Source organism: Pseudonocardia kunmingensis, assembly GCF_006716445.1.
In the GTDB taxonomy this organism is placed as follows: Bacteria; Actinomycetota; Actinomycetes; order Mycobacteriales; family Pseudonocardiaceae; genus Pseudonocardia; species Pseudonocardia kunmingensis.
In genome coordinates, this window is sequence record NZ_VFPA01000008.1 from 57,672 (window position 1) to 273,814 (window position 216,143).

Annotated in this window: 199 protein-coding genes and 1 pseudogene (1 of these 200 only partly in view); 112 read left to right on the plus strand and 88 right to left on the minus strand. The window is 72.6% G+C overall.

Annotated elements, in window-relative coordinates:
• A protein-coding gene (locus FB558_RS40870; RefSeq protein WP_142064578.1) for an NAD(P)/FAD-dependent oxidoreductase crosses the window boundary here: on the plus strand, positions 1-279 show its final stretch. The gene continues 1,020 nt to the left of window position 1, outside the view; only the last 279 of its 1,299 coding nucleotides appear in the window; its start codon lies beyond the left edge, outside the window; its stop codon occupies positions 277-279.
• A 7-nt stretch (positions 280-286) separates the two neighbouring features.
• Here FB558_RS40870 and FB558_RS40875 read toward each other — a convergent pair whose 3' ends face one another.
• The gene (locus tag FB558_RS40875) at positions 287-1,486 is read right to left on the minus strand and encodes a PucR family transcriptional regulator (RefSeq protein WP_142064581.1); all 1,200 of its coding nucleotides are present in this window, start codon (positions 1,484-1,486) and stop codon (positions 287-289) included.
• Positions 1,487-1,641: 155 nt separating this feature from the next.
• Here FB558_RS40875 and FB558_RS40880 point away from each other — a divergent pair, with 155 nt between their 5' ends.
• Positions 1,642-2,955, plus strand: a complete 1,314-nt coding sequence (locus FB558_RS40880) for an MFS transporter (protein ID WP_211367209.1) — start codon at positions 1,642-1,644, stop codon at positions 2,953-2,955.
• A gap of 14 nt (positions 2,956-2,969) precedes the next feature.
• On the opposite strand, the gene FB558_RS40885 is transcribed toward FB558_RS40880, so the two are convergent.
• Together FB558_RS40885 and FB558_RS40890 are read right to left on the minus strand one after the other, a co-directional pair.
• The gene (locus tag FB558_RS40885) at positions 2,970-5,009 is read right to left on the minus strand and encodes a prolyl oligopeptidase family serine peptidase (RefSeq protein ID WP_142064587.1); all 2,040 of its coding nucleotides are present in this window, start codon (positions 5,007-5,009) and stop codon (positions 2,970-2,972) included.
• Entirely contained in the window at positions 5,006-6,229 is a 1,224-nt protein-coding gene (locus FB558_RS40890) for a metal-dependent hydrolase family protein (RefSeq protein ID WP_142064590.1), read from the minus strand. The genes FB558_RS40885 and FB558_RS40890 overlap by 4 nt, the downstream gene beginning before the upstream one ends.
• 499 nt (positions 6,230-6,728) lie before the next feature.
• Between FB558_RS40890 and FB558_RS40895 the strand changes: the two genes are divergently transcribed.
• On the plus strand, positions 6,729-8,540 hold the full coding sequence (locus tag FB558_RS40895) for a flavin-containing monooxygenase (RefSeq protein ID WP_142064594.1): 1,812 nt from the start codon (positions 6,729-6,731) through the stop codon (positions 8,538-8,540).
• Positions 8,541-8,606: 66 nt separating this feature from the next.
• On the opposite strand, the gene FB558_RS40900 is transcribed toward FB558_RS40895, so the two are convergent.
• The 11 genes and pseudogenes from FB558_RS40900 to FB558_RS40950 form a co-directional block, all read right to left on the minus strand.
• Positions 8,607-9,638 (minus strand): SDR family NAD(P)-dependent oxidoreductase, encoded by a 1,032-nt coding sequence (locus FB558_RS40900; protein WP_142064597.1) that lies wholly within the window; start codon positions 9,636-9,638, stop codon positions 8,607-8,609.
• A 239-nt stretch (positions 9,639-9,877) separates the two neighbouring features.
• On the minus strand, positions 9,878-10,801 hold the full coding sequence (locus FB558_RS40905) for an alpha/beta hydrolase (RefSeq protein WP_142064601.1): 924 nt from the start codon (positions 10,799-10,801) through the stop codon (positions 9,878-9,880).
• On the minus strand, positions 10,798-11,973 hold the full coding sequence (gene fahA / locus FB558_RS40910) for a fumarylacetoacetase (RefSeq protein WP_142064604.1): 1,176 nt from the start codon (positions 11,971-11,973) through the stop codon (positions 10,798-10,800). Before fahA ends, FB558_RS40905 begins: the two co-directional genes overlap by 4 nt.
• The gene (locus FB558_RS40915) at positions 11,970-13,169 is read right to left on the minus strand and encodes a homogentisate 1,2-dioxygenase (protein ID WP_142064606.1); all 1,200 of its coding nucleotides are present in this window, start codon (positions 13,167-13,169) and stop codon (positions 11,970-11,972) included. The genes fahA and FB558_RS40915 overlap by 4 nt, the downstream gene beginning before the upstream one ends.
• A gap of 101 nt (positions 13,170-13,270) precedes the next feature.
• Positions 13,271-14,206: an MBL fold metallo-hydrolase gene (locus tag FB558_RS40920; protein WP_211367210.1), complete on the minus strand. Its 936-nt coding sequence runs from the start codon at positions 14,204-14,206 to the stop codon at positions 13,271-13,273.
• Between the two features lie 244 nt (positions 14,207-14,450).
• Positions 14,451-15,657, minus strand: a pseudogene (gene hppD / locus FB558_RS40925) (4-hydroxyphenylpyruvate dioxygenase).
• Positions 15,658-15,749: 92 nt separating this feature from the next.
• A complete protein-coding gene (locus FB558_RS40930) occupies positions 15,750-16,421 on the minus strand; it encodes an IclR family transcriptional regulator (protein ID WP_142064609.1) in 672 nt (223 codons plus the stop codon).
• A gap of 69 nt (positions 16,422-16,490) precedes the next feature.
• On the minus strand, positions 16,491-17,036 hold the full coding sequence (locus FB558_RS40935) for a gamma carbonic anhydrase family protein (RefSeq protein WP_142064612.1): 546 nt from the start codon (positions 17,034-17,036) through the stop codon (positions 16,491-16,493).
• 25 nt (positions 17,037-17,061) lie between these two features.
• Positions 17,062-18,465 (minus strand): 2-hydroxycarboxylate transporter family protein, encoded by a 1,404-nt coding sequence (locus FB558_RS40940; protein ID WP_142064615.1) that lies wholly within the window; start codon positions 18,463-18,465, stop codon positions 17,062-17,064.
• A 91-nt stretch (positions 18,466-18,556) separates the two neighbouring features.
• Positions 18,557-19,417, minus strand: coding sequence for a hydroxymethylglutaryl-CoA lyase (locus tag FB558_RS40945; protein WP_142064618.1), 861 nt, complete (start codon positions 19,415-19,417; stop codon positions 18,557-18,559).
• Complete coding sequence (locus tag FB558_RS40950; protein ID WP_142064621.1) at positions 19,417-20,652, minus strand: CaiB/BaiF CoA transferase family protein; 1,236 nt, start codon at positions 20,650-20,652, stop codon at positions 19,417-19,419. The genes FB558_RS40945 and FB558_RS40950 overlap by 1 nt, the downstream gene beginning before the upstream one ends.
• 291 nt (positions 20,653-20,943) lie before the next feature.
• Between FB558_RS40950 and FB558_RS40955 the strand changes: the two genes are divergently transcribed.
• Positions 20,944-21,138 carry a hypothetical protein gene (locus FB558_RS40955; protein ID WP_142064624.1) on the plus strand — a complete coding sequence of 65 codons (195 nt, stop codon included), beginning with the start codon at positions 20,944-20,946 and terminating at the stop codon, positions 21,136-21,138.
• Positions 21,139-21,201: 63 nt separating this feature from the next.
• Here FB558_RS40955 and FB558_RS40960 read toward each other — a convergent pair whose 3' ends face one another.
• Positions 21,202-21,759 carry a flavin reductase family protein gene (locus FB558_RS40960; RefSeq protein WP_342787751.1) on the minus strand — a complete coding sequence of 186 codons (558 nt, stop codon included), beginning with the start codon at positions 21,757-21,759 and terminating at the stop codon, positions 21,202-21,204.
• 99 nt (positions 21,760-21,858) lie between these two features.
• Between FB558_RS40960 and FB558_RS40965 the strand changes: the two genes are divergently transcribed.
• The 8 genes from FB558_RS40965 to FB558_RS41000 are packed head-to-tail and all read left to right on the plus strand — an operon-like array spanning position 21,859 to position 29,053.
• Positions 21,859-22,557, plus strand: a complete 699-nt coding sequence (locus tag FB558_RS40965) for a GntR family transcriptional regulator (RefSeq protein ID WP_142064627.1) — start codon at positions 21,859-21,861, stop codon at positions 22,555-22,557.
• Positions 22,558-22,608: 51 nt separating this feature from the next.
• Entirely contained in the window at positions 22,609-23,190 is a 582-nt protein-coding gene (locus FB558_RS40970; RefSeq protein WP_142064630.1) for an isochorismatase family protein, read from the plus strand.
• A 5-nt stretch (positions 23,191-23,195) separates the two neighbouring features.
• A complete protein-coding gene (locus FB558_RS40975) occupies positions 23,196-24,434 on the plus strand; it encodes a 3-isopropylmalate dehydratase large subunit (protein ID WP_142065095.1) in 1,239 nt (412 codons plus the stop codon).
• 33 nt (positions 24,435-24,467) lie between these two features.
• Complete coding sequence (locus tag FB558_RS40980) at positions 24,468-24,977, plus strand: 3-isopropylmalate dehydratase small subunit (protein WP_142064633.1); 510 nt, start codon at positions 24,468-24,470, stop codon at positions 24,975-24,977.
• Complete coding sequence (locus tag FB558_RS40985; RefSeq protein WP_142064635.1) at positions 24,970-25,842, plus strand: isocitrate lyase/PEP mutase family protein; 873 nt, start codon at positions 24,970-24,972, stop codon at positions 25,840-25,842. The genes FB558_RS40980 and FB558_RS40985 overlap by 8 nt, the downstream gene beginning before the upstream one ends.
• A 30-nt stretch (positions 25,843-25,872) precedes the next feature.
• Positions 25,873-27,015 (plus strand): LLM class flavin-dependent oxidoreductase, encoded by a 1,143-nt coding sequence (locus FB558_RS40990; RefSeq protein WP_142064638.1) that lies wholly within the window; start codon positions 25,873-25,875, stop codon positions 27,013-27,015.
• Positions 27,012-27,758 (plus strand): SDR family NAD(P)-dependent oxidoreductase, encoded by a 747-nt coding sequence (locus FB558_RS40995; protein ID WP_142064641.1) that lies wholly within the window; start codon positions 27,012-27,014, stop codon positions 27,756-27,758. Before FB558_RS40990 ends, FB558_RS40995 begins: the two co-directional genes overlap by 4 nt.
• Before the next feature lie 2 nt (positions 27,759-27,760).
• On the plus strand, positions 27,761-29,053 hold the full coding sequence (locus FB558_RS41000; protein ID WP_142064644.1) for an SLC13 family permease: 1,293 nt from the start codon (positions 27,761-27,763) through the stop codon (positions 29,051-29,053).
• 193 nt (positions 29,054-29,246) lie between these two features.
• Here FB558_RS41000 and FB558_RS41005 read toward each other — a convergent pair whose 3' ends face one another.
• The 7 genes from FB558_RS41005 to FB558_RS41035 form a co-directional block, all read right to left on the minus strand.
• A complete protein-coding gene (locus FB558_RS41005) occupies positions 29,247-29,669 on the minus strand; it encodes an STAS domain-containing protein (RefSeq protein ID WP_142064647.1) in 423 nt (140 codons plus the stop codon).
• An 88-nt stretch (positions 29,670-29,757) separates the two neighbouring features.
• A complete protein-coding gene (locus FB558_RS41010; protein WP_142064649.1) occupies positions 29,758-30,423 on the minus strand; it encodes a DUF6292 family protein in 666 nt (221 codons plus the stop codon).
• Positions 30,413-30,844, minus strand: coding sequence for a hypothetical protein (locus FB558_RS41015; RefSeq protein ID WP_142064651.1), 432 nt, complete (start codon positions 30,842-30,844; stop codon positions 30,413-30,415). The genes FB558_RS41010 and FB558_RS41015 overlap by 11 nt, the downstream gene beginning before the upstream one ends.
• An 836-nt stretch (positions 30,845-31,680) precedes the next feature.
• Positions 31,681-32,337, minus strand: coding sequence for a response regulator (locus FB558_RS41020; protein WP_142064654.1), 657 nt, complete (start codon positions 32,335-32,337; stop codon positions 31,681-31,683).
• Positions 32,334-33,455, minus strand: coding sequence for a sensor histidine kinase (locus FB558_RS41025; protein ID WP_142064657.1), 1,122 nt, complete (start codon positions 33,453-33,455; stop codon positions 32,334-32,336). The genes FB558_RS41020 and FB558_RS41025 overlap by 4 nt, the downstream gene beginning before the upstream one ends.
• 50 nt (positions 33,456-33,505) lie before the next feature.
• Positions 33,506-33,910 carry a hypothetical protein gene (locus FB558_RS41030; protein ID WP_142064660.1) on the minus strand — a complete coding sequence of 135 codons (405 nt, stop codon included), beginning with the start codon at positions 33,908-33,910 and terminating at the stop codon, positions 33,506-33,508.
• A gap of 43 nt (positions 33,911-33,953) precedes the next feature.
• A complete protein-coding gene (locus tag FB558_RS41035) occupies positions 33,954-34,337 on the minus strand; it encodes a hypothetical protein (protein WP_142064663.1) in 384 nt (127 codons plus the stop codon).
• Positions 34,338-34,666: 329 nt separating this feature from the next.
• On the opposite strand from FB558_RS41035, the gene FB558_RS41040 reads away from it, so the two are divergent.
• The 3 genes from FB558_RS41040 to FB558_RS41050 all read left to right on the plus strand — a co-directional run bounded on the left by FB558_RS41040 (position 34,667) and on the right by FB558_RS41050 (position 37,020).
• A complete protein-coding gene (locus FB558_RS41040) occupies positions 34,667-34,870 on the plus strand; it encodes a cold-shock protein (RefSeq protein WP_142064666.1) in 204 nt (67 codons plus the stop codon).
• 223 nt (positions 34,871-35,093) lie between these two features.
• The gene (locus tag FB558_RS41045; RefSeq protein ID WP_142064669.1) at positions 35,094-35,927 is read left to right on the plus strand and encodes an SAM-dependent methyltransferase; all 834 of its coding nucleotides are present in this window, start codon (positions 35,094-35,096) and stop codon (positions 35,925-35,927) included.
• Between the two features lie 262 nt (positions 35,928-36,189).
• Positions 36,190-37,020: a polysaccharide deacetylase family protein gene (locus tag FB558_RS41050; RefSeq protein WP_246107134.1), complete on the plus strand. Its 831-nt coding sequence runs from the start codon at positions 36,190-36,192 to the stop codon at positions 37,018-37,020.
• Positions 37,021-37,033: 13 nt separating this feature from the next.
• Here the strand turns inward: FB558_RS41050 and eno are convergent, their stop codons facing one another.
• The 5 genes from eno to FB558_RS41075 form a co-directional block, all read right to left on the minus strand.
• Complete coding sequence (eno, locus tag FB558_RS41055; RefSeq protein WP_142064675.1) at positions 37,034-38,320, minus strand: phosphopyruvate hydratase; 1,287 nt, start codon at positions 38,318-38,320, stop codon at positions 37,034-37,036.
• On the minus strand, positions 38,317-39,252 hold the full coding sequence (locus FB558_RS41060) for a phosphotransferase family protein (protein WP_170231800.1): 936 nt from the start codon (positions 39,250-39,252) through the stop codon (positions 38,317-38,319). Before FB558_RS41060 ends, eno begins: the two co-directional genes overlap by 4 nt.
• Positions 39,253-39,263: 11 nt before the next feature.
• On the minus strand, positions 39,264-40,223 hold the full coding sequence (locus FB558_RS41065; protein ID WP_211367212.1) for a C-terminal binding protein: 960 nt from the start codon (positions 40,221-40,223) through the stop codon (positions 39,264-39,266).
• Between the two features lie 5 nt (positions 40,224-40,228).
• Entirely contained in the window at positions 40,229-40,705 is a 477-nt protein-coding gene (locus tag FB558_RS41070; protein WP_142064685.1) for a fumarylacetoacetate hydrolase family protein, read from the minus strand.
• A 124-nt stretch (positions 40,706-40,829) separates the two neighbouring features.
• The gene (locus FB558_RS41075; RefSeq protein ID WP_246107135.1) at positions 40,830-41,822 is read right to left on the minus strand and encodes a GlxA family transcriptional regulator; all 993 of its coding nucleotides are present in this window, start codon (positions 41,820-41,822) and stop codon (positions 40,830-40,832) included.
• A 69-nt stretch (positions 41,823-41,891) separates the two neighbouring features.
• Here FB558_RS41075 and FB558_RS41080 point away from each other — a divergent pair, with 69 nt between their 5' ends.
• Positions 41,892-42,527: an isochorismatase family protein gene (locus FB558_RS41080; protein ID WP_142064688.1), complete on the plus strand. Its 636-nt coding sequence runs from the start codon at positions 41,892-41,894 to the stop codon at positions 42,525-42,527.
• A 41-nt stretch (positions 42,528-42,568) separates the two neighbouring features.
• Here FB558_RS41080 and FB558_RS41085 read toward each other — a convergent pair whose 3' ends face one another.
• The 18 genes from FB558_RS41085 to FB558_RS41170 form a co-directional block, all read right to left on the minus strand.
• The gene (locus tag FB558_RS41085) at positions 42,569-43,786 is read right to left on the minus strand and encodes a MalY/PatB family protein (RefSeq protein WP_142064691.1); all 1,218 of its coding nucleotides are present in this window, start codon (positions 43,784-43,786) and stop codon (positions 42,569-42,571) included.
• A 273-nt stretch (positions 43,787-44,059) separates the two neighbouring features.
• Entirely contained in the window at positions 44,060-45,499 is a 1,440-nt protein-coding gene (gene ltrA, locus FB558_RS41090; protein WP_211366131.1) for a group II intron reverse transcriptase/maturase, read from the minus strand.
• 772 nt (positions 45,500-46,271) lie between these two features.
• On the minus strand, positions 46,272-46,502 hold the full coding sequence (locus FB558_RS41095) for an SH3-like domain-containing protein (RefSeq protein ID WP_246107136.1): 231 nt from the start codon (positions 46,500-46,502) through the stop codon (positions 46,272-46,274).
• The gene (locus FB558_RS41100) at positions 46,499-48,043 is read right to left on the minus strand and encodes an amidase (protein WP_142064694.1); all 1,545 of its coding nucleotides are present in this window, start codon (positions 48,041-48,043) and stop codon (positions 46,499-46,501) included. Before FB558_RS41100 ends, FB558_RS41095 begins: the two co-directional genes overlap by 4 nt.
• An 84-nt stretch (positions 48,044-48,127) precedes the next feature.
• Positions 48,128-48,493: a hypothetical protein gene (locus tag FB558_RS41105; protein ID WP_211367213.1), complete on the minus strand. Its 366-nt coding sequence runs from the start codon at positions 48,491-48,493 to the stop codon at positions 48,128-48,130.
• Positions 48,494-48,505: 12 nt separating this feature from the next.
• Complete coding sequence (locus tag FB558_RS45060; RefSeq protein WP_142064696.1) at positions 48,506-48,862, minus strand: ArsR/SmtB family transcription factor; 357 nt, start codon at positions 48,860-48,862, stop codon at positions 48,506-48,508.
• Positions 48,863-49,473: 611 nt separating this feature from the next.
• Positions 49,474-50,196 carry an aspartate/glutamate racemase family protein gene (locus tag FB558_RS41115; protein WP_142064699.1) on the minus strand — a complete coding sequence of 241 codons (723 nt, stop codon included), beginning with the start codon at positions 50,194-50,196 and terminating at the stop codon, positions 49,474-49,476.
• Between the two features lie 16 nt (positions 50,197-50,212).
• On the minus strand, positions 50,213-51,688 hold the full coding sequence (locus FB558_RS41120; RefSeq protein ID WP_142064702.1) for an NCS1 family nucleobase:cation symporter-1: 1,476 nt from the start codon (positions 51,686-51,688) through the stop codon (positions 50,213-50,215).
• A gap of 38 nt (positions 51,689-51,726) precedes the next feature.
• Positions 51,727-53,202: a nucleobase:cation symporter-2 family protein gene (locus tag FB558_RS41125; RefSeq protein ID WP_142064705.1), complete on the minus strand. Its 1,476-nt coding sequence runs from the start codon at positions 53,200-53,202 to the stop codon at positions 51,727-51,729.
• Positions 53,203-53,215: 13 nt separating this feature from the next.
• Positions 53,216-54,133, minus strand: a complete 918-nt coding sequence (gene pucL, locus FB558_RS41130) for a factor-independent urate hydroxylase (RefSeq protein WP_142064708.1) — start codon at positions 54,131-54,133, stop codon at positions 53,216-53,218.
• Between the two features lie 3 nt (positions 54,134-54,136).
• Positions 54,137-54,469, minus strand: a complete 333-nt coding sequence (gene uraH, locus FB558_RS41135) for a hydroxyisourate hydrolase (protein WP_142064711.1) — start codon at positions 54,467-54,469, stop codon at positions 54,137-54,139.
• On the minus strand, positions 54,466-54,981 hold the full coding sequence (uraD, locus tag FB558_RS41140) for a 2-oxo-4-hydroxy-4-carboxy-5-ureidoimidazoline decarboxylase (RefSeq protein WP_142064714.1): 516 nt from the start codon (positions 54,979-54,981) through the stop codon (positions 54,466-54,468). Before uraD ends, uraH begins: the two co-directional genes overlap by 4 nt.
• Complete coding sequence (alc, locus tag FB558_RS41145) at positions 54,978-56,126, minus strand: allantoicase (RefSeq protein WP_142064717.1); 1,149 nt, start codon at positions 56,124-56,126, stop codon at positions 54,978-54,980. The genes uraD and alc overlap by 4 nt, the downstream gene beginning before the upstream one ends.
• Positions 56,123-57,478 (minus strand): allantoinase AllB, encoded by a 1,356-nt coding sequence (gene allB / locus FB558_RS41150; protein WP_142065101.1) that lies wholly within the window; start codon positions 57,476-57,478, stop codon positions 56,123-56,125. The genes alc and allB overlap by 4 nt, the downstream gene beginning before the upstream one ends.
• A 23-nt stretch (positions 57,479-57,501) precedes the next feature.
• Complete coding sequence (gene gcl, locus FB558_RS41155) at positions 57,502-59,277, minus strand: glyoxylate carboligase (protein WP_142064720.1); 1,776 nt, start codon at positions 59,275-59,277, stop codon at positions 57,502-57,504.
• A 34-nt stretch (positions 59,278-59,311) separates the two neighbouring features.
• Positions 59,312-60,190, minus strand: coding sequence for a 2-hydroxy-3-oxopropionate reductase (locus FB558_RS41160; RefSeq protein ID WP_142064723.1), 879 nt, complete (start codon positions 60,188-60,190; stop codon positions 59,312-59,314).
• A complete protein-coding gene (locus FB558_RS41165) occupies positions 60,187-61,044 on the minus strand; it encodes a hydroxypyruvate isomerase family protein (RefSeq protein WP_142065104.1) in 858 nt (285 codons plus the stop codon). The genes FB558_RS41160 and FB558_RS41165 overlap by 4 nt, the downstream gene beginning before the upstream one ends.
• A gap of 137 nt (positions 61,045-61,181) precedes the next feature.
• Positions 61,182-62,447, minus strand: a complete 1,266-nt coding sequence (locus FB558_RS41170; RefSeq protein ID WP_142064726.1) for a DUF6986 family protein — start codon at positions 62,445-62,447, stop codon at positions 61,182-61,184.
• Between the two features lie 147 nt (positions 62,448-62,594).
• Between FB558_RS41170 and FB558_RS41175 the strand changes: the two genes are divergently transcribed.
• From FB558_RS41175 to FB558_RS41205, 7 genes are all read left to right on the plus strand, one after another.
• Entirely contained in the window at positions 62,595-63,383 is a 789-nt protein-coding gene (locus FB558_RS41175) for an IclR family transcriptional regulator (protein WP_142064729.1), read from the plus strand.
• Between the two features lie 7 nt (positions 63,384-63,390).
• On the plus strand, positions 63,391-64,107 hold the full coding sequence (locus tag FB558_RS41180) for a GntR family transcriptional regulator (protein WP_342787756.1): 717 nt from the start codon (positions 63,391-63,393) through the stop codon (positions 64,105-64,107).
• A gap of 76 nt (positions 64,108-64,183) precedes the next feature.
• Positions 64,184-64,840 (plus strand): GntR family transcriptional regulator, encoded by a 657-nt coding sequence (locus FB558_RS41185; protein WP_211367215.1) that lies wholly within the window; start codon positions 64,184-64,186, stop codon positions 64,838-64,840.
• Positions 64,841-65,043: 203 nt separating this feature from the next.
• Positions 65,044-66,384 carry an MFS transporter gene (locus FB558_RS41190; protein WP_142064732.1) on the plus strand — a complete coding sequence of 447 codons (1,341 nt, stop codon included), beginning with the start codon at positions 65,044-65,046 and terminating at the stop codon, positions 66,382-66,384.
• Between the two features lie 8 nt (positions 66,385-66,392).
• Entirely contained in the window at positions 66,393-67,151 is a 759-nt protein-coding gene (locus FB558_RS41195) for an aspartate/glutamate racemase family protein (protein ID WP_142064735.1), read from the plus strand.
• 5 nt (positions 67,152-67,156) lie between these two features.
• Entirely contained in the window at positions 67,157-68,569 is a 1,413-nt protein-coding gene (locus FB558_RS41200; RefSeq protein ID WP_142064738.1) for a dihydroorotase, read from the plus strand.
• Entirely contained in the window at positions 68,569-69,294 is a 726-nt protein-coding gene (locus FB558_RS41205) for a maleate cis-trans isomerase family protein (protein ID WP_142064741.1), read from the plus strand. The genes FB558_RS41200 and FB558_RS41205 overlap by 1 nt, the downstream gene beginning before the upstream one ends.
• A gap of 69 nt (positions 69,295-69,363) precedes the next feature.
• Here FB558_RS41205 and FB558_RS41210 read toward each other — a convergent pair whose 3' ends face one another.
• The 4 genes from FB558_RS41210 to FB558_RS41225 are packed head-to-tail and all read right to left on the minus strand — an operon-like array spanning position 69,364 to position 76,417.
• Positions 69,364-72,636, minus strand: a complete 3,273-nt coding sequence (locus tag FB558_RS41210) for an acetyl-CoA carboxylase family protein (RefSeq protein ID WP_246107138.1) — start codon at positions 72,634-72,636, stop codon at positions 69,364-69,366.
• Positions 72,623-74,326: an AMP-binding protein gene (locus tag FB558_RS41215; protein WP_142064744.1), complete on the minus strand. Its 1,704-nt coding sequence runs from the start codon at positions 74,324-74,326 to the stop codon at positions 72,623-72,625. Before FB558_RS41215 ends, FB558_RS41210 begins: the two co-directional genes overlap by 14 nt.
• Entirely contained in the window at positions 74,310-75,026 is a 717-nt protein-coding gene (locus FB558_RS41220) for a TetR/AcrR family transcriptional regulator (protein ID WP_246107139.1), read from the minus strand. Before FB558_RS41220 ends, FB558_RS41215 begins: the two co-directional genes overlap by 17 nt.
• On the minus strand, positions 75,023-76,417 hold the full coding sequence (locus FB558_RS41225) for an MFS transporter (RefSeq protein WP_142064748.1): 1,395 nt from the start codon (positions 76,415-76,417) through the stop codon (positions 75,023-75,025). The genes FB558_RS41220 and FB558_RS41225 overlap by 4 nt, the downstream gene beginning before the upstream one ends.
• Before the next feature lie 243 nt (positions 76,418-76,660).
• Here FB558_RS41225 and FB558_RS41230 point away from each other — a divergent pair, with 243 nt between their 5' ends.
• Complete coding sequence (locus tag FB558_RS41230) at positions 76,661-77,248, plus strand: GNAT family N-acetyltransferase (RefSeq protein ID WP_142064751.1); 588 nt, start codon at positions 76,661-76,663, stop codon at positions 77,246-77,248.
• Positions 77,249-77,348: 100 nt separating this feature from the next.
• Here the strand turns inward: FB558_RS41230 and FB558_RS41235 are convergent, their stop codons facing one another.
• Positions 77,349-78,101, minus strand: a complete 753-nt coding sequence (locus FB558_RS41235) for a hypothetical protein (protein ID WP_142064755.1) — start codon at positions 78,099-78,101, stop codon at positions 77,349-77,351.
• 201 nt (positions 78,102-78,302) lie between these two features.
• Positions 78,303-79,871 carry an alanine/glycine:cation symporter family protein gene (locus FB558_RS41240; protein WP_142064757.1) on the minus strand — a complete coding sequence of 523 codons (1,569 nt, stop codon included), beginning with the start codon at positions 79,869-79,871 and terminating at the stop codon, positions 78,303-78,305.
• Positions 79,872-80,081: 210 nt separating this feature from the next.
• Between FB558_RS41240 and FB558_RS41245 the strand changes: the two genes are divergently transcribed.
• Entirely contained in the window at positions 80,082-80,885 is an 804-nt protein-coding gene (locus tag FB558_RS41245) for an HARBI1 family protein (RefSeq protein WP_170231439.1), read from the plus strand.
• Between the two features lie 186 nt (positions 80,886-81,071).
• Here FB558_RS41245 and FB558_RS41250 read toward each other — a convergent pair whose 3' ends face one another.
• A complete protein-coding gene (locus tag FB558_RS41250; RefSeq protein ID WP_142064760.1) occupies positions 81,072-82,328 on the minus strand; it encodes a cation:proton antiporter domain-containing protein in 1,257 nt (418 codons plus the stop codon).
• A 145-nt stretch (positions 82,329-82,473) separates the two neighbouring features.
• On the opposite strand from FB558_RS41250, the gene FB558_RS41255 reads away from it, so the two are divergent.
• Together FB558_RS41255 and FB558_RS41260 are read left to right on the plus strand one after the other, a co-directional pair.
• Entirely contained in the window at positions 82,474-83,367 is an 894-nt protein-coding gene (locus FB558_RS41255; protein WP_211367216.1) for a potassium channel family protein, read from the plus strand.
• Between the two features lie 150 nt (positions 83,368-83,517).
• Positions 83,518-84,723: a MarP family serine protease gene (locus FB558_RS41260; protein WP_142064763.1), complete on the plus strand. Its 1,206-nt coding sequence runs from the start codon at positions 83,518-83,520 to the stop codon at positions 84,721-84,723.
• Between the two features lie 106 nt (positions 84,724-84,829).
• Here FB558_RS41260 and FB558_RS41265 read toward each other — a convergent pair whose 3' ends face one another.
• The gene (locus FB558_RS41265) at positions 84,830-85,477 is read right to left on the minus strand and encodes a hypothetical protein (RefSeq protein ID WP_142064766.1); all 648 of its coding nucleotides are present in this window, start codon (positions 85,475-85,477) and stop codon (positions 84,830-84,832) included.
• Between the two features lie 325 nt (positions 85,478-85,802).
• Between FB558_RS41265 and FB558_RS41270 the strand changes: the two genes are divergently transcribed.
• The 4 genes from FB558_RS41270 to FB558_RS41285 all read left to right on the plus strand — a co-directional run bounded on the left by FB558_RS41270 (position 85,803) and on the right by FB558_RS41285 (position 92,528).
• On the plus strand, positions 85,803-87,158 hold the full coding sequence (locus FB558_RS41270) for an Nramp family divalent metal transporter (protein ID WP_246107140.1): 1,356 nt from the start codon (positions 85,803-85,805) through the stop codon (positions 87,156-87,158).
• A 251-nt stretch (positions 87,159-87,409) separates the two neighbouring features.
• The gene (locus FB558_RS44195) at positions 87,410-90,535 is read left to right on the plus strand and encodes an ATP-binding protein (RefSeq protein ID WP_211367217.1); all 3,126 of its coding nucleotides are present in this window, start codon (positions 87,410-87,412) and stop codon (positions 90,533-90,535) included.
• An 80-nt stretch (positions 90,536-90,615) separates the two neighbouring features.
• A complete protein-coding gene (locus tag FB558_RS41280) occupies positions 90,616-91,455 on the plus strand; it encodes a class I SAM-dependent methyltransferase (RefSeq protein ID WP_142064772.1) in 840 nt (279 codons plus the stop codon).
• A 74-nt stretch (positions 91,456-91,529) separates the two neighbouring features.
• Positions 91,530-92,528: an iron-siderophore ABC transporter substrate-binding protein gene (locus FB558_RS41285; protein WP_142064775.1), complete on the plus strand. Its 999-nt coding sequence runs from the start codon at positions 91,530-91,532 to the stop codon at positions 92,526-92,528.
• A 348-nt stretch (positions 92,529-92,876) separates the two neighbouring features.
• Here FB558_RS41285 and FB558_RS41295 read toward each other — a convergent pair whose 3' ends face one another.
• Positions 92,877-93,245 (minus strand): DUF4267 domain-containing protein, encoded by a 369-nt coding sequence (locus tag FB558_RS41295; protein WP_142064778.1) that lies wholly within the window; start codon positions 93,243-93,245, stop codon positions 92,877-92,879.
• Between the two features lie 217 nt (positions 93,246-93,462).
• Between FB558_RS41295 and FB558_RS41300 the strand changes: the two genes are divergently transcribed.
• The 13 genes from FB558_RS41300 (at position 93,463) to FB558_RS41360 (ending at position 105,293) form a co-directional block, all read left to right on the plus strand.
• Positions 93,463-94,293 (plus strand): mycofactocin-coupled SDR family oxidoreductase, encoded by an 831-nt coding sequence (locus FB558_RS41300; protein ID WP_142064781.1) that lies wholly within the window; start codon positions 93,463-93,465, stop codon positions 94,291-94,293.
• Positions 94,294-94,357: 64 nt separating this feature from the next.
• Positions 94,358-95,521 (plus strand): acyl-CoA dehydrogenase family protein, encoded by a 1,164-nt coding sequence (locus FB558_RS41305; protein WP_142064784.1) that lies wholly within the window; start codon positions 94,358-94,360, stop codon positions 95,519-95,521.
• Positions 95,521-95,970, plus strand: a complete 450-nt coding sequence (locus FB558_RS41310; protein ID WP_142064787.1) for a hypothetical protein — start codon at positions 95,521-95,523, stop codon at positions 95,968-95,970. Before FB558_RS41305 ends, FB558_RS41310 begins: the two co-directional genes overlap by 1 nt.
• The gene (locus FB558_RS41315) at positions 95,967-96,380 is read left to right on the plus strand and encodes a MaoC/PaaZ C-terminal domain-containing protein (RefSeq protein ID WP_142064790.1); all 414 of its coding nucleotides are present in this window, start codon (positions 95,967-95,969) and stop codon (positions 96,378-96,380) included. The genes FB558_RS41310 and FB558_RS41315 overlap by 4 nt, the downstream gene beginning before the upstream one ends.
• 84 nt (positions 96,381-96,464) lie before the next feature.
• On the plus strand, positions 96,465-98,123 hold the full coding sequence (locus FB558_RS41320; protein ID WP_142064793.1) for a class I adenylate-forming enzyme family protein: 1,659 nt from the start codon (positions 96,465-96,467) through the stop codon (positions 98,121-98,123).
• Positions 98,124-98,242: 119 nt separating this feature from the next.
• Positions 98,243-99,394 carry an ABC transporter substrate-binding protein gene (locus FB558_RS41325; RefSeq protein WP_170231802.1) on the plus strand — a complete coding sequence of 384 codons (1,152 nt, stop codon included), beginning with the start codon at positions 98,243-98,245 and terminating at the stop codon, positions 99,392-99,394.
• A gap of 34 nt (positions 99,395-99,428) precedes the next feature.
• Positions 99,429-100,325 carry a branched-chain amino acid ABC transporter permease gene (locus tag FB558_RS41330; protein ID WP_142064799.1) on the plus strand — a complete coding sequence of 299 codons (897 nt, stop codon included), beginning with the start codon at positions 99,429-99,431 and terminating at the stop codon, positions 100,323-100,325.
• Complete coding sequence (locus FB558_RS44200) at positions 100,322-101,197, plus strand: branched-chain amino acid ABC transporter permease (protein WP_142064802.1); 876 nt, start codon at positions 100,322-100,324, stop codon at positions 101,195-101,197. The genes FB558_RS41330 and FB558_RS44200 overlap by 4 nt, the downstream gene beginning before the upstream one ends.
• On the plus strand, positions 101,194-102,003 hold the full coding sequence (locus FB558_RS41340; RefSeq protein ID WP_211367218.1) for an ABC transporter ATP-binding protein: 810 nt from the start codon (positions 101,194-101,196) through the stop codon (positions 102,001-102,003). Before FB558_RS44200 ends, FB558_RS41340 begins: the two co-directional genes overlap by 4 nt.
• On the plus strand, positions 101,948-102,658 hold the full coding sequence (locus FB558_RS41345; RefSeq protein WP_211367219.1) for an ABC transporter ATP-binding protein: 711 nt from the start codon (positions 101,948-101,950) through the stop codon (positions 102,656-102,658). The genes FB558_RS41340 and FB558_RS41345 overlap by 56 nt, the downstream gene beginning before the upstream one ends.
• Before the next feature lie 38 nt (positions 102,659-102,696).
• On the plus strand, positions 102,697-103,665 hold the full coding sequence (locus tag FB558_RS41350) for a zinc-binding dehydrogenase (RefSeq protein ID WP_142064808.1): 969 nt from the start codon (positions 102,697-102,699) through the stop codon (positions 103,663-103,665).
• The gene (locus FB558_RS41355; RefSeq protein ID WP_170231803.1) at positions 103,662-104,633 is read left to right on the plus strand and encodes an LLM class flavin-dependent oxidoreductase; all 972 of its coding nucleotides are present in this window, start codon (positions 103,662-103,664) and stop codon (positions 104,631-104,633) included. Before FB558_RS41350 ends, FB558_RS41355 begins: the two co-directional genes overlap by 4 nt.
• Positions 104,634-104,642: 9 nt before the next feature.
• Positions 104,643-105,293, plus strand: coding sequence for a TetR/AcrR family transcriptional regulator (locus FB558_RS41360; RefSeq protein WP_142064816.1), 651 nt, complete (start codon positions 104,643-104,645; stop codon positions 105,291-105,293).
• Here FB558_RS41360 and FB558_RS41365 read toward each other — a convergent pair.
• From FB558_RS41365 to FB558_RS41400, 8 genes are all read right to left on the minus strand, one after another.
• Positions 105,268-106,911 (minus strand): AMP-binding protein, encoded by a 1,644-nt coding sequence (locus tag FB558_RS41365; RefSeq protein WP_142064819.1) that lies wholly within the window; start codon positions 106,909-106,911, stop codon positions 105,268-105,270. The two genes, FB558_RS41360 and FB558_RS41365, sit on opposite strands and share 26 nt — an antisense overlap.
• Before the next feature lie 30 nt (positions 106,912-106,941).
• The gene (locus FB558_RS41370) at positions 106,942-108,060 is read right to left on the minus strand and encodes an NDMA-dependent alcohol dehydrogenase (protein WP_142064822.1); all 1,119 of its coding nucleotides are present in this window, start codon (positions 108,058-108,060) and stop codon (positions 106,942-106,944) included.
• On the minus strand, positions 108,057-109,694 hold the full coding sequence (locus FB558_RS41375) for a flavin-containing monooxygenase (RefSeq protein ID WP_142064825.1): 1,638 nt from the start codon (positions 109,692-109,694) through the stop codon (positions 108,057-108,059). Before FB558_RS41375 ends, FB558_RS41370 begins: the two co-directional genes overlap by 4 nt.
• A gap of 4 nt (positions 109,695-109,698) precedes the next feature.
• Positions 109,699-110,649, minus strand: a complete 951-nt coding sequence (locus FB558_RS41380; RefSeq protein WP_142064828.1) for an alpha/beta hydrolase — start codon at positions 110,647-110,649, stop codon at positions 109,699-109,701.
• 135 nt (positions 110,650-110,784) lie between these two features.
• Complete coding sequence (locus FB558_RS41385; protein WP_142064831.1) at positions 110,785-113,166, minus strand: acetyl-CoA acetyltransferase; 2,382 nt, start codon at positions 113,164-113,166, stop codon at positions 110,785-110,787.
• Positions 113,167-113,190: 24 nt separating this feature from the next.
• Positions 113,191-114,318, minus strand: a complete 1,128-nt coding sequence (locus FB558_RS41390; RefSeq protein WP_246107141.1) for a nitronate monooxygenase — start codon at positions 114,316-114,318, stop codon at positions 113,191-113,193.
• Complete coding sequence (locus tag FB558_RS41395; RefSeq protein ID WP_142064833.1) at positions 114,315-116,447, minus strand: acetate--CoA ligase family protein; 2,133 nt, start codon at positions 116,445-116,447, stop codon at positions 114,315-114,317. Before FB558_RS41395 ends, FB558_RS41390 begins: the two co-directional genes overlap by 4 nt.
• A 55-nt stretch (positions 116,448-116,502) precedes the next feature.
• On the minus strand, positions 116,503-116,814 hold the full coding sequence (locus FB558_RS41400) for an EthD family reductase (RefSeq protein WP_142064836.1): 312 nt from the start codon (positions 116,812-116,814) through the stop codon (positions 116,503-116,505).
• A 168-nt stretch (positions 116,815-116,982) separates the two neighbouring features.
• On the opposite strand from FB558_RS41400, the gene FB558_RS41405 reads away from it, so the two are divergent.
• From FB558_RS41405 to FB558_RS41415, 3 genes are read left to right on the plus strand one after another with little or no spacing between them, the layout of a single operon-like run.
• On the plus strand, positions 116,983-117,633 hold the full coding sequence (locus FB558_RS41405; protein ID WP_170231804.1) for a TetR/AcrR family transcriptional regulator: 651 nt from the start codon (positions 116,983-116,985) through the stop codon (positions 117,631-117,633).
• Between the two features lie 16 nt (positions 117,634-117,649).
• Entirely contained in the window at positions 117,650-118,432 is a 783-nt protein-coding gene (locus FB558_RS41410) for an SDR family NAD(P)-dependent oxidoreductase (RefSeq protein ID WP_142064842.1), read from the plus strand.
• A 47-nt stretch (positions 118,433-118,479) separates the two neighbouring features.
• Positions 118,480-119,466, plus strand: a complete 987-nt coding sequence (locus tag FB558_RS41415; protein WP_425468171.1) for an MBL fold metallo-hydrolase — start codon at positions 118,480-118,482, stop codon at positions 119,464-119,466.
• Here the strand turns inward: FB558_RS41415 and FB558_RS41420 are convergent.
• The gene (locus FB558_RS41420) at positions 119,451-121,247 is read right to left on the minus strand and encodes an acetyl/propionyl/methylcrotonyl-CoA carboxylase subunit alpha (protein WP_142064847.1); all 1,797 of its coding nucleotides are present in this window, start codon (positions 121,245-121,247) and stop codon (positions 119,451-119,453) included. The two genes, FB558_RS41415 and FB558_RS41420, sit on opposite strands and share 16 nt — an antisense overlap.
• 134 nt (positions 121,248-121,381) lie before the next feature.
• Between FB558_RS41420 and FB558_RS41425 the strand changes: the two genes are divergently transcribed.
• From FB558_RS41425 to FB558_RS41450, 6 genes are read left to right on the plus strand one after another with little or no spacing between them, the layout of a single operon-like run.
• Entirely contained in the window at positions 121,382-122,941 is a 1,560-nt protein-coding gene (locus FB558_RS41425; protein ID WP_142064850.1) for an acyl-CoA carboxylase subunit beta, read from the plus strand.
• Positions 122,941-123,747, plus strand: coding sequence for an enoyl-CoA hydratase/isomerase family protein (locus tag FB558_RS41430; protein ID WP_170231805.1), 807 nt, complete (start codon positions 122,941-122,943; stop codon positions 123,745-123,747). Before FB558_RS41425 ends, FB558_RS41430 begins: the two co-directional genes overlap by 1 nt.
• An 11-nt stretch (positions 123,748-123,758) precedes the next feature.
• The gene (locus tag FB558_RS41435) at positions 123,759-124,544 is read left to right on the plus strand and encodes an ester cyclase (RefSeq protein WP_142064856.1); all 786 of its coding nucleotides are present in this window, start codon (positions 123,759-123,761) and stop codon (positions 124,542-124,544) included.
• Positions 124,541-125,776, plus strand: coding sequence for a cytochrome P450 (locus FB558_RS41440; protein ID WP_142064859.1), 1,236 nt, complete (start codon positions 124,541-124,543; stop codon positions 125,774-125,776). Before FB558_RS41435 ends, FB558_RS41440 begins: the two co-directional genes overlap by 4 nt.
• On the plus strand, positions 125,776-125,973 hold the full coding sequence (locus FB558_RS41445; protein WP_142064862.1) for a ferredoxin: 198 nt from the start codon (positions 125,776-125,778) through the stop codon (positions 125,971-125,973). The genes FB558_RS41440 and FB558_RS41445 overlap by 1 nt, the downstream gene beginning before the upstream one ends.
• Positions 125,970-127,868: an oxidoreductase gene (locus tag FB558_RS41450; protein ID WP_142064865.1), complete on the plus strand. Its 1,899-nt coding sequence runs from the start codon at positions 125,970-125,972 to the stop codon at positions 127,866-127,868. The genes FB558_RS41445 and FB558_RS41450 overlap by 4 nt, the downstream gene beginning before the upstream one ends.
• Before the next feature lie 344 nt (positions 127,869-128,212).
• On the opposite strand, the gene FB558_RS41455 is transcribed toward FB558_RS41450, so the two are convergent.
• Entirely contained in the window at positions 128,213-129,358 is a 1,146-nt protein-coding gene (locus FB558_RS41455; protein WP_142064868.1) for an acyl-CoA dehydrogenase family protein, read from the minus strand.
• Positions 129,359-129,368: 10 nt separating this feature from the next.
• Complete coding sequence (locus FB558_RS41460) at positions 129,369-130,130, minus strand: SDR family NAD(P)-dependent oxidoreductase (RefSeq protein ID WP_142064871.1); 762 nt, start codon at positions 130,128-130,130, stop codon at positions 129,369-129,371.
• A 113-nt stretch (positions 130,131-130,243) separates the two neighbouring features.
• Between FB558_RS41460 and FB558_RS41465 the strand changes: the two genes are divergently transcribed.
• Genes FB558_RS41465 through FB558_RS41475 form a run of 3 tightly spaced genes read left to right on the plus strand, consistent with a single transcriptional unit; the run spans position 130,244 to position 133,106 of the window.
• Entirely contained in the window at positions 130,244-131,392 is a 1,149-nt protein-coding gene (locus FB558_RS41465; RefSeq protein ID WP_142064874.1) for a thiolase family protein, read from the plus strand.
• Between the two features lie 33 nt (positions 131,393-131,425).
• A complete protein-coding gene (locus FB558_RS41470) occupies positions 131,426-132,259 on the plus strand; it encodes a mycofactocin-coupled SDR family oxidoreductase (RefSeq protein ID WP_142064876.1) in 834 nt (277 codons plus the stop codon).
• A gap of 16 nt (positions 132,260-132,275) precedes the next feature.
• Complete coding sequence (locus tag FB558_RS41475; protein WP_142064879.1) at positions 132,276-133,106, plus strand: SDR family NAD(P)-dependent oxidoreductase; 831 nt, start codon at positions 132,276-132,278, stop codon at positions 133,104-133,106.
• Between the two features lie 32 nt (positions 133,107-133,138).
• On the opposite strand, the gene FB558_RS41480 is transcribed toward FB558_RS41475, so the two are convergent.
• Positions 133,139-134,788: a class I adenylate-forming enzyme family protein gene (locus tag FB558_RS41480; protein ID WP_142064883.1), complete on the minus strand. Its 1,650-nt coding sequence runs from the start codon at positions 134,786-134,788 to the stop codon at positions 133,139-133,141.
• Positions 134,789-134,889: 101 nt separating this feature from the next.
• On the opposite strand from FB558_RS41480, the gene FB558_RS41485 reads away from it, so the two are divergent.
• From FB558_RS41485 to FB558_RS41520, 8 genes are read left to right on the plus strand one after another with little or no spacing between them, the layout of a single operon-like run.
• A complete protein-coding gene (locus FB558_RS41485; RefSeq protein ID WP_142064886.1) occupies positions 134,890-135,336 on the plus strand; it encodes a hypothetical protein in 447 nt (148 codons plus the stop codon).
• Positions 135,333-135,767 (plus strand): MaoC/PaaZ C-terminal domain-containing protein, encoded by a 435-nt coding sequence (locus FB558_RS41490; RefSeq protein ID WP_211367220.1) that lies wholly within the window; start codon positions 135,333-135,335, stop codon positions 135,765-135,767. The genes FB558_RS41485 and FB558_RS41490 overlap by 4 nt, the downstream gene beginning before the upstream one ends.
• Positions 135,768-135,802: 35 nt before the next feature.
• Complete coding sequence (locus tag FB558_RS41495; RefSeq protein ID WP_142064889.1) at positions 135,803-137,188, plus strand: phytoene desaturase family protein; 1,386 nt, start codon at positions 135,803-135,805, stop codon at positions 137,186-137,188.
• On the plus strand, positions 137,188-138,309 hold the full coding sequence (locus tag FB558_RS41500; protein WP_142064892.1) for an LLM class flavin-dependent oxidoreductase: 1,122 nt from the start codon (positions 137,188-137,190) through the stop codon (positions 138,307-138,309). The genes FB558_RS41495 and FB558_RS41500 overlap by 1 nt, the downstream gene beginning before the upstream one ends.
• Positions 138,302-138,688, plus strand: a complete 387-nt coding sequence (locus FB558_RS41505) for a nuclear transport factor 2 family protein (protein ID WP_142064895.1) — start codon at positions 138,302-138,304, stop codon at positions 138,686-138,688. Before FB558_RS41500 ends, FB558_RS41505 begins: the two co-directional genes overlap by 8 nt.
• A 55-nt stretch (positions 138,689-138,743) precedes the next feature.
• On the plus strand, positions 138,744-140,009 hold the full coding sequence (locus tag FB558_RS41510; protein WP_246107142.1) for a cytochrome P450: 1,266 nt from the start codon (positions 138,744-138,746) through the stop codon (positions 140,007-140,009).
• Positions 140,006-140,416, plus strand: coding sequence for a nuclear transport factor 2 family protein (locus tag FB558_RS41515; RefSeq protein ID WP_142064901.1), 411 nt, complete (start codon positions 140,006-140,008; stop codon positions 140,414-140,416). Before FB558_RS41510 ends, FB558_RS41515 begins: the two co-directional genes overlap by 4 nt.
• Before the next feature lie 14 nt (positions 140,417-140,430).
• Positions 140,431-142,002 carry an AMP-binding protein gene (locus tag FB558_RS41520; RefSeq protein WP_142064904.1) on the plus strand — a complete coding sequence of 524 codons (1,572 nt, stop codon included), beginning with the start codon at positions 140,431-140,433 and terminating at the stop codon, positions 142,000-142,002.
• 37 nt (positions 142,003-142,039) lie between these two features.
• Here the strand turns inward: FB558_RS41520 and FB558_RS45390 are convergent, their stop codons facing one another.
• Together FB558_RS45390 and FB558_RS45395 are read right to left on the minus strand one after the other, a co-directional pair.
• On the minus strand, positions 142,040-143,044 hold the full coding sequence (locus FB558_RS45390; protein ID WP_142064907.1) for a class I adenylate-forming enzyme family protein: 1,005 nt from the start codon (positions 143,042-143,044) through the stop codon (positions 142,040-142,042).
• Complete coding sequence (locus FB558_RS45395; protein WP_170231806.1) at positions 142,969-143,721, minus strand: AMP-binding protein; 753 nt, start codon at positions 143,719-143,721, stop codon at positions 142,969-142,971. The genes FB558_RS45390 and FB558_RS45395 overlap by 76 nt, the downstream gene beginning before the upstream one ends.
• Positions 143,722-143,880: 159 nt before the next feature.
• On the opposite strand from FB558_RS45395, the gene FB558_RS41535 reads away from it, so the two are divergent.
• Together FB558_RS41535 and FB558_RS41540 are read left to right on the plus strand one after the other, a co-directional pair.
• On the plus strand, positions 143,881-145,257 hold the full coding sequence (locus FB558_RS41535; protein ID WP_142064913.1) for a phytoene desaturase family protein: 1,377 nt from the start codon (positions 143,881-143,883) through the stop codon (positions 145,255-145,257).
• On the plus strand, positions 145,257-146,375 hold the full coding sequence (locus FB558_RS41540) for an LLM class flavin-dependent oxidoreductase (protein WP_142064916.1): 1,119 nt from the start codon (positions 145,257-145,259) through the stop codon (positions 146,373-146,375). Before FB558_RS41535 ends, FB558_RS41540 begins: the two co-directional genes overlap by 1 nt.
• Before the next feature lie 26 nt (positions 146,376-146,401).
• On the opposite strand, the gene FB558_RS41545 is transcribed toward FB558_RS41540, so the two are convergent.
• The 3 genes from FB558_RS41545 to FB558_RS41555 all read right to left on the minus strand — a co-directional run bounded on the left by FB558_RS41545 (position 146,402) and on the right by FB558_RS41555 (position 148,928).
• Positions 146,402-146,869 carry a VOC family protein gene (locus FB558_RS41545; RefSeq protein WP_142064919.1) on the minus strand — a complete coding sequence of 156 codons (468 nt, stop codon included), beginning with the start codon at positions 146,867-146,869 and terminating at the stop codon, positions 146,402-146,404.
• A gap of 1 nt (position 146,870) precedes the next feature.
• On the minus strand, positions 146,871-148,184 hold the full coding sequence (locus tag FB558_RS41550) for an MFS transporter (protein WP_142064922.1): 1,314 nt from the start codon (positions 148,182-148,184) through the stop codon (positions 146,871-146,873).
• Between the two features lie 117 nt (positions 148,185-148,301).
• A complete protein-coding gene (locus FB558_RS41555; RefSeq protein WP_170231807.1) occupies positions 148,302-148,928 on the minus strand; it encodes a TetR/AcrR family transcriptional regulator in 627 nt (208 codons plus the stop codon).
• Between the two features lie 102 nt (positions 148,929-149,030).
• Here FB558_RS41555 and FB558_RS41560 point away from each other — a divergent pair, with 102 nt between their 5' ends.
• From FB558_RS41560 to FB558_RS41565, 3 genes are read left to right on the plus strand one after another with little or no spacing between them, the layout of a single operon-like run.
• The gene (locus FB558_RS41560) at positions 149,031-150,155 is read left to right on the plus strand and encodes an NAD-dependent epimerase/dehydratase family protein (RefSeq protein WP_142064925.1); all 1,125 of its coding nucleotides are present in this window, start codon (positions 149,031-149,033) and stop codon (positions 150,153-150,155) included.
• Positions 150,152-150,283 (plus strand): hypothetical protein, encoded by a 132-nt coding sequence (locus FB558_RS45400; RefSeq protein WP_281288726.1) that lies wholly within the window; start codon positions 150,152-150,154, stop codon positions 150,281-150,283. The genes FB558_RS41560 and FB558_RS45400 overlap by 4 nt, the downstream gene beginning before the upstream one ends.
• 5 nt (positions 150,284-150,288) lie before the next feature.
• A complete protein-coding gene (locus FB558_RS41565; RefSeq protein WP_142064929.1) occupies positions 150,289-151,179 on the plus strand; it encodes an MBL fold metallo-hydrolase in 891 nt (296 codons plus the stop codon).
• A 24-nt stretch (positions 151,180-151,203) separates the two neighbouring features.
• Here the strand turns inward: FB558_RS41565 and FB558_RS41570 are convergent, their stop codons facing one another.
• Positions 151,204-152,199: an Lrp/AsnC family transcriptional regulator gene (locus FB558_RS41570; protein ID WP_170231808.1), complete on the minus strand. Its 996-nt coding sequence runs from the start codon at positions 152,197-152,199 to the stop codon at positions 151,204-151,206.
• 134 nt (positions 152,200-152,333) lie between these two features.
• Between FB558_RS41570 and FB558_RS41575 the strand changes: the two genes are divergently transcribed.
• From FB558_RS41575 to FB558_RS41600, 6 genes are read left to right on the plus strand one after another with little or no spacing between them, the layout of a single operon-like run.
• Positions 152,334-153,638 carry an MFS transporter gene (locus tag FB558_RS41575; protein ID WP_142064935.1) on the plus strand — a complete coding sequence of 435 codons (1,305 nt, stop codon included), beginning with the start codon at positions 152,334-152,336 and terminating at the stop codon, positions 153,636-153,638.
• Positions 153,635-154,681, plus strand: a complete 1,047-nt coding sequence (locus tag FB558_RS41580) for a dipeptidase (RefSeq protein ID WP_142064938.1) — start codon at positions 153,635-153,637, stop codon at positions 154,679-154,681. Before FB558_RS41575 ends, FB558_RS41580 begins: the two co-directional genes overlap by 4 nt.
• Before the next feature lie 37 nt (positions 154,682-154,718).
• Positions 154,719-155,906, plus strand: a complete 1,188-nt coding sequence (locus FB558_RS41585) for an amidohydrolase (RefSeq protein ID WP_211367221.1) — start codon at positions 154,719-154,721, stop codon at positions 155,904-155,906.
• The gene (locus FB558_RS41590; protein WP_246107143.1) at positions 155,903-157,186 is read left to right on the plus strand and encodes an amidohydrolase; all 1,284 of its coding nucleotides are present in this window, start codon (positions 155,903-155,905) and stop codon (positions 157,184-157,186) included. The genes FB558_RS41585 and FB558_RS41590 overlap by 4 nt, the downstream gene beginning before the upstream one ends.
• Positions 157,183-158,211, plus strand: coding sequence for a ketopantoate reductase family protein (locus tag FB558_RS41595; RefSeq protein ID WP_211367222.1), 1,029 nt, complete (start codon positions 157,183-157,185; stop codon positions 158,209-158,211). Before FB558_RS41590 ends, FB558_RS41595 begins: the two co-directional genes overlap by 4 nt.
• Positions 158,208-159,002 carry an SDR family NAD(P)-dependent oxidoreductase gene (locus tag FB558_RS41600; protein WP_246107144.1) on the plus strand — a complete coding sequence of 265 codons (795 nt, stop codon included), beginning with the start codon at positions 158,208-158,210 and terminating at the stop codon, positions 159,000-159,002. The genes FB558_RS41595 and FB558_RS41600 overlap by 4 nt, the downstream gene beginning before the upstream one ends.
• Before the next feature lie 80 nt (positions 159,003-159,082).
• Here the strand turns inward: FB558_RS41600 and FB558_RS41605 are convergent, their stop codons facing one another.
• Positions 159,083-159,376 (minus strand): hypothetical protein, encoded by a 294-nt coding sequence (locus FB558_RS41605; protein WP_142064944.1) that lies wholly within the window; start codon positions 159,374-159,376, stop codon positions 159,083-159,085.
• A 185-nt stretch (positions 159,377-159,561) separates the two neighbouring features.
• On the opposite strand from FB558_RS41605, the gene FB558_RS44205 reads away from it, so the two are divergent.
• Genes FB558_RS44205 through FB558_RS41620 form a run of 3 tightly spaced genes read left to right on the plus strand, consistent with a single transcriptional unit; the run spans position 159,562 to position 162,460 of the window.
• Complete coding sequence (locus FB558_RS44205; protein WP_142064947.1) at positions 159,562-160,611, plus strand: ABC transporter substrate-binding protein; 1,050 nt, start codon at positions 159,562-159,564, stop codon at positions 160,609-160,611.
• The gene (locus FB558_RS41615) at positions 160,608-161,645 is read left to right on the plus strand and encodes a FecCD family ABC transporter permease (RefSeq protein WP_281288727.1); all 1,038 of its coding nucleotides are present in this window, start codon (positions 160,608-160,610) and stop codon (positions 161,643-161,645) included. Before FB558_RS44205 ends, FB558_RS41615 begins: the two co-directional genes overlap by 4 nt.
• A complete protein-coding gene (locus FB558_RS41620; protein ID WP_142064953.1) occupies positions 161,642-162,460 on the plus strand; it encodes an ABC transporter ATP-binding protein in 819 nt (272 codons plus the stop codon). The genes FB558_RS41615 and FB558_RS41620 overlap by 4 nt, the downstream gene beginning before the upstream one ends.
• Here the strand turns inward: FB558_RS41620 and FB558_RS41625 are convergent.
• From FB558_RS41625 to FB558_RS41645, 5 genes are read right to left on the minus strand one after another with little or no spacing between them, the layout of a single operon-like run.
• Positions 162,445-163,227 (minus strand): enoyl-CoA hydratase/isomerase family protein, encoded by a 783-nt coding sequence (locus tag FB558_RS41625; RefSeq protein WP_142064956.1) that lies wholly within the window; start codon positions 163,225-163,227, stop codon positions 162,445-162,447. The genes FB558_RS41620 and FB558_RS41625 overlap by 16 nt on opposite strands.
• A 16-nt stretch (positions 163,228-163,243) precedes the next feature.
• The gene (locus FB558_RS41630; RefSeq protein ID WP_142064959.1) at positions 163,244-164,956 is read right to left on the minus strand and encodes an ABC transporter permease; all 1,713 of its coding nucleotides are present in this window, start codon (positions 164,954-164,956) and stop codon (positions 163,244-163,246) included.
• A 2-nt stretch (positions 164,957-164,958) separates the two neighbouring features.
• Positions 164,959-166,038: an ABC transporter substrate-binding protein gene (locus tag FB558_RS41635; RefSeq protein ID WP_170231809.1), complete on the minus strand. Its 1,080-nt coding sequence runs from the start codon at positions 166,036-166,038 to the stop codon at positions 164,959-164,961.
• 23 nt (positions 166,039-166,061) lie between these two features.
• Positions 166,062-167,177, minus strand: a complete 1,116-nt coding sequence (locus FB558_RS41640) for an ABC transporter ATP-binding protein (protein WP_142064964.1) — start codon at positions 167,175-167,177, stop codon at positions 166,062-166,064.
• Positions 167,174-168,409, minus strand: a complete 1,236-nt coding sequence (locus FB558_RS41645; RefSeq protein WP_211367223.1) for a CaiB/BaiF CoA transferase family protein — start codon at positions 168,407-168,409, stop codon at positions 167,174-167,176. The genes FB558_RS41640 and FB558_RS41645 overlap by 4 nt, the downstream gene beginning before the upstream one ends.
• A gap of 102 nt (positions 168,410-168,511) precedes the next feature.
• On the opposite strand from FB558_RS41645, the gene FB558_RS43695 reads away from it, so the two are divergent.
• Positions 168,512-169,264, plus strand: coding sequence for an IclR family transcriptional regulator (locus tag FB558_RS43695; RefSeq protein WP_170231810.1), 753 nt, complete (start codon positions 168,512-168,514; stop codon positions 169,262-169,264).
• Between the two features lie 27 nt (positions 169,265-169,291).
• Here the strand turns inward: FB558_RS43695 and FB558_RS41655 are convergent, their stop codons facing one another.
• Positions 169,292-171,022, minus strand: coding sequence for a hydantoinase B/oxoprolinase family protein (locus FB558_RS41655; protein WP_142064973.1), 1,731 nt, complete (start codon positions 171,020-171,022; stop codon positions 169,292-169,294).
• Complete coding sequence (locus tag FB558_RS41660) at positions 171,019-173,118, minus strand: hydantoinase/oxoprolinase family protein (protein ID WP_246107145.1); 2,100 nt, start codon at positions 173,116-173,118, stop codon at positions 171,019-171,021. Before FB558_RS41660 ends, FB558_RS41655 begins: the two co-directional genes overlap by 4 nt.
• A 135-nt stretch (positions 173,119-173,253) precedes the next feature.
• Between FB558_RS41660 and FB558_RS41665 the strand changes: the two genes are divergently transcribed.
• The 6 genes from FB558_RS41665 to FB558_RS41685 all read left to right on the plus strand — a co-directional run bounded on the left by FB558_RS41665 (position 173,254) and on the right by FB558_RS41685 (position 178,368).
• Entirely contained in the window at positions 173,254-173,937 is a 684-nt protein-coding gene (locus tag FB558_RS41665; RefSeq protein ID WP_142064976.1) for a GntR family transcriptional regulator, read from the plus strand.
• A gap of 61 nt (positions 173,938-173,998) precedes the next feature.
• Positions 173,999-175,318, plus strand: coding sequence for an MFS transporter (locus FB558_RS41670; RefSeq protein ID WP_142064979.1), 1,320 nt, complete (start codon positions 173,999-174,001; stop codon positions 175,316-175,318).
• Positions 175,315-176,010, plus strand: coding sequence for a DUF2848 domain-containing protein (locus FB558_RS41675; RefSeq protein WP_142064982.1), 696 nt, complete (start codon positions 175,315-175,317; stop codon positions 176,008-176,010). Before FB558_RS41670 ends, FB558_RS41675 begins: the two co-directional genes overlap by 4 nt.
• An 8-nt stretch (positions 176,011-176,018) precedes the next feature.
• A complete protein-coding gene (locus tag FB558_RS45405) occupies positions 176,019-176,144 on the plus strand; it encodes a hypothetical protein (RefSeq protein WP_281288728.1) in 126 nt (41 codons plus the stop codon).
• Positions 176,141-177,595, plus strand: a complete 1,455-nt coding sequence (locus tag FB558_RS41680) for a sodium:solute symporter family protein (RefSeq protein ID WP_142064985.1) — start codon at positions 176,141-176,143, stop codon at positions 177,593-177,595. The genes FB558_RS45405 and FB558_RS41680 overlap by 4 nt, the downstream gene beginning before the upstream one ends.
• Positions 177,592-178,368 (plus strand): putative hydro-lyase, encoded by a 777-nt coding sequence (locus FB558_RS41685; protein ID WP_142064988.1) that lies wholly within the window; start codon positions 177,592-177,594, stop codon positions 178,366-178,368. Before FB558_RS41680 ends, FB558_RS41685 begins: the two co-directional genes overlap by 4 nt.
• 105 nt (positions 178,369-178,473) lie before the next feature.
• On the opposite strand, the gene FB558_RS41690 is transcribed toward FB558_RS41685, so the two are convergent.
• The gene (locus FB558_RS41690; RefSeq protein ID WP_142064991.1) at positions 178,474-179,235 is read right to left on the minus strand and encodes an IclR family transcriptional regulator; all 762 of its coding nucleotides are present in this window, start codon (positions 179,233-179,235) and stop codon (positions 178,474-178,476) included.
• 113 nt (positions 179,236-179,348) lie between these two features.
• Between FB558_RS41690 and FB558_RS41695 the strand changes: the two genes are divergently transcribed.
• Both FB558_RS41695 and FB558_RS41700 read left to right on the plus strand, forming a co-directional pair.
• A complete protein-coding gene (locus tag FB558_RS41695; protein WP_484291791.1) occupies positions 179,349-180,356 on the plus strand; it encodes a PDR/VanB family oxidoreductase in 1,008 nt (335 codons plus the stop codon).
• Between the two features lie 12 nt (positions 180,357-180,368).
• Positions 180,369-181,586, plus strand: coding sequence for a cytochrome P450 (locus FB558_RS41700; protein ID WP_142064994.1), 1,218 nt, complete (start codon positions 180,369-180,371; stop codon positions 181,584-181,586).
• 98 nt (positions 181,587-181,684) lie between these two features.
• Here the strand turns inward: FB558_RS41700 and FB558_RS41705 are convergent, their stop codons facing one another.
• The 3 genes from FB558_RS41705 to FB558_RS41715 all read right to left on the minus strand — a co-directional run bounded on the left by FB558_RS41705 (position 181,685) and on the right by FB558_RS41715 (position 185,936).
• Positions 181,685-183,256: an MFS transporter gene (locus FB558_RS41705; protein WP_142064997.1), complete on the minus strand. Its 1,572-nt coding sequence runs from the start codon at positions 183,254-183,256 to the stop codon at positions 181,685-181,687.
• A 174-nt stretch (positions 183,257-183,430) separates the two neighbouring features.
• Complete coding sequence (locus FB558_RS41710; protein WP_142065000.1) at positions 183,431-184,639, minus strand: amidohydrolase; 1,209 nt, start codon at positions 184,637-184,639, stop codon at positions 183,431-183,433.
• A gap of 298 nt (positions 184,640-184,937) precedes the next feature.
• On the minus strand, positions 184,938-185,936 hold the full coding sequence (locus tag FB558_RS41715; RefSeq protein ID WP_142065003.1) for an AraC family transcriptional regulator: 999 nt from the start codon (positions 185,934-185,936) through the stop codon (positions 184,938-184,940).
• A 135-nt stretch (positions 185,937-186,071) separates the two neighbouring features.
• Here FB558_RS41715 and FB558_RS41720 point away from each other — a divergent pair, with 135 nt between their 5' ends.
• From FB558_RS41720 to FB558_RS41760, 9 genes are all read left to right on the plus strand, one after another.
• A complete protein-coding gene (locus FB558_RS41720; protein WP_142065006.1) occupies positions 186,072-186,785 on the plus strand; it encodes a hypothetical protein in 714 nt (237 codons plus the stop codon).
• Between the two features lie 209 nt (positions 186,786-186,994).
• Positions 186,995-188,602, plus strand: a complete 1,608-nt coding sequence (locus tag FB558_RS41725) for an ABC transporter substrate-binding protein (protein WP_142065009.1) — start codon at positions 186,995-186,997, stop codon at positions 188,600-188,602.
• Between the two features lie 14 nt (positions 188,603-188,616).
• Positions 188,617-189,564: an ABC transporter permease gene (locus tag FB558_RS41730; RefSeq protein WP_142065012.1), complete on the plus strand. Its 948-nt coding sequence runs from the start codon at positions 188,617-188,619 to the stop codon at positions 189,562-189,564.
• Positions 189,561-190,454, plus strand: a complete 894-nt coding sequence (locus tag FB558_RS41735) for an ABC transporter permease (RefSeq protein ID WP_142065015.1) — start codon at positions 189,561-189,563, stop codon at positions 190,452-190,454. The genes FB558_RS41730 and FB558_RS41735 overlap by 4 nt, the downstream gene beginning before the upstream one ends.
• Complete coding sequence (locus tag FB558_RS41740; RefSeq protein ID WP_142065018.1) at positions 190,451-191,455, plus strand: ABC transporter ATP-binding protein; 1,005 nt, start codon at positions 190,451-190,453, stop codon at positions 191,453-191,455. Before FB558_RS41735 ends, FB558_RS41740 begins: the two co-directional genes overlap by 4 nt.
• Positions 191,452-192,522 carry an oligopeptide/dipeptide ABC transporter ATP-binding protein gene (locus FB558_RS41745; protein ID WP_211367224.1) on the plus strand — a complete coding sequence of 357 codons (1,071 nt, stop codon included), beginning with the start codon at positions 191,452-191,454 and terminating at the stop codon, positions 192,520-192,522. Before FB558_RS41740 ends, FB558_RS41745 begins: the two co-directional genes overlap by 4 nt.
• Positions 192,523-192,536: 14 nt before the next feature.
• A complete protein-coding gene (locus FB558_RS41750; RefSeq protein ID WP_142065021.1) occupies positions 192,537-192,896 on the plus strand; it encodes a Zn-ribbon domain-containing OB-fold protein in 360 nt (119 codons plus the stop codon).
• Entirely contained in the window at positions 192,893-194,041 is a 1,149-nt protein-coding gene (locus FB558_RS41755) for a thiolase family protein (protein WP_142065024.1), read from the plus strand. The genes FB558_RS41750 and FB558_RS41755 overlap by 4 nt, the downstream gene beginning before the upstream one ends.
• Positions 194,038-195,069, plus strand: coding sequence for a TIGR03617 family F420-dependent LLM class oxidoreductase (locus FB558_RS41760; RefSeq protein WP_142065027.1), 1,032 nt, complete (start codon positions 194,038-194,040; stop codon positions 195,067-195,069). The genes FB558_RS41755 and FB558_RS41760 overlap by 4 nt, the downstream gene beginning before the upstream one ends.
• On the opposite strand, the gene FB558_RS41765 is transcribed toward FB558_RS41760, so the two are convergent.
• From FB558_RS41765 to FB558_RS41775, 3 genes are all read right to left on the minus strand, one after another.
• The gene (locus tag FB558_RS41765; RefSeq protein ID WP_142065030.1) at positions 195,023-195,712 is read right to left on the minus strand and encodes a TetR/AcrR family transcriptional regulator; all 690 of its coding nucleotides are present in this window, start codon (positions 195,710-195,712) and stop codon (positions 195,023-195,025) included. The two genes, FB558_RS41760 and FB558_RS41765, sit on opposite strands and share 47 nt — an antisense overlap.
• Before the next feature lie 119 nt (positions 195,713-195,831).
• Positions 195,832-196,614 carry a crotonase/enoyl-CoA hydratase family protein gene (locus FB558_RS41770; protein ID WP_142065033.1) on the minus strand — a complete coding sequence of 261 codons (783 nt, stop codon included), beginning with the start codon at positions 196,612-196,614 and terminating at the stop codon, positions 195,832-195,834.
• Between the two features lie 13 nt (positions 196,615-196,627).
• A complete protein-coding gene (locus FB558_RS41775) occupies positions 196,628-197,416 on the minus strand; it encodes an SDR family NAD(P)-dependent oxidoreductase (RefSeq protein ID WP_142065036.1) in 789 nt (262 codons plus the stop codon).
• A 101-nt stretch (positions 197,417-197,517) separates the two neighbouring features.
• On the opposite strand from FB558_RS41775, the gene FB558_RS41780 reads away from it, so the two are divergent.
• The 8 genes from FB558_RS41780 to FB558_RS41815 all read left to right on the plus strand — a co-directional run bounded on the left by FB558_RS41780 (position 197,518) and on the right by FB558_RS41815 (position 207,781).
• A complete protein-coding gene (locus FB558_RS41780) occupies positions 197,518-198,678 on the plus strand; it encodes an acyl-CoA dehydrogenase family protein (RefSeq protein ID WP_142065039.1) in 1,161 nt (386 codons plus the stop codon).
• Positions 198,675-200,822 carry an acetate--CoA ligase family protein gene (locus FB558_RS41785; RefSeq protein ID WP_142065042.1) on the plus strand — a complete coding sequence of 716 codons (2,148 nt, stop codon included), beginning with the start codon at positions 198,675-198,677 and terminating at the stop codon, positions 200,820-200,822. Before FB558_RS41780 ends, FB558_RS41785 begins: the two co-directional genes overlap by 4 nt.
• Positions 200,812-201,858 (plus strand): CaiB/BaiF CoA transferase family protein, encoded by a 1,047-nt coding sequence (locus tag FB558_RS41790; RefSeq protein ID WP_142065045.1) that lies wholly within the window; start codon positions 200,812-200,814, stop codon positions 201,856-201,858. The genes FB558_RS41785 and FB558_RS41790 overlap by 11 nt, the downstream gene beginning before the upstream one ends.
• Before the next feature lie 141 nt (positions 201,859-201,999).
• The gene (locus tag FB558_RS41795; protein ID WP_142065048.1) at positions 202,000-203,349 is read left to right on the plus strand and encodes an MFS transporter; all 1,350 of its coding nucleotides are present in this window, start codon (positions 202,000-202,002) and stop codon (positions 203,347-203,349) included.
• Positions 203,346-204,590, plus strand: a complete 1,245-nt coding sequence (locus tag FB558_RS41800) for an alpha/beta fold hydrolase (RefSeq protein ID WP_142065051.1) — start codon at positions 203,346-203,348, stop codon at positions 204,588-204,590. Before FB558_RS41795 ends, FB558_RS41800 begins: the two co-directional genes overlap by 4 nt.
• Positions 204,583-206,055: an aldehyde dehydrogenase gene (locus FB558_RS41805; RefSeq protein WP_211367225.1), complete on the plus strand. Its 1,473-nt coding sequence runs from the start codon at positions 204,583-204,585 to the stop codon at positions 206,053-206,055. The genes FB558_RS41800 and FB558_RS41805 overlap by 8 nt, the downstream gene beginning before the upstream one ends.
• 11 nt (positions 206,056-206,066) lie before the next feature.
• The gene (locus tag FB558_RS41810) at positions 206,067-206,975 is read left to right on the plus strand and encodes an NAD(P)-dependent oxidoreductase (protein ID WP_211367226.1); all 909 of its coding nucleotides are present in this window, start codon (positions 206,067-206,069) and stop codon (positions 206,973-206,975) included.
• On the plus strand, positions 206,972-207,781 hold the full coding sequence (locus tag FB558_RS41815) for an N-acyl homoserine lactonase family protein (RefSeq protein ID WP_246107146.1): 810 nt from the start codon (positions 206,972-206,974) through the stop codon (positions 207,779-207,781). Before FB558_RS41810 ends, FB558_RS41815 begins: the two co-directional genes overlap by 4 nt.
• 27 nt (positions 207,782-207,808) lie before the next feature.
• Here FB558_RS41815 and FB558_RS41820 read toward each other — a convergent pair whose 3' ends face one another.
• Positions 207,809-208,399 carry a TetR/AcrR family transcriptional regulator gene (locus tag FB558_RS41820; protein WP_170231811.1) on the minus strand — a complete coding sequence of 197 codons (591 nt, stop codon included), beginning with the start codon at positions 208,397-208,399 and terminating at the stop codon, positions 207,809-207,811.
• Between the two features lie 99 nt (positions 208,400-208,498).
• On the opposite strand from FB558_RS41820, the gene FB558_RS41825 reads away from it, so the two are divergent.
• The 8 genes from FB558_RS41825 to FB558_RS41860 all read left to right on the plus strand — a co-directional run.
• Positions 208,499-209,788: a flavin-containing monooxygenase gene (locus FB558_RS41825; RefSeq protein ID WP_142065054.1), complete on the plus strand. Its 1,290-nt coding sequence runs from the start codon at positions 208,499-208,501 to the stop codon at positions 209,786-209,788.
• 17 nt (positions 209,789-209,805) lie between these two features.
• Entirely contained in the window at positions 209,806-210,750 is a 945-nt protein-coding gene (locus FB558_RS41830) for an NAD-dependent epimerase/dehydratase family protein (RefSeq protein WP_142065057.1), read from the plus strand.
• A gap of 47 nt (positions 210,751-210,797) precedes the next feature.
• Positions 210,798-212,147, plus strand: a complete 1,350-nt coding sequence (locus FB558_RS41835) for an MFS transporter (RefSeq protein ID WP_142065060.1) — start codon at positions 210,798-210,800, stop codon at positions 212,145-212,147.
• On the plus strand, positions 212,144-212,884 hold the full coding sequence (locus tag FB558_RS41840) for an SDR family NAD(P)-dependent oxidoreductase (RefSeq protein ID WP_142065063.1): 741 nt from the start codon (positions 212,144-212,146) through the stop codon (positions 212,882-212,884). The genes FB558_RS41835 and FB558_RS41840 overlap by 4 nt, the downstream gene beginning before the upstream one ends.
• Before the next feature lie 20 nt (positions 212,885-212,904).
• Entirely contained in the window at positions 212,905-214,518 is a 1,614-nt protein-coding gene (locus FB558_RS41845; protein WP_142065066.1) for an AMP-binding protein, read from the plus strand.
• A 215-nt stretch (positions 214,519-214,733) separates the two neighbouring features.
• Complete coding sequence (locus FB558_RS41850; protein WP_142065070.1) at positions 214,734-214,961, plus strand: hypothetical protein; 228 nt, start codon at positions 214,734-214,736, stop codon at positions 214,959-214,961.
• Entirely contained in the window at positions 214,958-215,374 is a 417-nt protein-coding gene (pcaC, locus tag FB558_RS41855; protein WP_142065073.1) for a 4-carboxymuconolactone decarboxylase, read from the plus strand. Before FB558_RS41850 ends, pcaC begins: the two co-directional genes overlap by 4 nt.
• A partial coding sequence (locus FB558_RS41860; RefSeq protein WP_142065076.1) for an NAD(P)-dependent oxidoreductase occupies positions 215,367-216,143 on the plus strand: 777 nt, incomplete at its 3' end. The genes pcaC and FB558_RS41860, both read left to right, overlap by 8 nt.

Here is a 216,143-nt window from a genome sequence, read left to right on the forward strand (position 1 = left end):
GGCGTCTACGACGTCGCCGACGACTGGACGCCGATCTACGACCGCACCGGCCTCGACGGCTTCTACGTCGCCGTCGGCACGAGCGGCAACCAGTTCAAGAACGCGCCGCTCGTGGGGAAGTTCCTGACCGCGATCGTCGAGCAGGTCGAGAACGGGCGGGACCACGACTCCGATCCCGTGCAGTTCACGGCCGAGCACACCGGGCAGACGATCGACCTGTCGGCCTTCTCCCGCCGCCGCCCGGTCAACGCGGGGAGTTCCGGGACGGTTCTGGGTTAGGCCCGGGTCATGCCTGCGTGCGGTACGCCGCGGCGAGCGCCCGCAGCTTGAGCCCCAGGTGCAGGGTGAGCCGGTCGTCGCCGCGGTCGAGGTGGCAGCCCGTGTGCTCCTCGATGCGTTTGAGGCGGTGGTAGAGCGTGGCGCGGTGGACGCAGAGCTGGTCGGCGGTGCGGCGGACGTCGCCTGCGTTGTCCAGGAAGGCCTCGAGGCTGACCATGAGGACGCCGTGGGTGTCGTGGCGCTCGAGCTCGACCAGCGCGGGCACCTCGGCCGCCGGGACGAGGTGCTCGACGGGCAGCATGAGCAGGACCTCGTAGGGTCCCAGTGCGCCCCAGCGGGCGACGTCGCCCAGTGCCGGCACCAGCAGCGCGGCGCGGGCGGCGAGCACCGCCTGGCGGTAGGAGTCCACGACGAGGTCGAGGCCGTCGACGGCGGCGCCGACGCCGATGACGATCCGGGCGTCGCTGCGGGTGAGCGAGCGGAACCGGGTGACGATCCGGCCGGTCACCGCCTCGAGCGGCCGTGCCGTGCGCTCGGCGAGCAGGACCCACGCCCGGGTGCGGTTGGCCGCTATGAGGTGCACGTCGTCGGTGGCGCGCAGTCCTTCCTCGACGGCGGACTCGAGCGCGGCGGCCGCGGCCGGGTCGTCGCCGTGCAGCTGCACCGCCAGCACCCGGAAGCGGCGGTGCTGATCGGGGAACAGCTGCTCCGCCCGCAGGTCGTCGATGGCCTGCACCCGGGCGGACCGGTCGGAGGACACCAGCTCCCGCAGGATCGCCTCGTGCCGCGCCTTGGAGCGCTCGTGCAGGACCAGCCGCCGGTAGAGCACGACGCCGGCCCGCGCGGCCGCGTCCTCCGCGAGGTCGATCTCGGCGGGAGCGAGCGACCGCTCGGTGTCGATCAGCCACAGGTAGCCCAGCAGGAGCCCGTTGCAGCGGACCGGCGCACACAGCCGCGGTAGGGCGTTGTCCACCGCGACCACCACGCCACCCGGGCGGGTCCACTGCGCGATCCCCTGCGCGAGGATGTCGTCGACGAGCCCGGAGTCGACGGACCGGTTCAGCACCGACGTCACCCGTACCGGGTCCTCGTCGCCGAAGTGCCGGCTCGCGGCCAGCAACCGGATCCCAGGGTCGTCGATCGCCACCGATCGCTGCAACCGCTCGGCGAGCTCGTCGACGATGCTCTGCAGGTCGTCATCGGGCATCCGGCGCCTCCGTCCGTGCTGGTCGTCGCGATCGTCCCAGCCGGCCCGCCGTTTGACACCTGTCGCGCCGTCCCGGCCGGATCGGTGACATCCGCCGCTCCTCCCGCGCCCCCCGCGCCGCGATGCTTCCTCCATCCCCGACGAGGAGGTCTGCGATGACGGAGACGGTGTCGAAGGACCGGGAGGCGCGCCGGAGGTCACCGGCGCGGATCGTGCTCGCCGGAGCGGCGGGCAACTTCGTGGAGTGGTTCGACTTCACGCTGTACGGGTTCTCGGCGGCCGTGATCGCGGCGACGTTCTTCCCGGCGGACCAGGCGTCCGCGGCGCTGCTGGGGACGTTCGCGATCTACGGTGTCGCGTTCGTCGCCCGCCCGCTCGGCGCCGTGGTGTTCGGCCGGATCGGCGACCGGCTGGGCCGGCGCACCGCGCTCACCGCATCGGTGCTGCTCATGGGCGCGGCCACCGCGGCCATCGGGCTGCTACCGGGCTGGGCGAGCATCGGCGTCGCCGCGCCCGCCCTGCTGCTGGTGTGCCGGCTGCTGCAGGGCTTCTCCGCGGGCGGTGAGTACACCGGGGCGATGACGTTCAGCGCCGAGCACGCGCCACCCGGCCGCCGGGCGCTGTGGATGGGGCTGGTCGTCGGCTCGACGATGCTCGGCGTGACGGGCGCGACCCTCACGGTCGTGCTCTTCCAGGCCGTGGCCGGCGACGCGTTCGCCGCGGGCGGGTGGCGCTGGACGTTCGTCATCGGTGGCCTGCTGTCGCTGGTCGCGCTGGTGTTGCGGCTCGGCGTGGACGAGACGCCGGTGTTCACCGAGCTGCGCGAGGACGAGCCGAAGCCCGGGCGGTCGTTCGGGTACCTGCTGCGCACCTACTGGCGGTCGCTGCTGGTGCTGCTGTGCTACTTCGGGGTCACCGGCGTGGTGACCCACATGTTCCTCGGCTACATGCCCACCTATCTGGGCCAGGCGGCCGGTGTCTCCTCGTCCGCCGCGCTGACGATCATCACCGTGCTGACGCTGTTCGCCGCGGTCGGCGGGCCGGTGTTCGGGGCAGTGGGGGACCGGATCGGCCGGCGTCCGCTGGTGCGGGCGGGCGCCATCGGGGCCGTGGTGCTGACCGTGCCGGCCTACCTGCTCATCGGCACCCGCAGCATGCCGGCGATCGTCCTCGCGATGTTCGCGCTGCTGCTGGTCGTGAGCCTGCTCGGCGCGGGAGCCATGGCGGTGCTGGAGATGCTGCCGGCCGACGTGCGGTTCAGCGGGGTGGCACTGCCCTACAACGTGGCCTACGCGGTGTTCGCGGGCACGGCCCCGCTGGTGAGCCAGCTGCTGGTGGACACGAGCGGGAGCCTGCTCGCCCCCGCCTTCTACGCCACCGCGCTGGCGCTGCTGGGGCTGCCGGTGATCCTGCGCGCCATCCCGGAGACCCGCGGGATCGACCTGCGCACCGGGGTCGCGACGTCGTGAGGGCCTCCCGGCGGTCAGGGTCGCATCCCGAGCACCTTCATGGCGAACGCCAGCCACTCGGTGTTCTCAGTCAACGCGATCTCCTTGTCGGTGGCCCAGCCGTGGCCGACGTTGCGCCAGATCCGCAGCAGGACCGGCGCCGGGCCGGCCGTCGCGGCCTGCAGCCGGGCCGCGAACTTGCGGGCGTGCCACGGCGGGCAGCGCGGGTCGGTGTCGCCGGAGTCGAGGAACACCGGCGGGTAGGCGACGCCGTCCTCGACGAGGTGGTACGGCGAGAAGCCCGCCATCCGCCGCACCTCGGCGGGGTCGTCCGGGTCGCCGAACTCCAGCCGCACCACCCAGTTGCCGTACCCGTCGCGGCAGGCCCCGATGACGTCGAGCAGCGGTACCCGCGGGATCGCCGCGGCCCACAGGTCCGGGCGCTGGGTGGCGGCGACCCCGGCCATCAGCCCGCCGTTGGACCCGCCGGTGACGGCGAGCCGGTCCGGCGCGGTGACGCCGTCGGCGATCACGGCCTCCGCGATCGCGTACAGGTCGGCGTAGCCGTTCTGCTTGTTCGCCAGCCTGCCGCCCTCCCACCACTCGCGGCCGAATTCCGCGCCCCCGCGCAGGTGGCCGTGCACGAACACGCCGCCCGCGGCGACGAACGCGGCCATCACGCCGGGGAACGACGGCACCCACGGGGCGTTGAAGCCGCCGTACGCGTAGATCATCGCCGGCTGCGGGCGGTCGAGCGGCACGTCGGTGCGGCGCACGAGGTGGTACGGGACCCGAGTGCCGTCGGCGGAGGTGGCCCAGCCGTCCTCGACGACGGCGTCCTCGATCGCCACGGCGGGCTCGGTCAGCACCTCCAGGTCCGGGGCGCTCTGCCGGTGCCGGTACGTCCCGGCCGACGAGGTGAGGGTGGAGAAGGCGAACAGGAACTCGTCGGACGGCCGCGCCGCCCCGAGGTTCATCATCGGGAACGGCAGCTCGACGAGCGCGCCCCGGCCGGGCAGCGGCACCTCGCCGAGCTCGCGGCCCGCCGGGTCGACGATCCGGACCCGCGCGTAGGTGTCGACGAACTCCGCGAGGTAGAGCGCGTCGCCGACCGGGGTGACCGACCTGAGCACGGCGTCCGACTCGGCGACGACCTCCTCCCAGTCCGACGGGGCGTCGAGGGGGATCCGCACCAGCCTTCCGCGGGGCGCACCGACGTCGGTGACGGCCACCCAGGCGTCGCCGAGCAGGTGCCCGGCGACGGAGCCCCCGACGTCGGTGAGGAACGGGCGCCACACCAGCGCGGCCGGGTCGTCGTCCAGCCGCGCGACCGCAACGGGAACCGGGTCCATCATCCGCTGCACGGCCACCGCGTACCGCCCGTCGCGGGACACGACGACCATGCGGTAGTCCGACCCCGGCAGCCACGGCACGTCGACCTGCGTCGTCGTCCCGTTCCGGTGCAGCCACACCCGCTGGGACAGGTCGACCGCCCGGCCGTCGATGCCGGCGAAGAAGAACCCGCTGGAGTCGGGGAGCCAGTGCGCGCCGCTGGTCCAGTTGTCCATCAGCGTCTGCGTCGGCGCCCCGGGCAACGCCGCCCCGGTGGTGACGTCGACGAGCCGCACCGTGTTCTGCTCGCTGCCGTCGGTGCAGACCCCGACCGCGAGTACCCGCCCGTCCGGGGACGGCGAGATCCACGAGACGAACGGTGGCCGCGCCGGGTCCTCCTGCACGGGGTCGAAGAGCACCCGGCCCTCGCCGGCCGGCTCGTCGGCCACCACGACGGACGCCTGCGTGCGCCCCTCCGGCACGGTGGTGCGGAACCAGCGTCCGCCGGCGGCGCGGGGGAGCGGCTCGAACCTGGCCGTCTGGAAGCGGGACACCGACTCGCGCAGCCGGTCGAAGTGCGGCCAGTCCCGCACCCAGGCCGCGGCGGCCTCGCCCTGCTCGTCCTGCCAGCGCTGCACCTCCGGGCCGTCTCCCTCCAACCAGTGGTACGGGTCGGGAAACGCGACGCCGGCCCGCTCGTCGACGTCGGCGCCGATGCGGGTGGTCGGAGCAGTGCGCGTCACCGGGCGTCCTTCACGACGGCGCCGTTCTGCACGACCAGCGCGACGGCCGACCGGTCGGCGAACAGCTTCGGGTCGTCGAGCGGGTTGCCGCGGAAGGCGACGAGGTCGGCGCGCTTGCCGGCCTCGACCGTGCCGACGTCGGCGCCGATGCCGAGGATGTCGGCGTTGACCCGCGTGGCCGAGACCAGCGCGTCCATCGGCGTCTCGATCTCCGAGCGCAGCAGGAGCTCGCGGCCGCGGCCGTCCTGCTTCGGGCCGATGAGGTCGGAGCCGGACCCGATCCGCACGCCGGCTGCGCGGGAGGCGTGGATGGCGTCGATCTGGCCCTGCAGCGCGACGCCCACGCGGTCGGCGATGTTCGCCGGCAACCCGGCCTCGGCCGCGTCGTCGAGCAGGGCGTGCACGACGGCCAGCGTGGGCACGTGCGCGACGTCGTGCTCGGCCATCAGGGCCGCGGTCTCCTCGTCGATCTGCGAGCCGTGCTCGACGCAGCGGACCCCGGCGGCGACGGCGTTGCGGATGCCGGCGTTGTTGTGGGCGTGCACGGTGACGTAGGTGCCGCGCGCGGTGGCCTCGGCCACCGCGGCCGAGATCTCGGCGACGTCGAACTGGGTGTCGGTGAGCTTGTCGTGCCGGGACACGACGCCGCCGGTGACGCACAGCTTGAGGAACTCGGCACCGCGGCGGAACGCCTCCCGGGCGTTGCGGCGCATCTCGTCGGGGCCGTCGCAGAGCATGGACATCGAGCGCAGCCCGGGGATGTGGTGGTCGGTCCAGTCGGCGGTCGGCTCCCACTCCGAGGCCATGTGGCCGTGCCCGCCGGTCTGGCAGAGCACCGGGCCGCACTGCAGGATCCGCGGCCCGGGGACTTTGCCCTTCGCGACGACGCCGGCGAGCCCGCCGTCGATGCCGCCGGTGTCGCGCACGGTGGTGAACCCGGCGTCGAGGGTCTGGCGGCAGTTCTCGAACATGTCCGCCGCGAGCTCGGCCACGGACAGCCCGCGCGTGAGGCTGGCCTCGATCGGGCTGGAGAGCCCGAAGTGGACGTGGGCGTCGATGAGGCCCGGGGTGATCGTCAGGCCGGAGCAGTCGAGGACCTCCGCGCCGGCCGGCGGCGTTCCGTCCAGCTCCACGATCCGGCCGTCCTCGACGAGCACCGTCCGGTCGGGCTGCGGATCGCTCCCCGTGCCGTCGACGACGGTGCCACCGCTCAACCACATGCTGGTCCCCTCTCGCTCGGACTGGAATGCCAGAACCCGCCCGCGATGCCCTCGCGGCTCGGTCCGGAGCTGCCGTGCAGGACGACGTCGGACCTGGACTCGGGCCCCACACGCCCCCCGCTGCTGCCGGTCATACCCGTCACGATGCTGGGCGCCGGCACCGGACGACCAGTGCCAGCGGTCGCGACAAACCCGGGGGCCGCGCAACGGATGTCGAAGGGCAGTCCTTCCGCGTCGGGTCGTCACCGCTCGACCGCAGTCCCGCGCTCGGTCGAGGCCGTCTGTCTGTGTACAGGCGGAGGGATCTCGCTGCAGCCGTGCTGTTGCGGAGAGCTTCGGCCTCGACCGGATCGGCCTCGAGGATCACGACCGGTTGCCCGGGAACCTCGGTCCAGTGGTGTCGAGCGTGTCAGCGTCCCGTCACGATGATCGCCGCCGCGGGTCGGCCCGGTGGTACCGTCTTAAATCAAGCGACTGATTGAATGGCGGGAAGGGTGTCATGTCGGCTTTGCACCGTCCGGAGGTCCCTGACGACCTGGGATCCGATCCCGATGCTCTGCGCGAGCGCTACCGCGCGGAGCGGGAGCGTCGCGTACGCCCCGACGGCAGCACGCAGTACCGGCGGGCCGAGGGGGAGTTCGGCTACTACGCCGAGGACCCGTACGTCGAGCCGGGCTTCACCCGGGAGCCGGTGTGCGACCGGGTGGACGCGGTGGTGGTCGGTGGCGGGTTCGGCGGCCTGGTCGCGGGTGCCCGCCTGCGGGAGGCGGGTCTGGAGCGGATCCGGATCATCGAGAAGGCCGGCGACTTCGGTGGCACCTGGTACTGGAACCGCTACCCGGGCATCCACTGCGACATCGAGTCCTACGTCTACCTGCCGCTGCTGGAGGAGGTCGGCTACGTCCCGAGGTCGAAGTACGCGCCGGGGGAGGAGATCCGGCAGCACGCGATGGCGATCGGCCACCACTTCGACCTGTACCGGGACGCCTTCTTCCGGACCGGCGTGCGCGAGCTGCGGTGGGAGGGCGGCGAGTGGGTCGTGCGCACCGATCGTGACGACGAGGTGCGGGCCACCTACGTGGTGGTGTCGAACGGAACGCTGGACCACCCGAAGCTGCCGCGGATCCCGGGCATCGAGGACTTCGCCGGGCACACGTTCCACACGAGCCGCTGGGACTACGCCTACACCGGCGGTGACGCGGACGGGAACCTCACCGGGCTCGCCGGCAAGCGGGTCGCGGTGATCGGCACCGGCGCCACGGCGGTGCAGGTGGTGCCCCACGTGGCGCGCGACGCCGAGCACCTCTACGTCTTCCAGCGCACGCCGTCGTCGGTGGACGTGCGGGACAACCGGCGCACCGACCCGGAGTGGGCCGCGTCGCTGCAGCCGGGCTGGCACCGCAGGCGGCGGGAGAACTTCCAGGCGGTCGTGACGGGCCACGCGGTCGAGGAGGACCTCGTCGACGACGCGTGGACCGCGAGCGGCCAGGTGCTGGGCAAGATCATCGCGACCGACGCCCACACGGACGTGGAGCCCGCGGAGTGGGAGCGGATCGAGGAGGTCCTCGATTTCCGGAAGATGAACCAACTGCGTGCCCGCGTGGACGGGATCGTCGAGGACCCGGCGACGGCGGAGCTGCTCAAGCCCTGGTACCGCTACGGCTGCAAGCGACCGACGTTCAGCGACGAGTACCTGCAGGCGTTCAACCGGGCGAACGTGACCCTGGTCGACACGGCCGACTCCGGGGGTGTCGAGCGGGTCACGGAGAAGGGCCTGGTGGTCGGTGGCCGCGAGTACGAAGTGGACTGCATCGTCTTCGCCACCGGGTTCGAGGTCGGGATGTCGGACGTGCTGACCGGGCGGCTGCCGGTGTACGGCAGGGACGGTGCGGGCCTGCTGCAGTCGTGGATAACCACCGGACCGCGCACGCTGCACGGCTTCACCAGCAACGGCTTTCCGAACCTGTTCCACCTCGGCCCGTTGCAGAACGCGCCGTCGGTGAACTTCGTGCACGTGCTGGACGAGCAGGCGATCCACATCGGCGCCGTCGTCGCGGAGGCCCGCAAACGGGGCGTGACGTGCATCGAGCCGACCGTCGAGGCCGAGAACGCCTGGGTGGAGACGATCCGGGCGTCGTCCCCGGACCGGGAGTGGTTCGACGCCGAGTGCACCCCGGGCTACTACAACAACGAAGGCGCCCTGCGCGGCCCCCGCCAGACCTACGGACCCGGTCCGGCAGCGTTCCAGCAGCTGCTGCGCGACTGGCGCGACGGGGACGGCATCGACGAGGTGCTCGGCGAGGGCCGCTGAGGCTGGATCCACCGAGCCCGTGGTGCCGGATGCTCGGTCGACCAGGTCGTCCGGCCGACCGGCCGCTCACTGCACGGACCACCCGCCGTCCGACGGCAGGACCGCGCCGGAGATGTTGACGCCGTCGTCGCTGAGCAGGAACGTCACGGACGCGGCCAGGTGCTGGGCCGAGGCCACCGGCGGGATCAACCGCAGGAAGTCGGCGGTCCGCTCCCGGCCGAACTCCGAGCTGCGGCCGTGGCCGCCCATGCCGGTGGCGACGCCACCCGGAGCGATCGCGTTGACGCGGATGCCGTGCGGGCCGTACATGAACGCCGAGTTCTTCGTGATGCCGATGACGGCGTGCTTGGAGGCCGTGTAGGCGGCACCGGCCGCGTTGCCCCGGAGCGCGGCTTCGGAGGCGATGTTGACGATGGAGCCGCGGCCCGCCCCGAGCATCGCGGGCAGGACGGCGCGGGTGAGCGCGAAGACGGCGTCGACGTTGACCGCGAACACCCTCCGCCACATCTCGTCGGAGGTCTCGTGGACGGGGGAGAAGTCGTCGACGACGCCCGCGACGTTGGCCAGCCCGTCGATCACCGGACCCGCGGCCGCGACGATGCGCTCGACGCCGTCGATGCGGGTGATGTCCGCGGTGACGGGCACGAGCGCGTCGGCGTCGACGCCCGCGGTGTCGAGGTCGGCGGCGAGCTGCTCGAGCCCCGCTCCGGTGATGTCGGCGGCGATCACCCGTCCACCCTCGCGGGCGATGCGCGAGGCCGTGGCGCGGCCGATGCCGGAGGCGGCACCGGTGACCACGATCGTCGTGCCGTCGAAGCGGCCCGGCACGATCCGCTCGCGCCAGCCCGCCGCGTCGTCGTCGGCCGGCATCGTGCCACCGTTGACCTGCAGCACGAGGGCGTCGACGGCGCTCATCGGGAGCGTGCCCCGGCTCAGCTCCACCAGCTGCCGCAGCGGCAGGTCGCGGACGGGGGCCATGGCCGCGGCGTCGACGCCTCCCTGCTCGAGCAGGTGCCGCAGCGCGGCGCCGCCCTCCGGATGCGCCAGCCAGTCTCCGACCGTGCTGCCGGCCGTCAGCGGTCTGCGTGTGTTCGTCATGGGTCCAGCCTCCCTCGCGAGCGGGGTTCCGTCGTCCGTTCCCGGTGGAGCGCACCCGGGTGGGGAATGGGCGCGGCCAGCGCGAGGGACAGCAGTGAGGCGGCGCCGTTCACGCTCCCGGGTCGCGGTGCGTGGCCGGGGCGAGCCAGATCGCGGTGATCGCGTCGACCAGCCCGGTCGCGGCGTCGTCCTCCCCGCCACTCGTCGTCCTGCAAGTGAACGCCGAGCCGCTCGCTGAGTCAATCGAGTGACTTAAGCGAGCTGCCGAGATGGTCGCTGAGGAACGCGGCGATGCTGTCGAAGCCGAATCGGGTGGGTCGGGGCCCGCGTCCGGTGTCGCGTTGGGCGGGCACCGGTTGTTCGGCGGCCAGTCGGCCCGGCTCCAGCAGACCGCCGGTCGCGTCGACGTCGCCGTCGGCGCGGGCGTTGAGGAACGAGTGACCGAAGCCGGGCAGCACGATCAGCTCGCTGGCGGCTCCGGCCGCCAGTAGCCGGTGGTGCAGGCGGACGCTGTGGGTCGGATCGACCAGCCGGTCGGCGTCGCCGTGACAGATCTGGAACGGCGGGGCGCCGCGGTGCACCTGGTGGAGCGGGCTGGCGGCGCGGGCGAGTTCCGGGAGGTCGGTGGGGCAGCCTCCGAGGAGCCGCTCCACCGGCCCGGGTGTTCCCGCGAGGTCGGGGATCTCGGCGTCGGCGACGGGCGCCGTGCTGGTCAGGTCGGTCAGCGGATAGGCCGCGGCCACGGCGGCGATGTCGACCCGGGGTCCGTCCGGTTCGCCGTCGAGTACCGGGACACGGGCCAGGAGACCGGCCAGGGCCGCGAGGTGACCGCCGGCAGAGGCCCCCCACAGCGCGATCCGGTCGCGGTCGAGGCCGTGACGCTCGGCGTGGTGGTACAGGTGCCGCAGTCCGGCCCGGACGTCGAGGATCTGCGCGGGGTACCGGGCCTCGCTGCTGAACCTGTACTCGAGTGCGGCGACCGCGACACCGCGTGCGAGCAGGTCGTCGATCCTGGCCGGCAGCCGTTTGCGGTCTCCTCGCAGGAACGCACCACCCGGAAGCCAGGCGACCACCGGGTGCGGACCGGGCGTCGCCGGTGTCACCAGGTCCAGCATCAGGTCGCGGCCGGGGCGGCGCACCACGGCGACGTCGTGGATGATCACGGCACGGCCGGGGTGATCACGCCGGCGACCTCGCCGAAGCCGATCCGGGTGCCGTCGGGCGCGGGGGCACCGGCCGAGATGACGACCGCGTCGCCGTCCCGCAGGAAGGTGCGCTCCTCGCCCCCCACCACCACCGGCTCGCGGCCACCCCAGGTCAGCTCGATGAACGCACCACGCTGCCGTCTGTCGGGCCCGGAGACGGTGCCGGAGGCGAAGAAGTCGCCCGTCCGGGTGGAGGCGCCGTTGACGGTCAGGTGCGCGAGCATCTGCGCGGGCGACCAGTACATGTCGCGGTACGGCGGGCGGGAGACCTCCACGCCGTTCCACTCCACGACCAGGTCGACGTCGAGGCCCCAGTCCTCGCCGCCCCGCAGGTAGGGCAGCGGCTCCGGGGTCTGCCGGGGCAGCGGCACCCGGGCCGACCGCAGGGCCGCGAGCGGGACCACCCAGGGCGAGATCGAGGTGGCGAAACTCTTGCCCAGGTGCGGGCCGAGCGGCACGTACTCCCAGGCCTGCAGGTCGCGAGCGGACCAGTCGTTCACGATCACGGCGCCGAACACGTGCCGCTCGAACTCGTCGACGCCGATCCGTTCACCGAGCGCCGACCCGGTCCCGATCACGAATCCGAGCTCGGCCTCGATGTCGAGCCGCTGCGACGGGCCGTAGGTGGGAGCCGGCTCGTCAGCTGCTTTGCGCTGCCCACAGGGCCGCACGATGTCGGTGCCGGACACCACGACGGTCCCGCCGCGGCCGTGGTAGCCGACCGGCATGTGCTTCCAGTTGGGCATCAACGGCTCGGAGCCGGGGCGGAACAGCCGGCCCAGGTTCGAGGCGTGGTGCTCGGAGGCGTAGAAGTCGACGTAGTCGCCCACGGTGAACGGCAGGTGCAACGCCACCTCGCCCACCGGGTGCACGGCGGAGTCCGGGACGTCGCGGGTGACCAGGTCGGTCAGCCGGGCGCGGACGGCGTCCCACCGCTCCCGGCCCTGGGAGAGGAACCCGTCCAGGGTGGGCGCGGCGAAGGTGTCGTCGCCGAGCAGGGGTGCCAGGTCGAGGACGGAGTCGCCCAGCCGGACGCCGATCCGGCGGTGACCACCGCGGACGGAGAACGCTCCGTAGGGCAGGTTGTGGATCCCGAACGGCGAGCCGACGGGGATCTCGATGGCGCTCATCGGTCCGGCCCGCGTCCGGACCAGGTCCAGGCGTAGCCCGGGTCCTCGCAGGCCTGCGCGCCTTCGCCGAGGGCGAGCGGGCGGAAGGTGTCGACCATGACGGCGAGCTCGTCGAAGTACTCCGCGCCCAGTGCCCGCTCGACCGCTCCGGGCTGGGGGCCGTGGCTGTGCCCGCCCGGGTGCAGGCTGATCGAGCCCTGCCCGATGCCCGAGCCCTTGCGGGCCTCGTAGTCGCCGCCGCAGTAGAACATGACCTCGTCGGAGTCGACGTTGGAGTGGTAGTAGGGCACCGGGATCGCCAGCGGGTGGTAGTCGACCTTGCGCGGCACGAAGTTGCAGATCACGAAGTTGCCGCCCTCGAACACCTGGTGCGCGGGCGGCGGCTGGTGCACCCGCCCGGTGATCGGCTCGAAGTCGGAGACGTTGAACGTGTACGGGTAGAGGCAGCCGTCCCAGCCGACGACGTCGAACGGGTGCGTGGGGACCACGTGGCGGGTGCCGACCACCCCCCGCGACCCGCGGTGCTTGACCAGGACCTCCACGTCCGTCCCCTCGGCGAGCAGGGGTTCGGCGGGGCCGTGCAGGTCGCGCTCGCAGTAGGGCGCGTGCTCCAGCAGCTGCCCGAACCGCGACAGGTAGCGCTTGGGCGGCGCGATGTGCGAGTTCGCCTCGATCACGTACGCGCGCAGCGGCTCGGGGCCCTGCGGCACCCAGCGGTGGGTCGTGGCGCGCGGCAGGAGCACGTAGTCGCCCTGCCGCGCCTGCAGCACGCCGAAGACCGTCTCGACCGTGGCCGCGCCCGACTCGACGTACACGCACTCGTCGCCGATCGCGTTGCGGTAGAGCGGGGACGCCTCGCCCGCGACGACGTAGGAGATCCGCACGTCGGCGTTGCCCAGGACGAGCCGACGGCCGGTGACGACGTCGAGTGCCTTGGGCTCCTCGCCGGGGAACAGCTCGTGCAGCTTCAGGTGCCGGGGCAGCAGCGGCCGGTTCTCGGTGAGCGTCTGGTCGGGCAGCTCCCACGGCGACGCGTCGACGATCGCCGACGGGATCCCCCGGTGGTAGAGCAGCGACGAGTCGGCCGAGAACCCCTCCTCACCCATCAGCTCCTCGCGGTAGAGCCCGCCCTCGGGCGTGCGGTGCTGGGTGTGCCGTTTCGGGGGCACCGCGCCGAGACTGCGGTAGTGCGGCATGCCTTCTCCTCATCTCATCCTGGGCCGGCGACCGTCGCTCAGAACGTCGTCGATCACGTGTGAAGCCCTGACGTGGCGCGACAGGCCCGTCCTCGGCCCGCTCACAACCCGACGTCCATGCCGTCGGACCCGATCACGAGCTCGCCCGAGAACCCTTGCTGTGCGATCTCGAGCTTCTCGGCTGGAGTGGTGCCCGGCACGATGTGGGTGAGGACGAGTCGGCCGACTCCGGCTCGCTCCGCGATCTCGCCCACCCGATCGGCCGCGGTGTGGGCCGTGCGGTGGTGCTGTGCCTCGGCGGGTGGGCGGCCGGCGATCCAGTCCGGGTCGATCACCTCGTGGACGAGCACGTCGGCGCCGGTCGCCAGCCGGACGAGGTTCTCGCTCGGCCCGGTGTCGCCCGAGAACACGACGGCGCCGGAGGGGGTGTCGAACCGGAACCCGAAGGACGGGTTGACCGGGAAGTGCGAGACGAGCGTGGCGGTCACCGTCACCAGCTCGTCGCGATAGACCTCGAACGGCTCGACGGACAGCTCCTTCGGGTCGTTCGGGACGTAGTGCACTCCAGGGGGTAGTGCGATGTCGCGCGGGGCCACGAGTGTGTCCAGCGGCGCGTCACCGAGGTCCCGGATTCGGTCGTTGAGGTCGAGCGCGAACGCGGCCATGAGTGATCGGGTCATGTCGACGGTCCCGGGCGTCGGGTTCTCGGGGTGGATGACGGGCGGCTCGGGTTCCCCCGCCAGCTGCTGGGCGACGGCCGGTTGCAGTGCCCCGCGACGGCCGGGACCGAGTACCGGGATCGTCCCGCCGCCACCCAGCCCGCGGCCGCCGCCGTAAGCCAGGAGAGTGAAGTAGTCGGCTACGTGGTCGGAGTGCAGGTGCGTCAGGAAGATGGCCCGCACACCTTCGAACGCGTGCCCGTCGGTGAGCTCGGGGTCGAGGGCGAGCGCGAGCTGGCGGGCGGCACCGTCCCCGACGTCGATGACGTAGACGGCGTCGCCGATGCGCAACGCGGACCCGATCCCCAGTCGGCCCACGCTCCATCCCGGACCGCCACGCGTCCCGAGCAGAACCAGGCGATCGCCCTGCGGGGACGACCTTCCCGGGGTGGCCGCCCCGGCGGCGCAGCCGCCGAGCGCGAACGCCGCACCGGCGAGGGTCGAGCTGAGAACTGATCGACGGGACAGTCGCAACGTGCACTCCAGTGTGCGGGGACGAGGATCGTGAGGTGGCCACGGCGATCGCGGGGGGCCACGAGCCCGAGACGGGCTCTGTCGCAGGTCAGAAGTTGCCGCGCTTGGCCTGTTCGCGCTCGATCGCCTCGAACAGGGCCTTGAAGTTGCCCTTGCCGAAGCCGAGCGAGCCGTGGCGCTCGATGAACTCGAAGAACACGGTGGGGCGGTCCCCGACGGGTTTGGTGAAGATCTGCAGCAGGTAGCCGTCCTCGTCGCGGTCGACCAGGATCCCGCGGGCCTGCAGCTCCTCGATCGGCACCCGGACCTCGCCGATCCGGGCGCGCAGCTCGGGGTCGGAGTAGTAGGCGTCGGGGGTGTCGAGGAACTCCACGCCGCGGGCGCGCAGGACGTCGACGGTGCGCAGGATGTCGTTCGTGGCGAGCGCCAGGTGCTGGGCGCCCGGGCCGCGGTAGAACTCGAGGTACTCGTCGATCTGCGACTTCCGCCTGCCGGGCGAGGGCTCGTTGAGCGGGAACTTCACCCGGTGGTTGCCGCTCGCCACGACCTTGCTCATCAGCGCCGAGTACTCGGTGGCGATGTCGTCCCCGATGAACTCGGCCATGTTCGTGAAGCCCATGATCCGGTGGTAGAAGTCCACCCACTCGTCCATGCGGCCGAGCTCGACGTTGCCGACGACGTGGTCGAGGGCCTGGAAGAGGCGCTTGGGCTCGTCGGCTCCGCGGGTACGGGTGCCGGTGCGGGCGACGTAGCCGGGCCGGTAGGGCCCCGAGTAGCGGGACCGTTCGACCAGCGTGTGGCGGGTCTCGCCGTAGGTGGCGATGGCGGCCGTGCGGATCGTGCCGTGCTCGTCGGAGACGTCGTGCGGCTCCTCCAGCACGATGGCGCCCCGGGCGCGGGCGTGCCGGATGCAGCGGTCGACGTCGGGCACCTCGAGGGCGATGTCGGCGATACCGTCACCGTGGCGGCGGTGGTGGTCGGCGATCGGGCTGGCCGGGTCGACCGCTCCCCCGCACCTCGAAGCGGATCGCGCCGGAGCGCAGCACGTAGGCGTGGTGGTCGCGGTTGCCGGTCTCGGGGCCCGAGTAGGCCACCAGCTCCATGCCGTAGACGACCTGGAACAGCAGGGCGGCCTGGCCGGCGTTGCCGACGGCCCAGACGACGGCGTCCCAGCCGGTGACCGGGAACGGGTCCCGGCTGTCGTCGTGCTCGACCAGGCCGACCAGCCGCTGCAGCTGCTGGGGGTCCAGCTCGGCCAGGCGCTCCTGGTCGGTGAGGACGTCGTGGAGGCTCATCTCGTCAGCTCCGTTGCTCTCAGTATTTGATACCTACTGCTCACAGTGCGAGAAGACGGTAGGCATGGGGCGGCGGTTCCCGCAAGGGGTGGTCAGGCCTGGCGGAGCGTGTCCGACAGCTGCGCGGCCGCGTCGACGACGTCGTCGCCGTAGCGGGCGCCGGGTCCGTCCTCACCCACCCGCAGGATCGGCGCGGACACGCAGACCGCGGCGACGGTCTCGCCCGACGGGCGCCGGACGGGGGCGCTCACCGAGCAGAGCCCGGGGGTGCGGTGCGAGATGCTCTCCACCCAGCCGGGCGCCGTGGTCGGCTCGGTGAGGATCCGGGCGGCCGAGCCGCCGGCGGTCAGTGGCAGCAGGGTGCCGACCGGGACCGACGCGCGCAGCTCGGCGGGGGAGTCGACGCTGGCTGCGCAGAGCCGGTGCTCGCCCCGGAGGACCCAGATCTGCGCGGTCTCGCCGGTCCGCTGCTGCAGGGCCGACAGGACCGGTGTGGCGACCTGTTCCAAATAGGGCAGCGAGAACCGGGCCCCGAGGCGCAGGCGCCCGTCCTCGTCCCGGCTGAGCAGCCCGTGCGCCATCATCGACCCGACCAGCCGGTGCGCGGTCGGGGTGGACAGACCCAGGTGCCGGGCGAGCTCCGAGGCCGTCATCCGCCGGATCTCGACGGCGTCGAGCACGGCGACGACGCGGTCCAGCACTCCGACGCCGGTCGACCGGATGACCGGGCCGGTCTCGGCTCCGGCGAGCGGATCGATGGTCATCGGCTCAGCGTAGGACCCGTCCACGGTGCTCCTCCTCCGCTCCCGATCAAGCTCGTTCCGTGAGACCCGTTACCCGCCCGCGCCCAGCGGGGAGGGCGCGCCGACCGCGCTGTGCTGCCGCGTGAGGTCGCGGTACAGGTCGGCGTTGTCCCGCAGGTGTGCCAGCTCATCGTCGCGCAGCTCGCGGCGGATCTTCGCCGGTACACCGGCGACGAGGGAGCGGGGTGGGATCTGCATGCCCTCGGGCACGAGCGCGTTCGCGGCCACGAGGGACTCGGCACCGACGACCGCGCCGTTGAGGACGGTGGCGTTCATGCCGATCAGGCACCCGTCGTCCACGGTGCAGCCGTGCAGCACCGCCCCGTGGCCGACGGACACGCCGTCGCCGATCCGCGCCGGCGATCCCGGATCGGCGTGCACGACGGCGGCGTCCTGGATGTTGGTGCCCGCGCCGACCGAGACGGTCTCGGTGTCGCCGCGCAGAACGGCGCTGTAGTACACGCCGGTCCCGGGGCCGATCCGCACGTCGCCGACGGCGGTGGCCGTGTCGGCGACCCAGGCGTCCTCGTCGACATCGGGCACGCGGGTCCCGATGGGCAGGACGTTCGGTCTCATGGTGGCGCTCCTCGGCGGTGCGGGGTCAGAGGGTGGTGGCGAGCAGGGGTGCGATGAGCGAGGTGAGGAACAGGACGACCGCGCCGCCGAGCCGGTTTGTCAGCGCCGCGAACGGCATGAGGTGCATCCGGTTCGCCGCGCTGAGCACGGACACGTCGCCGCTGCCGCCGGTGTCGGCCATCACCAGGCCCGGGGTGATCGCCGCCTCGACGAAGTAGAACTTCACCAACCAGCCCAGCAGGCCGGACGTGAGCGTGGCGATGACGACGGTGGCCGCGGTCAGGACGAGGAACAGCGGGCTGCTGACCGCGGCCAGGACCTCGCCGATGTCGATGTAGGTCAGGCTGACCGCGACCAGCAGGGCGGGCACGAACAGCGTGGTGGCCATCTCGCCCCAGTTGGTGCTGGACTCCTCGAGCTGCGCGGGCAGCAGGCCGGCGATCTTGACGACGGCCGCGGCGATGATCGTCCAGGCATAGGGGTGCAGCAGCGGCAGCAGGCCGCCGAGCAGCTGCCCGAACACGAAGAGCAGTCCGGCGATGAGCAGGCCCTGGCCGAGCGCGACGAAGGTGGCGCCGTCGCGGCGGCTCGCGGTGTCCAGCCGGATGTCGCGGCGCTGCACGCGCATGAGCTGGCCGTGGCCGTTGAAGCCGACGAACAGCTGCTTCTCGCGCTTGCCGAGGCCGTTGTAGACGCCGGCGATCAGGATGCAGAGGATGTTGGCGAGGACGACGGCCGACATCAGCTGCCCCATGAACGCGTCGGCGGTGCCGCCGGTGGCGGCCGCGTACATCTGCGACATGGGGACGGCGCCGAGACCGAGACCGCCGGCCATGATCGGAGCGGCGACGAACAGGATGCCCTGCACGAAGCCGAAGCCCAGTGCGGCCCCGAGCGCGCCGACCAGCAGGAAGGTCAGCGCGAGGCAGCCCAGCAGCGGCACCGCGAAGCGAGGGCCGGCCTTGAGCAGCAGCGCACGGGGCATGCCCAGGATGCTGCCCGCGATGATCGTGATGACCAGGAAGTCGAGGAAGCCGCTGTCCTCCACGAAGCTGTTCACCACGGTGGCGGCGGTCTGCGGGAAGACGCCGACGAACAGCAGTATCGCGGGGACGAACGTGCACAGGATGGTCGGCAGGCCGTAGTCCCTCAGGACCGGCACCTGCTGGCCGACCGCCATCAGCAGGCCACCGCACAGCATCGTGACGGCGAACCCGGACAGCAGCGAGTCGGGCAGGTTCCCGGTCAGCGCGGCGGCCAGCACGACGGCGGCGCCGACGAGGTAGACGGCCACCGGCAGGCCGGCGAGGCGTGGTCCGCGCAGCAGGAACGGCACCGCGTCCGGCGTCTCGTCACCGGGTGCCGGGCCGGCGGCGGGGGCGCCCGGTGCGGGCGGGGCGGTGGAGGTGCTTTCGTCGGTCGTGGACATCGTTGTCTCCCCTGACTGGCGCTGTGGTGGGGCGGCCGCGGCATCGCGGTACGGGGTGGAGCGCCGGGCCGTGCGGCGGCCCGGCGCGGGGTCAGCCGACGGGGTCGCCGCGGCGGAGGGCGTCCTCGACGACGGCGAGGGCCTCGGCGAGGAGGCCGACGTCGATGCCGGTGTCGACGCCCCGGTCGTGGAGGTGCTCGACGAGGGCCTCGGTGGCGAGGTTGCCGTGGGCGCCGGGCGCGAACGGGCAGCCGCCGTAGCCGCCGGTGGCGGCGTCGAAGCGGGTGATGCCGAGGTCCAGCGCCAGGTCCACGGTGCGCAGGGCCTGGCCCAGCGCGTCGTGCAGGTGCAGGCCGAGCACGGCCTGCGGCACGGCGTCCCGGACCGCGCCGACCGACCGCATCACGTGCTGCGGGTCGGCGGTTCCGAGGGTGTCGGCGAGTCCGAGCTCGGTGATGCCGATGCCGGCGTAGGCGCGCGCCACCTCGGCCAGCCGGGCCGGGGCGATCTCGCCGTCGAACGGGCACACGAACGCGGTCGAGACGCCGCCGGTGAACCGGACCTGCGGGTGCTCGTCGACGAGGCCGTCGAGGTCGGCCAGCGCGTCGGCGACGGTGCGACCGGCGTTGGCCCTGCTGTGGCCCTCTCCCGCCGACACGACGACGCAGACGTCGGTGATCCCGGCGGCGACCGCGCGGTGGACACCGCGGCGGTTGAGCGCGAGCGCGCTCCAGCGGACCCCTGCCGGGCGGGGCAGCGCGGCCACCAGCTCCTCCGCGCCGGCCATCTGCGGGACGCGCGCCGGGTTCACGAACGACGCCGCCTCGATCCGGGTGACCCCGGCCGCGACCAGCGCGTCGGCGATCCGCACCCGGTCGGGGACGGCGACGACGACCGGCTCGTCCTGCAGCCCGTCGCGCAGGACGACATCGGTGATCTCGACCGCGCTCATCAGATGACGCCCTTCTCGCGCAGGGCGGCGATCCGGTCGGCATCCAGGCCGAGCAGGCCGCCGAGCACGTCCTCGGTGTGCTCGCCCAGCTCGGGGCCGACCCACCGGACGTCCCCGGGTGCACCGGGCAGCCGCGGGACGACGCCGGGGAACCGGATCTCCTCCGGCTCGTGCTCGACGAAGACCTTGAGCGGACGCACCATGTCCCGGGCCCGGAAGTGCGGGTCCTCGGCGATGGCGGCGGCGTCGTAGACCGGGCCCACCGGCACCCCGGCCGCCCCGAGGATCTCGACGGCCGCCGGCGCGGTGTGCCGGCGGGTCCAGGCGCTGATCGCTCCGTCGAGCTCGTCCTCGCGCAGGTACCGGGCGTCGCCGTCGGCCAGGGTCGGATCGTCGCCGAGGTCCGGTCGTCCGACTGCGGTCATCAACCGGCCGAACACCCCGCTGGAGTTCCCCGCGATCATCACCGACTGGCCGTCCGAGGTCGGGTAGATGCCACTCGGCACCACTCCGGGGAGGTTCCCCGCGGTGCGCCGGCGGACCATGCCGTACGCGTCCATGTCCGGGACCAGCGACTCCATCGCCATGAACACCGACTCGTACAGCGCCACGTCGGCCACCCGCGGCCCGGTGTGCGGCCGCCCCTGCGCCCGCGCCAGCAGCAGCATCAGCGCACTGATCGCCCCGTAGAGCCCGGCCAGGGCGTCACCGATCGGGGCCGCGGGACGCACCGGCGGCCCGTCCGCGTGCCCGGTGACCTGCCGCAAGCCGGCGAACGCCTCGGCCACCCCGCCGAACCCGGCCCGGTCCTTGTACGGACCGGTCTGGCCGTAGCCGGAGATGCGCACCAGCACGACGTCGGGGTTGACGGCGTTCAGCTCGTCGGGCCCGAGGCCCCACCGCTCGAGGGTGCCCGGCCGGAAGTTCTCGATCACCACGTCGCACGAGCGGACGAGGTCCAGGGCGAGCCGGCGCCCCTCGTCCGCGCGCAGGTCGAGGGTGACCGACTTCTTGTTCCGCGCGATCGTCCGGAACATCATCGACGTGCTGCCCCGGGTCCGTCGCCAGCCCCGCAGCTCGTCGCCCACACCCGGCCGCTCGATCTTCACGACCTCGGCCCCGAAGTCGGCGAAGATCCGACTCGCGAACGGGGCGGCGATGAAGTTCCCGAGCTCCAGCACGCGGAAGCCGGTCAACGGGGGCTCGACCGGCGACGCGATCTCCGGGTGGGTCATCACTGACTCCTGGTCTTCTCAAAATATGAGCACTGCTGCTCAGCTTACGAGAGGACCGTACGGTCTGACCGGAGGTCGAATCAAGGCTCCTGTCGCAATCGGTGGAACTCCTTCGGGGCGCGCGGCCGGCGCACGCCGCGCGCCGCGCCCACGACCGGTCATGGGGTGCTGTCCCGCGCCAGGCCGCTTCGAGCCGGTAGAGCTCCTCGGATCCGGCTCGTTCGGCCACGGCAGCGAGCAGTAGCCGACGCGGGTCGACGTCCGCCGCCAGAGCGAGTTCCACGACCGCGCATGGCGAACGGCGCCATGTCGACGATGACGCTCGGCTCGATCGTGTTCCTGTTCGCCCGCGCGTTCGGCGTCGGGACGACCCTCGTGGCGGTCATGGGCGGCCTCGGCCCGTTCGTCACAGGCGTGATCAGCGATGTGACCGGCAGCTCCAGGATTCCGATCTACCTGTGGCCGGGCTGCTGGTGCTGTCGGTGACCCTGGCCGCGCTGAGCAGAGCTCCGGAGGCTCCCAGCTGTATGGCGTTGCAGCGCTCTCCGCTCAGGGGATGGCCCGGAACTCGACCGGCGCTCCCACGCCGCGGAAGCGGCTGCCGTGAAAGACGAGTGGTGACACGGCGGGATCCGACCGCAACCGGAGGATCCGCAGGAGAACGATCAGGTGGTCCCCGGCCTCGAGTTCCCGGTCGACCACGCTGTCCAGCCACGCCGCCGCTCCCGGCACGAAGACCGCACCGGCCGGATCCGCCACCCACTCGACACCAGCGAAACGATCGCCCGTCTTGCGGGAGAGGGACAGGCACGCCGACCCCTGATCGGCCCCGAGCACGGTCACCCCGAGCCGCCCGCTCCTACGGAGCCGCGGCCAGGTCGTGGAGCTCTTCTGTACGCATACCGACACGAGCGGAGGGTCGAGGGAGACCGATGTGAACGCACTCGCCGCCATGCCGTCCGGCCCTCTCTCACCGAGTGCGCAGACGGCGGTCACGCCGGTCGGGAAGCAACCAAAGGCGGTGCGGAGGCCACGGGAGTCGATCTGCTCCACCGCCTGCAGTTCCGAGGTGCGCTGGTCCTCGCCGTCGGCGATTCCGCCCATCATATTGTAGGACAATAACGTCGGGCGATTCGCGGGTCAAGATGTGACCGTTGTAGGGCAGGACGGTTGGGGGATCCCGCCCGACGCTGGGATGATCGCGCGATGAGCAAGTCACCCGGAACAGGTTCGGTGGTCGACCGCATCGCCGACGAGCTGCGGCGGCGGATCCGTCGGGGCGAGCTCGTCGGTGGGCAGCGGCTGATCGAGGCCGAGTGGACCCAGGAGCTCGGGGTCAGCCGTGGCCCGGTGCGCGAAGCGCTCGGCCGGTTGGCGAGCGAGGGTCTCGTCGTCATCGAGGCGAAGCGCGGCGCGGTGGTGCGGCGGCTTCTGGCCAAGGACATCGACGACCTGTACGAGGCGCGGGCGGCCATCGAGGGGCAGGCCGCGGCGGCGGCGGCGCGGCGCATCGACGAAGGGGGCCATCGGGCCGCACTCGAAGAGCTCATGGCCGAGCACGACGATTTCGTGGGCGGTGGCGAGTTCGGGCCCTACCTGGGTGTGAGCGTCCGCTTCCACGAGCTGGTACTGGAGATCGCGGACAACGAGATCCTCTCGCGGCTCGGCGGTCAGCTCCACGTGCTGGCCTACCACCTCCAAGCGACCCGGGTGTCCCGGGCGACGGGGCCGGTGCCGCACCTGTCGGTGTCGGGTTCCGCGGAGTGTCACCGCGAGATCGGCTCGGCGATCCTGCGTGGCGACGCCTATGCGGCGGAGCGCCTCATGCGTGAGCATCAGATGGCGACGCGGGACGGCATTCTCGCGGTCGACCGCGACAGCGCCGCGGAGCTCGGCAGGCGCTGACGAGCCGTCCGTCGTTGACGGGATCAGTGCCGGGCATTATTGTCCTACAACATGGTAAGGCAATCAACGGCGCTCGCCCTGGACCCATCGCGTACGGCCATCGTGTTGGTCGATCTTCAGAACGGGGTCGTCGGGATGCCCGTCGCCCCGCTGTCCGGCGACCAGGTCGTCGCCGCAGCAGCCACGCTGGCACGGCACTTCCGTGGCCTCGGGGCGCCGGTCGTCACGGTCACCGTCGCGTACCCCGCCGGCGAGGCGCCGCCGGTCGATGCGCCGCTCCCGCCGATGCCGGCGACCATGCCGCCGGGTTGGGACGAGGTCGTCCGCGGGCTCGCCGAGCCCCAGACCGACATCCGGGTCACCAAGTCCGGATGGGGGGCATTCGCAGGCACCGGGCTCGCCGAGACCCTGCGTGAGCGCGGTGTCGACACCGTGGTCGTTGCCGGGATCGCGACGAACTTCGGGGTCGAGCAGACCGTGCGCGAGGCCGTCGCCCACGGTTTCGCCGTCCTGGTGGCGTCCGACGCGACGTCGAGCGTGTCTGCCGAACACCACGAGTTCGCCCTCACCCGGGTCCTACCGATGATCAGCCGTATCCGCACCGTCGACGAACTCGTCAAGGCGTCCGCGTGACGGCGATGACCATGACCGAGAAGATCCTGGCCGGCCACGCCGGACGGGACTCGGTCCGTCCGGGCGACATCGTGGTGACGTCAGTCGACACCGTCGTGCCGCTCGACATGAACTTCTACGACTCGATGTGGGCCGAGCCGACGAAGGTCTTCGACCCGGACCGGATCGTCGTGATCTTCGATCACGTGGTGCCGGCTCCGAGCCGGCAGGTGGGTGAGGCGCTGGAGCGGGGCCGGGCCTTCGCCGCGAAGCACGGGATCACCCGCGTGCACGACGTCGGGCCGACGCAGGGGATCTGTCACCAGCTCATCGCCGACGTGCCGTACGCGATGCCGGGCGAGCTCCTGGTGTGCGTGGACAGTCACACCTGCAGCGGAGGGGCGCTCAACTGCGCGGCACGGGGGATCGGCGCCCCGGAGCTGATCTACACGATGGCGAAGGGCTACACCTGGTTCCAGGTCGGGGAGACGGTCCGTTACGAGCTGACCGGTGCGCTCGCTCCGCACGTGACGGCGAAGGACCTGTTCCTGCACCTCGCCGACCGCTACGGCGCACACGTCGGGCAGAACATGGAGTTCGGCGGCCCGTCGCTGGCGGACCTGACCCTGGATCAGCGTCGCACGCTGACCACGATGTGCGCCGAGGTGAGCGCGGAGTTCGCGATCGCCGAGCCGGACGAGGTGCTGCGAGAGCACCTCGAGGCACGCGGCCGCACCATGGACGGCGCCGTCCGACCGGATGCGGACGCGACGTACGCCGCCGTCCGCACCCTCGACCTGGCAGGCGTGGAACCCACGGTCGGGCTTCCCGGATCGGTCGTGCACAACACCGCAGGCGTCAGCAGCGTCCGCGGTACGCGGGTCAACCGCGCCTTCATCGGTTCGTGTGCCAACGGCACGATCGCCGACCTGCGCGAGGCGGCCGCGGTGCTCTCGGGCCGGAAGGTCTCGCCCGACGTGACGTTGTTCGTCACGCCCGGGTCGCAGGCCATCTACCGGCAGGCCGTGCACGAGGGCCTCGTCGCCACGCTCACCGACGCCGGGGCCGTCGTCACGGTGTCGTCGTGCGGCATGTGCGCGGGGTTCCAGAACTCGCTGGGGCCGACGGACGTGTGCATCGCCTCGAGCACCCGCAACTTCGCGGGGCGCATGGGCCATCCGGACGCGCAGATCTACCTGGCGTCCTCCGGCACGGTCGCCGCCTCCGCGGTGGTCGGTGCGATCGCCGACATCCGTGACTTCTAGAGCGACTTCCAGAGCGAGTTCCAGGAGGGACACATGGACGTCTCGGGACGGGTCTGGTGCTTCGGTGACGACATCAACACCGACCTCATCCAGCCGATGCACACCGTGTTCAAGCCGCTGACCGAGCAGCACCGCTACGTCTTCGAGGCGAACCGCCCCGGGTGGGTCGACCTCGTCGAGCCGGGCGACGTGATCGTCGCGGGCCGCAACTTCGGCACCGGCTCGAGCCGACCCGCAGCCAAGCTCCTGGTCGACCTGGGGATCGGCGCGCTCGTCGCCGACTCGATCAATTGGCTGTTCTTCCGCAACTGCGTGAACTTCGCGCTGCCGGCGCTGGGCTGCCCCGGAGTGCGGGCGATGTTCGCCGAGGGACAGCACGCCCGACTGGACCTGGCTGCCGGGCTGGTCGAGAACACCGACACCGGGCAGACGCGGCACGGGACGCCGTGGACCCCGGAGCTGCTGGACATCGTGGCGGCGGGAGGGCTGCTGAAGCAGCTCGAACGGGACGGGCTGCTCGTCGCCGGGAGCTCCGATGGGTGAGCCGGTCACTGACCTCCGCGCGCTCGTCGAGCGGGGCCCGGTCCTCGTGCCGGCCTGCTACGACGGCATCTCGGCCGCGGTGCTGGAGCAGGCGGGCTTCGCGGCGCTGGGTGTCTCCGGTGCCGGGCTGGCCATGAGCCGGCTCGGCGTCCCCGATCTCGGGCTGCTGACGCTGACCGAACTGGTCGACGCCGTCCGCCCGATCGTCCGGCGGGCCGCCGTGCCGGTCCTGGTCGACGCGGACACCGGGTTCGGCGGGCCGCTCAACGTGCTGCGCACCGTCGAGGAGCTCGTCGGGGCCGGAGTCGCGGCCATCCAGCTCGAGGATCAGGTCGCATCCAAGCGGTGCGGCCACCTCACCGGCAAGGCCGTCGTGGGGGCCGACGAGTTCGTCGAGCGCATCGCCGCCGCGGTCCTCGGCCGCGGTGATGCCGACACGATGATCGTCGCTCGGACCGACGCGCTGGCCGTGCACGGGATCGACGAGGCCCTCGCCCGGGGACGGCAGGCCGTTGCGGCGGGCGCGGACCTCGTGTTCGTCGAGGCACCGACGTCACTCGAGGAGGTCGAGCGGATCGGGGCGGAGTTCCGTGGCCGCGCCCTCTACAACCTCGCCACGGGCGGCCGCAGCCCCGCCCTTCCGGTGGATCGCCTCGGCGAGCTGGGCTACGGGCTCGTGGTCTGTCCGACCGTCGCCCTCTATCCCACGGTGCACGCGCTGCGCAGCGCCGCGGCCGCACTACACCGGACGGGCACCGACGCCCACCTGCACGAGCTCGACCTGTCCCCGGCCGAGCTGTTCGACGTGGTCGGGCAGACCGGCTGGCTGGACCTCGACGAGCGGATCGCCCGCGCATCCCACTGACACAGCCCACCGACACCCACAGGAGATCCGATGACGTACCTCCCGACCGTGCCGCGAACGACCGCGGGTCCGTTGTTCGCCGACACCGGTCTCAAACTCGGGGTCTTCGGCCTGAACGTCACCTCGGCCGGAGCCGTCACCGCGTCGCCCGAACGGCACGAGATCGACTGGGACCAGAACGTCCGGCTGGTCCAGCTGGCCGAGGAAGCCGGTTTCGAGGCTGCTATCCCCTTTTCCCGTTGGCGCGGGTTCGAGGGACGCACCGATCCGTGGGGGCGCAGCTTCGACCCCTACACCTGGGCCGCCGCCCTGGCCGCGCTGACCAGCCGCATCACCCTGTTCGCCACCTCGCACTGCCTGACCGTGTCCCCGGTGATGGCCGCGAAGCAGATCGCCACGATCGACGCCATCTCCGGCGGCCGGGTCGGCCTCAACGTCGTCGCCGGCTGGTTCGCCAAGGAGCTGCGGATGTTCGGGGTCGAGGCGCTCGACCACGAGGCCCGGTACGGATACTCCGAGGAGTGGCTCCAGGTCGTCCTGCGCCTGTGGGAGGGCGGCGAGGACTTCGATTTCCACGGGCAGTGGCTGACCGTCGAGAACGGCGTCAGCCGGCCCGGGCCCGTTCAGCGGCCGCATCCACCGATCATGAACGCCGCCTTCTCCGCACGCGGGCACCAGCTCGCCGCCCGGTACGCCGACCTGTCGTTCGTCTCGGCGCTCGACGCGGCCTCCGCCGGGAGAAAGGTCCGGGAGATCCGCGAGGTGGCCGCCGGGTTCGGCCGCGAACAGTCGGTCTGGATCGCCGCGAGCGTCGTGTGTGCCGAGACCGACCGCGAGGCCCGGGCTCTCGTCGAACGCTGGTCGGAGACCGACCTCGACGACGTCGCGGTGCGCAACGCGATCGAGTGGACCATGGGCGGGGCGCGGATGCCGCAGGAGCAGCACCGGCAGCTCACCAAGGCCGTCGCGTCGACCATGGCCGGCTACCCGCTGGTCGGCACCCCGGCGAGAATCGCCGAACAGCTGGCCGAGCTGCACGCGGCCGGGATCGACGGGGTGGCACTGACCTGGATGAACTACGAGGCCGGGATCCCCCGGTTCATCGACGAGGTCCTGCCGATCCTGGAACGCGAGGGTGTCCGCCGGCCGGTAGCGGCGGCGAGCGCGCGATGACCGGACGCTTCCTGGGCAAGGCCGCGGTGGTCACCGGGGCGTCCGGCGATCTCGGGCGGCTGCTCTGCGAGGCCCTTCTCGACGAGGGCTCCTCGGTCGTCGGGATCGACGTCGACGCCGCGCGGGGCGAGCAGATGCAGGCACAGGCCCGCGAAGCGGGTCGCGATCTCACCTTCCGGCAGGTCGACATCGCGGATGCCGATGCCGTTGCGGCCTTCGGGCGGGGCAGCAGCCCGGTCGACATCCTGGTGAACGCGGCGGGCGTGATCTCCTACGCCCGTATCGGGGAGACCAGCGCCGAGGAGTGGGACCGGGTCCTGGGAATCAACGTGCGCGGGGCGTTCCTCGTCACGAAAGCCCTCGAGCCGGTCCTCCGCGAGGGCGGCTCGGTGATCAACATCGCGTCCGCGGCAGCGCTGAGGGCCGGGGCCGGCTGGTCGGCCTACAGCGTGTCCAAGGCAGGCCTGGTCGCGTTCACCAAGGTCGCCGCCGCCGAGCTCGCTCCCCGGGCGCGTGTCAACGTGGTGTGCCCGGGCGCCCTGGACACCCGGATGCCGCACCGGCTGCTCGACGGGCACCCGGCCAAGGACGCGGTCCTGGAGCAGATGGCCCAGGCCTCGATGCTGGGCCGGCTCGGTGAGGCGCAGGAGGTCGTGCCGCTCTGCCTGTTCCTGGCCAGTGCCGAGGCCGGTCTCGTCACCGGTGCGACGATCGCCGTCGACGGCGGCATGACGGCCTGGTGACCATGGCCGTCACCGCCCTCACCTCGATCACGGTTCTCGCGCTCGTCATCGTCCTCGCGACGGTCAGCCCGGTGAACCTGGGAGCCCTCGCCTTCGTCGCCGCCTTCGTCGTCGGCGGGATCATGGGTGGGGAACCCACGCGGGACGTGCTCGGTGACTTTCCCGCGGACATGTTCGTCATGCTGGTCGGGATCACCTACCTGTTCGGGATCGCCCGCAGCAACGGGACCGTGGACCGGGTGATCGAGCGGACCTTCCGCGCGGTGCGCGGACGGGCTGCTGCTCTCCCGTGGGTCTTCTTCGGGCTGTCCACCGTGCTCTGCGGCATCGGGGGGAACCCCGGCGCCGTCGCCGTGATCCTCCTGCCTGTCGGAATGGCGATCGCGTCGGCGCACGGTGTGCGGCCGCTGGTCGTGGCGATCACCATCGGTATGGGGGCGACGGCGGGCACGTTCTCCCCGTTGGGTGTTCTCGGTATCACCATCCGAGGTATCCAGACCGGTAACGGGCTGGCCTTCGACCCGATCCTCCTGTTCGTCGCGACCCTGGTCGCGGGGGTCGTGGCGGCCGGTGCGGCGACGGTGCTCATCGGGTCGGCCCGACCGGTGGCCGTTTCTCCCGATCCGGTCCCGGTCCAAGTCCGGCCCGGCGGGGGAGCGGGAACCGGACCGGCCTCGGACCCGAGACCGTGCGCCGGTCTCGGCATCGAGCGCAGCGTCACCCTCGCCGCCTTCGTCGTGCTGGTGGTCGGCGCGCTGCTGTTCGCCGTCGACATCGGCTTCCTCGCGCTGAGCCTCGCGGTCCTGCTCACGCTCGCCTACCCGGCCGCGGGGCGAGCGGCCGTCCGGGACGTGAGCTGGGGAGTCGTGCTGTTGCTGACCGGCATCGTCACCTATGTCGGCGTCCTCGAGCGCAACGGCACGATCGCCTGGGCGGGCGAAGCCGTGGCGTCGATCGAACCCGCACTGCTCGCGGCCCTGCTCGTCTGCCTGATCGGAGCGATCGTCTCGGCCTTCGCGTCGACGATGGGGATGCTGGTGGCGCTGGTGCCGATGACGGCTCCGCTGGTGCTGACCGGAGAGGTCAGCGCGGTCGGGCTGGTGATCGCACTCGGGATCTCCTCATCCCTGGTGGATGTCTCCCCGTTCTCCACATGCGGCGCACTCGCGATGGCGAACGCCGCGGAACCCGAACGCCGCAGTGTCTACCGGGGCCTTCTCGCGTTCGCCGCGTCGGTCGCCGTCATCGGCCCGCTCGGGAGCTGGGCGGTACTCGTGGCGACCGGATGGTTCTGAATCGAGGACCTGACCGACCGGCAGTGGCGGATCTCGGCGCCGCCGCTGCCGATCGGGAACGCCCTGGCCGACCTGCTCGCGTCGGCGGGCACGCCGCCTCGATCGCGCGGTTGGTGGAACCGGCGGACGGAGGGAGCGTGTTCGGGGGTCTGCCGCCCGCCGCCCCAGGCCGACGCGTGCCGTCGGGCGGGGGCTACCGGGCCGGGAGCGTCGTGGAGCACGGCCAGTGCGGGGTCGCCAGTCGGGCGAGGATCATCTCGGCGGAGGAGTCCGTCGGGAGCAGCTGATCCAGGCCGCTGAGGCGCAGTGGGCGGCGGACCGCGTGGTGGGGCGCGGCCAGGTGCACCTGTGTTCCGGTTGCGGTGGCCTGCTCGTGCAGTGCTCGCAGCGTGTCGAGCCCGCGGATGCCGAGGAAGCGCACGTCGGTGAGGTCGATCACGAGGTGGGGTGCCCGGAGTAGTTGCTGACCGGCCCGCGCGGCCAGCGCTCGGGCCGTCGTGACGTCCAGGTCTCCGTTGACCCGCATCAGCACCACCTCGGGTGTGGGGGAGTGCAGCCGCACCTCCAATTGATCGGGTTCCGGGGCGGCGACCGGCTGCGGCGCTGTTGTCAGCATGGTGTTCACCGGCGCCGGCGGTGATGCGTGGCTGCGACGTCGACGAGGTTCGACGGGGTGCTGCTGTGGTCATCCGTGGTCGTGCTGCTCACTGCAGTTGTCCCTTCCACCGCTTCTTGCTCTGCTCGGTCGTCCGGTCGGAGGTTCGCGCACGAGGTCGGCCGGGTCGGGCCGGCCGGTGGGGGTCGCTCGCAGGCGACGGCTGGGGAGGGGAGTCGGCGATGAGCCAGCGGCGCACCTCGGGGAGGGCGAAGCGGGTCAGGGTCGCGATGACCCGTGCTCGGCTGCGGGCGTGGCCGTAGTCGTTCGCGTCGGTCGGGTAGATCATCCCGGTGTCCCGGCCGGTGGCGAGCTCGGCGACGAACTCGGCGACCGCTTCCGGGTGGGGCACCGGGTCCGGGTGCAGGTAGCGCCGGTCGGCGATCCAGCCGCGCGGAGGGCCGCAGCGGCGTCCGGCAGCGGGTGCGTCGGCGGTGGCGGTGCAGTGGTGCAGCAGCGCCGACCAGCCCGAGGTTTCGTGCCAGTGCAGCGTGACGAGCGACGACCAGCGCGGACAGCTGGTCGGCTCCAGGTGCAACGAACCGGCCAGCTGGTGGTCGTCGGGTGGGTCGATCCGGAGCCGGGACTCGGCGACGCCGCGGTCTTCCAGTTCACGGGCGACGGCCGACAGGTAGCCGATGACCAGCAGGTCATGGGTGAGCCATGGTTCGTCGCCGGGGGCGGTGATGCGGGCCCGGCCGTGGTCAGTGTCCACGCCGGCCTCCGGTGTCGCCGGCCATCGCGCGGTAGATCCTGAACAGGTCCGGCAGGGTCGCATCGTCGACGCCCTGGTCCGGGGGCGGCGGCATGTCGGGGTCGGGGTGGATGCGCAGCCACCCGAGCCGTGCCCGCAACCGGGTGGCTGCGTCGGCGAGCACTGCGCGCACGGCGCCGTCGCAGGGCTGCGCCTCGCTCAGGTCCACCAGCAGGAATCGGAGCCCGCCGATCAGCAGGGCGTCCACCCGCTCGCGCAACTCGGCGACGCTGCCGGGGCTCATCACGGTGCCGACCATCTCGATCACGGCGTGTTCGCGGTCGGGCCAGACCACGCGGATCGCCACCGGGCGCGGGCTTCCCCCGCCGGGCCGGAGCGCGGGCGCCGGGCGGGCTCGACCGAGTGGAGATGTCGTGGTCATGCGCTCCACCCCCGGGTCCTTGTGCGTGCATCGCGAGCCGCCGGCGGCCGTCGGTGAATCGGACACGATCCCCGAACTGCCGGGGGAGACATTTAGCCTCCTGATACTTCGTGGGCGCAACCCCTTCCCTTTATCAGGTTTGCTGCGACTTACCGGGTTCGCGTCGACAAGATCGGAAGTGGGGATCTTGCCGGCTGGGCGTTTGTCCCACGCGCTGAGATCTGAACCGGTCCGCAGCAGATCGCTATTGCGATCTCGGCGGAGCGCGGGGTACTCCTCTCAGTGAGTGAGAGGGGGCGGCAGTCGTCGTCGGCGGGCGGATGAGCCGACGGGGCGCCGAACGGTCGTACGTCGGGTGGGGCAGTGGCCGGGGTCGGCGGGAACGTCAGGACCAGCTCGTGGCCCTGAGCACTGCGGGCGGACCGTGATGAAGCCACCACGGACACGAGGGGGACATGTCGCCGCGAGGGCGACCCGATCGGAGGTCTGGGAGGCTGCAGGATGCTGCCGCCGGAATCGTGCGCAACTCCTCGGCGGGCTCGTGCGGGAGCCCGATCCCGTGCCCGTGCACCATTCCGATAATCTGTATGGTGTATGCCGGTGGTTCGTTTCGCGTTGGGGGAGCGCAGGACCCTGCGCACCAATCTGCACCTGGGCGAACAGGAAGTCGGGGCGTGTGTGCGTCGCCGCTGCACGGGCGGCGGGTCCGACGGCCGCCCGCCGATCAGGTCGGGCACGAGCAGCGCGACGGACCAGCCGTTGGACAGGCCGATCAGGACGCGGGACGAGCGCGGGGCCGGACCGGCCGGCGGGACGCGCGGTGCCCCCGCACGGCGTCAACGATCGATGGTCAGTCCTGCGCGCACCCCGAAGACGGCCAGTTGCGCGCGGGAGCGTGCGTGCAGCTTGGCCATCGCCCTGCTGACGTGCGTCCGCACGGTCGCAGGGCTCAGGAAGAGCTCCCTGGCGATGTCCTCGTTGGAGTAGCCGGTCGCCACCCAGGCGACGATCTCCCGCTCCCGATCGGTCAGCGAGTCGAGCCCACTGATGGATCCGGATTCCGTGCCGGGCTGGCTGAACAGCGACATGACCCGACGGGTGACCGACGGTGACAGCAGCGCCTGCCCCTCGGTGACCACGCGGATCGCCCGGACGAGCTCGGCGGGGGCGCTGTCCTTGAGCACGAAGCCGGCGGCCCCCGCCTGCAGCGCCTCGAACACGTACCGGTCGACTTCGAATGTCGTCACGATGATGACCCGGGTACTGGCGAGGGCGGGGTCGGCGGCGATCTGCCGCAGCGTCGTCAGGCCGTCCATGCCGGGCATCCGGACGTCCAGCAGCAGTACGTCCGGCCGCTCCCGGCGCAGCACCTGCAACGCTCCCTGCCCGCTGCCTGCCTCGGCGACCACCGCCATGTCGTCTTCGCGGTCGATCAGCACCCGCAGCCCCATGCGGACGAGGTCATGGTCGTCGGCCAGGGCGACGCGGATCACCGGTCGCCGCCGGGCAGCGGCATCCGCGCGGCAACGGCGAACCCGCCGCCTTCGTCGGGCCCGGCTCCGAATCGCCCGCCGACGGCCTCCACCCGGCTCCGCATCCCCGCCAACCCCCGACCTTCGGCGACCACGCCGTCCGCACCGCACCCCCGGTCGGTGACCCGCACCAGCACGTCGTCGCCGACCCGCGCTATCCGGACCTCGGCCGCCGTCGGCCCGGCATGCCGCAGCACGTTCGTCAACGATTCCTGCACGACGCGATACACCACCCCGTCGACCTCCTCGCCCAGCGTGAGTTCGTCCATCGTCAGATCCACGGCGAGTCCGCCCGCACGGACCTCCCTGATCAGTGCCTCGACATCCGCCAGTCCCGGTCCGCACTCCCGCGGATGGAACGTGTCGAGCGTGCCACGCAGCGCAGCCAAGGACCGGTCACTGGTCGCCTTGATCGCTTGCAGCGACGCGCGCGCCTGATCGGGCTGCTCGTCGAACACCAGCAGCGCGACACCGGCGTGCATGGCGACCAGCGCGAAGCCGTGTCCCGCGACGTCGTGCACCTCCCCTGCCAGCCGCACCCGTTCCTCCGCCGCGGCACGGGCGATGAGGTCGCGCCTGACCTGCGCCCGCGCGGCCGCACTGACGTGCACCAGCGCCCCGAGCGACCAGGGCAGCACGATCCACGCCGCCCACCCCGCCGCCAGCACCGCGGGCGCGTCCACCTCGTGGATCAGCCGGGGGAGCACCGACCCCGAGGCCACGATCGCTGCCACCGCGCACGCCCCGAGCGAGGTCCGCAGCTGGCGTTGCCGGGACACCTCGAACACGGCGATCACCATGCACAGCTGTACCGGTCCGTACGGGTACCCGGCCAGCAGGTACGCGCTGACGGCGGCCATCGCCCCGGCCAGCGCCCACACCGGCGCCGTCCGCCGCAGTCCCAGGGTGGCCAGCGCGGCCAGCACGACCAGCGCGAACGCGCCCGCGTCCGGGGTGCGCACCCGGTCGCCCTGCAACGCCGCGGCTGCGAGGGTGCCGAGGACCAGCACGACGGCGAACGCACCGGCCCACACGAGATCCACGCGTGGACCGAGCCGCCCGGTTCCGCGCTCGTCCATGCCCGACCTCCCATCGGCCGACCGGATCGGTGCGCCGTCGCAGGGGAGGTTCATCTGCCGGCGGCACCCCGCCGGAGGCGACGTCGCCCCTCGATCATCGCAAGGATGCCCGCGACGGCGGCGACGATCAGCCCGAGGGACATGACGACGTTGCCCGCGACGGTTCCGGCGTCGCCGGATGCCAGGTTGGCGGTCAGCTGCGCGCTCAGGAAACCGCCGCCGACGATCCACGTCCCGGCCAGGACGGAGAAGACCGGCGTCCACCACCAGCGCACTCCGAACGCGACGATCGCGGCGGCCGCCACGATCATGATGATCCCGGGTGGGAACCCGGGGAACTTCGCGGGATCCGCGATCCACTGGATGACCAGACCCAGAACACCGACCGCCAGGCCGGCGAGTGCCAGCTTGGTGCTCCGTGGTGCCGTGGACAGGTCTGCCGGCTCGACGTTCATCGTCGTCTCCTGCTCGTCGGTCGAACGGTCTTCGGGAGGCCGATCAGGAACGGCGCCGCACGGCGGCGAGGCCGAACGCGAGCGCCGCGGAGAAGCTGAGCACCTGCAGCCATGCGGCGAGGAACGTGACCGTTTCGGCCGGCGCGGCGAGCCTGCTGGTGAATTCGGTGTCGGCCAGCCCGCCGACGAGGAAGAACCCGGACATGACCACGGCGAGCAGCGGTGCGTACCGCCAGCGCAGCGTGGCCACGGCTGCCGCGACCGCCAGGTAGATGAGAGGTCCTGGTCCGTCGTAGCCGGTGACGACACTGCCGGCTGCGATGATCTCCGGACCTGCATCGCCGATCGCCGCGAGGACGAGGGCGACGCAGGTCGCGACGATCCATCGGCGATGCCGGTTCGCTGTACCGCTCACAGATCGGCTCACGCGTCGATCCTGCGATCCGCAGGCCGTCGTGGCGTCCGACCACGAGCGCAGCGGCTCTACGCGGATCTGCGTACACGGGTGGGGCTCGCGATCGTGGTGCTGCAGCTGCAGTCCGAGCTCGAGCGGCTCGTGGCTCGTGTCGAGACACTCCACCGAGGGAAACGAGGGTGTGCGATGCCTGCGCATGGTGTCCATGCGACTCCTCGTGGTCGATGGCGCGGGGCGGCAGCCGATCGGGTGCTCGCGCCGGGTCCGACACCCGCGGACCCCGTGGAGTGGCACGATCGGGGCCGCTGGTGCGCACAGCGGCCGCACTACGAGGAGGAAACATGCCTGAAGGCACCGTCAAGTGGTTCAACGGCGAGAAGGGGTTCGGCTTCATCGCCCCTGATGACGGAGGCAAGGACGTGTTCGTGCACTACTCGGCCATCGCGGGCAGTGGGTTCAAGTCTCTGGAGGAGGGTCAGCGGGTGGCCTTCGAGACCAGCCAGGGTCAGAAGGGGCCACAGGCCGACAACGTGCGGGTCCTTTGACGGCGTGATCGCCGTCAGTACCGGTTCCGTCCAGCCCGGGCGACTGTGGACGTGACTCAGGCGTAGGGCTGCTGTCGGAGTGGGGGCAGGCGGGCGAGGGTCCTGCCGGGGTAGCGCCACCGGGTGGTTCGGGCTCCGCCGCGGGCTCCCGGAGCCGCACGTGTTCACCTGATCGGCTCGGTATAGTGCGTGCGAACTCACTCGGTGTCACCAAGGAGGCTTCGTGCCCGACGGTTCCGCGCCCGACTGGCCCCGAGTCGAGCAGCAACTTGCCGACGACTACTTCCGCCGGCCGTCGCCCGCGCGGGTCTGGAACTACTGGTTGGGTGGGAAGGACAACTACGAGCCGGACCAGACGGTCGGCGACGCCGTTGCGGAGATCTACCCCGGGATCCGCACGATGGCCACGCAGTCCCGGCAGTTCCTCATCCGCAGCGTCCGCTACCTCACCGAGGAGGTCGGCATCCGCCAGTTCCTCGACCTCGGTGGTGGCCTGCCCGACCCGCTCGGCAACAACACCCACACCGTCGCCCAGTCCGTGGCGCCGGACGCGAAGGTCGTCTACGTCGACAACGACCCGGTGGTGCTGGCCCACCAGAGGGCGCTGATGATCAGCAGCCCGCAGGGAGCGTCCGCATTCGTCGACATGGACTACCGGGACACCGACGCGGTCATCGCCCACGCGAGCCGGACGTTGGACTTCAGCCGGCCGATCTCGGTCATGTTCATGGGCGTTTTCGGCTACCTGCCCCCCTACACCGAACTGAGGTCCATCGTCGACCGGACGGTGGCCGCCGTGCCCTCGGGTAGCTACCTGACCTTCTGGGACGGCACCGACACCAGCGACGCGATTCGCGAATCACACCGCCTGCAAGCGGAGATGGGTCACCCGTACACGCTGCGAGCCGTCGAGGAGATCGAGCAGGTCTTCACCGGCCTCGAGCTCGTCGAACCGGGCGTGGTGCAGCTGTCGGAGTGGCGGCGGCCCGCGAACGACATCGCCACCGAGGTTTCGCAGCAGGTCGACGCCTACGGAGGCGTGGCCCGGAAGCCCTGAGGCCCCGAGCGGTCCAGCCTCCCGGCGCAGCCACTCGCCTGATCAGCAGCACGGTCGACCACCCGTCCGGAGACGAATCACCCCGGGCGACGGAGAGACAGGATCCGAGCCCGGCAATCATTGCGCAGAACGGATCCGCAACGGCGGTTGCGGCCTGGTCCGCGCCCTATGGAGAGGAGTCCTCCGGCGGATGGACAACCAACTCTTTGCCTACAGCCCGATCGTCGATCGTTCTCCGATCAGATGGCCTGGAGGGGCCCGGGTGGCCTTCTACCTCGGCCTGAACATCGAGCACTACCAGGTCGACAAGCCGTCCACGAGCATCTTCGGGGGGACGGCCGCCCTGGCGCCGGACCCGCTGAACTACGGCTGGCGCGACTACGGCCCTCGCGTCGGCATCTGGCGGATGCTCCAGAGCCTGGACCGTCACGGCGTGCGGGCGACCGCTCTCCTCAACTCCGATGTGTGCAGCCGTTACCCGCAGATCATGCAGGCCGGCCTGGAGCGCGACTGGGCGTGGGTCGCCCACGGACGGGACAACTCCACCTTCCAGGCCGGCATGACGCGGGAGGAGGAGCGGGCGTACCTCGTGGAGGTCGTCGACACGATCGAGGCGGCGACGGGCCGGCGCCCGCGGGGATGGCTCGGCCCCGCCCTCACCGAGACGTTCGAGACGCCGTCCCTGCTGGCCGAGCTGGGCCTGCAGTACACATTGGACTGGTGCAACGACGAGCAGCCCTATGAGCTCGCCGTGCCCGGCATGTACAGCGTGCCGTACTCGATCGAGCTGAACGACGTCTCGATGTTCGTGAGCAGGAGCTTCACCGGGCCGGAGTTCCTGCAGGCGGTCCGCGACCAGCTCGACCAGCTCTACGAGGACTCCGCCGAGTCGGGGCGGGTGATGGCCCTGTGCGTGCACCCGTTCAGCGTGAGCCAGCCGTTCCGTCACCGGTACTTCGACCAGGCGCTCGAGTACATCGCCGGACACGAGGGCGTCTGGTTGGCCACGAGCGATGAGATCCTCGACGCCTACCGCGCGGGGCGGGGCGTGGAGGCGGAGGCAGAGCCCGAGCGAGAGGGGGCGCCGCACTGAGCGGCGTGGGGTGTCACGTCGGAGTCATCGCGGCCCGGCCCGCGTACTCGGCGCGGTCGCCGAGCTCGGCTTCGATGCGCAGCAGCCGGTTCCATTTGGCGGTGCGCTCGGAACGGGTGGTGGAGCCGACCTTGATCTGTGCGGTGCGCCAGCCGACGGCGAGGTCGGCGAGCCAGTTGTCCTCGGTCTCGCCGGAGCGGGCGGACAGCACGGTGGCGTAGCCGGCTTCGTGGGCGCGGGTCACGACGGATCGGGCGTCGTGCAGGGTGCCGGTCTGGTTGGGCTTGACGAGGACGGCGTTGCCGATCTGCTCGGTGATGCCGCGTTCGAGCCGGGCGAGGTCGGTGACGAACAGGTCGTCGCCGAGGAGCTGGCGGCCGGACAGGCGATCGGTGGCGTGCCGCCAGCCCGTCCAGTCGTCCTCGGCGAGTGCGTCTTCGATGGACACGATCGGGTAGGCGCCGCACCACTGCGCGAGCTCGCCGACGAGCTCTTCTGCGGTGAGGTCGCGCCGCTCGGCGGCGAGCCGGTAGCGGCCGTCGTGGTGGAACTGGGTGGCGGCGATGTCGATGGCGATGCCGACGTCGTCGCCGGGGCGCAGGCCCGCGCGGCCGATTCCGTCGACGAGGAGGTCGAGCGCGGCCCGGTTGGTCGGCAACGTGGCGGCCAGCCCGCCCTCGTCGGCGACGAGCGCCGTCGGTACGCCGCGGTCGGTGAGGACGTCGGCGGTGCCGGCCCGCACGCGTGAGCACCATTCGACGGCCTCGGCGAAGGAGCGGGCACCGAGGGGGACGGCGAGGAAGTCCTGGACGTCGATGGCGCGGCCGGCGTGCGCCCCGCCGGAGATGATGTTGACCATCGGCAGGGGCAGCAGGGGAGGGGCGTCGCTGGTGGCGACCGCGCGGTGGAGCGGCAGACCACGGGCGGCAGCAGCGGCGATCGCGGTGGCGACGGAGACGGCGAGGACGGCGTTCGCGCCGAGACGGCCCAGGTCCGCGGTGCCGTCGGCGTCGCGCAGCGCCCGGTCGACCGTCTGCTGGTCGGTGGCGTCGAGGCCGCGCACCGCGTCGGCGAGGGGGCCGGTCACGTTGCCGACGGCGGTGCGGACACCGTTGCCGCCGTAGCGGGTGCCGCCGTCGCGCAGCTCGCGTGCTTCGTGGGCTCCGGTGGACGCGCCGGAGGGGACCGTGGCCTCGCCGTGGGCTCCGCCGTCGAGGCGAACCGCGCAGCCGACGGTGGGCTTGCCGCGGGAGTCGAGCGCTTCCCAGGCCGTGATCTCCGAGATGGTCGTATCGGTCACCGAAGGTCCTTCCAGGCGTCGGTCACGACCGCGGGCGGGTCGAGGAGCAGGCGCCGTCCGAGGGCACGGGCGCGGGCGCGGGCGTGGTCGTCGAGGTAGTCGGCCGGGCTCTTGCCGTCGACGCGGGCGAGGACGAGGCAGCCGGTCTGGCGGATCAGCTGCGCCTGGTCGAGCGGTGTCGTCAGCGCGTCGAGGAACTCCCGTGCCGCGGCGGCGTAGTGCCGTGCGGAAGCCGGTCGATGCAGGGACTTGAGTAGGAGGTGCCCGACCGTCCACGCCGGGTCGAAGGTGGGGTCGCCTGCGTGTGCCACCTCCCAGTCGATCATCCACAGGCCGTCGCCGGAGGGGTCGACGAGGACGTTCTTGGGGGTGTAGTCGCCGTGCACCAGGCGGGGCGGCGTCTCGGCCATGACGGCGAGCGTGGTGTCGATCGGGCCGGCGAGGTCGGGGTGGCGGTCCCGGATGACGCGGTGGAACGGGTCGACGCGCAGCTGGGTGAACGCGGTGCGGTCGGTGAACTCGCGCAGCGCCTCCGCGCCTGCCCGCTGCCACTGGTCGAGCGCGCGACCGAGCGCCCGCGCGACGTCGATCCGGACGGTGCCGGCGAGCAGTTCGTCCTTCCAGGTGTGCCAGCGCTCCGGGGCGCGAGCGATGACCAGGTACCCATCGGCGAGGTCGATCACCTCGGGTACGGCGCCGGGTGCGATGTGGCCGGCGAGCCGGAGCGCGCGGCCTTCGGTGTCGATGCGGCCGGGATCGGCGAGCCAGGTCTCGGCGACCCGGAGCCGCCCGAGCGCCCGCTTGACCACCACGTCCAGGCCGGGGCCGGTCACCGCGAACACGTCGTTGGACACGCCACCGGCCAGCGGCCGGATGTCGAGCTCGGCGGTGGAGCCGGCGAGCCCGCGGGCGACGAGGTGTTCGGCGATCATCCCGGGGATCATCACAGCCTCAGCCGGCTGCTGGTCAGGACTTCCGGGTTGACCACGGTCGCCGGTGTCCGTCCGGCGAGGACGTCGGCGACGTTGGTGGCGGCCTTGCGGGCCAGTTCGGCGAGCGACCCGTCGGAGGCGAAGGCGACGTGCGGGGTGAGCACCACGTCGTCACGCGTCCGGAGTGGATGGTCCGACGGCAGGGGCTCGGGATCGGTGACGTCGAGACCGGCGCCGGCGATCTGCCCGTCCCGCAGCGCGGCGAGCAGTGCATCGGTGTCCACCAGGGAGCCACGTGCGGTGTTGACCAGCCACGCGGTCGGCTTCATGGACGCCAGCTGGGCGGCGCCGATGAGTCCGCGGGTTTCCGGGGTCGCGGGCACGTGCAGGGACACGATGTCCGCGCGGGCCAGCAGGTCGTCGAGCGAGTCGGCTGCCCGCACGCCGGTTGGCAGGGGAGTGGACCGGCGCAGGGCGACCACGTCGAGCCCGAGCGCCTGGGCCCGTGGGACGAGCGCGCGGCCGATGGCGCCCAGTCCCACCAGGCCGAGCACCTTGCCGCGCAACCGGACGGCGGTGCCGGTGCCCGTGGCGTCCCAGCCGCCGCCGGACACCAGCCGCGTCAGCGGCGCGAGGCGCCGGGCCAGCGCGAGGATGAGCAGGAGGGTGTGGTCGGCGACCTCTTCGGCGCAGTAGTCGGGGACGTTGCTGACCACCATGCCCAGACCGGTGGCGTGGGCGACGTCGATGTTGTCCACACCGACGCCGTAGCGGGCGACGGTGCGGCAGCGCGGCGCGGCGTCCAGCACCTCCGCCGGGACCTTGGCGAAACAGGTCAGGATCGCGTCGACGTCGGGCGCCAGCGCCACGAGCTCCGCCGGGTCGCCGGTCGGGGCCACGACGAGCTCGGCGTCGTGCAGGACCGCGCGCTCGACGTCGAGGGACGGCCACGCGTGGTCGGTCACCAGCACCCGCTTCACGGCAACCGGCCGGGACGGATCTCGTGGGGTGCCACGCCGGGCACGATCCGGTTGCGGGTGCCGCCGAGCAGTTCCACGGTGGTCGTGACGACGTCGCCCGGCCGCAGGGGCGGGAGGAACAGGTCGTAGGAGGTGCCCGAGCGCCGGTGCGACAGCTCGTCCGCGGTGACGAACACGGTGCCGAGCGCCGTGGCGGTGTCCTTGCCCTTGGCCGGTCCCAGTCGCAGGCGCATCTCGTGGAACTGCACGTCCCGCGCGGAGAAGTCGTTGAGCACCACGAACCCGGCGATGTGATCGGCTGCCTGGTCGACGGTGAGGTCCTGCCCGGCCCGACCGACGACGGCGGCGACCTCCAGCTCGAAGTCGAGCAGGGCGGGCAGGTCGGGCCCCGGGGGAAGGTCGATCAGGACGTCCTCGTCGTCGAGCACGGCGAGCCTGGGGCCCTGATCCGTCCGGTGCCGGACGAATCTCATGCATGCCTCCTCGGTGATCTGTGGCGAGACTAGGGACGCGGCCGCGCTGACGGAAATGCAGGGAGCTGCTGCCTGGTATCCGTTCGGTGCCGGAGAACCAGCGGCGGGGTGGGCTGACCGGCCTTCATGCGCTCGGCAGGTTGAAGCGCTGGCGGTATGACGTGGGCGTCGTCGCGTAGGCCGCGACGAAGTTCTGCCGGAAGGTCACCGCGCTGCCGAATCCGCACGTGGTGGCGATGCGCGCGATCGGCCAGGTGGTCATCTCGAGCAGGCGGCGTGCCTCGTCGAGCCGGCGGGCGAGGATCCACCGCGCCGGGGTGGTGCCGGTGGCCTCGGTGAAGCGGCGGGTGAAGTTGCGGCGGCTCATCCCGGCGTGGCCGGCGAGCTCGTCGACCGTCAGCTCGCGGTCGAGGTGACCGAGGGCCCAGTCCAGGGTGGGCCCGAGGTGACCGACGCCGGCAGGTTCGGGGATCGGCCGGTCCACGTACTGCGCCTGGTGACCATCGCGGTGGGGAGCAACGACGAGGTGCCGCGCCACCGTGGCCGCAGCGGCGGAGCCGAGGTGGGACCGGACGACGTGCAGGCACGCGTCGATCGCGGAGGCTGTTCCGGCGGAGGTGAGTACGTCGCCGTGGTCGAGGTAGAGCGCCGACGCGTTGACCATGATGCCCGGCCGCCGTCGCGCGAGCGCGGATGCGGCGCCCCAGTGCGTGACGAGCGCGCGGCCGTCGAGGAGCGCGCTGTCGACGACCGGGAACGCGCCCAGGCACAGACCGGCGATGCGAGTTCCCCGGGCGTGGGCCGCACGGATCCGACCGATCAGCGCGTCGTCCGTCGGAGGGAGGTCGCTGGGCCAGGACGGAAATATGAGCAGGTCGGCGTCGTCGACGACCTCGGGACCTCGGACGTCGTCGACCCGAGGGCCCTCCGCGGTCCGGATGCCGCGACCGTTCTCGGTCCACACCGCGGTCTCCCACCCGGTGGCCAGCTGTTGACGGCCCACCTCGCCGAAGACGAGCAACGGTGCGGCCAGGTGGAACAGGGTGATCCCGTCGAAGGCGTGGACAGCAATGCGCATTTTTGGCCTGATCTCATCGAACGTCGTCTGCTGTGCCACTCACGGTAGCCCACGCTCGAAGGCCAGGCTGGTGGCACAGGTACTGACGCCTTCACGAGGAGAGCAGAGATGACCGCCCCGCGCCGAGCGCTGATCGTCGTCGACGTCCAGCAGGAGTACTTCGACGGACTCCTGCAGATCCAGCACCCGCCCCGTGACGAGTCGCTGGCCAACGTGCTCCGCGCGCTCGACGTCGCGCAGGAGCACGGCTTGCCGGTCGTGCTGGTCCAGCACCAGCTCCCCGAGGGCGCCCCCGTCTTCGTGATCGGCTCGGACAGCTGGTCGCTGCACCCCGAGATCGAGAAGCGTGGGACGGCCTCCTGGAAGCGGGTGACCAAGGAGAAGTCCAGCGTGTTCACCGACACCGACGTCGCGCAGTGGCTCGACGAGCAGGACGTGGACACGATCACGATCGTCGGCTACATGACGAACAACTGCGATATCGCCACAGCCGTCGCCGCCGAGGGGCTCGGCCTCGCCGCCGAGATCCTGGCCGACGCCACCGGCGCGATCCACCTCGTCAACGAGGCCGGCAAGGTGTCCGCCCAGCAGTTGCACGAGGCGCTGCTCGTGCTGCTGCATTCCAACTTCGCCGCCGTGGCGGACACCGACGCGTGGGCGGCTGCGGTCGAGGCGGGCCAGGCACTCCCGAAGAGCGACCTCGGCACGTCCGCGCTGCAGGGACGCGCGGCGTTCTCGGGTTGACCACCACATTCAGGCTGCGACGTGGCCGACGTCGGGCGCCGTCAGACGCGCCGTACCGTGCCCATCCGGGTGATGGCCTCGGTGAGGACGACGTTCGAGGCGGCGAAGTTCAACCGGACGTGACCGGCTCCGCCGGAGCCGAAGACGTGCCCGGAGCTGAGTGCCACGCGCGCCTCGTCGAGGAAGGCCCGCGCCGGGCCGGCGAGTTCGGAGACGACGCCGGGGCCGTCCGTGCCGCCGGGCTCGTCCAGACCGAGTGCGCGGCAGTCGAGCCAGGCCAGGTACGTGCCTTCGGGCGGCGTATAACGGGCGAGGGGCAGGTGTTCGGCGATGAGCCGTCCCAGCAGGTCGCGGTTCGCGGCGAGGCCGGCCAGTAGCGCATCGAGCCACGCCTCGCCCTCGTTCAGCGCGACCGTGTGCGCGAGCACGCCGAGATGGCTGGGGCCGTGGCTGACTTCCTCCGGCATCCGCGCGAGGTCGTCTGCCGCTTCGGGCCCGGCGATCACGAGCGCCGCTTTGAGCCCCGCGAGGTTCCACGCCTTGGACGCCGAGGTGACGGCGAAGGCGTCTTGTGCGCCCTCAATGCTCAGGTACGGGGTGAAGCTCGCTCCGGCCAGCACCAGCGGGGCGTGGATCTCGTCCGAGACGACCCGTACCCCGTGCTCGCGCGCGAGCGCGGCGATGCCTGTCAGCTCGTCGCGGGAGTGCACCGCGCCGGTCGGGTTGTGCGGATTGCTCAACAGGTAGGCCACGCGGTCGCTCGTCCTGCGGGCGGACGCGAACGCGGCGCCGAGGGCCTCCAGGTCGACTCGTCCGGTCGCGCCCAGCCGCGCCTCGACGATCCGGCGGTCGGCGTGCGTGACGAATGCGTAGAACGGCGGGTAGATCGGCGCGTTGACAACCACCGCGTCGCCGGGCTCGGTGACCAGCTTCACGACTTCGACGATGCCGAGCATGACGTCCGGCACGATCGCCGTGCGCTCCACGTCCAGCCCGTCCCAGCCCCACCGGCGCGCCGCGAACCCGGCCAGCGCCTCGCCATAGGCGCCCCCACCGGACGGGTAGCCGGTGTCGCCCCGGGCGACAGCCACGTTCAGGGCGTCGGCGATCGGCTCGGCGAGGGGCACGTCCATCTCCGCCACCCACAGCGGCAACACATCGTCGGGATGCGTCCGCCACTTCATGCTCGTGCGCAGGCGCAGTTGCTCCACCGTCAACTGCTCCAACGGGTTGGGGATGTCGGCACCCGACAGAGCCATCCTCGTCCTTCCGTCATCGCCTCGTCCGGCCGTCTCGGAGGATTCATCTTGTCACCAGGACTGAAGGCTAGCGGCCCCTCGACAACCCTCCGCGCAGGAGTTCCGCGCATGATCCGCGATATCGGTTGTCCATGGTCGTGGCGGCAGCGATGGACGTTGGGTCGGACACGGGCGCGGTGCCCGGGTTGCCCCGGGTCCGTTTCCCGTGCCCGCCCGCCGAACCGGACGTGCGGCTCTCACCGCATCCGGCTCTCCGCATGTCGTGGCCGTTGCTCAGCCTGTGAGGGCTGGGGTCCACGGGGTTGGTATGTTCGCTCCGCGGTAGCGGTAGCGGGTCACGGCGACGCTGGAAGCGCCGGTGAACACCACCCCGTTGTGGGCGATCCGCCAGCCATGATCGCAGAAGCGGCGGCGGATCTCCTTCCAGCTGATCTTGGGGTGTTTGCGGCGGATCCACCCGACCAGTCGCCACCAGGTGTGGTGGTCGACCGCGCTGAAGGTCGCTTTGGACACCCCGTGCCGGAAGTAGTTCGCCCACCCTCGCACCGTCTGGTTGAGCCCGGAGAGCAGCTCGTCCAGGTCGGTGTTCAGGTTTGACTTGTTCGTTTTCTCTCGCACCCGGTCCCGCACCTTCTGTGTTGATTTGCGGGAGGGTGTGGTGTAGACGTAGCGCTTCTGCGTTCCACGTTTCCGCATCCGCCGGATGTGGAAACCGAGGAAGTCGAAGCCCTCGTCGATGTGCACCGCCCGGGTTTTCTCCTCGGCAAGCCGTAGCCCCAGTGGGGCGAGCACGGCCGCCACCTCGACCCGGAGCGCTTCGGCGTGGTGACGGTCCCCGGAGACCAGCAACACGAAGTCGTCGGCATACCGGATCAAACGCCAGTTCCCCTTGCCGTTACGTTTCCGCGCGGCCCGCCGTGCCGGGGTGCCCATCGCCCCGGTGGCCGGGTCCCAGTGTTGGGTGAAGTGTTCATCCAACACTGAGAGTGCGATGTTCGCCAGCAGCGGCGAGAGGATCCCACCCTGCGGGGTGCCGGTCGGTGATTCCTCCCGATCCCCGAGATCGGTGAAGATCCCGGATTTCAGGAACGCCTTCACCAGATTCGCCAGCCGCTTGTCCTTGATCCGCCGCCGCAGCCGGTCCATCACCGCGACGTGGTCGATCTCATCGAAACACGCGGCGATGTCGGCCTCCAGCACCCACTCGTAGTTGATGGGTGCGGAGGTGAAGTGGTGGATCTCGGCGATCGCGTCCTGAGCGCGCCGGTTCGGGCGGAACCCATACGAGCACGGCAGGAAGTCCGCCTCGAAGATGGGTTCGAGCACCGCCTTGACGACGGCCTGGACCACCCGGTCGGCCACCGTGGGGATCCCCAGCCGGCGCAGCTTGCCGCCGCCCTTGGGGATCATCACCTGCCGGACCGGACACGGCCGGTACTCACGCGTCTTGAGTGAGTCCCGGATCTGACCCAGGAACACGTCCACTCCGATGCGGGTATCGACCGCGGCCACCGTCAGCCCGTCGACCCCCGCGGTCTTCGCCCCCTTGTTTCCGGCAACACGCGTGAACGCATCGACCAGGAACGCCGGATCATAGACCAGGTTGAACAGATCATCAAACCGGCGAGCCGGGTCCTCGCTCGCCCAACGGTGCAACTTGCGCTGCATCCTCCGTACCGCCAACCCGGCCGAATCCACATCCGGCCAAGCCACGACACCAGTATTCACCGGTGTATCTCCGTCCCTTGCAGTCAGCATCCTCGCCCGACACGCTGCCGCCCTTCCCCGTGTGCCGGGCTTTCCCCGGCCCGGAGTACTACGGCGGCTCCGCCCCACCCGGCCCTTCGGTCGGCATCGCACCTATCCAGCGGTCGTCACGCCTGGCCGGCGCACCCTGCTGGAACGTCGCACGGATGGTTCCCACGTTCACTGTTGCTCGGTCGACGAGTGAGGCACCCAGCTGTACCCCTGCGGCATCGCCACGGCTACGCCGTAGACATTCACCATGGCCTCCCGGACCCGGCACGGCCATACCAGCCGGGAGTTCCTCACCCGCCGGGACACGACCGGCAGCCGAGTACGCGCCGCACCCCAGCCCATATCCACCGGATTTCGAGCTGGCCGCGAGTCAAGAGGCGTAATAGCGCTGGTTTCTCTCGTATACCTTCTCGTCTCGCTCACCGGGCCCGGCCCATCCGGCAGTCCTGAGCCGTCCCGACTTTGTCGCGGCTGCTCCCACCCTCCCCGGCGATCCCCGGATCAGGCTGCCGCCAGCTTCACCCCACCGCTACGACGACAGGGCCACGAAGGTCTCCCACCTCCATCCGAACCAACAGCGCCTCGTGGCGCACAACCGATACTCGCGATCTTCCCGCCCGTGATCGGCAGTATCGGGTGCACATGGTTGCGATCACGACCAGGGCGCTGGTCCGACCCTTGCCCCGGTGGCCGCGCGACGTTCCCAGTACCCCTGGGACCGGCAAGATCACCGACTCGGTCGCGGCCGGGCGTAGTAGTTCGACAGCAGGTACTCGGCCGGGTCCATCTTCTCGATGCCGTGTCGGAACTGGTCCACGCCGAACAGCCCGGCGCGGAAGGACGGCGCGAACATCGCGAACGCGGCCTTCTCCCACTCCGCGCGGAACACCGGCTCGTTCTCCTCTGTGACGACCGGGCCGAGGCCGTCGGTGCCGCCGAGGTCGAACACCCCGTTCATGCGTTGCTCTCCGTCCGGGCCAGGGCGGGCGGGGCCGGGAAGCCGCCGACCGCCTGCTCGTAGGTGTGCGCGACCCGCAGCACGGTCGCGTCGTCGAACCGCTTGCCGACCACCATCAGGCCCGCGGGGAGCCCGTCCACCAGGGCGGTGGGCACGCTGATGGCGGGATGTCCGGTCACGTCGAACGGGGCGGTGTTGCCGATCATCGTCAGGGCGGTGGTGAGGTAGTCGCCCAGCGGGGCGTCCAGCGGCAACAGTTCCCGCGCCGGGTACGGCAGCGTCGGCATGACCAGCACGTCGTAGGCGGACAGGACGTCGTCGTAGGCCTTGCGCAGCTCGAGGGCCAGGTTGCGGGCCATCGCGTAGTACTTCCCGCCGGCGAGCTCGAAGGTGTAGCGGCCGGACAGGCCGACCAGCTTCACCGTCTTCGACAGGTGCGCACCGTTGACGATGCGCTGTGCGGCGTAGTGGGCGATGAGCTCGGGGTCGTAGAGGCCCGGGGAGTTCATGCCGTAGCCGTTGCCGTCGAGCATCTGGAACGTCGCGCCCTCGGTGGCGATCACGTTCCAGACCGCCATCGCGTCGACGTGCCACGGGATGGAGACGTCCTCGGCCGTGAGGCCGGCCTCGCGCAGCGTGGCGACGGCCGCGCGGACCGCCTCGTCGACGCCGGGGTCGCTCATCGCGGTGCCGAAGCCCTCGGCCACGACGCCGACGCGCAGGCCCTCGGCCCCCTGCGCGAGTGCGGCGAGGTAGTCGACGGGATCGATGGTGGTGGGCTGGCGCGGATCGAGCCCGTCGACCCCTGCCATGACACCGAGCATCGCCGCGGCGTCGGCGACCGTGCGGGTCATCGGCCCCAGGTGGTCGATGGTCTGCTCGATCGGGAACGCGCCGGTGTACGGCACCAGGCCGTGCGTCGGCTTGTGCCCCACGATCCCGCAGAACGAGGAGGGGATGCGGACCGAGCCGCCCTGGTCACCGCCGACGGCCAGGTCGACCTCGCCGGTCGCCACCAGGACGGCGCTGCCCGACGACGACCCCCCGGCGTTGCGGGAGGGGTCCCAGGGGTTGCGCACCGGCCCGGGGTGCGAGGTGAAGCTCGCACCGGAGAAGCACAGGTCCTCGCAGACCGCCTTGCCGGCCACGGTCGTGCCCGCTGCGAGCAGCCGCGTCACCACGGTGGCGTCCCGCCGCGGCACGAAACCCTCGACCGTGCGCGACCCGTTCATCATCGGGACGCCGGCCACGCAGACGTTGTCCTTGATCGCCACCGTCCGGCCTGCGAGCGGCCCCTCGGCCGCGCCCGGGATCGACGTCGTGACGTACCAGGCGCCGAGGGCGTTGCCGGCGGGTTCCGACCAGGCCCGCTCGGGTGCCTCCGGTGCGGAGGCGGCGTAAAGCTCCTCGACGCGCTCCGAGGCGGCGAACGTCGCTGCGACGGCCGGGCCGAACTCCGCGAGCTCGGCCTCGGACAGGCCGAACGCGAAGTGCTGGTTCAGCGCCGCGAGGCGCGCGGGGTCGGGCGCAGGAATCGCCATGAGGCCTCCAGACGAGAGGGGATGGCGGAGAACCTAGGGAGACGCACACCACATGTCAATATTTCGTGACGTGTTGACGCAGTATCAGGACGAGGTGACGACTCGGAGCTCGGTGCCCTTCGCGGTACGACCCCGCCACGGCTGGTCGTGCACGATCTCGATCAGCTTCGGCGGCTGCACCCGGCCGATCCGGCCGAGGATCTCCACCGGCGGACCGGACGGGTCGAGGGGCGCCTGCAAGGCGATCGCCGTACCCGGGACGACCCGGTCGCAGAGGGCGTCGAACACCCAACCGGCTCCGGCGCCTGCCCCGAAGAGGCCGAAGACGACCTGCGGAGGGACCGACACCTCCTTCTGCGCTGTCAGCGTGAGCACGCCCATCGGGAGCTCCCCGTGCAGATCAACGACCGGCAGGAAGACCGCGGCGCGGCTGCCCGGACAGTGTTCCACCTCCGGCAGGAGTCAGGCGGTGTACTGCGGCCGTTCCCCGGCGACGTCGCCGTCCACCGGGCCGGCCTCGGGCACGGCGCTCTGGACGCCGTCGAGTCCGCTCCGGAAGACCTGGTGCAGGAGGGCGAGGACGTCGCGCGCCGAACCCGAGGGATCCACGGAGTAGTAGCGGAACCGCCCGTCCCGGCGCTCGTTGACCAGGCCGGCGATCTTCAGCACGCGCAGGTGGCTCGACACGGCCGTCCGGCCCACCGACGTGATCCGCGCGGCCAGCGCCCCGGCACTGCACTCCTCATCCTCGGCCAACACCGCGAGGATCTCACGACGAACGGGATCCGCGAGGGCGTCGAAAGCCAGGTCAGGTGCCACGCCTACCGCCGGTTCACCACGTCGCCGGACACTGCGCGGTGACGCATCTCGACCGGAGCGGGCTCGCACCCCGCAGTTCTGACGGAGCCACCGCGGACGGGGTGTGCATCCTTCGGTGCCAGCAATGTCGCTCCTCACGCGTCGTGTCGCGGCGCCATCATCCCGCAGCGGGGGTCCGGTCCTGCGTCCCGCATCGGCGCGCAGCTCCCCGCTGCCGGTCGACTGTAGCGCATTGTTCATCAGGTCATGACGCGTTGACGCGTTGCCGCCGAGCGCTGGCCGAGCGGTGTGGGCAGCGGCGTTCTCGTTCGCCCGGGGGTTCAGCCACGCGCGTCGTAGGCGTCCCGCGCCTCGAGCACGCGCGACGGTGCTGCGATGGCGCAGGACGGCCTCGACCTGTTGCGGATCGAGGGCGATCGGATCGCGGAGGCGTGGCTGTTCTCCTCCGATCCGCGGTCGGAGGACACCTTCTGGGGCGCCGGCTGAGCGGGGCGCCCACCGTCCTGGTCGACGGCCGGGCGGTCGAGCGGAGCGTCGAGGCGCTGCGCGCGGCGGTCGGGGCCGCCTCCTGAACAGTCCGGTCGAACGGGATAGGCGCCTCGATCACCGGTTCACGGGGACGGCGGCCATGCCCGGAACGCCTTCGGCCGCGGGGGCGCGTAGGTGCGGATCTTCGACGTCGAGAGGCCCATCCGCACCAGGGACTCCGCGATCGTGACCGCCGACGCCACACCGTCCACCACCGGTACGCCGGTGCGCTCGACGACCATCTCGGTCAGCCCGGCCATACCTCCGCAGCCGAGGCAGATGACCTCCGCGCGGTCGTCCGCCACGGCCCGGCCGGCTTCCCGGGCGATCGCCTCGACGGCCGCCTGCGGGTCCTGCTCCAGCTCCAGTACCGACATGCCGCTGGCGCGCACGGATGCGCACCGGTCCAGCAACCCGGCCAGCTTGAGCCGGTCCTCGATCAGGGGAACCGTCCGGTCGAGCGTGGTGACCACCGAGTACCGGTGTCCCAGGAACATCGCCGTGGTCGCTGCGGCCTCGGTGATGTCGACCACCGGCACGTCGAGCAGCTCCTGGAGGCCCTCCCTGCCGTGCTCGCCGTAGCCGGCCTGGATGACGGCGTCGAACGACCCGGGGTAGGTGCGCACCGCCTCCATCACGGCGACAGCGGCGAGGTAGCTCTCGTAGTTGCCCTCCACCGACTCCGCCCCGAACGCCGGGGTCAGCGGCACGATCTCGGTGCCGGGGGCCGCGACGGCAGCGGCCTGGGCACCGATGGAGGCGGTCATGCTCTCGGTCGTGTTGACGTTGACGACGAGAAGGCGCATCGGGGGAACCCTTCGATCAGTGGACGCTGGGCACGGCGATCGACTCACCGTCCCGGTCCAGGCCGGCCTGCACCCGCTTCGACGCGACCAGCCAGTAGGCAGCCGCGCCGAGGACGGCCCCGATGAACCACGAGACCCCGGAGATCGAGGACGTGGCGGGCAGGACGGCGATGACGACGGTGATCGCCGCCGACGGCACGAACGCGGCGATGGCCCGTCTGTTGACCCCGCGGCGGTAGTAGTACTCGCCGTTCGGGTCCTCGGTGAACAGGTCGGGAACGTTGACCCGGCCCCTTCGGATGAGCCAGTAGTCGGTCATGATCACGCCGAAGAGCGGCCCCAGGATGGCGCCCAGCCCGCCGAGGAAGTAGACGATGACCGTCGGCGAGTCGTAGAGGTTCCAGGGCAGGATGACGAGGCCGAGGATCGCGCTGACCAGCGCCGCGCGGCGGAAGTCGAGTACGCGGGGGAACAGGTTCGTGAACATGTAGATCGGGGCGACGAAGTTCGCCATGAGGTTCACGGCGACCGTCAGGATGATCAGCGCCAGGCAGGCGAGTGCCAGCAGCAGCGTGTTGGGGATCGTCGAGACGATGTCGGCCGGGCTGTCGATGATCTCCCCGTCGATCTTGTACTGGGCTCCGGCGAGTATGACCACGATGATGCCGAAGAAGATCATGTTCAGCGGGATCCCGTAGAAGTTGCCCTTGGTGATGGCGGCCCGTGACGTCGCGCCGCGGGTGAAGTCGCAGAAGTTGAGCACGAAGGTGCCGTAGATGGCGATCCACAGTGCGGCGCCCACGATGATCTGCCACCACATCTCGGTACCGGTGAGGCTCTCCGCCGTGGAGAACGCGATGGAGCCGCCCGCCTCGACGACGAGCCACACGGCGATGACGAGCATCGTCAGCAGGATGACCGGGCCGGCGAAGGCCTCGTACCTGCGGATCATCTCCATGCCGTAGCTGACGATGACGACCTGCAGCACCCACAGGCCGCAGAAGGTGATCCACCCGAGGGTGGAGAGGCCGAGGACGGAGTTCTCGTCCCAGGACGCCAGGCCCGGCGCCACGGCGATGAGCAGGACGCGGAGCACGATGCTGGCGAGGTAGGTCTGGATGCCGAACCAGACGATGGCCACGCCGCCGCGCAGCACCCCGGCGATCTGCGCGCCGTGGATGCCGAAGGCGATGCGGCTCATCACGGGGAACGGGACACCGAGCTTCTCACCCATGAAGCCGGACAGGCTCAACAGCAGGAACAGCAGCACGGCCCCCAGCAGGAACGACAGGAGGATCTGCCATGCCCCCAGGCCCAGCGCGAACAGGCCGATCGCGAAGGCGTAGTTGCCCAGGCTGTGCACGTCGTTGGCCCACAGGGTGAAGATGTTGTAGGCGCTCCACCGGCGGCCGGCCCGCTTCGTCGGCGCGAGATCCGCGTTGTAGAGCCGGGCACTGATCGGGGCGGTGTCGGTTTCCGGGTCGATGTTCATCGCAGCGCGACGACCTCTCGTGGAGGGGGATCGTTCGGTCAGTGCGAGTTCTTCCGCGGCGTCGGATGCCGTTCCTCGGCGTCGACACCGCCCGGCACGTCGTGGCTCGGCGTCACGCCGGGTGGCGGCGCCTCGGCGAAGACCGGCCCCTCGGTGGCCGTCCGGCCGACCACGTTGAACAGGATGTTCAGCAGGACCGCGGTGACGGCGGCGGCGCTGATGCCCGAGTCGAAGATGGTTTGGAACCAGGCCGGGAACTCGTGGTAGAAGCCGGGCACGGCGATCGGGACCACCCCCATGCCGATCGACACCGCGACGATGACGAGGTTGGCGTTGCCCTCGTAGTCCACCCTGCTCAGCGCCCGGATGCCGCTCGCGGCCACGGTGGCGAAGAGGGCGAGCCCGGCGCCCCCCAGCACCCCGAGCGGGACCGAGGCGATCACCGCGCCGAACTTCGGCACCAGCCCGAGCGCCACCAGGATGGCGCCGCTGCAGGCCACCACGAACCGGCTCTTGACACCGGTGATGGCGACCAGCCCCACGTTCTGGGCGAACGCGCTGCACGGGAAGGCGTTGAGCAGGCCGCCGGACACGGCGGTGGCCAGGCAGTCCGCGCGCAGGCCGCCGACGACCGTGCGGCCGTCGGCCGGCCTGCCGACCACCTCCCCGATGGCGAGGATGTCCGCCGTCGTCTCGGTCATGATCACCAGCATCACGAGGGTCATCGAGATGATGGCGGCGACGCCGAAGGTCGGTACCCCGAAGTGGAACGGCGTGGAGACGGCGAACCACGCCGCCTGCCCGACCTCGCTGAAGTCGGTCATCCCCATCGGCCAGGCGGCCAGGGTGCCGAGCGCGAGGCCGGCCAGGATCGCGATCCGGCCGAAGAACCCCGGCAGGAAGCGGTAGATCAGCAGGATGATCAGGAGCGTCAGCCCGGCGAGGCCGATGTGCGCCGGGGCGCCGAAGTCGGGGGCGCCGGCCCCGCCGCCCGCCCACTTGACGGCGACCGGCAGCAGCGAGACCCCGATGACGGTGATGACCGAGCCGGTCACGACCGGTGGGAAGAAGTGCAGGAGCCGGTTGAACAACGGCGCGAGCAGGAACCCGATGACGCCGGCGACCAGCACCGCGCCGAAGATGGCGGTCAGGCCGGCGTTGCCGCCGCCTGCGCCCGTCCCGATGGCGAGCATGGAGGCGACGGCGGCGAAGGACGTGCCCTGCACGATCGGCAGGCGGGATCCGATGCGCCACACGCCGAGGGTCTGCAGGAGCGTCGCGAGCCCCGACACCAGCAGCGCCGCCGTGAGCAGGTAGGCCAGCTCCGCGAACGGCAGCCCCAGCGCCCCTCCGACGATCAGCGGAACGGCGATGACGCCGGCGTACATGCTCATGACGTGCTGGAGGCCGTAGACGAACAGCGGTCCGGCCGGCAGCACCTCGTCGACGGGGTGGCGGTCGACGGGGTGGCGGTCGCCGGTGGCGGCCTTCCTCGACCTGGAGATCCTGATCATCGCCAACCCTCCGTCACCAGCCCAGGCCCGGGTCGAACGCCGGACCCGGGTCGGGGGTGCCGTCGCGCCGGACGGTGGCCTCGATGAGGCCGTAGGGGCGGTCGGCGGCGTGGAAGACCTCGCCGGGGTTCTTCAGCCCGAAGGGGGCAAGGTCGACCAGGAAGTGGTGCTTGTTCGGCAGCGAGAACCGGATCTCGCCGATCCCGGGCTGCGCGTCGAGGACGGCCTCGCCGATCGCATAGAGGGTCTGCTGCAGCGCGAGGCTGTGGTGCCCGGCGAACGTGTCGGTCAGGACCCGGTGGACCTCCTCGAAGGAGGCTCCCCAGCCCGCGCCCGGGCCGGCGTCGGTGTGGTGCCACTGCGCGGTCACCTGGGTGGCCATGATCCGGTCGGTGGTGGGCGCCAAGGTGGTGTAGGCGTCCTCGTAGAAGGAGTGGAACTCCGAGTCGGTCGTCTTGAGCACCACGAGGTCGGCGATGCCGGAGACCACCCACACCCGGTCGGTCTCGGCGGTGACGGTGGCGGTGCGGGTGTAGGCGCCGCGCCGGGAGAACGCGTGCGGGTGCGGCGTGCCCGCGTGGTGGAGCCGGTCCCACGGGTAGGCCTCCAGCAGCACGCTGGCCCGGTCGACCTGGGGGATGTCGTCGACGAAGTGCCGAGCCAGCGCGATGCCGAACGACTCGGGGTCGCGCACGGCCTCGCCTGCCTCCTTGGCGTAGGCGTTGACCGTGTTCTTCACGGCGTCGGTGGTGAGCACCAGGCTGTTGTCGCCGGTCAGGTGGGTGTCGGCGAAGTCGCCGGACAGCGCGACGCTGACGTTGTAGTCGACGAGCTCGTGCACGTCGGAATCCCGGAACACCCGCACCACGCGGGTCTCCGCCTTGCCGTACTGGTTGTGGCCGAGCTTGTGATGACCGAGCGTCGTTGCCATGGGTCAGCTCCCGAGATAAGTGGAGTAGGCGAACGGGGAGAGCAGCAGCGGGACGTGGTGGTGGCGATCCGGATCGGTGATGTGGAAGACCACCGACACCTCGGGGTGGAAGCCGGTCTGCCCCGAGGCGGAGAAGTAGGTGGCGGTGTCGAAGACGAGCCGGTAGACGGCCTCGTGGAGCCCGTCGGGGGCGAGGGTGGTGCACCGGCCGTCGTCGTCGGTGGCGTCCCGGCCGATCTGTTCCCATGACCCGCCCGCCCTGCGGTGCAGGGTCAGGGGCACGTTCGCGGCCGGGCGACCGGCGCTCGCGTCGAGCACGTGCGTGGACAGGGTCATGACGCGAGCAGCCTCTCGAGGCGGAGCCGGGTGATCTGGGCGAGCTGCTCGGTCACCTCGGCGCGTTCCCGGGCGGGTTGGTTGCCCAGCCGGCGGCGCAGCTCGGCGAGGATCTCGTCGGCGCCGCGACCCGCCGCGCGGATGAGGAACACGTGCCCGAACCGCTGCTCGTAGTCGTGGTTGCCGGCGCGCAGGGCGTCGCGGGTGGCCGCGGCGGAGTCGCCGACGCCCGCCTGCTCGCGCCGCGACCACGCCGCCTCGGCGCTGCCGCCCGTGACCTGGTCCCCGATCCGCGGGTGCGCGTCGAGCGCCTGGCGGACGTCGGCCCACCCCAGGTTGCGGGCCGCCCGGTCCGCCGCCGCCAGCAGCGCCGCGGCGTCCGGGTACGGGCGCCCGGCGAGCACCTCGCCCACCCAGCGCGTCGCCGCGTTGCAGGCGGCGAGCTGTGCGGCGGCGTGGTCGGCGGGGGAGTGGTTCAGCTCCTCCAGGCGCTCGGCGGTCGTCTCCGTCATGTCCCGAACGCCCCACGCAACGACTCCGGCAGGTCCGCGGGGTCGGTGGTCGGCCGGGACGCGACGAGCTCGTCGGCGCGCGCACCGTCCGAGGTCGCCGCGACGACCTCACGGGCGTGGGTCTCGGGCAGCGCGTTGAACCAGCGCAGTCCCAGCTCATCGCGCTGACCGGGGGCGGGTGAGCCGTGCAGCCGGACCCGGGCGAGCCCGCCGTCGGGGAACACGTCCATGCGGACGTGCGTCACCGCGCGGTCACCGGTCAGCCGGAACCGGTGCGGTGTGTCGGGCTGCAGCCTGGTCCGCGGGAGCAGCTCGAACCACGCGTCCTGGTCGTCGAGCGAGGAGTTGGCGGCGTCGATCCCGCGCAGCGCCGCCCACCCCGGCGCGTTGCCGACGAAGTGGCTGGTGTCGAGCTCGGCCACGGCGATGACCCCGGGCGCGGCCAGGGCGAACGTCACGAAGTCGTTGCCGTCGTCGCGGCGGCGGGCGTTCTCCCAGCCCTCGCCCATCGTGGCGGCCCGGCCGGGCGTGATCAGGTTGACCGGCGAGGAGTAGAACATGTCCGAGCAGTCGACCACCCGCCCGCCGTTCTCCGCCGCGGCCAGGTCGATCGTCGCCGGCAGGAGCCGCGGGTCCGGGACGACCTCGCCGTGCACCCGGAACCGGGCCACGCCGCCGTCGGGGTAGATCGAGAGCCGGACGTGGGTGAAGCGCTGCCCCGCCGTCACGGCGAACGGGTTCGCGGTGTCACCCTGCAGCGGGGACCGCTCCACGATGGTCTGCCACGGCGCGGCCTGCAGCTCGGCGGGCGACGGGTAGCCCTCGACGCTGGTGGCCTCCACCGAGGCGTAGGGCGGGTAGTTGCCCCGGAACCAGGCGGTGTCGATCACGACGCCGCGCACGACGCCGGGCGCGCCGAGCCGGACGACGGCGTGGTCGTGGCCGGGCTCGCGACGCCTGCGGGTCTCCCACCCGTCGTAGATCTTGCCCTTGTGCCCGAAGTCCTCCGTGCTGAACACGGCAGGCCCGGTCTTGATCAGGTTCTCGCGCTCGGCGAACAGCTCGTCGTTGGCGTAGGGCACACCGCCGCCCAGCGTCCGGGACGCCAGGTCGGGCAGGGCCAGGAAGTCCGGGTCCTCGCTCATGCTGCACCTCTCCGCAGCAGCCGCCCGCGCGGCGCCGCACCCTCGATGTCCTGGTCGACGTCCGGTCCGTGGATCTCCACCCCGCCCAGCCAGGTGCGGCGCACCACACCGGCCAGCGCCCGGCCCGCGTACGGCGTGACGGGGTTGCGGTGGTGCAGGGCGGCGGCGTCCACGACGAAGGCGTCGTCCGGGGCGAACACACTCACGTCGGCGTCGTGGCCCAGCGCGATCTGGCCCTTGCGCATCAGCCCGGCCTGCTCGGCGGGGCGCCGCGCCATCCACTCCACCACGTCGGTCAGGGCGAACCCGCGCTTGCGGGCCTCCGTCCACACCGCGGGCAGGCCCAGCTGCAGCGACGCCACGCCGCCCCACGCCGTGCCGAAGTCCCCGGTGTCGAGGCGCTTGAGCTCCGGCGTGCACGGGGAGTGGTCGGACACGACGCAGTCGATGGTGCCCTCGCGCAGCCCGTCCCAGATCAGCTCGCGGTTGGCGGCCTCCCGGATCGGCGGGCAGCACTTGAACTCGGTGGCCCCGTCGCGGATCTCCTCCGCGCTGAACGACAGGTAGTGCGGGCACGTCTCCACGGTCAGCGCCACCCCGTCCCGGCGGGCCGAGGCGATCATCGGCAGGGCGTCGGAGCTGGACAGGTGCAGGATGTGCACCCGGCACCCGGTCCACCGGGCGAGCTCGATCACCTGGGCGATCGCCAGGTTCTCCGCGCCGCGCGGCCGCGACGACAGGAAGTCGGTGTAGCGCTCGCCGTGCGCGTGCGGCGCCCGGTCGATCGCGTGCGAGTCCTCGGCGTGCACGATCATCAGCGCGCCGAACGAGCGCACCTCGCGCAGCGCGTCGGCCAGCTCGTCCGGCTCCAGGTGCGGGAACTCGTCGACGCCGGAGTGCAGCAGGAAGCACTTGAACCCGAAGACGCCGGCGTCGTGCAGCTCCCGCAGGTCGGAGAGGTTCCCCGGCACCGCGCCGCCCCAGAACCCGACGTCGACGTGGCACTGGCCCTGCGCAGTCTTGCGCTTCACCTCCAGCGCCGCGACGTCGACCGTCGGCGGGATGCTGTTCAGCGGCATGTCGATGATCGTGGTGACGCCGCCTGCCGCGGCCGCTCTGGTCGCGGTGGCGAAGCCCTCCCACTCGGTGCGGCCGGGGTCGTTGACGTGCACGTGCGAGTCCACGAGGCCGGGCAGCAGCACCTCGTCGGGGCCCAGGCGCACGACGTGCGTTGCCTCGAGTGCGGCGTCCAGCGGTTCGATCGCGACGACGCGCCCGTCCCGGACACCGACGCAGCGGGCGACCTCCCCGGCCGCGGTGATCACTCGTGGGGCGTGGAAGGCGAGATCCAGGGATTCGGACATGGCAGGCACCCCTAGTCCAGGAGGGCGATCGCGGTGGGGGCGTGCTCGCCGCGGACGGCCAGCTCCTCGAACTCGACGACGTTGTCCAGCTCGGTGCCCATCGAGATGTTCGTGACGCGCTCCAGGATCACCTCGACGACCACCGGCACCCGGAACTCGGCCATGAGGGTGCGGGCCTTCTCGAACGCGGGGGCCAGGTCGTCGGGCTGGTGCACCCGGATCGCCTTGCAGCCGAGGCCCTCGGCGACCTTGACGTGGTCGACCCCGTAGCCCCCGAGCTCCGGCGCGTTGATGTTGTCGAACGACAGCTGCACGCAGTAGTCCATGTCGAAGCCGCGCTGGGCCTGGCGGATCAGGCCGAGGTAGGCGTTGTTCACCACGATGTGGATGTAGGGGAGGTTGAACTGCGCGCCGACCGCGAGCTCCTCGATCATGAACTGGAAGTCGTAGTCGCCCGAGAGCGCGACCACGGGGGCGTCGGGCTCCGCGGCGCACACGCCCAGCGCGGCCGGCAGGGTCCAGCCCAGCGCCCCGGCCTGCCCGGCGTTGATCCAGTGCCTCGGCCGGTAGACGTGCAGGAACTGGGCCGCGGCGATCTGGGACAACCCGATGGTCGTGACGTAGCGGGTGTCCGGCCCGAACGCGCGGTTGATCTCCTCGTACACGCGGTGCGGCTTGATCGGCACGTCGTCGAAGTGGGTGCGGCGCTGCAACGTCCGCTTGCGTTCGACGCAGCCGGCCACCCAGGCCCCGCGGTCGGGCAGCGTTCCCGCGGTCCGCTGCTCGCGGGCGACGAGCACGAACAGCTCCAGCGCGGCGCGGGCGTCGGAGACGATGCCGAAGTCCGGGGCGAAGACGCGTCCGATCTGCGTGGGCTCGATGTCGACGTGCACGAAGGTGCGGCCGCGGGTGTAGGTGTCCAGGCCGCCGGTGTGCCGGTTGGCCCAGCGGTTGCCGATGCCGAGCACGAAGTCGGCCTCGAGCAGGGTGGCGTTGCCGTAGCGGTGGGCGGTCTGCAGCCCGGCCATGCCCGCCATCAGCCGGTGGTCGTCCGGGATCGCACCCCATCCCATCAGCGTGGGGATCACGGGCACGTCGAGCAGTTCGGCGAGCTCGACGAGCAGGTCGGAGGCGTCCGCGTTGATCACACCGCCGCCCGCGACGATCAACGGGCGCTCGGCGCGGGCGAGCATGGCCAGCGCCTTCTCGATCTGCGCCCGGCTGGCGGCGGGCTTGTAGACCGGCAACGGGGTGTAGGTCTCGGGGTCGAACTCGATCTCGGCGAGCTGCACGTCGATGGGTAGGTCGATCAGCACCGGGCCGGGCCGCCCCGAGCGCATCAGGTGGAAGGCCTGCTGGAACACGCCCGGGACCTGGGCGGGCTCCAGCACGGTGGTGGCCATCTTCGTCAGGGGACCGGCGATGGCGGCGATGTCGACGGCCTGGAAGTCCTCCTTGTGCAGCCGGGCGACCGGAGCCTGCCCGGTGATGGCGAGGATCGGGATCGAGTCGGCCGCGGCCGAGTACAGCCCGGTGACCATGTCGGTTCCGGCCGGGCCGGACGTGCCGACGCAGACGCCGATGTTGCCTGCGCGGGCCCGGGTGTAGCCCTCGGCCATGTGCGAGGCGCCCTCGACGTGGCGGGCGAGCACGTGCTCGACGCCGCCGCTCGCCCGCATCGCGGCGTAGAAGGGGTTGATCGCGGCACCCGGGAGCCCGAAGGTGTGCGTGGCGCCTTCGAGCTTCAGGATCTCCACGGCGGCGCGTGCTGCGGTCATTCTGGGCATGGCGGAATCGCCTCTCGAGAGTGGGAGGGAGGGGTCAGGCCCGGCCGGAGAGCTGTTCGACGAGCGCGAGCAGGCCGGAGTGGTCCAGGCCGCCGTCGCCCCGGGCGACCATGGCGGCGACGAGCTGGGACACCGCGGCGCCCAGCGGGATCACGACCCCGGCCTCGCGGGCGGCTGCCGTCGCGATGCCGAGGTCCTTGTGGTGCAGTGCGAGGCGGAAGCCGGGGGTGAAGTCCCTGGCGAGCATGCCGGCGGCCTTGCGTTCCAGGATCGCGTTGCCTGCCAGTCCGCCGGCCAGCACCCGGACGGCGGCGTCGGTGTCCACGCCGTGCGCCTCGAGGAACACGATCGCCTCGGCGACCAGCTCGATGGTGCCGGCGACGATGAGCTGGTTGGCCGCCTTCACGGTCTGGCCCGAGCCTGCCGGGCCGACGTGCACCACCGTCTTGCCGACCGCGTCGAGCACCGGACGGGCCGCCTCGACGTCCTCCGGCGAACCACCCACCATGATCGACAAGGTGCCGTCGACGGCTCCCTTCTCGCCGCCGCTCACCGGGGCGTCGAGAACCCGGAGACCGCGCTCGGCGCCCGCGGCGGCCAGCTCGCGGCTGACGTCCGGCCGGATGGTGCTGGCGTCGATCACGAGGGTGCCGGCCCCGGCGTGCGCGAACACCCCGTCCGTGCCGGCGAGGACCTGCTCGACGTCGGGGGAGTCCGGCAGCATCGTGACGACGACGTCGGCGTCGCGCACCGCCTCCGCGACGCTGCCCGCGGCGCGCCCACCGCGCTCGGCGAGCGCGTCGGCCTTGCCCTTGCTGCGGTTGTGGCCGACGACGTCGAAGCCGGCCGAGACCAGGTTGGTGGCCATGGGCAGGCCCATGATGCCGAGGCCGAGAAACGCGACGGTGGTCATGCGGTCCTCCTCGTGCGTCGGGCGCGGGGTAGCCAGTCGAAGCTCTCCGCCGAGGTGGCGGTGGGCTTGTACTCGCAGGCGACCCAGCCGTCGTACCCGGCGTCCTGCAGTGCGGCGAGGTGGCGGTCCAGGTCGATCCCGCCGGTGCCCGGCTCGCCCCGGCCCGGGTGGTCGGCGATCTGGACGTGGCCGATCCGGTCGGCGTGGCGCGCGATGACGGCGTCCACGTCGTCGCCGTTGACGGTCAGGTGGTAGAGGTCGGCGAGCAGCGCGACGTTGCCCGCGCCGGTCGCCTCGTGGACCCGGTCGGCGACGGCGATCGCGTCGGCGGCCCGCAGCAGCGGGTAGCGGGGCGCGCCGCTCACCGGCTCGAGCAGGACGACGGCATCGATCTCCGCGGCCGCCGCGGCCGCTGCGGCGAGGTTGTGCACGGCCAGCTCGTCCTGCTCGGCGGGGTCGGCGCCGTCGACCCGGTTGCCGTAGAGCGCGTTGAACGCCCGGGTCCCCAGCTGCGCGCCGATCCCGACCGTCACGGCGACGTTGTCCCGGAACTCCGTGGACCGGGCGGGCCAGGAGACCAGCCCGCGGTCCCCACTCGGCATGTCCCCGGCGGCGAAGTTGAGGCCCACCAGCGCGACCCCGGCGTCGCGGACGGCGGTGACGAACCCGTCGACGTCGCGGTCGCCGGGTACCGCGTCGGCGAACGGCCACCAGAACTCGACGGCGTCGAAGCCGGCGGCCCGGGCCGCGGAGGGCCGTTCGAGCAGTGGCAGCTCGGTGAACAGGATCGAGCAGTTCACGGCGTAGGACAGGGTGTGCGTGAGCGTCTGCTCGGGTGGGGCCTGCTGGTCGATCCGAGCCACGGAGCGTCTCCTGATTCCGTATGGCGAAAGTATACTTTCGCAGCGGTAGGGAGAGTGTGCGGGCTCACTTTCGTGCGGTCAAGGGGCCCGGCACTTTCCGCCGTCGCGCGTACCCGCGACGGACCGACCTACCGGCGGGTCAACGCCTTCAGCGCGGGCTGGTCGGCTCCGGACGCGGCGACGACCTCCGCCGCCTCCAACGCGCCGCAGTCCAGGCCGCGCAGCAGCAGGCCGGCCAGGGCGGCGGCGGTGGCCGGCTCGTCCAGGAACGCCGAGGCGGTGCGCTCGCGATAGGCCCGCAACCTCGCCGCGGCCTGCGGGAAGGACCGGCGGAAGAAGCCGTAGGTGGCGGCGTAGCGGGTCGGCAGCTGGCCCGGGTGCATGTCCCAGCCCTGGTAGAAGCCGCGCTCCAGCGACCGGCGCACCAGGTGCAGGTGCAGTCGCCATGCCGCTTCGACGGCGTCGCGGTCGCCGATCGGCAGGACGTTGCTGGAACCGTCGGACAGCCGCACGCCGGTCCCGGCGGCAGCCACCTGCATCACGGCCTTCGCGTGGTCGGCCGCCGGGTGGGCCATACTCTGGTGCTCCGCGGCGATGCCGAGCGACGCGGAGTAGTCGTAGGTGCCGTAGTGCAGGCCGGTGCACCGCGTCCCGGCCGCGTGGATCATCCGGGCGACGAGTGCCGTGCCGTCACTGCCGAGCACGGCCTGCGGGGTCTCGATCTGGATCTCGAACCGCAGGCGCCCCGGCTCGAGCCCGTGTGCGCGCTCGAGCGTCTCGGCGACCCGCACCATGGCCTCGACCTGCTCGACGGCGCTGACCTTCGGCAGCGTCACGACGAAGCCCGGCGGCAGCCCGCCCGTCTCGACCAGCGTCCCGAGCACCGTGTCCAGCGTGCGCAGGCCGCGGCGCCGGGTCGCCGCCTCCAGGCTCTTGAACCGGATCCCGCTGAACGGCGGTGCCGTGCCTGCCGCCGTGGACGCGGCGAGCGCGCGTGCGGCGGCGACCGCGGCCGCGTCCTCCTCGCGGTCGGGGCGGGTGCCGTAGCCGTCCTCGAAGTCGATGCGCAGGTCCTCGACGGGCTCGCGGTGGAGCTTGGCCAGGACGCGGTCGAGCAGGAGGGGTGGATGCGGATCGAGCTCGAGCTCCTCGGCCGCCGTCCGCAGGACCGGGCGGTGCGCATCGAGCGCGGCCCGGGCCTCGGCGCCCCATTCGGCCGTGGTGTGCTCGGTGTACCGGTCGGCCGGCACGTAGACCGTGTGCACCGGCTGGCGGGTGCCCGCGTCGCCCGGGTAGCGCTGCGCCGACGCGGCGTCGAGCGGCGCGAGGGTGCGGTCGAGCTCATCGGCGAGCGCGGCGAGCGCGGGGTGCTGGTCGGTGGTGCTCGCGGGCATGGGTGTGCTCCTGAAGGTCGCGGCGGTTTTTGCATCGCAGAAGTTACGCTCCACCATGCGGAAGTCAAGGCCGCCGGCCCCAGAGACGGCGCGGTCGTATACTTTCGCCATGTGGAAGTTGCGGTACGCGTGCAGCCGGGTCGCGGAATGACGGGTCGCCCGCCGGTCGCGCAGGGAGCCGGCGGCGTGCAGTCGGTCGAGCGGGCGTTCGACCTGCTGGAGGCGATGGCCGACGCCGGTGGCGTCGCGGGCCTGTCCGAGCTGGCGGCCTCGTCGGGCCTGCCGCTGCCGACGATCCACCGGCTCCTGCGCACCCTGGCCGACCGTGGCTACGTGCGACAGCAGCCCTCGCGCCGGTACGCGCTCGGCCCGCGGCTGGTCCGGCTCGGTGACAGGTCCGGCCGCCTCGTCGGGGCGTCGGCCGAGCCGCACCTCGCGCACCTCGTGGACGTCCTGGGGGAGACCGCCAACCTGGCGATGTTCGACGGCGGGCAGGTCATCTACGTGGTCCAGGCGCCGGGACGGCACGCGATGCGGATGTTCACCGAGGTGGGCAGGAGGGTGTCGCCGCACTGCACGGCCGTCGGCAAGGCGATCCTCGCCCAGCTGCCTCCGGCGACGGTGCACGCCGTGCTGCGGCGCACCGAGTTCGTGGCGCACACCGACAACACGATCACCGATGTGGCGGCCTACCTCCGCGAGCTCGAGCAGGTCCGCGAGCGCGGCTACGCCCTCGACGAGGGCGAACAGGAGGTCGGCGTGCGCTGCGTCGCCGTCGCCCTCGCGGGCGGCCCGGCGCCCGCGGGTATCTCGATCTCCGGGCCGACCACGCGGATGACCGACGAGCTGGTCCGGCGGGCCGTGCCGCACCTGCGGTCGACCACCGAGACCCTGAGCGCCGAGCTCACCGTGCAGCTCGCCGCGGTGGGGGCATGATCCACCGGTGACCGAGCAGCACCAGGTGGCCCGGGAGCCATCCATCGGAGATGGCGGGATGCGGGCCCGGCGCGGCGCGCCACCGCTGCGCGACCAGGTCCGCGACGAGCTTCGCGCGCGCATCGGCGACGGCAGGGTGGCGCCGGGGGACCGGCTGTACGAGTCTGCCATCGCGGAGGAGCTCGGGGTGTCTCGCATCCCCGTCCGCGAGGCCATCCGGATGCTGGAGAGCGAGGGGATGGTGTCGGTCCTGCCCCGCCGGGGCGGTGTGCTGGTCCGCAGGCTCGACCGCCAGGACGTCGAGGATCTGTTCGACGTCCGCGAGGCGCTCGAGGTGGTGGCCGCCCGGCGGGCGGCCGAACGCGCCGATCAGCCAGGGCTGGACACGCTGGCACGGCTGCTCGACACGGGCCGGCAGGCACTGGCCGCTGGAGCGTCGGACACCGTGGACGAGGCCAACACGGCCTTCCACGAGGAGATCCACCGCCTCGCCGGGAACCAGCTGATCCCCGAGATGCTGGCCCCGCTCACCGGCCGGCTGCACTGGTTGTTCCGCCAGAACGTCGAGCACGAGCGGGTGCTCCGCGACCACGACGACCTCTACCGGGCGATCGCGGACCACGACCCGGACCGGGCTGCTGCTGCCGCGCTCGACCACATCGGCGCCTCGCGGCGGATGGTCCTGCAGATGATGGCCGATTCGGACCGGGAGCCCGTAGGCTGATCGAAGGCGACACCCATCGCGGCTGGGCCACGAGCTCGCTTGCGAGTGCAGTGACAACCGAGGAAGTGTGAGGCCGGTGGCCACGCCGTCGAGCAAGTTGTATCGGAACCAGAAACCGCTGCGCGACATCGTTGGTGACCAGATACGATCGCACATCTTCTCCGGCGCCTTCCCCCCGGGCTCACGGCTGGTCGAGCGCGAGCTCGCCGAGCGGTTCGACGTCTCCCGGCTGCCGGTGCGCGAGGCCTTGCGAGTGCTGCAGAACGAAGGTCTGGTCGAGAACCTCTCCTCCCGCGGCATCGTGGTGAAGACCCTCACCGAGCGCGACGTCATCGAGCTTTTCGACATCCGGGAGGCGCTCGAGGTGCTGGCGGTCCGGCTGGCCGCTGCACGGGTTGCCGACAATGCTCCCCACAAGCTGCGCCACTACGTCAACGAAGCGCAGCAAGCAATTGCTCGCGGCGCGCCCGATGCCGCCCATGCGGCCAACTCGCAGTTCCACGACGAGATCATTGCGCTTTCCGGAAATGAGTTGCTCCAAAGCATGCTGGAGCCGCTGCTGGGTCGCCTGCACTGGCTGTTCCGGCAGATCCCCGACTTCGAGCGCCTCAGCGCCGAGCACGACGAGCTCTGCTCCGCCATCGAGGCGGCGGAGCCGGAGCGGGCGGCCGAGGTCGCCCGCGCGCACGTGCTGTCCTACCGCCGGCTGACCCTCGCCCACCTCTTCGGCTGACGCCGGGACGAGGTGCCGGTCCGGCACCGGACGAAGATCGGTGCTCGACCTCCTCGCGTCTCCCGCCTCCGCGCGCCCATTGACACTCCGGCCGAACCGTCCCTACGGTCCTGCTTGGGATCCCAAATGTTGGCGCCGACACCGGTCGAGGCACCCGTAGGCCGCGCCGACGCGTCCTCCCAGCCTGCGCGAAGGAGCCAGACATGGCCGTCGACCATCCCGTCGTTCCCACCGACTCGAGTCCGGGCGGCGGGCCGCTCACCGAGGACGCCAGGCCCACCCGCGTGCGCTGGACGCTGTTCGTCCTGCTGCTCGGCCTCGTCACCCTGAACTACGTCGACCGCGGCTCGATCTCGGTCGCGATGCCGCTGATCAAGGAGGAGTTCGGCCTCTCGTCCGAGGCGACCGGCCTGCTCCTGTCCGCCTTCTTCTTCGCCTACGCGTCCATGCAGATCCCCGGCGGCTGGCTCGTGGACAAGCTCGGTCCCCGCAAGATGGCGACGGCCTCCACCGTGGGCTGGGGCGTGGCCACCGCCGCCTCCGGACTGGCGTGGAACTTCGCCAGCCTCTTCACCGCCCGCGCCGCGATCGGCGTCACCGAGGCGGCGATCATGCCGGCCGGCGGCAAGCTCAACGCCACCTGGATGGCCTCCCACGAGCGGGGACGCGGCGCGACGATCCTCGACGCCGGCGCCCCGCTGGGAGCGGGCATCGGCGGCATCGTGATCACCGCCCTGATCGCCTGGACCGGGAGCTGGCGGGGCGCCTTCGTCGCCGCAGGCATCGCCACCGCCCTGTTCGGCATCCTGGCCTGGCGCTACATCCGGGACACCCCGCGCGAGCACAAGGCGGTGAACGAGGCCGAGGCCGCGTTCATCGAGGCCTCCCACGCGGAGGAGGACCGCGTCGCGGCCGAGGTGGTCTCCCCCGGTCGGACCGGGCTGCTCCCGTACCTGCGGTTCCGCTCGTTCTGGGCGATGTGCCTGGGCTGGCTCGGGTTCAACGGCGTGTTCTACGGCCTGCTCACCTGGGGCCCGCTCTACCTGTCCGAGGCCAAGGGCTTCGACCTCGCCGAGGTCGGCTGGGGCACGTTCGTCATCTTCGGGTCCGGGTTCGTCGGTGAGCTGCTGGGCGGCTACGTCGCGGACGCCTGGCGCGCCCGTGGCGGCTCGGCCAACCTCGTGATGCGCACCCTGCTGGGCACGTCGAGCGCCATCGTCGTCGCCGGCCTGATCGGCGTGATCTTCGTGGACAACTCCGTGGCCGCCGTCGCGCTCCTGTCCGTGGTGCTGTTCTTCCTGCGCTGGGTCGGGCTGTTCTGGAGCATCCCGGCGACACTCGGCGGCCGGAAGAACGCCGGCATCCTCGGCGGGGCGATGAACCTCAGCGGCAACGTCAACGGGTTCGTCACCCCGATCGTCATCGGCCTGATCGTCGGCGCCACCGGCGGCTACGCCTGGGCGCTGGCCTACTTCGTCGGCGCGGGCGTCGTCATGGCCGTCTCCGTGGTCGTGCTCGACTACAGCCGCCGGCTGCCGGTCTGAGGAGCGAGATGAAGCTGCTCGTGATCAACCCCAACATCAGCGACGACGTCTCGGCGCTGATCCGCACCGAGGCACTCCGGGCCGCCGCCCCGGGCACCGAGATCACGGTCCGGACCGCGCGTTCCGGCGTCGAGTACATCGAGACCCGCCTCGAGTCGCTCCTCGCGGCGCCGGCGGTCTCCCAGATCATCGCGGAGGACGCGGGCGACGCGGACGCCGTCATGGTCGCTGCCTTCGGCGATCCCGGGATGCCGGCCCTCAAGGAGCTCGTCGACGTGCCGGTCGTCGGGATCACCGAGGCGGCGCTGGCGACGGCCTCCCTGCTCGGGGCGCGGTTCTCGATCGTCGCGATCTCCGGGCGGATCACCGCCTGGTACCGCGAGTGCGTCGGGCGCAACGGGCTGGAGTCCCGGCTCGCCTCGATCCGCTCGCTGCGCACCCCGCTGCGCGGGATCGGGTCGGTGCAGCAGGACTTCCGCGCCGATCTCGTCCGGCTCGCGAACGAGGTGGTGGACTCCGACGGCGCCGACGTCGTCATCCTCGCCGGGGCGCCGCTCGCCGGGCTGGCGCGGGAGGTGGCGGCGGAGATCCCGGTGCCGGTCGTGGACGGCATCTCCGCCGGTGTCGCGCAGGCGGAGGTCCTCGTCCGCCTGGCTCCCGGCACGCACCGCGGGGGCAGCTTCGCCGCGCCTCCGGCCAAGGCCAACGCCGGGCTCTCCCCCGAGCTGGCCGGCCTGCTCGCCCGGCAGCTCCCGATCAGGAAGTGATCCCCATGCCACTGGACCTGCTCCTCACGAACGCCACGGTCGTCAACGCCGACGGGAGGCTGCACTGCCACGTCGGCGTCGCCGGCGGCGTGATCGCCGGGCTGTACCGGACCGGCACTCCCGACCTGCCCGCCGCCCGCCGGACGATCGACGCCACCGGGAAGCTGCTCATCCCCGGCGGGGTCGACGCGCACTGCCACGTCGAGCAGGTCACCGGCGCCTACAAGTCGCTCGACACCTTCCAGGTGGCCACCACCGCGGCCCTGCACGGCGGCACGACGACGATCATCGACTTCGGCATCCCGGCCGGTCCGCAGGAGTCCCCGCGGGCCGCGGCCGAGAACAAGCTGGCCCTGATGGCGGGCGCCCGGTGCGACGTCGCGCTGCACGGCGCGGTCGTGGCGTGGGACGAGACCGTGCCGGCGCAGCTGGAATGGATGGCGGAACGCGGCATCCGGTCGGTGAAGCTCTACACGACCAACCGCGGCACGACGATGGCCGACGACGACACGATCGTCCACGTCATGAAGGAGATGGTCCGCCTCGACGGGCTGACCTACATCCACTCCGAGCACGACGCGATCATCGAGGACCGGGTCGCGACCTGCGCCCACGACCACCAGCTCGCCGTCTCGCACCTGCACGAGACGCGGCCGGCGATCTCCGAGGACGCCTCGGTGCGCGAGGTGCTGGCGATGGCGCAGTACACCGGAGCGCCCGTGTACTTCGTGCACCAGACCACCCCGGAGGCGGTGGACGCGGTCCGGCAGGCCCGTGCCGAGGGCCGCGCCGCGTTCTCCGAGACGTGCCCGCACTACCTCGCGTTCGACGAGGGCGTCTACGCCTCGTCCGATCCGGAGAAGTTCGCCTGCTGCCCGCCGATGCGCCCCCGCGCGGCGGTGGACGGCCTGCTCGACCGGGTGGCCTGGGGCCACGTCGACACCATCGCCTCGGACCACTCGTGCTACGACCTCGCGCAGAAGCGGCGGCGCAGCGACGATGTCCGGGAGATGCCGCACGGGCTCCCGGGCGTGGAGACCCGGATGCCGGCGGCGTTCACCAGCCTGGTGCGCGGGCGCGGACTCGGCGTCGAGCGGTTCGTCGAGCTGTTCGCCACCGCCCCGGCCCGCATCAACGGGCTCGACGCGAAGGGAGTGATCGCGGTGGGCTACGACGCCGACCTCGTGCTGTTCGACCCCGACGAGGCGCGCCCCGTCGAGAGCGCCCACCTGCACATGGGCACGGACTTCTCCCCCTTCGACGGCGTGGAGCTCGCCGGCTGGCCCGCCACCGTCGTCTCGGGAGGCCGCGTCGTCCTGGACGACGGGGTGTTCGTCGACCCCGGCGCGGTGGGCCGGTTCGTGCCGCGGCGCGGCGTGCGCGAGCAGGGCCTCGCGCGGGCGGAGGTGCGGGTCTGATGGGGCGCCCCGCACGGGTGGGGATGATCGTCCCCTCCTCGAACACCTGCCTGGAGCCGCAGACCTACCGGATCCTGGGCGACCGGGAGGACGTCACCGTCCACTTCACCCGGGTCGAGGTCACGCGCATCGCGCTGGACGGCGAGGCCGGCCGGCAGTTCGACCACTCGGCGATGGTGGCGGCCGCCAGGTTGCTGCGCACCGCGGACGTCGACGTCATCGCGTGGAACGGCACCGCCGGATCGTGGCTCGGACCGGAGCACGACCGCGAGCTGGTGGAGCGCATCACGCAGGCCACCGGGGTGCCCGCGACGACTTCCACCCTGGCCTACCTGGACGCGTTCGCCCGGTTCGGCCTCACCCGGCTCGGCCTGGTCACCCCGTACACCGGCGACGTCAACACCGCCATCATCGAGCGGTACGCGGCGGAGGGCGTCCGGGTGGTGGCCGAGCACCACCTCGGGCTCGACGTCAACGAGTCGTTCGCCCGCGTGCGTCCGGAGGAACTCCTGGTCCCGTCGCTCGAGCTGGCGGGGGACCGGCGCGGTACCCCGGAGGCCCTGATCTACCTGTGCACCAACCTCTACGGGGCACCGATCGCCGAGCGGGTCGAGGCCGAGACCGGACTCGCAGCGTTGGACTCGGTTGCCGTCACGTTGTGGCGGTGCCTGACGATGGCCGGGCTCCCCGGACTCGCGAGCCGGTGGGGCCGGCTGCTGACCTGACCCGTCCCCGAGGCTGATCTCCGAAGAACCTGCCGGGGTGCGTCATTCCCGGCCGGAGCCCCGGGCAGCTCACTCCTGCGCTCGTGCGGCCGGCGGGGAGCGGAGCGTGCTGATCCAGCGGCGGGTGTCAGCGGGATCGATGACGTCGTCGAGCTCGAAGGTCGTGGCCGCGCGCAGGGCGCGCCCGCGGGCATAGGCCTGGGCGACGAGCTGGTCGTAGAGCTCCCGGCGCGCGACCTCGTCGGGGGCCGCCGCGAGCTCCTTGCGGTAGCCCAGCCGGACCGAGCCCTCGAGCCCCATGCCGCCGATCTCGCCGGTCGGCCACGCCACGGTGAACTGCGGTGCCCGGAACGAGCCGCCGGTCATCGCCATGGCGCCCAGGCCGTAGCCCTTACGGAGCACGACGGCGCCGAACGGCACCGTCAGGCGGGCACCGAGCACGAAGAGCCTGCCGAAGCGCTTGACCGTGGCCTCCTTCTCCGCCTCCGGGCCGACCATGAACCCGGGGGTGTCGCAGAGGGAGACGATCGGCAGCCGGTGCGACTCGCAGAGCGTCAGGAACTCCGCCAGCTTGTCGGCCGCCTCGGCGTCGATGGCTCCGCCCAGGTGGTGGCTGCTGTTGGCGATCAGGCCGTACGCGACGCCCTCCACACGGACGAGCGCCGTGACGATGCCGGCGCCGTGGTCCGGGCGCAGTTCCAGGACCGAGCCCACGTCGACGACGGCGTCGATCGCGGCGCGGATGTCGTAGGCGCGCAGCCGGTTCTCGGGCACCGCGTGCCGGGCGAGGCGCGGATCCGGCGCCTCCCACTCCACCCCCTCGCCCGGGGACAGCGGGCTCCGGAAGTACGCGAGGTAGCGGCGTGCCAGGTCGACGGCGTGCGCCTCGTCGCGGGCGACGAGGTCGACGACGCCGTTGCGGCATTGCACGTCGATCGGGCCGATCTCCTCGGGGCGGTACTCGCCCAGCCCGCCACCGGAGATCATCGCCGGCCCGCCCATGCCGATGTTCGCCTCGGGGGTCGCGATGATCACGTCGCAGGCGCCGGCCAGTGCGGCGTTGCCGGCGAAGCAGCGCCCGGAGACGATCGCGACGGTCGGTGCGGCGCCGGACAGCGCGCCCATCAGCCGGAAGGTCGGGACGTCCAGCCCGGCGACGATGTCCAGGTCGGTGTCACCGGGCCGGCCACCGCCGCCCTCCGCGAACAGCACGACGGGCAGCCGGCGCTGTCGTGCCACCCCGAGGATCCGGTCGGTCTTGGCGTGGTTGCGCATCCCCTGGGTACCGGCGAGCACGGTGTAGTCGTAGGACAGCACCACGGCCTCGGCCGCCGGCCGGCCGAAGCGCTCCGCGCCGATGGTGGCGACGCCGGTGACGAGGCCGTCGCCCGGCGTGTGGGCGATCAGGTCCTCCTCCGAGCGCCGGCTGCGCTGGGCCGCGAGCACCAGCGACCCGTACTCGACGAAGCTGTCCGGATCGACCAGGTCGAGGATGTTCTCCCGTGCGGTACGACGGCCGAGCCGGTGCCGCGTGGCCACCGCGTCCGGGCGGCGCGCGTCCCGGGTGACGGCCTGCCGCTCGCGGACCTCCTGGAGGTCGGGGCGGATGGCATCCAGGTCGAGCTCGGAACCGGCCCCGGGCCCGGCCGCGCCGGCCGGTTCGTACACGACGAGCGGGTCGCCCGGCGACACCGTGGTGCCGGGCCGGACGAGCACGCGTACCACCCGCACCACCTGCTCGGCGGCCAGGACGTGCTCCATCTTCATGGCCTCCAGCACCGCCAGCGGACCGCCCGCGGGCACCTCGTCGCCCTCCGCGGCCGTGGTGACCACGGTGCCCGCCATCCCGGCGCGCACGACCTCCTCGTGGGCGCGCAGCTCCACGGCGGCGGCCCGCGACGCGGCGACCCGAGGGTGTGCATCGGCCGCCGCGACCAGCCGCTCCATGCGTCCGGCGAGGAACGTGGTGTCGACCGGGCCGGCCCGGAGATCGGCGTCCGCGAGGAGCGCGCGGAGGAAACCGATGTTGGTCGGGGCGCCGTCGACGGTGAACTCGCCCAGCGCCGCGTCCACCTTGGACAGGGCGGCGGCGCGGGTGCGCGCCCGCGCGACGACCTTCGCCAGCAGGGAGTCGTAGCGCGGGCTGACCACCAGGCCCGGAACTCCGAAGGTGTCCACGCGGATGCCCGGGCCGGTGGGCGGGGTGAAGGCCGTGAGCGTGCCCGCGCCCGGTACCGCACCACCGTCGGCCGTCATCGTCTCGATGTTGACCCGGGCCTGGACCGCGACGCCCGCGGCGGCCGCCGGCCGGCCCCGCACACCGTGGCCGTCGGCCAGCACGCCGTCCGGGAGGTCGAGGTCGCCCAGGCCGGCACCGCCGGCGACGGCGAGCTGCGCGGCCACCAGATCCACCCCGGTGACCTCCTCGGTGATGGTGTGCTCGACCTGGATGCGAGGGTTGACCTCCAGGAACACGAAGGTCTCGCCGCGCACCATGAACTCGACCGTGGCGAGGCCGCGGTAGCGCAGACCCGCGCAGAGCCGGGCCGCGGACTCGTGCAGGCGGCGGCGCACCTCCGGCGGCAGCTCCGTGGCAGGCGCGATCTCGAGCAGCTTCTGGTGCCGCCGCTGCACGCTGCAGTCGCGGTCGCCGAGCGCGAGCGCGGCCGATCCGTCCGCCACCACCTGGACCTCGATGTGGCGGGCCGCGTCGAGGAGCTCCTCGGCGAACACCTCCCGACTCCCGAAACCGAGCTCGGCCTCGGCGACGCAGGCCCGGTACGCCTCGTCCACGGCGGTTGTCGCACGCACGACGCGCATCCCGCGCCCGCCGCCGCCCGCAAGCGCTTTGATCATGATCCCTCGCGGGTGCTCGGCGAGGAACGCCCGCACCTCGTCGAGGTCGGCGGCGCCGGAGGTGGCGGCCGACACCGGGACGCCCGAGGCCACCGCCGCGGCGCGGGCGGCCGCCTTGTCGCCCAAGGTGTCGAGGACCGCGGGCGCCGGGCCCACGAAGCCGACGCCCGCTGCCGAGCAGGCGCGGGCGAACTCCCCGTTCTCCGCGAGGAAGCCGTAGCCGGGATGCACGGCGTCGGCTCGGGAGTGCGCGGCGGCGGCCAGCACCGCCGCGTGATCGAGGTAGGCGGCCGGACCTGACCCGGTCAGCGGCAGCGCCTCGTCGGCGGCGTGCACGTGCGGGGTGTCCGCGTCGTCCTCGGCGTAGAGGGCGACGGTGTGCACATCCATCTCGCGTGCGGTGCGCACGATGCGCAGCGCGATCTCGCCGCGGTTGGCGATCAGGAGCTTCTTCAACGGCACGAGCGCTTCCCTACGCCCGGTCACGGGCGGCAGCCAGCTCCGCGGCCCGGTCGAACAGATCACCCTTGCGGATCTTGCCGGTGGCCGTCATGGGCAACTGCGCGACGATCTCGAACTCGGGCACCTTGTACGCGGCCATGTTGTCGCGGGCCCAGCTGTGCAGCTCGTCGCCGGTGGTGGCGTCGTCGGCGACCTCCACGAAGGCGACCGCCACCTGGCCCTTCGCGCGATCCGGGCGGGGGACCACCGACACCGTTCGGATGGCGGGATGCAGGCGCAGCAGGGACTCGATCTCCGACGGGAAGACGCTCATCCCGTTCGTCTTGATCATTTCCTTCGTGCGCGCCAGGTAGTGCAGCGCTCCCCACTCGTCGAGCCGGCCGACGTCGCCGGTGTGCAGCCAGCCGTCGCGGATGGTCTCCGCGGTGGCGTCGGGCCTGCCGTGGTAGCCGGTGAGGATCGACGGGCTGCGCACGATGATCTCCCCGGGCACACCGACCGGCACGGGTTCGCCCGCCTCGTCGACGATCAGGATGTCGGTGCCCGGAACCGGCAGTCCGCAGAACACCGGATCGGTGTGCAGGTCCCGGTCGTCGTCCTGGAACCCGAGTGTGAAGGTGTCAGCCGTGTGGGTCTCGGTCATGCCGTACGAGGCCTCGCGCAGCACGGTGCCGGTGGCCGCGCGCCACCGGGCGCGGATCTCCGGGGTGAGCGTGAGGACGAAGGACACCGCGAGCGCGTTGCGCAGCGACGACAGCCGCGTGCCGTCGAAGCCCGGCAGCTCCAGCAGCTCGACGTAGTTGTCGACGGTGGCGACCATGTCGGTCACGCCGTGCCGCCCGACGAGGTCGGCCGCCACGGCGGGGTCCCAGCGGGTCATCAGCACGACCTGCTGGCCGTTGACCAGTGGATTGAGGATCCCGAAATCCTCGCCGGCGATCCAGAACACGGGCAGGAAGTTCAGCGACACGACGTCGGGGGCACCGACCTCGGTTCCGCCGCCCAGGGTGGCGGTCGCCGCCGTGTACACCATGTGCCGCTGGGTGTGCTCACAACCCTTCGGCATGCCGGTGGTGCCACCGGTGTAGTTGAGCGCCGCCGGCGCGTCGGGATCGCAGGGCCGCGGCTGCGCGCGTGCGGAGCTGCTGATCTCGGCCCAGTCCGACCGTTCCGCGGTCCGGGCGAAGGGCACCGGCAGGTCGGGCTCGTCGGTGAGCAGGTCGGCGAGGCCGGTGTAGGCCACGTGCCGCACCGGGGACCCGTCGCGCACCGCCTCGACGACGTCGGCGAGCGCGTCCTGCGCGAGCAGCACCGTGACGCCCGCGTCATCGAGCTCGTAGCGGAGCTCGTGGCCGCGGAACATCGGGTTGATCGGCACGTGCACCGCGCCCGCCTTGAGGATCCCGGCCATGGCGATCAGGAACTGCGGGCAGTTGCCCAGGAAGACACCCACCCGGTGGCCGGGCGCCACGCCCCGGCCGGCGAGCCAGCCGGCGAAGCGGTCGCTGAGCTCGTCGTACTCGGCGTAGGTGATGTCCCGTCCGTAGAAGGAGATCGCGATGGTGTCCGGCCGGGTCGTCGCCCAGTGCCGGAGGTAGTCGGGCAGTGCGGGTACCTCGACGGGATACGCGACGTCCCGCGGCACCTGCTCGGGCCAGTTGGCCGCCTGCAGGGCGCGGATCTCGGCCAGGGCGGCGTCACGTGCCTTGGGCATCGGGGTCTGCTCCGTGACGTCGGGGACGCGCGTCGGCGGCGACGCCGAGGCAGCGTTCGGTCATGCGGATCTGGTCATCGACGAACTGCTCCCGGACCTCCTCGGGCGCGCGACCGAGGCGGGCCGCGCCGCGGATGATGGCGTCGCCCAGCATCACCACGAGCCGTTCCGGCGGCGCGCAGGGATCGATCGACCCCGCGGCCGGACCGGACAGGTAATGGGCGTAGCGCCGGTTCATCCGGTGCCGCAGCGCGCTCCACACCTCGCCGACGGCAGGGTCGATCCCCGCCCGGCTGTCGATCAGCGCCACCAACGAGCCCGTCGCGAAGACGGCCTCGGCGAAGGCCCGCGTGGTGGCCCGCAGGACCGTCGGCGGGGGAAGGGATTCGATCCGGTCCAGCTGTTGCGTGGCCTCCAGCCGGTCGCAGACCTGTTCGGTGACCGCGAGGAACGCCTCGTCCTTCGACCGCAGGTAGGCGTAGAAGGTGGGCCGCGACGTCTGCGCCCGGGCCGCGATCAGCTCGACGGTGGTCGCGGCGTATCCCAGCTCCTCGAAGCACGCGGCCGCGGCCGTCAGCAGGTCGGCGCGCCGGGGGCCGGCCGTCTCCCGGCGGCCGGCCCGGGCCCGCTCCTGCGCCGCACTCGTCACCGCGCCCGTGGAGACGAACGCGGAGCGCCGCTGCGTCTGCGGGGCCGTCACGGCACCGTCGTGGCGCGGCCGGGTACGGCAGCCGGATCGTTGCGCACCGCTGCCGGGTTCGTCTCCTCGAGGAAGAACGCACTCGCCAGCGTGATCGCAGCCATGGCGATCAGGAACAGCGCGACCCCGACGGTCGACCGCGTCTGCGCGATGATGGCCGTCATGATCAGCGGGGTGAAGCCGCTGACCCCCACCGCCGCGAGCTGGTACGCCAGCGATGCCCCCGAGTACCGGACCCGGGCCTCGAACAGTTCGCCCATGAACGCGGCCAGCGGACCGTAGGTGAGCGCCTGGCCGGTGCTGCTGATCAGCATCGCCACGAACAACAGCGGACCGCTCGTCGTCTCGGCCAACCAGAAGAACGGGAACGCCCACGCCATCAGCAGACCCGCCCCGACGAGGATCAACGGCCGCCTGCCCAGCCGGTCGGACATCCGCCCCGCCCACAGGATGACCAGCGGCATGAGGACCGAGGTCGCCATGATGCTGGCGAGGATCACGTCCTGGCTCATCCCCAGCCCGCCGGCCGTCCGATCCAGGGTGCCGTAGCTGACGAAGCCGGCGATCCCGACGTAGAACGCGGAGTTCGTGGCCGCCAGCAGGCCTGCGCCCAACAGGATCCGGCCCCAGTGCTTGCGAACGGCCTCGCTCAGCGGGGCCTGCGCGACCGTCGCCGCGCCGGCGCGCTTCTCCTTCACCTCGGTCTGCAGGTTCCTGAACTCGGGCGAGTCCTCGACCTTGTTGTGGATGTAGACGACGAGCGGGAACAGGACGATCGAGAACCAGAACGGCACGCGCCAGCCCCAGCTCTCGAACGCCTGGTCGGACAGCGTCAGGCTCGCGGCGATCATCATCAGGTTGCCCAGCAACAGGCCGAGGGGCACCCCCATCTGCCCGAACGTGCCGGCGAACCCACGTCGCTTCGGGCCCGCCGACTCGGTGAGCAGCAGGACGATGCCGCCCCACTGGCCACCGCACGCGAGACCCTGCAGGAAACGCAGCGACACCAGCAGGATCGGCGCGGCGACGCCGATGGTCCCGGCCGAGGGCAGGCAGCCGATCGCGAAGGTGGCGACGCCCATCAGGAGCAGGCAGAGGACGACCATCGGCTTGCGCCCGATCTTGTCGCCGTAATGACCGGCGAGGATGCCGCCCAAGGGGCGGGCGATGAAGCCGACGGCGAAGGTGCTGAACGCGAGCAGGGTCGCCGTGAACGGCGTCGCCTCCGGGAAGAACACGACGGGGAACACGAGCGCCGCCGCAGTGCCGTAGACGAAGAAGTCGTACCACTCGATCGAACTGCCGAACAGTCCCGCTGCCAGCAGTTTCCGGTGGGCCCGGCGTCGTTCGGGAGTGTCGACGGCGACCGGTCCGGAGGCGGAAGCGTGCATGCGACGTCCTTCCGGTGACATTGGCGTCGTTGCCGGAGGCGATGGTTGTTGACGGGAACGTCAATGTCAATCGACGTCGGGGCCGGCCCTCACCTCGGCGCCGTCCTGGGGGTGGCGCCACGCCGATGATCGCCAACCGGATCGTCGCCACCGCCGCCAGCTGCCCCGGTCGCGCCATGAGGCGGATCGGGCGGGAGCTGGCGACATGAGCGCCGAGCCGTCTGCATACAGTATGCTGTGCGGATGACCGACGCCTGGAAGCATCGTCCGACGTTGTCCGGTGACCGGGTCCGGCTCGAACCACTGGCCGCGGAGCACGCCGCAGGGCTCTTCGAGGCGGGCTCCGACCCGGAGATCTGGACGTGGCTCGCCGTGCGCCCACCGATCGACGTCGAGGGTATGCGCGCGATCATCGACAAGTCCCTCGCCGAGGAATCCCGGCTCGCGTGGGCGCAGGTGGACGCGAAGACGGGGGAAGTGGCGGGGACGACGTCCTTCTACCAGATCGATCCGGCCCATCGGGTTCTGTCGATCGGTCACACCTGGATCGGTAAGCGCTGGCAGCGCACACCGCTCAACAGCGAGGCGAAGCTGCTGATGCTGCGCCACGCCTTCGAGGAGCTCGGAGCCAACCGGGTGTCGCTCGAGACCGACATCCGCAACGAGGCGTCGCAGCGCGCGAACGAACGGCTCGGCGCTCGGCGAGAGGGTGTGCTGCGGGCCCACCGGGTCCGCCCCGACGGCACGCTGCGCGACACGGTGGTCTACTCCGTGATCACGCAGGAGTGGCCTGCCGTCGAGGAGAAGCTGGTGGAGCGCCTCTCCTCCTGACCCCGATGTGATCGTTCCGAGTCGCATCTCAGGGTCCTCGCGACCGCTGTCCTGTGCTTCTCGCACACCGACCCGGCCGGGTGCGAGCCCCGGACTCGCATCACCGCCCCTCACGAGTCGTCCGGTCCTCATCGGGGTCCACCGGACGCGCCGATCGCCGGACGTAGCGGGACGGGTCACCCGCGGCCCGGGCGCCGTCCTCGAGCCAGCGGCGGAACCCCGCCGGATGGCGCCGGGCCATCTCGTCGAGGTAGCGGCGCCGGAGTTCGGCGGCGTCGGCGAGCGCTTCCGGGGCGCGTGCCTTCTGCAGCAGGAGGTAGCTCAGCCGCCAGGCGCGGCACAGCTCGGTGGTGGACAGGGCGGCCGGGTCGGCCGGCAGCAACCGGCCGGCGCCGGCCTCGGTCCCGGCGGCGTCCGCGGGCGAGCGGCCGAGGCCGTCCCCGGACGGGCCGCAGGTCATCGGGTCGCCGGTTTCCGCTGCGTCCGCACCCGGGTGGGGGTCGTGCCCGGTGTCCCGGGCTGTTCCCCTGCGGACGCGGCGGTAGCCGAGGGCGGCCAGCGCCGTGGCCACGGCCAGCATCGTGACCGCGCCCCCCAGCAGCGTGGTCATCCCGACCACGACGTAGACGGCGACCACGGCCCCGCCTGCGGCCGCTGCCGCCTGCCGGAGCGGGCGGCCTCCGAACCGGGAGGTGGCCGACCGCGGATCCTCCTCCCGGAGGCACAGCGCGGCCAGGCCGACCAGTACGGCGAGTCCGATGAGCAGCGGGAGGATCGCTGAGGCGACGGCGAGGCCCGCGGCGGCGAAGACCGCGACGACGACCAGGCCCAGGATGCGCAGGGTCAGGAACATCCGGAACACTCCGTGTCGAGGACGGGGCCGCCGGAGGGGTCTGCCGGCGGCGGCACCTGGTGTGTGAGTCCCCGGTGCACCCGGCATTCCCACATCCGGACCCGCTGCCCGGGCAGGGTGTCAGGTGTTCGTCAGGTGCCGGGGCCCGTGCCCGCGCCTGCTTGCTCCCGACCGACTGCCCTCGACGTGACCGACCCGTCCCTACCGCCGGGAGCTGTGCGGGATCCTGCTGACCTCGCCGCTGTCGAGCTTCTGCCGGTAGGCCGCGACCTCGCGCTTGACGACGGGCGCCAGCAGGTAGAGGCCGATGATGTTGAACAGGGCGAGCAGGAACAGCACCGCGTCGGCGAAGCTGAGCACCGCGTCGAGGGTGAGCACGGAGCCGACCACGACGAAGAAGCAGTACCCGAGCTGGTAGATGCGCTCCGTCGTGCGGCTCTTCCCCACCAGGTACGTCCAGGCCTTCTGCCCGTAGTACGCCCACGTGATCACCGTGGAGAGCGCGAACAGGGCGATCGCCACCGTGAGCACGTAGGGGAATCCGGGAAGGACGGTTCCGAAGGCGTCCGACGTCACCAGCACGCCGTCGGGGGTCTCGCCGCCCGCGAAAGCGCTCGCCTGCGCGTCGCGGTAGAAGGGCGTCCCGGCGATCACGATCGTGAGGGCCGTCATCGTGCAGATCACCACGGTGTCGATGAACGGCTCGAGCATCGCCACGTAGCCCTCGGTGACCGGGTGCTTCGTCTTCACCGCGGAATGCGCGATCGGCGCCGAACCCAGACCGGCCTCGTTCGAGAACGCCGCCCGCTGGAAACCGACGATCAGCGCGCCGATCGCGCCGCCCGCCACGCCTTCGGGGTTGAAGGCGCCGCCGATGATCGCGGCGAACGCCGCCGGCACCGACGTGATGTTGACGACGATCACCACGAGGCAGGCGGTGACGTAGAGGATCGCCATGGAGGGCACGAGCCGGCTCGTGACGCGCCCGATCGACGTGATGCCGCCGAAGATCACCGCCCCGACGACGATCGCCAGGAGGATCCCGAAGATCAAGGAGGCTCCGCCCCCGCCGAGCAGCCCGTCGCTGCCGCCGGTGACGTCCCGGAGCTGCGCGAACGTCTGGTTCGCCTGGAACATGTTGCCGCCGGCGATCCCGAAGAACAGGATGAAGACCGCGGCGCCGGCCGCCAGCACCCGGCCGATGACCTTGCCGGTGGCCCCGGGGATGCGTTCGGCGACCCCCTTGCGCAGGTAGTGCATCGGCCCGCCGGACACGGTGCCGTCGGCGTGGTACTCGCGGTACTTCACCCCGAGCGTGCACTCCACGAACTTCGTGCACATGCCCAGCAGTCCGGCGACGATCATCCAGAAGGTGGCCCCGGCCCCGCCGATCGTCACCGCGACGCCGACACCTGCGATGTTGCCGAGACCGACCGTGCCGGACACCGCGGAGCTCAGCGCCTGGAAGTGGTTGATCTCGCCGGGTTCGTCCTTGCGGGTGTACCTGCCGCGCACGATCTGGAGAGCCAGGCCGAACTTGCGGAACTGCACGGCGCCGAAGTAGACGGTGAACAGGGTGGCCGCGACGACCAGCCATCCGACGATCCACGGGAACGTGATCCCGAAAATCGTGATCTCGGCGAACACGAACGCCGAGAGCGCCGCCGAGATCGGATCGAAGACCGCGTTGATCGCGTCCTCGATGCCTGCGAGGGGGGCCGCAGCGAGTACCTGCTCGCTGCCGCTCGGTATCGCTGCTGCGAGATTCATGGACGTCAGCAGAGGCCGTGGTAACGCCTCCGGCAACCGGAGGCGGGATATTGAGCGTTTCCCAGTAGCGGGGCTGGGTGCGTGCGGCGACACGCCGACGACGCGGAGATGATCAAGAGGGGTGCGGGACCCCGGTAGAAGAGTCGGTCCGCCTAAAGATCGACTTGAACACCGAGGTCCCGCGTGCCCGATCCTGTCACCTACACCGCTGTGCTCCCGATCGGGGAGTCCACCGTCGCGTTCGTGTCCGGCCTGCTGTCCGGCGAGCGCACTCGCCGTGGCACCCGTCGGGGCCGGCGCGCGCTGGGCTGCTACCGGCAGGCGATCCTGGTGCTGCGCTGGTTCCTCGACGGCACCCGGGTCGCCCAGCTCGCCGCGGATAACCAGGTCAGCGGCTCGACCGCCTACCGCTACCTGCACGAAGCGATCGACGTGCTCGCCGCAGCAGCACCGAGCCTGCACGGTGCACTGCTGGCCGCGCACGCCGCCGGATACCACCATGTGCACCTGGACGGCACGCTGATCCGCACCGACCGGTCCAAGGCGCTCGGCCCGACCCCCGGGGTGGATCTGTGGTGGTCGGGCAAACACCAGCACCATGGCGGGAACGTGCAGGTGGTGACCGCGCCGGACGGGTGGCCGGTGTGGACCTCCCCGGTGCGCCCGGGTCGCGAACACGACACCACCTGCGCCCGCGCCCACCCCGACCTGCTGCCCACGCTCGATGCCTGGACCGACACCGGTCACGCTGCCCTGGCCGATCTGGGCTACGAAGGCGAGAACCAGCGGCTGACCTGTCCGTTCAAGGCGGTGCGCGGGCAGAAACTCTCGGTCGAGCAGCGGACTGTGAACACCTTGCATTCCGCGACCCGCGCCCTGGCCGAACGCGGAAACTCCCTGCTTAAGACAACGTTCAAGGCGCTGCGCCGGGTCAGCCTGTGCCCGTGGCGGATCGGGGCCATCACCGCCGCAGCGCTCGTGCTTCTCCACCACGAGCACGGCCGCACAACCTGATCAACCCGCGACGTTGATCACTACTGGGAAAGGTTCATTGTCAGGAGAACGTCATGAGCAGTGGCCCGCGGAAATCTCGATCTTTTGTGGAGGGTGGGTCGTATCGGTTCCCCGTTCCCCCACACGCGGTGGTACTGCCCGACCCTGCCGGTGACGCGGCCATGGCCTCCGCCGGCGGACGGACCCTCAGGGCAGCGGCCCCGGTACCTCGACGGTCTCCCCCTCGGGACGTTCGGTTCCGGAGCGGCGGGCGTAGAGCTCCACCGCAGGCGTGGAGGTGAGCGTGTGCACCAGTACGGACGCGCAGACCGCGAGGGTCCCGGCGGCGAACACCTGCTCGTACTCGGGGAGCCGGTAGCGCTCGGCGTAGGCGAGGTAGTAGATCCCGGCAACGCCGAGCGGACCGAACCAGGCCAGGAAGGTGCGCGAGCGTGCGCCGGTGTCGGTGACAGCCAGTGCGGCCCACGCGACGGGTGGCCTGCGCAGCAGCAGCACCCAGGCCGCGAACAGCACCCCGGGGACGCCGAGTGCGACCCACCCGGAGAACGGCAGCACGGTGCCGAACACCCCGAACACGGCGACCACCCCGACGCGGCTCGCCGCCGACAACGTCTCGCCGACCGGTGTGCGCAGGGTGTCGGGGAGGGCCAGCGAGACCGCCAGCGCGGCCAGGAACGCCCCGAGCACGCCGCTGCCGCCCAGCAGGTGCACCAGGGCGAGGGCGAGCAGCGCGGTGGCCACCCCCAACAGCGGGACGTAGCTGCCGGCGATCAACTCGTCCTCCTCTGCCAGCCGGGCCAGGCGGGCTGCGGCCCACCCGAGCAGCGGACCGATGGCGATCGCGATCCCCAGCTCCCGGCCGGCCTCGGCGAGCCAGTGCGTGAGGGCGGTTCCCGCCGGTTCGGTGGCCAGCAGCCCGGCGAGCAGCACGAACGGCAGCGCGAGCCCGTCGTTCGCCGCGGACTCGACCTGCAGGCTGCGGCGCAGGCGGCGCGGCAGCATCCGGCTCGGGAGGGCCCCGCTCGTCAGCGCCGACGCCACCACGGGATCGGTGGGCGTCAACGCAGCGCCGAGGAGCAGCGCGACGGCGAGCGGCAATCCCAGCAGCAGCCCGGCACCCGCAGCGGTGACGAGCCACATGCCGACCATCACGACGGTGAGCAGCAGGGCGATGCGGCGCCCGTTGCGCCGCAGGTCGTCGCGGGTGACCTGGAGCGCGATGTCGGCGACGCCGAGGGCCAGTGCCACGCGGGCGACCTCCTCGAGCAGCCGAGTTCGTCCGATCGTCGCTGCCGGGTCCAGCCAGCCGAGGACGTCCGGGCCGACGAGGACACCGACGGCGACGGCCAGCAGGACGGGGGAGAGCGCGTGGCGCTTCAGCAGCCGGGACGCCAGGCCGAGTACCAGCACGGTCGCTGCGAACAGCACGAGCACGGTGTCCATCGGCCGAGCACCTTCCGGACGGGATTGCGGTCGGCCCCGCCATTCCCGGTGGCGGCCACGATGAACCGGATCGGTGCCGGGATCCGCTGCGGTGGTGAGCCGCGGCGTCCGCACGGGTACGGAGGCGGAGGGCGGATCGGGCGAGGTGAGGAACACGACCGTGGACTGGGTGATCTCGCTGGTCGGGCTCGGGGTCGTCGTCGCCGCCGTGCGGGACGTGTTCCGCACCCTCTGGTTCCCGAGCGGCCGCGGGACCCTCAGCCGTGCGACCACGAGGCTCGTGTGGAACCTGTGCAACCGTCGTCGCCGACGAGCGCGCCCGCTCGCCGGGCCGCTGGCGATGGCGGCGGTGGTCGGGGCGTGGACCGCGCTCGTGGTGCTCGGATGGGCGCTGGTGTACGGGCCGCACCTCCCGGAGGGCTTCGCCTACTCGACGGGCCTCGAACCGGGCCGCAGGGGAGGGCCGCTGGATGCCGTGTACCTGTCCCTCGTCACCACCGCGACGCTCGGCTTCGGAGACATCGTGCCGCGCGCGGACTGGCTCCGCCTGGCCACGCCGTTGCAGGCCGTCGTCGGGTTCGGGCTGCTGACCGCGGCGGTCTCGTGGGTGCTGCAGATCTACCCCGCGCTCAACCGGCGACGGGCGTTCGCGCTGCGACTCGCGATGCTGGACCGGGCGGATGCCGCGCACTCGATCCCCCGTCTGGAAGCGGCCACCGCCGGCGCGCTGCTGGCGGACCTGGCATCCGAGATCACCCGCATCCGCGTCGACCTGACCGAGTACGCGATCACCTACTACTTCCCCGAGGTCGACCGGTCGTCCGCTCTCGCGGTCACGCTGGTGCACGCGCTGCGCCTCGCACGGGCGGGCGCGTCCTCCGATCGGGCGGACGTGCGGCTCGCCGCAACCGTCCTGACGTGCGCGCTCGACGACATCGCTCGTGTCCTCGACCGGGCGTTCCTCCACGTCGGCGGGACGGTCGACGACGTGCTCGCGGCATTCGCCGCGGACCACGGACACGCGAACGACGGCCGGTGAGGCGCCATGCAGCCCGACGACTGCAGACGGTCCCGGCCCGTCGCCCCGCCGGACGACCGCAGGCGATCGCGGTTTCCCTCGGCCTGCTCGGGGGCACCCGGGCCAGCGGCTGGGCAGCGGCGCGGATGAGGCGGACGGCGAGGTGACGGGATGGCGACGGAGGGTTTCGCGCCGAACGTCCTCGACGCGCTGCTCGTGCTGGTGCTCGGCTACGTGCTGCTCAAGGGGTGGCGGCACGGAGCGGTGTCCCAGGTCGCCGCGCTGGGCGGGTTCGCGCTCGGGCTCCTGTTGGGGGTCTGGCTGGCCCCGCAGGTCGCCTCGGCCGTCGTGTCCGGGGCGGGCCCGACCACGACGGCGGTGACGCTCGTCCTGCTCCTCGTCGCGGTGCTGGTGGGGCAGGGGATCGGCATCGCGGTCGGGCTGCGGCTGCGCCGGGCGGCCCAGCAGGTCGGGGCGGGGACCGCCGACCGCGTGGTCGGCGTCGGTGTCGGCGCGGCCTGGCTCGTCCTCGTCGTGTGGCTGCTCTCGGGCGTGCTCGCCCAGGGCCCGGTTCCCGCGGTGGCGCAGCAGGTCCGCGGCTCGGAAGTGGTGCAGGCCCTCGACCGGGTGCTGCCCCGCCACCCCGCGGTCGTCGGCCGCATCGCGGCGTTCCTCGACGAGCAGGGCTTCCCGCAGGTGTTCACCGGCCCCGGACGCGGCGCCATCGCCGCTCCGCCGGTGCCGGCGACCGCCGACGCGGCCGTGCGTGCCGCGGCGGCGGCGGGGCAGCCGAGCACCGTGCAGATCCGCACCTCCGGATGCGGGGGAGCGATCGGATCCGGGTCCGGCTTCGTCGTGGCGCCCGGGTTCGTCGTGACGAACGCGCACGTCGTCGCCGGGTTCGGGGAGATCAGCGTGCGGGATGCGGACGGAGCGCACGAGGCCGTCCCGATCCACGTCGACCCCGCACTCGACGTCGCCGTGCTCGCTGCTCCCGACGTCACCGCCGCCCCGATCCCGTGGGCGGAGGGGCCGGTCACCCGCGGGACCGAGGGCGCGAGCCTGGGTTTCCCGGGCGGGCAGCGGGACATGGTGGTCCGGCCGGCGACGGTGCGCGCGCGCATCGACGCCGTCGGTCGCGACATCTACGGGCAGGACACCGTGCGGCGGGACGTCCTGGTGCTCACGTCCGACGTCGAGCGCGGCGACTCCGGGGGGCCGTTCGTGACGGCGGGCGGCCGCGTCGGGGGAGTCGTGTTCGCCGGCGACCCCGAGGGCGGTTCCGCGTACGCGCTCACCGCGGCCGAGCTCCGCCCGATCGTGGAGGACGCGGTCGCGCGCAACCAGGAGGTCGCGGTCGGCGCCTGCCGCTTCTGACGACGCCGGTCTGCTCCTGGTGGCGATCCCGGGCACCGTCGGCATCCTGACGGCGGAACCGCGCCGGCTCCGGACGCGCGGTGCAGCGGCGGCCGCCGGGGAGACGTCAGTACGGTTCCCCGATCGCGGTCAGCTGCCGGCACTCCGGGGCCTGTTCGAAGGCGGCGTCCAGGCGCGGGTCCGTGCGGATCTCGCCGATGGCCTGGACGCTGTTGCCCAGCGAGCCCATCAGGTTGCCCACGGTCGCGACCGCGTGCCCGATCGCGCCGACGTCGTCCGGGTCGGCCCGCTCGAGCTGGACCCGGGCCTCGGTGAGGTCCTCGGTGAGGTCCTCGACCTGGGTGCGGACCTCCTGCGTGAGCTCGTCACCGCCCTCGACGGGGGGTGCTCCGGCGTCCCGGACCTGCCGCACGGCCTGCTCGGCGTCCTGCAGGGTGGCGTCGTTGTAGGCCAGGTAGGCCTCGCGGGTGGCCGCCGCGTTCGTGAAGTCGACCGGGGGTGGCGTCCGGAGCGTCTCGACGACCGGTGCGACCGCGCTGCACACGGTGCCGGTCCAGGCGATCGTCGCCTCGTCCGGCGGCGGATCGGCGGCATCCGGCTGCGGCGGCGCAGGGTCGGGTGCGGCCGGCGGTGCCGGCGCCGGTGCCGGGACCTCGTCGGCCGCGCAGCCTGCGAGCGCCAGGGCGGCGGTCGCGGCCAGAGCGGCGACGACGGCTCGTCGCCGGCCGGGACGAGCGGGCTGCGGTGCGGGCATGTCTACCTCCTCGAACGGTGTGTCGTGGGCGGTATCCGCGCCACTCCGCCCGGCTACCCGCTCACGGTCCGGTCGAGGACCGTGGACCTGACGATGTCCTGTCGTTCCTCCGCCGGGGATGCGGCCCACCCCCGGCCTGACGGCCGCCTGACGATCGCCGGGCGGCGGTTTCCGCGTGCGGTGGCCGGGGAACCGTCGTCTGCTTCCGCCGGTTCCCGGCGACGGCGTCTGCGAGGAGGCGAGCATGGCGGCAACGAGCGACGGCGGCCGAGCGGTCGTGAGCCGATTCCCCACCAGGCACCTGGCGCCGCCCGAGGTGCGGCCGATGCCCGAACCGCCACGCTCGACGTGGCGGATCATCGGCCCGGGGGTGATCGCTGCCGGGGTCGGCCTGGCGTCCGGCGAGTTCATCCTGTTCCCCTACATCGCGTCCCAGGTGGGGTTGGTCTTCGTCTGGGCGGCGCTCGTCGGGCTCGCCACGCAGTACTTCCTGAACATGGAGATCGAGCGCTACACCCTCGCCACCGGCGAGACCGCGCTGACCGGGTTCAGCCGGTTCTGGCGGCACTGGGGACTCGTGTTCGCGATCCTGACCTACTTCGCCAACCTCTGGCCGGGCTGGGCGACCAGCTCGGCGACACTGGTCACCTACCTGTGGGGCGGTGAGGTCCGGTGGATCGCGATCGGGATGCTGCTCGCGATCGCGCTGATCCTCACGCTGGCGCCGGTCGTGTACGTCGCACTGGAGCGCGCCCAGATGCTGAAGGTCGCGGCGGTGCTGGTGCTGCTGGTCGTCGGCGCGATCTTCGCGATCTCCGCGCAGGCGTGGGCCGACCTCCCGCAGGTCGTCACGAACGCGGGCGTTCCCGTGGGCCAGCTCGGGTTCGCGCTGCTGCTCGGGGCGCTCGCGTTCGCCGGCGCCGGTGGCGGGCAGAACCTCGTGCAGAGCAACTGGATCCGGGACAAGGGCTTCGGCATGGGCCACTACGTGCCGCGCATCGTGAGCCCGTTGACCGGCGAGCCCGAGGCGGCCCCGAGCACCGGGTTCGTCTTCGAGCCCACCGAGGAGAACATGGCCCGCTGGCGCTCGTGGTGGCGCTTCGCCAACAAGGAGCAGCTGTACACGTTCGTGGCCATCACGTTCGTCTCGATCCTGTTCACGTCGCTGCTGGCCTACTCCACCGTCTTCGGCCGGCCCGACCTGCCCGACGACATCGGCTTCCTGCGCGTGGAGGGGGAGGTGCTCAGCGCGACCGTCGGCGCGTGGTTCGGCGCGTTCTTCTGGTTCATCGGTGCCTTCGCCCTGTTCGCCGCGGCGCTGGGGATCGTCGACTACACCAGCCGGCTCGCCGCCGACGTCCTCAAGACCGCCTACCTGCCACGCGCCAGGGAGAGCGTGCTCTACTTCGCCCTGGTCTGGGGCCTGGTGCTGATCGGTTGTGCCGTGCTGCTGCTCGGGCTGTCGCAGCCGATCGTGCTGCTGGTGATCTCGGCCTGCGTGGGCGGCACGATGATGGCGATCTACGCGGCGCTGCTCATCGTGCTCAACCGGCGGGTGCTGCCGAAGGGCGTGGGGATCACGGCGGGGCGCGCCGTCGCGCTCGGGTGGGCGGTCCTGCTCTTCGGCGTCCTCGCGGGCCTCACGATCGTCACCCAGATCGGCGGGCTCCTGGGCGGGTGAGGGGACGGGTGGACCCACGCCCCCTGCTCGAGCCGGCGGACGCGGGGTGCCGGCCCGGATGCAGGACGGGGTCGTCGTCCTGAGCCGCCGGCCGGCCCGGGACCGCTGACGCACCCGCCGGCGCTCGCCGTCCCGGCACTCCGACCGCGCGTTTCGGTCGGTCGATGGTGCGCGGCCGGTGCATGCCCCAGACTGGGACGCCGCACCGCGCGCTCGGCGACCGGGGCCGCGCGGTCGGATCGGGAGCGACGATGGGGACCGAGTTCCGGCTGCTCGGCCAGGTGGAGGCGCTGGTCGATGGCCACCCTCTCGACATCGGCCATGCCCGGCAGCGCGCGGTCCTCGCGGTGTTGCTGGTCGAGGTGAACCGGCCGGTGCCGACCGGTGTGCTGATCGACCGGGTGTGGGCCGAGCAGCCGCCGCTGCGCGCCCGCAACGCGCTGTCGGCCTACCTGTCGCGGCTGCGTCACCTGCTCGCCGCGGCGGGCGACGTGCGCATCGCCCGCCGCCACGACGCCTACGAGCTGTCCGTCGACGCGCTGTCGGTCGACCTGCACCTGTTCCGCGGCCTGGCCGCCCGCGCGCGCACCGAGCGCCGCCCGGCCGAGGCCGTCGCGCTCTACGCCCGCGCGCTCGCCCTGTGGCGTGGCGAGCCGTTCGCCGGCGCCGACGCGCCGTGGTTCGCGGGCCTGCGCGTGGCCCTCGACGCCGAACGCCTCGCCGTCGAGCTGGATCGCAACGACGCCGCGCTGCGCGCCGGCCGGCACGGTGAGCTGCTCGCGGAGCTCGCGACCGCGGCCCGTGCCCATCCCCTCGACGAGCGGCTGGCCGGCCAGCTCATGCTCGCGCAGTTCCGCAGTGGCCGGCAGGCCGCCGCGCTCGAGACCTACCGGCAGGTGCGCGGCCGGCTGCGCGACGAGCTGGGTGCAGATCCCGGCGCCGCACTGCGCGCCGTCCACCGGCAGATCCTCACCGGCGACGCCGAGCGCCCACCCGAGCCCCCGCAGCGCGTCGCCGGGCCGCCACCCGAGCTGACGCCCGCCGCGCCGCTGGAGCGGGCCGAGCCCCTCCGGCGCCTCGACGGGCTGCTGGCGGCGGGCGCGGGACGGGTCGTTCTGGTCAGCGGCGAGGCGGGCGTCGGCAAGACGACCCTGGTCACCGCGTTCGCAGCGCGGGCGGCGGGCGACGTGCTGCTGCTGTGGGGGTCCTGCGACCCGCTGCTGACGCCGCGCGAGCTGGGGCCGCTGCACGACGTCGGCCGGCAGACCGGCGGAGCGCTGGCCGCGGCGCTGGCCGGCGACGCCCGCCGCGAGACGGTGTTCGCCGCCGTGCTCGACGAGCTGGACGCCGCCTCGGACCGGCCCCGGCCGGTGCTGGTGATCGAGGACGTGCACTGGGCCGACGGGGCGACGCTCGACCTGCTGACGTTCCTGGGCAGGCGGATCGCCCGGACGCGGTCGCTGCTGGTGGTGACCTTCCGCGACGACGAGATCGGCGCCGAGCACCCCCTGCACGCGGCGCTCGCGACGCTCCCGCGCGAAGTCGTGGTGCGGCTGCCGCTCGCGCCGCTGTCCCCGGACGGCGTCGCCGAGCTGGCCCGCCGCGCCGGGCGGCCCGCCACCGACGTCCACGCGGTGACCGGCGGCAACCCGCTGCTGGTCAGCGAGCTGCTCGCGGCGGGCCCGTCCGACGTGCCGCCGACCGTCCGCGACCTGATGCTGGCCCGGCTGGGCCCGCTGCCCGAGCCGGCTCGTGCCGTCGCCCGGCTCGTGTCGGTGCTGCCCGGGTACGCCGACCCCGCCGTCCTCGCCGGCGCGGCCGCCGCGGTCGAGACGTGCCTGGCCCGCGGGGTGCTCGTGGCCCGGGAGGACCGCGTCGCCTACCGGCACGAGCTGCTGCGCCGCGCGGTCGAGGAGTCGCTGTCCCCGGTGCGGCGGGCCGAGCTGCACGCCACGGCGCTGGCCGCGCTGGAGCGGGCCGAGGAGTCGGCCGACCCGGCCCGGCTCGCCCACCACGCCCGGCTCGCCGGCGACGTCGGCGCGTTGCTGAGGCACGCGCCGGCCGCGGCTCGACGGGCGGCGGCCGTCGACGCCCGGCGCGAGGCGGTCGGCCACCTGCGAGCCGTGCTGCCGCACGTCGACCGGCTCGCCGGGACGGAGCGGGCCGAGCTGCGGCAGGAGTTCGCCGCCCAGGCGTTCGCGGCCGGGTTCGCCGAGGAGGGGCTTGCGGAGCTGCGCCGCGCGCTCGCGCACTGGGAGGCGGTGGGCGACGCGGAGCGGACCGGCGAGGCGCTGCTGCTGCTCAACCGGATCCACTGGTGGAGCGGGCGGGTCGACGAGGCGTGGGCGGCGTGCCACCGGGCGGTGGAGGTGCTGGAGACCGTCCCACCGGGCCGGCCCCTCGCGCGGGCCTACGGGCAGCTCTCCACCCGGTACATGCTCACCAACCGGCCGTCGGAGGCGCTGGACTGGGGCCGGCGGGCGAGCGCGCTGGCGACGCGGCTGGGGGACGTCGCGACCACCGTCGACGGCCTCATCACCGTCGGCGGCGCGCGGTTCGACCTGGAACCCGAGTGGGACGGCAGCGAGCTGGAGCAGGCGCACGCCGCGGCCGCCGCTGCGGGCCTGCCCGACCAGGCCACCCGGGCCCTGGTCAACCTGGCCTCCACGACGCTGCAGCGCGGCCGGCACGGCCGGGCCGAACCGCTGCTCGACAGGGCGCTGCGGGTGGCGGTGGACCGCGATCTGCACGGGTATGCGCGGTTCACGACGGGCCTGCGGGCCCGGCTGCGGGTGGAGCGCGGCGACTGGGACGGCGCGCGCAGCGATGCCGCCACCGTGCTGGACGGGGTGGGCATCGCGGGCAACGCGCGGCTCCCGGGGCTGGTGGCGCTGGCGTTGCTGCGCCTGCGCCGCGGCGAGGACGGCGCGCTCGCACTGCTGGACGAGGCCGCCGACTACGCGTACCCGATGCGGGAGATGCAGTGGGTCGGGCCGGTCGCGGCGGCCCGCTCGGAGCTGTTCTGGTTGAACGGCGACACCGCGCGGGCCGCCGCCGAGGCCCGGCGGTGGCTGCCGCTGGCGGTGCGACGCCACCGGTGGCTCGCAGGCGAGCTGGCGCTGCGGCTGTGGCGGGCCGAGCCCGGCGTGGCCGCCCCGGCCGGGATCGACCGGCCCTACGCGCTGCTGGTCGACGGGGACTGGGCGGGCGCCGCGGCGATCTGGGCGGACCGCGGGTGCGTGTGGACGCGGGCCGAGGCCCTCGCCTGCGGTGATGCGGAGGCGGTTGCCGAAGCGGTGGCGCTCGCCGAGTCCCTCGGGGCGGCGCCGGTGGCGCGCCGTTGGCGCCTCGGCGGCATCGTCGAGCACCGCTCCTGACCAGCGCATTTCACGATCGCCGAACCCGCGCGGAACCCGCGGGCGCCACGCTCGTGCAACCCGAGAGAGAGGGAAGGGACATGACCAGCACCGTGGAACCCACCGCCGACCGCGCGCTGAAGGCCAAGCACCGGGCGATGTGGGCCTCCGGCGACTACCCGGCCGTGGCGGCCGAGCTGATCCCGGCACTCGGACCGGAGCTCGTGCGCGCCAGCGGGATCCGGGCCGGCCAGCGCGTCCTCGACGTCGCCGCCGGCTCCGGCAATGCCGCCATCCCGGCGGCCGTGCTCGGCGCGCACGTCACCGCATCCGACCTGACCCCGGAGCTGTTCGAGGCGGGGCGCCGGATCGCCGCCGAGCGGGGCGTCGAGGTGGAGTGGGTGGAGGCCGACGCCGAGGCGCTCCCCTTCCCGGACGGGAGCTTCGACGTCGTGACGTCGTGCGTGGGGGCGATGTTCGCGCCCCGGCACCAGACCGTGGCCGACGAGCTGATCCGGGTCACGAAGCGCGGCGGCACCATCGGGCTGATCAACTGGACGCCGGGGGGATTCATCGGCACGTTGTTCGCGACGATGAAGCCGTACGCGCCGCCGCCCCCGCCCGGCGCGAGCCCGCCGCCGCTGTGGGGCGACGAGCAGCACGTCCGCGAGCTGTTCGGCGACCGCGTCACCGCGCTGGAGATGCGGCGCCGGACGGTCGTCATGGACCGCTGCGCCGACCCGACCGAGTTCCGGGAGTACTGGAAGCGGACCTACGGGCCGACCATCGCCACCTACCGGTTCGCCTCGAGCCGGCCCGAGCGGGTCGACGAGCTGGACCGCGACTTCCTGCGGTTCCTCACCGAGTGGCAGCAGGTCGACGCCGCGGGTCGGGCGGCGTACGAGGCCGAGTACCTGCTGGTCACCGCCCGCAAGCGGTGAGCAGGGGTTCCTGACGCAGAGATACCCGGAGCGCGGTGGCCATCCTCGCTCGACGGTATGGTTAGCCTCGCCTCATGACATCGAGAGGGCTCCGTCTCGTCGCATCCCTGGGTGCGCTCCTCCTGCTCGCCGCCTGCGGTGGCGGGAGTGCGACTGCGCCGGACGAGCCGAGGGCGCAGCACACGGACCCGGATGCCGCCTTCCCGGTCTCCGTCGTCACGAAGTTCGGCGAGGTCACCGTCGACGCGCCGCCGACGCGGGTCGTCGCGATGGGGTGGGGCGACGCCGAGACCGCTCTCGCGCTGGGCGTGCAGCCCGTCGGTGCGGCCGACTGGCTCGACTTCGGCGGCGAGGGCGTCGGTCCGTGGGCAGCCGGGCGCTACTCGGCACCGCCGGAGATCATCGGCACCCTCGAACCGTCGTACGAGCAGGTGGCCGCCTTGCGCCCGGATCTCATCCTGGACACGAAGAGCTCCGGTGACCAGCAGCGGTACGACTTGCTGTCCCGGATCGCCCCGACGATCGCGCTTCCGCCGGGCGCCGAGAACTACAAGACCACCCTCACCGACCAGGTCACGATGGTCGCCGCCGCGCTCGGTGTCCCGGAGCGGGGGAGGGAGCTGATCGCCGATGTCGAAGGGCGGTTCGCGGCGGCCGCCGCGGCGCATCCGGAGTTCGCCGGCAGGACGGTCACCGTCGCGGCGCGGTCCGGAACCGGGTGGGGCGCGTACGCGTCCAGTACCGAGCGGGTGGAGTTCATGACGCGGCTCGGCTTCGTCCCGAACCCGCGGATCGAGTCATTGCCGGAAGTGCGGTTCTCGCACCCGGTGTCCGAGGAGCAGCTCTCCGTGCTCGACGCCGACCTGGTGGTCGTCTTCCCGATCCAGCGGACGGCGGCCGAGGTCGAGGCCACGCCGCTGTTCGCCGAGATCCCGGCCGTCCAGGCCGGTCGGGCGATCGTGTTCGAGGACCCGGCCGTGCAGAAGGCCTATTCCACGAACTCGGTGCTGTCGATCCGGTTCGCGCTCGACGCCGTCGTGCCACTGGTCGCCGAGCGCCTGTCGGGCGAGTAGCCGGCGGACCGTCTCCCCCCTGGAAGGGGGTGGAGTTCGTCCGACCGGTCGAGGACGCGGGATGAGGGCTGGTGACGGCGATGCGTGTGCCTGGTGGAGGTGTGCTCGGGATCTGCGAACCCAGGCATCCCTCGCCTGATCACACGGGAGCGTGACGCGGCGCTTGCCGGCCGGTCGATGAGCCGGAGCTGACCCACGGCCACGGGGAGGCGAGCTGCTGTCGGCCGGTAGCCGCATGGTGGTCGGGGCTCGGCCCACCACCTCGGCCTCGGCCTGGGGGGCGATCACGGACTCGCCGGGGACAGGCACGGGCAGCGACATCGCGGCCTCCTTCGGCTGCAGGATCGATCAGATCGTGAAGAGCAGAGCGGCGTCCACGAGCACCACCACGGCGGTGGCGAAGTGGATGCCGAACGCGGTGGCCTTCGTGCCTCCGTGGCGCAGCACGATGAGCGTGTCGCCGAGCGGGCACAGCGCGACGACCAGCATGAACCAGGCGGCGGCCTGGGTGCCGACGAAGGCGAGCAGCGCCAGGCCGAGCAGGCCGAAGGTGAGGTCGCGCAGCCCCTTGATGCTCAGGTAGGCGTCGGCGCCCGCACCGGCCGGGACGCCGTACCCGACGGCGGCGGCCTGCGGCGCCAGGAGGAACCGGGCACCGATGACGACCACGAAGAGGGCGAGGACGACGGTCAGGCCGTAGACGAAGGGCGTGAGCACGGGATCTCCAGGGTTAGCAGCGCTAGGAACGCGAGCGACACTATCAGTGCGACGACAGAACTGCTAGCGCTGCTAGGCCAATGTCGGGGAGTCGACACGCGGCCCGCCCCGCGCCGGCCCTGGACTCGAGCCGGCAAGAAGCCCTGGCGCGCCTACCGGTCGTCTGGTTGATTGGAGCGAGGGTCAGACGACAGCAGTGCCGATCGGAGGTAGGGCGATGGGGCGAGTTGACGGGAAGGTCGCTTTGATCACGGGAGCGGCGCGGAGCCAGGGCCGCTCACACGCGGTGCGGCTCGCGGCGGAGGGAGCCGACATCATCGCGATCGACGCCTGTGCGCCGATCGCCGCGGCACCGATCCCGATGGCCACGACCGACGACCTTGCCGAGACCGCGCGCCTGGTCGAGGACCTGGACCGGCGCGTGGTCACCTGGCAGGCCGACGTCCGGGACACCGCGGGCATGCAGGCCGCGGTCGAGGCCGGGCTCGCCGAGCTCGGCCACATCGACATCGTCTGCGCGAACGCGGGGATCTTCCCGACCGCATCCCTCATGGACACCACGGACGAGGTCTGGTCGGAGGTCATCGACGTCAACCTCACCGGGGTCTTCAAGACGATCCGGGCGGTGGCGCCATCGATGATCGAGCGAGGGGAGGGAGGGTCGATCATCATCACCAGCTCGTCGGCCGGGATCAAGGGCGTGCCGAACACCGCGCCCTACACCTCCTCCAAGCACGGGGTGGTCGGGCTGATGCGCACTCTGGCCAACGAGTTGGCTCCGCACCGGATCCGAGTGAACACCGTGCACCCCACCGGGGTCGACACGATCATGATCCAGAACGAGCCGACCTACCGCCTGCTGCTGCCCGACGCCGACACTCCTACGCAGGAGCAGGCCATTCCGATCTTCCAGGCGATGAACGCGCTGCCGGTGCCGTGGGTGGAGGTGAGCGACGTCAGCAACGCGATCCTGTTCCTCGCCTCCGACGAGTCCCGCTACGTCACCGGCTCGATGTTGCCGGTCGACGCGGGGATGACGCAGAAGTGAGTGCAGCGACGGGTCCCGGCGACTAGCCCTACCAAACGGTTGTCTGGGCGGCTAAGCTCAGGACATGGACTTCGAGCTCACCGAGCAGCAGGAGCTGTTCCGTACGACGGTCCGCGACTGGGTGGACCGCGAGGCGCCCAAGGAGTGGGCCAGAGAGCTGGAGAAGGACGAGCACGCCTTCCCGCACGCGTTGTGGGACAAGTTCACCGCGGCCGGCTTCCACGGCATCGGGCTGCCCGAGGAGTACGGCGGGCAGGGCGGGGACATCCTGACCCAGATGATCCTGGCCCGCGGGCTCGCGCGGTCGCTGGCCGGCTTGACCTGGGTCTGGGGTATCACGTCCTTCGCCGGCGGGAAGTCGGTCGGCCTCTACGGCTCGGACGGCCAGAAGCGCAAGCACCTCACCGCCATCGCCGAGGGCCGCGAGAAGTGGGCGATCGGCTTCACCGAGCCCGGCGGCGGCACCGACCTGCTCGGCGGCATGCGCACCAAGGCCGCCAAGGTCGAGGGTGGCTGGGTCGTCAACGGGCAGAAGACGTGGAGCTCGATGTCCCACGTGGCCGACTACATCCTGCTGCTCGCCCGCACCAGCGAGTACACCGAGAAGCGTCACCAAGGGGTGTCGCTGTTCATCCTGCCCACCACCAGCGAGGGGGTGACGATCCGCGACATCCCCAAGGTCGGGATGCGCTCGCTGGGATCCTGTGACGTCTACCTCGATAACGTGTTCATCCCGGAGGAGAACCTCCTCGGGGAGGAGAACAGGGCCTGGTACATGCTGCTGCCGACGCTGAACAACGAGCGGATCATGCTCTCCTCGTTCTGCGTCGGGATCATGGACGGCATCCTCGAGGATGCGCTGCGCTACGTCGGGGAACGCGAGGCCTTCGGGGGTCCGATCGGCCGGTTCCAGGCGCTGCAGCACCACATCGCCAACATCGCGATGTGGCGGGACCAGGCCGAGTTGATGGTCAACCGTGCCGCGTGGCTGCAGTCGGCCGGCCGGCCGTGTGGGCAGGAGGCGAACATGGCCAAGGTGGTCGCCTCCGAGCTCGGCGGCCAGGCGGCGGACCTGGGCATGCAGATCCTCGGCGGAATGGGTTACTCGGCCGAGACCGACATGCAGCGGTACTGGCGCGATGTGCGGCTGTTCCGGATCGGGCCGGTGACCAACGAGATGGCTCGAAACGTCATCGCGGAGGGCCTCGGCCTGCCGCGCTCCTTCTGATGACGGGGACGGTCGGCCACGCGCCGGCCGGTCTGGTCGGGCAGCCGGTGCCCGGCGGCCGGTACTCCCTCGCCGGCTACGAGAGCTGGCTCGGTCACGACGCGCTGTACTCCGAACCGGAGGAGCGCCCGCACCCGGTGATGGCGTTCGTCGCCGCGCAGCGAGGCCTCGGGGTCACCGTCGCCGAGCTCTTTCGCATGTGGGGCACCGAGATGTCGGACGGGCCGATGCTCACGGAGTCCACGCTGGAGTTCCCCGGGGAGTTCCGCGTCGATACCGAGTACGACGTGCGGGGAACGGTCGCCTCCGTGGTGCGCAAGTCCGGCCGCACGCTGGGCGTCTTCGACCTCGTCACCGCCCGGTTCGAGATCGTCGAGCCGGGAGGGGATGCGCCCGTCGCCGTCGTGACCAACACCTATGCCCTGCCCAGGCGGGAGGCGACGGAATGAGCGGAGACGAGGTCCTCCCGGAGTGGGCTCTCGCCGAGGTCGACCCGGAGAAGATGAAGGTGCTGGCGCTGCTGCTCGCCGACCCCAACCCACTTCATTTCGACCCGGCTGTCGCCCCGCGTCTCGGGGTTGCCGAGCGCCCGGTGAACCAGGGGCCGTCCAACATGGCGATGCTGGTGAACCTGCTGCGTGCCGCCTACCCCAGGGGCCGGCTCCGGCGGCTGACGGTTCAGCTGCGGGGCAGCGTGGTCGCCGGGCAGAGCGTGCGGGCCAGCGGCCGCGTGACCGGCCGGGAGCGGCAGGGCGCCACGGAGACGGTGCGCTGCGAGGTCGCCCTCGGCGTGGACGGAGGGCGGGTGGTCCTGTCGGGCGAGGCAGAGGTCGAGATCCCGGTCGTGGCTTCCGCCTGATGACGCCGGGCCAGAGGGCCTGCTCGTTGCCGGTTGTGGAGCCCTACCAAACGATCGTATGGTCAGTTGTCCAGGAGGTGTGTCATGGGTGATGACACCGTTCTTACGGTTCCTGCGCTCATCGAGCGGGCCGCCCGGCTGCATCCCGACAACGACGCTCTCGTGTTCCCCGAGGTGCGGCAGACCTACCGTGAGCTAGAGGCCTCCGCGCTGGCAGTGGCCCGCTCGCTGACCGCATCGGGGGTCGGCCGGGGCGATGTGGTCGGGACCCTGATGCCCAACTGCCTGCAGTTCGTCCACGCCATGGTCGGAGCAGCGATGGTCGGAGCGACGTTCGTTCCGATCAACGCACGGCTGGCCCCTCGTGAGGTCGCCTACGTCGTCCGCGACTCGGGCATGCGGTCGCTCTTCACTACGGACGTGGTCGACGAGTACGTCGACTACGTCGGTCGGCTGCACGAAACCTTTCCCGAGCTGGCTGCTGCCGCGCCCGCCGCGACCCCCGCGGTGGTCGATGCCCCGCGGCTCGAGCACGCCGTCCTGCTCGGCTCGCGATCGGCGCCCGGTTTCTGGGCGGAGGCCGATTTCCTCGCGCTGGGCCGGGCTGTGGACGAGGACACCGTCCGGGCTGCAGCGATCGACGTCGCCCCCGACGCGCCATACATCATGATGTACACCTCCGGGACGACGGCGGAGCCGAAGGGCTGCCCGCTGACGCACGAGTCGGTGGTGCGGCTGGGCGCCGCGGTCGGCGAGGAGGCCCTCCGCATCCAGGCGTCCGACCGGATGTGGAACCCGCTGCCGATGTTCCACGTCAGCGCCCAGGCGCCGATGATCGGTGTCCTGAACGCGGGTGCGTGCTACGTCTCGATGACGCACTTCGAGGCGGGCGCGGCCCTCTCGCTCATCGAGCGGGAGCGGGCCACGCTGATGTGGCCGGCCTACCCGACGCTCACCGGCCCGCTGCTCGCCCACCCCGACTATGGTCCGGATCGCTTCCGGCGCGTCCGTGGCCTGTTGACGGTCGGCCCGCCGGACCTGCTGCGAGGCTTTCAGCAGCAGCTGCCGCACACCAGGCACGTGAGCTGTTACGGCTCGACCGAGTTGGGCGGCGTCGCCGTGATGGGGCGGCTCGACGACCCGCTCGAGGAGCGTCTGACCTGCGGCAGGCCCTTCACCGGGGTGGAGGTGGTGGTACGTGACCCCACGACGGACGAGCCCGCGGCGGTGGGGGAGACCGGCGTGCTGTACGTGCGCGGGTTCAATCTCTTCCTCGGCTACCACGACGACGCGGCGAAGACCGCGGCCGCCATCGACGCCGACGGTTGGTTCTTCACCGGCGACCTCGCCTCGATCGACGGGAACGGCAACCTGACCTTCCGCGGGCGGACCAAGGACATGCTCAAGGTCGGCGGTGAGAACGTGGGATGCCTCGAGGTGGAGTCCTACCTCGTGCAGCATCCCGACATCCAGCTCGCCGCGGTCGTCGGGGTGCCGGACCCGGTGTACGACGAGGTGCCGGCGGCCTTCGTCGAGCTGCGGGAGGACGCGTCCCTCACCGAGGGCGAGGTGATCGAGTACTGCCGCCGGGGGCTCGCGAAGTACAAGGTGCCGCGCCACGTCCGCTTCACCACCGAGTGGCCGATGTCGGCCACCAAGGTCCAGAAGTTCCGGCTGCGGGACCGGCTGGTCGCCGAGTTGGAGTCGGGGGGTGCGCAGCCGTCCGCGCCGGCGACGGCCTGACCGGTGCCTGCCCGACGACGACGCCCGAGATCGGCACCTCCTACTCCTTGACAGTGCTGGTCGTGGGCATCAGGCTCTGCCCAAACTACCGTATGGTTGCCCGTGTCAGGAGGCCCGTTGTGGGGAAGCCGGGGAGCACCGTCGCTCTCGCCTCGCTCGTCGCGCTCGCCCTCGCCGGCTGTGGTGGGGGCTCGTCCACCGGTGCGGCGGAGGAGGCGGGCGGGAGGCCCACCGCCGTCACCGCGACCATGCTCGCCGACCTGACCGGCGGGGCCGCGTTCTGCGGCGTGGCCGCTCGTACCGGCGCCGAGACCGCGGTCAAGAAGATCAACGAGGAACGAATGCTCGGGGAGACCACCCTCGAGCTCGCCGTCGAGGACACCGCCACCGATCCTCGCCAGGCCGCCTCGCTGATGAGCCGGGTCGCCGGCGGCGACTCGCAGGCCGTGCTGTTCGGCTGCGCCAGCCAGGTCGCACAGGCGATCGCGCCGGTCGCCCAGGACGAGGGTGTTCCGCTCGTGGCGATGCAGTCCGGCTCCGACGGCGTGCTCGACGCCGGCGAGTACCTCTTCCGGTCTACCGCGCCGCAGGCCAGCTACCAGGACGTCGTCGTGGATCGGCTCGTCGAGCAGGGCGTGCGGTCCGCGGCGGTCGTCTACCAGGCGGAGAATCCCACGCTGGTCGAGCTCGCCGAGGACACCTACCCGGGCCTGTTCGCATCGGCGGGGATCTCGATCGTGGCGAGCGAGAAGTTCCAGGGCACCGGGTTCGACTTCGCCGCGCTGACCTCGAGCGTCGCCGGCCGCTCGCCCGACGTCGTGGTCATGCTGGGCCAGGGCACCCCGAACGTCACGGTCATCACCCAGCTCCGGCAGGCCGGCTTCACGGGCCCGGTGGTCGGGTCCGCGAGCTTCTCCGCCGATGTGCTCGCGCCGCTCGGTGGGCAGGCGAACGGCGCTCTGTGGGCCTCGGACTTCAACGTCGCCGGCAGCGCGCCGTCCACCCAGGAGTTCGTCTCCTACTTCCGCAGCGTCAACGGGTCCGATCCGTCGCAGTTCGCCGCGCAGGCGTGGGACGCGGTCATGCTGCTGGCCGCGGGGATCGAGGCGGCCGAGACCCTCGACCGCGAGGGGGTGCGCGCCGGGCTGGAGACGGCCGCGGCCCGTGGGTTCGACGGGGCCGTCGGCCCGGTCACGTTCGAGGACCGGGACGCGCGTGTGGGCGGGGTGCTCGTGACCTGGCAGGACGGTCGCGAGCAGCTCGTCGGCTGAGACGCGCCGCCCGACCGGCGCCGAGGAGGATGCGATGCTCGCCCAACTGACCAACGCCGTCGTGCTGGGAAGTCTCTACCTGCTCTTCGCCCTGGGGCTCACGCTGTGCTGGGGCGTGCTCGACGTGCTCAACCTCGCCCACGGGTCGATCTTCATGTTCGGCGCCTTCGGGGTGTACCTGGTGATCCGCGAGTCCGGTGTGGTGCTACCGCTCGTGCTGCTGACGGTGCTCGCGTCGGCGATCGGCGCTGCGCTGTCGGTGCTGTTGCAGGTGCTCGTGTTCCGCCCGCTGCGCCGACGCGCGGAGGCGGGCGGGACAGGGGAGCTGGGTGTGTTGATCGCCAGCATCGGCGCCGGGCTGATCCCGGTGGCCGTGGCGATGAACCTCGCCGACGCCGAGGTGGTGAACCTGCCGGGTGAGGTCGCGCAGAGCACGGTGCACGAGCTCGGGCCGATCCGGATCACGAGCCTGCAGGTGGCGATCGTCGTCCTCGCGGTGGGTCTGACCGCTGCCCTGGCCGTGTGGATCGCGCGGACCCGGACCGGACGGGCCCTGCGCACCATCGCCCACCAACCGCACACCGCCGAACTACTCGGAATCCCGGTCGCGCGGCTCTCCGCGGTGACGATGGCGATCAGCGGCGCTCTGGCAGGCGGCAGCGGACTGCTGCTCGCCGCCAACGCGAATGCGATCGACCCGCACATGGGCGACGGCCTGCTGCTCAAGGCGTTCGCCGTCATCGTGCTCGGCGGTGTCGGCAGCATCCTCGGCGCAGCGGTCGGCGCGTTCGTCCTGGCGTTCACGGAGACGTTCGCCGTCGCCTACATCTCCGGGGAGGCCCGCGACATCCTCGCGTTCGGCCTCATCCTGGCGGTGCTCGTGCTGCGGCCCCAGGGGCTGGTCCGGCGCGCGTCGGGGCAGCGGGCATGATCGAGTGGTTCGCGTCGAACGAGACGCTCCTGCTGACCGCCCTCGCCTACCACATCGTCGGCCTGAGCTTCCAGGTCGTGCTGCGCAGCGGGGTCTTCTCGCTCGCCGCCGCGGGTTTCTGGGGTATCGGGGCCTACACGAGCGCGCTGCTGTCCGAGCCACTCGGCTGGGCCGTCGCGGTGGTCGTCGCCCTCGCCCTCGCCGGGGCGCTGGCCCTCGGGCTCGCCGCGGTCGTCGCCCGGCTGCGCGGGCTCTACCTGGGCATGGCGACGATCGCGTTCGACCTGCTCGTGGTCTCCCTCGCCTACGGCTGGGACTCGCTGACCGGCGGCGCGCTCGGGCTGTTCGGGATCCCTCGTTCGGCAACCCTGCTCTCGGTCGGTGGGCTCGCCGTGGTGGCGACGTTCGTGGTGGCGATGCTGCAGTCCCGGGCCGGCGGGCGCTTCGTCGACGCCCTCCGAACGGACGAGACCCTCGCCCGTTCACTCGGGATCGAGACCGGCCGTCTGCGGGCCGCGACGATCGTGCTCAGCGGTGTGCTCGGCGCGCTCGCCGGCGCTGTCACCCCATTGATCTTCGGCGTGCTGGGGCCGGAGGAGAGCGGGTTCCCGCTGGTCGTCCTCGGGTTGACGATCGTCGTGATCGGTGGGTCGGGCTCATGGGTCGGTCCGGCGATCGGGGCTCTGGTGGTCACCGCGCTGCCCGAGGTGCTGCGCGGCGTCGACGAGTGGCGCGACGTCGTCTACGGCGCGCTGATCGTCCTGATGGTGATCTTCGCGCCGTCGGGGTTGCTCGGCCTCGCACGGTCGGCACGGCAGGGGCTGCGGCGCCGGCTGGTGCGAGCGCCGGCCGCGGAAGGAGCGGGCAGGTGAACGACGCGCTCGTGTGCGAGGACGTCAAGGTGCACTTCGGCGGGGTGAAGGCCGTCGACGGCGTCTCCATCACCGTCGCCCCGGGGAGCCTGTGCGGGCTCGTCGGCCCGAACGGCTCCGGCAAGACCACCCTGCTCAACGCGGTGACGGGGCTCGTCCCGCTGACCGCGGGGCGGATCACGGCGCACGGCGAGGCCGTGGCCGGGCGCACGGTGCCGCAGATCGCGCGACGTGGGGTGCGGCGGACGTTCCAGGCGATCCGTCTGCTGTCCACGCTGTCCGTAGTCGAGAACGTGGCGCTCGGCGCCGACGACGGCCGCCGGTTGCTCGACGGTCTGCTGCGACCCGGGCGGTCGGCGCGCGCCGACCGCGTGTCCCGGGAGCTGGCCCGCGACGCCCTGGAGCGGGTCGGGCTGTCCGGCGTGGGGGACCGGCTGCCCGGGGAGCTCCCCTACGGCCACCAGCGCCGCGTCGAGATCGCCCGAGCGCTGGCGGCCCGGCCGCGCCTGCTGCTGCTCGACGAGCCCGTGGCCGGGATGTCGGTGGAGGAGCGGCGGGAGATCGCCGACCTGTTGCTCGAGCTGAAGGCCGAGGGCCTCACCCAGCTCCTCGTCGAGCACGACCTGGAGTTGGTCACGCGGATCACCGACCACCTGGTGGTCGTGGACTTCGGGCGGGTGATCGCCGACGGGAACCCCGACGAGACGGTGCGCAACGAGGACGTACGGGAGGCATACCTTGGCCGGCGACATGATGCTGCGGGTCCGCGGTCTCACGGTGCGGTACGGGCGGCTGACAGCGGTTGACGGGATCGACCTCGACGTCGCCGCCGGCCGCATCCACGTCGTGCTCGGCGCCAACGGCGCGGGCAAGAGCTCCGCGCTGCGCGGGGTCTGCGGCAGGGTGCGCCCGGCCGCCGGGACCGTCGAGCTCGGCGGGCGCGACCTGACCGGCAGGCCGGCGTGGCGGGCGGCACGGGCCGGGCTGGTGCTGGTGCCGGAGGGGCGCGAGATCGTCGCCCCGCTGACGGTCGAGGAGAACCTGCTGGTCGGCGCGTACGCGAACCGGTCGGCGGGCCATCGGCGCCGCACACTGGACGAGGTCTACACGATGTTTCCGGTGCTGGCGCAGCGGCGTGGCTCGCCGGGCGGCCTGCTGTCCGGCGGCGAGCAGCAGATGCTCGCCTTCGGCCGCGCGCTCATGGCCGACCCGGCGGCGGTACTGCTCGACGAGCCCTCGATGGGGCTGGCGCCGGTGATGGTCGAACGGGTCCTCGGGGCCGTGCGGGGAATCGCCGACCGGGGCATCGCGGTGTTGATGGTGGAGCAGAACGCGACCGCGCTCGGGCTCGCCGACGAGGCCTCGGTGATGGAGCGCGGCAAGCTCGTGCTCGGCGGGCCCGCGGCGGACGTCGTGGACGACCCCCGGGTCACGCAGGCGTTCCTGGGGGTGGCCTCGTGAACGGCATCTCGACCAGCAGACGACACGAAAGGTCATCCATGCGCGCCGCAGTCGCCACGAGGATCTCCGCCGACGACCCCGTCGCGGGGGTCGAGATCGTCGACGTTCCCGAGCCCGAGGCCGGTCCGGGTCAGGCTCTGGTGACGGTCGAGGCCGTCTCGCTCAACCACCACGACCTGTGGACCCTGCGCGGGGTCGGAGTCAGCGAGGAACGCCTGCCCGTGGTGCTGGGCTCGGATGTCGCGGGCGTCACCGCGGACGGGCGCGAGGTCGTCGTGCATTCCCTCGTGGCCGATCCGGAACGGGGTGGCGGCGACGAGCTCCTCGACCCGCGCCGCGGGATGCTCGCGGACGCGTTGCAGGGCGGGCTCGCGACCACGGTCGCCGTGCCGGCCCGCAACCTGGTCGACAAGCCGGCCTCGCTGTCGTTCGAGGAGGCCGCCTGCATGCCCACCGCCTGGCTGACCGCGTACCGGATGCTGTTCGTCCGTGGCGCAGCCCGCCCCGGGCAGACCGTCCTGGTCCAGGGTGCGGGCGGCGGGGTCGCCACCGCGGCGGTCACGCTGGCGACCGCGGCCGGCCTTCGGGTCTGGGTCACCGGACGCAGCCCCGAGAAGCGGGAGAAGGTCCGGGCCCTCGGCGCGGACGCGGTCTTCGAGACGGGTGCGCGGCTGCCCGAGCGGGTGGACGTCGTGATCGACACCGTTGGCCACGCGACGTGGGAGCATTCGCTGCGCTCCGTGCGTCCGGGCGGGACGGTCGTCGTCGCGGGTGCCACGGCCGGCGCGGTGGTGAAGACCGACCTGTTCCGGCTGTTCCTGCAGCAGATCACGGTGTGCGGCTCAGCGATGGGGCGGCGCGAGGAGCTCGTCGACCTGCTGGCGCTGTGCGACGCCCGCGGGGTCCGCCCGCACATCGACTCCGTGCACGCGTTGGAGGACGCCGCAGGGGCATTCGAGCGGCTCGCCTCGGGGCACGCGTTCGGCAAGGTGGTCGTCACGCCGTGAACCTCCCGCGCATCGGGCTCTACCTCGACCTGCGCAACCCCGACGCGGCCCGGTCGACGACGGACGTCTACCGCCGATCGCTCGATCGGGTCGAGTACGGCGAGCGGCACGGGCTCGGGGCGGTGTGGACCACGGAGCACCACGCCGCGCCGGACGGTTACCTGCCCGCGCCGCTGACCGCCCTCGCCGCGGTGGCTGCCCGGACGTCGCGGGTGCGGCTGGGGACCGCGGTGGCGCTGGCACCGCTGCGGCATCCGCTCGCGCTCGCCGAGGAGGCCGCGGTCGTGGACGTGCTCAGCGGGGGTCGGCTCGAGCTCGGACTGGGTGCGGGCTGGAGGCGGTCGGAGTTCGACGCGTTCGGCGCCGACTTCGACGCGCGGTACCGGACCACCGAACGGGTACTGCGTGAGCTCCCGGAGATCTGGGCGAGCGGTCGGGCGAGCCCACGCCCGGTGCAGGATCCGGTCCCGCTCTGGTTGGGCGCCCGCGGTCCGATCGGGGCGCGCCGCGCGGGGCGCCTCGGGATCGGGCTGCTGTGGCTCGACCGGGACCTGTGGGAACCGTACGCGGACGGGCTCGCCGAGGGTGGTCACCACGTCGCCGCGGCGCGCATGGGCGGGCTGGTCAACGTATTCCTCGCCGACGACCCGGACCGCGCTCGCGCACTCGTCGCCCCGCACGCCAGGAAAGCCCGCGGCGCGACCTACCGGGGCGGGCGGGCACCCGGCCGGCCGTCCTCGCTGCCACCGCTGCGGTTCCGCACCCCGGAGGACGCCGCCGCCGACGTGGCCGAGCGGATCCGCGGCCTGCCGGTCACCGACGTCTTCTGCTTCGACCGGATCGGCGGGGCGCCGGAGGAACTGTGCGACCGCCACGTCGAACTGCTCTGCGGGGCGTTCCGGACCGCGCTCACCCATCCGCCACCTCGACGGCGGGATCCGCGACCGGGCGATCAGACCCACTGTTAGGTTGGGCGGGTGGTGAACAGGCGGCGGGCTCCCCGCACCGACACCGCGCCTCCGTTCCGGGCGGACGACGGGCGCTGGCAGGAGCTGCTGGAGATCGCCGCGCGCATCTTCGCCCGCAAGGGGTACCGATCCACCACTCTGCAGGACATCGCCGACGAGTTCGGTGTGCTGAAAGGTAGCCTCTACCACTACATCCGCAGCAAGGACGATCTCCTGTTCGAGGTCGTCCGCTCCGTCTTCAGCACGGGGCTGGACAATCTCCGAAGGCTTGCCGGGTCCGAGCACGACCCCGTGGAGCGGCTGCGTGCGGTGATTCGCGGTCACGTCCTCTACCTGATCGACAACCTGGTCGAGACCACGGTGCTGCTGCACGAGTTCGACCAGCTCTCCGACGAGCGGCGGGCGGAGATACCGATCCGTGAGTACCAGACGATCATCGCCGGCCTGATCGCGGACGCGAAGGCCGACGGGCTGGTGAAACCGGACGTGGATCCGCAGCTCGCCGCGCTCGCGGTGCTCGGTGCGGCCAACTGGGTCTACCGGTGGTTCCGGCCCGGCGGCGGCCGCATGCCGGAGGAGATCGCGAACCAGTACGCCGACATGCTGGTGGACGGGATGCTGGTCCGCGGTGAGCTCAGGCCGGCCTCGGGGCTTCGGTGATCCCGAGGGCCGCCAGCTCCTGCGCGATGCGTTCCCGCAAGACGAACTTCTGGATCTTCGTCCCGGACATCGGCCACTCGGTCACGAACCGCACGTAGCGCGGCACCTTGTACGACGCGATCGACCCGCGACAGAAATCGACGACGTCGGCCTCGGTCAGGGTGGCGGCGGGTGCCAGCTGGATGAAGGCGGCGGGTACCTCCTGATAGCGCGCGTCGGGTGCGCCGACGATCTGCACGATGTCCACGGCGGGATGACCGGCGAGGAAGTCCTCCACCTCGACCGCCGCGACGTTCTCGCCGCCCACCTTCAACATGTCCTTGATGCGGCCCCCGTAGACGAGGTTGCCGCCGTCGGCGAGCATGGCGCGGTCGCCGGTGTGGAACCAACCGTCCTCGTCGATCGCCGCGGCGGTCTGCTCGGGATCCTTGTAGTAGCCGTCGAACATCGAGTATCCGCGGAAGCAGAGCTCGCCCATCGTCGCGTCGGGAAGCTCCTCGCGCGACTCGGGGTCGACGATCTTGACCTCCATTCCCTCCACGGGACGACCCAGCGTGTGCATCCGGATCTCGTAGGGATCGTCGGGAAGCGTCAGGGTCAGGTTCGTCGCGCATTCGGTGGAGCCGTAGGAGGACACCTGCCGCGCGCGCGGCATTCTCGACTCGAAGTGGGCCAGCCGTTCCGGCGTCGCGATGTTCTGGATCAGGCGGACCGCGCTGAGGTCCGTCGACGCGAAGTCCGGGTGGTTGAGAACGGCCAGCCAGACGGTCTCGAACGCCGGGTACAGCACGGTGCAGCGCTCGTCCTGGATCGTCCTCAGGGCCTCGGCCGGTTCGAAGAAGCCGGGATGGCAGTACTTCGCTCCGACGGAGAAACAGCCCAGCATGGGGACGATCCCGCCGCAGTGGAACAGGGGCAGCGGATCCCAGAAGCCGTCGTCGGCGGCCAGGAAGAACCGCGTGCGCGCCACGTTCTCGGCTTGCCTGGTCACGGCTTCGTGGGTGAGGAGACAGCCCTTCGGCCGCGCCGTCGTCCCCGAGGTGTACATGAGCAGCGCAGTATCGCGGACCCGCACACGCCGCTGGAGCGTCTTGACCTCCGCGCGGGTCACCGACGCGGCCGCGGCGTCGAACTCCGCGCGACCGAGCGAGCCGGGCGAGCGTCCCGAGAAGTCGACGACGGCACGCAGGGCCGGTGCCTCCGGCAGGGCGAGCCGGCCGGGTTCGGAGTCGGCGAGTGCGGGGAACACCGCGCCGACCAGTGCGGCGTAGTCCACGCCGTGGGGGTCCGACGCGATCAGCAGTAGCGCGATGTCGGCGTGGCTGATGACGTGCGCCAGCTCGTGGGCCTTGAAGCGGCCGTTGATCGGGACGGCGATCGCACCCAGCTTCGCGGACCCGATGAGCGCGGCGACGTAGTCGGGCGTGTTCGGCATGAGGATGCCGACCTTGTCGCCGCGCCCGATCCCGAGGCCGCGCAGCCCTGCAGCGAAGCGGTCGGTCTCGATCGCCAGCTCGGGATACGTGAAGCGGGCACCAGGCATCACGAGAGCGACCCCGCCCGTCTCTGCTGCCCGCTCGTCGACGAGGTCGCCGACCGTTGTCACCCGGATGGTCACGGCCGGGTCTCCCTCCTTCGGGGTCCGTTCTCAGTCGTACATGATCACGCCGCGGAGGTTGAGCCCTTTCTGCATGTCCGCGAACGCCTGGTTGATGTCCTCGAGCCGGTAGGTGCGGGTGATCAGCCCGTCGAGCTCGAGCCGGCCGGTGCGGTACAGCTCGCACAGCAGCGGGATGTCGTTGCGCGAGTTCGTGGAGCCGTAGAGGGTGCCCTGCAGCCGCTTGCCGGACATGGCGAAGGTGAACAGGTCGATCTGCACGTCGCGCTGGAGGACCGGCGCCGCCGAGGTCATCACGATCACGCCACCCCGACGGGTCATGGCCTGGGCGGGTTCGAGCAGGTCGCCGTGCATGACCCCGACGGTCAGGATGACGCGGTCGGCGCCCTGGCCGTTGGTCATCTGCTGGACGAGCTCGGCGGCTTGGTCGTAGTTCGAGACGGAGTGCGTGGCACCGAACTCCCGGGCCTTCTGCTGTTTGAAGGGCACCGGGTCGATGGCGATGATGTTCTTGGCCCCCTTGTGCCTGGCGCCCTGCACCGCGTTGATCCCGACCCCGCCGATACCCACGACCACCACGGTGTCGCCGAGCTGCATGTCCGCGCCGTACACCGAGGAGCCCCATCCGGTGGGGACGCCGCAGCCGATGAGCGCGGCCTTGTCCAGCGGGATGTCCTCGTCGATCTTCACGACGGCGTCGACCGGGGCGCAGACATAAGGCGCGAAGGTGCCGAGGAAGGACATGCAGCCGACGCCCTTGTCGCGGGCGTGGACGCGGTGGGTGCCGTCCGGTGCCACCCCGGCGAGCACGCCGGCGCCCAGCTCGCACATGTTCGAGCGGCCGGAGACGCACATCCGGCACTTCCCGCAGGAGGGCAGGAAGGACAGCACGACGTGATCGCCGACCTCGAGGTCGTGCACCTCCGGCCCGACCTCGGTGACCACCCCGGCGCCCTCGTGGCCGCCGAGGACGGGCGCCCAGGGCAGCGGGATGACCCCGTCGTCGAGGTGCTGGTCGGAGTGGCAGATGCCGGAGGCGGCGAGCTTCACCATCACCTCGCGGCGCTCCGGCGGGTCGATCTCGATCTCCTCGACGCTCCAGCCGGAGTTGGTGCCAGGTTCCCAGAGCAGGGCTCCCGTCGTCTTCATGCCGACTCCTTCGTCGCTTCCCGTTCAGGCCGGATCAGCTGGAATCCCTCGTACCCGTTGGCCGCGATCCGGTCGCAGCGTTCCCGGTAGCTCCCGACGCCGCCGATGTAGGCCATGAAGACCCGCGGCTTGCCGGGCACGTTCGCGCCCACGTACCAGGAGTCCGCGACCGGGTAGAGCGTGAAGTTGCCGACCTCCTCGACGTGCGCCAGCCACTCGTCCTCGGCCTCGACGGTGGGGTTGATGGCGGCATAGCCCCCGTCGCGCAGGTGCGCGACGGCGTCGGTGACGAAGTCGACGTGCTGCTCGATCGAGACGGCCATGTTGGACAGCACCGACGGGCTGGACGGTCCTGTGATCGTGAACAGGTTGGGGAAGCCCGCGACCGCGATACCCAGGTACGAGCGCGGGCCTTCGCTCCACCGGTCGGTGAGGGTGACCCCGCCCCGCCCGCGGATGTCGATCGCGGCCAGCGCGCCGGTCATCGCGTCGAACCCGGTGGCGAACACGATGGAGTCGAGCTCGTACACCTTGTCCGTGGTGCGGATGCCCGCCTCGGTGAACTCGATGATCGGCGTGGCACGCAGGTCGACGAGGTGGACGTTCTCCTTGTTGAACGTCGAGTAGTAGCCGGTGTCCAGGCAGGGGCGCTTGGTCCCGATCGGGTAGGTGCTCGGGCAGAGCGCCTCGGCGGTCTCCGGGTCCTCGACGATCTCCCGGATCCTCGCGCGGACGAACTCCGCCGCGGTGTCGTTGGCCGCCTTGTCGGTGATCGAGTCGGTGTAGGCGGTGAGGATCGCGACGAGCGTGCCCGTGTCCCAGGCGTTCCGGTAGGTGGCGTTGCGCTCCTCCTCGGTGACCTCCAGCGCCGACCGGGTCGCCGGCTCCACCGGCACCCCGAACCCGGAGGTGCGCTGCAGGTCCCGCCATCGCCGGTAGTCCGCCTTCATCCCGGCGATCTCCTGCTCGGTGAGCGGGCGGTTCCCCGCCGGCATCGAGAAGTTGGGGGTGCGTTGGAAGACCGTCGTGTCGGCGGCCTGTCCGGCGATGATCGGGATGGACTGGATGCCGGAGCTCCCGGTGCCGATCACGCCGACCCGACGGCCGGTGAAGTCGACGCCCTCGTGCGGCCAGTCGGCGGTGCGGTAGATCGTCCCCTGGAAGCGGTCGATCGCCGGGACCTCCGGGTCCTTCGGCACCGACAGGCAGCCGGTCGCCATCACGACGTACCGGGAGGTGACCGTCTCACCGCGATCGGTGGTGACGGTCCAGCGCGTGGTCTCGTCGTCCCAGATCGCGCTGATGACCGACGTGTCGAAGGTGATGTCCTTGCGCAGGTCGAACCGGTCGGCGACGTGCTCGAGGTACCGCAGGATCTCCGGCTGGGTCGCGTACTTCTCGGTCCAGGTCCACTCCTGTTCCAGCTCGGGGGAGAAGGAGTAGGAGTAGGACATGCTCTCGACGTCGCAGCGCGCGCCGGGGTAGCGGTTCCAGTACCAGGTGCCGCCGACACCGGACGCCTTCTCGAACACGCGGCAGGTCAGGCCGAGCTCGCGGAACCGGTGCAGCTGGTAGAGCCCCGCGAACCCGGCTCCGACGATCACGGCGTCGACGGTGCTTTCCGATCCGGTCATGTGATTACCTCCCGAGAGGAGCAGCGGCCCCGGACAGGTGCTTGTCGATCTGCTCGGTGACGTAGGCCAGGCCGGCGGCGGCGCCGGGCAGCACGTTGACGAAGGTGAAGAAGCCGTGCATCTGGCCCGCGAAGCGACGGTGCACCACCGGGACGCCCGCGGCACGGAGCTTCTCGGCGTACGCCTCGCCCTCGTCGCGCAACACGTCGTGCTCCGCGGTGAGCACGACGGCCGGCGGCTGGCCGGAGAGGTCGTCGGCCTGCAACGGCGAGGCGTCCGGGTCGGCGCGGGACGCCGTGTCCGGCGCGTAGTGGTCCCAGAACCAGATCATCGACTCGCGGGTGAGCATGAGCTGGTTCGCCGGGTCGCGGTAGCTGGTGTTGTCCACGTCCGCGTCGGTGACCGGGTAGACGAGCACCTGCAACGAGATCGTCGGGCCGCCCTCGCGCTGTGCGCGCTGGGCCACGATCGCGGCGAGGTTCCCGCCGGCGCTGTCGCCGGCCACGATCAGTGGCACCGGTGAGCCTGCGATGCGCTCGGTCCGGCCGTCGACCCACTGCAGCGCGGCCCACGCGTCCTGGGCGGCGGCGGGGTAGCGGTGCTCGGGGGCGAGCCGGTAGTCGACCAGTGCCACGGCGGCGCCCGTCGCGTCGACCATCGTGCGGGCCAGGGTGTCGGTCTCGTCGATCGAGCCGATCACCCAGCCGCCGCCGTGGTAGTAGACGATCACGCCGCGCGGGGTGCCCCGAGGGGTGAAGATCCGTACGGGGATGTCGCCGTGCGGGCTGGGGGCGACGTCGTCGCGCACGGAGCCGACGTCCGGACCGGGGCCGTACATGTCGCGGAGCATCCCGCCGAGAGCGCGGGCTTCCGCGGGGGTCATCTCGTGGATCGGCTTCGTGCCGGACTCGGCCATCTGACCGAGGAACTGCGCGGTTGCGTCATCGAGTGCCATGTCCACCTCAGCGTCGAGTTGGGGCAGGGGGTCCGGGAACCGGTTCGTCCCCGCGGGGCCTTCTCCGTATACTGCCGATCGTTTGGTTGGTACAGCATCGTCTGATCGGGTGCGATCGGTGGTGCGCCCCGCACGTCAGCGGTTGTGCCAGCGCGGGTGCCGCTTCTCCGCGAACGCGGCGACACCCTCCGCCACGTCGGCGCTGACCAGCAGGTCGTCCAGGGCGGGCGACGGGTGCGCGGCCGCCTCGACCGTGTCCGGGATCCCGTCGGTCTCGGCCATGATCTGCAGGGATGTCCGCACGGAGGTCGGCGACGACGCGAGGATCTCCGCGGCCAGCTCACGGGCCCCGGCCAGTGCGGTTCCCGCGGGCACCACCCGGCTGACCATGCCGTGGGCGAGGGCCTCCTGTGCGGTGAGCCGCCGGCCGGTGAGGATCATCTCGGTGGCGAGCGCACGGGGCAGGGCGCGGGGCAGCCGGGCCAGGCCGCCCTCACCCGCGACGAGCCCCACCCTGACCTCGGACAGCGCGAACCGGGCCGTCTCGTCGGCGACGATCAGGTGGCAGGCCAGCGCGATCTCGCAGCCGCCGCCCATCGCGAACCCGTTGGCCGCGGCGATCACCGGCTTGGTCATGGCGGGCCTGCGGGTGAGGCCGGCGAACCCGTTCTTGGGGACCCACATCGGCTTGCCCGCGGCGGTCCAGATGAGGTCGTTGCCCGCGGAGAAGGCCTTGTCCCCGCTCCCGGTGATGATCGCGACCCACAGCTCGGGGTCGGCGAAGTAGGCATCGAAGACCTCGTCCAGCTCCTCGTTGGCCGGCGGGTGCAGGCTGTTGCGCGACTCCGGCCGGTTGATCGTCACCTCGAGCAGGTGCCCGTCGCGGCGGACGAGGACGTGCTCGTAGCCGGTCGGCCCGGTCCGGAACGCGGCGGGGCGCGGGGGGCGCAGTGCGTCCATGCGGTCGCGGCTGGTCGCGACCCGGTTGCCGGTGCCGAACGAGCGGGCGTACACCCCGGTGCCGGCCGGGTCGCCGGTGGCGAGCAGGTCGAGCAACTCGTCGTCGCCCTCGACGACCTGGGCGAGGAACCGCCGGTCGTCGGCGTCGAGGCGGCCCACCACGATGCCCGTGCGGGCGCCGCCGCGGCCGTAGGACACCGTCCAGGTCTCGATCGTCGCCCCACCGTCGGCGTGCACGGCGGGCTCCGGTGCGGGCCACGCGTCGATCTCGGCCTGCAGCCGGTCACTCGCGTCGGTCCGCCACGGCGTGGGGGTGCTGGAGTAGATCCCCACCGAGTACTTGGACAGGATCCCGCCGTTCGCCCCGACGACCCCGTAGGTCCCTGGCCGGTCGCGCATGTGCTGCACGGTCTCGGCGATGGCGTGCATGGAGTAGTTGTTCCCGGCCCCGCCGAAGAACGGCAGCCCGCCGACGAGGGTCAGGCCCCGCGGGTCGTCGGGGGTGAGTCCCAGCCCGTCGGCCACCGCGGACACGGCGATCGGGAAGCACGAGTACAGGTCGAACGTGGCGAGGTCGGCGAGGCCGATCCCGGCGACCTCCAGCGCGTGCGTCGTGGCCAGCACGGCCGCGGGGTAGGTCGACAGGTCGGCGCGCTCCAGGAGGTTCCGCTCGCGCACGTCGGCGTGCCCGTGCAGGAACACCCGCTGTTCCGGTGGCACCCCGAGCCGATCGGCCACGGCGACCGAGGTCAGCACGACGGCGGCCCCCTGGTTGACCTGGTCGCGCGCGACCAGGTAGCGCGGGTACGGGTCGGCGATCATCCGGTTTCGTTCGGTCACGGTCACGAGCTCGACCGCGTCCCGCGCGATCGGTGCCGCGGCATGCGGGTGGCCGGCCGCGACCCGGGTGAACGGGGCGAACAGTTCCCCCATCCCGCGCGCGTACTCCTCACGGGACTGTTGGAGCCGCGCCCGGCGGGCGTTCTCCAGCAGCGCGTACTGGACCGGCGCACCGATCAGGCCGTGCGTCGTCTGCTGCCGGGTGATCAGGCCGCGCAGGCCGTAGCCGCGGTCCTCCAGGTCGCCGTCGACGTGCTCGGTGAAGTCGGGCCGGTCCGGGGCATCGGCCAGGTGCCGGGCGGTGGAGATCGCCTCGGAGCCGAACAGGAGCGCCGCTTCGCAGCCCCCTGCCGCGATCGTCCCGGCGAGCTCGGTGACCAGGTGCTGGGGCCCCTGCCCACCTGCGACCTCCAGGATCGCCCTGCCCGGCCAGGCGCCGACCCGCTGCGCCACCGAGCGCGGGTAGTTGTCGGACCGGCCCAGCGGCGCGCGCGCACCCGGCGTCGAGATCTCGAACTGCCGGATCCCGGCCACCGTGTCGATCGCTGCGGCGACCGCGGCCGGGTCGGCGCCGGTGTCGGTGAGTGCGGCCCGCGCGGCGTCCGCGGCGAGCTCGACGGGCGAGAGCCCCCGGTAGTCCGGGTCGTCCACCCGTTCCGAGGCCTGCCCCACGCCGATGAGGACGGGAGTGCGGGGATCCAGCACAGCGGACGTCATCGGAGAGGCTCCCAATCTGTTGTTCTAGTGCCGCAGGCCTGCGAGGACCTCGATCTGCTTCTCGCAGTCGGCGACGAGCGATCGCGCGATCTCCCCGGCGGGCCGCAACTCCGTGAACCCACCCACGACCTGGCCGATGAAGAAGGACTCCAGCTCGGCCGCCTTGGCATGGCCCGCGGATGCGGCGGCGTCGATGCGGTCCCACGCCTCGCCGACGAGCAGGGGCTGCAGCGGCATCGGCAGGGGCTCCGGGCTGCCCGCACGCTCCCACTCGTCGTGCCAGCTGCTGCGCAGCTGCCGCGCCGGCTTGCCGGTACGGGTCGTCGAGCGCAGCGTGTCCGAACTGGTCGCCGCGAGGAACTTGCGCTTCACGACCTCGGGGGTGATGTCCTCGTGGCTGGACAGCCACACCGAGCCGCACCACACCCCGGCCGCCCCGAGCGCCAGCGCAGCGGCCATCTGCCGGCCGGTGGCGATCCCGCCCGCAGCGAGGACCGGAACGTCGCCCGCGAGGTCGACGATCTCCGGGGTGAGCACCGTGCTGGCGATCGTCCCGGTGTGCCCGCCCGCTTCGGTGCCCTGCGCCACCAGGACATCGACACCGGTGTCGAGCTGGCGGCGCGCGTGCTCCGGCTTGCCGACGAGGGAGGCCACCACGACACCCGCCGACCGTGCGCGTGCGACGACCTCCGGCGGCGGGACGCCCAGCGCGTTGGCGAACAGGGCGATGCGATGGGAGAACACGACGTCGAGCAACGGGGCCACGCGGCTGGGGTCGAGGTTGGCCGCGAACTCGCTCATCACCCGGCCCTCGGCGCTCGCCTCCTCGGGGATGTCGTAGCGGCGCAGCAGGCCCGCGATGAACTCGCGGTGCTGGTCGGGGATCTGCGCCCGCAGGCTCGCGAGGAGATCGGACGGGTCGCCCGCCGTGGTGTTGCCCGGCACGAGCAGGTCCACGCCGTACGGGCTGCCCTGCACCTGCTCCTCGATCCAGGTGAGCTGCGCGTCGAGCTCGGCCGGGCTGTACGCGCTGACCGCCAGGACGCCCAACCCGCCCGCCTTGCTGACCTCCGCGACGACGGCGGGCGAGCGGTTGAACCCGACCAGGGGAGCGTCGATCCCGAGCAGGTCGGTGAGTGCGGTGCGGATCATGCGGTCCTCCAGGTGACGACGGCGTCGAGGGCCTCGATCGTCGGCCCGTCCACGCGGAGCGGGTTGACCTCGAGCGATTCGAGGTCGTCGCCGAGCGCGGCGGCGAGGTCCCCGATCCGCGCGACGACGGCAGCGAGCGCCTCGAGATCGGCGGGCGTGGCGCCCCGCACCCCGCGCAGCACCGCGGCACCGGGCAGCTCGGCCAGCAGTGCCCGGGCCCGATCGGGGGTGACGGGCAGCGGCGCGAGGGCCGGGTCCCCGAGAACCTCGACGAGGATCCCGCCGAGCGCGACCGCCAGGATCGGTCCCCATTGCGGATCGCGGGCGACGCCGACGAGCAGCTCGACCCCGCCGGTGCGCATCGGTGACACCAGCACCCCCTCGATCCGGGCACCGTCGACCCGCCCGGCCGCATCGACGATCTGGGCGTAGGCCGCGCGGACCGCCTCCTCGCCCCGCACGTCCAGCCGGACACCGCCGACGTCGGACTTGTGCAGGATGTCGGGTGAAACGATCTTCAACGCGACCGGGCAACCCAGGTCGGCGGCCGCCCTCGCCGCCTCGTCCGCGGAGGTCACCACCCGGCCCGGGACGACCGGGATGCCTGCGGCGGCGAGCATGCGGCGCGCCGCGGTCTCCGACCACGCACCGGCGCGCTCGCCGGCGGGCGGCGTCGAGACCGGGCCCGAGATGGGTGCGGCGCCGGCCCCGTCCGTCGCGCGTGGCCGGGTGGCGTCCGACCACCAGCCCACGTGCCGCAGCGCGACGACCGCCTGCCGCAGCCCGGGGATCGCGTACGGGACCCCGCCCGCGTCCAGGACCGCCCGCGTACGTGCCGTGATCGGCTGGAGCACCTGGTTGACGTACACACTGGGACACGCGGCGGTGCCCATGCCGCTGCCGATCGCGTCGACGAGGGGCTGCACCACGTACGGCTGCCCGTCGTCCTGCCAGGGCAGGCTGTTGACCACCGCCACGACCCCGATCGACGGGTCTTCGGACACGGCCTGGATCGCGCGGGTGAACAGCGTCGGGTCGATCACCGCGGCCCCGGTGACGTCGAGCGGGTTCTGCACGGCGCCGTAGTCGGGCATGATCCCGGCCAGCGCCTCGCAGGTGGTCCCGGCGAGCGCGGGAAGTGGCATCCCGAGGTCGGCGGCCCGGTCGGCGACGATGTCGCAGGCCCCGCCCGAGATCGACACGACCCCGACTCCCGCACGGTCGAGCCGCCCGAGATGGGCCGCCGTGCCTGCGGTGATCAGCATGTCCTCGATGGAGTCGACCCGGATCACCCCGAGGTCACGGAAGACGGCGTCGATCGTGCGGTCGTCGCCGACGAGAGCACCGGTGTGCGCTGCCGCGGTGCGAGCGGCCAGCTCGCTGCTGCCCGCCTTCAGCACGACGACCGGCTTGCCCGCGGCTCCCGCGCGCCGGGCCGCGCGGGCGAACGCCGCGGGATCCCGGACCGTCTCCATGAAGATCGCGACGGCCCGGGTGTCCGGGTCATCGACGAGGAAGTCGAGGACGTGCCCGGCGGTGATCATGGCCTCGTTGCCGAGAGTGACCATCAGGGACAGTCCGACGCCCATCGTCGTCGCGAAGTCGACCATCGCGCCGGAGCTGGCCCCGCTCTGCGAGAGCAGGGCAACGGGTCCTGCGGCCCGCGGCAGTCCCATGATCGAGGTCACCGGCACTCCGGCGGTGAGGTTGGCGAAGCCGAGGTGGTTCGGGCCGAGCAGCACCATGCCCAGCGCGTCCGCGTGCGCGACGAGCTCGGCCTCCGCTCGCCGGCCGGCCTCACCCGCTTCGCCGTACCCCGAGGAGAGGACCACGGCGTTGAGGATCCCGGCGGCCGCGGCGTCGGCGAGCGCGTCGTGCATGCCCGCCTGCGGGACCATCAGGAACGCCACGTCGACCTGCTCGTCGATCTCGGCGCACGAGCGGACCGTCGACCGGCCGTGGGTATCGGCGCCGCGCCGGTTCACGAGCCAGGTGCGGTCGGCGAACCCGAACTCGACCAGGTTGCCGTAGGCGAGCTGGGAGAACAGCGATTTGTTCGCCGCTCCGACCAGGGCGACGCTGCGCGGCCGGAACAGCGATTCCAGCCGCTGCGGGGTGATCGCGGACATGCCGGGGCCTCCGGGTCGCTGAGAACGGTCATCGGGCGCAGCCACGACGCGGCGCTCAGACGAACGTCTCGGCCTCACCGGTCAGGATCGTGAGGCCTGCACCCGCGAAGTGGGCGATGTCGGCCTGCGCCGCCTGGCCCTCGGGGCCACTGAAGGCGGCACCGAACGCCTCGGAAGAGTCGAAGTACAGGGTGGCGACCAGGTGGTGCGGGGCCGGGCTGCCGTCCGGAGAAGGGCCCGTCCAGCACGCCGTGTACCGCGTCAGGCCCGGGAGCTTCGCGGCGAGCGGGGCGTGCGTCTCGCGGTAGTGCCGGTCGAACGCCGCGATGTCCTCGGGGTGGTTGTAGAGCACGGTGACCTGGTACACGGGTGTCCCTTCGCCGGTGATCGTCCTACTCGGTGCACGTGCTGCTCGGGTGGGTCACGGACGCGCCCTACCAATCGATTGATTGGTACAGTACCGCGGTGCGGTCGGCGTGTCTACCAAACGGTAGAGTCGCCGGATCGGCAGTGCGAGTACGAGGAGGCGGTCCGGGTGCGGCAGCCGGCTGGGCGGAGCGCGCGGCGTTCCGGCGGGGAGCGTAAGCCTCGTGAGGAGCGTTGGGCGGAGCTGATCGAGGTCGCCACGCAGGTGTTCTACGAGAAGGGGTACGACGGTGCCTCGTTGCAGGACATCGCCGATCGGCTGGGGATGCTCAAGGGCAGCTTGTACTACTACATCCAGTCCAAGGAAGAGCTGCTGTTCGATGTGATCAGCACGGTGCACCGGGACGGCCTGGCGGTGATCCGGGCTCGCGCGGAGGTCGAGGGTGATCCGTTGCAGCGGCTGGAGAACGTGATCGTGGGGCACGTGGAGCACACGTGTCGCAATCTCGTGCCGACCGCGGTGTTCCTGCACGAGCTGTCCGCGTTGCCGCCGGAGCGTCGCCAGGAGGTGCTCGGCAGCGAGCACGCCTACCAGGGGGTGTTCCGCGACCTGATCGAGCTGGCGCAGAAGGAGGGGCTCGTGCGGGCCGACCTCGATCCGCGCCTGGGCGCTCTGACCGTGCTGGGCTCGACGAACTGGGTGTACCGCTGGTTCCGGCCGGGCGGTGCGTTCACCCCGGAGAAGATCGGCGCGCAGATGGCCGAGATCGCGATCCGGGGGATCGCCACGCAGAAGGCGCTGGCCGCGCGCTACCCCTGAGAGGACGAGGACTGCGATGAGTGCACTTGCGGGCCGGACCGCCCTGGTCACCGGCGGTTCCCGCGGCGTGGGGCGGGCGATCGCGGTCCGCCTCGCCGCGGACGGCGCCGCCGTGGCGGTGAACTACCGGCGCGACGCCGACGCGGCCGAGGAGGTCGTGGCCGAGATCGAGAAGGCCGGCGGGACGGCCAGGGCGTACCGGGCGTCCGTCGACGACCCGGCGGCGGTCGCCGCGATGGTGGACGCCGTTCGCGCCGACCTCGGACCGGTCGACCTGCTCGTCAGCAACGCGGGCACGGCCAGCCGGGGCACCAGGATCGCCGACACCGGCGACGAGGAGTACCTGCGGCTGCTGCGGGTGCACACCCTCGGCCCGCTCGCGCTCGTCCGGGGGCTGTTGCCCGACCTGCGCCGGGCCGGCCGGGCCGACGTCATCGTCATCTCCAGCGCGATCGTCCCCGACGCGCCCGCGAACGGCGCGGCGTACACGATGGCGAAGGCGGCGACGGAGGCGGCGGCCCGCACGCTCGCCAAGGAGGAGCGCGGGTACGGCGTCCGGGTCAACATCGTCGCGCCCGGCCTGGTGGCGACGGACATGGGCGACCGGCTCGTCGCGGCCACCGCGGACGGCGCCACGATCGCCGACCTCGATGCCCACTACCCGTTCGGACGGGTCGCGCGGCCCGACGACGTCGCAGGTGTGGTCGCGTTCCTCGCCTCCCCCGACGCGGGCTACGTCAGCGGCCAGCGGATCCAGGTCGACGGCGGTGGGCCGGACCACGGGATCGTCGCCGGCTGATGCGGGTCCGAGCGGACGACCCGCATCGGCCGTGGCACGAGCCGGGCGTGTACACCCCCGCACCGGGGGTGCACCGCATCCCGCTCCCGCTGCCGGGCGACGCGTTGCGCGCGGTGAACGTCTACGCCGTCGAGCTGGCCGACGGGGTGCTGCTCGTCGACGCGGGGCAGGTGTTCTCCGGTGCCGAGGAACAGCTCGAGCAGGCCCTCGGCGCGCTCGGGCGCGGGCTGTCGGACGTGCGGCAGGTGCTCGTCACCCACGTCCACCGCGACCACTACACGCTCGCCGTCGGGCTGCGGCGGCGCACCGGCGTGCCGGTCGCGCTGGGGGAGGGGGCGAAGAAGTCGCTGTCCGTGGCGAACACGGACGCGTTCGCCCTGGCCCCGCAGGTCGCGGCCCTGCATCGGTGCGGGGCGGACGCGATCATCGCGGCGATCGCCGGGACGTCGGGACGCGACGGCATGCCCGTCGACATCTGGGAGGAGCCCGACACCTGGCTCGCCGACGGCGCCACCGTCCCCGCCGGGGAGCGCACCCTCACCGCCGTGGCCACCCCCGGCCACACCGCTGGCCATCTGGTCTTCCACGACGCCGCGTCCGCGCTGCTGTTCGCCGGGGACCACGTGCTGCCGCACATCACCCCGTCGATCGGCTTCGAGGCGGTACCGGTGCCGCACCCGTTGCGCGACTACCTCGGCTCGCTGCGCCGGGTCCGAGCCCTGCCGGACGCCATGCTGCTGCCCGCGCACGGCTCCGTGGTGCCGCGGGCGCACGCCCGCATCGACGAGCTGCTCGCGCACCACGACACCCGGCTCGCAGACACGTTCGCCGCGGTCCGCGCCGGGCGGGAGACCGCGTACGCCGCCGCAGGCGGGCTCACCTGGACCCGGCGCGGGCGCAGGCTGGAGGAGCTGGACCCGTTCAACCAGATGCTCGCGGTCCTGGAGACGGCCGCGCACCTGGACGTCCTGGTGCTGCAGGGCGAGCTCGTGGTGGAGGAGCGCGACGGGGTGGCCGGCTACGGGGCAGCCTGACCCGACGGCCGGCTCGGCGGGGTCACCTCCGCCAGGATCGTGCCCGCCGCCACCGATGCTCCCGCGGTCACGTGCAGCGTCTCGACCGTGCCCGTGATCTCGGACCGCACCTCGATCTCCATCTTCATCGCCTCCAGGACGACGAGCACGTCGCCCGCCGCGACGGCCGCGCCCTCCTCGACCGCGACGGCGACGACGGTCGCGTCCATCGGCGCGGTGGGCGGTGCGCCGGGGCCGTCCGCGGCCCGGCCCGCGGACACGTCCGCCCGGCCGGGCCGGTCGGAGAGCGCGACCTCGGTGCCCTGCGCCGGTGCGACGCCGTAGATCGCGACCTCGACCGGACCCCGGTCGGTCGCGATGCGCACCCGCCGCGCCGGCCGGGCAGCCGTGGAGGCGGCCCGGGCCTGCGGTGCGGCAGGGCGCAGCGCCGGGTCGGGTGCCCAGTCCCGCTCCAGCGAGCCGGTGTCGTGGACGACGGCGGCGAACTCGGCCGACGCGAGCACCCCGCGCAGGTACGGCGCTGTGGTCGGCACCCCCTCGACGCGCAGCTCGTCGAGGGCCGCGATCAGCCGCCGCCGGGCGGTGTCGCGGTCCGGGCCGCGGGCGAGGACCTTGCCGAACATCGAGTCGTACTCGGCCGCGACGGCGTCGCCGCTCTCGATGCCCATGTCGCAGCGCACCCACGGGCCCTGCGGCGTGACGAGCGTGGCCACCCGGCCCGGCGCGGGCCGGAACGACTCCCACGGGTCCTCCGCGGCGATCCGCGCCTGGATCGCGTGGCCGTCGAGGCGCACGTCGTCCTGGGTGAACCACAGCTTCTCCCCGCCCGCGACGGCGAGCTGCGCCGCGACCAGGTCGAGCCCGGTGACCATCTCGGTCACGCCGTGCTCGACCTGCAGCCGGGTGTTCATCTCCAGGAAGAAGTACTCACCGGTGCCCGGCAGCACGAGGAACTCGACGGTGCCCGCGCCGAGGTAGCCGACCTCGCGGGCCAGGCGGGCGGCGTCGTCGCGCAGCCGGTCGCGCACGCCGGCCGGCAGGTCGGGCGCGGGCGCCTCCTCGACCAGCTTCTGGTGGCGCCGCTGCACGGAGCAGTCGCGGTCGCCCAGGTGCACGACGTTGCCGTGCGCATCCGCCAGCACCTGCACCTCGACGTGCCGCGGCCGCTCCAGGTAGCGCTCCAGGTGCACCTCGGGCCGGCCGAACGCGGCGCCGGCCTCGCGGGCGGCAGCGGTCAGCGCGGTGTCGAGCCCGGCGGGGTCGTGCACGACGCGCATGCCGCGCCCACCGCCGCCGAACGAGGCCTTGACCACGACGGGCCAGCCGATCCGTTCGGCCACGGCGTGCGCCTGCGCGGGGTCGGAGATCGTGCCCGGGCTGCCGGGGGCTACCGGCACGCCGCACGAGCGAGCGACGTCCCGGGCCGCGACCTTGTCTCCCATCCGGGCGATGACCTCGGCCGACGGCCCGACGAACACCAAACCCGCGTCGGCGACCGCCTGGGCGAAACCGGCGTCCTCGGCGAGCATCCCGTATCCGGGGTGCACGGCGTCGGCGCCGGCTTCCTGCGCCGCGGCCACGATCGCGGCGACGGACAGGTAGGACTCGCGGGCCGGCGCGGTTCCGATCCGGTACGCCTCGTCGGCCATCCGGACGTGCAGGGCGCCGGCGTCCGCGTCACTGTGGACGGCGGCGGTACGCAGGCCGAGCTCCCGGCAGGTCCGGATGATCCGGACCGCGATCTCGCCGCGGTTGGCCACGAGAACCGTTCGGATGTCCATGACCCGCCCATTCGTCTGCTGCACGGAGCGCTCCGCTCTCCCGGGGCCGGCGCGACCCTCTGCCTACCAATCGACCGTCTGGTAGTCTAGCGTCCGCCCAGGAGACCATTCCACCCCACGACGAGGGAGGCCCGGTGACAGTCGCCGAGCCCGGCGCCGCGATGGCCGAGCGGATCGCCCAACTGCGTGCGCGCAAGGAGCGCTCGCTGGAGATGGGAGGTCCCGCGGGCCTGCGCAAGCACCGCGAGTCGGGCCGGCTGCCGGTCCGCGAGCGCATCGACATGCTGGTCGACCCCGGGTCCTGGTTCGAGATCGGGGCGCTCGCCCTGCCCGAGCGGCGCACGGACAAGCACGTCCCCGGCGACGCCGTCGTGACCGGTTTCGGCCTGCTCGACGGGCGGCGCGTCGGCGTCATCGGCATCGACGCCAGCGTGCTCGCCGGCACCACGGCCCCGATCAGCATGCGCAAGCAGGGGCGGCTGATCGAGCACGCCCAGCGCCACGGCTTCCCGCTCGTGCTGCTCTGCGACGCCGACGGCGGCCGCATGCCCGACGTCTCCGGCTGGCGGTTCTCCGGGCTCCCGCTGGACTTCACGACGTTCCTGAAGCCGCCGCCGGGCGACCCGGTCGTACCGCGGGCGGCCGCGGTGCTCGGGCCCAGCTACGGCGACTCGGCCCTGCACGCGTCGACGGCGCACTTCGTCGTCATGCTGCGCAGCGCGTCGATCGCGCTCTCCGGCCCGTCGGTCGTGGAGCCCGCGATCGGGGAGAAGGTCACCGACGACGAGCTGGGCGGCCCGGCCGCGGCCACGGAGGCGGGCAACGCGCACCTCGTCGTCGACACGGAGGCCGACGCGATGGACGCGGTCGCGGCGTTCCTGTCCTACCTGCCGCCGAACTCCACCCAGGAGCCACCGTGGGGGCCGCCGCTGCCGCCGGCGCGCGACCCGGAGGACCTGGAGGAGATCGTCCCGCTCGGTGCGCGCAGCGGCTACGACGTGCGCGACGTGTTCACGTGCATCGCCGACGAGGCCTCGATCCTGCCCTGGGCGGACGGCTGGGGCGGCTCGGTGCTGTGCGCGCTTGCCCGCGTCGAGGGCCGACCGGTCGGGCTGGTCGGCAACCAGCCGATCGTCCGCGCGGGCGCGCTGGACCCGGCCGCGCTGGCGAAGGAGCGGGCGTTCGTCGACCTCTGCGACACGTTCGGGCTGCCGCTGGTCTTCCTCCACGACGTGCCCGGCCTGATGATCGGCACGGCCGCCGAGCGGGGCGGCATCCTGCACGGCTACGAGGCGCTGGTGTCGCGGATCGCCGAGGCGACGGTCCCGAAGGTGGGAGTCGTGCTGCGCAAGGCCTACGGGGGCGGGCACTTCGCGATGGGCGGGCGGCCCACGAAGCCCGACTTCCTGTTCGCCTGGCCCTCGGCCGAGCTCGGCTTCATGGCCCCGGAGACCGGCATCCGCACCATCCACCGCCGCAGGCTGGAGACGGTGCTCGCCGAGCAGGGCGCGGACGCGCACGCCGCGCTCGTCGCCGAGCTGACCGCGGAGTGGAACGCCGAGGCCGAGCCGTGGGAGGCCGCGGCTCACCTGTCGCTCGACGATGTCATCGAGCCGTCCGAGACCCGCCGGGTGGTGGCGACCGCGATCGCGATCGCCGCGCACGGCCGGTTCGCTGGGAGCAAGGGGACATGATGGACGAGTCGCTCACGACGCGGCGCAACGGTGTCGCACCACCCAACATCAGGGTCGACGTCGACGGGTCCGTCGCGGTGATCACGATCGACGCACCCGCGAAGCTGAACGCGATGGGGCGCACGTTCTGGCCCGAGATGCGCGAGGCCCTCGCGGCGCTGGAGGCGGACGGGCGGACCCGCGCGGTGATCGTCACCGGGGCCGGGGACAAGGCGTTCTCCGCGGGTGGGGACATCGCGGGCTTCGCCCAGCTGGAGTCCACGCAGGCCAGGCGCGACTTCCAGCGCGACTGCATGCGCACGTTCGCCGCCGTCGAGGAGTGCGGCCTCCCGGTGATCGCCGCGGTCAACGGCTACGCGATGGGCGGCGGCTGCGAGCTCACCCTGGCGTGCGACGTCGTGATCGCCGCCGAGAACGCCGTGTTCGGGATGCCGGAGTCGGCCGTCGGTCTGGTGCCCGGGTTCGGTGTGCTGCGCGCGCCGTCGGTCATCGGCAGGCACTGGACGAAGCTGATGATGTTCGCCGGTGAGCGGGTGGACGCCGAGACCGCGCTGCGGATCGGCCTCGTGCAGAAGGTCGTGCCCGCCGCCGAGCTGATGGAGGCGGCCCGCGCGCTGGGCGAACGGATCGCCGCGCACGCGCCGCTGGCCATCGCGGCGGGCAAGGGGCTGGTCAACCGTGGCGTCGACCGCGGCGAGTTCGACCACTCGACCGCCGCGCTGACCGCCCTGCAGAGCTCCGCCGACGTCGCGGAAGGCATCCGGGCGTTCACGGAGAAGCGCCCGCCGGTCTTCCAGGGCCGCTAGGGGGTGACGGGATGGACCCCTTCGTCGCCCTGATGCGGCGCTACGTCAACGACTACACGAACCGGCACGACACGAGCGTCTGCCCGGAGCTGATGGAGCCGGACTACACGTTGCGGATGGGACCGCACGTGGTCGGCGGGCGGGACGAGCGCTACGTCCCGGCCGCGCAGAAGCAGTTCACCCAGTTCCCGGGACTGTGCCTGACCGTGCACGAGATCATCTGCAACGGTGACCGGCTGGCGATGCGGTTCTCCGAGCACGGTGCGTCGGTCCGCCACGGTGGCGCCATCGCGTCCTGGCAGGGCATCGGGCTCTACCGGTGGAACGGCACGAAGCTCGTCGAGAACCTGGTGGAGCAGGACTACCAGGCCCGCCGCCGCCAGCTGGCCGACGGCGTCCCCGATCCGGTCGCCGCGCCCGCGCTCGCGCCGTGGGACACCCAGGCCGTGCCCGCCGATCCGACGGCGGAGCAGGTGGTGCGGGACTGGATCGCGGACGGCGCCCCGGCCGGGGCGGTCCGCGTCGACGACGGCGATACGGGCGTCCTGCAGCTGGAGCCGTCCGACGTCGTCGACGACCTGTTCTCCGCAGGGCAGGCCGTCGCCTTCCGGATCACCCGTGACGGCCGGTACGCGGGTGGCCTCGACGGCGTCGACCCCGCACTGGTCGGGGCGCCCTCGACGCTGCACCTGGTCGGGATCGTGCACGTCGCCGGCGGGCGGGTGGCGGGCGGGCAGATCATCCGCGACCGGCTGGGCATGGCGCGCAGCCTGCAGCCCGTGGAGGTGAAGGCATGACGTCGGTAGCGATCGACGACGACCTGCTCACCGCGGAGGCGACCGCGGACCCGTACCCGCTGTTCGCGCGGCTGCGCGAGCAGGACCCGGTGCGCTGGAGCGCACGCCACCGGGCCTGGCTGCTCACCCGCTACGACGACGTCTCGGCGGCCTTCCAGAACAAGGCGCTGTCCAACGACCGGGTCCGGCCGCTGCTGGCGGCCCGTCGGGAACGCGGGGAGCCCACCCGCGAGCCCACCGCCGCCGACCGGGTCCTCGAGCTCATCGGCGAGTGGATGGTCGTCTCCGACCCGCCCGCGCACACCCGGCTGCGCCGGCTCGCGGCGGGCGCGTTCAAGGGGCAGCGGATCTCCGCGATGGGCGAGCAGATCACGGCGCTCGTCGACGAGCTGGTGGAGTCGTTCGCCGGCGGCGACCTCATCTCCGAGATCGCCTACCCGCTGCCGGCCACCGTGATCGCGACGATGCTCGGCGCGCCGGCGGCCGACCGGGACCGCTTCCGCGAGTGGTCCGACGAGCTCGCGCTCGTGGCGTTCGGCACCGGCGGCGACGCGCGGGCGGAGCGGCACGAGCGCGCACTGCGTGGGCTGCGTGAGATGGACGCCTACTTCCGGGAGCTCATCGCGCTGCGCCGCCGCGAACCGGCCGAGGACATGCTCACGGCCCTCATGGCGGCGGACGGCGACTCGGCCGCGGGCGACCGGCTCTCCGACGACGAGCTGGTGTCGATGTGCGCCCTGCTGCTGTTCGCCGGGCACGAGACGACCACCAACTCGATCGCCAACGGCGTGCTCGCGCTCCTGCGTCACCCGGGCCAGCTGGCCCGGCTGCGCGCCGACCCGGAGCTGATCGCGCCGGCCGTCGAGGAGCTGTTGCGCTTCGACGGGCCGATCAAGGTGCTGAACCGGTGGGTGGTCGCGGAGACCGAGATCCGCGGGCGCCGCATCTCGCCCGGCGAGCGGGTGCACCTCGTGCTGGCCTCGGCCAACCGCGACCCGGAGAAGTTCGCCGATCCCGACACCCTCGACCTGGCCCGTCGCCCCAATCCGCAGATCGCCTTCGGCAAGGGCATCCACGCCTGCATCGGGGCCCAGCTGGCCCGGATGGAGACGCGCATCGCGGTCGCCCGGATCGTCGAGCGGCTGCCGGGCCTCGCCCTGGCCGCCGAGCCACGGTGGAAGCCCAGCCTGGCCTCGCGTTCCCTCGAGGAGCTGCGGGTGGAGGTGAGGTGATGAGGATCGGCGTGGACCCGGACGTGTGCGAGGCGCACGGGCAGTGCTCCGTCGTGGACCTGGACCTGTTCCCGCTCGACGACGACGGCTACAGCGCAGTGGGCCCGGACCGCGAGGTGCCGCCGGGCGAGGAGGAGGCGGCGCGGATCGGGGTGGACGCGTGCCCGGTGCGGGCGCTGCGGGTGCTGTTGGGATGACCAGGCACGACGTCCTCTTCGAGCCGGTGCGACTCGGCGGGCTGACCCTGCGCAACCGGCTGGTGATGGCGCCGATGGGCACCTGCCTCGACGTCGGCGGCCACATCACCGACGACACGATCGCCTACTACCGGCGCCGGGCCGATGGCGGCGTCGGCACGATCACCGTGGAGGGCTGCCTCGTCTCGGCCGAGACGATCGGGCCGGAGCCGAGGATCAGCGGGCCGGAGTACCTGCCCGGGCTGCGCAGGCTGGTGGAGGCGTTGCGGCCCTACGGCGTCACGGTCGGGGTGCAGCTCATGCACCCGGGCCGGCAGGTCGTCGACGGGCCGTCGGTGGCGCCCTCGCCGATCCCGCTGAACTCGGCCTCGCCGGTGCCGCGCGAGCTGACCGGCGAGGACATCGCCGGCATCGTGCGCGACTACGCCGCGGCCGCCATGCTCGCGGCCGACGCCGGGTTCGACTTCGTCGAGGTGCACGGGGCGCACGGCTACCTGCCGTCCAACTTCCTCTCGCCGCAGTTCAACCGGCGGACCGACGCGTACGGCGGGTCGCTGGAGAACCGCGCCCGCTTCTCGGTCGAGGTGGCGCGCGCGATCACCGAGGCAACCGACCTGCCGCTGGTGTGGCGGCTCAACGGTGACGACGGCCCGAGCGGTGGCCTGACGGTCGACGAGGCCGCGCGAGTGGCCGCCGTGGTCGTCGGGGCCGGGGCGTCGGCGATCAGCGTCTCGGCGGGAACCTGGCTGTCGCTGCAGGTCACGCTCGCGCCGATGGCCGTGCCCCGCGGGCACATGCGCCCGCTCGCCGCGGCGGTGAAGCGGGCCGTCGACGTCCCGGTGATGGCCGTGGGCCGGCTCGACGATCCGGACGAGGCGGCCGCCGTCGTCGAGTCCGGGGACGCCGACCTGGTGCTGCTCGGGCGGGCCTTGATCGCCGAGCCGGACTGGCCGGACAAGGTGCGCGAGGGGCGGCTCGCCGAGCTGCGCCCGTGCATCGCCTGCAACGCCTGCGTCGATCTGGTCGGTCGCGGCGAGCGGGCCCGCTGCGCGGTGAACCCGGAGGCGGGCCGCGAGCTCACCTGGGAGCTCAAGCCCGCGGTGACGCCCCGGCGGGTGATGGTCGTCGGAAGCGGTCCGGCCGGGATGGAGGCCGCGCGGGTCGCGCGGCTGCGGGGACACGACGTGTCGATCTGGGAGCGCGACGGCCGGCTCGGCGGCAAGCTGGAGGTCGCGGGGCTCGCGCCGAGCAAGCGCGAGGTGCTGCGGTTCCGGGCGCACCAGGCACAGCGGCTGGCCGACCTCGGCGTGGCGATCCACACCGGTGTCGAGGTGGACGCTGCGCTGGTGGAGCGTGAGACACCGGACGCGCTGGTCGTCGCCACCGGGGCGGAGCCGCTGGTGCCGCCGATCCCGGGCATCGACGCGCCGCACGTGCACGACGCGCAGCGGCTGCTGCGCGGCGAGGTCGCGGTCGAGCCGGGGCAGCGGGTCGTCGTCATCGGCGGCAGCGCAACCGGCTGCGAGACCGCCGAGCTGCTCGCCGCCGGGGGCGTGCGGGTGACGATCGTCGAGATGCGCGCCACCATCGGGCGCGGCATCGAGGCGATCACCCGCCGCCAACTGGTGCGGCAGCTGCGCCAGGACGACGTGGAGGTGCGGACGAAGGCGACGGTCGTGGCGATCGAGCCCGGCGCGGTCGTCCACACCGATCCGGAGGGCGCCTCGCACGACGTGCCCGCCGACCTGGTCGCGCTCGCGATCGGCTGGCGCCCCACCGGCGAGTCCTTCGAGACGCCGCCCGGGGTGGAGGTGTGGGTCCTCGGTGACGCGGAGCAGCCGGCGGACTTCGTCCGCGCGGTCAACTCCGGGGCGGATGCGGGGCTGGCGCTGTGAACGACTCGGGTGCCGCGCGGAGCCCGGACAATCCGGCCCTCACCCCATGCGTTGCCGTATCAACCACGGTGATCGGTCCGAGCCGCACCACACGGCCGCCGCGACCACCCTGGTGTGCGACTCACCCCGATCAACTGCGCTTGATCGCGGCGAGGCGTACACCGGTGCTGCCGCGGCGACCGTGGCGTGCGGGTCGTCTCGATCATGGGTTTCGGTCGGGGCGGGGGAACGTTCCTGGCCGACCGACCACCTCCTCGACGGGCAAGATCGGTCCGAGTCGGACCTCATCGCTGCGGTGACTGCCCTGGTGTGCGGCTCGCCGCGATCGATCGCCCGTGGCGGCATCAGTCCCCGGCGACCACGGCGCGACCGACGACCTCTTTCATGATCTCGTTGGTACCGCCGTAGATCCGCTGGACGCGGGCGTCGCGCCACATGCGGGCGATCGGGTACTCCTCCATGTAGCCGTAGCCGCCGAACAGCTGCAGGCACCGGTCGATCACCGAGCACTGCAGGTCGGTGGTCCAGTACTTGGCTCCGGCGGCTTCCTCGGCCGTGAGCTCCCCGTCGACGAGGGCCTGCACGCAGCGGTCGACGTAGACGCGGGCGACGCCGACCTGGGTGTGCAGGTCGGCGAGCTCGAAACGGATGGCCTGGTGCGCGCCGAGCGGCACGCCGAAGGTGGTGCGGTCCCGGCAGTGCGCGAGGGCGAGGGCGAGCGCCCGTTCGGCGGCGGCGACGGCGAGGACGGCCATGGACAGCCGTTCGCGGGGGAGGTTGCCCAGCACGACGCGCAGCCCGGCTCCCGGCTCGCCGACGACGTTGCCGGCCGGAACCCGGCAGCCGTCGAAGAACAGCTCGGCGGTGTCCTGCGCCTTGCGGCCGATCTTGTGCAGCGGACTGCCGCGGGTGAAGCCGGGGGTTCCCGCCTCGACGGCGAGCAGGCTCATGCCCCGCCCGTCGCGCTCCCCGGTGCGGGCCAGCACGAGCACGAGGTCGGCCTGGGCGCCGTTCGTGATGAAGGTCTTGGTGCCGTCGAGCACGTACTCGCCGCCCTCGCGGCGGGCGGTGGTGCGGATCGCCTGCAGGTCCGACCCGGTGCCGGGCTCGGTCATCGCGATCGCGGGGATGAGCGTGCCTGCGGTGAAGCCGGGCAGCCAGCGCTCGCGCTGGTCAGGGGTCGTCAGCCCGATCAGGTACGGCGCGAGGATGTCGTTGCCGAGGGTGAAGCCGTCGCCTGCGGTGCCGGTGGCGACGGTCTCCTCGGCCATCACCGCGTTGTAGCGGAAGTCGGCGATGCCGAGCCCGCCGAACTCCTCGGGCGCCTCGAAGCCGAGGAACCCGGCGCGGCCTGCCGCCTCGAAGAACGACCGGTCGACCAGGCCGGACTCCTCCCACCGCTCGGTGTGCGGCACGGCTTCGCGCTCGAGGAACCGCCGGAACGCCGACCGGAAGTCGTCGTGTTCGGTGTCGTAGAGCGTGCGGCGCACGGACGTCTCCCTACAGCCGGGTGGCGGCGTCGAGGCGCACGACATCGCCGTTGAGCAGCGTGTTCTCCATGAAGCTCGCCACGAGCTGCGCGAAGTCGTGCGGAGTGCCCAGTCGCTTGGGGAACACGTGCAGGTCGACGAGCGACGCGCGGCGCTTCTCGTCGGCGCCGGCGAGCATCGCGGTGTCCATGATCCCCGGGCAGACCGTCATCACCCGGATCCCCCACAGCGCCAGGTCGCGGGCGAGCGGCAGGGTGAGGGCGACCAGGCCGCCCTTGGACGCGGAGTAGGCGGCCTGGCCCACCTGGCCCTCCAGCGCCGCGGCGGAGGAGACGTTGACGACCAGGCCGCGCTCGCCCTCCGACGAGGGTTCGTTGCGCGCCATGACGGCGACGGCGCGGCGCAGCACGTCGAAGCTCCCGACGAGGTTGACCTCGACCGTCCGGCGGAACGTGTCCAGCGGGTGCAGCTCGCCCTTGCGTGACAGCACCCGGGCCGCCGGGCTGATGCCGGCGGCGTTCACGCACACGTCGATGCGGCCGAACGTCGACGCTGCACCGTCGACGGCGGCCTCGACCTGGTCGGGATCCGAGACGTCGACCGGGAAGAACGCCCCCGCGTCGCCGAGCTCCCCGGCCAGATCGGCGCCGTTCGACGTGGGCAGATCGAGGATCGCGACGCGGCCGTCGCGCTGCGCGAGGTGCCGCGCCGTCCCTGCGCCGAGGCCGGATGCCCCGCCCGTGACCACTGCCACCGAACCGTCGATCTGCACGTCGTCGTCCTCCTCGTCGTCATCGGGAGTCTATCCACTCAATCAAACGATAGGTAGGCTAGGGATGCAGGGCGAGTGACGGCGCCGGAGGGCGCCGGGACGAGGAGCGCAACGTGCGGGACGCAGTGATCGTGGAGGCCGTCCGGACCCCGGTGGGGAAGCGCAACGGTGGGCTGGCCGGGGTCCATCCGGCCGACCTGTCGGCCCACGTGCTGGGCAGCCTCGCCGAGCGGGCCCGGATCGACCCGGCGGTGGTCGACGACGTCGTCTGGGGCTGCGTGTCCCAGGTGGGCGAGCAGACGTTCGACATCGCGCGCACCGCGGTGCTCGCCGCGGGCTGGCCCGACACCGTCACCGGGGTGACCGTCGACCGCCAGTGCGGCTCCTCGCAGCAGGCGGTGCACTTCGCCGCGGCCGGGCTCGTCGCGGGCCAGTACGACGTCGTGGTCGCAGGCGGCGTCGAGTCGATGAGCCGGGTGCCGATGGGCAGCTCGATCGGCGACGCCGACCCGTTCGGCCCGCGGTTCACGGCCCGCTACGGCGGGGTCTTCCCGAACCAGGGGGTCGGAGCGGAGATGATCGCCGAGCGGTGGGCGCTCTCGCGCACCCAGCTCGACGAGTTCTCCCTCGCCAGTCACGAGAAGGCCGCTGCGGCGCAGGACGACGGCCGGTTCGACGGGCAGATCGCCCCGGTCACGCTGCCGGACGGCACGGTCGTGGCGAAGGACGAGGGGATCCGCCGAGGCGGCACCGTGGAGGGGCTGGCGAAACTGAAGCCGGCCTTCGAGCCGGAGGGCGGGGTGATCACCGCGGGCAACAGCTCGCAGATCTCCGACGGGTCCGCCGCGCTGCTGATGACCACGTCCGAGAAGGCCCGGGAGCTCGGGCTGACCCCGATCGCCCGGGTGCACACCACCGTGCTGGCCGGCGCCGACCCGGTGATCATGCTGACCGCGCCGATGCCCGCCACCGAGAAGGCGCTGGAGCGCTCGGGCCTGCGGCTGGAGGAGATCGGGGCGTTCGAGGTCAACGAGGCGTTCGCGCCGGTGCCGCTGGCGTGGCTGCACGATCTCGGGGCCGACCCGAAGGTCCTCAACCCCAACGGTGGGGCGATCGCCCTCGGCCACCCCCTCGGCGGCTCGGGTGCCCGGTTGATGACCACGCTCGTGCACCACATGCGGGACAACGGGATCCGCTACGGGCTGCAGACGATGTGCGAGGGCGGCGGGCAGGCCAACGCCACCATCCTCGAGCTGCTCTGACCAGGGTCGTTCGCGCTAGCTGAAGGAGGAACGGTGAACGGAAGGGTCGAGGGGAAGGTCGCGTTCATCACGGGCGCGGCGCGGGGGCAGGGCCGCAGCCACGCGGTGCGGCTGGCGCAGGAGGGCGCGGACATCATCGCGGTCGATGTGTGCGCGCCGATCTCGTCGGTGGACAAGTACCCGCTCGCCACCCGGGAGGATCTCGACGAGACCGTGGCGGCGGTCGAGAAGCTCGACCGCCGGATCGTCGCGCGCGTCGCCGACGTCCGCGACGCGGACGGGCTCGGCGCGGCGCTGGACGAGGGCGTCGGCGAGCTCGGCGGTCTCGACATCGTGGTGGCCAACGCGGGGATCGCGAGCTACGGGATGTCGTGGGAGCTCACCGAACAGATGTGGCAGGAGATGCTGGACGTGAACCTCACCGGCGTCTGGCACACCGCGAAGGCGGCCGTGCCGCACCTGATCGCGCGTGGCGGTGGGTCGATGGTCTTCACGAGCTCGATCGGCGGGCTCAAGGGGATCATGCAGGTCGGCCACTACGTGGCGGCGAAACACGGGATCGTGGGGCTGATGCGGACCATGGCCAACGAGCTGGCCGGGCACCGGATCCGCGTGAACACGGTGCATCCGACCAACGTCGACACGCACATGATCCAGAACCCGGGAACGTGGGGCATGTTCGCGCCGGACGATCCCGAGCCCACGGTGGAGAAGGCGATGCCGGGCTTCATGTCGCTCAACGCGCTGCCCGTGCCGTGGGTGGAGTCGAGCGACATCAGCAACGCGGTGCTGTTCCTGTCCAGTGACGAGGCCCGCTACATCACCGGTGTGGCTCTGCCGGTCGACGCGGGCGCCGCGGTCAGGTGACGATCGGGCACCTCGCATGAACGATCCAGGGCGCTGCGCGCCGATCAAGGTGGGCGCGATGCGGCTCGACGGCAAGGTCGTCGTGATCACCGGAGCGGGTTCGGGGATCGGCCGCGCGTCGGCCGAGCGCTTCGCGGCCGAGGGTGCCAAGGTCGTCTGCGCGGACATCCGCGGCACCGCCGAGGACACCGCGGCGGCCATCGTGGCCGCGGGGCACGAGGCGACAGGGGTCACCACGGACGTGCGCAGCCAGGCCGACACCGAGCGGATGGCCGCACACGCGCTGGACCGCTACGGCCGGATCGACGTGCTGTACGCGAACGCCGGGGTCCCGGGAGTCGGATCCACCGCCGAGTGCGATCCCGAGCTGTGGGACCAGGTCCTCGCGGTCAACCTCACGGGCGTCTGGCTGTCGATGCGCGCGGTGCTGCCGAGGATGATCGAGCAGCGGAGCGGGTCGATCATCACGCAGTCGAGCACGGCGGGGGTCATCGGGATTCGCGGGATCGCGCCGTACACGGCCGCGAAGTCCGCGGTCATCGGCCTCACCAAGGCCACCGCGGTGGAGGTCGGGCCGCACAACGTCCGGGTGAACGCCGTAGCCCCCGGCACGTCGCCGACACCGCTGGTCACCGAGTCGTTCTCCACCATGGTCGGTTCGGGCGGTCGACGGGCCGACGAGGCGCGCACGACGCTCGCGCTCGAACGCGAGCAGCAGCGCTACCCCATGCGTCGCTTCGGGACGCTGGACGAGATCGTGTCCGTGGCACTGTTCCTGGCCAGTGACGAGAGCAGTTGGGTCACCGGTGGTGTCCACGTCGTGGACGGCGGCATGACGGTGTCCTGAACCGCGCGGTCGGGTCGGCAGCGACCACGCCCCTACGGCGCCCCTGCCGGCGCGGGGTTCGATGTCAGCCGGGGCGCCTCGGTGATCCCGGCCTCCGCGAGCTCCGCGGCGATGGTCTCGCGCAGCCGGAACTTCTGCACCTTCGTCCCGGACATGGGCCACTCCGTCACGAAGCGCACGTAGCGGGGCACCTTGAACGTCGCGACCGTGCCGAGGCAGTAGTCGATCAGCTCCTGCTCGGTGGTTCTCGCGCCGGGCCGCAGCTGGACGAACGCGGCCGGCACCTCGCCGAGCCGGGCGTCCGGAGCGGCGACGACCTGCACCACGCCGCACGCGGGGTGCCCGGCGAGGAGGCCCTCCACCTCGGCGGCGGCGACGTTCTCCCCGCCCACCTTGAGCATGTCCTTGAGCCGGGACAGGAAGGTGAGCCTGCCGTGCGCGTCGGCGACGGCGAGGTCCCCCGAGGCGAACCAGCCGTCGGGGTCGATCCGCTCCGCGGTCAGCTCGGCGTCGCGATGGTAGTGGGCGATGCGGGAGGTGCCGCGGAACTGCACCTCACCGGGCGTACCGGGCGGCACGGGCCTGCGGGTCTCCGGGTCGACGACGCGGATCTCCATGTGCCGCAACGGTGTGCCGCTCGTCGTCGCCCTGGCTTCGGGCGGGTCGTCCGGGGAGCCGATGCAGCAGAACCCGCACGACTCGGTCATGCCGTAGGACGACATCTGGATCGCCGGGGCGATCCGGTCCTGCATGGAGCGCAGCCGCTCGGGCGCGCCGACGTTGAGGACGATGCGCAGGGCGGACAGGTCGGTCGTCGGGAAGTCCGGGTGGTCGAGCACCGGCAGCCAGATCGTCTCGAACGCGGGGAAGGCGACCGTGCAGCGCTCGTCGGCGAGCTGGCGCAGCGCGGCGGTGGGTTCGAAGACGCCGACGTGGACCATGCTGCACCCGCCCGCGAGCGCCGCGACGGCGACGTCGTACCCGCCGCAGTGGAACATCGGCAGCGGCGTCCAGAACCGGTCCTGCGGGCCGAGACCGAGGCGCTCGGCGACGGCCTCGCCCTCTGCGACGAGCGATGCGTTGTCGAGCACGCAGCCGCGCGGGCGGGACGTCGTACCGGAGGTGTAGAGGATCAGCGCGGGGTCCGCGGCGCGTACCGCGGCCCGCGCCGCGGCGACGGCGGTGGGGTCGGTCGGGGCGCCCTCGAATCCGGCGCGGGTGAGCCAGCCCCGCGGGGTCGGACCGTCCGGTTCGACCGCGACGACCGCGCGCAGCATCGGCGCGGTGGGCAGGGCGAGCCGGCCGGGGATGGCGCCGGTGAGCCCGGGGAGGGCCTCGGCGAGCACCGGCTCGAGCTCTGCGGTGGCGAACAGCAGCCGCATGTCGGCGTTCTCGATGATGTAGGCGAGCTCGCCGGGTTTGAGGCGCGGGTTCACCGGGACGGCGACGGCACCGAGGTGCGCGGCGGCGAGCCACGTCGTCATGCTGTCGATCCCGCCGTGCAGGAGCATGCCGACGTGGTCGCCGGGCCGGATGCCGGCGGCCCACAGCGCGCCCGCGAGGTGCCTCGCGGCGGCGGCGAGGCCGGGATAGGTGAGGCGTCGGTCGGGGAAGGCGACCTCGTGGTCCGGCGCGTCGTCGGCGCGCTGGTCGAGCAGATCCGGGACGGTGGTGCCGGGCATCGTCGCTGGCCTCCCGTGCGCTGTCTACCAATCGTTTGACAAGGTAACAGCGGTGTCCGACCGTGGACAAGCATCCGCGGAGGGGCGAAGGGTGGCGAGTGATGGACGAGGACGAGTTGGCCGCGACGGTGGGACGGCGCTTCCCCGGCGGCCGGGCCCGGATCGAACCCCATGTCGACTGGCTGCTGCGCGACGCGCTCGGCTGCGCCCAGGCGGCGGACGGCGTCCTGCACCCGACCGTCGCGTTCCTCGCGGCGCAGGGCGGGGTCGGGCTGGGCCTCGAGGAGGTCTTCGCGATGTTCGGGGCCTCGTCGGCGGACGGACCGATGTTGGGGGAGTGGTCGGTGGACTTCGCCCGGCCGCTGCGCGCGGACGTCGAGTACGCCGTGCGCGCGGTCGTCGAGTCCGCGATACGCAAGCGCGGCGCCCGCACCGGAGTGTTCGACCTGGTGACCGCGTTGATCGAGATCGTCGGTCCGGACGGTGAGGTGCACGCGGCGGTCCGGCCGACGTACGTGTTCCCGCGGCGGGCGGGGGTGGTGGCGTGAGTGCGCCCGAGAACGCCGCTGCCGCTGCGGCCGTCGGGGACGAGCTGCCCCCGTTCGCGGCGGTGGCCGACCCGGCGCACATGAAGACGGTCGCCGCGCTGCTGGATGACCCGAACATGATCCACCTGGATCCGAACGTGTCAGCGGCACTCGGGTTCGGCGAGCGCGTCGTCAACCAGGGGCCGATCAACCTGGGCTGGGTGCACACGATGCTGGTGCGGTGGGCCGGCGGGGCCGACCGGGTGCGGTCGTCGCGGTTCCGGTTGCAGGACAACGTGTTCGGCGGCGAGCGGGTCGTCGCCGGCGGGCGGGTGACCGCCGTCGGGCCCGGCGAGATCGAGTGCGAGGTCTGGCTGGACGTCGAGCGCGACGGCGACGTGGTGCGCGCCGTGTCGGGGACGGCGGTGGTTGCACGGGTCGGCCGGGCATGAGAACGTAAAACGGGCGTTTGGTAGAGAGAGGTGTCATGCCGAGCTACGACGTCGTGGTGATCGGGGCAGGGGCCGCCGGGCTGACCGCGGGCGCGCTGCTGGCCAAGGAGGGCAAGCGGGTCGTGGTGCTCGACCGCAGCCCGTACCTCGGGGGCCGCGCGCTGGCCGTCCCGGACGAGGGGTTCACCGTCAACCTCGGAGGCCATCTCGTCGAGGACGGGGGCTCGGGGCTGACCAAGGTCTTCGAGCACGTCGGCAAGGAGCTGGTCCACGGCGAGGTCAGCAACGACATGCCGATCTGGGAGAACGGCAAGGGTTGGGGGTCGATCCGGGACCGCTACACCGACCGGTCCGAGCTGAAGAAGGTCATCAGGGCCCTCGTCGACACCCCGTACGAGGCGCTCGACGACTGGGACGACCGCTCGCTGCGCGAGTGGATCCACCAGTACACCGACGACCAGGGCGTCGTCGACCTGTTCGAGTTCATCTCGGTGCTCGAGTGCATGACCGACAACTGGTACGACCATTCGGCCAGCGACAACCTCTACGTCCGCAAGATGCACTTCGAGGAGCGGGGCACCGCGGCCTACTCGTTCTGGCCGGGGCAGGGCTGGGACGGCATGTGGCGCGACCTCGCCGATGCCATCACCGAGAACGGCGGCGAGCTGCGACTCGGAACCTCGGTCGAGCGCGTCGTGATCGAGAACGGCGAGGTCAGGGGTGTCGCGATCGGCCGCGAGCCGAAGATCATGCCGAACGAGTTCTTCGAGGAGGAGATCCTCGAGGCCTCCGCCGTGATCTCGACGCTGCCCGTGTGGAACGTGCTGGGCGTCGTGCCGCGCAGCGCGCTCCCCGAGTGGTACGCCTCCCAGATCGAGTTCCTCGCCCAGGACAAGTTCCGCATCGCATGGCTCGGGCTCTACCTCGCCACCGAGGAGCCGGTCACCCGGTACGACCCGCGGGAGCTCGCCACCTGGACCGCGACCCCGTCCACGGAGTGCTCCGGGTTCATGTTCGACCAGTCCGCGATGGACCCGTCGTGCTCGCCGCCGGGCACCCACCTGCACGTGATGGGCGCGATCATCCCCGGCGCGAAGGGCCGCGACCGGGAGTGGTGCCGCGCCACGATGGAGGCCTTCGAGCGCGACATCGAGACGATGTGGCCGGGCTTCGCGACGCCGGTGTGGCGGCGCAGGCACCTCGTGTTCGAGCCGTCGTTCGGGGTGATCCAGATGCCTGGGCTGGTCGGCAGGTACCGCCCGCACTGGCGGGCCCCGAACGTCGAGGGCCTGTGGTTCGCCAGCGAGACCTTCCGCAGCCGCGGGATCGGCACCGACCGCGCCGCCCGCGCCGCGCTGACCTGCGTGGAGGACTACCTGGGCGGCCGGCTCGCGACCTTCGGTGACGGGTGGCGCTACTGATGCAGCGCCTGCAGCTGGGGGTTCCCGGGCAGATCATGCCGCCTGCGGATGCGGCCGTGCGGTTCGCGCAGCGCGCCGAGTCCGACGGGTTCGACGCCGTGTGGTGGCCGGACCACCTGATGGGCTGGCACGCCGACACGATGTGGACGCCCGATCTCACCCCGCTGGCGAACGTCCAGGCCAACCCGCACACCTACTTCGACCCGCTGATCATGATGGGCGTGGTGGGTGCGCAGACCCAGCGGGTCAAGGTCGGCGTCGTCGTCACCGACCTGATCCGGCGCAACCCGGCGATGGCCGCGGCGAGCGCGCTCACGCTCGACCACGTCACCCGGGGCCGGGCGATCATCGGGCTGGGCAGCGGGGAGAAGCTCAACATCACCCCGTACGGGATGTCGTTCGAGAAGCCGGTCGCGCGCCTGTCCGAGGGCATCGACGTCATGCGTCTGCTCTGGGAGGCCGACGGACCGGTCGACTACCGGGGGACGTTCCACACCCTGGAGAAGGCGGTGCTGGGGCTCCAGCCCTTCGGCGGGCGGCCGCCGGAGATCTGGACGGCCGCACACGGGCCGCGGATGCTGCGCCTGACCGGTGCGAAGGCCGACGGCTGGCTGCCCACGAAGATGACGGCGGCCGACTACGGCAAGTCGCTCACCGTGATCAACCAGGCTGCGCAGGACGCCGGCCGGGACCCGGCGAACCTCACGCCCGGCATGCTCGGCTACATCCTCATGGGGCCGGACGAGGACGCGGTCCGCCGCCTCATCGAGGCCCCCCTCGTGCGCGCGCTGTGCGTGCTGCTGCCCTCGCAGGTGTTCCGCGATCTCGGTGTCGAACCCCCGCTGGAGGGCGGCCCGCACGGCTCGGGCTTCCACGACTTCATCCCGACCACGGTCGACCGCGCCGAGTCGCTGCGGATCATCGACGCGATCCCGCCGCAGGTGGTTCGCCACTACGCGTTCTGCGGCACACCCGCGCAGGTCGCGCAGGAGGTCGCCGAGTACCGCGAGAACGGGCTGCGCCACCTGGTCATGTGGAACATCACGCCGTTCGGCGACCCGTCGCTGGCGAAGTGGTCTTTCCAGGCGATGAACGAGCTGAAGGGGCTGCTGGGTGACTGAGACGAGCGCCGGGCGCCGGGCCGTGGAGGGCTACTTCGCGGCGATCAACTCCGGCCGGTTCGCCGATCTCGCCGCGGTGTTCGCGCCCGACGTCGAGATCCACACCGTCGGCGCGCCGCCGGTCGTCGGCCGGGACGCGGCGCTGGCGCACTTCCCGGCCGTACTGTCCGGCTACGCCGAGCACCACGACGCCGTGACCCGGTGGATCGAGGCCGAGAACGCGGTCGTCTGCGAGATCCGCTTCACCGGGCGCCTGCGGGACGGGGGGCCGATCGTCTTCGACGCCCTCGACGTGTTCGACGTGCGCGACGGCCTGATCACGAATGTTACGACGTGGTACGACACCCGCGGGCTGGTCCGGCAGCTGCGCGGATGCTAACCTCCGCTACCAAACGGCTGTTAGGCGATTCCGTACGACGACGTCCGGAGGCCCCGTGTCCACGCCCACCGCATCGGCGCCCGACATCCTCTCGCCCGAGTTCGCCGCCGACCCCTACACGGCATACCGGGCGTTGCGCGAGAACCACCCGCTGATCTGGCACGACGCGACGCAGAGCTACGTCATCAGCCGCTACGTCGATGTCGAGCGCGCCTTCAAGGACCCGGTGTTCACGAGCCGGAACTACGACTGGCAGCTCGAGCCGGTACACGGGCGCACCATCCTCCAGATGGACGGGCGCGAGCACTCCACGCACCGCAACCTCGTCGCCCCCGCGTTCCGCGGCCGCGAGCTCGCCGAGAAGTTCGTGCCGGTCATCGATCAGAACTCGCGCGCACTCGTCGACGCCTTCCGCGGCGACGGGCACGTCGACCTCGTCGACCGGTACGCCACCCGCTTCCCGATCAACGTCATCGTGGACATGCTCGGGTTGCCCAAGAGCGACCACGAGCACTTCCACCGCTGGTACAGCTCGATCATGGCGTTCCTGTCCAACCTGGCCGGGGACGAGCAGGTCACCGCGCAGGGCCTGCGCACCAAGGAGGAGTTCGAGGCCTACATGCTGCCGATCATCCGGCAGCGCCGCGAGGCCCCGGGCGACGACCTGCTCTCCACGCTGTGCACCGCGGAGATCGACGGTGTCCGGATGACCGACGAGGAGATCAAGGCGTTCTGCAGCCTCCTGCTCACCGCGGGCGGGGAGACCACGGACAAGGCCATCGCGAGCGTGATGCGCAACCTCGTGGAGCACCCCGACCAGCTCCAGGACGTGCGCGAGGACCGGTCCCTGATCTCCGCGGCGTTCGCCGAGACGCTGCGCTACTCGCCGCCGGTGCACATGATCATGCGTCAGCCCGCGGAACCCGTCCGGCTCTCGGGTGGCGTCGTGGAGGCCGGGAAGACGCTCACCTGCCTGATCGGCGCCGCGAACCGCGACCCCGAGCGCTTCCGGGACCCCGACACGTTCGACATCCACCGCGACGACCTGGACATGGGCCGGGCCTACACGGCCGGGGCCAACCACACGGCGTTCGCGCTGGGCCGCCATTTCTGCGTCGGTGCGCTGCTGGCCCGCACCGAGCTGGAGACGGGCATCGCCCACCTGCTCGACGCGATGCACGACATCCGTTTCGCCGACGGCGCCCCGCCGGCCGAGCACGGCGTCTTCACCCGGGCTCCCGCCGCGCTGCGCCTCACCTTCACCCCGCCTCCTGAGCGCAGCTCGCGGAGCGGACCGAGCATCGGAGAGGAACCACCATGACGGCACGTGCGGAGATCGAGAACGTCCTCGGACTCGCTGCCTGGGGATACGACGAGAACGACGTCGACCTCATCGCGGCCCAGTTCACCGAGACCGCCACGATGACCCTGCAGATCGGGCGTGACGGCGACCCGATCGGCCCGTTCGAAGGGCGCGACGCCATCCGGAAGCTGCACGCCGATTCGCTCGCGGCGCAGACCGACCAGCGCCGCCACAACATCAGCAACCTGGTGCTCACCAAGGAGACCGCGGACACGGCCTCGACCACCAGCAACCTCACCCTGCTCTCGGTCGAGAACGGCGCCGCGCGGGTGCTCTCGTCCGGGTGGTACCGCGACGAGCTCGTCAACCGGGACGGCCGATGGCTGATCTCCCAGCGGCACATCTACCTGGACCTGCCCTACTGAGCCGAGGGGCGGACATGGTCAACATCGGACGGATCCCCGCGAAGTGGGCGGCACTGACGCCCGAGAGGGACGCGATCGTCGACGTCCCGACGGGGCGGCGGACGAACTGGCGCACCCTGGACGAGCGGGTGCGCCGGCTGGCGAACGGGTTGCGCGGCACGGGAGACGGCGGCCTCGGGCTGGCCCAGGGGGACCGGGTCGCGATCCTGGCCAAGAACGCGATCGAGTACCAGGAGCTCTACTACGCCGCGGGCCGTGCCGGGCTCGTCGCGCAGCCGCTGAACTGGCGCCTGGGCACCGCCGAGCTGGGCCGCATCGTCACCGACGCCTCCCCGAAGGCGCTGCTGGCCTCGGATGAGTGGCTGGATACCGCGAAGGAGCTGCAGGCCGCCGTCGACGTCCCGCACTGGCTGCAGTACGGCGACGGCGGCGACGGCAGCTACGAGGAACTCATCGCGCGCAGCAGCCCCGACGAGCCGGAGTGGTCGAGCCGGGTCGGGGACGACGACCCGTTCTTCATCCTCTACACGGGCGGGACGACGGGGGAGTCGAAGGGCGCGCTGCATTCGCACAAGAGCGCCGCGTTCGGTATGTGGAACCAGACGGTGGCCGAGCGGATCGTGCCGACCGATGTCTACATGCTGACCGGGCAGATGTACCACATCCCGGTCGTGCTCTCGATGAACTACATGCGTCACGGCTGCCCGCTGGTGCTGATGAACTTCGAGGCCCGCACCGCCTTGGAGATCATCGAGGCCGAGCGGGTGTCGGCGTTCCTCGGGATCACCACGATGCTCAACTGGATGATGGCCGTCCCGGGCTTCTCGCAGTTCGACATCTCGAGCCTGCGCAACATCCAGTACGGCGGCGGCCCGATGCCTTCCGCGGTGGTCAAAGCGGCGCTGGAGCACTTCCCGTGCACGCTGATCCAGGGCTACGGGCAGACCGAGGGCACGACGATGTGCTTCCTGTCCCAGGAGGACCACACCGACGCGGTGCGCGGCATCCATCCCGAGCGCCTGCGTTCCTGCGGTCGGGAGGGTTTCGTCACGAGCGTGCGGGTGGTCGACCCCGACGGCGTGCCGGTGCCCAAGGACGGGAGGACCGCAGGGCAGATCGTCGTGCGGTCCGAGGCGAACATGCTCGGCTACCTCAACCGGCCCGACCTCACCGCGCAGACGCTGCACGACGGCTGGATGTGGACCGGCGACATCGCCACCTGGGACGCCGACTCCTACGTGTTCATCGTCGACCGGGCGAAAGACATGATCATCTCGGGCGGCGAGAACATCTACTCGGTCCAGGTGGAGGAGGCCGTGAACGCGCACCCGTCGGTGCTCGAGTGCGCCGTCATCGGTGTGCCGGACGACGAGTGGGGCGAGAGCGTCAAGGCGTTCGTCGTGCTCAAGCCGGACACCACCGCCACCGAGGCCGAGATCATCGAGACGGCCAGGAGCCTCCTCGCGTCCTACCAGAAGCCACGGTCGGTCGAGTTCGTCGACGCGCTGCCGAAGGCGCCGACGGGCAAGATCCTCAAGCGCACGCTGCGCGAACCGTACTGGGCCGAGCGCGACCGATCCGTCTGAGAACGGGAGCCGAGGGCGTCGGCGACGGGCGGGGCGGCTACGACGGCCGCAGGCTCGGGAACTGAGGGGCCTCGGTGATCCCGCAGGCCTCGAGCTCGCGGGCGATCCGCTCCCGCAGCACGTACTTCCTGATCTTCGTTCCGGACATGGGCCAGTCGCCGGGGCCGCCGATGAACCGGACGTAGCGGGGGACCCGGTAGGTCGCGATGCGGCCGAGGCAGAACTCGATCAGCTCCTGTTCGGTCGCCGTCGAGCCGGGCTTGAGCTGCACGAACGCCGCCGGCACCTCGACGTAGTACGCGTCGGGCGCGCCCACGACGGCCACGATGTCCACGGCGGGGTGGTTCAGCAGGTACCCCTCGACCTCGGCGGCAGCGACGTTCTCCCCGCCGACCTTCAGCATGTCCTTGAGACGGGACCGGAACGTCAGCCTGCCCTCGGGATCGGCGACGACGAGATCGCCGCTGTGGAACCAGCCCTCGGCGTCGAACACCTGCGCGGTGAGCTCGGGATCACGGAAGTAGCCGTCGAACGCGTTCGGCCCCCGGAACAGCAGCTCGCCGGGTGTGCCGGGGTCCACGTCGGCCCCGGTCTGCGGATCGACGACCCGGCACTGCATGCCCGGCATCGGGTGCCCGCCGGTGGTGGCTCGGGCGTCGGGCGGGTCGTCGAGCCGGTTGAGGGTGAGGAACGCAGAGGACTCGGTCATCGCCACGCAGGACACGTGCACGGCGTCCGGCAGCCGGGAGGCCATGTCGCGCAGCCGCTCGGGCACCCCGACCGCCATCACCAGCCGGATCCGGGAGAGGTCGAAGCGGGCGAAGTCGGGCCGGTTGAGCACCGGCATCCAGATCGTCTCGAACGCCGCCAGCGCGATCGTGACCCGCTCGTCGCGCAGGTACTCCAGCGTGGTCGCGGGGTCGAAGTACCCGGGGTGCACGAACGGGGCGCCCGCCGCGATGGCGCTCAACGCGAAGGTGATGCCGCCGCCGTGGAACAGCGGGATCGCGGTCCACACGCGGTCCTCGGAGGTGATCTGCATGCGCTCCCCGATGCCGTCGGCAGCCGGACCAGGGCTTCGTGGCTGAGCATGGCCCCCTTGGGCGCGGCGGTGGTGCCGGAGGTGTAGACGATCACAGCGGTGTCCCGCACCCGCACCGACGCCTGGGACTCCCACACCACGTCGTCCTGGACGCCCGGGGCGGCCGTGTCGCGAACCTCGGTGTCGGGAACCTCGGTGCCATCGAGGACGAGGACGTGCCGCAGCTCCGGTGCGTCGGCGAGGCCGAGCTCGCCGCCCGCGTGCCCGGACACGCCGGGAAACGTCTCGTGCAGCAGCCCGGTCGACGCCGCGTCGGTCACCAGCACCCGCATCCCCGAATGGGCGACGATCTGGGCGAGTTCCACGCACTTGAAGCGTGCGTTCACCGGCACCGCGATGGCCCCGAGCTTCGCTGCCCCGAAGAGGACGGCGAGCAGGTCGACCGTTGCGGGGAGCAGGATCCCCACCCGGTCACCGCGCCGGACGCCGAGCCCGGCGAGCCGGCGCGCGAACCACTGGGCGCGCCCGGCGAGCTCGGCGTAGGACGCCCGAGCGTCCGGGAACACCACCGCATCGTCGTCGGGGCGTTCGACGGCGCGCCGGTCGAGCAGGTCGCCCAGCGTGGTCGCCTCGATCCACCGGCGTGCTCCCGGCCCTGTCGTCGCTGCGCTCGTCACCGTCGCTCCCTCCGCGTGGCACGCCGATTCTGGCGACGAGCCGGACCCCCTGTCTACCGGCCGTATGGTGGGCAGAGCGTGCCCTGTGCCTCACGGGCGTTGACGCGCTGTACAACCCACGTTATACATCCATTGTTGTATATCTGGTGGAGGATCGATATGATGCGTTATGACGCGATCGTGGTGGGGGCCGGGGCGGCGGGGCTGGCCTCGGCGCTGATCCTCGCCGACCAGGGCAAGCGGGTCGCGCTGGTGGAGAAGCACGCCTACCTCGGCGGGCGGGCGATGGAGCACCGGTACCGGGGGCACCAGATCGGGCTCGGGTCGCACCTGATCGTCGATCCCGGGGACAGCCTGACCCGGGTGTGCGAGCTGGTCGGGATCCCGCTGACCCACAGCGAGCGCAGTGACGCGATGCCGTTCTGGGACCGTGACCGGTGGAAGCCGATCCAGGAGCTCTACAGCGGCGCGGCCAAGGACGGCCTCAAGCGCTGCATCCGCGCGCTCACCGCGACCGACTACGCGGACCTGGACCGGCTCGACCACCTGCCGCTGCGTGAGTGGATGGCGCAGCACACCTCCGACGAGGGGGTGTACACGGTGTGGGAGGCCATCTCGATCCTCGAGCAGATCACGGACAAGTGGTACGACCACTCGGCCTCGGAGAACCTGTACGTCCGCAAGATGCACTACGAGCGCAAGCGGACCGCGGGCTACTCGTACTGGCCGATGGGCGGCTGGGAGAAGCTGTGGGACGACATGGCCGCGGCGTTCGTCGCGCGGGGCGGGGAGCTGCGCCGCTCGACCACCGTCGCGCGGGTCCTGGTCTCCGGCGGTGAGGTCAAGGGTGCGCGGCTGCGCAACCCGGAGCGCCCTGGTTCCGCCGACGGCGAGGTGCTCGAGGCGGACGTGGTCGTCGTCAACGCTCCGGTGTGGAACGTGCCCGGACTCTTCGACGAGGGCGTGCTGCCGCAGAACCTGCTGCAGCGGGTGCGGATGCTGGCCAACAACCGCAACAAGGCGTGCTGGCTGGGCTACTGGATCGCCGCGAAGGAGCCGGTGATCGCGATGTCCGAGCTGGAGATGGCCAGCTTCACGGCCACCCCGCGCGCCGGGCTCGGCGGCTTCACCCTCAACTTCACCGGCTACGACCCGGGCGTCTCCCCGCCCGGGGAGTACCTCAGCTGCGTGGGCGCGGCGTTCGACGCCACCGAGCACTACGGGGACAAGGCGTGGCTCGACCGCAAGTTCCACGAGTTCTGGCTCGACGTCGAGGAGATGCTGCCGGCCGCCAAGGGCGCCCTGTGGACGAAGAAGCACCTCGTCACCACCTACGGGGTGGTCAACAAGCCGGGGCTCGTCGGGGCGGTCCGGCCCGACACCCGGGTCCGCGAGATCGACGGGTTGTTCCTCACCGGCGACACCGTCCGGTCCCGGGGGATCGGGATCGACAAGGCCGCCCGGGCCGGGATCACCGCGGCCGAGGCGGTGCTGGGGGAGCGGCTGCCGTTCTTCGCCGACACGGTGCGGTACTGATGGGCGGCCCGGTCACCGTCGGGGTGCCCGGGCACTTCGGGCCGCCCGCGGACCGGGTCGCCCCGGCCGCGGCGCGCGCGGAGGCCGACGGCTACGACGCCACCTGGTACCCGTGCCACTTGATGGCGTGGCACCCCGACTCGCTCTGGACCTCGGATCTCACCCCGATCGCCGAGGTGCAACCCAACCCCCACGCGCAGTTCGATCCGTTCCAGGCGATGGCCGTGGCCGGCGCCGCGACGACCCGGATCACGGTGGGGGTCGGGGTCACCGACACCCTGCGACAGCACCCGGCGATGCTGGCCCGGGCGTCGCTGACGGCGCAGCACTTCGCCGGCGGCCGCGCGATCCTCGGGCTCGGGTCGGGGGAGCGGCTCAACATCTCCCCGTACGGGATGGACTGGAGCAGGCCGACGGCGAGGCTGGCCGAGGCGATCGAGGTCGTCCGGCTGCTGTGGCGGGCAGAGGGTGCGATCGACTTCGAGGGCGACTTCTACCGGCTCGAGGACGCCGTGCTCGGCCTCGACCCGTTCGGGGGCGCCGAGCCGCCGATCTGGATCGCCGCGCACGGTCCGCGCATGCTCGAGCTGGTCGGCCGGCACGGCGACGGCTGGTTGCCGACGAAGAGCACGCCGGAGCAGTACGCCGACCGACTGCAGGCCATCCGCCGGTCGGCCGAGGACGCGGGCCGGGACCCGGCCGGGATCACCCCCTCGATGCTCGGCTACGTGCTCTGCGCTCCCGACGAGGACACCCTCACGCGGATGTGCCGGCACCCGCTGATCCGGATGCTGTGCGTCCTGCTGCCCGAGGGCGTGTACCGCGACCACGGGGTGCCCGCCCCGTTCAGCGGTGGCTCCGGGTTCCATTCGTTCATCCCGTCCCGCGTCGACCGCGCCGAGGCCGAGCGGGTCGTCGCCGCCATCCCTCCCGAGGTCGTGCGGTACGCCGCGTTCTGCGGGACCGCCCAGCAGATCGCCGACCAGGTCGGCGCCTACGTCGAGGCCGGTCTCCGCGACGTCGTGCTCTGGAACGTGACCGGCCTCGCGGACCCCGCCCTGACCGGCTTCTCGTACAAGGTCCTCGCCCGGGTCCGCGAGATCCTCGCCGCGGGCTGAGCGGGTGCGCTGAGCGGGTGCCCCGGTCAGTCGCCGCCGTTCCCCCCGGCGACCGCGGCGACCGCGCTCAGCGGGCCGTCGAGCAGCTCGACGACGTTCCTGTCCGGATCATGCAGGTACACGACGCGGACCGGCCCCCAGTGCGAGGGCTTCGGCCACAGCCGGGCCCCGCCGGCCCGCTCCGCCCGGTCGAGGGCGGCGTCGACGTCGTCGACCTGGATGCCCAGATGGGGCAGGCGGGCGTCCGCATGCGGCTGTTCCAGCCAGTCCGGCCGGGTCGGACCGCCGAACTCGAACAGCTCCACGCCTGTGCCGTCGGGGAAGGCCAGCAGGACGATCCGGACCCGGATCTCGGGGGACGCCGCCATGGCGAGCGCCGCACCGCGCCCGCCCAGCGCGAGTGGCGGAGCGAGGACCTCGGCGCCGAGCTGACGGTAGAAGCCGGTGGCGCGGTCCAGGTCCGCCACCCGGAGCCCGACGTGGTGCAGGCCCATGTCAGCCCGCCACCCGCCCGGGAACGCCCGTCGTCGGGGTCCGCTCGTCCGGGTGCCGGCCGAGGGAAAGGGTCAGCACCACCGCGATCACCGCGAAGGCGGCGAAGAACCAGAAGTTCCACTGGAAGCCCAGCTCGGCGGTGATGAGCAGCCCGACCGCGTACGGACCGGCTATCCCGCCGAGCCGCCCGACCCCCATCACGAAGCCGAGGCCGGAGGCGCGGATCCGGGACGGGTAGGACGCCGCCACGAACCCGTTGACGAGGATCTGAGACCCCATCGCGCCGAAGCCGAGCAGCGTGACCAGCACGTACAGCAGCACCTGCGGCAGGGGGATGCTCAGCAGCACCAGGCTGACCGCGCCGACGGTCAGTGCGATCGGGATCGCCCGCCTCGACCCGATGCGGTCCGCGACGGAGGCGATCAGCAGGGTGCCGATGACGTTGCCGAGGTTGAGCACGAGGAGGAACGAGATGGCGGAGCCGAGCGGGTACCCGGCCTGGCGCATGATCTGCGGGAGCCAGGTGCCCACGCCGTAGCTGAGCAGCAGTCCGCAGAAGCTGATCAGCACGAACAGGATCGTCCAGCGCCGGTACCGGCCGAAGATCTCGCTCGTCCGGACCTTCGAGGTCGTGGCTCCCGCCGTGAGGGTCTCCGGGTCGAGTCCGTGGTGGATGGCCAGCTCGCGGGCCTCGTCCAGGCGCCCGCGTGCGACCAGCCACGACGGTGACTCCGGCAGCCACCGCAGCGCGATCGGGAACAGGATCAGCCACGGGGCGGCGCCCACGAGCAGCAGGACCCGAAACCCTCCGGTGGGCAGCAGCCAGATCGCCACCGCCGCGCAGATCACGCCGCCGACGGAGTACCCGGCGTGGATGATCGAGTTGTACAGCTGGCGCCGGTTCGGCGGGGCGAACTCCACGGTGAGGGCGATCGCCGACGGCAGGACACCGCCGAGCCCGATCCCGGCGACGAATCGGAGCAGCCCGAAGACCTCCGCATTCGGCGCTACGGCACACAGGGCCGTGGCCGCGCTGAACCAGGTGATCGCCGCCAGTACCAGGCGCCGCCTGCCGAGCCGGTCGGTCAGCCAGCCCGAGCAGAGCGCGCCCACGGCCATGCCGACGAGTGCGAGGCTGCCGATGAGGCCGGCGGCCGCCGCGTCGAGGCCCCACGGCTCGTAGTCCAGCAGCGCCGGCACGATCGCCCCGTACACGACGAGGTCGTACCCGTCGAGGATGACGGTCGCGAAGCAGATCGCGATCACCAGCGCTCCGGGTCGGCGTGAGTACCAGGTCGTGCCCGTCGCATGCATGCGAATCCTCGTTGATCGTGGGTCCCACCGGGCGTCAGCGGGCCGCACACTATCAACCGGTTGTTTGACGGACAAGCGCGCTTCTCGTCGTCGGGTACCACCTCGACGTCGCGGCGCCTAGGACGCGGCCTTCGACCCCGGTCGCGGCGGCGCAGGGGGTGTCGCCAGCTGTGCGACGAACGCGCGCACGGTGTCCAGCTGTCGCTCGGCAGGCCAGTCCTCCAGGTCGAAGACGGCATGGCTGGCTACTCCGTGGACGAGCGCCAGGAGTCCACGCGCCTCGTCGAGGGCGTCCCGCTCGGGATGCACCCGCCCTGCTCGCTTGGCGGCGGCGATGGCATGAGTCAGCAGCTCGCGGTGGCCGGCCACGCGGCGTCGCTGGAGCTCGGCCATGCGCGGCTCGCTGATCGCGGCGCCGACGAAGGCGAGCCACGTCAGCCAGTTCGTCCGGCGGGGCTCGTCCAGGGGGAGCACGGCCTCGCAGAGCAGCAGGACCCGGCGCGGATCGTCGTCGCCCGGGAGCGCCTCGACCCGTTCCCGCGCCTGGTCCACGGAGGCCCGGTAGGCCGCTTCCAGCACCTCGGCCTTGTTGGCGAAGTAGTGCGTGATGACGGTCGTGCTGGCGCCGGCCGCCGCGGCCAACGAGCGCAGCGAGATGTTGTCGGCCCCGTGCGTGGCGACGAGCCGGGCGGCGAGCCGGGCGATGTCCCGCCGTCGCGCGTCCGCGTCGATCCGAGCTGGCATTGACGCAAGATACAACGTTCGGTATACAGCGGTGGTTGCATATGCCGCCGGGAGCCAGGTCGCCCCCGTCAGGCAGCGCGACCCAGGAAGAGGTGGACGACGGTGCGCGACGTGCTGGTCGTGGGTGGTACCGGGCCGACCGGCCCGCCGATCGTCGAGGGTCTCCTGGCTCGCGGCCACAACGTGACGATCTTCCACACGGGCCGGCACGAGGCGAACGGGCTGCCGGACGTCCCGCACCTGCACGGGAGCCCGTTCACCGAGGAGGGGATCCGGGAGTCGCTCGGCGAGCGCTGCTTCGACACGGTCGTCGCGACCTATGGCAAGGTCCGGTTGCTGGCCGGGCACGTCGCCGGTCGATGCGACCATTTCGTGGCCGTCGGCGGCACGCCGGTCTACAAGGGCTACGTCAATCCCGCGGAGATGTTCCCGTACGGGGTGGCGCTGCCCGTTCGCGAGGAGACGCATCCCCTGGTCGACGTCGACGCGCCGAGGTTCGCCGGCTACGCGGCCGGGCCCATCCGGGCCACCGAGGAGCTCGTGTTCGACCTCGCCCGACGCGGCGCGTTCGGCGCCACCTACCTGCGGTACCCGACGATCTACGGCCCGCGGAACCCCTACGCCTGGGAGTGGAACGTCGTGCGCCGGGTCCTCGACGGCCGACCCTGGATGATGCTCGTCGACGGCGGGCACAACATCCATTCTCGGGCGGCTGCGCGCAACGCCGCGGAGGCGGTGCTCCTCGCCGTCGACCGGCCGTCGGTCGCGAAGGGCCAGGCCTACAACGTCGCGGACGACGATCTGGTGACCGTCCGGCAGTGGGTGCAGCTCGTCGCGGAGGCGGCAGGCGGTGAGCTCGAGATCCGCTCGATGCCCCGGGAGCTCCCGAACCCCGGGCTGGCGGTGTCCGCGTTCGGCGGCGCGGAGTCCCCGAGTTGCATCGTCGACACCACCCGCCTCCGCGAGGAGCTGGGCTATCGCGACGTGATCTCCCTGCCGGACGGCATCGTCGAGGCGGTGCGGTGGATGCTCGACCACGAGTCCGAGATGCGCCGCACCGGCACGACCGACCCGTTCGACTACGCCGCGGAGGATGCGTTGGCCGCGGCGTACGACCGCGCGCTGCGGGGCCTCGCCGTGGCCGCGCAGCCGTTCCGTTCCGGGATCGGTCGCATGGCGGTGCCGCAGACGGCGAAGGGGTCGGCAGAGAGGCGGGTCGAGCCGTGAGCGCCTACGGCCACCGCGCGGTGACCTGCGGTGACCTGCGCGCCTCGCTCGCCTTCCACCTGCTCCCCGCGCGCGAGGCCCACCGGCGAGACCATGCGGCCGGTTCCCGCGTTCCGGACCAGCGGTGACCGGCATGGCTTCACCCGAGTACACGGAGATCGAGTACGGCGGTGTCACCGTGCTGGCAGGCGCCCGCCGCGGTGCCTATCCCTACGGCAACTCGTTGCTCGTACGCGGCGCCGCCGAGACCGTGGTCGTCGATCCGTCCCTGTCGCTCGTCGCCGTGGCACCGCCCGCGGACGCGGTCGTCGTGAGCCATGCGCACGAGGACCATGTCGCCGGTCTCGTGCGCTACGAGGTGCCCGTACACGTCCACGAGGCGGACCTTCCCGCGGTGCGCTCCCACGAGCTCATGCTCGCGGGTTACGGTCTGCCACCCCACGTTGCCGACGGTGTCGACGAGAGCCTTCGGAACGAGTTCCACCTCCAGGACCGTCCGGACGCAACGGGGCTCACCGATGGCACCACGTTCGATCTCGGCGGGCGCACGGTGACCGTCGTGCACCTGCCCGGCCACACCGCAGGCCACAGCGGGCTGCTGATCGAACCGGACGGGTTCCTCTTCGTGGCGGACATCGACCTGAGCTCCTTCGGCCCGTACTACGGGGACGTCGGCAGCAGCCTCGCGGACTTCGAGGCCTCGATGCGGCGTTGCCGCGAGATCGAGGCGCGCTGGTACGGCACGTTCCACCAGAAAGGTGTGATCGAGGGCGCGACGGAGTTCCGGCGACGGCTCGACGACTTCCTCGCCGTCGTGGCGAGGAGGGACGCCACACTGCTGGCCTTCCTCGACGAGCCGCGATCGGTGCCGGAGATCGTCGAGCACCGCCTCGTCTACCGGCCGCACGTCGACGCGCCGCACGTCCCGACCGTCGAGCGCAGGACCGCGGTTCAGCACCTGGATCGGCTGATCGGTGCCGGCGCCGTCGTCGAGGTCGAGCCCGGGCGGTTCCGCGTCACCTGATGCCGCTCGCCGGACGCGAGCCGGTCAGGCCGAGGTCGGCGCGCCCGGGTACCAGGGGCGCACGATCGAGGCTCGCTTGAGCGTGCGGAGCCCCAGGGTCACGTCCACGTCCCGGATGCCGGGGATGCCGCCGAGCGTGTCGGTCAGGAAGCGGTGCAGATCGCGGTACTCCGCCACCGCCACCTCGCCGCACATCGTGTGCTCGCCCGCCGTCGCGCAGAGCAGCATCACCTCGGGGTGCCGGGTCAGCTCCTCGGCCACGGCATCGACGCGCTGGGGGTCGACCCGGAGCCAGAGGAACGCCGTCACGGGCAGGCCCAGCGTCTCGGGCTCGACGATCGTGCGGAACCGGATCGCGCCGCTGCGGCACAGGTTCTCCACCCGGCGCCGCGCGGTGCTCTCCATGATCCCGGCTCGGGCCGCGAGGTCGCGCCAGCGCATGCGGCCGTCCTCGGCCAGCGCGCCCACCAGCAGCTCGTCCACCTCGGTCAACGGAGGGGAGAGCTGGGTGGGTTGGGCGCGGTCCCAGCGGTCGATCCGCTCCGCCCGTAGCGCGGCCACCGCCTCGGGAGCGAGGAAGTCCGGGGTCCAGCCGACGCCGGTGGTGAAGCGGCGCAGCACCACCTCGGAGCTGCTGCCGATCACCCCGTCCAGCTGCGGGAGCCGCAGCACGGTCAGCTCCAGCAGGTCGTTGCGGTCGGTGGCGACGAGCTCCACCAGGCAGTCGGCCGCCCCGGACACGAGTGAGACGAACCGCACGCTCGGCCATTCGGTGAGCGCGTTCGCCACCGCGACCGACTTGACCGGTTCGCAGCGCACGCGCACGAACACGGGTACACCGCGGCCGGTGGCCAGCACGTCGAGCGTTGCGGCGACGTGCACCAGCTCCGAGGCGAGAATCCGGCCGGCGCGCCGCGAGACGGTGGCCTCCGAGGCGCGCACGGCGCGGCCCACCGCGGGCCAGCTGGCCCGCGGATGGGCGATCAGGGCGGCGATCACGCGCCGGTCGAGCTCGTCCATCTGAGCAGTATCCCTCATCCAGATAGTCCGAACCGATGGCTCCTTGCAACTGCACGGCAAACATTGCTCATTCGCCTATGAGCGTTGAAGCATGGATGCCGACCGTCCGTTCCCTTCCCCGCGTGGAGCCGCACATGTCCCCGTCCACCACGGCCGAGCCACAGAGCGCGCGAAGCACGCGCCGTGCGCTCGTCGGCGGCACGATCGGCAACTTCGTCGAGTGGTTCGACTGGTCGGTCTACGGCTTCTTCGCGGCCTACTTCGCCGGCCAGTTCTTCCCGGGCGGCGAGGTGTCGGCGACGCTCTCGACGCTGCTGGTGTTCGCGATCAGCTTCTTCATGCGCCCGGTCGGTGCTGCGGTGCTCGGGGTCTACGCCGACCGGTACGGCCGCCGTCACGGCATGACGCTGACGATCCTGCTGATGGCGCTGGGGAGCCTGCTCATCGCGGTGGCGCCGACCTACGCCGCGGTCGGATGGCTCGCCCCGGCGGTGCTGATCGTCGGGCGGCTGCTGCAGGGGTTCTCGACCGGCGGCGAGTTCGGGACGTCCGCCTCGTTCCTCGTCGAGTGGGCGAGGCCGGGGCGGCGGGCGTTCGCCGGGTCCTTCCAGCAGGTGTCGGTGGTGCTGGGGATCCTGTGCGCGTCGCTGTGCGCCACCGTCCTCACCCGGGTGCTCGACGACGCGGCGCTGGCCGAGTGGGGCTGGCGACTGCCGTTCGCGCTCGGCGCGGTGATCGGGCTGGTCGGCCTCTACATCCGGCGCCGGCTGGACGAGCCGGAGGCGTTCCGGCGGCTCGAGCAGGCGGGTCAGCGCGAGCACAAGCCGCTCGGCGCGATGGCCGCGGGGCACCGGCGCGGGGCGTGGTTCGTGTTCGGCATCTCCATCGCCGGGTCCGTGATCACCTACATGTGGCTGACCTACCTGCCCACCTACGCGGCGCTGACCGCCGGTGCCGACCCCGCGGACGCGCAGCTGGCCAACACGATCGCGCTGGCCTTCTTCGTGGTGATCCTGCCGTTCGCGGCGCTGCTGTCGGACCGCTTCGGGCGCAGGCCGACGATGCTCGTCTACGCGGTGGCGTTCGTGATCCTGCCGTTCCCGCTGCTGTCGATGCTCGACGCGAGCTTCACCAGCGTGCTGGTCGTGTCGCTGGTCGGGATGGCGTTCCTGTCGCTCAACCACTCCAACCTGGCCACGGTCTTCGCCGAGCTGTTCCCCCCGCAGGTGCGCACCATCGGCATCGCGCTGCCGTACGCGATCTCGAACGCGATCTTCGGCGGTACCGCGCCGAGCGTCATGCAGTTCTTCGGCGCGCGGGACAACCTGTGGGCCGTGCCGCTGTACGTCACCGCCTGCGCCGTGGTCACCGGACTGTTCTTCGTCTTCATGAAGGAGACGAAGACCGCGGACACCGGCGACGTGGCCATGCGCGCATGATCGGCCTCGCCCGGGACGTCGACCGCCTCCCGCCCTACGAGCAGGAGCTCACGGCGGCGCAGCGCGAGCGCGTCGAGCGGCTGCTCGCCGGGCCGGTGGTGTCGCTGCACGACCACCCGATCCGGCTGCCCGACCCGCTGACCCCGCAGACGTGGGCCGAGCAGAGCAGCGCCGGCACCGACCGGCTCGGCCACGCGGGCCTGCGCGCGTCGGGTCTGGACGTGGTGCTCGCCAGCTCGCTCGCGGACCCCGACCAGCAGCGGCTGCTGCGCTGGGCGGCGCGGCTGCGCGAGGACGTCGACCCCGACGGCCCGCGAGTACTGCTCGCGCTGGAGGACCTGGGCAGCATCGGCACCGACCTGGACGGCATCGTGGACCTGCACGCCGCCGGCTACCGGTCCGCGGGCCTGGTCTACAACACCGGGAACGCGCTCGGCGGGGGGCTCGGCCAGGCCCACGACGACGGCCTCACGAGCCTCGGTCGCGAGGCCGTCGCCGTCATGAACGGGCTCGGGATGCTCGTCGACCTGTCCCACGTCGGCGACCGCACCAGCATCGAGGCCGCGCGGAGCAGCAGCGCCCCCGTCGTGATCACCCACGCGGGGGCCCGCGCCTGCTGGCCGAGCCCGCGCATGAAGCCCGACGACGTGCTGCGGGCGGTCGCCGACACCGGCGGCGTGATCGGCGTCGAGGCCGCGCCGGGGTCGACCCGGGTGCACGGGCGGCCCGCGCACGACCTGGACGCCGTGATGACGCACGTCGCGTACATCGCGGAGCTGGTCGGCGTCGAGCACGTCGGGCTCGGCCCCGACACCTTCTTCGGCGACCACGCCGGCCTGTACGCGGCGGCGGGCTGGGCACCGGTGCCGGTTCCCGGCCACGAGGACGTACCGCTGCCCGACCACGTCGCCGGGATGGAGAACCCGGCGGAGGCGCCCCGCAACGCGGCGTGCTGGCTCGTGCGGCACGGCTGGTCCGACGCCGACATCGCCAAGGTCCTCGGCGTCAACGCCCAGCGCGTGCTCGATGCCGTGCTGCGCTGACCTCACCACCGCTCCCCACCCACAAGGAGGCACCACCGTGACCGGCGCCCCAGCCGCGATCCACACGCGGATCGAGGAGGAGGTCGGCCGCCTCGCCGAGCAGCTGACCGAGCTGAGCCTCGACCTGCATGCCCACCCCGAGTTGGCGATGCAGGAGGAGCACGCCGCGAAGCGGCTCACCGGACTGCTGCGCGACGACTTCGAGGTGGAGGAGGGGGTCGGCGGGCTGCCGACCGCGTTCCGCGCCACCGCGGGTGCGGGCTCGCCCGTTGTGGCGTTCCTCTGCGAGTACGACGCGTTGCCCGGGATCGGGCACGGATGCGGGCACAACCTCATCGCCGCGGGCGGTGCGGGTGCCGCGCTCGCGCTGCGCAGGGCCGCCCCGCAGCTGCCGGGCGCCGTCTCCTGCATCGGCACGCCGGGGGAGGAAGGGGCGGGCGGCAAGGTGCTGCTGCTCGACGCGGGCGTGTTCGACGGCGTCGACGCCGCGCTGATGTTCCACCCGAGCGACACGACGATGCCGATCCGGCACGCCACCGCCACCTGCCCGTTCACGGTGGAGTTCCACGGGGTGGCGGCGCACGCCGCCGCGAGCGCCCACGAGGGCCGCAGCGCGCTTGCGGCCGTGATCCAGTTCTTCGTCGGCGTCGATGCGCTGCGCCAGTTCGTGCCGGAGACCAGCCGGATGCACGGCGTCATCACCCACGGCGGCGAGGCCGCGAACGTCGTCCCCGCGTACACGAGGGCGGAGTTCATGGTGCGGGCGTTGACCGGCGACGTCGTGGGCGACCTCGCGGATCGGGTCGAGGCGGTCGCGGAGGCGGCCGCCCGCGCCACCGGGACCACGGTGACGATCACCCGCGGGATCGCCTACGCCGAGCGCAAGAACAACCACGTGATCGCCGGCCTGGTCGCCGACCACCTGCGGCGCCAGGGCGTGCCGGTCGAGCAGCCGGTGCTGCGCGGTGGCACGGGCTCGTCCGACATCGGCAACGTGAGCCTGGTGCTGCCGACCATCCACCCGTACCTGCAGGTGATGGACCGCGGCACCCCCACCCACTCGGAGGCGATGGCCGACGCGGTCGCCGCGCCCCGGGCCCACGAGGCGATGCTCCGGATGGCGACCGCGCTGGCCTGCGCGGGCGCCGACCTGCTCGCCGACCCGGAGCTGCTCGCCACCGCTCGCGCCGAGTTCGCCACCCGCGGCCCGGACCTGCCGCAGTGAACACCCCCCTGACCGCGCCCTGGCCGTCCGACGTGACGGATGTGGTGGCGGTGCGCCGCGACCTGCACGCACACCCCGAGGTCGGCTTCACCGAGATCCGGACCGCCGCGCGCGTCGAGACGGCGTTGCGGGAGCTCGGCTGGCGGGTCCGCTCCGGCGCCGATGTGGTCGACCCCGCCGGGCACCCCGGCCTCCCGCCGGCCGCGGTACTCGACGCCGCCGCGGAGCGCGCACGGGCGGAGGGCGTTCCCGCGGACCAGGTGGCGCGGCTGTCCGGCGGCCGCACCGCCGTGGTCGCCGACCTCGACGGCGAGCGGCCGGGGCCGCGGGTCGCCTTCCGGTTCGACATGGACGCGCTGCCCATCGGCGAGGACGGTGACCGGCGGCACGTCCCGTCCCGGGAGGGATTCGCGTCTCGGCACCCGGGCGTGATGCACGCCTGCGGCCACGACGGGCACGTCGCCATCGGGCTGGCGCTGGCCGCGGCCCTGTCCGCCCGCGACTTCCCGGGCAGCGTGCGGCTGCTGTTCCAACCAGCGGAGGAGGGGGTGCGCGGCGCCGAACCGATGGCCGCGGCCGGGGTCCTCGCCGGCGTCGACGTCGTGGTGGCCATCCACCTCGCGTTCGGGTTGCCCACCGGGGTGATCGCACCCTCGGCCACGGAGCTGATCGCCACGTCGAAGCACCTCGCCCGGTTCACCGGACGCCAGGCGCACGCGGCCAAGGCGCCCGAGCAGGGCCGCAACGCGCTGCTCGCCGCGGCCACGGCCGCGCTCAACCTGCACGCGCTCCCACCGTTCGCCGGCGCCGTCACCCGGGTGAACGTGGGGCGCCTCGAAGCCGGCGTCGCGCCCAACGTGATCGCGGGTGCGGCCGAGCTCGCCTACGAGACGCGCGCCGACTCTGCCGACGTGGCGGCCGAGCTCGCCCGGCGGGCCGAGATCGTCGTCCGCGCGGCCGCGCAGATGCACGAGACCGGCGTGGAGCTCGTGCGCACGGGGCACGCCACGGCCGCGCACACGGATGCGTCGGTGGCCGCGGCGCTGACCGCGGCGGCCGAAGGCGTCGCGCGGGTGCGGGCCACGCATCCCCTCGGCGCGAGCGACGACGCGAGCCTGCTGATGCGCGCGGTGCAGGAGGCGGGCGGCGCAGCCGGATACGCGATCGTCGGGTCGGACACCCCCGGCCCACCGCACTCGCCCCGGTTCGACGTGGACGAGGCGGTGCTGCCGGTGGCGGTGACGTGGTTGGAGCGAGCGGTGAAGGGCGGGAGCTGGTGAGCGGGTCGTACACCGTGGTCGGTGGCGGGGCGATCGGCGGGACGCTCGCGTTCCACCTCGCCCGGGCCGGCCACCAGGTGCAGGTGGTGGACACGGACGCCGCGCACGTGGCAGCGATCCGCCGGCGTGGGCTGGTCATCCGCGGCGCCGACGGTACCGAGCGGAGCGTGCCCCTCGCGGCCTGCGGCCCGGACGAGGCGCCCGCGAGCCTCGGCGCGGTCATCCTCGCGGTGAAGGCGCACGCCACCACGTCCGCCGCGCGGTGGATCGCGCCACGGCTCGCCGCCGACGGGTACGTCGCGAGCCTGCAGAACGGCCTGTGCGAGCCCGAGATCGCGGCTGCCGTCGGCGCCTCGCGCACCGTCTCCGCGTTCGTGAACCTCTTCGCCGACCTCGTCGAGCCCGGAGTGATCGCCGACGGCGGGCCGGGCGCGCTGGTCGTCGGCGAGCTCGACGGCACCGTCAGCCCGAGGGTGCGCGCGCTCGTCGCGGACCTGCAGGCGTGGGGTCCCGCGGTGGCGAGCGAGAACGTCGCGGGCTTCCTGTGGTCGAAGCTCGCCTACGGCGTGGTGGGCGCGGCCGGCGCCGCCGTCGACGACCCGATCTTCGACACGATCGAGGCCTTCCCGGACCTCACGATCGCCCTGGCCAGGGAGGTCTACGCGGTCGCGGCGGCGCAGGGCATCGCCCCGGAGCCGTTCGACGCGTGGGAGGCCGACGCCTTCCTGCCCGACGCCCCACCCGAACGGACTCGCGCCGCACTCGCGAAGTTCTGCGCCTGGCTGCGCACCCAGCCGAAGACCCGGACCGGGATCTGGCGGGACATCGCCGTGCGGCACCGCCCGACCGAGGTGCCGGCGCAGTACGGTCCGGTGCTCCAGGTGGCCGCCGAGCACGGGATCGCCTGCCCGGGCATCGCGGCGGTGCTCGCGATGATCGGTGAGCTGGAGCGCGGCAGGGAACGCCACCGCGACAACCTCGTCGAGCTCGACGAGGCGATCTGCAAGGGAGGGAACGGCTCGTGACACGGCACGTAATGGTCACCGGCGCGGCAGGCGGACTGGGGAGCGCGATCGCGGCGAGGTTCGCCGCGGCGGGCGACCGGATCACCGGCGTCGACCTCCGGGAGGAGCCGCTGCGCGCGAGCGTCGACGCGCTCGCCTCGGCGCACGGAGTGGCCGTCGACGCCCTCACCGCGGACCTCTCGGCCCCCGAGGCCGGTTCCGTCGTCGACCGGGCCTGGGAGCGCTCCGGGCCGATCGACGTGTTGGTGAACGCTGCGGGCATCTGGCCCGCCACCCCGCTGCTCGACATGACCGCGGCGATGTGGGACCACGTCCTGGCGATCAACACCAGGGCCCCGATGCTCACCACGGTGGCCCTCGGGCGGCTGGCCGTCGCCGCCGGGCGGACCGCGAGCGTCGTGAACATCGCGTCCGGGGCGGCGGTCCGCGCCAGGCCGGGCGCGTCGCACTACTGCACCTCCAAGGCCGCGCTGGAGATGCTCACCCGGTCCTGCTCCGTCGAGCTCGGTGGTCACGGCATCCGGGTCAACGCCGTGTCGCCCGGTTACGTCGCCGGCAGCAGCCAGGAGGTCAACCCGGTCACCGAGGAGTACACCGCGGCCGTCTCCGGCAACGCGCTCGGCCGGATCGGGCAGCCCGACGACGTCGCGGGTGCGGTGTTCTTCCTCGCGTCGCCGGACGCCGCCTGGACCACCGGGGCCGTCCTGCGCGTCGACGGCGGCTCCTCCGCGGGCAACCCGGCGCTACCCGTGCACTGGGCCGGGACCACCGAGGCGCAGTCACCGCGATGACCAGGTCGAACTGTCGGACCGCGCGCAAACCTGCGTCGCCGTCCTGAGGAGCGCCCGGCGAGGACCCGGAGGACGAGTGATCAGCGCGGCCGCCGCCACTCCCGGGTGGACGCGATCCATTCGAGGGTGGCACGAGGGTCCTCGCCCAGCTCCCGGGACAGTCGGATGATCGCCTCACCGGCGATGGCGGTGACCTCGCTCAACACCTGCTCGGCGTCGCCGCCGGAGGCGATCGAGCCCATGAGGGTCGAGAGGTCCGTGTGCTCCGCCGTGGTCTGCGCGTCGCCGCCGTAGGTCAGCGCATCCTCGACCTCGGCGGCCACCAGCCGCCGGGCCAGCTCGGCCCGCCGATTCTCCTCGTCGGTGTTCGTCACCGGGCACCGCCCTCTCGTCTCACGGTCGAGGGTCCCACGACGGGCCGTGGCGGTGTCCGGCTCCCGCCCTTCGACCTCCACCACGGAGGCGAGCCGCGACGAAGGACACAGGCCGGCCCGGTGATATCAGGTTAGCCTCACCACAGCTCGCCGTCCTGGAACGCGTCCCTCGAAGGAATCAGCACGTGACCTTCCCTGCTCCCCGTCTCCTCGGCCGCCTCACGGCCGCGACGCTCGCCGCCTGCATGCTGGTCGGCTGCGGTGCATCCGAGCCCGTCACCGCCCCCGGCCCGGCAGCAGGCGGGGAGGGGGTCACGACCTACCCGCTCACCGTCGACAACTGCGGCCGGGGTCAGACGTTCGACGCGGCCCCTGGCCGGGTGGTCTCCCTCGACCAGGGATCGACCGAGATCCTGCTCTCGCTCGGCCTGGCCGACCGGATGGTCGGGACGGCGTCGTGGACCGATCCGGTGCGGGAGAACCTTGCCGAGGACAACGCGCGCGTACCCCGGTTGGCGGACAACGCCCCGTCGTACGAGGCGGTGCTCGGTACGGACCCCGACTTCGTGACGGCGTCGTTCGGGCGGCACTTCAAGGACGAAGGCGGCGTCGCACCGCGCGACCGGTTCGCCGAGACCGGCATCCCGACCTACCTCTCGCCCACCGACTGCGAGGACGGCCGCAGCATCAACGGCGGCGGCAAGCGGACCAGGCCGTTGACCATCGACTCGCTGTACCAGGAGATCACCGAGCTTGCGACGATCTTCGATGTGCCGTCGCGGGGCGCTGCCCTCGTCGAGGAGCTGAAGTCGCGGACGGCGGCGGCCACCACGCAGGCGGACGCCTCCGGGACGACGCTGGCGTTCTGGTTCGCCGACACCAGGAGCCCCTACGTCGCCGGCGGTACCGGCTCTGCCGAGCTCCTCGCGCGGACCGTCGGTGCTCGCAACGTCTTCTCCGACGTCACCGACGAATGGCCGGCCACCACCTGGGAGGCGGTGGTCGACCGCAACCCCTCTGTGCTGGTTCTGGGCGACCTCGCCCGCGACCGGTTCCCCGGCGACCGGCTCGGCGACAAGGAGTCGTTCCTGAGCTCCGACCCGGTCGCCGGCTCGATGACCGCAGCCCGGGACAAGAGGTACGTGCCGCTGCGCGGCGCGGAGATGAACCCGTCCATCCGGCTCGTCGACGGCGTCGAGAAGCTCGCCGCCGGTCTGGCCGCACTGCCGCGGTGACGGTCGCCCGCATCCGTTCCGCCCGTGGCGTCGCCCTCTCGACCGTCGTCGCAGGCGGGGCGGCCCTCGTCCTGTCGGTGATGGTCGCCATCACCCTCGGCGCGGCCGACGTCTCGCTGGTCAACGTCCGCGACATCGTGGGGAACCACCTCGGCGTGGTCACGATCCCGGTGCGCGAGGTGGAGGACGCCATCGTGTGGGAGGACCGGCTGCCCCGATCGCTGGTGGCCGCCGCCTGCGGTGCGGGCCTGGCCGTGTGCGGCGTGATCCTGCAGTCGCTGCTGCGCAACCCGCTCGCCGATCCGTTCCTGCTCGGCGTCTCCTCCGGCGCCTCGACCGGTGCGGTGGTCATCGGGATCCTGGGTGTGGGCGGCGGGGCGTTGGGTTTGTCCGGCGGCGCCTTCGTCGGCGCCCTGTTCGCCTTCGGCCTGGTGCTGCTCCTCGCGCGGCTGTCGGGAGGGAGCAACGACCGCGTCATCCTGGCCGGGGTGGCGATGACCCAGCTGTTCTCGGCGCTGACGTCGTTCGTCATCTTCGCCTTCGCCGACTCCGACGAGACGCGCGGCGTGATGTTCTGGCTGCTGGGCTCGCTGGAAGGTGTCCGGTGGGACGACGTGCGGCTCACCGCCGCCGTCGCCGCCGCCGGGATCGTCGTGTGCTGGGCTCTCGCCCACGTCCTCGACGCCTTCACCTTCGGCGACGAGGTGGCCGCGTCGCTGGGCATGCCGGTCGGCGCGATCCGGGCCGGGCTCATGACCCTCACCGCGCTGGTGACCGCAGCCCTGGTGAGCGTGGCAGGCGCCATCGGGTTCGTCGGTCTGGTCCTGCCGCACGCCGCGCGGTTCCTCGTGGGCCCCGCCCACAGCCGGCTCGTCCCGGTCAGCGCCCTGCTGGGAGCCGTCTTCATGGTGTGGGTCGACGCGTTCACCCGGGTCGCGTTCGCGCCGACGCCGCTGCCGATCGGCGTGGCCACGGCCCTCGTCGGTGTCCCCGCGTTCGTACTGATCATGTTCCGGCGGAGGGGGACGACGTGACACTGCACGCCGACGCGGTGACGTGGAACCGCGGTGGGGCGATCGTGGTCGACTCCGTGAGCGTGCGGCCCGAGCCCGGCGACACGGTCGGTCTGCTCGGCCCGAACGGCTCCGGCAAGTCCTCCCTGCTGCGCCTGCTCGCCGGCCTGGCGCATCCGACCGCCGGCGCGGTGAGCCTCGACGGCACCGACCTGCGCCGGCTGCGGAGGCAGCACGTCGCCCGGTCCGTCGCCGTCGTCGGCCAGCACGCCGACACCGACGTCGACGTCACCGTGCGCGACGTCGTCGCGCTCGGCCGCATACCGCACCGCGGGTTTCTGGGGCCCGACCACGAGGCCGACGCCGCCGCCGTCGACCGTGCGCTGGAGCAGACCGGGTTGACGGCGCTGGCCGGCCGGCTCTGGCACCAGCTGTCCGGTGGGGAGCGTCAGCGCACGCAGATCGCCCGCGCGCTGGCGCAGCAGCCCCGCGAGCTGTTGCTCGACGAGCCGACCAACCACCTCGACATCCGCCACCAGCTCGAGGTGCTGTCCCTGGTGTCGCGGCTGCCGGTGACGTCGGTGGTCGCGCTGCACGACCTCAACCTCGCGGCGCTGTTCTGCGACCACCTCATGGTGCTGTGCGCAGGACGTGTGGTCGCCGCCGGCACCGCGCGCGAGGTCCTCACACCGGAGCTGATCGCCGAGGTCTACCAGGTCCGCGCCGAGGTGATCGACGACCCGTCCGGCCGGCTGACCGTCCGCTTCCAGCCGGAGCCTCGACACGACGCCCTCGTCGGCCTCGCAGGTCGAGGGGCGGCTCACCGCCGCCGGTAGTCACCCTCGCGCTTCTCGAAGAACGCGCGCAGCGCCTCCTGGTGGTCCTCGGTGTGGAACATCTCGAGGAACTTCGCCCGCTGGAGGCTCTGGCCCTGGGCGAAGTCGAGCTCGAAGGCCCCGGTGACCGAGGACTTCGTGGCCTCGACCGAGAGCGGCGCCCGGGTGGCGATGCGGCGGGCCTTGACCAGCGCGGCGGGGAGCAGGGCAGCGGGCTCGTGGACCTCGGTCACGAGCCCCCAGTTCAGCGCCTGCTGGGCGTCGTAGCGCGCCCCGGTCAGCAGGATCTCCTTGGCCGGCCCCATCCCCACCACCCGGGGGAGGCGCCAGAAGCTGACGATCAGTCCGACGTTCACCCCGGCCGCCACGAAGAACGCGTCGGTCGATGCGATGCGGATGTCGCAGGCGAGCGCGAACTCGAGCCCGCCGCCGACGGTGGCGCCGTTGATCGCCGCGATGACGGGTGCGCGGAAGCGCTCCAGCGCGTCGAGCATGCCGCCGAAGTCATCCAGGTACTCGGTGAGCTCGGCGTCGGTGAGCTGCTGGTCCTCCCGCAGGTTCGCGCCCGAGGTGAACGCCCGCCCGGTGCCGGTGACGACGAGGCAGCGGATCGCGTCGTCGGCCTCGAGGAGCTCGAGCCCCCGGCGGAAGGCCTTGCGGCTCTCCCAGCTGAAGGCGTTCGAGGGCGGGCTGTCGATCGTGAGCACCGCGATGTGCGGGCCTTCGTGGTGCAGGGTCACGCCGGTGCCGAGCTCGGCCGTCGTCATCGGGTCTCCTCTTCGCTCACTCCGTGGACAGGCGGCGGCCCAGCAGGCGCACGGCCAGCATGGTCACGCCGATGTTGATGGTCAGGACGACGACCGAGAGCGCGCCGGCCAGCTGGTAGCGCGACTCGTTGGCGAACCCGTAGAGCACGGTGGCGATCGTCGGGTTCGCACCGGTGTAGAGGAACACCGACAGCTCCAGCTCGCGGAACAGCAGGACGAAGTTGAGCAGGCCCGCGGCGAGCAGTGACGGACGCAGCAGCGGGACGGTGATGCGGGTCGTGGTGCGCAGCCACGGGGCGCCGAGGCTGCGGGAGGCCTCCTCGACGTCCGACCCGATCTGTCCCAGCCCGGCGTGGACGTAGGCGTAGGTGAGCGGGAGCGCGTTGCCGACGTAGCCGATGAGCAGGATCAGCAGGGTTCCGCCGAGACCGAACGGGACCCCGGCGTAGGCGATGATGATCCCGATGCCCAGGATGGCGCCGGGGAACGCGAGCGGTGCCGCCATCACCGGCCCGACCAGCGCGTTGCTCCGCGCCCGGCTCCGGTGCACCAGCCACGACGCGACGAGGGCGACGACGAGGGCGACCGCGGTGCCGCCCACGGCGAGCGCGAAGCTGTTGCCCATGGCCGCGGACACCCGCGGCTGCGCGAACACCTCCGCGTAGTTCTGGGTCAGCACGAAGTTGTCCGGGCCGAGCGGGAGCCCGATCGCCCGTCGCATCGACGTGGCCAGCAGGATCCCGAACGGCAGGATGATGCTGAGCACCAGCACCAGCGAGCACAGCGCCAGTGCGAGCGGGGTGTACGCCCCGAGCCGGACCACGTCCTGGCGTCCGGGCTTCCCGCCGATCACGGTGAACCGGCGGGTGCCGACGAGCTTGCGCTGCACCAGCAGGAGCGCCGCGACGAGCGCCAGCACCGGGACGGCGACGACCGCGGCCACCTCGATGCGGGGCGGGAAGTTCATCAGGGTCAGCAGCACCGTCGGGATCGTCTGGAACTGCGCGGGAGCACCGAGCAGCGCGACCGGTCCGAAGATCACGAACGATGTGACGAAGACGAGGATCGTGCCCGCGATCATGGAGGGGAGGACCAGCGGGAAGGTCACGGTGCACAGGACGCGCAACCGCGAGGCGCCGAGCCCGGACGCGGCGTGCTCCATCGCCGGGTCGATCCCCTCGAGGGAGGCGGCGACCGGCAGGAAGACCAGCGGGTACAGGAACAGCGCGAGGACGAAGATGATCCCCCACGGCGTGAAGATGTCGAACGGGGCCTCCTGGAGCCCGAACACCGCCATCAGGAACTGGTTGAGCACGCCGCTGTTCGGTCCGAGCAGCAGGATCCAGCCCAGGGCCGCGATGAAGCTCGGCGCGGCGAACGTGAGCAGGGCGCTGGCGCGGAAGAACCCCCGCAGCGGCATGTCGGTGCGCACCACCAGCCACGCGATCGGCATGCCGAGCAGAAGGCCGGCGACGGACGTGCCGACGGCGATCCACAGCGAGTTGAGCGTGGCCTCCAGCAGGAGCGGTTCGGTGCCCAGCACCGCGTAGTTGCCGAGGGTGACGCCGCCGTCCTCGCCCAGGAAGCTCTGCCCGAACACCAGCGCGATCGGGTAGCCGATCAGCGCCAGCACGGCGAGCACCCAGGCCACGCGCAGCAGCCGCTCGGCCGACGGGCGCCGGTCCGAGCGCGCGGTGCCGCTGCGCCGCGGCGCGGCGGTGACGGCCATCGTCAGCGCCGGAAGAGCTGGTCGAAGGTGCCGCGCAGGTCCTCGCGGACCGCGCCGACCTCCTCGACGCTCGTGGTGAGCAGCGTCCGGTCGCTGATGTCCTGCGAACCGGGGGGCGCGGGCACGCCCTCGAGCACGCTGCGGGAGCCCTGCTCGGCGAGCGCCCGTTGGAACTCCTCGCTGAGGTGGTAGCGCACGGTGAGCGCGGCGGCGTTGGGGTGCGGAGCGTCGGCGAGCATCGCGATCTCGCTGGCGAACACGGGCACGCCGTCGGTGGGGTAGGCGATGGCCAGCGGCTCGCCCTCCGCCGCGGCGGTGAGCACGGCGGACTCGATCGCCGGGATCCCGAGGTCGGCCTCGCCGGTGAGGACGAGCTGGGGAAGGGCGAGGCTGCTGTCGGTGACGATCGGCTCGCGGGCGGCCAGGTCGTCCAGCCAGCCCTCGGGGTACAGCTCGGTGAGCATCGCGTAGAACGAGAGCGCGGTGCCCGACGCGCTCGGGTCCGAGGTCACGATCCGCCCGGAGTCACCGGTGGCCAGCTCGGCCCAGGTCCCCGGCAGCGCCGAGGCCTCGGTGTCGGCGGAGTTGTACATGATCCCGAGCGGGATCTGGCTGTAGGGCAGCTGCGCGTCGGCCGGGTCGTCGAGGCCGTCGATCAGCGCGTCGAGGTTGGCGACGCCGGCGTCCGCGATCACGCCGTCGTCCGACCACGCCTGCATCGTGGCGGGGTCGGTCAGGCTCACGACGTCGGCGTTGACCCGGCCGCTGGCCAGCTCCGCGGAGACCGCGTTGGCGATGTTCCCCGAGTCCTCCCGGGTGAACGTCACCTGGAGGCCGAAGCGATCCTGCATGTGCTGCTGGAGGAGCTCGAGGGCCTCACGGGTGTGGCCACCCCCGTAGAGCACCACGCCGCCTTCGGCCTGCGCGCCGGAGATGAGCTCTTCGGTGATGCCGGGGATCTCGCCACCCCCCGCGGTGCCCGTGCCGGGGGTGGCTCCGCTGCCGCAGCCCGCGAGGGCGGCGGCAGCGAGGGGGATCGTCAGGAGGGCGGCGGTTCGCCCGCGCAATCGAGAGTGGAACACCGCCTGTCCTTTCTGTCGGTGGGTCAGGACGCGCCTGCGGGAAGGGGGACCGGATCCGCGGTCGTCGCGACCGGGTCGTCGAGAACGGCGGCCGCGTCCGGTTCGACCTCGACGCGGACGCGGGTGCCGACGGCGAGCCTGCGCGAGCCGGGGCCGTTCGCCCGGACCGGGACGGGCTCGCCGGGGACGTCGAGCTGGTACTGCACGAGGTCGCCGAAGAACAGGGCCTCGGCCACCCGGCCGGTCGCCTCGGCCTCGTCCTCGACCGGCACCAGCGACACGTCGGCGGGCCGGATGGATACCGCGACGGCGGCGTTGCCGCGCAGCTCCCGGCCGTGCTCGGTGGCCACGTCGACGTTCCCCAGCACGCGCAGGTATCCCCGACCGGCCGGGCTACCCGTGGCGGCGAGGAGGTTCGTCGCGCCGAGCGCCCTGGCGACGTAGCTGTTGCGGGGCCGCCGGTAGACCTCCTCCGGCTCGCCCAGCTGCGCGATCCGGCCCGCGTTCATGACGACGAGCCGGTCGGCGAGCGACAAGGCCTCGGCCTGGTCGTGGGTGACGTAGAGCATGCTCACCCCGAGCGAGCGCTGGATGCGCTTGACCTCGGCGCGCAGCTCCTCGCGCAGGCGGGTGTCCAGGTTCGACAGCGGCTCGTCGAGCAGCAGCACCGCCGGGTCGTTCACGAGAGCGCGCGCCAGCGCCACCCGCTGCTGCTGCCCGCCGGAGAGCTGGTGGACGTACCGCTCGCCCATGTCCGGCAGCTGCACCATGGCCAGCGCGTCGGCCACCCGGCGCCGGACCTCCGCGCGCCCGACCTTCGCCGTGGTGGGCCCGTAGCCGACGTTCTGGTTGACGGTCATGTGGGGCCAGAGCGCGTAGCTCTGGAACACCACCGACATCCGCCTCCGCTCCGGGGGGACGAACCGGCCGGGCCCGGCCAGGGTGCGGTCACCGAGGCGGATCTCGCCCTCGTCCGGCCGCTCGAACCCGGCGATCATCCGCAGGCAGGTGGTCTTGCCGCAGCCGCTGGGGCCGAGCAGGACCACCGCCTCACCGTCGTCGATCGACAGGTCGATGCCGTCGACGGCGGTCGCGTCGCCGAAGCGTTTGGTGAGCTGCGACAGCACCAGGTGGGTCACGGGGCCACCACCTGGAGGTCGTCGGACGGCTCGCGCGCGACTCCGGCGGCGAGCAGTTCGTCGATCTCGACCGCGTCCAGCCCGCCCTCGGCGAGCACCGCACGGGTGTGCTCGCCCAGCAGCGGGGCGGTCCGCCGGATCGACGCCGGGGTGGCGGAGAGCTTGACCGGCGGGCCGATGTGGCGGACCTCCCCGAGCCGGGGGTGCCGGGTGGACACCAGCATGCCGCGGGCCTGGACGTGCGGGTCGGCGTAGACCTGCTCCAGGTCGTACAGGGGCCCGCACGGCACCCCGGCGGCCGACAGCGCGGCCACCCACTCCTCGGTGGTGCGGCGCCGCAGCCGCACCGCCAGCTCGTCGGCCAGCTCGCGCCGGTGCGCCATGCGGGCCGCGTTGTCGGTGAACCGATCGTCCGCCAGCAGCTCGGGGCTGCCCAGCACCTCGCACAGGCGGACCCAGTTGCGCTGGTTGGCCGCGCCGATCGCGACCGACCCGTCCGCGGTGGGCAGCACCTCGTAGGGCGCCGACAGGCGGTGGGCCGACCCGAGCGGGCCGGGGACCTGCCCGGCACCGAACAGCAACGCCGTCTCCCACACGGTGTAGGCGATGCCGCCCTCCAGCAGTGAGGTGTCGACCAGCTGTCCCTGCCCGGTGCGCAGCCGGTGCACGTAGGCCGACAGCACCCCGTACGCCCCGAACAACCCGGCGTTGAGGTCGCAGATGGGGACCCCCACCTTGACCGGGCCGCCACCGGGTTCCCCGGTCATGCTGATCAGCCCGCTCATCGCCTGGGCCACCAGGTCGAAACCGCCCTGCCCGGCGTAGGGGCCGGTGGCGCCGAAGCCCGAGATCGAGCAGTAGACCAGCTCCGGCCGCAGGGCGCGCAGCGCGGTGTGGCCCAGCCCGAGCCGGTCGAGCGTGCCCGGCCGGAAGTTCTCCACCAGCACGTCCGCCGTGGCCACCAGGCGGCGCAGCGCCGCCGCGCCCCTGGCGTCCTTGAGGTCCAGGGCAAGCCCGCGCTTGTTGCGGTTCATCGCGGCGAACGCGGGGGAGGACTCGACGTCGGCCCCGCCCATCGCGCGGGTGTCGTCGCCCCGATCCGGCCGCTCGACCTTCACCACGTCGGCGCCCATGTCGGCCAGCAGCGCCGAGCAGTACGCGCCGGCCATCACCTGGGTGAGGTCGAGAACGCGCACGCCCTCCAGCGGACCACCAACGACGTCGTCGGGCACGGTGCCTCCTCCGCCGCGGTCCACAGAGTGGAACGACTTGGCTCAGAATGGAACACTGGTGCGGTGGCTACGGTAGGCGCGGGAGATCGGAGCGGTCAAGCAGTGAGAAGCGTCGCGGCGGCACTGGCCGTGCTCGAGGCCGTCTCGGAGCGCCAGCCGGCCGGGGTCACGGAGCTGGCGCGCGCCCTCGGGCTGCCCAAGTCGACGACGCACCGGATGCTGGCCACGCTGTCGGAGCTGGGATGGATCCGGGCGACCGACGATGCGCCGACCCGCTGGCTGATCACCTCGAAGGCGTCGGCGATCGGATCACGCCTGCAGCCCGCCCAGGAACTGCGGGCGGCGGTGGCGCCGGTGATGCGGACGCTGTCGGCCACCACCGGTGAGACGGTCCACTTCTCCGTGCCCGACCAGCGCTGGATCGTGCTGATCGACAAGGTCGAGGGTGAGAACGAGGTGCGCACCACGGCCACCATCGGCCATCGCGCACCGGCGCACGCCACCTCGGCGGGGCAGGCCGTGCTCGCCGCGCTCCCCGAGTCGGTGTGCCGCACACTGCTGTCGGCGGCCCCGCTGGAGGCGCTGACACCCAAGACGATCGTGGACGTCGAGCAGCTCATGGCCGAGCTGACCACCGTGCGCGAGCGCGGGTACGCGCGATGCGTTCAGGGCCGCCACCTCGACGTGGCGGCCACCGGCGCGGCCGTGCTGAACAGCGTCGGGTCCCCGGTCGGCGCGCTGAGCATCTCCATGCCCGTCCACCGCTTCCCCAAGCGGCTCTGGGCCGAGTACGGGAGGCTGGTGATGGATGCCGCGGCGTCCTGCAGCTCCTATCCCGGCGTCGGCGGTCGCTGAGCGGCGGGTCCGGGCCGTCCTGCCGGTTCACGCCCTCCGCCGCAGCTCCGCCGTGCGGTCGTGATCGACGCGATAGGTGTCGGGGGACCGCACCAGCGCGTCCGCGGGCCCGACGTAGTCGATGGCGACGCCGTAGGTCGCCCGTGCGGCCTCGATCGTGAGGTAGCCGTTCACCACGTCGGACAGCACGGCGTCGACGGGGCGCTGCGTCGGTGGTCCCTGGCCGCCGCCCCCGGGGAAGCAGAGCCGCACGCGGGCGTCGGGGTCCAGGCGCACCAGCTGCTTGCGGGGGAGGTCCGCGCCGGTGCGGGCGTCGACGAAGGCGCCGCGCGCCCCGGGCAGGCCCCCGACCGCGCCCGGCGCCTCGTGCAGCACCCGGTCGATGTTCGCGTTCACCGTCCACGCCCGGTCGCCGCGGCGGCGCACCTCGACGACCTGCCCGAGGCCGCCGCGCCACCGGCCGGCGCCGCCGGAGTCGGTGCGCAGCTCCCGGCGCACCTGCACCAGCGGCGTCAGCGTCTCGAGCACCTCGGTCGGGGCGGCCCGCACGCCGGTGGGGAAGCCGGTCGTGGTCAGGCCGTCCTTGTCCGGGCGGGCGCCCGTGCCACCCGCGCCGAACACGGTGAGCGTGAACGGCTGGGTCTCGTCGGGACCGCCGCCGCGCCACACCGTCATCCAGAGCGCATCGGCGCTGGCCGCAGGCAGGCCATCGGGAAGTGCCGGGCGCAGGGCCTCGAACAGCAGGCTCGGCAGGAAGTGCCCCACGAGGTGGCGGGAGGCCACCGGCGCGGGGTCGACGCAGTTGAGCACCGACCCCCGCGGGGCCGTGACGGCCACCGGGCGGAACGAGCCCGCGTTGTGGGGCACCTCGGGCGCCAGCGCGGCCTTGATCGCGAACGAGGTGTAGGCGCGGGTGTAGTTCAGCACCACGTTGACGCCGTAGGGCGACTGGGGCGAGGACCCCGCGTAGTCCACCGCGATCGCGTCGCCGTCGATCGTCACCGCCGCCCGCAGCTCCAGCGGGTCGTCGCCGAACCCGTCGGTGGCCATCGCCGCGGTGAACCTCCCGTCCGGGAGCCCGGCGAGGGCCGACCGCAGCGCGGCCTCGGAGCGGTCCATGATCTGCGCGGCCACCGCGTCGATGTCGGGGAGGTCGAACTCGTCCAGGAGGCGCACCAGGCTGCGGGCCCCCACCTGGTTGCCCGCGACCTGCGCGTAGATGTCGCCGATCGTCTCGTCCGGCGTGCGCACGTTGCTGCGGATGATCCGTTCGAGGACCTCGTCCGGCCGGCCCGCGTGGAGCAGCTTGAGGATCGGGAGCCGCAGCCCTTCCTCGAAGACCTCGGTGGCGGCCGCCGACAGGATGCGTCCGCCGATGTCGGGGGAGTGGCAGCAGCTGGCGAACCAGGCGACGAGCCGGCCCGCGCGGAACACCGGGGTGGCGACGGTCAGGTCGTTGATCTGGCCCGCCGTCATCCACGGGTCGTTGGTGATCAGGACGTCCCCGTCCACCAGCGTCTCGGGGGAGTACGCGGCGACGATGTGCGCCATGCCGGTCGCCATCGCGTTGATGTGGCCGGGGGTGCCTCCGGTGGACTGGCCGATCATCCGGCCCGCGGAGTCGAACACGCCGCAGGCGAGGTCGAGCGACTCGCGCACGACCGGGCTGAACGCCGTGCTGACCAGCGCCGTCTGCTGCTCCTGGAGCAGCGAGTGCAGGCGGTTGGCGACCAGCCCGACGACGATGGGGTCGGTCATCGGGCACCCCGTCCGCTCCGCAGGTGGACCAGGATGCTGCCGTCGGGCAGCACCTCGCCCCGCATGCCGGGCGCGACGACCAGCGTGGCCTCGTGCTCCTGCACCAGTGCCGGTCCGGTCAGCACCTCGCCCGCCTGCAGGCGGTACCGGTCGTACACGGCGGTCTCCACGTACCCGCCCGCCTGCGGGAAGTACGCCTGCCGGGTGCCGATGCGCGCGGCGGCCGTGCCCGTGGGGGGCGGCAGCCGCAGCCGGGCGTCCGGCTCGGGACCGCGCGAGGTGAGCCGCCAGGTCAGGATCTCCACCTCCACCCCGTGCGGCAGCACGGCGCCGTACCGCTCCTCGTACTGCGCGGCGAAGCCGCGGCGCACCGCGTCGTGCCACCCGTCTCCCACCGGCGGCACCGGTACCTCGATCTCGCTGCCCTGGCCGACGAAGCGCATCTCGAGGCTGCGGACGTGCGCGATCGCGTCGGGGGCGACCCCGGACTCGCCCAGCACCTGCTCGCCCTGGCTCTCCAGCGCGGCGAAGGACTTGGCCGCCTCGTCGAGCGTGATCGCGTCGAGCTCGGTGTGCCACGAGTGCACGAAGTCGATCGACAACGGCGCGGACAGGAACCCCAGCGCGCTGAGCACGCCCGCCGCCGGCGGGGCGAGCACCGTCTCGCACCCGAGTGCGTGGGCCACGCCGGGCCCGTGCAGGGGGCCGTTGCCGCCCATCACGAACATCGGCAACCGGGCCGGGTCCTGCCCGCGCTCGACGGCGTGGACGCGGGCCGCGTTGGCCATGTTCTCGTTCACGGTCGCGTGGATCCCCCACGCCGCCTCGGCGAGGGTGATCCCCATGGGGTCGGCGACCTGCTCGGTGACGGCGCGCGCCGCGGCGGCGGCGTCGAGCGGCATCGCGCCGCCCAGGAAGTCGTCGGGCCCGAGGTAGCCGAGCACCACGTCGGCGTCGGTGACGGTGCACGCGGTGCCGCCCCGTCCGTAGCTGACCGGTCCGGGTTCGGAGCCGGCCGAGTCCGGTCCCACCGTGAGCAGGCCGAGCGGGTCGATCCGGGCGATCGAGCCGCCGCCCGCGCCGATCTCGATCATGTCGATCACCGGCGCCCGCACGGGGAGGCCGGACCCCGGCTTGAGCCGGTAGACCCGGTCGACCTCGAACGTGTGGCTGACCAGGGGCCGGCCGTCCTCGATGATGCAGACCTTGGCGGTCGTGCCCCCCATGTCGAAGGCCAGCTGGTCGGTCCTGCCGGTGTGGCGGCCGAACGCGACCGCCCCCAGCGCCCCGCCTGCCGGCCCGGACTCCAGCATCCGGATCGGGAAGCGCCGGGCGGTGTCGATCGTGGCCACGCCGCCGTTCGAGAGCATGATCCGCGGCGCCGGGGTGACGCCGAGCCCCCGCAGCCGGCCCTGCAGGTCGGTGAGGTAGTCCGCGACGAGCGCCTGCACGTAGACGTTGGCCAGCGTCGTCGAGCTCCGTTCGTACTCCCGCAGCTCGGGGTTGACCTCGCTGGACAGCGCCACCTGCAGCGTCGGCGCGGCCTCGGCGATCACCTGCCGGGCCAGCCGCTCGTGGGCGGGGTTGGTGTGGCTGTGCAGGAAGCACACGGCGACGGCCTCGACGCCCGCGGCGGCGAGCTCGACGGCGACCCGGGCGAGCCGGTCGACGTCGAGCGGGGTGTCGACGCGCCCGTCGGCCAGCACCCGCTCGGGGACCTCGAGGCGCAGCCACCGGGGCACGAGCGGCCGGGGGAGCTCGAGCCCCAGGTCGTACAGCTCGTAGCGGTGTTCGCGGCCCATCTCCACGACGTCGCGGAAGCCCGCCGTGGTGATCAGCGCGGTCCGGGCGCCCCGGCGCTCGATCAGGGCGTTGGTGACGAGCGTGGTCCCGTGCACGACGGCGCTGATGCGTCCGGGGTCTAGGCGGTGCTCGCGCAACGTCGCGCGCAGCACCGACTCGACGCCCGCCGCGGGCTCGCGGTGCGTGGTGAGGGTCTTGCGCACGGCGACGATCCCGTCCCGGTCGAGCAGGCACAGGTCGGTGAAGGTGCCGCCGATGTCGATGCCGGCGTGCAGCTGCCGCTGAGCGGGCACCGGCGCTCCGTCCGTCGAGTTCACGATGGGGCCAAACGTACCGATCGTCAGACGATAGGCAAGTGGGACGGCGCTAGTCTCGGCGCGAGGACAGCGGGCGTTCGCACGGGCGCCGCGCCAGGAGGGAGCCGCACCGTGGTGGACATCGGTCCCCGGGACAGCACCGCGAGCCGGGTGGCCGACACGGTGCGCGCCCGCATCATCGACGGCGAGCTGCTGCCCGGCGCGAAGCTGTCGCAGGAGCGGGTGCAGGAGGCGCTCGGCGTATCCCGCAGCACCCTGCGCGAGGCGCTGCAGCTGCTGATCCGCGAGCGGCTGCTCGTGCACCAGCTGGGCCGGGGCGTCTTCGTCCGGCAGCTGGGCATGGCCGACATCTCCGACCTCTACCGGGTGCGCCGGATCGTCGAATGCGCGGCGTTGCAACGCATCGAGGTGATCCGCCCGGCCGGCCTGCGCGCGGTGAACGTCGCCATCGAGGACGGCCGGGCGGCCGCGGCCGCGCAGCGGTGGGGGCACGTGGCGGCGGCCAGCATCCGCTTCCACGAGGCGCTGGTCGCGCTGGCCGGGAGCGAGCGGCTCGACGAGATGATCAAGGAGGTGCTGGCGGAGTTCCGCCTCGCCTACGCGTTCATGCACGACACGCAGGCCTTCCACGCCCGCTTCCTGGAGCGGCACACCGGCATCGCCGAGGCCGTCGGGTCCGGGGACCTCGAGCTGGCGGCGTCGCTGCTCGACGGCTATCTCGCCGACGCCGAGCGCGAGGTGCTGGCGAGCTATCGGCCCCAGCCGTCGCGGCGGCGCCGGTCCCGCGCCGGCTAGCCGTTGCCAGATCGTCGGATGATCCGTAGGGTCCGCTGTGGCTCCCGCCACAGGAGGACCCATGGCAGGAAACTCCAGCCGGACGTCTTCGCTCGCAGCCGGCGACGTCCCGCCCGCGACCCTGCGCCGCGCGACGATCGGCGCGACGGTCGGCAGCGTCGTCGAGTGGTTCGACATCGCCGTCTACGCCTACCTCGCCGCCGTGCTCGGCGGGGTGTTCTTCCCCAGCGACGACCCCGCGGTCTCCCTGCTGAGCTCGTTCGCGGTCTTCGGGGCGGCCTTCGTGGTGCGGCCGCTCGGCGGGATCTTCTTCGGCGCGCTCGGCGACCGCATCGGCCGGCAGCGGACGCTGGCCTGGGTGATCATCCTGGTCTCGGCGGCGACGCTGGGGATCGGGCTCCTGCCCGGGTACGCGTCCATCGGTGTGGCGGCTCCCGCCCTGCTCGTCCTCCTGCGCCTGCTGCAGGGGTTCTCCGCCGGGGGCGAGATGGGCGGCGCGTCGGCCTTCGTCGCGGAGTACTCGCCGCCGCGGCGGCGCGGCTACCTGGTGGCCTGGGTGGAGATGGGGTGCATCCTCGGGTTCCTGCTCGGCTCGCTGGTCGTCCTGCTGCTCAACCTCGTGCTCACCCCCGAGCAGGTCGTGTCGTGGGGCTGGCGCATCCCGTTCCTGATGGCCGCGCCGCTGGGCATCGTCGGCCTCTACATCAGGACGCGCCTGGAGGAGACCCCCGAGTTCGCCGCCCTGCGCCGCGCGGGCGACGTGGCGAGGAACCCGTTGCTGGAGGGCATCCGCGACCACTGGCCCGCGATCCTGCGCACGGCCGGCTACGCCCTGTTCCAGAACGCGGCGCTCTACATCATCCTGACGTTCGTCCCGAGCTACCAGACCGAGACCCTCGGCTACACCGCACTGGTCGCCTCGGTCTCCTCCGTCGCCAGCATGACCGTGATCTGCCTGCTGATCCCGGCGCTCGGTGCGCTGTCGGACCGGCTCGGACGCAGGCCCGTGCTGGGTGGGTCCTGCGTCCTCGCCCTCGTGCTGTCCTACCCGCTGTTCGTCCTGATGGGGCAGGACAGCCCGGTGCTGGCCGTGGCGGCGCACCTCGGCCTCGGCGTGATCCTGGCGATCTTCCTCGGGCCGACGCTGGCCGCCATGAACGAGATGTTCGTGACCAGGGTGCGCTACGGGGGCTTCTCCCTCGGGTACAACCTGTCGGTCTCGGCCTTCGGGGGGACGGCACCGTTCCTCGTCACCTGGCTGATCAGCCGGACCGGCAACACCACCTCGCCCGCCTTCTACGTCATGGGCGCCGCCATGATCACGCTGGTCGTGATCCTGACCGCGCGCGAGACCGCGCCGGACCGGAGTCGGAAGCCATGACGCGCCCCCGTCCCGTGCGACTCACGATGCCCGACGGCTCGCGGCGCGAGGTCGGCGTGCGATACGTGCTGAACGCCGGGTTCACCGGCCGCGACACGGCGCAGGTCCAGCACCACGTCGACGAGCTGGCGGCGCTGGGCGTGCCCGCGCCGGCGCGGATCCCCACCCTGTACCCGCTGCCCCGGCACCTGGTCGCGCAGGTGGACGGGATCCAGGTCGGCCACGCACGGACCTCCGGCGAGGCCGAGTGGGCGCTCGTGGTCGGGGACGGCCCGGACGACGTCATGATCACTGCCGCCTGCGACCACACGGACCGCGATCTGGAGGCCCACGGCATCGGGTGGAGCAAGCAGACCTCACCCGACATCCTCGGGGACCAGGCGTGGTACCTGGCCGACGTCGCCGACGAGCTCGACCGGTTCACCCTGCGCGCCTGGGTCACCCACGACTCCACGGAGACGCTCATCCAGGACGGCCGCCCCGCGCAGCTGCTGGCGCCCTCCTACTGGCTCGAGCAGCTGCGCACGAACGCGCTCCTGCGGCCCGGCACCGTGCTGCTCGGGGGGACCGTGCCGATGGCGCCGGGCGTCGACCAGTTCGCCGACGCATGGCGGGTCGAGCTGACCGACACCCACGGGCGCAGCAGCCGGCTCGCCTACCGGGTGGAGCAACTACCCGCGGCATGGGAGTGAGAGAGCTCATGAACCAGTTCTGGTGGGCGCTGATCCTGTTCGTCGTCATCGGCCTGACGCCACTGGTCATCGCGACGACGATGAACCGCAGGCAACGCCGGTCGGAGGGCACGCGAGGGACGCCGGCCCGATGAACCACGGGTACCTGGCGGTCTTCATCGGCTACCTCGTCATCGTCCTGGGCGTCGGCGTGTGGGGCTTCCGGCGGGAGACCTACAACGGTTATGTCGTCGCCGAGCGCAACGTGAACCTGCCGTTGTCGGTCGGCAGCTTCTTCGCCACCTACATCTCCTCGGCCACGGTGGTCGGCTTCGTCGGCTACACCACGTTGAACGGTGCGGCGATCTTCCCCACCTACTTCTGGGGGTTCGCGCTCGGCTGGGTGACCCTGACGCTGGCCGCGGCCCGGATGCGCGGCCTCGGCCTGCGCACCGTCCCCTCGTTGTTCGAGGCCCGCCACCGGAGCCCGGGGCTCCGCGCGTTCTCCGCCGCCGTCATCGTCGTCGCGTTCGTCTTCAGCGTCATGACCCAGCTCGTGGCCGGAAGCATCGTCCTGCACGTGGTGGTCGGTATCCCGCAGGTCGCCGCGCTGGTCCTGCTCGCGGTCGTCCTGACCGTCTACACCGTCATGGGTGGGCTGGTCGCGGTCATCCGCACGGACTTCCTGCAAGGGGCCCTGATCCTCCTCGGGGTGCTGTCCGCGTTCGCCGTGCTGCTGGCGAACGTCGGCGGTGACCTGTTCCGGATCGAGGCCGGGCAGACGGACCTGTTCAAGGGTTCGATCTCCTCGCCCACCGACATCCTCGCCTTCCTCCTGATCGCCTGGGGCGGGGTGGCGGCGCAGCCCTACTACCTGCATCGGTTCTTCGCGGCCCGGGACGCGTTCACCGCGCGCCAGATGATCGGGGTCGGGGCCCTGCTGGCCACGGTCGTCTACCTCGCGATCATGTTCATCGGCATGGCCCTGCCCGGGGTGCTGCCCGCCGACCAGCTGGGTGACTCGGCGATCGTGTACTTCGGGCTCTCCCAGGGCGGGCTGCTCGGATCGCTGCTCCTGGTGGGCATCGTGTGTGCGGTGCAGTCGACGGTGGACTCCGCGTTGCACCTCGCGGGTGTCTACACCACCGAGGACATCCTGGTCCGGATGCGGCCGGGGATGACCGAGCAGACGCGGCTGGTGCTCGCGCGCACGGTGACGGCGGTCCTCGGGGCGTTGTGCATGGCCGGCGCCATCTACTTCGTGGTCAGCGGCGGCGAGTTCATCGTGACGCTGCTGAACATCTGGCTGGGGACGCTGTCGTCCGCACTGCTCGTCCCGCTGTACGGCTCGTTGCTCTGGCGCCGCGCGACGCTCGCAGGAGCGGTGAGCAGCAGCGTCGGGGGCTTCCTCGGCTACTTCGTGACGCTGGCCATGGCCGAGTACGGGGGCGTGGAGGCGCCGGGCCACCCGATCTTCTACGGGTTCGGGGTCTCGCTCGTGGCCATGCTGGCCGTCTCCCTGCTCACGAGGCCGGTCTCGGACCCCGAGGTGGACCGCAGGTTCTTCGGCGGCGGCGCCGAGCCCGAGGAGGTGACGTCGCGGTGAGCGCAGCGGACCTGGAACCGCGGGAGGTGCGCGCCCGCATCCGCTCGGGTGCGTGGCGCGGGGTCACCACCGGCGCGTGTCTCGGCCACGTCCAGGCCAACCTCGTGGTGCTGCCCCGCGAGATGGCCGACGAGTTCGGTGAGCTGTGCGCGGCGAACCCGCAGCCGCTCCCGCTGCTGGAGCGCACGGACCCGGGCGACGCCGCCGGGCTGCGGGTCGCCCCCGGCGCCGACCTGCGCACCGACCTCCCGCGCTACCACGTCCTGCGCCACGGTGTCCTCGACGCCGAGGTCGACTCGCTGGCGGAGCTGTGGCGGGACGACTTCGTCGCCTTCCTGCTCGGGTGCAGCTTCTCGGCCGAGAACCAGCTGTTGCGGGCCGGGGTCCGGCTGCGGCACCTGGAGCTCGGGCAGGGCGTGCCGATGTTCGTCACCTCGCTGGACTGCGTCCCGGCCGGGCGGTTCCACGGTCCGGTCGTCGTGTCCATGCGCCCCGTGCGCGTCGACCAGCTCGACCGGGCCGTCGAGGTGACCTCCCGCCTTCCGTTCGCGCACGGCGCGCCGGTGCACGTCGGTGATCCCGCGGCGATCGGCATCACCGACCTGGCCGCGCCCGACTGGGGCGACGCGATCGAGGTCGGCCCCGACGAGGTCCCGGTCTTCTGGGCCTGCGGCGTCACCCCCCAGGCGGTGCTCCGCCGCGTGCGGCCGGAGATCGCCGTGACGCACGCGCCCGGGCACATGTTCGTCACCGACCTCGTCGATGCGGTGTAACCCCGCCGGAGCACGTTCGAGGGGAACACCCGGCTGCGGGCCAGGGCTGACGTGCGGCAGGTGGTCGAGCCCGATGTGCTCGGATGGCGCCCACTTGCCGTCGAGTCAGCAGGGGGAGCGCACCGCGGCGGATGATCGGCTGATGCCGCGGGCGGCGGCGAGGAGCACCGGCACGTGGGTCTCCGCGCGTCCGTCGTTGGGAACGATCACCGAGAGCGTGGCGACGACGTCGCCGAGCCCGTTGCGGATCGGCACCGCGACGCCTGCGGCGTTCTCGTGGACGTGGCCGGGCAGCACCGCGTACCCGCGGCGGCGGGTCTGCGCGAGTGCTGCGCGCAGCGCGTCGGCGGTGGTGATCGTGCTCGCGGTGTAGCGGTCCAGCGGGCGGGTGAGGACGCGTTCCAGCAGCGAGGCCGGGGCGTGGGCGAGCAGCACGTGCCCGGAGGAGGAGATGTGCAGCGGTAGCCTGCCGGCGATCCGCGAGTAGTTGACGACCGCGTCGCGGGCCGAGAGCCGTTCGACGAACAGCACGTCCTCGCCGTCGCGCACCCCGAGTTGGGCGTGGTGGCCGACCACGGCGTGCACGTCCTCCAGGTAGGGCATGGCGGCGTCGCGCAGCGACAACGTGGGGGAGGCCCGGGCGGCGAGCTCCCACATCCGCACGCCGATGCGGACCTCCCGGTCGGGTCCGCGCTCGAGCAGCCCGTGCGCGGTGAGCTCGGCGATGAGCCGGGACGCCGTCGCCACGGGCAGGCCGGTGCGGCGGGCGATCTCCGACACCTGCAGGGCGGTGTCGTCGGAGCTGAACGCGGCGATGATCCGCACCGCGCGCGCGATCGACGACTCCCCGGTGGCGGTGCGCGACACGGTGGACAGTGTTCCAGCCGCGCAGGCGTCACCTCTCGCTTCTCGTCCATTGAGACTGCGCTTCGCCGACGGGTCCGCCTGACGCACCCTTCGGGGAACGACGAGGAGGTCGCGTGGTCCACACACTGACCGGGGTGGTCGGCACCGATCGGGGCCCGATGTCGAGGGGCAGGCCGTCCGCGGACGTCGCCTCGGTGCGCGTCACGGCGAAACGGCTGGTGGCCGAGGACGTGCTGACCCTGGAGCTGGCGTCCCCGAGCGGGCTGCGGCTGCGGGACTGGGCACCGGGCGCGCACGTCGACCTGGTGCTGCCGAACGGGATGACCCGGCAGTACTCGCTCTGCGGGGACCGGTGGGACCCGTTCACCTACCGGGTCGGGGTTCTCCGCGAGGCGAACGGCCGCGGCGGGTCGGCGTTCGTGCACGACGAGCTGCGGGTCGGCGACATGGTCGGGGTGGGAGGACCGCGGAACAACTTCGCGCTCGTGCCCTCGGAGCAGTACCTGTTCGTGGCCGGGGGCATCGGGATCACACCGCTGTTGCCGATGGTGCGGCAGGCCGACGTGCTCGGCGCGGACTGGCGGCTGCTCTACGGCGGGCGGCGCCGCGCGTCCATGGCGTTCCTCGACGAGCTGGCCGCCGACGGGGACCGCGTCCAGGTCGTCCCGCAGGACGAGTGCGGACTGCTGGACCTGCGGCGGTTCCTCGGCGCGCCGCGCCCGGGCGTGAAGATCTACTCCTGCGGGCCTGCGCCGCTGCTGGCGGCGATGGAGGCCGCGTGCGCGGGCTGGCCCGCGCACGCGCTGCGCACCGAGCGGTTCGTCTCCGAGGAGACGGCTGCGCCGGTGCGCCGGGCACCGTTCGGCGTCGAGCTCGCCACGACCGGGGCGACCGTGACCGTCCCGCCCGAGAAGACGGTCCTCGAGGCCGTCGGCGAGGTCGGTGTGGAGGTGCTCTCGTCCTGCCGGCAGGGGATCTGCGGGACCTGCGAGACCGGCGTGCTCTCCGGGGAGCCGGACCACCGCGACTCGCTGCTGGACGACCACGAGCGCCAGGCGGGCGACTGCATGTTCATCTGCGTGTCCCGTGCGCGCAGCGACCGCCTCGTGCTCGACCTCTAGGAAGGCGGACCAGTGACCGCGACCCTCGAACCGGGCACCGCGCTGCCCGCCGACGACGCCGACCCCTTCAGCCACGAGGTGCTGGAGGACCCGCTACCGCTGCACGCCGCGCTCCGCGACGCGGGCCCGGTCGTGCACCTGACCCGCTACGACGCGTACGCGTTCGCCCGCTACGAGCAGGTGCACGCCGCGCTCGTCGACTGGCAGGGCTTCCAGTCCGGAGCGGGGGTGGGGCTGTCCAACTTCCGCTACGAGAAGCCGTGGCGCCCGCCGAGCCTGCTGCTGGAGGCCGACCCGCCGCGGCACGACGCACCGCGACGGGTGCTCGCGAAGGTGCTCGGCCCGCGGGCGCTGCGCCGGCTGCGGGAGGCGTGGTTCGCCGACGCCGACATCCTCGTCGAGCAGGTGCTCGCCGGGCCCGCGGAGTTCGACGCCGTCACCGCGCTCGCCGAGGCGTTCCCGCTGCGGGTCTTCCCGGACGCCGTCGGTGTCCCGGCGCAGGGGCGGGAGAACCTGCTGCCCTACGGCGACCACGCCTTCAACGCGTTCGGCCCCTCCAACGACCTGGTTGCCAAGGGCGCGCCCCGGGTGGCCGAGCTGTCGGCGTGGGTGAACGCCCAGTGCGCCCGCGACGTCCTGTCCGGCGACGGGTTCGGGGCCGCGATCTGGGCCGCGTCCGACCGCGGTGACATCACCCCCGAGCAGGCCCCGCTGGTCGTCCGATCGCTGCTGACCGCGGGCGTGGACACGACCGTCCACGGCCTGTCCGCCGTCCTGTACGCCTTCGCGACCAACCCCGGGCAGTGGCGGCGGCTGCGCGCACAGCCGTCGCTCGCCCGCGTCGCCTTCGACGAGGCGGTGCGCTGGGAGTCACCGGTGCAGACGTTCTTCCGCACGGCGACCACGGACGTCCGCGTCGGCGAGCACGTCGTCCCGGAGGGGAAGAAGATCCTCATGTTCCTCGCGGCGGCCAACCGCGACCCGCGGCGCTGGGCCGACCCCGACGCGTTCGACCTGTCCCGCGACCCGTCCGGTCACGTCGGTTTCGGCATGGGCATCCACCAGTGCTTCGGCCAGCACGTCGCCCGGCTCGAGGCCGAGGCACTGCTCACGGCGCTGGCCCGCCGGGTCGACAGCATCGAGCTCGCCGGCCCGACGCGGCGGCATCACAACAACACGCTGCGCGCGTGGGAGAGCATCCCCGTCCGGGTCCGGGTGACGGAGGACTGACGAGGCCGTTGGTCTGCACCGGTTCCGCCGGCGCCGACGACAGCGATGGCCGCCGTTCGTCGCCGCGTTCGCGTTCGCCCGGCGCAAGGTGCTCGAGCTCATCGCTGGGGGAACCCGTCCTCGGTGCGTGCGGGGTCCTCCGTCGGGGCCGCGGCGACACCGACCCTGCGGAGCGCGACGGCGGCGACGCACGCGCCCACGACGGCGATGACCGCGCCGGTGAGGGTGGCGATCTCGAGACCGTGGGTGAAGGCGTGGCGGGACGCGGCGAGCAGCGGCTGCGCGGTTGCGGCCGGGAGATCGGCGGCGATCCTGGCGGCTCCGGCCAGGGTTTCGCGTGCCGTCTCGGCCTGCCCGGCATCGACCCCGACGAACGAGTGGGGCAGATCGGCCCGGTAGACCGCGACGCTGATGCTTCCGAGCAGCGCGATGCCGAGCGCGCCGCCCAGCTCGCTCCCCGTCTCGGACACGCCGGAGGCAACGCCTGCGCGTTCGGGCGGCACGGTTCCGACGACGAGGTCGGTGGCGAGTGTGATGACCGGCGCCACGCCGAGGGCGAGCAGCACCGACCCGGACACGACGACGGCGAGCCCCGAGCTGACACCGGCCTGGCCGACCGTGGCCAGCCCGGCCGCCGCGACGGCCAGTCCGGCCGCGACCACGAACCCCGGGCGGAGCGCGCGAACCAGCAACGGCACCACCAGCGCTCCCGCGATGAACCCGAACGCCGACGGCAGCGTCCACAGGCCGGCGACGAGCGGCGAGCGGCCGAGGACGAGCTGGAAGTACTGCGCGATCAGCAGGAACGTCCCGAAGTTCACGACGAAGGACAGCGTGTTCGCGCCCAGGGCGGCGACGAACGCCGGTCGCCGGAACAGCTCGAGGTCGATCATGGGATCGGGCAGGCGCCGCTGGCGCCGGACGAACACGACCGCGAGCACGACACCCGCGACGACCGGGACGATCGGCGCGACGCGCCACCCGTTCTCCGCGAAGTCCTTGAGGCCGTAGATGACGGCGAGCACGGCGACGAGGCAGAGGAGCGCGCTCACCGCGTCGAACCGGCCGGGCGCCGGGTCCCGGAACTCCGGGATGAGCCGCGGTCCCAGGACGAGCAGCAACCCCATCACCGGCACGGCGATCAGGAACACCGATCCCCACCAGAACGCCTCGAGCATCGCCCCGCCGACCAGCGGCCCGATAGCCGCACCCGTCGAGAAGCTCATCACCCAGATGCCGATGGCGGTGGTCCGCTCGCGCGGATCGGGGAACATGTTCGAGATGAGCGACAGGGTCGACGGCGCGAGGGTCGCCGCGGCGACCCCGAGGAGCGCGCGGGTGGCGATGAGCATCCCCGGCGTCGTCGAGAACGCCGCGAGGATCGACAGGGCACCGAAGGCCGCCGCTCCGATCAGGAGCAGCCGTCGTCGGCCGATCCTGTCGCCGAGCCGGCCCATGGGGATCAACCAGCCGGCGAGCATGAACCCGTAGATGTCGGTGATCCAGAGGAGCTCGGTCCCCGACGCGTGGAGGTCCTGCGCCAGCGCGGGTGCGGCCAGGTAGAGGACGACGAGGTCCATCGAGTACAGGACGCACGGCAGCGCGATCATCGCGAGGCCGTACCAGCGCCTGGGATCCGCTACCCCGCTCGGCGATGTCGGCTCGTCCATGATGTCCTCCTCCTCCCGGCCCCGGCGGGGCCGCTCGGAGGGACATCGGAGCCCGGAAGCCGGTCTCGACATCGGGTCGCCGGTTCCGTACGCCGGGCGGAACCGACCCACAGCTCGGAACACCGGCATCCGGCCGACGGGCCGGGCGGCCGCGTTCCGATGAACGCGGCGGGGTCAGCGGAGCTCGAGCGCGTCGGCGACGACGCGTCCGGCGTGGATGACGGTGCGGTCGGCGCCGCGGTCCATGACGGCGGCGGTGACGGTGTCGCCGTCGAGGAGGAGCAGTTCGGCGGGGTCGCCGACGGTGAGGCCGGGGCGGTCGGCGGTGCTGCGCAGGCGCGGGGCGGCGGGGTCGAGGATGGATGCCCCGCCGCTCGAGGCGACGGCCAGGCAGTGTTCGACGAGCTCGTCGGCGCGGTAGCGGTGGGTGAAGGCGAGCTGCCAGGTGCGGTCGAGCATGTCGGCGTTGCCGTAGGGCGACCAGTAGTCGCGCTGGCCGTCCTCGCCGAGGCCCACGCGCACCCCGGCGGCGGTCAGCCGGTCGACGGGGATCGCCGTGTCGACCGACGGCGCGACCGTGGCCATGGCGACGTCCAGCTCGGCGAACTCGTCCAGGAGCCTGCGGGTGGTGGCCTCGGACACGCCGCCCAGGGCGTAGCCGTGGGAGATGGTGACCTTGCCCTGCATGCCGCAGGCGCGGGTGCGTTCCAGGATGAGGTCGGTGCTGTAGACGCCGAGCTCGCCGGGTTCGTGCAGGTGGATGTCGACGGGCACCTGGTGGCGCTCGGCGAGGCCGAAGACGATGTCGAGGTGGCGCACCGGGTCGCGGTCGAGCAGGCACGGGTCGATGCCGCCCATGACGGCGGCGCCGCCGCGCAGCGCCTCCTCGATCAGGGGGACGACGCCGTCCTCGCGGAGCAGGCCTGCCTGGGGGAAGGCGATGATCTCGACGTCGCAGCGGTCCGCGTGGGCGTCCCGGGCGGCGAGCACGGCCTCGAACCGCTCCAGGCCGCAGTCGGCGTCGATCTGGGCGTAGCTGCGCACCCGGGTGGTGCCGCGGGCCACCATCATCCCGAGCGTGTGGGTGGCGCGCTGCGCCACCGGCCACTCGGCGTCGCGCCAGTGCTGCCGGTCGTTGAGCACCATGTTCCAGATGCCGGGCGAGGCGGTGTGGGGGCGGAACGGCAGCCCGAGGCGGGTGGAGTCGAGGTGGACGTGCACGTCGGCGAACGAGGGCACGAGCAGCCGGCCGCGGCCCTCCACCACGTCCGCCGGCGGGCTGCTCCCCGGCGTGTGCGGGCGGATCGCGCTGATGCGCCCGTCGGCGAGGTCGACGTCGCTCAGGTCCCCGCCCCAGGGGCGGACGGCGCGGACGGTGGTCATCGATGTCTCCTTGGGGGCGGGTCAGGACGGGGGAGCGTGCCGGTCAGGCCGGCGAGCTCGACGTTGCGCTCGGCCTCTGAGCCGGGGCCATCGTCTGCTGGACCAGTAGGGCGAAAGTACCCGGCGGCCGTCGGCGGCCGGCCGGCTGCGCGACCGTGATCGCCGGTTCCGTGCGCTCCCTGCTGTGCGAACCGCGCTGACCGCACTGAAGCGGCGATCACGCGCGGGTTTGCACTGCTGCGCGACCGAGCCCGACGCCGCCGGCGGTATTGATCTGCGCACGACGCCGCGCGGTCCGTCAGCTGGGTCGCGCGCCCCGCAGGGTGGCCGACGGCGGCTCGCCGAACGCGGATCGGTAGGCCAGGGCGAACCGGCCGAGGTGCGCGAACCCCCACCGGAGGGCGACCTCGGTGACCGAGACGCCGCTCTCCGCGGTGCCGGCGAGCAGTTCCGCGCGCACCCGCTCGAGCCGGACCTGCCGCAGGTACGCCGTGGGCGTGGTGCCCACGTGCGTGCGGAAGCCCTGCTGGAGTGCCCGCACCCCCACGCCGACCGCCGTTGCGACGTCCTCGACAGTGAGCTCCTCGGCCGCGTGGTCCCGGATGAGCTCGACGGCGCGGCGCACTCGCGCGGGCGCCACTGCTCTGTTCGGGGGCCCGTGCAGGAGCGCGGAATGGGAGTGCCGTGCGGCCAGGAGCAGCCCGGTGATCGCCAGCTGTTGCAGGTGCCGCCCGACCGCGGGGTGGGTGGCCAGTGTCGGCCCGTCCTCGATGTCCCGCCGGACGAGATGGACGATCTCGAGCCAGCGGCGCGAGCGCGGGGCGGTCAGGTCCAGTTCGAGGTCGAAGCGCAACGGCTCCTTCGGGGAGTGGCCCAGCGTGTTCCGCAGGGTGTGCTCGATCGCGTCGCGGTCGAACCACACCAGCAGGTGCGGGCTGCCGGGCTGCCAGTGCAACGTCACCGGCCGGCCCGGTGAGACCAGGACGGCGCTGCGGCCCGGAAGCGCCGTCACGTGCTGCTGTCGTGCGGTGGCGGACGCTGCGCCTGCGAGCGGGATGTGCACCAGGTGGAAGCCGGCGACGTGCTCCGGGGTGATCCGGACCTCGGCCCCGTAGTCCAGGTAGCACAGCGCGATAGGTCCGAGTCGTGCGACGTGCTGGCGGGCCTCGAACGCGGTGGCGGCGCCGAGGACGTCCAGGCCGTGCCAGCAGAAAACCTGCCCGACCCTCTCGCGGGCCTCGTCCCGGTCGTGAGTGCGCAGGATCTCGTGATCCGCGAGCGGAAGCTCCTGCGTCAATCTTCCTCCCGGCTGCGTTTCCCGGACACCAGCTTCGCGCAGCGGATCGCGTGGCCGCGAGCGGGTGCCTAGCGTCGCCTCGACCGGTGGCGCTGGTGCGGGGACGGATCGACCTGTGGGGGACGCGTGAGGCGGATGGGGAGGTCCGGGCCGGGACCGGGCCGCTTCGACGGGCTGCGCGACGGCGTGGCGGGCTGTTTCGGCTGCCTCGTCGCGCTGGTCGCGGTGGCGGGGGTGCTCGGCGGGCTCGGATGGGTGGTGTGGCAGTTCGTGGTCATGCCGAACGCCGTGGGCCCGAGCGAGGATCGGTACAGCCCGACGGCGAGCCTGTCCGACGTCTGCTCACCCGGCGCGTGGCGCTACTTCCCGGATGCTCCGGCCTACGCGGGGAACGGGCCCCACCAGATCGAGGTCTACCAGGGGTACACCACGGCGTGGCGGGAGAAGCAGTACTACGGCGTGAACGTCCCCGTCGAGATCAGTAAGGTCGTCGGTGCGGATGTGCCGATCGCGGAACGTGTTGCGTGGGCCGCCACCGACGCCACGAAGACGCGGCTCGTCGCCTGCATCGAACCCGCGGGGGACGCGGTGGACACCGGGCTACGGTGTGAGTACCCGGACGGGAGCGCCTCGCTGTACCAGCGGATCGCGACGCTGTGGCTGATCGAGGTGCGCACGGCCAGGGTGATCGCCGAGTGGGAAGACCTCGCCCCCGGGGATCCGCAGTGTCCGGGCACAGCCGTCGTCGACGCGGACAACCCCCGGATCTACGGGCCCGGGCCCGATCTCGGGGACGTCGTGGAGCGGGTGCGGTCCTACGTTGTGGGTCCGGCCGAACCCGGCCCGTGAGCCTGGGGATCGAGATCGACGAGCAGGCCGTGGTCCGCGGATGCGGGACCGGGTGCAACGGGTAGGAGATCTTAACGTTCGCTCGGCCGAGCGGCCCGCGCTGCCGACGCCCGGCCGACGCCGCGGGCCCGGATCTGGGCGAGATACTTGCTAAACGTCCAGGAAATTTGTAGCCTCGGCCCGCGTCTCATCGACGCGGGAGAACACCGATGTTCGCTCCGAGGGAGGCCGCCGTGGTCCTGCCGATCCGGCTCCGTGAACGAACGACGACCCGCCCCCGCGCGGGCGCTGCGCGCCGGCTCACCGGCGCGGCGACGGCGGCACTGGTCGCCGCCGTGCTCGCCGCGTGCGGCGGTGGGGAGCCGGCAGGCGGCCCCGCTGGTGGCTCGGGGAGCTTCGCGTGGGGTTATCCCACGATGGCGAGCTCGCTCGACCCGCACCACGCAGGCCAGTTCGACATCATCTTCCTCAACCCGATCTACGACACGCTGCTGCGCACGGACGAGAACGGGGAGTTCGTCCCGGGGCTCGCCACCGAGTGGGACCTGTCGGAGGACGGGCGCACCCTCGAGCTGACACTGCGCGAGGGAGTGCAGTTCTCCGACGGCGCGCCGATGGACGCGGAGGCGGTGCGTGCGAGCCTGGAGCACGCCCGCGACCCGTCCGCCTCCACAGCGGGCGACATCGACGTCATCGAGACGGTCGAGGCCCTCGACCCGACGCGGCTGCGGCTGACCATGTCCGAGCCGGGGGCGCACGTGCTGGGCGCGCTCGCCACCGAGGCGGGCATGGTGATCAGCCCGAACGCGCTGGCCGCACCCGATCTCGCCCGGCAGCCCGTGGGTGCGGGCCCGTACCGGCTCGTCTCCTACACCAACGACGAGGTCCGCTACGAGGCGTGGGACGGCTACTGGGACCCCGGATCGGTGAAGACCGACCGGCTGGAGATGCTCGGGCTCCGCGACGACAGTGCCCGGCTGCGCGCGCTGCAGTCCGGCCAGCTCGACGCGGCCTACCTGCGGCCGTCGCAGATCGAGCAGATCAGGTCCGGCGGCATGGAGCTGATCAGCAGGCCGCGCACGCTCATCTACGCCGTGATGCTCAACGTGGCGCGCAGCGGGCTCGGTGACGAGAACGTCCGCCGCGCGCTGATGCAGGCCATCGACCGGCGCTCGATCGACGTCAATCTGCAGAACGACGGCTGCGAGCCGACGGTGCAGCCGTTCATCGAGGGCTACTGGCCGCACGTGCCGGGCCTGGGGGACCGCCCGGAGGCGTGGTTCGACCCCGACCGCGCACGGCAGCTGCTCGCCGAGGCGGGCCACGGCCCGGCGAACCCGCTGCGGCTGACGATCACATCGACCAACATCTCCCAGTACCAGACCATCGCCGAGGCGCTGCAGGACCAGTTCGCCGCCGTCGGGATCGAGGCCGAGCTGCGGGTGGTCGAGTCGACCCAGTCCACCGCGACCGTCCGGGCCGGTGACTTCGACGCGTACGTGGGGCCGATCGACGTGGGGCGGCCGGACCCGACGACGTTCGTCGCCGACTACTACCTCGCCGGTGGCGCCGGCAACCCGGGCGGGTTCGACCTGCCCGGCGGCCAGGAACTGCTCACGCAGGCGCGGTTGTCGACCGACACCGCGGCGCGCCAGGAGCCGATGCGACAGCTGCTCGAGTCCGCGTTCGCGGCCGGCCCGCCGGTCGTCCCGATCTGCGCGCCGGACAACGTGATCGGCACTGGTAACGGGGTGACCGGGGTGGTCATCCCGCCGTTCGGCACCTACGAGTTCCGGGCCGCCCAGGCCGCCGGCTGACGCGGGGGACCACGATGAAGGTCGCGAGGATCGCCCGTCGGATCGGCGCTCTCCTGCTCGTCGTGTGGTTGGTCCACCTGCTGACGTTCGCGCTCATCCGGCTCGTCCCGGGGGACGCCGCCGAGCTCGTCGCGGGCGAGCGGGCCACCCAGGAGCAGGTCGACGCCATCCGCACCGGGCTCGGCCTGAACGACCCGCTGCTCGTCCAGTACGGCGAGTCGCTCGGCGGTCTGCTCACGGGCGACTTCGGCGAGTCGCTGTTCTCCGGGCAGCCGGTGAGCGACATGCTGCAGCGCGCCGCACCGGCGACACTGTCGATCGCGCTGGTGGCGCTGGTGCTCGCCGTGCTGTTCGGCGTGAGCGGCGGCGTGCTGGCCGGGCTGCGGCCGGGCGGGTGGCTCGACCGGGCCGTCTCCACGGTGGCCGCGCTCGGGATCGCGATGCCCAGCTTCTGGGTGGGGATGGTGCTGGTCACCTTCTTCGCGCTGGTCAACCCGTGGTTCCCGGCAACGGCCTACGAGCCGCTGAGCGAAGGTGCCGGACCGTGGCTGCGCCACATCCTGCTGCCGGCGGTCGCGCTGTCGCTCGCGGTGGGGGCCGAGGTCGTGCGGCACACCCGCGGCGGTGTGGTGGACGTCCTCGAACGCCCCTACATCCGCACCGCCCGGGCCCGCGGGGCGTCCGGGGGGTGGCTGGTGCGCAAGCACGTGCTGCGCAACGCCGCGATACCGGTGGTCACGGTCATCGGGCTGCAGACCGGCCGCCTGCTCGGCGGCACGGTGGTGGTCGAGGCGGTCTTCGGGATCTCCGGCCTCGGCTCGCTCGCGATCGACGCGGTGCTGCAGCGCGACTACCCGGTCATCCAGGGCTACGTGATCCTGTCGGCGCTGGTCGTGGTGCTGGCCAACCTGCTCGTCGACCTGGCGTACGGGCGGATCAACCCGAAGGTGCGTACGGCATGACGGCGACCATCGAGACCCCGGACCCGGCCGCCGGGGCCGGGCCCGCCGCGGGCCCGGCCCGGCCCGGGCTGCTGCGCAGGAGCCTCCGGCGGCCGGCGAGCGCACTCGCGGCGGGCTACCTGGGCCTGCTCGTGCTGGCTGCGGTGGCGGCCCCGCTGCTCGCCCCGCACGACCCCAACCTGCAGGACCTCGCCAACCGGTTCGCAGGCCCGAGCGCGGAACACCTGCTCAGCACCGACGAGTTCGGCCGTGATGTCGCCAGCCGGCTCGTGCACGCCGCCCGGGTCTCGCTCGCAGCGCCGCTGATCTCCCTCGCGGTGGCGATCGCGCTCGGGGTGCCGACGGGGCTGCTGGCCGGCCTGCGCCGCGGCCCCTTCGACGCCGTCGCCAACCGGATCTCCGACACGCTGCTCGCCATCCCGGCGATCGTGCTGGCACTGGCCATCGTCGCGGTGCTCGGGCCGTCGCTGACCAATGCGATGGTCGCGATCGGCATCGTCTTCGCGCCGCAGCTGTTCCGGGTGATCCGCGGGGCGGCTCTCGTGGTGGCGGAGGAGACCTACATCGCCTCCGCCGCCGCGATCGGCTGCCGCACCTCGCGCATCGTGTTCCGGCACGTCCTGCCCAACATCCGGGCGCCGCTGCTGGTGCAGGTGACGCTGCTGATGGGGTTCGCCCTGCTGGTCGAGGCCAGCCTGAGCTTCCTCGGCCTCGGCGTGCAGCCACCGGAGGCGAGCTGGGGCTCGATGCTCAAGGCGGCCTACGACAACCAGTTCGAGGCGCCCTACGCGGTGCTGCCGCCCGGAATCGCGCTGATGTGCACGGTGCTCGCGTTCAACGTGCTCGGCGACAGCATCCGCGACGCCGTGGCGGGAGGGCGGACGCGATGAGCCACCCGACGACGGACGCGGTACTGGAGGTCGAGGGGCTCACCCTCGACCTCGCCGGTGACCTCGCCCAGCCCCGGCTGGTGCACGACGTGACGTTCGCGGTGCCGCCGGGAGCGTCGGTCGCGTTGATCGGCGAGTCCGGCTGCGGCAAGACGATGACCGCGATGGCGGTGCTCGGACTGCTCCCGGCCGCGGTGCGGGTGGGCGCGGGCAGCGTGCGGCTCGACGGGCGGGAGCTGCTCGGGTTGTCGCCGCGGGAGATCTCGGCCGTGCGCGGCGGCGCGGTGGGCGCGGTCTTCCAGGACCCGATGAGCAGCCTCGACCCCACCATGACGATCGGAGACCAGATCGCCGAGCCGCGGATGCTGCACCTGGGCGAGCGGCGCGCCCCGGCCCGGGAACGGGCGCGCGAGCTGCTCGAGCTCGTCGGGATCCCGGACGCGGGGCGCCGGGTGAGCTCCTATCCGCACGAGCTGTCCGGCGGCATGCAGCAGCGGGTGATGATCGCCTCGGCGATCGCGTGCGAGCCGCGGCTGCTCATCGCCGACGAGCCGACGACCGCCCTCGACGTCACCATCCAGGAGGAGATCCTCGAGCTGCTCGACGAGCTCCGGGCGCAGACCGGGATGGCCGTGCTGCTCGTGACGCACGACCTGGGCGTCGTCGCCGACGTCTGCGAGCAGGTGGTGGTGATGTACGCCGGGCACGTGGTCGAGCGGGCGGCGGCGACGGACCTCTTCGCCGCCCCGCGGCATCCGTACACGCGGGCGCTGTTGCGCTCGATGCCGGGACTCCGGGCACCACGCACGCTGCTCGACGTGATCCCCGGGCGCGTCCCGCCGCCCGGCGCGATCCCGGCGGGCTGCCGGTTCCGGCCCCGGTGCGGCTTCGCGGTCGGTGACTGCACCGCCGAACCGGGCGAGGACGCCGTCGGCGACGGCCACACCACCCGGTGCCTGCGCGTCGCACGGGGCGATCTCGACCTGGAGGTGGCGCGGTGACCCGCTCGACCCGATCCGTGGACCGCGAGGAGAAGCCCGTGCACGTGCCGGTGAGCGCAGGTGAGCACCTGTTGCGGGCCCAGGGCCTGCACAAGGCGTTCGTGCTCGCCCGCGACCTGCTGGGCAGGCCGGTCGCACGGACCACGGCGGTGGACGGCATCGACCTGCACGTCGCCCACGGCGAGACGGTCGGAGTGGTGGGGGAGTCGGGCTCCGGCAAGACGACGGTCGGTCGGATGCTCGCCCGCCTCCTCGTGCCCGACGCCGGGCGCATCGAGCTCGACGGCCGGGACGTGACGCGGGTGCGCGGCCGCGAGCTGACCGCGCTGCGCCGCACGTTGCAGGTGGTGTTCCAGGACCCGTACGGGTCGCTGGATCCGACGAAGCCGGTCGGGAGCGCGGTCACCGAGCCACTGGTGGTGCACCGGCTGGCGGGGCGCCGGGAGCTGCCCGCCCGGGCCGCGGAGCTGCTCGACGCGGTGGCGCTGGACCCGGTGCTGGCGCAGCGCTACCCCCACGAGCTGTCCGGGGGCCAGCGGCAGCGGGCGGCCATCGCGCGCGCGATGGCACTGGAGCCGCGACTGCTGGTGGCCGACGAGCCGACGTCGGCACTGGACCTGTCCACCCGCTCGGAGATCCTCAACCTGCTGCTCGGGCTGCAGCGCGACCGCAACCTGTCGATCGTGCTGATCTCGCACGACTTCGCGACGGTCCGGCACCTGGCGCACCGGATCGTCGTGATGTACCGCGGTCGCGTCATCGAGCAGGGCCCTGCCGAGGACCTGCTCGCCGAGCCCCTGCACCCCTACACGGGCGCGCTGCTGGCCGCCGCCCGGGCGGTGCGCCCGGACGACGCCGCGCCCCGGGAGCGCGTCGCGCTGCGGTCGGGGCGGGCGGCGCGCCCGGAGGCGCCGGGCGGCTGCGCGTTCTACAGCCGGTGCCCGGTGGCCATGGACGCGTGCGCCGAGGCCGACCCCGCACTCGTCGACGTCGGCGCCGGGCACTCCGTCGCCTGCCTGCACCACGACCACCGACACGGCCAGCAACACGCGCCCACCGGCGCCTGACCCCGGGAGCCCCCATGTCCGCCACGTCACCACCAGCTCCGATCCAGGGCGTCCGCTGCCGCCGGTGCGGCCGGGTCGCGGTCCCGGTGCAGGGGTTCGGCTGCGAGCAGTGCGGCGCGTCCGGGACCGACCTCGCCGAGACCGCACTCGACGGACGCGGTCGCGTGCTCGCCGCCGTCGTCGTGCACGAGCACCCGCAGCCCGACGTGCCCACCCCTGCGGTGATCGGCAGCGTCCTGCTCGACGAGGGACCGGTGCTGCGGGCGCTGCTCGCCGGCCCGGTCCCGGCCGACGGCTGGGCCGGGCGCACGGTCACCGCCACGGCGGGGGAGAGCGCGCCGGTCGTCTTCGTGGCGGCGGGAGACCCGGCGTGAGCGGCCTCGACGGCGGGCGCCGCGTCCACGTCGTCGGGATCGGGCTGCACCGGTACCAGCGGGCGACCGACACCAGCTTCGTCGAGCTCGCGCTGACGGCGGTGCGCGGCGCGCTGGCCGACGCGGGGCTCGAGTGGCCGCAGGTGGAGGTCGCCTACACCGGGACCACCCGGCTGGGGATGGGGGTGTCGCGGCCCGTGCTGCGCCACCTCGGCGTCACGGGCATCCCGATGACGCAGGTGGAGAACGCGTCGGCGTCGAGCTCGTCGGCCTTCCGGCTGGCCTGCCGGGACGTCGCGGCCGGGTTCGCCGACGTCGCGCTGGCGATGGGCGTGGACAAGGTGGGCCGCGGCGTGCGCGCCGAGCACCTCACCGGGCTGCCCCGCTTCGACGACGGATTGGTCTTCCCGGCCGTCCACTACGGCCTGCTGGCCGAGGAGTACCTGCGCCGCTACGACGCCGACGCCACCGATCTGGCCAGGGTCGCGGTGAAGAACCACGCCAACGGGGCGCGCAACCCGTTCGCGCAGCGGCAGCGCGAGCGCACCCTCGAGGAGGTGCTCGACGACCGGCGGATCGCGGGCGACCTCACCCGGCTGCAGTGCTGCCCGGTGGGGGAGGGGGCGGCGGCCGCGCTGGTGGTGTCCGACGAGGCGTTGCACCGGCTCGGCCTCGACGCCGGCCGCGCGGTCGAGGTGCTGGCGTCCGCCCAGCGCAGCGAGGAGCTCTACGGCACCCGCAGCTTCGACGCCGAGCTCACGCGCACCACCACGGCCCACGCGCTCGCCGCGGCGGGCGTCGCGCCGGCCGAGCTCGACGTGGTGGAGCTGCACGACGCGTTCACGATCGAGGAGCTGCAGTACGTCGAGGCGATGGGGCTGTGCCCGGAGGGCGAGGGCGCCAAGCGGCTCACCGACGGTGAGTTCCACGTCGGCGGCCGGGTGGCCGTCAGCCCGTCCGGCGGTCTGCTCGCGATGGGGCACCCGATCGGGCCGACCGGGGTCGGGCAGATCGCCGAGGTCACCCGGCAGCTGCGCGGTGAGGCGGGCGAGCGGCAGCAGCCCGGCGCGCGGTACGGGCTGGCCCACCTGGTCGGTGTGGGCGCCGTCTGCGTGGCGCACGTGCTCGGGGGACCGGGGAGATGAGCGGTGAGCTGCGGTTCGAGGCCCGGCTGGCCGTCGGGGACCTCGACGGTGCGGCCGCCCGCGACCAGGAGGAGCGGGGCTACGGCGGCACGTTCACGCGGGAGACGAACGGCGACCCGTTCCTGCCGTTGGCCGCCGCTGCGGTCACGACCCGCCGCATCGAGCTGGGGACCGCCGTCGCGATCGCGTTCGCGCGCTCCCCGATGACGCTGGCCTACACCGCCCACCAGCTGCAGGCGATGACCGGCGGCCGGTTCGTGCTGGGCGTCGGGACGCAGGTGCGCGCGCACGTCGAGCGGCGGTTCGCGATGCCGTGGGGTGCACCGGTCGCACGCATGCGCGACCACCTCGATGCCCTGCGGGCGATCTGGGGGAGCTGGCGCACGGGCGAGCCGCTGGCGCACCGCGGGCCCTACTACTCCCACACCCTCATGACGCCGGCGTTCCGCCCGCCGCCGCACGCGCACCCCGACCCGCCGGTGCTGCTGGCCGCCGTCGGGCCGGCGATGACCGATCTCGCCGCCACCGCGGCCGACGGGCTGCTCACCCACCCGGTCGCGGACGCCGGCTACCTGCGGACGGTCACGGTGCCCGCGGTGGAGGCGGCGCTGAGCAGGTGCGGGCGATCGAGGGATGCGTTCCGGCTGGCCGGCAGCGTGCTCGTCGCGACCGGCCGGGACGATCGCGAGCTCGGCGCGGCCACAGCGGCACTGCGCGCGCGGATCGCCTTCTACGGCAGCACCCCGGCCTACCGACCGGTGTTCGCCCACCACGGCTGGGGCGACCTGGCCGACCGGCTGCACGCCCTGTCGGTGGCGCGCGACCCGGGCCGCTGGGACGCGATGGCGGCACTCGTGCCCGACGCGGTGGTGCGCACGATCGGGGTGGTCGCCGAGCCCGCCGCACTGGTCGGCGCCGTGACCGAGCGCTACGCGGGCGTGCTCGACCGCGTCTGCCTGGCGTCGGCGGACGGTGCGCACGTCATCGACGAGGTGGTGGCGGCCGCCGCGAACCCCGGTCCGCGCTGAGGTCGCGCTCGAGCATCGCGAGCGCGGCCGCGCGGGTGCCGTCGAGGTCGAACCCGTCCGGGTCGACGAAGTACTGCAGCGCAGTGCCGCGCAGGACGGCAGCCAGCACCGCCGCGTGCCCGACCGGGTCGAGGTCGGCGCGGACGGTGCCGTCGGCGATGCCCGCGCGCAGCATCTCGATCATCGTCTCGCGCAGGCCCGTGTACGCCTCCTGCACGGCGCTGCGCACCTCGGGCGCGTCCGAGACCGACTCGGTGGCCAGCACCAGCATCACCCGCGACCCCTCGGGGCGGACCACCATGCGGTTCAGGTACGAGCCGAACATCTCCAGGACCTGTTCGAGCCCGGTCATCGTCTCGCGGCCGTGTTCGCCGACCGTCTGATCCTTGTAGGCCGTGCGGATCCGCTCGACCACGGCCTCCATCAGCTTGAGCTTGGACCCGAAGTGGTAGTTGACCAGGCCCCGGCTCAGCCCCGACTCCTCCTGGATCCGGGCCACCGACGCGGCCCGGTAGCCCTCTCGGGCGAGGAGCGCGATCGTGGCGTCGATCAGCGCGCGGCGGGAGGCCTCGGTGCGCTCGGGCTGGGTGGCAGGCGCCCCGCCGGCACCGCGCGGCGCGGGCGCGGCCGTCGCACCGGTCATCCTGGGTTCCTCCTGGCAAGAGCCGACATCGGTCGGCCGATCGTAGTGTGGGCATGCAGGTCGGAGCCGCACTGCTGTCCTCGGTCCCGCTCGACAGCAGTACGGCTCCGCGACCCCGCTCAGCGGTCGCGCCACACCGGCGCGCGGCGCTCCAGGAACGCCGCAATGCCCTCCTGGCGGTCGGGAGACGACAGCGCGGGTTCGGCCGCGGCGAGCTGGGCGTCGAAGGCATCGGCCTCGGTGGTCCACCCGATGGACCGGCGCACGATCTCCTTGGTGGCCCGCACCGCGGACGGCCCGTTGCCGCTGATCCGCCCCGCGAGCTCCAGTGCGGCGTCGAGGGCGTCGCCCGGATCGGCCAGCCGGGACACGATGCCCCACGCCGCCAGCTGCTCGGCGCCGACCTGGTCGCCGGTGAGCGCCAGCTCCATGGCCGCGTGGTAGGGGATCCGGCGGGGCAGCCGGAACAGCGCGCCGCCGATGGCGACGAGGTTGCGCTTCACCTCCGGCAGACCGAAGCGGGCGTTCCGCGCGGCGACGACGAGGTCGCAGGACAGCGCGAGCTCGAACCCACCGGCAAGGGCGTACCCCTCGATCGCGGCGATGACGGGCTTGCGGATCGAGGTGCGGGGGAATGCCGACTGCTGCGCCGCTCGGTCCCGGTACATCGGCTCGCCCGCGGCGGCGGCCTTGAGATCCCGCCCGGAACAGAAGTTGCCACCGGCGCCGGTGATCACGACGACGGCGACGCGGGGGTCGGCGTCGAGCTCTCCCAGTGCCTCCTGCAACGCCTCCCGGAGCGCGAGGTTCAGCGCGTTGCGGACCTCGGGGCGGTTCAGCGTCAGCACACCGACCTCCCCGCGCACCTCGCTGAGCACGGGAGATGTGGTGGATGTCGTCATGGCGATCCCCTTCTCAGAGCGCGAACGAGTAGCCGCCGTTGACCGGCACGGTCTGGCCGGTCATCCAGGAGGCGGCGTCGGAGGCGAGGAAAAGGATCATGTTCGCCGCGTCCTCCGGCTCGCCGGGGCGCCGGATCAGGTACTTCTTCATCATCTTGGCCAGCCGCTCCTCGTCGGACAGGCCGCGCTCGGTGCGCGGGGTCCGCGTCGCGGCGAGGGAGACGCAGTTCGCGGTGATGCCGTACCGGCCGGTGCTCGCGGCGACCGACCTGATGAAGCCCGCCGCGCCCGCCTTCGCCGCGGAGTAGCACTCGCGGCCGGGCTCGCCGAACCGGCCTGCGTCCGAGATGACCGTGACGATGCGCCCGTACTCGCGCTCGATCATGCCGGGGAGCACCGCGTGCACGTGGTTGAGCACCCCGTAGAGGTTGGTGCCGAGGTAGCCGTGCCACTCCGCGGGTGACTGCTCCCAGAACGGTGCCGTCATCGCCTCGGTCGGTTGCGGTCCCGCGTTGCCCGCGTTGTTGACCAGCACGTCGACCCCGCCGAACCGCTCGGTGGCCGCCGCGACCGCGGCGGTGGCGGCAGCCAGGTCCGACGCGTCGCCCTGGACGGCGAGCGCGGCCACTCCGAGCTCCTCCACCTCCCGGGCCACCTTCTCGGCGCGTTCCCGCCGGAAGTCGGTCACCACCACCGCGCCTGCGCCGTGCTCGGCAGTGTGCAGCGCCACCCGGCGGCCGACGCCCTGGCCACCGCCGGTGATGAGGACGGTCCGTCGCTGGAGATCGACGAGATCGGGCATGGATGAGCTCCTCTCCGAGATCCTTGCTGAGCATACAGCAAATGTGTTCCCATGGATCCCGGGCGCGCGACGGCGCGACGGCCCGGCCGATGGAGGAGTGCATGGACTTCGACCTCACCGATGAGCAGCTCGAACTGCGCGCGAGCATCCGCCGCTACCTGGACACGGAGGTGGCGCCGGCCGTCGACGCGCACGAGCGCGCCGGCACCTTCCCCTACGAGGTGCTGGAAGGGCTGCGCGAGTTCGGCTACCTCGGCGGCTGGCTGCCCGAGGAGCTCGGCGGGTTCGGGATGAGCCGGGTGACCTGGGCGATGATGATCGAGCAGCTCGGGTACTGCTGGCCGTCGTTGCGCACGATGGTCAACATCTGCAACGGGCCCATCGAGCGCATCGCCCGCTACGGCTCGGAGGAGCACAAGGAGCGCTACCTCGGACGGCTGTTCGCGGGGACCGCGCGGCCGTTCAACGGCTACACCGAGCCCGACGTCGGCTCGAACGTCGCAGGCGTGCGGACCAAGGCCGTGCTGGACGGCGACTCGTGGGTGCTCGAGGGCCGCAAGGCCTGGATCACCGGCGGGGCCTGGGCGGAGTTCGGCATCGTCCTCGCGCGCACCTACAGCCCCACCTGCGAGGGCGGGCTCTCGCTCTTCGTGGTCGACAAGGCCGATTCGCCGTTCGAGGTGCGCCCGCAGGAGACGATGGTGCTGCGGTGCACCGGGACCGCCGAGCTGCTCTTCGACGGGGTGCGCGTGCCGCGGGAGAACCTGCTCGGCGCCGAGGGCAACGCGCTGAAGGCGGCGCTGACCGGCCTCGGCGCCGCCCGGATCAACGTCGCGATGGGGGCCGTCGGCGCCGCCCAGCGGGCGTTCGACCTCGCTCTGGACTACGCCAGGACGCGCGAGCAGTTCGGGCAGCCGATCGGGCGCTACCAGCTGGTGCAGAAGCACCTGGTGGACATGAAGATCCGCATCGAGGCGGCCCGCGCGCTGAGCTACCTCGCCGCCGACGCCATCGACAAGGGGCGGCCCGCACGGCTCGAGGGCTCGATCGCGAAGCTCTACGCCACCGAGGCCGCCCACGAGGTCGCCGACATGGCGCTGCAGGTGCACGGCGCGAGTGGCTACGCCAGCGACTACCCGATCGAGCGGATCTTCCGCGACACCCGAGGGGGGACGATCCCGGAGGGCACCACCGAGATGCAGACCTTGATCATCGGCCGGGAGCTGGTCGGCATGTCGGCGATCGGCGGGGGTGCGAAGTGATCGAGTTCCCCGACCTGTCGCGCCTCGTCCGCCCGGAGTCCGTGGCGCTGATCGGCGCCTCGGACACCCCGGGCAGCATCGGCAAGCTGACCGTGGACAACCTGGTGGAGGCCTCGGAGTTCCGTGGCCGGGTCCATCTGGTGAACCCGCGCCGTCGCGAGATCGGCGGCCGGGTGTGCCATCCCGACGTGGCCGCGCTGCCGGAGGCGCCCGACGTCGCCGTGGTCTGCATCCCGGCGGCCGGCGTCCTGGACGCGCTGCGGCAGTGCGCGGCGAAGGGAGTGCGGTTCGCGATCGTGCTGACCTCCGGGTTCAGCGAGACCGGCGAGGCCGGCCGCGCGCTGCAGGAGGAGATGCGCGGGATCGCGCGGACGTCGGGCATGCGCATCTACGGCCCGAACTGCCCCGGTCTGACCAACCTCGCCGACCGCATCGGCATGACGTTCTCGCCGGCGTTCGCCGACGACCGCACGAGCGGGCCGCTGGGCATCGCGACGCAGGGGGGCGGCCTCGGGCGCAACATCCTGCAGTCCGGGGTGCGCGGGTCGGGCGCGGCGCTGTGGGCGTCGTTGGGCAATGCGGTCGACCTGGACGTGGCCGACTTCGTGCACCACATGGCCGCCGACCCGGCGATCCGGGTGATCGTCACCCTGTTCGAGGGCATCCGGGACGGCGCCCGCCTGCTCGCGGCCCTGCGCGCCGCGGCGGAGGCGGGCAAACCGGTCGTCACGCTGAAGGTCGGGCACTCCGCCTACGGCGAGCGCGCCGTGCAGTCCCACACCGCGGCGATGGCCGGCTCCGCCGCGGTGAACAGCGCCGTGCTGGCGCAGCTGGGCGTGGTCGAGGTCCGCGACACCGACGAGCTGGTGGACGTGGCCTGGCTGCTGGCCAGGGCGACCCCGCCCGCGCGGACCCGCGTCGCCCTGTTCGGCGCGTCCGGCGGGGCGCTGTCACTCGCCGCCGACCTCGTGGGTTCGGCGGACCTCGAGCCCGCCGAGCTCGCCGACGACACCAGAGCCTCGCTGCGGGCGGACCTCCCGGCCTTCGCCGCCGTCGACAACCCGGTGGACACGACGGCCACGACGATCTCCGAGCCCGGTCTGTTCGATCGCGCACTGCGCACCGTGGCCGGGGATCCCGGCGTCGACCTCGTGCTGATGCCGATCCCGCTGGACTACGCAGAGCGCTCGGCCACCTCGTCGCGGGCCATCGCCGCCGCGCAGGAGCAGACGGACGTCCCCATCGTCCCGGTCTGGATGAGCGACCGCCGCGGCCCGGGGTGGCAGGTACTGGCGGACGCGAGCTTCTGCTCGCCGCGCAGCCTCACCAAAGCGGTGCTGGCGGTGCGCCGCTGGGCCGAGTACGGCCGGTGGCGGGCCGCCGCCGAGGCGCACCCACCTGCGGTGCCGCTGCTGTTGCGTGCCGACGAGCCGGGGACGGTCGCGGCGCTTCCGGCCGTGGACACCGAGCCACGGGCGAAGGCCTGGCTGTCGGCGGCGGGCGTGCCGGTGCCGGACGGGGAGGTCGTGCAGAGCGCTCCGGCGGCTCGCGCGGCCGCCGAACGGCTGGGCTGCCCCGTGGTCGTCAAGATCGTCAGCTCCGAGCTCCCGCACAAGTCCGACGTCGGGGGCGTCGCTGTCGACGTCGGGTCGGGTGCCGCGGCCGAGGACGCGTGGCGGCAGGTCACCGAGCACGTCGCGCTCAAGGCGCCGCACGCGGCGACCGGCGGGGTGCTCGTCGAGCGCATGGTGCCTGCCGACGGCGTCGAGATGATCGTGGGGGTGCACCGCGACCCGGTGTTCGGGCACCTGCTCACGGTCGGCGCGGGAGGGGTGCTCGTGGAGCTGCTCGACGACGTGCAGCGGCGGCTGCTGCCGGTGGGCAGGCCCCAGGCCGAGGAGATGGTGGCCGCCCTGCGGTGCCACGCCCTGCTGACAGGAGCCCGCGGCAGGCCCGCCTGCGACGTCGACGGGTTCGTCGACCTGCTCGTCGCGGTCTCCGACCTCGTCGTCGCGCACGCCCACCAGATCGAGGAGATCGACCTCAACCCGGTGCGGGTGCGGCCTGCGGACGGTGACGAGGCCCGCGTCGTCGTACTCGACGCCCTGGTCACCGTGGCCTCGGACGGGCCTCGTGACTGCTGAACACCTCTTGGCGGACCTCGTCGTCGTCGACTTCAGCGAGCTCCTCCCCGGACCGTTCTTCACCCAGAACCTGGTCGAGCTCGGCGCTCGGGTGATCAAGGTGGAGCGGCCGGGCGGCGACAACGCGCGTGCGCTGGGGCCGGGCCTGTTCGCGGCGGTGAACCGGGGCAAGGAGCACGTCACCGCGGACCTGCGCGACGACGCCGACCGCCGGCGGGTGGCGGAGCTGGTCGCCACCGCCGACGTCGTGGTCGAGGGCTTCCGGCCCCGGGTGCTGGAACGGCTCGGGTTCGGCCCGGAGCGGCTGACGCAGCGCCACCCGCAGCTGGTCTACGTGTCGCTGTCCGGGTTCGGCCAGCACGGCCCGCTGTCGGACGAGCCCGGCCACGACAACACCTATGCCGCCTACGCAGGCGTGCTGTCGCTGGCCGGGCGGCCGGGCGGCCCACCGGAGTGGGGCCCCGGCGTCCCCGTCGCGGACCTCTGCGCCGCGATGTACGCCACGTCGGCCACGCTGGCCGCCCTGCGACACCGCGACCGCACCGGCCGGGGGCTCTGCGTGGACGTCTCGATCCGGGACTGCCTCGCGCACTGGCTCAACCCGAGGCTCGGCGGGTTCGCGCACAACGGCCTCTCCGACGTGTCCGAGCAGCGCGCGAGCGCGCTGAGCCGGCCGGGGTACGGCACGTTCGCGTGCGCGGACGGCACCGCGGTGGCGATCGCGGCCATCGAGGACCACTTCTGGGCAGGGCTGGTGCGCGGGCTGGGGCTGGTCGAGTGGACCGACCCCCGATGGGCGCGGCACGCTGCCCGACGAGCCGCGACCACCGAGATCAACGCGGCCATCGCCGATGCCGTGCTGACCCGCGACGGGCGGGCGGTCGTCGCGGAGCTGAGCGCCTGCGGCGTCCCGGTCGCGCCGGTGCTCGGCCCGGGCGACGCGCTCGACGCCGCCGAGGCGGAGGGGACCGGCCGGGTGTTCCGGCACCCGGAGGCGGGGCGGCTCTACCGGTTCCCGGTGCTGTTCAGCTCCTGAGCACCGCGTCCCGCAGCGTGCGTGGTCGGACGTCGGTTCCGCTCCTCGGTCCTGCTTGCCGTCGCGGAACCGGCACTGTATACAAAGGTACACACTGAGCTCGAAGCGTCCAGCGGTGACGATGCCGCGGGAAGGTCGACGATGACGCAGAACGCAACGCCGGGCATGGACGTCGGCACGGCACGGATGCGGCGCCGGGTCGTCCGTGCGAGCTTCATCGGCACGGCGATCGAGTGGTACGACTTCTACCTCTACGGCACCGCAGCGGCGCTGATCTTCAACCAGCTGTTCTTCCCGTCCTTCGACCCCGCCGTCGGCACCATCGCCGCGTTCGGCACCTTCGCCGCCGGGTTCCTCGCCCGGCCGATCGGTGGCGTCGTCTTCGGTCATTTCGGGGATCGCCTCGGCCGCAAGAAGATGCTCATCTGGAGCCTGGTCGGGATGGGCGTCGCGACGACCCTCATCGGCCTCCTGCCCACCTACGGGCAGATCGGCGTGGCTGCTCCGATCCTGCTCATCGTGCTGCGCCTGCTCCAGGGCTTCGCCGTCGGCGGTGAGTGGGGCGGCGCGGTGCTCATGTCGGTCGAGCACGCCGAGAAGGGGCGGCGCGGCCTGGCCGGCAGTTGGACGCAGACGGGATCACCGGCGGGCCTGGTGCTGTCCACACTGGCGTTCGGCCTGGTCTCCCTCCTCCCGAGCGAGCAGTTCACCTCCTGGGGCTGGCGCCTGCCGTTCCTGTTCAGCGCGGTGCTGGTGGTCGTGGGCCTGTTCATCCGGCTGCGCGTCGTCGAGAGCCCTGCCTTCACCGCCGTGGAGAAGGCCGGACGGACGTCCTCGATGCCGCTGCTCGACGCGATCCGCCGGCACCCGCTCAACATCCTGCTCGCCATCGCGACCTGTCTCGCGCCGTTCGTGAACTTCTACCTGTTCGCGACCTTCATGCTCACCTACGCCACCACCGAGCTGGGGATCGAGCGTCCCGTCGTGCTGACGATCGTCGCGATCGCCGGCACGATCGCGATCGTCACCACCCCGGTGGCCGCGGCGTTGTCCGACCGGTTCGGCCGTCGCACGGTGTTCCTCACCGGCACGGTGCTCCTCGCGCTCTACGCCTACCCGTTCTTCCTCGTCAACGAGGCGGCCGATTCCGCCGTCGTCCTGGGCATCACCTCCGTCGTGGGCCTCTCGTTCATCCACCCGCTCATGTACGGGCCGCTGGCGACGCTCTTCGCCGAGCTCTTCTCGCCCGAGGTCCGCTACAGCGGCGCGTCGCTCGGGTACCAGATCGGCGGCATCCTCGGTGGCGGGTTCGCCCCGCTGATCCTGACCGCGCTGGTCGCGACCGGTGCCGGCGCGGCCGTCGCGATCCCGCCGTACGTCATCTTCGTGTCGCTGCTCACGTTCGTCGCGGTCTGGGTCGCCACCGGGCCCGGACGTCGCTTCGAGGACGACGACGTCGCGCCCGCGACCCGCACCGGTGCAGCGTCATGACGGCGACGCGCACGCCGTTCTCCGACGCGCCCGCCTGGGTCCACCGCTGCGCCACCGATCCCGAGCTCCAGGTCGCGGGCCGCGACGCCGCGGTGACGTTCGCGGTGCGGTCCGACGGGGCGCGGGTCGTGGTCACCTGCGACCGTGGCCGGTTCGCCCTCGGCTCGGGAACGCCAGAGTTCGAGCTCGCGGCGACGCCGGACGCGTGGGCCCGGTTCTTCGCGCCCGACCCGCAGCCCTGCCACCACCACTTCCTGGCGATGCGCATGCGCGTCCCGGGCACCCTCGTCGAGGGGGACGAACGCGCGTACGCGCAGCACGCCCGGATCGTCCACCGGGTCCTGGCACTCGGCCGGGAGCTGCTGCACGGCCCGCCCGCGCCCGACCCCGACCCGGAGATCGACCGCTCCCGCATCAGCGAGCGGTACGTCACGGCCGAGGTGGAGGGCTCGCCGGTGGACCTGCACGTCGCCACGGCCGGCACGGGCACCCCGCTGCTCGTGCTCCACACCGCAGGCGCCGACTCGCGGCAGGCGCACGCCCTGATGTCGGACGCCGCCCTCACGGCCCGGCACGAGGTGATCGCGTTCGACCTGCCCGGCCACGGCTCGTCCGGCCGGCTGCCGGGCCCGATCGGGTCGTGGACGCTGACGACGTCCCGGTACGGCGACACGATCCTCGCGGTCGTCCGGGCGCTCGGCCTCGACCGCCCGATCCTGCTGGGTGCCTCCATGGCGGGCGAGGTCTGCCTCGAGATGGCCTACCGGGCGCCGGAGGCGTTCCGCGGCGTGATCGCCTGTGAGGCGAGCGAGAAGGTGCCCGGCCGGACCACGCCGTGGGCTCGCGACCCACGCGTCGACACCGCGACCTTCGTGCCCGAGTGGATCGCCGGACTGATCGCCCCCCGCAGCCCGCGGTCCTGCCGGGAGGACATCCTCTGGACCTACTCGCAGGGCGGTGCGGGCGCGTTCGCCGGGGACATCGACTTCTACAGCGGCGACTGGGACGGCACCGAGAAGGTGCCGCACATCGACACCGCCACCTGCCCGGTGGTGATGATGACCGGGGAGTACGACTACTCGTGCACGCCGAGGATGTCCGAGCAGACCGCCACGCGGATACCGGGCGCGGTGTTCTGGGAGATGCCCGGTCTCGGCCACTTCCCCATCTGCGAGAACCCGGCCGCGTTCGCGCCCCATCTCGCCCGTGCGCTCCAGCACCTCGGAGGACCCCGTGACTGACACCCGGATGCTCATCGGCGGCGGCCGGCCCGCGGTCGACCCCGCCACGTCGATGGCGGTCACCAGTCCCGTCGACGGCCGGGAGCTCGGCCGGATCGCCGACGCCACGGCCGACCAGGTCCACGACGCCGTCACCGCGGCGACGGACGCCTTCCGGGCCTGGCGACGCACCTCCGGCGCCGAGCGCGCCCGGCTCATGCACCTCCTCGCCGACCTCCTCGAACGGGACGCCGAGGAGTTGGCACTGCTGGAGACCTCGGACAACGGCAAGCTCCTGCGGGAGACCCGCACGCAGGCCCGGTTCGCGGCCCGCAACTACCGCTTCTTCGCCGGACTCGCCGACAAGATCCACGGCCGTACGGTGCCGCTCGACGCGTGGGACACGTTCGACTACACGGTGCGCGAGCCGGTCGGCGTCGCCGCGCTGATCACCGCCTGGAACTCGCCCATGCAGCTGTTGGCCAACAAGCTCGCCCCGGCCCTGGCCGCCGGCTGCACCGTCGTGGTCAAGCCGAGCGAGCTGGCTCCGCTGACCACACTGCGGATGGCCGAGCTGGTGACCGAGGCGGGCTTCCCCGACGGAGTGGTCAACATCGTCACCGGCGGCGCGGAGGCCGGCGTCGCGCTCACCACCGACCCCCGGCTGGGCCGGATCAGCTTCACCGGCTCCGTCGAGACCGGTCAGGCGATCCAGCGCGCCGCGACGGCGGCGCTCGTCCCGGTGACGCTGGAGCTGGGCGGCAAGTCCGCCAACATCGTCTTCGACGACGCGGACCTCGAGCGGGCGCTACCCGGGGCGGTGGCCGGCATCTTCGCCGCCGGTGGCCAGACCTGCATCGCCGGCAGCCGGCTGCTGGTGCACGAGCGAGTCCACGACCGGCTCGTCGAGCAGGTCGCCGAGACCGCCCGTCGCATCGTGCTCGGCGACCCGACCGACGACGCCACCCAGATGGGCCCGGTGGCGAGCCAGGCGCAGCGGATGCGGATCCTCGACCGCATCGGCCGCGCCCGCACCGACGGTGCGCAGCTGCTGACCGGCGGTGGCATTCCCGACGACGCCGACCTCGCCCGCGGCTCCTTCGTCGAGCCGACGGTCTTCGCGCACGTCGATCCGGCGTCGGACCTCGCCCAGCAGGAGGTCTTCGGACCCGTGCTCGCCACCCACCGGTTCGCCGACGAGGAGGAGGCCCTCGCCATCGCCAACGGGACCGAGTACGGGCTGGCCAGCGGCATCTGGACCTCGGATGTCTCCCGCGCACACCGGGTCGCGCGCGAGCTCGCCGCGGGCACGGTCTGGGTGAACACCTACCGCTACAGCGCCGCACAGGCCCCCTTCGGCGGCGTGAAGAAGTCCGGGTACGGGCGGGAGCGCGGCGTCGAGGCCATCGACGAGTACCTGCACACCAAGAACGTGCTCATCGACCTCTCCGACGAGGTCCGGGACCCGTTCGCGATCAAGGCATGACGGAGGCCGGCATGACCACCACCCGGATCGCCCTCTGCGGCCTCGGCCAGATGGGCCTGCCCGTGGCGGGCCGCCTGGCGACGGCGCACGACGTCCTCGCGTACGACATCTCCGTGGAGCGGCGCGCCATGGCGGAGGCGCACGAGCGGGTCACCACCACCGACCGGCTCGACGACCTCGCCGCCTGCGACACGATCGTGCTGTGCCTGCCGAACCCCGCCGTGTCCCGGTCGGTGCTCGGCGACCTGGCCGGCACGATCAGCCAGGGCACCCTCGTCGTCGAGACGAGCACGGTCCTGCCGACCGACGTGCGTGAGTGGGCGACGCTGCTGGCGCCGGCCGGCGCCCGGGTGCTCGACGCGGCGATCCTGTCCGGCGTCGCGCAGATGGAAAGCGGCACCGCCACGCTGCTCGTCGGCGGGAGCACGACCGACGTCGAGTCGGCCCGCGGCGTCCTCGACGCCCTCGGCGGCGCAGGCTGGTCCCGATTCGGCGACCTCGGCACGGGGATGGCGGCCAAGGTCGTCAACAACGGTGTCGCGCACGCCGTCATGGTCGTCCTCGTGGAGGCGTTCGCGATGGCCAGGGCGGAGGGCGTCGACCTCGCGGACGTGGCTGCCGTCCTCGAGCGGCCCGACGGCGGTCTCGTGCGCCCGCTGACCCATCGCGTCATGGAGCGGGTGGCGCGCGGGGAGTACGAGGGCGGCATGCCGCTGGAGGCGGCGCGCAAGGACTCCACGCTCGCCCTCGCCATGGCTCAGCGGTCGGGCACCCCGCTGTTCGCCACGCAGGCCGCCCAGAGCGTCTACGACCTGGCACTCGCGGCCGGGCTCGGGCGGGCCGACTATGCCGCCGTCGCCACGCTGTGGGAGGGCTGGGCCGGCGCGCCGCTGACCTTCGAAGCGAGGACCGGGTCGTGACCGCCGCAGCCTCCCGGGGGGTCTTCGCCCTCCGGTACGCCTACCGCACCGCGTCGGTCCGCGGGGAGCACTTCTACGGCCATCCGGCCGGGTGCATGGACCCGTGGCCCATCGACTACTTCACCTGGGTCGTCCTCGACGGCGACCGCACGGTCGTCGTCGACGCCGGGTTCACCCCGGACACGGCCGGGCGCCGGGGGGACCGGCCCTACCTCGCCACCCCGGTCGACCTGCTCCGCCGCCTCGGCCGCGAGCCCGGGGACGTCTCCGATCTCGTGCTGACGCACCTGCACTACGACCACACCGGTTTCGTCGGCGCCTACCCCGCGGCGCGGATCTGGCTGCAGCGGCGCGAGCTCGAGTTCTGGTCCTCGCCCATGGCCCGCCGGGGCGGGTTCGCGCACCTGCTCGACCCCGACGACCTCGCCACGATCCGCCGACTCGTCGACGACGGCCGCGTCGAGGTCATGGAGGGCGACGCCGCCGTCGCCCCCGGCGTCGGCCTGCACCTGGTCGGTGGGCACACGCCGGGCACGCAGGTGGTGCGCGTGCAGACCGACGACGGCGTGCGGGTGCTCGCGTCGGACGCGAGCCACTTCTACGCCAACCTCGGCGAGGACAAGCCCTACGGCGTCGTCTGCGACCTGCCCGACATGTACCGGGCCTTCGACCGGCTGCGCGAGCTGGCCGGGCCGGGCGGTGTCGTCGTGCCCGGGCACGACCCCCGCGTCACGGAGCGGCACCTCGCCGTGCCGGGCACGGGCGACCTGGTCATCGACCTCACCGCGACACCGCCGCGGGGGTAGCCCACCCACCCGCAGGCCCGAGCCCGCTCACCGGGGGGCGATCCCGTTCAACAGCATCTGCCAGAGCCGGTCGGCCACCTCCTCGGCCGTGAGCGGGCCGCTGCGGCGGAACCACTGGTAGGTCCAGTTCATCAGGGACAGCACGGCGATGGCGGCCATCTCCGGGTCCACGTCCGCGAACTCGCCCTCCTTCTGCCCGGCGACCAGGACGTCGGTGACCATCCGGCGGTACGCGGAGCGCTGGGCCGACACGGACTCGCGGACGTCGAGGGGGAGCGCCCGGTAGCTCTCGAAGAAGATCCGCAGGTGGCCCGGGTGGGACTCCATCAGCCCGATGACGTCGCGCATCATGGCGCGCAGCAGGTCCGGCGGCCCGAGCCGCCCGGCCGCGAGGCGGTCGCTGTGCTGCCGGATGACGACGGTCATCAGGGTCTCGTGCAGCTCGACGAGTATGTCCTCCTTGCTGCGGAAGTAGTAGTAGAGGGACGCCTTGCGGATGCCGGCACCATCGGCGATCGCCTGCATCGTCGTCTCGTGGTAGCCGCGCCTGTCGAAGAGCTCGGTGGCGACCTCGATGATCTGGGATCGCCGCGGGTTCTCCGCTCCGTCGCTGGTCACGCGGCAGATCCTAGCACCTCTGTTGACACCGGAGTCGCGCGCTGCATATTCTCCCGACCGGACGGTAGAAATGAATTGAATGAGAATGGCAGGGTGTGGATGAAAGCCTGCATCGTGGGCGCGGGCGCCTCCGGCGTGACCGTGGCGAAGAGCCTGGAACAGCGAGGCGTGGACTTCGACTGGTTCGAGAAGGGCTCGGAGCTCGGCGGGCTGTGGCGCTACGACAACGACAGCGGGACCTCGTCGGCGTACCGCTCCCTGCAGATCGACACCAGCTCCCGCAGCCTCGCCTACCCCGACTTCCCGGTGCCGCGGGGCTGGCCCGCGTACCTGCGGGCCCGCCAGGTGCTGGAGTACCTCGAGCGCTACGCGGCCGAGTTCGGGGTAGCCGAGCGGGTGCAGACCTCCACCGAGGTCACCGCGGTGGCGCAGGTGGGCGACCGGTGGGCGGTCACGACCGACCGGCACGGCGCCGGCGGGCACGACACCGGTGAGTACGACGCCGTGATCGTCGCCAACGGCCACCTCAGCGTGCCCCGCCGCCCGGCGTTCCCGGGGACGTTCACCGGCGAGGAGATGCACTCGCACGACTACCGGACGCCGGAGCCGCTCAGCGGGAAGACGGTCGTGGTGGTCGGGATGGGCAACTCGGCCTGCGACATCGCCGTCGACCTCGCCCGCGTCGCGGGCCAGGTCCACCTCTCGACCCGGCGCAGCGCCTGGATCCTGCCGAAGTACCTCCTCGGCGTGCCGACCGACCGCTGGTCGGGTTTCTTCACCCGCACGCTGCGGCTGCCGACGCCCGTCGCCCGCAACCTGGTCAAGACGATCGCCCGGGTCGCCGTCGGGCCGCAGGAGCGGTTCGGGGTGCCCAGGCCCCGCCACCCGATCCACCGCGAGCACGCGACGATCGGCCAGGAGCTGCTGCCGTACGTGGCCTACGACTGGATCCGGATGCGGCCCGACATCGCCGAGCTCGACGGTCGCGAGGTCCGGTTCACCGACGGCACGGCCGTCACCGCGGACGTGGTGATCTACGCGACCGGCTACGACCAGTCGTTCCCGTTCCTGTCCGAGGACCTGGTCGCCGGTGCGGAGCGGGGCGCGCGGCTCTACCGGCGGATCGTGCACCCCGACGTGCCCGGCCTGCACTTCGCCGGCCTGGTGCAGCCGGTCGGCCCGACGATCCCGCTGGTCGAGGTCCAGGGCCGGTGGATCGCGCGGGTGCTGACCGGCGAGGTGGCGCTGCCCGGCAAGGAGGAGATGGCCCGCGAGATCGCCGCGCACCGGCGGTGGGTGGAGGCGAGCTTCGTGGGCTCGGAGCGCTACCGGCTCGAGGTCGACTTCCGCACCTACGCCGGGCAGCTCACGGCGGACATGGCCGCCTGAGAGGACGAGGAGGAGACATGCGAGTACTGGTCACCGGGGGCACCGGGGTCATCGGCAGCCTGACCGGCCGCAAGCTCGCCGAGCGGGGGCACGCCGTCCGGCTGTTCGACGTCGCTCCTGATCCCGTGGCGGCCGCCAGGGCCGGGGACGTCGACGTCGTGCGGGGCGACGTGCTGTCCTTCGCCGACGTCGGCGCCGCGGCGAAGGAGGCGGACGCGATCGTCCACCTGGCCTACAGCCTGGGCGAGGCGAGCAACCGGCAGCCCTACCCCGCCACCCAGCTGAACGTGCAGGGCAGCGCCGTGGTGCTGGAGGCCGCGCGGCTGTTCGGGGTGCAGCGCGTGGTGCTCGCCAGCTCGATCGCCGTGTACGGCTCGGACGCCATGTACGCCCCCGGGGAGCTCCCGCTGACCGAGGACGCGGCCACCCACCTCGCGCCCGGGATGCCGCTCTACGGCGCCGGGAAGCTGTACCTCGAACGGCTCGCCCAGGTGTACCGCACGACGCACGGCCTGCTGGCCGCCGGGATCCGGCCGAGCCCCGTCTACGGGCCGGGTGGTGTCCGCGGCGTCTCGGGCTGGCTCGCGAGGATGATCGAGAAGGCCGCGGCGGGCGAGAGCGTCAGCGTGGACCGCGGGGACGCCCGGATCAACCTGGTCCACGTCGAGGACGTGGCGGAGCAGCTCGTCCGGCTGGTCGAGCTCGATGCCGGCGCGTTCACCGACCACCACTTCCTCAACACCGGCGGCGACGCCACCACGATGCGCGAGCTGGCCGCGCTGCTGCAGGAGATCGTGCCGGCGGCGCGCATCGACGTCGTCTCCGACGGCGAGCCGGACGTCGCCGGGCTGGCGTCGCGGATCTGCGGGCGCGCCCTCGCCGACCTCATCGGCTACGAGCGCCGCTACGACCTCGAGACGGGCGTGCGCGCCCACGTCGAGTACGCGCGCCGGCGCGACTGACCCCCTTCCGACGCAGTGAGACCGACGCAGTGAGAGGCAGGGCACCGATGCCCGAGAGATCCGGATCGAGCTCCATCGTCAAGGTCGTGTCCGCGAGCATGCTCGGCACGACCGTCGAGTGGTACGACTTCTTCCTGTACGGCGTGGCGTCGGCCATCGTGCTGCCGCAGGTCTTCTTCCCCGCCGCCGACCCGCTCGCCGGCACGCTGCTGTCGCTGGGCACGTTCGCCATCGGGTTCATCGCCCGCCCGCTCGGCGGGCTGGTGTTCGGGCACTACGGCGACCGGATCGGCCGCAAGAAGCTGCTGGTGCTGAGCCTGCTGATGATGGGGCTGTCGACGTTCGCGATCGGGCTGCTGCCCGGCTACGCCACGATCGGCGTCGCCGCACCCGCGATCCTGGTGCTGCTGCGCCTCGTGCAGGGCTTCGCGATCGGCGGCGAGTGGGGCGGGGCGGTCCTGATCGTCTCCGAGCACGGCGACGCGCGGCGGCGCGGGTTCTGGAGCAGCTGGCCGCAGGCCGGTGCACCCGCGGGGCAGCTGCTGGCGAACGGCCTGCTGGCCGTGCTCGCGCTCGTGCAGAGCGAGGAGGCGTTCGAGTCCTGGGGCTGGCGGATCCCGTTCCTGCTGTCCGCGGTGCTCGTGGTGATCGGCTTCTACGTCCGGGTGTCGGTGGAGGAGTCGCCGCTCTTCCGCGCGGCGCAGGCCCGCGCGGCGGCCCGCACCGAGGCGGCGGCCGGAGCGCCGAAGACGCCGATCGTGGAGGTCCTGCGCCGCCACCCGCGCGAGGTCCTCACCGCGATGGGCGCCCGGTTCGCCGAGAACGTCTCGTACTACATCCTCACCATCGTCATCTCGACCTACCTGGCCACCCGCTACGACCTGCCGTCGTCCTTCGCCCTCGGCGCCGTGCTGATCGGTGCCCTCGTCCACGTGGTGACGATCCCGCTCTGGGGCGCGCTGTCGGACCGGGTCGGGCGCCGCCCCGTGTACCTGTTCGGCGCCGCGGGAGTCGGGGTGTGGGGGTTCGCGTTCTTCGCGCTGCTGGACACGCAGGACTTCGGGCTGACCGTGCTCGCCGTCGTCGTCGGGCTGGTCCTGCACGGCGCGATGTACGGGCCGCAGGCGGCCTTCCTGTCCGAGCTGTTCGGCACCGGGGTCCGGTACTCGGGCGTCTCGATCGGCTACCAGCTGGCCTCGGTGGTCGCAGGCGGGCTCGCCCCGGTCATCGCGGTGGCCCTGCTCGGTGCCTTCGGCAGCGGCTACGCGATCGCGGTGTACCTGGCCGCGTGCTCGGTGGTGACGATGATCGCGGTCGGGACCTACGGCGAGACCCGCGACCGGGACCTCGCCGCGCTGGAGGAGGACCTCCCGGCGAAGGCCGGGGACCGCGCATGACCCCCGGGCGGCTCGCGGGCAGGAGGTGCCTGGTCACCGGCGCGGCGTCGGGCATCGGCCGCGAGATCGCGCTCCGGTTCGCCGCCGAGGGGGCGCTCGTCGCCTGCGCCGACCTCGACGCCGACGGCCTGCACGGCGTGCCCGGAACCGGGATCGTCCTCGACGTGGCCGATCCCGGGCAGTGGGCCGCCGCGGTCGCGGAGGCGACCGGCGCGCTGGGCGGGATCGACGTGCTCGCCCACTGCGCCGGAGTCCTGTGGCCCGACGACCGCGGCATCACGGCGACCGACCTCGACGCGTGGGAGACGACGTTCCGGGTCAACGCGCGGGGCACCTTCCTCGCCGCCCAGCACGTCACGCCCGTGATGACCGACGGCGGCTCGGTGATCACGATGTCGTCGATCGCCGCCTCGGTGGGCACCGCCTCGGGCGGCGGGATCGCCTACGCGGCGAGCAAGGGCGCCGTGACCTCGTTGACCCGCGTGCTGGCCTCGGCGCTGGGCGGCAGGCGGATCCGCTGCAACGCGATCGCCCCCGCGGTCGTGGAGACGCCGATGGTCGCGGCGGCCTACGACGACGACGCGCGGACCGCGCGCCTGGCCCGGATGCCGCTCGGGCGGACCGGGCGGCCCGAGGACGTAGCGGCGCTCGCGGTCTACCTCGCCTCGGACGAGTCGACCTGGATGACCGGCGCGGTCGTCCCGATCGACGGCGGGGCGAGCGCGTTCTACGTGTGAGGGAGGGAGTGGATGTGGTGATGCCGCGCGATCTGCCGGACCTGCTGGGCCGGCTCGTGCGCGAGGACCCCGCCGCCGTGGTGGCCCTGGACAAAGGGCCGGGCGGGGAGACGATCCCGGTGCCGCGCGGCGAGCTGTGGCGGCGGGTCGGGAGGCTGGCCGAGGAGCTGCGGACCGCCGGCATCGGGGCCGGCGACTGCGTCGCGGTGTGGCTGCCGAACTGGAGCGACGCGCTCGTGTGGCAGTTCGCCGTGGCCGCCCGCGGCGCGCACGTGGTCGGGGTCAACACGCGCTACAACGTCGCGGAGGCCGCGCACGTCCTGGACCGGGCCCGGCCGCGGCTGGTCGCGCTCGCACCCGACTTCCACGGGCTGGACCTGCCGGGGCGGTTGCGGGACGCCGTGGCGGGCTCGTCGGCGCCCGCCCCCGCGGTCGCGCTGGTGCCCGGCCCGGGGCGACGGGTGCCGCCGCCCGCCGAGGTCGCCGCCGCGGACGTGGGCGGCGGCGCGTGGGCGCCGGACCCGGCCGGCGCGGCGCTGCAGCTCCCCTCCTCCGACCCCGCCGCGCTGGTCGTCGCGTTCACCACGTCGGGCTCCACCGGCATGCCCAAGCTCGCCGCGCACCGGGCCGCCGGGGTGCTGGCGCACGCCGTGGCCGACGCGGCGGCGCTCGGGATCGGCCGCGGCGAGCACGTGCTGTGCGCGCTGCCGCTGTCGGGGGTGTTCGGCTACAACCTGGCGATGGCGGCGCTCGCCGCGGGAGCCGTGTGCGTCCTGGAGCCCGTGTTCGACGCCGACGCCGTGCTCGACGACATGGCGGCCCACCGCGTGACCCACGTGGCCTCCGGCGACGACCTGGTGCTGCGGCTGGCGGAGGCGTGGCAGGCGCGGCCCCGGGACCTCTCGGCCTGGCGCTGGTGGGGCGCTGCCGACTTCCAGGGCCGGGCCGCGGAGCTCGCCGCCTGGGCGCACGAGGAGTTCGGGACGGTCACGACCGGGGTGTACGGCTCGTCGGAGGTGTTCGCGCTGACGGCCCTGTGGCCGGCCGAGGAGCCGACGCCCCGCCGCTGGGAGGGCGGCGGCCGGGTGGTGCACGACGGCATCCGGGTCCGGGTGGTGGACCCGGTGACCGGCGAGCCCTGCGCCCCCGGAACGGAGGGGGAGCTGCAGTTCCGCGGCCCGAACGTCGTGGACGCCTACCTCGGCGACGACGGCGCGGCCGCACGCGCGTTCACCGCCGACGGCTGGTTCCGCTCCGGGGATCTCGGGGTGCAGACCGCCGAGGACGCGTTCGTGTACGTCGTGCGGATGGGCGACGCGCTGCGCCTGCGCGGGTTCCTCGTGGACCCCGCGGAGATCGAGCTGCGGCTGGCGGCCCACCCCGAGGTGCGCACGGCGAAGGTCGTGGGCATCGAGGGGGCCGACGGCGCCACGGAGGCGGTCGGCTTCGTGGTGGCCGAGAGCGGCCGCGAGCCTGATCCCGCCGGGCTGCGGACGTGGTGCGCCGAGGCGCTGGCCCCGTTCAAGGTCCCGGCGGCGGTGCACGTGATCGACGCGATGCCCACGACCTCGGGCACCAACGGCACGAAGATCCGGGCCGCCGTGCTCCGCGAGTGGGCGTCCTGGTGGCGGTGATGCGGAGGCCTCGCCCGGAGGTGCGCGATGTCGCGGTGACCGCCACGTCGACGGCGACCCGCTGGCGGAGATCGCCCGGCAGCGGAGCGAACTGGGCGACGGTTCCCGCACACCGTGCGCGGGGACTACCGCGAGGGCGGGCCGACCGGGAGGCTCACGACCGAGGACGTGGCGCGTGGCGTCCACGTCCACGACCACAGGGAGGACTGAGCGCAGTGCAGATCGTCCGGGGGCGGGCCCCCGAGACCACCCCGACCCAGAACCGCACGGAGACCTTCACCGGCACCGTGTGGGGCGATCCCGTGCTGCCCGCGACCGACGGCTACACGATCGACTCGGTGACGTCCGCGCCGGTTGCGCGGGCCCACCTCGCGGTGTCGCTCGGGCCGACCGTGTGGCTGGACGAGGTGGCCGAGGACGACTTCCGGAGGGCGGGACGATGACCGACCAGCGCTACGAACAGGGGCTCGGGATCCGCAAGGAGGTCCTCGGCGAGGCGCACGTCGAGCGCTCGCTCGCCGCGGTGAGCGAGTTCTCCCGGCCGGTGCAGGAGTTCGTCACGCGTGCCTGCTGGGGGGACGTCTGGGGCCGGCCGGGTCTGGACCGGCGCACCCGCAGCCTGCTCAACCTGGTGATGCTCACCGCGCTGGGCCGCAACCACGAGCTCGGCGTGCACGTGCGCGGCGCGGTCACCAACGGTGCCACCGAGACCGAGATCCAGGAGGCCCTGCTGCAGGCCGCGATCTACTGCGGGGTGCCGGCGGCGCTGGAGTCGTTCCGGGTGGCCGAGCGCGTGCTCGCCGAGATCGACGCCGAGATCGGCGCCGAGAACGCGGCGGAGGGCGGCGATGGGTGAGCGCGCAGGCCTCCCGCAGGCCGTGGGGTTCGTCGGGCTCGGCCGCATGGGGACGCCGATGGTGCGGCGGCTGGCCGCGGCCGGGGTGGGGGTGCGCGGGTACGACGCCGCACCCCGCCCGGAGCTTTCCCCGGTCGTCACGCAGGTCGAGAAGGCCCCGCTCGTGGCCGAAGGCGTCCCCGTCGTGGTGCTCATGCTCCCGGACTCCGACGTCGTGGACGCCGTGGTCCACGGGGCCGGGCTGCTCGACGCGCTCGCGCCGGGAACGGTGCTCGTCGACATGGGCTCGTCGGAGCCGCTGCGGACGCGCGCGCTGGCCGAGCAGGTCGCCGCGCGCGGCGCCGTCCTCGTCGACGCGCCCGTGTCCGGCGGTGTCTCCGGCGCCACCGAGGGCACGATGACGATCATGGTGGGCGGGCCGGAGGACGCCGTCGCCACGCTCGTGCCGCTCTTCGGCGTGCTCGGCCGGATGCGTCACGTCGGCCCGGTGGGGGCGGGGCACGCGCTCAAGGCCCTCAACAACCTGATGTCCGCGGCGCACCTGCTCGCCAGCTCCGAGGCGCTGCTGGCCGGCCAGCGGTTCGGGCTGGACCCGGCCGCGATGCTGGAGGCCGTCAACGGCTCGAGCGGGCGCAGCGGGTCCACCGAGAACAAGTGGCCGAACTTCGTGCTGCCCGGCACGTTCGACTCCGGGTTCGCCCTCGGGCTCATGCTCAAGGACATCCGGATCGCGCTGGGGCTGGCCGAGGCGACCGGGGCGCCGTCGGCG

Coding starts and splice junctions, on each gene's coding strand:
- FB558_RS40875 (WP_142064581.1), bottom strand. CDS start 1,486: ATGCCCGATGACGACCTGCAGAGCATCGTCGACGAGCTCGCCGAGCGG.
- FB558_RS40880 (WP_211367209.1), top strand. CDS start 1,642: ATGACGGAGACGGTGTCGAAGGACCGGGAGGCGCGCCGGAGGTCACCG.
- FB558_RS40890 (WP_142064590.1), bottom strand. CDS start 6,229: ATGTGGTTGAGCGGTGGCACCGTCGTCGACGGCACGGGGAGCGATCCG.
- FB558_RS40895 (WP_142064594.1), top strand. CDS start 6,729: ATGTCGGCTTTGCACCGTCCGGAGGTCCCTGACGACCTGGGATCCGAT.
- FB558_RS40900 (WP_142064597.1), bottom strand. CDS start 9,638: ATGACGAACACACGCAGACCGCTGACGGCCGGCAGCACGGTCGGAGAC.
- fahA (WP_142064604.1), bottom strand. CDS start 11,973: ATGAGCGCCATCGAGATCCCCGTCGGCTCGCCGTTCGGGATCCACAAC.
- FB558_RS40915 (WP_142064606.1), bottom strand. CDS start 13,169: ATGCCGCACTACCGCAGTCTCGGCGCGGTGCCCCCGAAACGGCACACC.
- FB558_RS40930 (WP_142064609.1), bottom strand. CDS start 16,421: ATGACCATCGATCCGCTCGCCGGAGCCGAGACCGGCCCGGTCATCCGG.
- FB558_RS40935 (WP_142064612.1), bottom strand. CDS start 17,036: ATGAGACCGAACGTCCTGCCCATCGGGACCCGCGTGCCCGATGTCGAC.
- FB558_RS40940 (WP_142064615.1), bottom strand. CDS start 18,465: ATGTCCACGACCGACGAAAGCACCTCCACCGCCCCGCCCGCACCGGGC.
- FB558_RS40945 (WP_142064618.1), bottom strand. CDS start 19,417: ATGAGCGCGGTCGAGATCACCGATGTCGTCCTGCGCGACGGGCTGCAG.
- FB558_RS40950 (WP_142064621.1), bottom strand. CDS start 20,652: ATGACCCACCCGGAGATCGCGTCGCCGGTCGAGCCCCCGTTGACCGGC.
- FB558_RS40955 (WP_142064624.1), top strand. CDS start 20,944: ATGGCGAACGGCGCCATGTCGACGATGACGCTCGGCTCGATCGTGTTC.
- FB558_RS40960 (WP_342787751.1), bottom strand. CDS start 21,759: ATGATGGGCGGAATCGCCGACGGCGAGGACCAGCGCACCTCGGAACTG.
- FB558_RS40965 (WP_142064627.1), top strand. CDS start 21,859: ATGAGCAAGTCACCCGGAACAGGTTCGGTGGTCGACCGCATCGCCGAC.
- FB558_RS40970 (WP_142064630.1), top strand. CDS start 22,609: ATGGTAAGGCAATCAACGGCGCTCGCCCTGGACCCATCGCGTACGGCC.
- FB558_RS40975 (WP_142065095.1), top strand. CDS start 23,196: ATGACCATGACCGAGAAGATCCTGGCCGGCCACGCCGGACGGGACTCG.
- FB558_RS40980 (WP_142064633.1), top strand. CDS start 24,468: ATGGACGTCTCGGGACGGGTCTGGTGCTTCGGTGACGACATCAACACC.
- FB558_RS40985 (WP_142064635.1), top strand. CDS start 24,970: ATGGGTGAGCCGGTCACTGACCTCCGCGCGCTCGTCGAGCGGGGCCCG.
- FB558_RS40990 (WP_142064638.1), top strand. CDS start 25,873: ATGACGTACCTCCCGACCGTGCCGCGAACGACCGCGGGTCCGTTGTTC.
- FB558_RS40995 (WP_142064641.1), top strand. CDS start 27,012: ATGACCGGACGCTTCCTGGGCAAGGCCGCGGTGGTCACCGGGGCGTCC.
- FB558_RS41000 (WP_142064644.1), top strand. CDS start 27,761: ATGGCCGTCACCGCCCTCACCTCGATCACGGTTCTCGCGCTCGTCATC.
- FB558_RS41005 (WP_142064647.1), bottom strand. CDS start 29,669: ATGCTGACAACAGCGCCGCAGCCGGTCGCCGCCCCGGAACCCGATCAA.
- FB558_RS41015 (WP_142064651.1), bottom strand. CDS start 30,844: ATGACCACGACATCTCCACTCGGTCGAGCCCGCCCGGCGCCCGCGCTC.
- FB558_RS41025 (WP_142064657.1), bottom strand. CDS start 33,455: ATGGACGAGCGCGGAACCGGGCGGCTCGGTCCACGCGTGGATCTCGTG.
- FB558_RS41030 (WP_142064660.1), bottom strand. CDS start 33,910: ATGAACGTCGAGCCGGCAGACCTGTCCACGGCACCACGGAGCACCAAG.
- FB558_RS41040 (WP_142064666.1), top strand. CDS start 34,667: ATGCCTGAAGGCACCGTCAAGTGGTTCAACGGCGAGAAGGGGTTCGGC.
- FB558_RS41060 (WP_170231800.1), bottom strand. CDS start 39,252: ATGATCGCCGAACACCTCGTCGCCCGCGGGCTCGCCGGCTCCACCGCC.
- FB558_RS41070 (WP_142064685.1), bottom strand. CDS start 40,705: ATGAGATTCGTCCGGCACCGGACGGATCAGGGCCCCAGGCTCGCCGTG.
- FB558_RS41080 (WP_142064688.1), top strand. CDS start 41,892: ATGACCGCCCCGCGCCGAGCGCTGATCGTCGTCGACGTCCAGCAGGAG.
- FB558_RS41085 (WP_142064691.1), bottom strand. CDS start 43,786: ATGGCTCTGTCGGGTGCCGACATCCCCAACCCGTTGGAGCAGTTGACG.
- FB558_RS41095 (WP_246107136.1), bottom strand. CDS start 46,502: ATGAACGGGGTGTTCGACCTCGGCGGCACCGACGGCCTCGGCCCGGTC.
- FB558_RS41100 (WP_142064694.1), bottom strand. CDS start 48,043: ATGGCGATTCCTGCGCCCGACCCCGCGCGCCTCGCGGCGCTGAACCAG.
- FB558_RS41115 (WP_142064699.1), bottom strand. CDS start 50,196: ATGCGCCTTCTCGTCGTCAACGTCAACACGACCGAGAGCATGACCGCC.
- FB558_RS41120 (WP_142064702.1), bottom strand. CDS start 51,688: ATGAACATCGACCCGGAAACCGACACCGCCCCGATCAGTGCCCGGCTC.
- FB558_RS41125 (WP_142064705.1), bottom strand. CDS start 53,202: ATGATCAGGATCTCCAGGTCGAGGAAGGCCGCCACCGGCGACCGCCAC.
- pucL (WP_142064708.1), bottom strand. CDS start 54,133: ATGGCAACGACGCTCGGTCATCACAAGCTCGGCCACAACCAGTACGGC.
- uraH (WP_142064711.1), bottom strand. CDS start 54,469: ATGACCCTGTCCACGCACGTGCTCGACGCGAGCGCCGGTCGCCCGGCC.
- uraD (WP_142064714.1), bottom strand. CDS start 54,981: ATGACGGAGACGACCGCCGAGCGCCTGGAGGAGCTGAACCACTCCCCC.
- alc (WP_142064717.1), bottom strand. CDS start 56,126: ATGAGCGAGGACCCGGACTTCCTGGCCCTGCCCGACCTGGCGTCCCGG.
- gcl (WP_142064720.1), bottom strand. CDS start 59,277: ATGCCCAGAATGACCGCAGCACGCGCCGCCGTGGAGATCCTGAAGCTC.
- FB558_RS41160 (WP_142064723.1), bottom strand. CDS start 60,190: ATGACCACCGTCGCGTTTCTCGGCCTCGGCATCATGGGCCTGCCCATG.
- FB558_RS41170 (WP_142064726.1), bottom strand. CDS start 62,447: ATGCCCGCGAGCACCACCGACCAGCACCCCGCGCTCGCCGCGCTCGCC.
- FB558_RS41175 (WP_142064729.1), top strand. CDS start 62,595: ATGACGGGTCGCCCGCCGGTCGCGCAGGGAGCCGGCGGCGTGCAGTCG.
- FB558_RS41190 (WP_142064732.1), top strand. CDS start 65,044: ATGGCCGTCGACCATCCCGTCGTTCCCACCGACTCGAGTCCGGGCGGC.
- FB558_RS41195 (WP_142064735.1), top strand. CDS start 66,393: ATGAAGCTGCTCGTGATCAACCCCAACATCAGCGACGACGTCTCGGCG.
- FB558_RS41200 (WP_142064738.1), top strand. CDS start 67,157: ATGCCACTGGACCTGCTCCTCACGAACGCCACGGTCGTCAACGCCGAC.
- FB558_RS41205 (WP_142064741.1), top strand. CDS start 68,569: ATGGGGCGCCCCGCACGGGTGGGGATGATCGTCCCCTCCTCGAACACC.
- FB558_RS41215 (WP_142064744.1), bottom strand. CDS start 74,326: ATGCCCAAGGCACGTGACGCCGCCCTGGCCGAGATCCGCGCCCTGCAG.
- FB558_RS41225 (WP_142064748.1), bottom strand. CDS start 76,417: ATGCACGCTTCCGCCTCCGGACCGGTCGCCGTCGACACTCCCGAACGA.
- FB558_RS41230 (WP_142064751.1), top strand. CDS start 76,661: ATGACCGACGCCTGGAAGCATCGTCCGACGTTGTCCGGTGACCGGGTC.
- FB558_RS41235 (WP_142064755.1), bottom strand. CDS start 78,101: ATGTTCCTGACCCTGCGCATCCTGGGCCTGGTCGTCGTCGCGGTCTTC.
- FB558_RS41240 (WP_142064757.1), bottom strand. CDS start 79,871: ATGAATCTCGCAGCAGCGATACCGAGCGGCAGCGAGCAGGTACTCGCT.
- FB558_RS41250 (WP_142064760.1), bottom strand. CDS start 82,328: ATGGACACCGTGCTCGTGCTGTTCGCAGCGACCGTGCTGGTACTCGGC.
- FB558_RS41260 (WP_142064763.1), top strand. CDS start 83,518: ATGGCGACGGAGGGTTTCGCGCCGAACGTCCTCGACGCGCTGCTCGTG.
- FB558_RS41265 (WP_142064766.1), bottom strand. CDS start 85,477: ATGCCCGCACCGCAGCCCGCTCGTCCCGGCCGGCGACGAGCCGTCGTC.
- FB558_RS41270 (WP_246107140.1), top strand. CDS start 85,803: ATGCCCGAACCGCCACGCTCGACGTGGCGGATCATCGGCCCGGGGGTG.
- FB558_RS44195 (WP_211367217.1), top strand. CDS start 87,410: ATGGGGACCGAGTTCCGGCTGCTCGGCCAGGTGGAGGCGCTGGTCGAT.
- FB558_RS41280 (WP_142064772.1), top strand. CDS start 90,616: ATGACCAGCACCGTGGAACCCACCGCCGACCGCGCGCTGAAGGCCAAG.
- FB558_RS41285 (WP_142064775.1), top strand. CDS start 91,530: ATGACATCGAGAGGGCTCCGTCTCGTCGCATCCCTGGGTGCGCTCCTC.
- FB558_RS41300 (WP_142064781.1), top strand. CDS start 93,463: ATGGGGCGAGTTGACGGGAAGGTCGCTTTGATCACGGGAGCGGCGCGG.
- FB558_RS41305 (WP_142064784.1), top strand. CDS start 94,358: ATGGACTTCGAGCTCACCGAGCAGCAGGAGCTGTTCCGTACGACGGTC.
- FB558_RS41310 (WP_142064787.1), top strand. CDS start 95,521: ATGACGGGGACGGTCGGCCACGCGCCGGCCGGTCTGGTCGGGCAGCCG.
- FB558_RS41315 (WP_142064790.1), top strand. CDS start 95,967: ATGAGCGGAGACGAGGTCCTCCCGGAGTGGGCTCTCGCCGAGGTCGAC.
- FB558_RS41320 (WP_142064793.1), top strand. CDS start 96,465: ATGGGTGATGACACCGTTCTTACGGTTCCTGCGCTCATCGAGCGGGCC.
- FB558_RS41330 (WP_142064799.1), top strand. CDS start 99,429: ATGCTCGCCCAACTGACCAACGCCGTCGTGCTGGGAAGTCTCTACCTG.
- FB558_RS44200 (WP_142064802.1), top strand. CDS start 100,322: ATGATCGAGTGGTTCGCGTCGAACGAGACGCTCCTGCTGACCGCCCTC.
- FB558_RS41345 (WP_211367219.1), top strand. CDS start 101,948: ATGATGCTGCGGGTCCGCGGTCTCACGGTGCGGTACGGGCGGCTGACA.
- FB558_RS41350 (WP_142064808.1), top strand. CDS start 102,697: ATGCGCGCCGCAGTCGCCACGAGGATCTCCGCCGACGACCCCGTCGCG.
- FB558_RS41370 (WP_142064822.1), bottom strand. CDS start 108,060: ATGAAGACGACGGGAGCCCTGCTCTGGGAACCTGGCACCAACTCCGGC.
- FB558_RS41375 (WP_142064825.1), bottom strand. CDS start 109,694: ATGACCGGATCGGAAAGCACCGTCGACGCCGTGATCGTCGGAGCCGGG.
- FB558_RS41380 (WP_142064828.1), bottom strand. CDS start 110,649: ATGGCACTCGATGACGCAACCGCGCAGTTCCTCGGTCAGATGGCCGAG.
- FB558_RS41385 (WP_142064831.1), bottom strand. CDS start 113,166: ATGACGTCCGCTGTGCTGGATCCCCGCACTCCCGTCCTCATCGGCGTG.
- FB558_RS41390 (WP_246107141.1), bottom strand. CDS start 114,318: ATGATCCGCACCGCACTCACCGACCTGCTCGGGATCGACGCTCCCCTG.
- FB558_RS41395 (WP_142064833.1), bottom strand. CDS start 116,447: ATGTCCGCGATCACCCCGCAGCGGCTGGAATCGCTGTTCCGGCCGCGC.
- FB558_RS41410 (WP_142064842.1), top strand. CDS start 117,650: ATGAGTGCACTTGCGGGCCGGACCGCCCTGGTCACCGGCGGTTCCCGC.
- FB558_RS41420 (WP_142064847.1), bottom strand. CDS start 121,247: ATGGACATCCGAACGGTTCTCGTGGCCAACCGCGGCGAGATCGCGGTC.
- FB558_RS41430 (WP_170231805.1), top strand. CDS start 122,941: ATGGACGAGTCGCTCACGACGCGGCGCAACGGTGTCGCACCACCCAAC.
- FB558_RS41435 (WP_142064856.1), top strand. CDS start 123,759: ATGGACCCCTTCGTCGCCCTGATGCGGCGCTACGTCAACGACTACACG.
- FB558_RS41440 (WP_142064859.1), top strand. CDS start 124,541: ATGACGTCGGTAGCGATCGACGACGACCTGCTCACCGCGGAGGCGACC.
- FB558_RS41445 (WP_142064862.1), top strand. CDS start 125,776: ATGAGGATCGGCGTGGACCCGGACGTGTGCGAGGCGCACGGGCAGTGC.
- FB558_RS41450 (WP_142064865.1), top strand. CDS start 125,970: ATGACCAGGCACGACGTCCTCTTCGAGCCGGTGCGACTCGGCGGGCTG.
- FB558_RS41475 (WP_142064879.1), top strand. CDS start 132,276: ATGAACGATCCAGGGCGCTGCGCGCCGATCAAGGTGGGCGCGATGCGG.
- FB558_RS41480 (WP_142064883.1), bottom strand. CDS start 134,788: ATGCCCGGCACCACCGTCCCGGATCTGCTCGACCAGCGCGCCGACGAC.
- FB558_RS41485 (WP_142064886.1), top strand. CDS start 134,890: ATGGACGAGGACGAGTTGGCCGCGACGGTGGGACGGCGCTTCCCCGGC.
- FB558_RS41495 (WP_142064889.1), top strand. CDS start 135,803: ATGCCGAGCTACGACGTCGTGGTGATCGGGGCAGGGGCCGCCGGGCTG.
- FB558_RS41500 (WP_142064892.1), top strand. CDS start 137,188: ATGCAGCGCCTGCAGCTGGGGGTTCCCGGGCAGATCATGCCGCCTGCG.
- FB558_RS41515 (WP_142064901.1), top strand. CDS start 140,006: ATGACGGCACGTGCGGAGATCGAGAACGTCCTCGGACTCGCTGCCTGG.
- FB558_RS41520 (WP_142064904.1), top strand. CDS start 140,431: ATGGTCAACATCGGACGGATCCCCGCGAAGTGGGCGGCACTGACGCCC.
- FB558_RS45390 (WP_142064907.1), bottom strand. CDS start 143,044: ATGCAGATCACCTCCGAGGACCGCGTGTGGACCGCGATCCCGCTGTTC.
- FB558_RS41535 (WP_142064913.1), top strand. CDS start 143,881: ATGATGCGTTATGACGCGATCGTGGTGGGGGCCGGGGCGGCGGGGCTG.
- FB558_RS41540 (WP_142064916.1), top strand. CDS start 145,257: ATGGGCGGCCCGGTCACCGTCGGGGTGCCCGGGCACTTCGGGCCGCCC.
- FB558_RS41545 (WP_142064919.1), bottom strand. CDS start 146,869: ATGGGCCTGCACCACGTCGGGCTCCGGGTGGCGGACCTGGACCGCGCC.
- FB558_RS41550 (WP_142064922.1), bottom strand. CDS start 148,184: ATGCATGCGACGGGCACGACCTGGTACTCACGCCGACCCGGAGCGCTG.
- FB558_RS41555 (WP_170231807.1), bottom strand. CDS start 148,928: ATGCCAGCTCGGATCGACGCGGACGCGCGACGGCGGGACATCGCCCGG.
- FB558_RS41565 (WP_142064929.1), top strand. CDS start 150,289: ATGGCTTCACCCGAGTACACGGAGATCGAGTACGGCGGTGTCACCGTG.
- FB558_RS41570 (WP_170231808.1), bottom strand. CDS start 152,199: ATGGACGAGCTCGACCGGCGCGTGATCGCCGCCCTGATCGCCCATCCG.
- FB558_RS41575 (WP_142064935.1), top strand. CDS start 152,334: ATGTCCCCGTCCACCACGGCCGAGCCACAGAGCGCGCGAAGCACGCGC.
- FB558_RS41580 (WP_142064938.1), top strand. CDS start 153,635: ATGATCGGCCTCGCCCGGGACGTCGACCGCCTCCCGCCCTACGAGCAG.
- FB558_RS41625 (WP_142064956.1), bottom strand. CDS start 163,227: ATGACGACGGCCGAGCTCGGCACCGGCGTGACCCTGCACCACGAAGGC.
- FB558_RS41630 (WP_142064959.1), bottom strand. CDS start 164,956: ATGGCCGTCACCGCCGCGCCGCGGCGCAGCGGCACCGCGCGCTCGGAC.
- FB558_RS41655 (WP_142064973.1), bottom strand. CDS start 171,022: ATGACCGACCCCATCGTCGTCGGGCTGGTCGCCAACCGCCTGCACTCG.
- FB558_RS41670 (WP_142064979.1), top strand. CDS start 173,999: ATGGCAGGAAACTCCAGCCGGACGTCTTCGCTCGCAGCCGGCGACGTC.
- FB558_RS41675 (WP_142064982.1), top strand. CDS start 175,315: ATGACGCGCCCCCGTCCCGTGCGACTCACGATGCCCGACGGCTCGCGG.
- FB558_RS45405 (WP_281288728.1), top strand. CDS start 176,019: ATGAACCAGTTCTGGTGGGCGCTGATCCTGTTCGTCGTCATCGGCCTG.
- FB558_RS41680 (WP_142064985.1), top strand. CDS start 176,141: ATGAACCACGGGTACCTGGCGGTCTTCATCGGCTACCTCGTCATCGTC.
- FB558_RS41705 (WP_142064997.1), bottom strand. CDS start 183,256: ATGGACGAGCCGACATCGCCGAGCGGGGTAGCGGATCCCAGGCGCTGG.
- FB558_RS41710 (WP_142065000.1), bottom strand. CDS start 184,639: ATGACCACCGTCCGCGCCGTCCGCCCCTGGGGCGGGGACCTGAGCGAC.
- FB558_RS41720 (WP_142065006.1), top strand. CDS start 186,072: ATGGGGAGGTCCGGGCCGGGACCGGGCCGCTTCGACGGGCTGCGCGAC.
- FB558_RS41725 (WP_142065009.1), top strand. CDS start 186,995: ATGTTCGCTCCGAGGGAGGCCGCCGTGGTCCTGCCGATCCGGCTCCGT.
- FB558_RS41730 (WP_142065012.1), top strand. CDS start 188,617: ATGAAGGTCGCGAGGATCGCCCGTCGGATCGGCGCTCTCCTGCTCGTC.
- FB558_RS41735 (WP_142065015.1), top strand. CDS start 189,561: ATGACGGCGACCATCGAGACCCCGGACCCGGCCGCCGGGGCCGGGCCC.
- FB558_RS41740 (WP_142065018.1), top strand. CDS start 190,451: ATGAGCCACCCGACGACGGACGCGGTACTGGAGGTCGAGGGGCTCACC.
- FB558_RS41750 (WP_142065021.1), top strand. CDS start 192,537: ATGTCCGCCACGTCACCACCAGCTCCGATCCAGGGCGTCCGCTGCCGC.
- FB558_RS41760 (WP_142065027.1), top strand. CDS start 194,038: ATGAGCGGTGAGCTGCGGTTCGAGGCCCGGCTGGCCGTCGGGGACCTC.
- FB558_RS41765 (WP_142065030.1), bottom strand. CDS start 195,712: ATGACCGGTGCGACGGCCGCGCCCGCGCCGCGCGGTGCCGGCGGGGCG.
- FB558_RS41770 (WP_142065033.1), bottom strand. CDS start 196,614: ATGACGACATCCACCACATCTCCCGTGCTCAGCGAGGTGCGCGGGGAG.
- FB558_RS41775 (WP_142065036.1), bottom strand. CDS start 197,416: ATGCCCGATCTCGTCGATCTCCAGCGACGGACCGTCCTCATCACCGGC.
- FB558_RS41780 (WP_142065039.1), top strand. CDS start 197,518: ATGGACTTCGACCTCACCGATGAGCAGCTCGAACTGCGCGCGAGCATC.
- FB558_RS41795 (WP_142065048.1), top strand. CDS start 202,000: ATGACGCAGAACGCAACGCCGGGCATGGACGTCGGCACGGCACGGATG.
- FB558_RS41800 (WP_142065051.1), top strand. CDS start 203,346: ATGACGGCGACGCGCACGCCGTTCTCCGACGCGCCCGCCTGGGTCCAC.
- FB558_RS41810 (WP_211367226.1), top strand. CDS start 206,067: ATGACCACCACCCGGATCGCCCTCTGCGGCCTCGGCCAGATGGGCCTG.
- FB558_RS41825 (WP_142065054.1), top strand. CDS start 208,499: ATGAAAGCCTGCATCGTGGGCGCGGGCGCCTCCGGCGTGACCGTGGCG.
- FB558_RS41830 (WP_142065057.1), top strand. CDS start 209,806: ATGCGAGTACTGGTCACCGGGGGCACCGGGGTCATCGGCAGCCTGACC.
- FB558_RS41835 (WP_142065060.1), top strand. CDS start 210,798: ATGCCCGAGAGATCCGGATCGAGCTCCATCGTCAAGGTCGTGTCCGCG.
- FB558_RS41840 (WP_142065063.1), top strand. CDS start 212,144: ATGACCCCCGGGCGGCTCGCGGGCAGGAGGTGCCTGGTCACCGGCGCG.
- FB558_RS41845 (WP_142065066.1), top strand. CDS start 212,905: ATGCCGCGCGATCTGCCGGACCTGCTGGGCCGGCTCGTGCGCGAGGAC.
- pcaC (WP_142065073.1), top strand. CDS start 214,958: ATGACCGACCAGCGCTACGAACAGGGGCTCGGGATCCGCAAGGAGGTC.